The following is a 201,052-nucleotide window of genomic DNA, read 5'->3' as shown; positions in this document are numbered from 1 at the left end:
TGCGAAACGGCGCCTGATCGACGGGACGGGCCGCGACCGCCGACTTCGTCGGCGTGACCCTCCTCGGGGTCGGGTCGTGGGGGCTGGGTTGGGTGGTGAGGCTGCGGTGCCTATTGGAGTGCTGGCGCGCTCGTGTCGCCGCTGCGCGGTGGACCCTCCTCGGGTCGGGTCTCGTGTGGGGCTGGGTTGGGTGGTGAGCTGCGGTTTTCTCGTATGCCGGGCTCGGGGCTATTTTCTGTTGTTTCTTTTCGGCCAAATTGCTCGCGTTGATTTGGTGAATTGCGTTTGTGTGACAGATGATGCGTTGGCACCTCAAGGTGAAGTTCCTGGCTCGTGTTCGACATGTTTGTGTTCCATGAGACAGTCCCTCGTCCCGGTGGTTCCGTGGGGCGGCGGACAGGGAGGTAACTGACTCGATGAGCAAGCGCATTCTCGGTTGGGCCGCACGGGCGGCGGCGCTGGTCGCGGTGGCCGGATTCGGCACCATGGCACCGGCGGTGGCCGAACCTCTTTTCCCCGGTGGTCCCGATATTCCCGGTGTCAGCTCGATCATCGCGACACCGTCGCCGTGTCCGGTGGTCGAGGCGCGGGCTTGCATGCGGCTGTCGACGAACGAGGCGTGGCTGGTCGACAACGGCCGCGTCGTCTTCGGTCCGACGCCGATCTCGCACGGCATGCCGGGGTACGAAACCCCGCCCGCGGTCACCCGTATTTCCTTCAAGCGGGAATTCCACTGGAGCACGATGCACAACGCGCCGATGCGCTGGGCCACCTTCTTCAACGGCGACATGGCTTTCCACGTCGGCCCGGTGGATTCCAAGTCGCACGGCTGCGTCCGGATGACCGAGGACGGTGCGCACCGCTTCTTCGACTACCTCAACCCGGGCGACATCACCCAGGTGATCGTGTAGAACTCGGCGTGTGCGCAGGGTAGGTGGTTGATCGGCGGGGCCGTCGCCCTCACCCCGGACGGCGGTCCGTCGGCCACGTACCCACGGTGCTGCGAAAGCTATGGTCGGAGTGCTGGTCATAATTATGACCGAACGGTATCCTGGCTGCATGGAGATCATCCCCATCACCGAAGCCAAGACGCGCATCGCTGAACTCGCTGATCGGGTGGCTCGCGAGCACGATCACTTCACGATCACCCGCAACGGCCGTGCTGACGTGATGCTGATTTCTGTCGCCGAGTATGAGTCGATGCAAGAGACCTTGGAGGTCCTTAGCGACAAGGAAACGATGTCTGACCTGCGGAAATCTGCCGAGGACTTCGCTGCGGGCGAGACGTTCGATGCCGATGAGGTCCTCGCTGAGCTGGAGCGGCACCATCGCGGTGTCGCATGACCCGACCTGCCGAGCCCTACGCTGTGGTGCTGTCGGCCCAAGCGCGCCGTAACATCCGGGAACACCTGCCTTCGGATGTCGCGTTTGCCGCGCTGGAGACCATCAGGGGGCCGATCGCCGCGAATCCTCGTCGTGTGGGCAAGCCCCTGAACGAACCATTCGATGGATTCTATTCCGCGAGGCGGGGCACGTACCGGATCGTGTACCGCATCAACGAAGACAAGCACGCAGTCGAAATACACTCGGTCCGCCACCGGCGCGACGTCTATCGTTCCTGAACGGTGGCATGGCCTTCCGTGGCGACATCACCCAGGTGATCGTGTAGAACTCGGCGTGTGCGTAAGTGGTTGATCGGCGGGGCCGTCGCCCTCACGGTGGTCGTGGCGGTGGCGGCCGGGCTGTATGTCCTGATGAATTCGCGGACCTATCAGCTGGCGGGCCGATTGGTCGACCGGGTGGAGACGACCGAGAAGGTCGTCGCGCTCACCTTCGACGACGGCCCCACCGATCGCACTCCCGAGGTGTTGCGGACGCTCGCCGACCTGGAGGTCACCGCCACCTTCTATCTGATCGGTGACAATCTGGCCGCCAACCCCGAGTACGGTGCGGCCATCGCGGCCGCGGGGCACGAGATCGGCAACCACTCCTACCATCATCGGCGCATGGTGTTCATCTCCGGCGAGACCGCGCGCGACGAGGTGGAACCGACCGACGCGGAGATCCGCCGCACCGGCTACCGAGGTCCGATCACCTTCCGTCCCCCGTACGGCAAGAAGTTGTGGTCGTTGCCGCGCTACCTGTCCGAGCACGACCGCACCACGGTGACCTGGGACGTCGAGTCCGACTCCGCCGGTGGTGCCACCAGGGCTGCCATTGTCGCCGACACGATGGCGGGCACCCGCCCCGGCTCGATCGTGCTGCTACACGTCATGCACCGCGGTGAGTCTCTCGCGGCGCTTCCCGAGATCGTCGAGGGGCTACGTGCCGAGGGCTATCGCTTCACCACCGTCTCCGACCTGATGCGGCGGTAACTCGCCGGGCCGTGCGCGGGTCAGCCGCCGGGTGTGGTGGCACGGTGGTAGTTCGCCTGTGCCGCGCGGACGGTGTCGATATTGGTTTCCAGCACCTCGATCAGCGCTTCCAGCCGGTCGGCCACTTGCGCGCCCAGTTCGGTCAGGGTGTATTCCACGCGCGGTGGAATGGCCTCGAGGACCTCGCGATGAACCATGCCGTCGCGTTCGAGCGTCTGCAGGGTCTGCGACAGCATCCGTTCGCTGACGCCGTCGACGCGCCTGCGTAGCGCGCCGAACCGATACGGCCCCTCGCGCAGCGCGACCAGGGCGAGCACGCCCCAGCGGCTGGCGACATTCTGCAGCACGGGTCGTGAGCCACAGTTGCGCGCGAAGACGTCGGCTTCCAGCGTCGGGCCTCCCGCCGCCGAGGGTGGTCGCTGCGTGCTCATCGCCTGATCGTACCGCTCTTGACTAGAGTGCCTGCGGAATGAATAGTGCTAACTATTTGTTAGTGCATGGCGGATCGTACGTACTCTTGGAGGTAGAAGATGACTGTCGCGGTGACCGGAGCGAGTGGACAGCTGGGTAGGCTCGTTGTCGAGGCCCTGCTGACGGCGGGCGAGCGGCCCGTCGCGATCGTGCGTGACCCGGCCAAGGTCGCCGACCTCGCCGATCGTGGTGCGGTGGTCCGGCAGGCCTCCTACGACGACCCGGCCGCGCTCGACGCCGCGCTGACCGGCGTCGAGCGGCTCCTGCTGGTCTCGGGTAACGAGTTCGGCTCGCGGGTCGCCCAGCACACCAACGTCGTCCGGGCGGCCGAGCGCGCCGGCGTCGATCTGCTCGCGTACACCAGCATTCCGGCCGCGACCAGGAATCCGATGATCCTCGCGCGGGAACACCGCGGCACCGAAGAGGTGCTCGCCACCGCGGCCGTGCCCACCGTGCTACTGCGCAACAGCTGGTACTGGGAGAACTACGCGGCGGGTGCCGCGCACGCCGCGCGGACCGGCGTGCTCGCCGGCGCCTCGGGTGCGGGCCGGGTTTCCGGCGCGCCACGCGCCGACTATGCCGCCGCTGCCGCCGCGGTACTCACCACCGATGGTCATGCGGGCCGGACCTACGAGCTCGGTGGTGACGATGCCTTGACCGGTGCCGAGATCGCGGCCGTGATCGCCGAGGTCGCGGGCAGGCCGGTGCGCTACGAGAACCTGGCCGAGACCGACTACGCGGCGGTCCTCGGCGAGGCCGGGCTGCCGGAGTCGGTGGCCGCGGCCCTGGCCGATGCGGACACCGGGATCGGCGCCGGGCTGCTCGAAATCCGTACCGGCGAACTGGCCGCGCTCATCGGGCGTCCGGTCACCCCGCCGGTGGCGGCGTTCCGGGCGATGCTCGGCTGAAACGGGGGTGGGCCGATGGGGAGCTGGTGTGGCAGAGTTCGGGTGTGGCTTCCGATACTCCCCGCCGACCCGTGCACGTCTACCTGAGTGGGCTGCTGTTCGTGGTGGGCATTCTGCATTTCGTCGCGCCCAAGCTCTTCGACGGCATCGTGCCACCGAAGCTGCCCGGCAACCCGCGGACCTACACCTACGGGTCCGGGGTCGCCGAGCTCGGGGTGGCGACGGCCCTTGCGGTGCCGCGGACGCGCCGCCTCGGCGGGTGGCTGGCCGCCGGGCTGTTCGTCGGGGTGTTCCCGGCGAACGTCCAGATGGCCGTCGACGTGGTCGGCAATCCGAAGGCGTCCGGCCTGTTCAAGGCCGGGGTGCTGGCGCGCCTGCCGCTGCAGATCCCGCTGGTGCTCGGCGCACTGCGGGTCGCGCGCCGGTAGCTCACACCCACTGCACGAGCTGGATGACGATCCCGTTGGGGTCGGTCAGCTGGAAGTAGCGCTCGCCCCATTCCTCGGTCTCGATCGCGGTCTCGATCGGGACCCCTTCGCCGCGCAGGCGCTCGTACTCGGTGTCGATGTCGTCGACGGTGAACACCACCAGCGTGCCGTCTCCCGCGCTGCCCGCGATCCGGGTCGGCTTGAACGTGCCGAGCCCGGTACGCAGGTAGATGACATTCATCCCGGCATCCGGCCGGGCGAGTGAGACGAAACCGTCGGCGGCCATCTGCTCGGTGAATCCGAGATGGTCGATCAGGAACCGCGCCGACGCCTTCGGGTCGGCGACATTGAGCGAGATGGCGGAAGCGGTGATCTGCATGCGGACTCCTGGGTGCGGTTACTCCGTACTTTGTACGCTTGAAACGATGCCGAGAGACCGCCGGTTCCGCTCTATGACCTACGTCACTGCTCTTGGTCTGTCACTCGCTCCGCCAGATGGACGGTCACCGTGTCGCCCTCCTGCTTGCCGATGGCCGCGCGGATGTCGGCCTTCACCGGAAGTTTGTGGGTACCGTCGCCGAGCGCCATGAAGGAACTCCGGAACGGATAGCCATCGATCGTGCCCCGCACCTTGACCAGCCCGCGAGTACCGAAGAACTCCGCCGACTCCGGCCAGACGACATAGGTCCAGCCGCCTTTCTCCTGGCTCTTCTGCAAAGTCGCGGTGAACTGTTTGTCCAGCATGGTGTGCCACCTGTCTCGAGTTCTGGCTCTTACCAGGTAAGACGACAGCACCCGAGCGATCTCATCGGTGCTGTGCCTGATGGCGCCGCCCCGAGGCCCACCAGGATCGGCGCTAGAAAGTGTCGCGGTCGATGCGCAGAGTGGTGATGGTGGCGGCCAGGCCCTCGTACTGGTTGATCAGCAGCACGATCTCGATGAGGCGACGCTCGTCGTAGTGTGCGGCGAGTTCGGCCCAGGCGGCGTCGTCGACATCGCGGGTGCGCACCAGCTGGTCGGTGACGGTGAGCAGCGCGCGCTGCCGTGGCGTCCAGCCCTCGGCTTCGGGGCCTGCGCCGACCCGATCGATCTCCACCCCGGTGAGTCCAGCCTTGCGGCCCAGGCGGCGGTGGTGGTCGGTCTCGTAGGCGCAGTCGCGCAGGTGCGCGACGCGCAGGATCACCAGCTCGGCCTCGGCGCGCGGCAGCCGCCCGCCGGGCATGAGCTTGCCGGAGAAATGCAGCCAGCCCCGGAACAGCCCACCGGTGCGGCCGAGTGTGCTGAAAAGGTGCGCGTCGTCGGTGCCGGAGGCGCGGGAGAGCACCTGCCAGACGACCCAGTTGATCGGCCCGAGCTCCCCGAAGCGCCCTGGCGAAATGCGTGGTCGGACGGCGGACTCCATGCGTCGGAGCGTACTCGGCGGTATCGAATTTGGGAGCGGACTGCGGTAGTCGTGCCGGTTTTCTTGGTTTCCAGTGGTTTTCGCACCGCTCGCGCGTCATGATCGGGGGGCACCGCGGCGGCGGTGCGAGGACGCAGCACTGGTAGGGGAACACAAGCACATGCTGGTTCGGATCAGGCCGGGGCCGGAGCTCAGCGGCGCCGAGCGCGAGTTCGTCGAGTGCCTGCGCGCGTATCCGAGCACCGGGCTCGCGCTGGTGGATTGCCGGGTGGGCGATCGCAGGCTCGGCGCGGTGATCATGACGCCGCGCGGGATCACGGTCATCGAGGTGAAGGGGTTCCGGCGGCGGCAGAGCGGACTGCTCGCAGTGTCGGCCGGCGCGTGGACGATCAGCGACAACCCGCTGGAACTGGACACCGAGCAGTCCGCCGGGCTCACCGACCAGGTCGAGCACGGCGTGCACGCGGTGCGGGTGGCGCTGGAACAGGCGCTGCAGGACGGCGGGCACATCGCGGGCGCGGTGGTGCTCGTGCCGTATCGGGGGGTGGTGGTTCGCCCGGCGCGCACCGCGCTGCGCCCCGGTCTCGACGTGCTGATCGCCAACACCATCGACGCGCACGAGCTGCGGGTCTACCTGGAGGGTTTCGCCGCGGGCCGCCGCGAGTGGACCGTGGACCGGGTGCGCAACGCCTGCACCGCGCTCGGTGTCGCCCAGCTGACGCCGTCGAAGGCCGAACTGGCCGACGACGGGTTCGACACCAACCGCCCCGCGCAGGCCCCGATTCCGCCGCCGCCGCGCAAGTTCACCGCACCGGTCGCGGCGCCGCCGCCTGTCGCGCCGTCGCGCCGCGACAGGCTGGTCGGCCCGATCGTCTTCGCCGCCGCCCTGCTCGGTGTGTTCGTGGTGTTCCTCGTCGTCGGCCATGCCCTGCTCCAGGATTCGCCGGGCCAGCGGTCGACCACGACGACGACAACGACCACCACCTCGGTCGCCGTCCCCGGCACGCAGCCACGGCCCGAGTGCTTCCCGTTCGAGCCGACCTGCTGATCAATCCCGCACGGCGCGACCGAGTTTGGTGAACGCGATGGCCTGTTCCGCGCGCACCCGCACGTGCGCGCGCGAGGTCGCGATGTGGGCGGTGAGCGAGCGCAGTGCCAGCTCCGGCTCCCCGGCGAGTACCTGCTCGGCGATGGTGATGTGATCGGCGGTCATGGCGGCGATCCGGTCGGCGGTCGGCATGTCCATCGTGCGGACCGGGCGCACCCGCACATGCAACGCCGCCAGTGCCTCGGCCAGCGCCGAGTTTCCCGCGGAGCGGAGCAGTTCGATGTGGAACCGCTCATCGGCGGCGACCAGCGCGGTCCCCGGTTCCGGTGGAGTGTCGCGGTAGTCGAGCCAGTGCGCCAGCTCGGTGCCGACGGCATGCAGGTCGTGGCCGGCCGAACCGCCGCTCACCCGCTGGAACCCCCGCGCTTCCAGCACGATCCGCAATTCGAACAGCTCGTCGAGTTCGGCCAGCCGCGGCCGGTAGAGATAGAGCCCGTCGGCGTGCCGCTGAATCAGCCCGTCGGCCTGTAACCGGGCCAGCGCCTCGCGCACCGGAGTGCGCGAGACGCCGTAGCGCTTGGCCAGCCGTTCGGCGCGCAGCCGTTCGGCCGACGGCAGCGCGCCGGTGGCCAGGTCCTCACGGAGCGCCTCGTAGACGCGTTCGGCCAGCGACACCCGCCCCCTGCGTGGCATCCGCGTGCCTGCGTTCAGATCGCCATCGCGGCGCGGACCGCGGCCTCCGCGCCTGCCCCGCCGGCGCCGGTGGAGCCGAGATGCCCCGAATGCAGCACGTAGTAGTGGCCTGCCGCCTGCAGGGCGAAGCCGATGTGCTGCTCGACCAGCAGCACGCTGAGCCCACCGCGCTGGGTCAACTCGATGATGGTGCGCTCGATCTCGGCCACCACCGACGGCTGGATGCCCTCGGTCGGCTCGTCCAGGATCAGCAGCTTGGGCTCGGTGATCAGGGCGCGCGCGATGGCCAGCTGCTGACGCTGGCCGCCGGAGAGCAACCCGGCCTTGCGGGTGAGCAGTTCCCGCAGCGCGGGGAACAGCGTGAGCGATTCCTCGATCAGCGCCTTGCCGCGTTTACGCCCGTCGGCGACCACCTGTAGGTTCTCGGCGGTGGTGAGCTGTGGAAAGCTCTGCTGCCCCTGCGGAACATAGGCGATACCGCGCTTGACCCGCTGCGACGGCGACAGCTTGGTGATCTTCTCGCCGTCGAAGGTGATCGTGCCCGACTTGGTCGGCAGCAGACCGACCGCGGTGCGCAGCAGGGTGGTCTTGCCCGCGCCGTTGTGGCCCATGATGGCGACCACGCTGTCGTCGGGCACGGTGAGGCTGACCCCGTGGATCACCTCGGTGCGCCCGTAGCCGGAGTGGATGTCGTGTAGTTCAAGCATCGGCCGATTCCTTGTCCGTCGTGTCCTCGGCCAGTGCCGCGGTGCCGAGATAGACCTCCTGCACCTTCGGGTCGGCCTGGACCTGCTCGACACTGCCCTCGCTGAGCACCTTGCCGCCCGCGAGCACCGTCACCGAGGTGGCGAAGGAACGCATGAAGTCCATGTCGTGTTCCACCACCACGACGACGCGGTCACTACCGATGCGGCGCAACAGGTTTCCGGTCTCCTCGCGCTCCTCGGCGCTCATCCCGGCGACCGGCTCGTCGAGCAGCAGCACCGAGGCGTTCTGCACCAGCAGCATGCCGATCTCGAGCCACTGCTTCTGGCCGTGCGCGAGCACCCCGGCGGGCTGGTCCCGCAGCGCGGTGAGACCCGTTGTCTCCAACGCCTCTTCGATGGCGGGCAGTACCGACTTGCGCTTGCGCAGCAGTGTCAGCGCCGACCGGCCGGCGCCTGCCGCGATGTCGAGATTCTGCAGCACGCTCAGCTGCTCGAACACGCTCGCGGTCTGGAAGGTGCGGCCGACGCCGAGCCGGGCGATCTGGTGCACCTTCTTGCCGATCAGCTCGTTGCCGGTCTTCTGGGCCGAGCCGGTAGCAGGCACCAGACCGGTGATGGCGTCGATGAGGGTGGTCTTGCCTGCGCCGTTGGGGCCGATCAGGAACCGCAGGTCGCCTTGCAGCACCGTGAGGTCGACGTCGGTGACGGCCTTGAATCCGTCGAAACTGACCGAGAGACCACGGATTTCGAGGTACTCGCTGTCCATGCCGGCATTGCCGCCCGCTTTGGGTTCGTTGCTCATCGCGCTTCCACCTTCTCCTCGGTGCCGACGGCGGGTTCGGCCGGCGGCGGCGCCGGTTTCCGGCTGTCGAGCCAGCCCTTGAGCAGCGGCCACAGCCCGGCCAGGCCCGCGGGGATGAATCCGACGACGACGATGAACAGCACGCCCTGCAGATACGTCCAGCCCGAAGGGAACGATTCCGACAGTGAGGTCTGCGCCCACGCGACGCCGATCGCGCCCAGTACCGGGCCGAGCAGCGTGGTGCGGCCGCCGATGGCGACGCCGATCAGGAACGCGATGGACGGGACGATCCCGATGTCGGCCGGCGAGATGATCCCGACGATCGGAGTGAACAGCGCACCAGCGATGCCCGCCAGGAACGCCGCGACCACATACGCCACGATCTTGATGTTGGCCGGGTCGTAGCCGAGGAACCGCACGCGCTCCTCGGCGTCGCGCACCGCGACGAGCAGTTCGCCGTAGCGGCTGTTGTTGAGCTGACGGATCAGCGCCACCACCGCGAGCAGCGTGCCCGCCGCGATGAAGAACAGCATCTGCCGGTTGACCGGGTCCGACAGGGTGAACCCGAAGAAGGCGCGGAAGTCCGACAGGCCGGTGAAGCCGCCGATGGCCTGCTGGCCGGTGAGCAGGATCGCCAGCGCCGCGGCCAGTGCCTGACTGAGGATGGCGAAGTACGCGCCGCGCACCCGGCGCTTGAACACGCCGAAGCCGAGGATCGCGGCGATCAGGCCGGGCAGCACCAGGATGGCGATGATGGCTACCGGCGCCGAGCTGAACGGCTGCCAGAAGCCGGGCAGTTCGCGGATGCCCGCGATCTCCATGAACTCGGGGACGTCGTTGCCGAGGCGGGCCGCGTCGGCGAGCTGCATGTGCATGGCCATGATGTAGGCGCCGATGCCGAAGAACACGCCCTGGCCGAGGGTGAGCATGCCGCCACGGCCCCAGGCCAGCCCGATGCCCGCCGCGACGATGGCGAAGCACAGGAACTTGGCGAGCAGGTTCAGGCGGAAGTCGCTGAGCACCGCGGGGGCGACACCGAAGAGCAGGATCGCGGCGAGGCCGAATCCGAGCAGCGGCGTAGCCCGCGGGTAGTCCCGAAGACGTTCGGTCAGTGCGGTCGTCATGCCAAACTCCTTGTCCGCACGGTGAACAGGCCCTGGGGGCGGACCTGCAGGAAGATGACGATCAGCACGAACACGATCACCTTCGCGATGGAGGCGGTGGTCGAGTATTCGATGAACGAGTTCAGCAACCCGAGCGCGAACGCCGCGATCACCGTGCCCTTGATCTGACCGAGCCCGCCGATCACGACGACGAGGAACGCGTCGATCAGGTAGCTCTGGCCGATGGTGGGACTGGTCGAGCCGATCAGGGTGAGCGCCACACCGGCGACACCGGCCAGGCCGGACCCGATGAAGAAAGTGCTGATATCGGTGAAACGGGAAGAGATACCGGAGGTTTCGGCCAGTCCACGGTTCTGCACGACGGCCCGGATCCGCCTGCCCATCGGGGTGGTCTTGAGTACGGCGGCCAGCGCGGTCACCGCGACGATCGCCAGCACCAGGATGAAGATGCGGGTCTTGGGGACCACCGCGCCCGCGATGGTGATGCCGCCGCTGAGCCATTCGGGGACGAGCACGTTCTTGGCCGGCGCGCCGAAGATGTCGCGCGCGGCCTGCTGCAGCACCAAGCCGACACCGAAGGTGACCAGCAGCGTGTCCAGCGGCCGGTCGTACATGTACCGGATCAGGCCCATTTCCAGCGCGGCGCCGAGCAGGCCGCCGACCAGGAAGCCGAGCAGCAGTGAAACCAGCAGCGAGACACCCGCCGACGAGAACACCTGCTGCACAACGTAGGTGGTGTAGCAGCCGGCCATGATGAACTCACCGTGCGCCATATTGATGACGCCCATCTGACCGAAGGTCAGGGCGAGGCCGAGCGCGGCGAGCAGCAGAATCGATCCCAGGCTCAACCCGGTGAAGAGCTGGCCGATCAACACGTCCATTGCAGTGGACTCCTTGGAACTGGGGCGGTGTGGGACGCGCAGACAGCGCGTCCCACACCGGTCGGGCGGCTTACTTCAGGCCCTTGGCCCAGTCGTAGGACTCGAGGTACGGGTCGGGGGTGATGGCATCGCCGGAATCCCAGACGGTGTAGATCAGGCCGTCTTCGCGGATCTCACCGATGCGGGCGGTCTTGCTGATGTGGTGGTTGGAGCCGTCGATGGTGACGGTGCCCTCCGGCGCGTCGAAGCTCACGCCGTCGGCCGCGGCCTGGATGTCGGCCACCGCGAACGAGTCCGCCTTCTCCACGGTGTTCTTCCACAGGTAGACCGAGGCGTAGGCGGCCTCCATCGGGTCGGAGGTGGGCTTGTCGGCGCCGAACGCGGCCTTGTAGTCGGCGACGAACTTCTTGTTCGCCGGGCTGTCGACGGTCTGGTAGTAGTTCCAGGCGGTGACCTGGCCCGCGATGTTCTGCGCGCCGATGCCGGCGACCTCTTCCTCGGCGATCGACACCGAGACGACCGGCATGTCGGCGGCCTTCAGGCCCGCGTTGGTGTACTCGCGGAAGAAGGCGACGTTGGAGTCACCGTTGAGGGTGTTGAACACCGCGTCGGCGTCGGCGGAGCGCACCTTGTTGACGATGGTGGAGAAGTCGGTGGAGCCGAGCGGGGTGTAGTCCTCGCCCTTGATCTCGATGCCGTTGGCCTCGGCGTATGCCTTGATCACGCGGTTGGCGGTCTGCGGGAAGACATAGTCGGAGCCGACCAGGTACAGGGACTTGACGCCCTTTTCCTTGAGGTAGTCCAGCGCGGGCACGATCTGCTGGTTGGTGGTGGCGCCGGTGTAGAAGATGTTCTTGCTGTCTTCCAGGCCCTCGTACTGCACGGGGTAGTAGAGCAGCGAGTTCAGGCTCTCGAACTTGGGCTTCATGGCCTTACGGCTCGACGAGGTCCAGCCGCCGAAGACCGCGGCGACACAGTCGGAGCTGATCAGCTTCTCGGCCTTCTCGGCGAAGGTCTTCGGGTCGGACGCGCCGTCTTCGAGGACGATCTCGATCTGCTTGCCGAGCACACCGCCCGCGGCGTTGATCTGGTCGATCGCCAGCTTGGTCGAGTTGGCAACGGTGACTTCGGAAATCGCCATGGTGCCGGAGAGCGAGTGTAGCGAGCCGACCTTGATCGTGTCCGAGGTGGTGTCGACGCAGGACGCGGCGGTCGAACCGGACGACGCGTCGTCGCGGGCACCGCACGCGGTGAGCAACAGGCCTGCGACGGCCACCGCGGCAGGCACGGCGAGCGCCTTGACCAAACGGGAATCAGACATAGGGCGGTTCTCCTCATCAGGTGGTACGGCGGCGCCATACGCGCCACAACGAATACCGCCGCGTGTACACCGGGTTGTATACAGCGGCTGTATTCGTCAGGCGAACAGTAGGTGGCCGATGTTGCCCCGAAATATCTGTTGGTCACATGCCCGTTTCGGCTGTTTCATCCGTGTGAATTGTTCATCGCGAGACGGCTCCCGAGTTCGGCGTGGCTACGGTTGCGTAGGGGTGATCCGGTGCGGCACGCTTCGGTTTCGTACGACGTCGAACAGCCGGAATCGCGCGGCACTCGGGCCGCGCGGGGTCAGTCGAGGAGGAGCCCAGTGGGGCACTACAAGGCCAACGTGCGTGACATCGAATTCAATCTGTTCGAGGTGCTCGGGCTCGACAAGCTCCTCGACACCGGCGCCTACGGCGACCTGGACTCCGATACCGTGCGCCAGATCCTCGACGAGGTGAAGCGGCTGGCCGAGGGGCCGATCGCGGAATCGTTCGCCGCGGCCGACCGCGAGCCGGTGGTCTACCGGCCGGAGACCTTCGACATCACCGTGCCCGAACCGCTGCGCAAGACGGTGGCCGCGGTGCACGAGGCCGGCTGGTATCGGCTCGGCATGCCGGAGGGCATGGACGGCACCCCGGCGCCGAATGTTCTGATGTGGGCGCTCAACGAACTCGTCGTCTGCGCCAACCCCGCCGCCAGCTTCTTCAACATGGGCCCGGTCATGGGCTCGGTGCTCTACGAGGTGGGTACCGAGGAGCAGAAGCGGTGGGCGCGTGGCGGTTTCGAGCGCGGCTGGCAGGGCACCATGGTGCTCACCGAGCCCGACGCCGGGTCCGATGTGGGCGCGGGCCGCACCAAGGCGGTACCGCAACCGGACGGGTCGTGGCACATCGAGGGGGTGAAGCGGTTCATCTCCGGCGGTGACGTGGGCGAGGTCGCCGAGAACGTCTTCCACCTCGTGCTCGCGCGACCGGAAGGCGCGGGACCCGGCACCAAGGGCCTCTCGCTGTTCTACGTGCCCAAGTTCCTCTTCGACCCGCAGACCTTCGAGCTCGGCGACCGCAACGGTGTCTATGTCACCGGGGTCGAGCACAAGATGGGGATCAAGTCCTCGCCGACCTGCGAGCTGACTTTCGGCGGTACCTCGGTGCCCGCCAAGGGCTGGCTGGTCGGCGACGTGCACAACGGCATCGCGCAGATGTTCAAGGTGATCGAGAACGCGCGCATGACCGTCGGAGTGAAGTCCTCCGGCACGCTGTCCACCGGGTATCTGAACGCGCTCGAATACGCCAAGACCCGCGTCCAGGGCGCCGACCTGACCCAGATGGCCGACAAGGCCGCACCGCGGGTGACCATCACCCACCACCCCGACGTGCGCCGGTCGCTGGCCATGCAGAAGGCCTACGCCGAAGGGCTGCGGGCGGTGTATCTGTACACCGCCGCGCACCAGAACGACGATGTAGCCCAGCTGGTGTCGGGCGCCGACCCCGAGCTCGCGCACCGGGTGGACGATCTGCTGCTGCCGATCGTCAAGGGTGTCGGTTCCGAGCGCGCCTACCAGCTGCTCACCGAGTCGCTGCAAACCTTCGGCGGGTCCGGCTATCTGCAGGACTACCCGATCGAGCAGTACATCCGCGACGCCAAGATCGACTCCCTCTACGAGGGCACCACCGCCATCCAGGCCCAGGACTTCTTCTTCCGCAAGATCGTTCGCGATCGCGGCGCCGCGCTCGGTCATGTGAACGCCCAGATCAGCGCCTACCTGGACAACGACAGCGGCCGCTTCGCCACCGAACGCGCCCTGCTGCGCACCGCCCAGTCCGATATCCAGGCGATGGCGGCGACCCTCACCGGTTACGCCATGGCGGGCCAGACCGACGCGACCGAGCTGTACAAGGTGGGCCTCGGCTCGGTCCGCTTCCTGATGGCCGTCGGCGACCTGCTCATCGCCTGGCAGCTACTGATGCAGGCCGATATCGCCGCCGCCGCCCTCGCCGGCGACGCCTCGCCCAAGGACCGCCCGTTCTATCAGGGCAAGGTTGCAGTGGCCACCTTCTTCGCCAGGAACGTCCTGCCCGAACTCACCGCGACCAGGAACATCCTCGCCAACCTGGACAACGACATCATGTCCATCCCGGAAGAAGCCTTCTGAGTGCTGTCCAGTACCGCTGGCGACTACTCGTAGAGATCTTCACGCCGTGCCCTGGCTGCCGGCGGTGAGGATCTCATCCATCATCTGGCCGATGGTGAGATTAGCGGGTTCACCGCCTTCGGCAACGGCTTCATCGGCGATCCGGCCGAGTTGCTCGTCCTCCCACTCCTCGAGCTTGGCGAGCATGAACATCGGAATCAGCGCGGCGGCGGGTTCGCCCGCGCGCGTGATCACGGTGATGTGTCCGTCCCTCGCCGCGCTGGTGACGACGGCCGGAAGCTGAGCTCGGGCTTCACGAATGCTGAGCTGATCGTCCATTCATCATGTGTACACCCGAGGGCGTACACCCCGGGTGTAACCGACTACTTGATCAGGTAGGGGGAGACCGAGCTGCGGTGTTCGCTGATGTCGAGGGCCTTGCCGAGTGGGGGGAAGGCGCGCTGGGGGCAGTTGGAGCGGACGCAGACGCGGCAGCCCGCGCCGATCGGGGTGGCTGAGGCCTCGCCGAGGTCGATGCCGTCGGCGTAGACGACGCGGCCCGCGTGGCGCAGTTCGCAGCCGAGGCCGATGGCGAAGGTCTTGCTCGGCTGGCCGTAGCGGGTGGCGCGCCGTTCCACCGTGCGCGCCACCCACAGGTATTTGCGGCCGTCGGGCATCTGGGCGATCTGGGTCATGATCTTGCCCGGATAGGCGAAGGTCTCGTAGACGTTCCACAGCGGGCAGGTGCCGCCGCTGGCGGAGAAGTGGAACCCGGTGGCGGACTGGCGTTTCGACATATTGCCCGCGCGGTCCACGCGGACGAAGGAGAACGGCACCCCGCGCAGGCTCGGCCGCTGCAGCGTGGAGAGCCGGTGGCAGATGGTCTCGTAGCTCTGGGAGAAGAAGGCCGAGAGCCGCTCGATGTCGTAGCGGAAGTCCTCGGCCACCTCGTGGAAGTGGTTGTAGGGCAGCACCGTCGCGGCGGCGAAGTAGTTGGCCAGGCCGAGCATGGCCAGCTTGCGGGCCGCCTCGGAGGCGAAATTGCCCTCCTCGACCAGCTTCTCGAGCAGTGGCCCGCACTCCAGGTAGGCGAGCTCGGCGGCCAGTTTGAAGGTGCGCTGGCCGCCGGACAGGTGCGGGGAGATCTCGAGCTGGTTGGTCTCGGGGTCGAAGTGGTGCAGCACGCCCTCGCCGAGGTCGATCCGTTCGGCGATACGCACGCCGTGCGCGCGCAGCAAGCGGACGATCTCGGTGCTCACCTCGCCGCCGTGGAACCGGATGCGGGCGGTGAGGTCCTCGGCCGCGGTGTCGAGTTCGTGGATGTAGTTCTGCCGCTGATAGAAGTAGTCGCGCACTTCCTCGTGCGGTTTGGAGATGGCGGCGCTGCCGGAGCCGTCGGCGAACCGGTCCTCGGTGGCCGCGGCCAGCTGGGCGCTGGTGTTGCGGTACCGGTTGTGCATGGCCACCAGGGCGCGGGCCATGCTCGGATGCGCCGAGACCATGTCGGCGATCTCCTGGGTGTCGGCCTCGATGCCCAGCTCGGCGTCCATCACGACCTCCTGGAGCTCGGCGATGAGCCGGGTGTCGTCGTGGGCGGAGAAGAAGGCGGGGTCGACGCCGAAGACCTCGTTGATCCGCTTGAGCACCGGCACCGTGAGCGGGCGAACGTCGTGCTCGATCTGATTGAGATAGCTGGCCGAGATCTCCAGTTTCTGGGCCAAGGCGACCTGGCTCAGCCCGCGTTCGGTCCGCAGCTGGCGCAGCCGCGCACCGACAAAGGTCTTGGCCATGCGTCCAGCTTATGGCGGTTTTCGCAGCCTTGCCAACGGAACATTAACAGCGTGGGGTGAGCGATGTGTCACACCGTCGCGTTACCGTCATCGGGTGCTGTTCAGTGATGTCGTCGCGGCCTCGGCGGCCGTGCGGGCAACCAGGTCACGCAAGGCGAAGATCGCCGCGCTGGCCGAACTGCTCGCGGCCGCGGGCACTGGGGAGATCGGGACGGTGGTGGCGTGGCTCTCCGGCGAGCTCACCCAGGGCCGGATCGGGGCGGGCTGGCGCACCGTCACCGGCCTCGACACCCCACCGAGCCCGGCGCCCAGCCTCACCGTCACCGCGGTCGACGGCGTGTTCACCCAGCTCACCGGCCTCAGCGGCGCGGGATCGACGCTGCGCAGGCGGGAACTGCTCACCGAGCTGTTCACCGCGGCCACCGCCGACGAACAGTCCTTCCTGCTGCGGCTGCTCACCGGCGAACTCCGGCAGGGCGCGCTCACCGCGGTCGTGCTCGAGGCGCTGGCCACCGCCACCGGCATTCCGGTGGCCGTGGTGCGGCGCGCGCACATGCTGTCGGGGCGGCTGCCCGCGACCGCGATCGCCGCGGTCACCGGTGGCGAGGCGGCGCTGGCCGCGTTCCGGCTCGAGGTGGGCAGGCCGGTCGCGCCGATGCTCGCCGCGCCCGGCGGCTCGCTCGACGAGGCGCTGGCCGAACTCGGACCGCGGGTGAGCGTCGAACACAAGCTCGACGGCGCCCGCATCCAGGTGCATCGCGACGGCGACCAGGTGTGGGTGTTCACCAGGACCCTGCGCGACATCACCGCCGGTGTGCCCGAACTGGTGGGCCTGGTCGCCGGGCTCGACTGCACCAGCGTGGTCCTCGACGGCGAGACGCTCGCGCTCACCGATGCCGGTCGGCCCCGCCCGTTCCAGGAGACGATGAGTCGCTTCGCCACCGCCGCCGACACCGCCGACCTGCTGCTGCACCCGTACTTCTTCGACTGCCTGCACCTGGACGGCACGGATCTGCTCGACGAACCGCTGCACGTGCGCCGGTCCGCGCTCGAGCGGGTGGCGGGCGAGCACAGCATTCCCGCACGCATCGCCCCCGATGCCGAGGCAGCCGCCGAGTACTACGACGACGCGCTGGCCGTCGGTAACGAGGGCGTGATGGTCAAGTCGCTGGACGCGCCGTACGCCGCGGGGCGACGCGGCCGGGCCTGGCAGAAGATCAAACCGGCCCACACCCTGGACCTGCTGGTGATCGGTGCGGAATGGGGTTACGGCAGGCGCACCGGAAACCTGTCGAACCTGCACCTGGCCGCGCTCGACCCGGAGACCGGCGAGCCGGTGATGGTCGGCAAGACCTTCAAGGGGCTCACCGACGAGTTGCTGCGCTGGCAGACCGCGGAGTTCCCGCGCTACCAGACCGGCACCGACGGGCACGCGGTGTTCCTGCGCCCTGAGCTCGTCGTCGAGATCGCGCTCGACGGTGTGCAGGCCAGCACCCGCTATCCCGGCGGTGTCGCGCTGCGTTTCGCGCGGGTCGTCCGGTATCGGCCGGACAAAGAGCCCGCGCAGGCCGATACCATCGATGCCGTGCGCGCGCTCGGCGGATGGTGAGATACAACAGTTTTCGATTCCCCTGGCAGTGCGGCATCGGCGCGCTAGCATGCACGGGTGGTTCGGCGTGTGGAAAAAACCGATAGCGGTCGTAATTACGGCGGATTATCGCGTCAGCAGCGAGTGGCATTGCGGCGCAATCGGTTGACCGACGCCGCGCTCGAACTATTCGGTACCCAGGGTTATTCGGCGACGCCGATCGAGCGTCTGTGCGCGACGGCGAATGTGTCGACCCGCAGTTTCTACGAGGACATGGGCAGCCGCGAAGCCCTGCTGATCGCCCTGGTCGACCGGCTCAACTCGGCCGCGTTGCAGCAGGTGGACGCGGCCTTGGCGCGTAACCGCGAACAGCCGCTCGTGGTGCGGGTGGTCGAGAGTTTCCGCGCCTTTCTCGCGGTGACCTGCCGGGATCGGCGCGCGGCGCGGGTGTTCTATGTCGAGGTGGTCGGGGTGAGCCCGGCGGTGGAGGAATGGCGGCGCGCGCAGCGGCGTTCGGTGTCGGCACTGCTCACCAGGGAAGCCAAACGCGCCGCCGAGCGCGGTGAAGCGGAATCGCGCAGCGTGCACCTGTTCACCCTCGCGCTGATCGGCGCGGTGAATTCGCTGGCCCAGGAGATGGTGCACGCCACCGTGCCAGGTGACGCGATCTCGGTCGACGAGATCTGCGACGAGATCGCCTATTTCATCCGGTCGGGGCTTTCCATCCGCCCAGCCGCCCTGCCCGGCTGAGCCGACGAAAAAGGGAGGCGCCCCCGGTGTGGGTCGCCTCCCTCATTCGTCGTTCGGTGGGTCAGATACCCATGCCGGCGGCGAGCAGCGGCCACGAATCGTGCAGCGCCTGCTCCCAGTACGGCCAGTAGTGGGTGCCCATCGGGGTGAACTGGTAGGTCGCCGGGATGCCGAGCGAGTCCAGCTTGGCCTTCAGGTTCTGGCTGCAGGCGTTGGTCGCCGCCTCGATACCGATGCCGAGGCCGAGGTTGAGCACGCCGGTCGGGCCGGGCGCGCCCTCCAGGTAGTACTGCACATCGGCGTTGGACGGCATGCCGCTACCGCTGGAGATGTAGAGGTTGGTGCCGCGCAGCTTCTCGGCATTGATGACCGGGTCGTTCTCGACCCAGGCCGGATCGTTGTCGGCGCCGTACATGTTGTCGGTGTCGCCACCGGCCCAGGTCTCCACGGAGAACTTGACGGCCTGCTTGCCCATCGGGTCGGCGATCTGCGCGCAGCCACTGTAGGCGGCGACCGACTTGAACAGGCCGGGCTTGGCCTCGGCCAGCTGCAGCACCGAGGTGCCGGAGGTGGACAGGCCCGCCAGCGAGTTCAGCCCGGTGGAGTTCAGCGTCTCGTCCAGCAGCGGCGGCAGCTCTTCGGTGAAGAAGGTGGTCCACTTGTTGAGCCCGAGCTTGGGGTCTTCGCGCTTCCAGTCGGTGTAGTAGCTACCGCGACCACCGATCGGCTGGATGACGTTGACCTGCTTGTCGGCGAGGAAGCCGAGCGCGTCGGTCTGCGCGGCCCAGCTGGCGGTGCCCTCGCCCGCGTCCAGGCCGTTGAGCATCCACAGGTTGGGGGCGGGCTTGGACTCGTCGACCGGACGCTGCACGTCGATCGTGATGTCCTTCTTCATGGCCGCCGAATACACCTTCAGGTGCCAGGTGCGGCCGTCCTTGACGACCGACGTCACCGACGAGGGCTTCTCGGGTTCGGCGGAGGCGGCGCCGCCCGCGATCACGGCCACCGACAAAGCGGTGGTCAGGGCCACGGCGGTGGTCCGCATGGCGGCCACGGTACGTAGTGCAGAGAGCTTCATCGAACAGTCGGTTCCAGTCCACGGGCCCCGTCGGCCCCGTCATCGAGTTGTTTCCCCCCGCGGCGCGAGCGTGCTCGACGGCCGCGGAGCTGTCAGATCCTGTCGACACTCTATGTCCTCTCGCGTCCACGATTCGTTACCGGCTCGAAATTCGGCGTGACCTCGAGCACTTAACGGCCGCGCAATACAGCTCCCGATTTCGGAAATACCGCCGCAACCAGCCGCTCTTATGGTGACGACCATGGCTAAGGAAATCTCCGGCGGCGCGGTGGCCGGGATCGCGATCAGCGGGTTGAGCAAGACATTCCGGGTCGGCCGCACCACCGTCGAGGCGCTCGGCTCGGTCGACCTGCATACCGGCGCCGGGGCATTCCTGTCCCTGCTCGGTCCGTCGGGCTGCGGCAAATCGACGGTATTGCGGATTCTGGCCGGACTGGACACCCCGACCTCGGGGACCGCGACGATCAACGGGCAGACGCCGGAGCAAATGCGCAGCGGCCATCAGCTCGGCATCGCCTTCCAGGATTCGGCGCTGCTGCCGTGGCGCAGCGTCGAGTCGAATATCCGGCTGCCGCTGCAGGTGGCCGGGCTGCCCGCCGCGCCGGACCGGGTCGCCGAACTCATCGCGCTGGTCGGCCTCGATGGTTTCGAGAAGGCCAAACCCGCCCAGCTGTCCGGTGGCATGCGGCAGCGGGTGTCCATCGCGCGGGCGCTGGTGGTGCAACCGTCGGTGCTGCTGCTCGACGAACCGTTCGGCGCGCTCGACGACATGACCCGTCAGCGGCTCAACCTGGAGCTGCTGCGGATCTGGACCGAGAAGCCCGCCACCACGCTGATGGTGACCCACGGCATCAGCGAGGCGGTGTTCCTCTCCGATGTGGTCGCGGTGATGAGCCCGCGGCCGGGCCGGGTTCTCGAACTGGTGGAGATCGACCTGCCGCGCCCGCGCACGCCGGAGCTGATGCGGACCCCGGAATTCCACAAGTACTGCGACTACCTGTCCGAGCTGCTGTTCGGCCGGGGCGTGGCGGCATGAGCTGGCAGGTCATCGGTCTGCCCGGCGCGGCGGCCACGTGCCTGGTCACGGCCGCCGCGACGGAGCGATGTCGTGCACACGGCCGGATGGGGTCGAGCGCAGGCGGGGCGGGGCATGAGTAGTCAGCAGGTGGTCTCGCGCAGGCGGCGCCAGGTGGTCGCGGCGCCGCGCGGTGTCTTGCGGGCGCCGGGCGCGCGGATGTCGGGCGCGCTCGGAATCGTGGCGCTGGTGGCCCTGTGGTGGGCGCTGGCCGCGGCCGGGGTGGCCGGCGGCACGATCCCGTCGCCCTGGCTGGTGCTGTCGACCATGTGGTCCGACGGTTGGGCGCTCTACGGCCCGAACGTCCAGGTGACGGCGGTTGGCGCGTTGCAGGGGTTCCTGTGGGGTAACGGTGTCGCGCTCGCGATCGCGGCGCTGATCATGCTCGTCCCCCGGATCGAGCCGCTGGCGACCCAGCTGGCCATCCTCAGCTACTGCACACCGCTGGTGGCGCTCGGCCCGATCATCCTGGTGGTGTTCGGCGGCCGGACACCGACGGTGTTCCTCGCCGCCATGTATTGCTTCTTCACCACGATGGTCGGCGCGGTCGCCGGCCTGCGCTCGGCGGACCCGGCGAGCCTGGACCTCATCCGGGTCTACGGCGGCGGGCGCTGGCAGCAGTTGTACCGGGTGCAGGCCATCGCGGCACTGCCGAACACCTTCGCCGCCTTGAAGATCGCCGCGCCGTCGGCGGTGCTCGGCGCGATCATCGGCGAGTACCTCGGTGGGGTCGACAGCGGGATCGGCGTGGCGCTGACCGCCGCCCAGACCGCCTACAACGTGCCACGCACCTGGGGCATGGCGCTGGCCGCGGCCGGGCTGGCCGGGCTCGGCTATCTGCTGGTTGCCGTCGCCGCGCGGTTGCTGACCCCGTGGACCGCGAAGGAGACGCGATGACCGCGCTGCGCAGTATCGGCCGCTTCCTGCTGCCGCTCGCCATCTCACTTGCCCTGCTGATCGGCATCTGGGCGCTGTTCCTGCGCGCCTTCCCACAGATCGGGCCGCGGGTGGGCAAGACGCCGTCGGATATCTGGCGGTACCTGGTGACCGCGCCCGGCGCGCCCGCCGCGCGCCAGGAGATCCTCGACGATCTGGCGATCACCCTGCGCGACGCGACGACCGGCTTCACCGTCGGCATGCTCGGCGCGCTCGGGGTCGCCGTGGTCTTCGTGCTGTATTCGGCCGTGCGCCAGACCTTCATGCCGGTGGCCATGCTGCTGCGCTCGGTGCCGCTGGTGGCGCTGTGCCCGATCGTGGTGCTGGTGTTCGGTCGCGGCACGGCCGGGGTGACCGTGCTGACCGCGATCGTCGTGTTCTTTCCGGCGCTGGTGATCGTGATGACCGGCCTGCGCGAAGCGCCGAGTCAGGCGACGGAAGTGGTGACCGTCTACGGCGGCTCGCGCTGGACCGCGCTGCGGCTGGTCGCGATCCCGGCGGCGCTGCCCTCGGTGTTCACCGCGGCCCGTATCTCGGTGCCCGGCGCGCTCATCGGCGCGCTGCTCGGGGAATGGCTCGGCAGTGGAACCGGATTGGGCGCTAGCCTGGTGCGGGCGATCCCGCTGTTCCAGTACAACCGGCTGTGGGCCTCGATCGTGGTCGTGACCGTGGTGTCGGTGCTGCTCTACGCGATCGTCGGGGTGATCGAGAAGCTGGTGCTCACCGGATTCGCGGCAACTGAATAGTCGCGGAACGTCACGGCAAAGAGAACGAAACGCGGCGAATCTACCGTCAGCGCATGAACAGTATCGACCGCCGTTCCTTTCTCCGTTGTTCCGCGCTGACCGGCGCCGCGCTCGGCGGGGCCGGGCTGCTTGCCGCCTGCGGCAGCAGTTCGGGGAGTTCCGCGAACGGTTCCAGCGATGACGGCTCGAAATACGGGCGGGTCGCGGTGCAGTTGTCCTGGTTGAAGAACATCGAATTCGCGGGCGAGTATTTCGCGGATTCGCGCGGATATTTCCGGGACGCGGGATTCGGCTCCGTGGATCTCATCGCGGGTGGTGCGGCGAGTACCTCGGTGGAGGCCGGGCTCGATACCGGCAAGGTGTGGATCGGACTGTCGGCGCCGCAGACCACCGCGCCCGCGATCCTGGAGGGCCTGCCCGCCAAGATCGTCGGCGCCACCTTCCAGAAGAATCCGTTCGCGATCGTCTCCTCGGCAGGGAAGCCGATCACCTCACCGGCGGAGATGAAGGGCCGCAAGATCGGCGTGCAGGACACCAACCAGCTGATCTTCAACGCCCTGCTCACCGCCAACGGCATCGCTCCTGGTGAGGTGACCATCGTGCCGGCGCAGTACGATCCGACTCCGCTGGCCAACGGCGAGGTCGACGGCTGGGTCAGCTATGTGACCAACGAGCCGATCACGCTGGCCGCCAAGGGATTCGCCAACGAGCACTTCCTGTTCGCCGACTTCGGGTTGCCGCTGGTCGCCGAGACGCTGACGGTCACCCAGTCGACCATCGACAACGAGCGCGACAAGCTCAAGGCCTTCCTGATCGCCGAGATCAAGGGCTGGCGCGACGCCGTCGCCGATCCGGCCGAGTCGGCGCGGCTCGCCGTCGAGGTCTACGGCAAGGACCAGGGCCTGGAACTGGCCGAGCAGACCGAGGAGGCGATCGCGCAGAACGGCCTGGTGGTGTCGCCCGAGACCGAGGTCAACGGGCTGCTGTCGATGAGCGACGCGCTGATCGAGCAGAACATCGCCGCGCTGCGCACCGCGAAGATCGACATCACCGCCGAGCAGCTGTTCGACCTGTCGATCCTGCGTGAGGTCTACGCCGAGAACCCCGACCTGATCAGCGGTTAGATGGCCATGCCGACCGTCGCGGCGCCGTAGTCGCGGCGGGCGGCGAGGCGAAGGCCCGCACGCCAGGCCAGGAAGTCGGCGGTGATGAAGACCGCGGTCTCGGCGGGCGTGCGCGGGCCGGACTCGAGGCCCGCAGGCACGTGCAGCCGAGCCAGGGTCGGCTCGTCGAAGCCGCCCGCCCGCAGGTCCTCGAGGCGGCGGGCCTGGTCGGCGGGCGAGCCGAGCGCGGCGAGATAGCCCAGTTCGGGCAGCCGCAACGCGACGGTGAGCAGCGGGATCTCGAAGCGCGGCTCGTTGGCGAGCACCACGATGCCGGTGCTGCTGTCGATCTCGCCCGCGGCCGCGAGTGTGTTCAGGTAGCGGTGCGGCCAGTCGACGACCACCTCGGCGCCGGGGAACGAGGCGGGGTCGGCGAACTCGGGGCGCGAATCGCAGATGCTGACCCGGTAGCCGATCATCCGCGCCTGCGCGGCGAGGGTGGCGGCGTAGGCGTTGGCGCCGAAGATGATCAGGCGCGGCGGCGGGCAGAACGAGGAGACGAACAGGTCCGATTCGGGCAGCGCGACGAGCTCGGTGGCGTGTTTACGGTCGGTGACCAGATGCTGACCGATCACATCGGGATCCTGATTCCACACGACCGTGAACACGGTGACCCGGCGATGGGCCTGGATATCGGCGGCGATGGCGGGGAATTCCGGGAAATCGCGGCAGGAGAACGGTTCGACGAAGATATCGACGAGCTGGCCTTCGTCGGCAACCGATTCCATTCCGGTGATCAGGCTGTAGCGGCGTAGTTGCCGTACCCCGGTCTGCGCGGCCTCGAGAGCCGCGGCGTAGACGGTTTCCTCCAGTCGCCCCGACGCGATGGAGCCGAACACGCCGCCATTGGGAGTGACGAGCATGGCCGACCCGATCGGCAGCGCGTCCGTGCCGATGGTGCGGACTACGGTGGCGAGGCCGCCGGTACGGCCCGAATGCCACACTCGCAGTAGGTCATCGACGATATCGCGCATATCTCAAATCTCCGATCACCGTGCGGCGTCTTCCGGGAAATCGCGATCGGTCCCTGTCGCCAAGTCGTCGCACGTGACGCACACCATATCCTGTCTACCGCCCAAATAGGAACCGGCTCCGTAATCGCCTACGGCCATCGCTGAAATGGCGTCCCAGTGCTTGTTCTCTATCACAGCGGGATGGCCAGGTGTGTCGTGAAACACAGCGCGAGCGAGGCCGGTCTCGCTCGCCGCGGCGGCCGCGACGACCCTGGCGACCACGTCGCCGGTGATATCGGGAATGTCGACGGGCAGGAACGCCACATACCGCGTGTCCGCCTCGGTGGCCGCAACCAGTCCGGCGCGGACCGTGGCCGACAGGCCGGTCGCCCAGTCCGCCACCCAGCGCCAATCGACATCCGGCGGCAGTCCGAGCGGTGCCGGGTCCGGCCCGCTGGCGCCGAGCAGCACGATCACCGGATCGCAGCCACCCCGGCGCAGGGCGGTGACCGCGGTCCGCAGCCAGCCGCCGTCGGCGGCGAGTGCTTTGGGTTTGCCGTACCGGGTGCCTGCGCCCGCCGCGAGGACGATGCCAGTGCACGAGGGGTGCGCTGGTGGCGGGGTGCTCGGGGACATGTTCGCGAAGGTAATCACCCCATGTTGCCGGTCGATTACGGCAGGGGAGCGCACCGGCGACGACACGCCGACGTGACCGACCGCACAGCGCTGGCGGCGGCCCGGCGATGGGGTGATGCTGGATCGATGACAAGCGAAGGGGTAGGCCTCGCGGATTTCCACGAGCTCTCCGAATCGGATGCCGAAGCGGCATTGCTTACCTGTTGCTCGGCGCCGCGCTGGGCTCGTCAGGTCGCCGCGGGCAGGCCGTACCCGAGCGTGGACGCCCTGCTCGCCGCGGCCGACGCGGCGCTGACGGAGCTGACCGAGTCCGAGATCGACGAGGCGCTGGCCGGGCATCCCCGGATCGGGGACCGGCCGACCTCGGCGGCCTCGGCCCGCGAACAGTCCGGGGTGTCCGGCGACACCGTGCTCGCGGCCCTGGCCGAGGGCAACCGCGCCTACGAGGCGAAGTTCGGCCATCTGTACCTGGTGTGCGCGGCGGGCCGGAGCGGGGCGGAGCTGCTGGCCGTGCTGCGAGCCCGGCTCGACAACGATCCGACGACCGAAAGGCAGGTCATGCGAACCGAATTGGCGAAGATCAACCGCTTGCGTCTCACCCGGCTGGTGGCGTCGTGACCAGCCTCAGTACCCACGTGCTCGATGCCGTGCGGGGCGTACCCGCGGCGGCGGTCGCGGTCTGGCTCACGCACGGTGAGCGGCGGCTCACCGAGGCGCTCACCGATGCCGACGGCCGGGTGAAAGAACTTGCCGCCGGGCTCAATCCGGGTGACTACCGGCTGTACTTCGACACCGGCGGCTACTTCGCGGCACAGGGTGTCGAGACCTTCTACCCGGAGGTCTGTGTCGCGTTCACGGTGGGTGAGCAGCCGCATCTGCATGTGCCGCTGTTGTTGTCGCCGTTCGCCTATTCCACCTACCGAGGGAGCTGAGTACCCCGATGCCATTGACCGGCCAGATCGAGCTGACCGACCACCGCTACGGCAAAGCCGAGAACCGGGTGGTTCGCTTCACCAAGGAGAACGCGCGCCACGAGATCAGGGATGTGAACGTCTCCACCACCCTGCGCGGCGATTTCGCGGCGGCCTACACCGAGGGTGACCAGCGCCACGTCCTGCCGACCGACACCCAGAAGAACACCGCGTTCGCCTTCGCGAAGGATCCGGGTCTGGACACCGTGGAGGACTACGCGATCGCGCTGGCCACGCACTTCGTCGACACGGTCGAGCCGGTGTCGAGTGCCCGCATCGACGTGGAGTGCTTCGGCTGGCGGCGGGTATCCATCGACGGCGCCGAGCACGAGCACACCTGGGTGCGGCAGGGTCCGCAGGTGCGCACCGCCGCGGTGACCGTGGCAGGCGCGGGCGCGCAGCGGCGGACCTGGGTACTCGGCGGGATCAAGGACCTGGTGCTGCTCAAGTCCACCGGCTCGGAGTTCGCCGGCTTCCTCGTCGACGAGTACACGACATTGGCTCCCACCCACGATCGGGTGCTCGCCACCTCGCTGGACGTGCAGTGGCGATTCGCCGAGCACAGTGGATTCGACTGGGACGAGACCTACACCGGCATCGAGGCCACCCTGCTCGAATTGTTCGCCACCACCTACTCCAAGGCGCTGCAGCAGACCCTGTACGCGATGGGAACCGCTGCGCTGGAAAGGTTCCCGATGCTGGCCGAGATCCGGCTGACCGCGCCGAACAAGCACCATTTCGACTACGACCTGGCGCGGTTCGGGATCGAGAACGCCGGTGAGGTGTTCTGGGCCGCCGACCGCCCATACGGGTCGATCCACGCCACGCTCCAGCGCGCGGACGCGCCGGAGGCGGGGATCGCATGGCAGCCGTGAGCGCGCCCGACCTGCTGATCGACGGGTGCGCCGTGGTGACCGTCGACGGTGCGGGCACCGAGTACCGCACCGGCTGGGTGACGGTGCGCGGCAACCGGATCGACGCGCTCGGCGCGGGCAGGCCGCCCGCGTTCGGGCCGGAGGTGGCGCGGATCGATGGCCGCGGCTGCCTGCTCACGCCGGGGCTGGTGAATACCCACCACCACCTGTATCAGTGGGTCACCCGTGGGCTCGCCGCCGACAACACGCTGTTCGAATGGCTCACCACGCTGTATCCGGTCTGGGCGCGCATCGACGAGAAATCGGTGCGGGTGGCTGCGGCGGGTGCGCTGGTATCGCTGGCCCGCAGCGGGTGCACGACGTCCTCGGATCACCACTACGTGTTCCCGCGCGGCGGCGGCGACCTGCTCGCCGCGGAGATCGGCGCGGCGGAGGCGGTGGGGCTGCGGTTCCACCCGGCGCGCGGCTCGATGGATCTTGGCCGCAGCCAGGGCGGGCTGCCACCCGACGAGGTGGTCGAGTCGATCGACGACATCCTCGCCGCGAGCAGCGCGGCGATCGAGCAGTGGCACGATCCGTCCGCCGACGCGATGGTGCGGATCGCGCTGGCACCGTGCTCACCGTTCTCGGTGACCGCCGAGCTGATGCGCGAATCGGCGGCGCTGGCCAGGTCGGCAGGGGTACGCCTGCACACCCACCTGGCCGAGACCGTCGACGAGCAGGAATTCTGCCTGGCGAACTTCGGCTGCACCCCCGCCGAGTACATGGAGCGGTTGGGTTGGGTCGGGCCCGATGTCTGGTACGCCCATGCTGTCCACCTCGACGATCCGGCCATCGCGGGGATGGCACGCACGGGGACCGGGGTGGCGCACTGCCCGACCTCCAACGGCAGGCTCGGTGCCGGCATCGCCAGGACCGCCGACCTAGTCGCGGCCGGTGTGCCGGTGGGGCTCGGCGTCGACGGTGCGGCCAGCAACGAGTCGAGTTCCATGGTCGAGGAGCCACGCAACGCGCTGCTGTACGCGCGGGCCGCGGGCGGGCCGCGCGCGATGACGGTGCGGACGGCGCTCGAGCTGGCCACCATGGGCGGGGCCAGGGTGCTCGGCCGGGCGGCCGAGATCGGGTCCATCGAGCCGGGCAAGCTGGCCGACCTGGCGCTGTGGCGCCTGGATACTCCCGCACACGCAGGCATCGACGATCCGGTCGTCGCGCTGATTCTCGGCTCGCCGCCGCCGCTGGCCGCGCTGCTGGTGAACGGGCGGGAAGTGGTGCGCGACGGGGTGATGACGACCGTGGACGAGGAGGCGGTGGGTGCCGAGGTCGCCAAGGCGCAGGCCGTTCTGCTGGCGGGTGGATGAGTCCACCCACGTCGTCGGGGCGCGTGAACTGCGACGATGGCGGATTCGGCGCACACTGGATGGCATCCGCCGGGTTAACCGTCCCGCAATGCGGGCCGGGTATCGCGCAACATCGTGGCAACTCACGGCACCTACCGTGGCTGGTGAGGTTAGCGAGGTGAATGTGGATCTGGATACCGTTCGGGAGGTGGTTCTCGCCCGCGAACGCGCCGATCTGGCCCAGCTCGGCGCGGACACCGCGGTCCTGGCGGGCGGGACGTTCCTGTTCTCCGAACCGCACGATCACCTCGCGCGGCTCGTCGACATCACCGCCCTCGGCTGGGCTCCGCTGCTCGAGCGCGGTGACGGGCTCGAGATCGCCGCCACCTGCACCCTCGCTCAGCTGGCCGGGGCCGGTTCAGGCCGGGAGCTCGGTACCGCCGTTTTGCGGCCGGGGTGGCCTGGCACCGCGCTGTTCGCGCAGGGCTGCCGGGCGCTGCTGGCTTCGCACAAGATCTGGCGGACGGCGACCGTCGGCGGGAACGTGTGCCTGTCGCTGCCCGCCGGTGCCGTGCTCGGCGCGCTGGTAGCGTTGGACGCCGCCGTGGTGATCTGGCCGCGTGGCGGCGGCGAGCGGCGGATTCCCCTGCGCGAGTTCGTGACCGGACCTGGGGAGAACGTCCTGGCTGCGGGCGCGGTGGTGCGTTCCTTCCTCGTCCCGAGCTCGAGCTTGGTGGCGCGCACCGCTTTCCGCAGGATCGCGCTGGCTCCGGTGGGGCGTTCCGGTGCGGTCGTGATGGGTAGGCGAGATGCGGACGGCCAGTGCGCGATCACCGTCACCGCCGCGACGACGAGACCCGTTGTCCTCGACTTCGCGACCGTGCCGACTCCCGTCGAGCTGCGCGAGCAACTCGACGAGCTGGAGCAGGACCTGTGGTTCGACGATCCGCACGGCACCCCGGACTGGCGCCGTCACGTGACCGGACTGCTGGCGGCCGAGGTGGCCGCCGAACTGAGTGAGTCGCGGTGAGCGTGCGATGCCGACAACCGGTTCGCCATGAGCGCGGGAGGTGACGCCATGCGGATGGAAGTCGACGGCAAGTCGGTGGAGGCCACCGCGCGTCCCGGCCAGTGCCTGCGCACGCTGCTGCGGGAACAGGGCGAACTCGCCGTCAAGAAGGGCTGCGACTCCGGCGACTGCGGGGCGTGCTCGGTCCTGCTCGACGGCGACCCGGTCCACTCCTGCCTGATCCCCGCCTATCGCGCAGACGGCCGCACCGTCACCACCGCCGCCGGGCTCGCGGACGGGGAGGCCCCGAACCAGGTGCAGCGTGATTTCGTCGCGAACGCGGGGTTCCAATGCGGGTTCTGCACCGCCGGAATGGTGGTCACCGCAACGGGTCTGGCTGCAGCCCGGCCATCCTCCGACGCGGCGGCGAGCGATCGGATCCGCGGCTCCGCCGATCCTGCCGCCATCTCGGCAGCGGCAGGCGCCGGCTCGTCCTCGGTCGCCGAACCCGAACTGGCCGAGCTGATGAAGGGAAACCTGTGCCGCTGCACGGGCTACCGCGCCATCACCGATGCCCTCTCCTGTGCGCGCCTGTGCACAACCCGGACCTCGCCCGAATCCGAACCAGTGTGGCAGCGCGATGGCCGGCGTTTCGGGTCAGGTCGGGTCGGGGACGGTGTCGTGGCTCCGGCGGGGGAGCGGATCGTGCGGGGCGCCGAGGAGTTCACCTTCGACGTGGTGCCGGGCGCCGGCGAGCGGATGCCGCCGGTCGCGCCGTGGCATCTCGCGGTGCTGGCGAGTCCGCATCCACACGCGCGCGTGCTGTCCGTCGATACCGCTGCAGCCGAGGTGATTCCGGGCGTTCGGCGGGTGCTCACCGCCGCCGACGCGCCGGGGACGGCGTTCTCGACGGCGCGGCACGAACTGCGCGAGGACGATCCGGACGACACCTTCGTCCTCGACGCGACGGTGCGGTTCGCCGGTCAGCGGGTGGCCGCCGTTGTCGGCGAGACCCTGGACGCGGCGCGGGCGGGCGTGCGAGCACTGCGGGTCGAGTACGAGGTACTGCCCGCCGTCTTCGATCCCGAATTCGCCCTGCGCGCCGACGCGCCGAAACTGCACGCCGACAAGCCGGACACGGCTCGCATCGCCGACCCGGAGCACAATCTGGTCGCCGAGATCCACGGCGGGGTCGGCGAGGTCGACGACGGCGTGGCCGCGGCGGCGAAAGTGGTACGCGGCGTGTGGCATTCGCCGCGAGTCCAGCACGTCCACCTGGAAACACACGGCGGCATCGGCTGGCTCGACGACGCGGGCAGGCTGGTCGTGCGGTCGAGCACCCAGGTGCCGTTCCTGGTGCGCGACGAACTGTGCCATGTGTTCGGGCTCGACCGGGACCGGGTGCGGGTGTTCGCGGCCAGGGTCGGCGGCGGGTTCGGGGCGAAACAGGAGATGCTGGCCGAGGATCTGATCGCCCTCGCGGTCCTGCGCACCGGTCATCCGGTGCAGTACGAGTTCACCCGCACCGACGAGTTCACCGCGGCCACCTGCCGTCATCCGATGCGGGTAGCGGTGACCGCGGCCGCCGACGCGGACGGCATCCTCACCGCCCTCGCCGTCGACGTGCTCGCCGACGCGGGCGCCTACGGTAATCACAGCGCGGGCGTGCTGTTCCACTCGGTCGGCGAATCGGTGGCGGTGTACCGCTGCCCGAACAAGCGGGTCGACGCGCGAGCGGTGTACACCAACAACATTCCCTCCGGCGCGTTCCGTGGCTACGGCCTCGGCCAGGTGATCTTCGGCGTCGAATCCGCCATCGACGAACTCGCCCGCGAACTCGGCATCGACCCGTTCGAATTCCGCCGCCGCAATGTGGTGGTGCCCGGCGACCGGTTCACCGGCGCCGAAGTCGACGACGGCGATCTGACCTTCGGCAGCTACGGCCTCGACCAGTGCCTCGACACCGCCCAGCGGGCGCTGCGCAGGGGCAACGGCGCCACCGCGCCCGGCCAGGACTGGCTGGTCGGTGTGGGCATGGCGGTCGCCATGATCGCCACGATTCCGCCGCGCGGTCATTACGCCGACGCCACCGCGAGCCTGCGTGCCGACGGTTCATACGAGATCGGGGTCGGCACCGCCGAATTCGGCAACGGCACCACGACCGTGCACACCCAGCTCGCCGCGACCGCCCTCGACACCACAGCCGACCGGATCCGGGTCCGGCAGTCCGACACCGATGTCGTCGGCCACGACACCGGCGCCTTCGGCTCCACCGGAACCATGGTGGCGGGCAAGGCCGTCTACGCGGCGGCCCTCGAACTGCGCGCGATGCTGCTGGCCAGGGCCGCGAAGGTGAGCGGACACCCGGAACGCGACTGTGTACTCGAGGCGGGCGGGGTGCGCTGCGGTGCGCGGCTGCTCACCGCGGCGCAGTTGCTCGCCGACGGCGAACTGCTCGCCCATGGCACGCACGCCGGCACTCCGCGTTCGGTGAGTTTCAATGTGCACGCGTTCCGGGTCGCCGTGCGCGCGAGCACCGGGACGGTGCGCATCCTGCAGTCGATCCAGGTGGCCGACGCGGGCACCGTCGTCAACCCGGTGCAGCTGCGCGGACAGGTGGAGGGCGGGGTCGCCCAGGCCATCGGCACCGCGCTCTATGAGGACATGCGCACCGAAAGGGGGGTGGTGACAACCAGGACCCTGCGCCACTACCACGTCCCCCAGTTCGCCGATCTGCCACGCACCGAGGTGTATTTCGCCGAAACCTCCGACGAGTTGGGTCCGCTGGGTGCCAAATCTATGAGTGAGTCACCGTACAACCCGGTCGCACCGGCACTGGCGAACGCGATCCGCGATGCCGTCGGTGCCAGGCCGGACCGCTTGCCGATGACCGCCGACCGGGTGTGGCGGATCATCCAGAAAGGAGCCGCCGGGTGAACTCCCACCTGCCCGAGCACATCCACGCCAGGATCGACGCCGTCCTCGACGCGGTCGACGCCGAGCTGAAGGCCCGCTATCCAGGCGCGAGCGACCGGGTGCAGCCGGTGCACACCGCCTATGTCGGCGCCGACCGGGCCACCGCCACCACCCCCGCCGACTGGGGCGCCGCCGCCGTCGACCTGCTCGACCGGCACGCCGGCTTCCTCACCGGGCTCGACGCGACGGGCGCGCTGCCCGCCGTCCGCCGCAGACTCACCGAGCAACCGGTGCAGGACATGCGCATCGACTTCGAGGACGGTTACGGATTCCGCGCCGACGACGAGGAGGACGAGGCAGCCGTCGCTGCGGGTAAGACGCTCGCGAGCTGGGTGGGGCAATCCGGCGCGCCGTCCACGTTCGGGGTGCGGATCAAAGGGCTGGCCGCCAACGAGCGCAGGCGTGCCCTGCGCACCCTCGACCTGGTCCTCGACGTCGCGGGTGGGGTGCCGCCTGGCTTCGTCTTCACGGTGCCGAAGATTCGCGCGGCCCAGCAGGTAGCCGCCATCGCCGACCTGTGCACCGGGCTCGAGCGCGGGTACGGACTGCCCGACCACACCCTGCGCTTCGAACTCCAGATCGAGAGCCCACAGGCCATCATCGCCCCCGACGGCACCGCGCCGATCGCCAGGATGCTCCAGCTCGCCGACGGGCGTTGCAGCGCGCTGCATTTCGGCACCTACGACTACACCGCCGCCTGCGGCGTCGCCGCCACCGACCAGGCGCTCGACCACCCGGCGGCGGACTACGCCAAGGCCGTGATGCAGGTCGCCACCGCCCAGACCGGGGTGTGGATCTGCGACGGCTCCACCCAGATCGTGCCCGACGCCGACCCGGAGGCCGCCTTCGCCAACCATCACCGGCTGGTCGCGCGGGCGCTGCGGCGCGGCTACTACCAGGGCTGGGACATGCATCCCGGCCACCTGATCACCCGCTGGCTGGCCACCTACGACTTCTTCCGCGCCGCGGTCGATATCGCGGTGCCGCGGCTGCTCGCCTATCTGGACCGGCGCTGTGGCGGGGTGCTCGACGAACCGGCCACCGCGGAAGCGCTCGCCACCACCGTGCTGCGCGGGCTGCGCTGCGGCGCCGTCGCCGCCGACGAGCTCGGCGGCGAACTCACCGTGGGGGTACTGACGGCGCTGGTCGCCCGCGAGGACGCGCGATGACACACCGGGGAGTGCCAGGGCATCGGCAGGCCAACGCCATGCGGCTCGGGCGATGTCGTGCCAGGACGACCGCGGCGCGACGCTGATCCGAGTCGTCGCGCGGCGATACGCCCTTCGGCTGTACCCATCGCGGGCGCGAGCCCGCCGCACCCTTAGGAGGCAACGGTGTCGACACACCTGCGCGGCGACGATTTCACGCTGCTCCCCGACCTGGCGGTTCGATCCATCGGCGGCTCGGTGATCTGGGCGAACGACGAGTTCTTCGCCGAGAAGGAGAACCTGATCAACCCGGGACCCGCCGAGTACCGGCCCTCGACCTTCGGCCACAAGGGCCAGATCTACGACGGCTGGGAGACCCGCAGGCATCGGGGCAGGCCAGGCGACGACAGCGCGATCGTCCGGCTCGGCGTGGGGGGTGTCGTCCGTGGCATCGTCGTCGACACCGCCTGGTTCACGGGCAACTTCCCGCCCGAGGTCTCGGTGTCGGCGCTGGCGATCGACGGCTATCCGCCCGCCGCGGACATCGCCGCACGGACCGACTGGGTACCCCTGCTCGAACGGGTGAAGGTGGGCGGGGACAGCCGGAACCCGTTCGCGATCGACGACGAGAACCGCTGGACCCATCTGAAACTCACCATGCACCCCGACGGCGGCATCGCCCGGCTGCGCGTGCACGGCGAGGGCCGACCCGACCCCGCCCTGTTCGGCCTCGGCCCGCTCGACCTCGCCGCCCTGGAGAACGGCGCCCTGGTCCTCGACTGCTCCAACCGCTTCTACAGCTCGCCCAACCAGCTGCTCTATCCCGGCCTGGCCAGGGTGATGGGTGACGGCTGGGAGACCGCCCGCCGCCGCGACGACGGAAACGACTGGGTGCGAATCAGATTGGCGGGTCCCGGCGCGATCCGGCTCGCCGAGATCGACACCTCCTGCTTCCTCGGCAACAGCCCCGGCGCCGCCGCGCTCACCGGATTCACCAGCGACGGAACCGAAGTCGAATTGCTGCCGCGGACCGAGCTGCTGCCCGACACCAGGCACCGCTTCGCCCTGACGCCCGCGGCCGCCTCGGTCGAGGAGGTCCGGCTCGACATCTATCCCGACGGCGGGTTGGCCCGCCTGCGGCTGTACGGGGAGCTGGGCGCATGACCGGACCGCGTGATTTCGTCGGCTACGGGCCGACTCCGCCGGACCCGCGGTGGCCGGGCGACGCGCGCATCGCCGTGCAGTTCGTCCTGAATTACGAAGAGGGCGGGGAGAACAACGTCCTCGACGGATCGCCGCATTCGGAGACCTTCCTGTCCGAGATAACCCCCGCCGAAGCGTTCCCGAACCGGCACATGAGCATGGAATCGCTGTACGAGTACGGCTCGCGCGCCGGCCTGTGGCGGGTGCTGCGCGCGTTCGAACGTCGCGACCTGCCGCTCACCATCTTCGCGGTGGCCCGCGCCATGCAGCGCAATCCCGAAGCGGTGGCGGCCTTTTCCGAGCTCGGCCACGAAATCGCCAGCCATGGCCTGCGCTGGACGTCGTATCAGCTCACCGACCGCGAGACCGAACGCGCCGATCTGGCCGAGGCGGTGCGCATCCTCACCGAGCTGACCGGGGCGGCACCGCTTGGCTGGTACACCGGCCGCGACTCCCCGAACACCCGTGAATTGGTCGTCGAGCACGGCGGTTTCGTCTACGACTCCGATTCCTACGCCGACGACCTGCCGTACTGGACCGAGGTGAACGGCCATGACCACCTCGTTGTCCCGTACACCCTCGACACCAACGACATGCGCTTCGCCTCACCAGCGGGATTCCCCAGCGGCGAACAGTTCTTCGCCCACCTGCGCGACGCCTTCGACGTGCTGTATCGCGAAGGGGCCGAAGGCAGCCCGAAGATGCTCTCGGTCGGCCTGCACTGCCGCCTCGCGGGTCGCCCGGCCCGCACCGCGGCGCTGGAACGTTTCCTCGACCACGTCCAGACTCACGAGGGGGTCTGGATCACCCGCCGCATCGACATCGCCGAACACTGGCGCAGGGTGCATCCACCGAACGCCTGAGACGCCGATCGCCCCGCGTCGAGGCACGCGGGGCGATCTCGCTGCGAGGTCTTCCGTGCGTCAGCCGAACAGGGCACGGACGAACGGGATGGAGTCGGCGAGTGAGGCGTTGACCGCGCCGTCGTGGTCGGTGGGGTAGGTGCGGACGGTGACCGGTTCACCGGTGGCGGTGAGCAGGGCCGCGTAGCGCAGGGTTTCGGGGGTGATCACGTCGGTGTCGTAGAGCCCGTGTCCGAGGAACATGGGCCGGTCGTAGCCGGATTCGGGCAGGCCCATGTAGCGGGTGAGCAGGCCGTGCAGGTCGGGGACGGTCGACAGCGGGCGGCTGAAGAAGCCGCCGATCGACGGCTTCGCCGCGGCCAGTTCCTCGCTGAGGGGACCGATGCACAGAGTGGTCGCGCGGTCGAGCCAGGTGCGGCCGGAATCGGTGAGCAGGCCATCGATGTCCAGGTCGGGGAAGGTGGTGCGCAGGCCGTGCAGGATGTAGAGCACGTAGGCGGCCAGGTGTGAACTGATCGCGACGGGAGGCATGCCGGGGCCGACGAATTGGGCGACGTCCTCGATATAGGCGGGCACCCCGGTGCCGACCGCGCCGCGGTAGTCGAGTTCGGGGCCGAACTCGGTGGCGTAGCGGGCGGTGAACACCGCGGCGCCACCGCCCTGGGACTGGCCGACCACGACCCACTCGGTCGACAGCTCGTCGTAGCGGCTGGTGGCGGCGCGCACCGCGTCGACCACATTGTGTGCCTCGACGACGCCGTTCAGATACGGGTGCTCGCCCGGTCCGCCGAGGCCGGCGTAGTCGGCGGCGACCACGGCGTAGCCCTCGCGCAGCCAGGTGCCGAGGTAGGCCCAGTCGCGCTGGACGGCGGCCGGTCCGGCCACGCTGTAGGCGCAATCGTCGGCGAGGCCGACGGTGCCGTGCGCCCAGGCGATCACCGGCCACCCGCCCTCTGGCGCCTGGCCTGCCGGGAAGTACACGGCCGCGCTGGTCGTCGTCGGGGCGTCACCGACGGTGGTGGAGCGGTAGATCAGGCGCTCGGCCCACGCCGAACCGGGCAGGGTGGCCGCCGCCGACAGTGGCTCGGCGCCGAGCACGGTCCCTGGGCCGCCAGGCTGCGCGTTCGCTGTCACGGTCGGCGCCAGACCCATCGTCGCGGTCGCGGCGAGCAGCAGCGCGAGCTTCGAAATCCTCATGCGGATACCTTCGCGTCTATGCGGTCGCCTGTCCAGGACAGCGGACGATCAGGGCTGTCCGAACACTACTCGCCGAAATGGTCGCGATCGCGGCCGATCGGCGAATAAGTGTGCGCGCAGCCTGGTGTTCGCGTCCGCCGGGACAGGTGCGACGGGCGCGCAGGTCAGCGGCGCGCCCGTCACACACCCGACTACTCGGGAACGGCCAGCCGCAGCAGCACCGTCTCGCCGGTGTTGTCCTCGACCCCGTCGTTGTCGGTGACGACGTAGAGCTTGCCGCCCGCGATCGCCATGCCCTCGACCTTCTCCTGCACCCAGCCGTTGCCCGCGGCCAGCTCCGGGATCAGGTCGAGCGCGAGCTGCTTGTCGAGCACGGTCGGTGCGGCGGTGCCGCGCACGCCTGCCTCGCCGGGGATCCGGACGCGGTAGACGGCCTTCACCGTGGCGGCGGGACCGCTGAGCTTGTCGCGTTCGACGATCAGCAGCGAGTCACCGTCGACGACGATCTCGGACAGGCCGATCCAGTCGCCCTCGGTGGTGGTGCGCTCGAGCTGGTAGCCGTACCACTGCCATTCGCCGGACGCGGGCAGGTACTTGCCGATGCGGGCCACCCCGTCGGGATCGCCCTTCACCTCGCGTTGCAGCACCACCCACACCGCCTCGGAATCTCCCGAGCCCTGGACCGCGACACCCTCGAGCCCCTGCTTGCCGAGGCCGGCGGCGATCTCGGCGGGCAGGGCGACGCGCTTGTCGATCGCGCCGTCGGCCGAGACCTGGATCAGCTCGTTGCCCGGCCCCTCCTTGCCTTCCACCGCGAGGTAGAAGCCGCCGTCGGCGCGGGCGCTGAGACCTTCGATGTCGAGCTCGACCGGCTTGCCGTTCTCGGTGACCGGGATCTCGGTGTCGATCACCGCGGGGTGGGTCGAGGCGTCGACGCCGAGGATCCGCGCGGGGCCGAAGGCGATATCGGTGGCGGTGTAGAGCCGGTCCGCGGCCTTCGGGTCGGCGCTGAGCGCGCCGAGCGCACCCCAGCCGATCGGCGCGCCGTCGGCGTCGGCGGAGGCGATGGACGGGAAGCCGGGCTGCTCGGCATCGGCGAACTCGGTGCCGTAGCCGTAGAGCGTCACGGTGGCCCGCATCCCGATCTCGGCGTCGTCGGCCTCGGATGACACCGCGAGCAGGTTGCGGGACGGGATCGGGAGGATGCCCTCCGGGCCGATCGTGGTCGGCAGGATCTGCCGGAACTTCGGCGACTTCGGATCGGACACGTCGTACACGGCGACGAAATTGCTGCGCTCGGAGCCGACCAGGACCATCGGCTTGCCGTCGAGCTCGGTCACCGCCAGCCCCTCGGGCTCGGCGCCCTTCTTGCCTGCGCGGTCTTCGATGTGCAGGCCGGTGCGCACGGCCAGCTGCTCGAAGGTGTTGCCCGCGTCGAACACCACAGCGCCGGACTTCGCGTCGAAGATCGTCCAGCCGCGGCTGCCGCCCTTCCAGTCGCCCTCGTTGGCGGTCACGACGTGGTCGTCGCCGATCCAGCCGATCGAATCCGGCTCGCGGGGGACGTCGGTGATCTCGCCGGTCTGGTCGATGGTGCCGTCTTTGTCGGTGTCGATGCCGTCGACCGAGGCCGTGCCCGCGGTGAACAGCGAGCGCACCGTGGCCGAGGCGGCGTCGATGATCGCGATCCCGTTGTTCTCCTGCATGGTGACCGCGAGTTCGCCGCGGCCGTTGAAGCTCACGTACTCGGGCTCCAGGTCCTGCGGCGCGGCGATACCGGCGGCCGCGGCGGCGGCTTCGTCGATGCGCACCTGGCGGGCCGACCACTGTTGCGGGGCGTCGCCGATGGTCAGGATCTGCACGAACCCGGTGGGCGGCTGGGGCAGATCGCCTTCCTCGGCGCCTTCCGGGGTGAAGCTCTCGTCGCGCTGGTTCTCCATCGCGATAGCGGCGAACTTGCCGTCGGCGCTGATCGCGATCGAGTCCGGCTGGCCGCCGAGGTCGATGCTGTGCACCTTGCTGCGGTCGCTGATCTTGATCACGTCGACCCGGCCCGACGGCGCGTCGAACTTGCCGCCGCTGCTGTCGATCACGACGAGCACGTAGTCGCCGACGACGGCGACCGAGGTGGGCTGGTCGTCGGCGTTGCCGAGCTGTTCGAGCGAGACCGAGCCCGCGCCCTTCGGCGCGGCCGGGTCGGTGAGGTCGAGGAAGCCGATCCGCTTGCCCGCGGCGTCGGTGTAGATCAGCGTCTTGCCGTCCTCGGTGACCGCGGAGATCTCGGCGACGGTCTCGTCCTCGGCCGCGACGCCGCTCGGCACGTTCTGGAACACGGGGTAGGTGGCCAGTCGGTGGTAGCTGGTCGCCGCGTCCGATGCCCAGCCTTCGGCGGCGGGCAGTGCCGCGGTGTCGGTGTCATCGGAGCCGCAGGCGGCGACGGCGACGGTCAGGGTCGCGGCGACGGCGAGTAGCCGTGCCTTCCTCATCTTGTGCAACTGGTGTGCCTTCCTCGAACGCTGCTCTCACCGGGGCGAGAATCCCGGCGACAGTTGCGCACCCGCGTGAACCGGGAGTGGCGGCGGCGTGAATCGCGCGCGGCGAGCCGGTGCCGTGCGGGTCAGGGCGGTTGGTGATGACACGCACACCGACACGGCGCGGCGTGCGGTGTGAAACGACTCACAGGGTGCACGGTATGGGTGTGTCCGATGGGGGACCGCCGATGATCGCTAACAGTACGGGCGTTATGCTAAAACTCCTGGTCAGCGCTACCAGTCGGTACGGTCGATGCTTGCAATCAACCCGCAAATTTCGCAAAGTTAGCAATCGCGACGGCAAACCTAGCTGAGATTCACATAAGCAACAGGTAGACGGCTATTTCCTGGTGTGCCATCGTGTGGAAGTACACCCCTCAGGCATTGGCTAGTCCTAGCAAGCCTGCAAATCGCTCGAGCAGTACGAGTCGCGCAACCGAAGGCTCTCAGCCACCGGTTCATTCACGGCCCGGACCGCAGGGCACCGACCACACCGAGGAAGTGGAGTCAGAGATGTCGACTGTCGGCACCCCGAAGACCGCTGCGGAGATCCAGCAGGATTGGGACACCAACCCGCGCTGGAAGGGCATCACCCGCAACTACACCGCCGAGCAGGTCGTCGCCCTGCAGGGCAACGTTGTCGAGGAGCACACCCTCGCCCGCCGTGGCGCGGAGATCCTGTGGGACCTCGTGAACAACGAGGACTACATCAACTCCCTCGGCGCCCTCACCGGCAACCAGGCCGTGCAGCAGGTCCGCGCCGGCCTGAAGGCCATCTACCTGTCGGGTTGGCAGGTCGCCGGTGACGCGAACCTGTCCGGCCACACCTACCCCGACCAGTCGCTGTACCCGGCCAACTCGGTGCCGCAGGTCGTTCGCCGCATCAACAACGCGCTGCTGCGCGCCGACGAGATCTCCAAGGTCGAGGGCGACGAGTCCGTCAAGAACTGGCTGGCCCCGATCGTGGCCGACGCCGAGGCCGGCTTCGGTGGCGCGCTGAACGCCTACGAGCTGCAGAAGGCGATGATCGCCGCCGGTGCCGCCGGTGTCCACTGGGAGGACCAGCTGGCGTCGGAGAAGAAGTGCGGCCACCTCGGTGGCAAGGTGCTGATCCCCACCCAGCAGCACATCCGCACCCTGACCTCCGCGCGTCTGGCCGCCGACGTCGCCGACGTGCCTTCGGTGATCATCGCCCGCACCGACGCCGAGGCCGCCACCCTGCTCACCACCGACGTGGACGAGCGCGACCGTGAGTTCCTGGACGGCACCCGCACCGCCGAGGGCTTCTTCGGTGTGAAGAACGGCATCGAGCCCTGCATCGCGCGTGCCAAGGCCTACGCCCCCTACGCCGACCTCATCTGGATGGAGACCGGCGTGCCGGACCTCGAGGTCGCGCGCAAGTTCGCCGAGGCCGTCCGCAGCGAGTTCCCGGACCAGCTGCTGGCCTACAACTGCTCGCCGTCCTTCAACTGGAAGGCGCACCTGGACGACGCGACCATCGCGAAGTTCCAGCGTGAGCTCGGCGCGATGGGCTTCAAGTTCCAGTTCATCACCCTGGCCGGCTTCCACTCGCTCAACTACGGCATGTTCGACCTGGCGTACGGCTACGCCCGCGAGGGCATGACCTCGTTCGTCGACCTGCAGGAGCGCGAGTTCAAGGCCGCCGCCGAGCGTGGCTTCACCGCCATCAAGCACCAGCGTGAGGTCGGTGCCGGCTACTTCGACACCATCGCCACCACCGTGGACCCGAACACCTCGACGGCTGCCCTGAAGGGCTCCACCGAAGAGGGCCAGTTCCACTGAGTCATCGGCCGCGCGGGCGCGGCGTGTTCGCCGCCCCGAAGGGCCGCCGCCGAGCGCTCGGGACTCGTGCCTTCGGCACCTGCGCTTCGAGCGCTCGGCGGCGACCCGGCGGCGAACGGGGCTCCTCGAGGTCGCCCGCGCCGGGTCGTCTTGAGTAGCACCGCATTTCCTCTACTCCGGTAGGGGTGTACGCCCTCCCCTGTCGATCAGCCCCGACAGGGGAGGGCATCCCTATACTTTGGGTACTTCGGGTCGCAGACCCCCATGGTTTTCGGCCCGTCCCCGGCTCTGGACTGACCGGAGGGCGCGACGAAGGAGTGCCCGTAGGGAGGGAAGAGCCGGGGCTTAGGGCCGAAAACCCGCGGCGCCAGCCGCCAAAATTACAGGAGCGGGACGTGAGCAGCGAGAAGATTCAGCGCGTCGGCATCATCGGCGCCGGACAGATGGGCGCGGGCATCGCGGAAGTGTGCGCACGCGCGCACGTCGACGTCCTCGTCTACGAGACCACCCGTGAACTCGCCGCCGCCGGTCGTGCGCGGATCCTGCGCTCGCTGGATCGTGGCGTGAGCAGCGGCAAGATCACCGAGCGCGAGCGCGAGCAGGCGGCCTGGCGGCTGCGCTTCACCTCCGACCTCAGTGATTTCGCCGATCGTCAGCTGGTCGTCGAGGCCGTTGTCGAGAACGAAGAAGTCAAGACCGCCATTTTCAGCGAGCTGGACAAGGTCGTCACCGACCCCGACGCCGTGCTGGCCTCCAACACCTCCTCCATCCCGATCATGAAGATCGCGGTCGCCACCGCCAACCCCGAGCGCGTGGTCGGCCTGCACTTCTTCAACCCGGTTCCGGTGCTGCCGCTGGTGGAGCTGGTCACCACGCTCAAGACCAGCGAGGCCGTCGCCCAGCGCGCCGAGCTGTTCGCCGCCGACGTGCTCGGCAAGCAGGTCGTTCGCTCGGCCGACCGCTCCGGCTTCGTCGTCAACGCGCTGCTGGTGCCGTACCTGCTCTCGGCTATCAGGATGGTCGAGTCCGGCTTCGCCACCAAGGAAGACGTCGACAAGGCCATGGTGCTCGGCTGTGCCCACCCGATGGGCCCGCTGGCGCTGACCGACCTGGTCGGCCTCGACACCGTCAAGTCGATCGCGGATTCGATGTACGCGGAGTTCAAGGAACCGCTGTACTCGGCGCCGCCGCTGCTGATGCGCATGGTCGAGGCTGGTCTGCTCGGTAAGAAGACCGGCGCCGGTTTCTACCAGTACGGCAAATAGGTTTGCTACCAGGAGGCCACCGTCATCACCCAGCACGCGATGACGGTGGCCTTCGGGCTTTTCGGGGGTGTTTGCAGGGGGAACGGCGAAGGGCCGTGCTCGCGGCCTAAGCTGCTGTAAGCCGGGTGCGCTCGCGCGGCCCGGCGCTATGTCGAGCGCAGCAATGCGCGGTGAGCCGGTTCGCGCCGGGTGTCCGCGCAGGTGATCGAAAGGGAGTATCGGCGGTCATGGTCAACGTCACCGATGGATTCGGGTCGAGCGTTCTCGGATACCCGAGGATCGGTCCGCACCGCGAGCTCAAGCGCGCGCTCGAGGCTTACTGGCGCGGGTCGCTCGAACGCGAGGAACTGCTCGCGGTGGGTCGCGATATCCAGGAGCGCCAGTTCGGCGAGCTCGCAGCGACCGGTCTCACCCAGGTTCCCGGCAACACCTTCTCCTTCTACGACCACATTCTCGACAACGCCCTGCTGTTCGGTGCGGTCCCGTCCCGGTTCGAGAAGTACCGCGATGGCATGGACCCGCTCGACTTCTACTTCCTGATGGCCCGCGGCAACCCCGATGTGCCGCCGCTGGAACTGGTGCGGCTGTTCGGCACCAACTACCACTACCGCCAGCCCGAACTGGACACCGACACCACCTTCTCGCTACACCCCGAAGCCCTGCTCGACGAGTGGGACCGGGCGATCGCGCGCGGGATCGAACTGCGGCCCGTCGTGCTCGGCCCGGTGTCGCTGCTGCTGCTGTCCAAGGCCGGTCACGTCCCTGGCGAGGCCGAGTTCGACACGCTGAGCCTGCTCGACAAGCTGCTGCCGGTGTACGAGGAACTGTTCGAGATCCTCGCCAAGCGTGGCTCCACCTGCGTGCAGCTCGACGAGCCCTGCTTCACCGGTGAGCGTTCCGAGGCCGAGCTGGCCGCGTTCGAGAAGGCCTACCAGCGACTGTCGAAGGCGCCGCTGCGCCCGCGTATCCTGGTCACCGGCCAGTACGGCGATTTCGGTGAGGCGCTGCGCATCCTGGCCGCCAGCAATGTCGAGGCCATCGGGCTCGACCTGGCCTCCTACCGGATGGCGCCCGAGGAGCTGGCCGCGATCCCCGGCATCAAGCGCAAGCGGATCTACGCCGGTGTCATCAGCGGCACCAACGTGTGGCGGGCCGACCGCTACGTGACGCTGACCTACCTGCAGTCGATCGCGCAGGTGTGCCCCGACCTGGTGGTGTCCACCGGTACCACGCTGCTGCACGTGCCCTACGACGTGCTCGCCGAATACGACATCGACGGCAATGTCGCCGACCGGCTCGCCTTCGCCAAGCAGAAGGTGGGCGAGGTGGTCTCGCTGGCCAAGGCGCTCACCGAGGGCCCGTCGGAGAAGTGGCGCAAGCGGCCGACCGAGGTGCACTTCAAGCAGAAGCACGCGGTGCGCCAGCGGGTCTACGCCATCACCCCGGACATGCGGGAACGCGAACCCTACGTGGAGCGCAGGGCCGCCCAGCAGGAACGGCTCAACCTGCCGCCGGTGCCCGCCACCACCCTCGGTTCGTTCCCGCAGAGCGGTAAGCTGCGCCAGGCTCGCCACGAGGTGGACCAGGGCAGGCTGTCCGAGCAGGACTACCGCAAGCAGGTCGAGGCCGAGATCGAGGCGACGATCCGCCTGCAGGAGGACATCGGCCTCGATGTGTTCGTGCACGGCGAGCACGAGCGCAACGACATGATCCAGTTCTTCGCCGAGCAGCTCGACGGCTTCGCCACCACCCGCTTCGGCTGGGTGCAGGTGTACGGTTCGCGCTGCGTGCGGCCGCCGATCGTCTACGGCGATGTGGCCAGGCCCGCGCCGATGTCGGTGGACTGGACCAGCTACGCGCAGTCGCTCACCGACCGGCCGGTCAAGGGCATGGTGACCGGTCCGGTCACCATGTTGGCGCGGTCCTTCGTGCGCCAGGACCAGCCGCTCTACGAGACGGCCGATCAGGTGGCGTTGGCCATCCGCGACGAGGTGGTCGACCTGGAGAAGGCGGGCATCGCCATCATCCAGGTGGACGAGCCCGCCATCCGCGAGCTGCTGCCGCCGCGTCCGCAGGGGCGCGAGGAGTACCTGCGCTGGGCGGTCGGTGCCTTCAAACTGGCCACCTCCGGTGTGCGCGCCGACACCCAGATCCACACCCACATCGGCTATTCCGGCCGCACCGAGGTGGTCGACGCGATCGAACAGCTCGATGCCGACGTCACCGCGATCGTGGCCACCCGCTCGATCGAATGGGTCATGCAGGCGCTCACCGAGGACGCCGCCACCGGCCACGGCCTCAGTCACGGCGTCGGCCCCGGCGTCTACGAGAGCCGCTCCGCCCGCATCCCCGACATCGACGAACTCGACGAACTCCTCACCAGGGCCGCCGAAGCCGTGTCGCCCGAACGTCTCTGGGCCAACCCCGACGGTGGCCTGAAGACCCGCCACTACTGGCAGCTGGAGCCGTCGCTGCGCAATATGGTCGCCGCTGCCCGTCGCGTCCGGCGCAGGGCACTGGCCGCCGCGGCGGAATCGACCGCCGCGGAATAGTTCACCGGCGAAAGGGCGCATCGCATCGCGGTGCGCCCTTTCGCCGTTCTACGACGTCAAGATCCCTGAACCCCAGCGTTCTTCGGCTCGGCCGACGACAGTTCGCTGTCGGTGGCATCGACCACGGTGGTCAATAGTGGTAGCGCGCCCGGGCGATGAGGACGGTGTCACCGGATACGGCGGATACCGGTTTCGAGCTGTGCGATTCCCTGAGCGAGACGTGCGGCGTTGGCAGGGGAGCGCATCAAGTACAACGTTTCTCGCAGCGAGTTGTACTCGTCCTCCGAGATCAGGACGGCATTGCCTTTGCGGCTGGTGATATGGATGGCGACGGCATCGTCGTTGACCTGTTCGATCAGTGGGTACAGGCTCGCGCGTGCCTCGCTGGCGGAGATGCTGGTCATCGGCCACTCTTTCGATGCCCGATATGGTGCCGGGTTGTGGTTCGAGTTGCCTATTCGTTCGATTCGGAGGTGGGGCGTTTGTGGTCGCCGCGCTTCTTTTTCGGCGGCGTCTCGGTGTCCTCGGCGACCTCGTAGCGGCGGACGTAGGCGCCTGCGAAGCCCTGGATTGTCGCGGTGACCGGGATGGCGAGGAGCGCGCCGGTGGGGCCGAGTAGGGCGGCGCCTGCGATGACCGCGCCGAATGCGACCGCCGGGTGCATGTCGAGGGTGGTGGCGGTGATGCGTGGCTGTAGGACGTAGTTCTCGAATTGCTGGTAGCCGATGATGAACAGCAGGATCCACAGTGCGGTGATCGGGTCGTTCACCAGGGCGACCAGGACCGGGAGGGCGCCTGCCAGGTAGGTGCCGACGGTCGGGATGAACTGGGAGACCACGCCCACCCACAGGGCGAGGGCGAAGGCGGAGGGCACATCGAGCACTCGCAGCGCCACATAGTGGGCGATGGCCGAGCACAGGGCGAGCAGGGCGCGGGAGTAGATGTAGCCGCCGGTCTTCTCGACGGCGATGTCCCAGGCCCGCAGTACGTGCTTCTGCTGTCGTGGTGGCAGCAGCGAACACACCCAGGTGCGGAAGCGCGGCCCGTCGGCGGCGAAGTAGAAGGTGAACAGCAGAACGCCGAGCATCTGGAAGATCGCGCCGATCGCGACCGTGCCGATGCCCCAGACGTTTCCGGCGAGGCCGACCAGGTAGCCCTCGATCGTGGAGCTCCACTCCGAGGCGTACTTGGTGAGGTCGTTGCCGGACAGGTTCTGGTCGAACGTGGTGTTGATCCAGTCGACGAGCGACTGGACGTAGCCTGGCGCGTCCTGCACCAGCATGGTCACCTGGCTCACCAGCAGCGCGCCGAGCGTCCAGACGAACGCGATGATCACCACCAGCATCACGCTGAACACCAGCCCGGTGCCCGCGCCGCGCCGCACCCCGCGCGCGGCCAGCCAGTTCACCGCGGGCTCGATCGCGAAGGCGAGAAACAGCGACACCAGCAGAACGGTGAGCAGCCCCTGCATCTTGGCGAGAATCCAGAACGCCGCGATCAGGCCGGCGACGGCCAGCACGGCGTAGAGCAAGGCGCGCGGGAGCCAGCGCGGCGGGGTGCGCGTGGTCCACAGCGGCGGCAACGGATCCGCCGCGGCCGGAACCGGCTCGGCGGGACCCGATGTCGATGCGTCGTCGGCAGCCACGTCGTAACGGTACCGAGAACGACCGACAACCACCGCGCGGCGCGCGAACTTCAACCGCCCGCCCGCACCACACGGCCTCGGCCCCGGATCAGCGACTCGAGCGCGCCAGCGCTCCAATAAACACCGCAGCCCACCCACTCAACTCAGCCCCGCACGACCCGACCTCGAGGAGGGTCCGCCGACGAAGTCGACGGGACCCAAGGGGGCCGCGACTCGAGCGCGCCAGCGCTCAAATCGACGCAGCGTCGATCACGAAGCGGTATTGCACGTCGCTGGCGACGACCCGGTCGTAGGCGGAGTCGATTTCGTCGGCCGAGATCACCTCGATCTCGGCGCCGATGCCGTTGGCGGCGCAGAAGTTCAGCATCTCCTGGGTCTGGGCGATGCCGCCGATCGTGGATCCCGCCAGGGAGCGGCGGAGGGAGGTGAGGCGGTGGCCGGGGACGCTCATCGGCTGATCGGGCAGGCCGAGGATCACCAGGGTGCCGTCGAGGGCGAGCAGCCGCAGGTAGTCGTCGATCGGCAGGTTGGCCGAGACGGTGTTGATGATCAGGTCGAACGAGTTGCGCAGTTGCCGGAAGGTGTCTTTGTCGCTGGTGGCGTAGTAGTGGTGGGCGCCCATCCGCAGGCCGTCGTCGCGTTTGCGCAGCGACTGGCTCAGCACGGTCACCTCGGCGCCGAGCGCGGCGGCGATCTTCACCCCGACGTGCCCGAGCCCGCCCATGCCGATGATCGCGACCTTTTTGCCCGGCCCAGCGTTCCAGTGCCGCAGCGGCGAATACAGGGTGATGCCGGCGCACAGCAGTGGCGCGGCCACGTCGAGGCCGATCCCCTCGGGAATGGCGACGACGAAGCTCTCGGTCACCACGATCTGGGTGGCGTACCCGCCCATCGTGTATCCGCCGGGCTGCACCGATTCGGCGACAGGGGTGTTGTAGGTCCAGGTCGCGCCGTTCGCGCAGTATTGCTCGTCGCCGGCCAGACACGGCGCGCAGGTGCCGCAGGAATCGACGAGGCAGCCGACACCGACCCGGTCGCCCACCTGGTACTTGCGCACCGCCGAACCGACCGCGGCGACGATGCCGGCGATCTCGTGGCCGGGCACACAGGGATATTTCGCACCACCCCACTCGTCGCGGGCGGTGTGGATGTCGGAGTGGCAGATGCCCGCGTACTTGATGTCGATCAGGACATCGTCGGGGCCGAGTTCGCGGCGCTCGATGGTGACCTTCTCGAAGGACCCGTCGGCGGCGGGCATGGCGTAGGCGGCAGCGTTGCTCATGAGTCATGCCTACCCGCGCATGCGTCGTTTGCCAACCGGTGCGCCCCGATCCGAGCCGGTGCGCGCGCGTTCGGTTCACAATGGAAGTGTCGGCTCGCGAGGGAGGACACGCGCGTGCACGCGGTAGGTCGGGCGTTGGTGACACTGGTTGTCGCGGTGGTCGGCGTGTGCGCGTTCCTCGGGTATCGCGGCGAGCTCGGGTTGCCGTGGCGGCCGGGCGCGGCGGAGATCGCCACGGTGGTCGCGCCACCGCCGCCGGTGGCGCTGGATCCGGGGTGGGTGACGGCGCAGGTGCGGCCGTCGCTGGTGAACATCGCGGTCGACGCCGCCCGGTTCGGGGCGAACGCGGCCGGGTCGGGCATCGTGCTCACCGCGGACGGGCAGATCCTCACCAGCCACCATGTGATCAAGGGCGCCGAGGAGGTCTCGGTGACCGCCCTGGTGGACGGGCTGGTCTACGAGGCCACCGTGCTCGGCTACGACTCCACCGCCGATATCGCGCTGTTGTCGCTGGCCGGTGCGTCCGGGCTGCCCGCGGCGCGGCTCGGCGCGTCGTCGCAGCTGCGGATCCGGCAGGAGATGCTGGCCATCGGGGACGCGGGCGGTGACGGCGGCGAGCCGACGGCGGTCATCGGGCCGATCACCGATCTCGACGCGAGCATCGTGGCGATGAACTCGGCCGATATGTCGCGCAAGGCGCTGCGCGGGATGGTGCAGATCGCCGCGCCGGTGGTGGGCGGACAGTCCGGTGGCGCGCTGGTCGACAGCGGCGGCGCGGTGGTCGGGGTGATCACGGCGGCCTCGGCGCAACGGTCGACGGCCGAGACCGCGAACCGCCCGCCCACCGGGTACGCGGTGCCGATCGAGACCGCCATGCGGATCGTCACCCAGATCCGCTCCGGCGTGCCGACCGACACCGTGCACGTCGGTCCGACGGCCACGCTCGGTGTGCAGATCATCGACGCGAATCCGTCCGGCGCCCAGGTGAACTGGGCCTTCTACGGGCAGCCCGCTCGCGCGGCGGGCATCGCCGCGGGCGATATCGTCACCGCCGTCGACGGGACGCCGATCACCACCGCGAAGGCGTTGAGCGCCGCCATCAACATCCGCAGTCCCGGTGATCGGATCCGCCTCGACATCACCGCTCCCGACGGCAGCACCCGCGTCGTCGAGGTGGTGCTGGCCCGCGGCACACCGAACTAGACCAGGCTCAACCAGTAGTCCTGGAACTTCAGGAAGACCAGGAGCAGCACCACCGCGTAGAACACCACGACCAGCGTCCAGCGCCATTCGGCGAGAATGCCCATGACGCCGCGGGCGCGGCCCCACATCTCCTGCGTGGTCACCGCGAACAGCACCGGCACCGACACCCACACCACCATGCAGTACGGGCACAGGGCATTGATCCGGTACAGGCTCTGGAAGATCAGCCAGCAGATCGCGGCCATCCCGAGCACCGTGCCGAGCCACAGCCCGCCCCAGATCCAGCGCGGGAATCCGACGCCGACCACCGACAGCACGCCGAGGGTCACCGCCACCGAGAACCCGACGATGCCGAACAGCGGGTTCGGGAAGCCGAACACCGCCGCCTGCTCGGTCTGCATGATCGACCCGCACGACAGCACCGAGTTGATGCTGCACGAGGTGACGTAGTTCGGGTCGACGAAGAGCTTGAACCGCTCGACGGTGAGCGTGAACGAGGCCAGCCACCCGGCCAGCCCGGCGATCAGCAGCAGCCACGCCGAGCGGGCGGGGGCGGTGATCACTTGGCCGCGTCGGCGATCACGGACGCCAGGCCGTTCTTGGTGAAGACCGCGTCGGACTGGTTCAGCTCACCGTTGATGAACACCGCCGGGGTCGACTCGACGCCGCTGCTCAGCGTCTCCTGGGTGACCTGGGTGATGTAGTCGCCGTACGGTTTGTCGTTGATGCAGGTGGCTACGGCCGGATCGGTGTAGCCGACCTCGTTCGCGATCTGCACCAGCTGCTCGTTGGTCAGGCCGGCGCCGCCCTCGGCGGACTGCCTGGCGAACATGGTCTGCAACCAGGTCTGGTACTTGCCCGCGTCGGCGTCGGCGACGCAGAACGAGGCGTTGGCCGCGCGCGAGGAGTACTGATTGGTCGACGCGCGGTCGAGGAAGGAGATGATCTGGTAGTCGATCACCGCGGTGCCGTTGGCCGCGGCCTCGGCCAGTGCTTCACCGTTGGCGGCCTCGAACTGTTTGCAGCCTGGGCACTGTAGGTCGGCGACGACGCGCACCTTCACCGGGGCGTCCGGATCGCCGATGCGGACCGTGCCGCTCTCGGTGACCGCGCCGTCGGTGGCGGGAAGCTGCTGCACCGACGACGCGGTCGAGCTGTCGTCGTCGGAGCGGTTCACCGCGATACCGATGCCGATCGCGGCGACGAGCGCGACCAGCACACCGGCGACGCCGATCTGGATCGCGATCTTGCGCCGTTTGTCGGCCGCCTCGGCCGCCGCCAGTGGGTTCTGCTTCCCGGTGCTCACCGTCGTCACATGCCTTTCGTCGGTCGTCGTCCCACCCCGGACATCATGCGGGCCGAACCTGAGATTTTCTTCAACGCTCGCGGTCAGGACTCGTCGAGTCTGCGCAGCTGCTCGTCGACGTCGAAATCGGCGGTCGGCCAGTCCAGCTCGAGCCGGTTCAGCGCGTCGATGAGCAACTCGGTGACAGCGAGGCGCGCGTACCATTTGCTGTCGGCGGGAACCACGTACCAGGGCGCGTAGTCGGTGTTCGTGCGCTCGAGGATCGCCTGGTACGCCTTCTGGTACTCGGGCCAGTACCCGCGTTCGGTGATGTCGGACGGGTTGAACTTCCAGTGTTTGTCGGGCCGCTCCAGCCGCTCACGCAGCCTGCGCTTCTGTTCGTCGAGCGAGACGAACATGGCGACCTTCACGATAGTGGTTCCCGCGTCGGCCACCTCGCGTTCGAAGGTGTTGATCAGGTCGTAGCGCTGTTCCCATTCGGCCTGCGGCACGAGGTTGTGCACCCGCACCACCAGCACGTCCTCGTAGTGCGAGCGGTCGAAGACGCCGATCTGGCCGTGCGCAGGCAGCCGCTTGTGGATGCGCCAGAGGAAATCGTGCTGCTTCTCCTCTTCGGTCGGCACGCCGAAGGAGGCATGGTCGACCCCTTGCGGATCGACCGAACCGATGACGTGGCGCACGATGCCGCCCTTGCCCGCGGTGTCCATGCCCTGCAAGACCAGCAGCACACTGCGCTTACCGCCGGTGCGCCCGTCCGCGAACAGGCGTTCCTGCAGGTCGGAGAGCACGGCGCCGCGTTCGGACAGCAGCTGTTTGCCCAGCTGTTTGTCGCCGGTGAAGCCGGGGGTGGCGCTCGGATCGATCTCGGAGACGCGCAGCCCGTCGGCGCGCAACGCGGTGGTAACCGGTTCGGCCCAGTGTTTCGCCATTCCCCATGCCTACCACTAGCCGGAGCGCTCCACCGGCAAGCTCGTCGCGGTCGTTTCCCGCCAGCACGCGACACCGGCCGGGTCGGCGATCTCGGCCCGGTGCACATACACCGGGTCGGCGCCCGCCGCCCGCTGCGCGCGGAAGTCGGCGAGCAGCCGGAACGCGATCGCGCCGAGCGGGATGATCGCGGCCAGGTTGACCAGCGCCATCACGCCCATGAACACATCGGCGAGGTTCCAGATCAGCGCCACCGAACCGAGCGCGCCACCGAAGACCGCGACCAGCACCAGCACCCGGAACGCGGTGAGCACCTGCGGTTTGCCGGTGATGAACTCGATATTGGCGCGGCCGTAGTAGAAATTGCCGATCATCGAGCTGAACGCGAGCATGAACACCACCGCGGTGAGCAGATGACCGGCCCAGGTGCCGAGTTCGGCCTGCAACGCGCTCTGGGTGAGGTCGGCGCCGCGCCGCTGCGACAGGTCGGGGTCGCTGGTGAGGATGATGAACGCGGTGATCGAGCAGATGAGCAGGGTGTCGAAGTACACGCCGAGCGACTGCACCAGTCCCTGTTTCACCGGATGCGAGACATCGGCGGCCGCGGCCGCGTTCGGCGACGAACCGAGTCCGGCCTCGTTGGAGAACATGCCGCGCCGGATGCCCTGGGCGATGGCGGTGCCGATCCCGCCGCCGACCACCTCGCGTATCCCGAAGGCCCCGCCGACGATATCGGCGACCACCCGTGGCAGATCGCCGATGTTCAACGCGACCACCGCGATCCCGAGCACCAGGTACACCCCGGCCATCACCGGCACGAGCACCTCGGTGATGTGGCTGATCCGGCGCACCCCGCCGAAGATCACCAGGCCGAGCAGCGTCACCAGGCCGAGCCCGACGAGCGGGGCGAACCAGTCACCGTCGAGGCCGGACAGCGATGCCCTGCTGGTCGCCACGATGGTGTTGGACTGCACGGCATTGAAGACGAAACCGAAGGTCACGGTGATGATCACCGCGAAGGTCATGCCCTGCCAGCGCCGCCGCAAGCCGTGCTGCATGTAGTAGGCGGGCCCGCCGCGGAAGGTGCCGGGCTCGCGCTCGGGGCGCTTGTAGAGCTGGGCGAGGGTGGACTCGACGAAGGCCGAGGACGCGCCGAGGGTGGCCATCGCCCACATCCAGAACACCGCGCCCGGCCCACCGACGGTGATGGCGGTGGCCACACCAGCGATATTGCCGGTGCCGACCCGCGCCGCGGCCGAGATGCTGAACGCGCCGAACGCCGATACCGACCGCTTGCCATCCGCGGCGGGCTTGCCCTTCTCGGCGACCGCACGGAACATCTCCGGCAACATCCGTAACTGGACGACGCCGCTGCGCACGGTGAAGTACAGCCCGGTGAAGATCACCAGGGGGATCAGCACCCAGCTCCAGAACACGTCGTTGATGTCGACGACTACGGAATTCAGCGTGTCCATGCGGCGAAGGCTACCGCCGGGCTATCCCGGAATCGCTCAGGTGGGGCGGGTGGCGTCGACGTATTGCATGAAACGGTGTACGCGCTGGTCGATCTCGACCAGCCCGGCCTCAGCGAACAGGGTCGGGAAGGTGTCGCGATCGAACAGGCGCAGCCCGCTCAGCCCGGCGGCCGCGGTGCTCGCCTTTCCGAACAGATTGTCCTCGCGGTAGCTGGTGGTGATGGCGATCCGGCCGCCCGGCGCGAGCACCCGGATCATCTCGCGGGTGGCCGCGATCGGGTCGGGGATCAGGTACAGCGCGCCGAAACAGCAGACCGCGTCGAAGGTTCCGTCGGCGAACGGCAGCGTGCGCGCATCGCCACGGACATAGCCGACCCGTGGACCCGCGTTGTCGGCGACGGCCCTGGCCAGCATGGGTTCGGAGTAGTCGAGGCCGGTCACGAAGCCGTCGTCGCCGAGGAAACCGCTGAGGTATCTGGTGAAATTGCCTGGGCCGCAGGCCAGGTCGAGCACCTGCTGGCCGCCGTGCAGCCGCAGGGTTTCGACGGCGTCGCGGCGGTCGCTGCCCGTGGTGCGACCGCTCGCGAGATAGAACAGGGCGGGCCGCCACGCGTGCTCGTACACCGCGGCGACCGCGGGCACGTTCATCGCGAACCGTGCGAGATTCACTGCCGGGTGACCTCGATCGTCATGCCCGCCTCGCGCAGCCGCGCGGTGAGCGCCTCGCCCATGGCCGAGGCCGGAGTGAGCACGCCCGCCCGCTCCGGGAGCTCGTCGAAGGCCAGGCACAGCCCGCTCTGCCCGAGCAGCACGGCGGTGGCCTGGTAGCCGGGATCGCCGGTGCCGGCGAACGTGGCCTGGTACTTCGCGCCGGAACTGGTGCGCGCGAAGGTCTTCATGGTGAACCAGCCGCTGCGGCGGGACTGTTCGCTCGGCCCGGTACCCGGCTTCGGCAGTACCCGGTCGAGCAGCTTGCGGCCGAGCGCGACCCGCGACAGCACCGCGCCCGAGGCCATCCCGGCGACGATGCCGCCGGCGATCCCCGCCGCGACCAGCGGCGCCGCGGGCGAATTACCGGCGTTCATCACCTCGCGGTAGCGGAACTGCTTACCGTAGACCCAGCCGAGCAGACCGTTGGTGCGGCGCACGACCTTGGTGTTGTGCGAGGCCATGATGAAGGTGGTCACCCAGCCGTGCAGGCTGGGATCGATGCTGTCGGCGCGGGCGAGCGCCTGATCGGACTGGCGGCCGACATCGGGGTCCATGGAGCGGTCCGGGCTCAGCGAGTACGGGTGCGCCAGGATGCGGCCGCGCGAGGAGTCGGCGGCGACGTCTTCCATCATGGCGCGGCCGGAATCGATGGTGCCACCGCTCATTCCGCCCTTGAAGTAGGCCACCAGGGTGGTGTCCTCCAGCTCGCCGGTGTTGTCGGCGACGCTGGCCCGGTAGAGCTCGTAGACGCTCAGGTCCGACGGAATCGAGTCGTAGCCACAGGAATTCACGATCTTGGCACCGGAGTCGATGGCAGTCTGCTCGTGCCGCTCGATCGCGTCGTGGATGAACAGTGGTTCGCCGGTGAGGTCGGCGTAGTGGGTGCCCGCCGCGGCGCACGCGCCGACCAGCGGCAGGCCGTAGCGCAGGTACGGGCCGACCGTGGTGACCACCACGGTGGTGCGCTCGGCCATCGCGGCCAGCGACGCCGGATCCGACGAATCGGCCACAACCAGCCCCCAGTCCGCGGCCGCAGGCCCGAGCCCGGCGCGGACCGCGGCCAGTTTGTCGGCCGACCGCCCGGCCAGTGCGATCTTGGCCCCGGCGGGCGCGGCGGTGCACAGGTACTCGGCGGTGAGCTTGCCGACGAACCCGGTCGCGCCGAACAGGATCAGGTCGAATTCACGCTGCTGCGGCATTTTTCGAACGCCTTTCATCGAGTGCTCGCCTTGCGGGCACGCGTCTTCTTCGGTGGTTTCGGCGGGTGGGTGGACAGCCAATCACGGTGGGCCAGCCCGAGTTCGGTGACCGGGGGCTCGTCGTAGAGCCATTCCCTGGCGATCAGATGCCAGTTGGCGGTGCAGTCGAGCTGGCCGAGCATGCCGAAGGTGAGGAAATCGGCGCGGCGGGAGAACAGGTGTTCCGGCGGCAGATTCTGCTGCTTCATCCCGGTGAACTCGCTGGCCCTCGGGTCGACAGCGAGCAGGAATGCGCCGCTGGCCAGTTCCGGGGTGATGGTCAGTTCCTCGTCGACCAGACACCACTCCGAGGCCGAGAGCACGTATTCCAGACACTCCTCGGCGCCGATCTCCTCCGGCGAGTCGATCACGCCGCGCTCGATCATCAGCTGCCGCAGGTCCTCGGCCCGCTCCTCGGCGGCCGCGCGCAGGCACAGGATCTCGAAATGCACCAGCTTCGGGTCCATCCGGTTGAACAGCCCGAAGTCGAGGAAGGCCACCCGTCCGTCGCGGGCGAGCAGCACGTTGCCCGGATGCGGATCGCCGCAGAACTCGTTGAAGGTGAACAGTGATCCCACGTAGAACCGGTAGATGATCTCGCCCACCCGATCGCGCTCGGCGGCGGGCAGCCGCCGGATCTCCTCGAAGCCCATCCCGTCGACGAACTCGCTGACCAGCACCCTGGTGGTGGACAGCTCGGGCACCGAGTCGGGGACGACGACGAACGGGTGGTCCCGGTACAGCCGGGCGATCTCGGCCTGGGTCGCGGCCTCGGCCACGTAGTCGAGCTCGGCCTCCATGTTCAGCTTCAGCTCGTCGAGCACGGCGGGAGTGATCCACGGCATGGCCGAGGCGAGCACCCGGCGGAACATGGTGAGGTTCTTCAGATCAGCGCGCACCGCGGCGTCGACACCGGGGTACTGCACCTTCACCGCGACGGCGCGGCCGTCGGGCAGGGCGGCCCGATACACCTGGCCGATCGAGGCGGCGGCGATCGGTTCCGGATCGAACTCGGCGAACAACTCGGTGAGCGGGCGGCCGAAATCCTCCTCGATCACCCCGCGCATGGTCTCGAACGACACGGTCGGCGCGGCATTGCGCAAAACCGCGAGCCGCTGCTGGAAGCGTTCGCGGTGGTCCGGCGGCACCAGATCCAGGTCGAGCACCGACATCATCTGGCCCAGCTTCATGGCTACGCCCTTCATGGTGCCGAGCACCATGACCACCTGCTCGGTGGTGCGGATCATCGACTCCTCGGCCATCCGCGCGCGCACCGCCTCGGACCGCCCGCGCATGGACAGTCTGGTCCGTTTCGACCGGATGACCGAACTCGCCGCGACCGCCCCCAGTTTCGTCCCACGGGCAAGCCGGGAAGTCGGCACGTTCTTCGCCATCGAGGTACCTCCGTTGGTGCCGACGCGCGTGACGGCACACAGCCGTCCCCGGTGACGCGAGCCACAGCGCCACACTCGGTTCAGCGTAGCCAACCGGGCGGTAATGTCGAGATCGGCTCCACTCGTAGCGGCGAATTAGCAGGTCAGGAGGGGATGTCGGGGATCTCCGGCAGGGGATGCGGCTGCGCGCTGAAGTATTCGGGCGAGCCGCCTGCCTTGGCGACGCCCTCGATCGCCGACCAGGCCATCATCGTCAGGTAGTCGATCACGTCCTGACGTGGCATCGCCTTGTCGGTGTTGGTCCACCAGTGCGTGGCCAGCTGGATGCCGCCGACCAGCACGTACGACCAGAGCATCGCACCGTCGGTGCGCACCCCCTTCGACCCGGCGCGGTCGACCAGTACGGCCGCGACCACCTCGGCGAAGAGACGCTCGAACTCGGCGAGCGAGGACTTGTCGCCCGCGGCGTTGCTCATGATGAACCGGTAGACCTCGGGATCGTCGTCGACGGTCCCGACGTACTCGGTCATGGCGGCGCGCACCAGCTGGTATTCGTCGGCGTCGAGGTTGATCGCGCCGTACACGCGCGGCAGCAGCGTGGTCTCGATGAACCGCTGCATGGTGGCGTGCACCAGGTCGTTCTTGTCGGCGAAGTAGCGGTAGAGGACGGTCTTGGACACGCCGATCTCGGCGGCGATCTCGTCCATGCCCGCTTGGCTGCCGCGGCTGCGGATGGCATTGAGCGTGCCGTCGACCAGCTCTTCGCGCCGGTCGATCTTGTGCTGCCGCCACCGCCGCTTGCGGCCGTCGACAGGACCGCCGCCGCGCACGGTGGCGGCACGTCCGGTCTGCTCGCCGATCTCGACAAGGTCTTCGGTGGACAGGACAGCCCCCTTGGCATCGATGTGGCGTCTTCTTCGTACAGCTTAGGCGCGTGGATGTGGGGTGACGCTCGTTTGGCGCACGTTGCGGCATTTACCACACTCGCGGCGGCGCGGTCGTGGCTTGCACAGCAGAATGGGGGCTATGGAGAAATCTCCCGGCAACACGGCGGTTCTCACGCCGCGCACCGAGCCCGCTACTCAGCCGGCTGGCTTCGCGGTGCTGACCGACGAAGCGGGCAAAAGACGTGACCTCTTCAAGATGAAAGCGCTGGCCACCGGATTCCTGGTGGTGGCGAGCGTGGTGTACCTGCTGTGCCGCTGGCTGGAATCGCGCGGCGCTGGGGGCGAATGGGTCGGCTACGTGCGGGCCGCCTCCGAGGCAGGCATGGTCGGCGCGCTGGCCGACTGGTTCGCGGTCACCGCGCTGTTCAAGCATCCACTCGGCCTGCCCATCCCGCACACCGCGATCATCCGCAAGAAGAAGGATCAGCTCGGGTCGAGCCTCGGCGCCTTCGTCGGCACCAACTTCCTGGCGCCCGATGTGGTGTCGGCGCGGCTGGAGTCGGCGCAGATTTCGCTGCGGGTGGGCCGGTGGATGGCTGATCCCGGGCACGCGGCGCGGGTGGCGCAGGAGAGCTCGACCATCCTGACCGCGGTGGTCGGGGTGCTGCGCGACGAGGACGTCGAGCAGATCATCGACAACACCATCGTCAAGCGGATCGCCGAACCCCTGTGGGGTCCGCCGATCGGGCGGGTGCTCTCCGAGCTGATCGCCGACAACCGGCAGCTGCCGCTGATCGACCTGCTCGCCGAGCGCGCGCACCAGTGGGCGCTCGGTTCGCAGGAGACGATCGACCGCATCGTGTTGCGGGACGCACCGCAGTGGGCGCCGAAGTTCGTCAACACGCTGCTTTCGGAGCGGATCTACCGGGAACTGGTCGAGTTCACCTGGAAGGTGCGCTCGAATCCCGAGCACGAGCTGCGCCAGGCCGCCGACCGCTTCCTGCAGGACTTCGCCGACGATCTGCAGCACGACGACGCGATGATCGCCAAGGCCGAGAAGGTGAAGGCCGAGATCATGGGCCGCGAGCAGATCACGGGGATGGCCGAGGCCACCTGGCGCGCGGCCAAGCGGCTGATCCTGGAATCGGCGCAGGACCCCGATTCCACGTTGCGCCGCAAGGTGGCCGAGAATGTGCAGCAGCTCGGCGAGCGCTTGCGTGACGACCCGCAGATGCGGGGCAAGGTGGACGGCTGGATCGATCGCGGCGCCCGCTATCTGGTCGGTAACTACTCGGCGGAGATCACCACCCTGGTGACCGACACGGTCGCGCGGTGGGATGCCGACGAGGCGAGTAAGAAGATCGAACTGCAGGTCGGCCGGGATCTGCAGTTCATCAGGATCAACGGCACGGTCGTCGGCGCGCTGGCGGGACTTGCCATCTACACGATCTCGGAGTTGCTGTTCCACTGAGCCGCGACCGTTAGCCGGACCTGTGCTAACAGAAGTGCTTGCAATAGCTAGCACGTTGATTTAGAGTTGACCGTACAACCGCCAGAAGGTGAGTGATGGCAGACCAGCCCGAGGGACGTGTAGCGCATGCGGCACAAGACATCGGAGGGTTCATCAGGTCCCAGCGCGAGGCCGCGCAGGTGTCCTTACGTCAGCTCGCCGCGCTGGCGGGGGTGAGCAATCCGTACCTCAGCCAGATCGAACGCGGATTGCGCAACCCCTCCGCCGAAGTACTCGCGCAGATCGCCAAGGCACTGCGGGTGTCATCGGAGGTGTTGTATGTGCGGGCCGGATATCTCGAACAGCGTCCGCACAGCCCGGTCCGGGACGCCCTGCTCGCGGACACTTCGGTGACCGAGCGGCAGAAACAGGTGTTGCTGGAAATCTATGAGTCGTTTCGCCGGGAAAACGGGGAAGAAGCCGGCTCAGGGGGGATCGAACGGGACAGCGACGTTTCGTTCACGACAACTGACACTCCGCCACACCAGGAGAACGAAGACTGATGACCGAGAAGACCGCTACCGTGACCAAGCCGCTGTTCGCCACCGTCGGTGCCGGTGACGCGATCTACACCGCCGTGAACGAGGTCGTCGCCGACGTCCGCGAGCGCGTCGGTTCCGCCGACGCCAAGGCCCGCGTCGAAGAGGCCCGTGAGCGTTTCGCCACCGTGCCCGCCGACGTGCAGGCCCAGTTCGACACCCTGCGCGAGCGCATCGCCGGTCTGCCGTCCGAGCTGCCCGAGGACCTCGCCGAGCTGCGCGAGAAGTTCACCCCGGAGGAGCTGCGCAAGCTCGCCGAGCAGTACTACCGCCAGGCCCTCGACATCTACGCCGACCTCGCCGTCCGCGGTGAGGAGACCGTCGACCGGCTGCGTGCCAACCAGGCCGTCGACGAGCAGCTCGGTCGCGTCGAGAGCCTGTACAAGGACGCCTCCGCGCGTGCCGAGGAGGCCCTGACCAAGGTCAACGACCTGCTGGGCCGTGGCAAGGCCGAGGCCGAGGAGATCGCCGCCGAGGCCGCGGCCGTCGTCGACGCCGAGGTCGTCGCGGTGACCACCGAGGAGCCCGCCCCGGCCAAGGCGCCCGCCGCCAAGAAGGCCCCGGCCAAGAAGGCCCCCGCCAAGAAGGCTGCGCCGAAGAAGGCTTGACGAGTCCGCCGTTCGGGCCGGGGCGCGCGATCAGGCGCCACGAAGGTCCGACGGCGTAATAGGTTCCCCCTGCAGGCAGCGGCCCCGCACACTCCGATGTGCGGGGCCGCTGTTCGTATGATGGGTGTGTGAACCTGGTGTACGACCTGACGTCGCTGATCCTGCTCGTCCTCTGGTTGGCGGCACTCGGCGCGACGGTATTCGCGCTGATCCACGCCGTGCGTCAGCGCGCGGACGCCTTCACCGCCGTCGACAAGCTGACCAAGCCGATCTGGCTGGCGATCCTGGCGGGCGCGTTGGTCTTCCTGCTGCTCGGCATCGCCGGTTTCGGCATGTTGACCTCGTTCATCGCGATCATCGCGACCGGTGTCTACCTGGCCGACGTGCGCCCGAAGATCGACGAGGTACAGCGCGGCCCGCGCTGGTAGCCGCGCACCGGATCGCCCGCGCAGATCCCTCGCGTTCAGTGGTACACGGTGTTACTGTATCTAGCAGTAACACAAAGGAGTGTGCCGATGCGCGCAAAGTTGCCGACGGCTGTGGTCAACCTCGTTGACTCCGCGTCCACCACCGTCAAGACCGTCCTCGCGGCTCACCGGGCCGATCTGCGGACCCGCACCCACGGTGTCCCCGCGTTCGATCCGCCCGCCGTTGAACACGAGGTGATCCCGGTGGTCACCGCGGACGGTGCCCGGCTGCGAGTGCACGCCTACGGTCCCGTCGACGCTCCGGTCATCGTGTTCGCGCATGGCTGGACCTGCTCCATCGAATACTGGAACGCCCAGATCAACGCCTTCGCCGGCGAATACCGCGTGATCGCCTACGACCAGCGCGGCCACGGCGAGTCCACCAACGGCTACGCCGACCCGAGCACCGATCTGCTCGCCGACGACCTGTGCGACGTGCTCGACGCGGCGCTGCTGCCCGGACAGCGCGCGGTGCTCGTGGGCCACAGCATGGGCGGCATGACGCTCATCGCCTGGGCGGGCCGCTACCCGGAACGGGTCGCCGAACAGGCCGCCGCGGTCCTGCTCACCAACACCGGCGCGCACTCGCTGGTCGAGGTCTCGACCATGATCCCCGGCTTCAACAAGCCGCTACGGCTGCTCGGTGGCCGCCCGCTGCCCGCCCCGGACTGGCTGGGCAAGGCCATCCTCGGCACGCCGGTGGTGCTCCCGCCGCTCCCGCCGGTGCGCTGGATCTTCGCCCGTCAGGTGATGACGCTCGACACCACCCCGGAGAAACTGAGCTACGCGCTCTCGGTGGTTCGCGGCTGCCCGATGCTGACCAGGGCGCGCTACGGCAGGCTGCTCACCGACCTCGACCTCGGTGACGCCGCACGCAACTTCACCGTGCCGACCACCGTTCTGGCGGGCGACCGCGACGATATGACCCCGGTCCTGCACGCCGAGCGGCTCGCCGCGCTGCTGCGGGAAGCGGGCACGCTCGCCGGGTTCACGGTGCTGCCGACCGGTCATCTCGGCAATGTGGAGCGCTACGACCTGTTCAACGCCGAACTGCGCGCGGTGCTCGCCGCCGCGCGCGAGCCAGTGCGCGCGTTCGCCTGAGGGCCTGCGAGGATGGGTGGATGAGTTCCGCCCCTGTGACCTCGGATGACCGCCGGTACGTGCTGACCCTCGGCTGCCCGGATCGACCGGGCATCATCGCCGGGATCTCCTCGTTCATCGCCGGCTTCGGCGGCTCGATCTCCGAAGCCGGCTACCACTCCGACGGTGACACGGGCTGGTTCTTCACCAGGCAGGCCGTCAAGGCCGCGACCGTGCCGTTCGGCATCGACGAACTGCGCACCCGGTTCGCCGCGGTCGCCGCCGAGTTCGGTGCCGAGACCGACTGGCAGCTGCTCGACTCTGGCGCGCCGCGCCGGGTGGTGCTGCTGGTGAGCAAGGACGGGCACTGCCTGCACGATCTGCTCGGGCGCGCGGCCGCGGGCGAGCTGCCGGCCACCATCGAGGCCGTCATCGGCAACCACCCCGACCTGGCCGCGATCACCGAGGCGCACGGTGTGAAGTTCCACCACGTGCCCTTCCCGAAGGACCCGGCCGAACGTGGGCCCGCCTTCGCGCAGGTGCGCGAACTGGTGGACGCGCACGATCCGGACGCGGTGGTGCTCGCCCGGTTCATGCAGGTGCTGCCCGCCGAGCTGTGCGCGCACTGGGCGGGCCGGGCGATCAACATCCACCACAGCTTCCTGCCCTCCTTCGTCGGCGCCCGCCCCTACCACCAGGCCTACGTGCGCGGGGTGAAGCTGATCGGCGCGACCTGCCACTACGTCACCGCCGAACTGGACGCGGGCCCGATCATCGAGCAGGACGTGATCCGGGTCGACCACGCCGACGAGGTGCGCGACATGGTGCGCCAGGGTCGCGATATCGAACGGGTGGTGCTCGCCCGTGGACTGCGCTGGCACCTGGAGGGCCGGGTGCTCGTGCACGGCCGCCGCACGGTGGTGTTCGAGTAGGTCGGTCAGAGTGCGTAGAACGGCGCTGGGTAGCGGAACTCCCCGGTGACCGCTGGGTCGTAGGCGGTCAGCGCGCGCACCTGGAAGAACGCGGCCCAGTCGGCCTGATCGGGCACGATGCCGAGTCTGGCCCCTGGAACGAAGCCGAACCTGGCGTAGTACTCCGGGCTGCCGACCAGCCCGACCACCGACTCGTCCAGCGCGTCGGCGGCGCCGAGCGCGGCGTGCATCAGCGCCGAACCGACCCCGGTCTTCTGCTGCTCGGGATCGACACCGAGCGGGCCGAGCGCGAGTACCGGGAACGGGCCGATGCCTGCCCTGGTCAGACAGATATGCCCGACGACCGTGTCGTACTCGAGCGCGACGAGCGACAGCGTCGGCATCCACGACTCGTCCGCACGCAGCGCCTCGACCAGCGCCGCTTCCGGCGGCTCGGTGACCGAGGGGTCGTCGGCGTAGTGGGGGGCGAAGGCGGCTCGATGGATCGCGGCGATCGCCTCCGCGTCCGCTGGGGTCTCGCGACGGATCAGCACAATCGTCTCCGTGTCTGTGGGAGGGAAACCGCCAGGCATAAGTCTCGCGGATTCGGGTACACGCGCGCAACGCCGTTTCGTGGTCGGCGTGGGCGTCGGTGGGCGGGACGGGATGTGCCATGCTCGGACACATGACGCCGACCCGCGCCGATGTGGCCGCCATGATCGATCACACCCTGCTCGCCCCGGAGGCCACTCCCGCCGAGGTCGAGGCGCTGATCGCCGAGGCGCGCAGGCTCGGCGTGTACGCGATCTGCGTCTCGCCGTCGATGCTGCCGGTGCGGGCGCCGGGGCTGGTCGTGGCGACCGTGGCCGGATTCCCGTCGGGTAAACACCACTCGCTGGTCAAGGGGGCTGAGGCGCGCCTCGCGGTGGACCAGGGTGCCGCCGAGGTCGACATGGTGATCGATGTCGGCGCGGCACTGGCAGGGGATTTCAACGCCGTACTCACCGACGTGATCACCGTGCGCGAGGCCGTCGATGACCGCGCGGTGCTGAAGGTGATCATCGAATCGGCAGCGCTCACCGACGACGCGATCGTCGGCGCGTGCCGGGCCGCCGAGCAGGGCGGCGCCGATTTCGTGAAGACCTCCACCGGCTTCCACCCGGCGGGCGGGGCCAGCGCGCACGCGGTGCGGCTGATGGCCGAGACGGTCGGCGGGCGCCTCGGGGTCAAGGCCAGCGGTGGCATCCGCACCGCCGCCGACGCCGCGGCGATGATCGAGGCCGGGGCCACCCGCCTCGGGCTGTCGAAGTCGGCCGCCGTGCTCGACGGCTTCGCCGAGTAGCCGCATCAGCAGATGAGGTCGGTCCGGCGGTCGGCGTCGTCGACCGTCTCCAGTGGCGTCTTGCCGCCGGAGAGCTGCACGAGTACGCCGTCGTCGGTGACCCGCACCTCCTGCGCGCGCAGGCCGAGCGGGTAGCTCTGCAGACTCTGGGTGAAGGTCTCCACGATGCCCTGCACCAGGTCGGTGGGCAGGCCGATGCCGAGCAGCTGCGCCGACTTGGTCTCCACGGTCACATTGCCGTCGCGCACCATCGGCTGCACCTGCAGCTGGGCCAGCCCGCCGAGCACGTCGAGGGTGAGCACGCCGCTGCTCGCCGAGGACCGCACCCCGCTGACCATGCCGCCCAGCGTCTGCCCGATGCCGTCGTTGCTCCAGGTGACCTCGGCCTCGGAGCTACCGATGGTGCCGCCGCCGCGGCCGTGGTCGACCAGCTCGATATCGCTGAACTTCGCGTGCACGACCATGCCGATGGCAGGCCCGAACTTGTTGTCCTCGCTGTCGATGGTCACCGACCCGACCTTGCCGTCGAGATAGGTGAGCAGCATCGGCTTCGGGCCGAAGCTCACATCGATCCCGGAACCCATCTCCTGCTCGAACGAGGTGCTGATGCAGCGCGAGATCTGCTGTCTGGCATAGGCTTCGGTGCCGACGACGCCGGCTACGAGTAGCACGGCGACCACCGCGAGGGCGATCACCAGCGTGCGCCGGCCGACCTTCGGGCGTTGGGGCGTCTGCGTGCTCATGGCTGCGTCCTTTCCGGCGTGCTCGGGCGCCCTCCGTGGTTACGCGAGCTGCCGCCTCCGGGCGCTGACCGCTCACGCCCCCGGATTCTTCCCGAAGTTTCTGTGTTCGCTCTGAGGACGGTGTGAAAGCCTTCCCGGCGAAATGTGACCTGCCACACTTTCGGAGGCGTAGCCTGAACCCCATGGCTGGCGAGAGTTCGCGCCGGACGCAGGGGTCGGCGGATCATCGGTGGCGGGTGCTGCAACGGCTCGCCGGTCGGCACGCGGGCTTCTTCACCACCAGACAGGTGCTGCGGACCGGCTGTGAATCGCAGGTCAGGGCGGCGCTCGGGGACGGCTCGGTGACCAGGGCCGGGGTGGGGATGATGCGGCTGGCGCGGTGGCGGGCAGGCCCGCTCGACGAGTACGCGATGTGGGCGGCCTGGTTCGACGGCGCGGCGGCGGTGTCGTATCAGAGTGCCGCGGAGCTGCACGGGCTCGGCCGGTTGGCGCCCCGGTTCCTGCACCTGTCGGTGTCGACCGGGCGGCCGCCGGTGACCCCGCGGCTGGTACTGACTCGGCGCAAGCTGGACGATCCCGACGTGGAATCGGCGGGGCCGTTCCTGGTGACCACGCCGGTGCGGACCGTGCTCGACCTGGCCGAGACCGAGATCTCGCAGTCGGCGCTGAACGAGGTGGTCGCCGACGCGATCGCCATCCACCGGTGCGATACCGACGAGATCTGGTGGGCCGGTCAACCGCTGGCGCCGCGCGCCGCCGAGCGGCTGCGGCGCGCGCTATCCGCGGTCTGACCAGCCGTTCGGCGCGACCACCCGCCACGGCACCGACAGCACGCTGTCGCGCATCCGGCGCCGATAGACCCGCACCGGAAAGCCGTTGTCGCGCAACCTTTCCGCCGCGCCGCGCCACCGGATACGCGGGCCGTACGGCGCCAGCGCCGCCGCGCGATCCCAGGCCCGATCGGCCGCGGTGAGCAGCGCGTGCACCGGTTCGCCCGGCACATTGCGGTGGATCAGCACCTTCGGCAGTCGCTCGGCGATATCGGAGGGCCGGTCGACAGTGAACGGATCCCAGGCCAGGGTGAGCGAACGCGGGCCGTCCCGGTCGAGCAGCACCCAGGCGCAGCGGCGGCCGAGTTCGTCGCAGGTGCCGTCGACGAGCAGACCGCCCGGCGCCAGGTTGGCCCTGATCCTGGCCCAGGCGTCGGGCACCGCGTCCTCCGGGTACTGGCGCAGCACGTTGAACGCGCGGACGAGCACCGGACGCAGTCCGGCGAGTTCGAAACCGCCGCGGGCGAAGCGCACGCCGTCGCGGCCGTCGACCACCCGCGCCGGATCGATCTCGAGCCCGACCACCCGCAGGTCGGCGCGAACGGTGCGCAGCCGGGCGGCGAGTTCGAAGGTTGTCCACGGTGCGGCGCCGTAGCCGAGGTCGACCACCAGCGGGTCGGCGGCATCGCGCAGGCGGGAAGTCACCAGCTCGTCATGGCGTAGCCAGCGGTCGCTGCGGCGCAGCCGGTTGACCCCGGTCGTGCCGCGGGTGATCGTGCCGACCGGGGTGGTGCGGCCGGCGCGGGCGTCCACCGGGGCGGGTCAGACCGTCTTCCGCGCGGCGGCTTCCTCCAGCCAGCGCAGGGTTTCCTCCTGTTCGGCCCGGAACAGGTCGACCAGGTTCACCAGCATCAGCTGTTCGAGGCGCGGACCGACCATGGGGATGAACACCTTGGCGGTGGGGGAGAAGCGCATGGTGGCGCCGGTCTCGGTGGGGAAGAGCCGGATGGTGCCGTTGAGGCTGCCCGGCCCGGCCGGGATGGAGGCGGAGAACCGGCCCTCGGTCTCGTCGTTGGCGAACCGGCCCCAGCTCTCCTTGCGGGTGATCACCATGTCCTTGCGCATCACCGACTGCGCGATCTCGGGCAGCATTTCCCGTGGCAGCGTGTGCGCGAGCACGACGTCGATGCCGTCGTCGCTCACCTCGTGGCTGATCACCTCGTTGTGCGGCGAGTACTTGCGCATCTCGGCGACCCGCGCTTCCCAGTACTCCTTGGTCTGCAGCGCCGCGTACAGCTCATCGGTGGTGTGCAGCGGGTAGCGGGCGGAGTAGTCCAGTCGACGTGCCATGACGGAGCAGTGTAGTTGGCGCGCCGGAGCCGACGCGGCGCGCCGCCCCTGTCCGGACCGGCGGGGGCGGCGACGGGGATGCGGTCAGCGGCCCAGCCACTGCTCGGTGAAGCCCGCCTCGTTGTCGAGCAGCGCGAGCAGATGCTCGGAGATCGCGGCCTCGATCTTGCCGCCGAACAGCGGGATCTTCACCTCGATGGTGCCGTTCACCACGAAAACCGAGCCGGTAGCCTCGTCGGTCATCGTGACGGTGGCGCTGACCTTGGCCGGAGCGCCGTCCACGTGCGCCTCGACGGTGCCTGCGGAGCCGGTGTAGGTCTCGGTGCGGGGGATCATCAGGTCACCGGGGCGGACCGCGGTGATGGCGGGCGGCAGCTGATCGGCGGGGATGGACTGCGCCATCTGCACCCGTACCTGGTCGCCGTCGGCGGTGAACGCGTCGAGGCGGGCACCCGGCCCACCGACCTCGGCGATCCGGGCCTTCCAGTACTGCTCGTCGGCGAACGCCGCACGCACGGCCTCGACCGAGTGGGTGTAGCGCGCCGTGAACGCCAGAGGTGTAGCCATGCGCGACACGCTACCGTCTACCCCGTGCGAACAACACGGTTGGTGTCCCCCGATCAGGTGCGTGACCTCCTCGCCGGGACCGGCGCGACGGTCCGGGAATCGGTCCGTCTCGCCGACCTGACCACCCTGCGGGTCGGCGGTCCGGCGCTGGTGGTCGACTGCGCGACCACCGAGGCGCTGATCGCCACGGTGACGGCGCTCGACGCGGCCGAAATCCGGGTGCTGCTACTCGCGGGCGGGTCGAACCTGCTCATCGACGACGCCGGTTTCGACGGTGTCGTGGTGCGGGTCGCCACCACCGGGGTGCGGCTCGGCGCCGACCTGGTGCTGGCCGAGGCAGGCGCAGGCTGGGACGAGGTGGTGGCCGCGACCGTCGCCGCCGGACTCGGCGGGCTGGAGTGCCTGTCCGGCATCCCCGGCTCGGCGGGGGCGACGCCGGTGCAGAACGTCGGCGCGTACGGCGTCGAGGTGGCCACCCTGTTGCGCCGGGTGCGGCTGCTCGACCGTAAGACGGGATCGGTGCGCTGGGTGGAGCCTGCCGAGCTCGGGTTCGGCTACCGGACCAGCGTGCTCAAACACAGCGACGCCGCCGTGGTGCTCGCGGTGGAGTTCACGCTCGACCCGTCCGGGATGAGTGCGCCGCTGCGCTACGGCGAGCTGGCCAGGGCGCTCGACGCCGACGACGGACAGTGCCGTCCGGCCGCCGCGGTGCGCGAGCAGGTGCTGCGGCTGCGGGCAGGCAAGGGCATGGTGCTCGACCCGGCCGATCACGACACCTGGAGCGCGGGCTCGTTCTTCACCAACCCGGTGGTCGCCGCCGAGCGGTTGCCGCAGGTCATGGCGGCCATCACCGCGCAGGTGGGCGAGGTGTCGGTGCCGACCTACCCGGCGCCGGACGGCACCAAGCTGTCGGCGGGGTGGCTGATCGAGCGGGCCGGTTTCGCCAAGGGGTTCCCCGGCGAGCAGGCGGCCGCCCGGTTGTCGACCAAACACACTCTCGCGCTGACCAACCGGGGAGCGGCGACCGCGAACGACATCGTCGAGCTGGCTCGCACCGTGCGCGCGGGCGTGCTGGAGCGGTTCGGCGTCACCCTCGAGCCGGAACCGGTGACTGTCGGCCTCACGCTGTGAATCCGGCGCGGTCGACCGGCTCGTTGCCTGCGGCGGCATGCGAGCGGCAGGTGACGGGGGTCCACCGGCGTTGGGATATTCGTCGCGGTCGGCCCGCGGTCGTGGTGCTCGTGCTGGCGGTGCTCGTGGTGCTGACCGGGTGCGGGACCGCCCGCCCCGGTGGTGCGGCGGGTCCGGTCGCGCGGGTGGCCGTGACACCGGCGGCGGGTGCGTCCGGGGTCGACCCGGTGGCGCCCATCGGGGTCGAAGTCAGCGACGGCCATCTCGATCAGATCGCGCTCACCAATGCCAACGGCAAGCAGGTCGAGGGCAGGCTGACGCCCGATCGCACGACCTACGAGATCATCGAGCCGCTCGGCTACGACGCCACCTACACCTGGACCGGCACCGCGATCGGCACCGACGGTATCCCGGTGCCGATCGACCGCACCTTCACCACGCTCAGTCCCGAGTCCACCATCCCGGCCACGGTGAACATCGGTGACGGCCAGGAGGTCGGGATCGCGGCGCCGATCATCCTGAAGTTCACCGGGCCGGTACCGGACAAGGCGGCGGTGGAGCGGGCGCTCACCGTCACCACCGAGCCCGCGACCGAGGGGGCATGGGCCTGGCTGCCCGACGACGGCGGGTCACGGGTGCACTGGCGGCCGAGGAACTACTGGATCCCGGGCACGAAGGTGCACATGTCGGCGCGGCTCTACGGTCTCGACTTCGGTGGCGGCGCGTACGGCCACGCCGACCTGACCACCGATTTCACCATCGGCCGCAGCCAGATCGTGCTCGCCGACGCGCCGAGCCACCGCATGCGGGTGGTCCGCGACGGCACCACCGTCTTCGACTTCGCCGTCTTCTGTGGCGAGTGCGACGAACCGCGTGATGTCACCCGCTCGGGCATCCACGTGGTGACCGAGAAGTACGTCACCAACGGCTGCATCGACCTCTCCCCGGCCGACGCCGCGGCCTACTTCCCGACCGCCATGTACGGCGACCCCGTCGAGGTCACCGGCACCGCCATCCCGCTGTCCCGCGCCGACGGCGACATCTACGACTGGGCCGTCGACTGGTCCGCGTGGCGGTCTATGTCGGCCCTGGCAGGCGCGTCGAGTTCCGGGCCACGCTGAGCGCTCACAAACCTCGCGACGGCCGCTGTTTCCAACCGATCGGCGTGTTTGTGAGCGTGCAGCGTGGTGGTTGACCGGCTCAGGCCATCGCCGGCACCCCACTCGGCCAGCGAGGATGGTTGCGGTCGATGACGTAGGTGTGGGTGTGCTGGAAGCGGCCGGGAGCGATTTCGACGGCGTCGGAGAGGATCGCCGGGTCGGTCGTGCCGAGCTCGTGGACGTGGGTGATCTCGGCTGGGTCGTCGCTCGGCCACAGCCGCAGCGCGGCGGTGGTGCCGACGGCGGCGATCACGGCGAGGGTGACCCACGTGGTGGTGAACCCGGCCATGGTCGCCAGCCAGCCGGTGATCGGGTAGGTGACCAGCCAGGCCAGGTGCGACAGCGAGAACTGGGCGGCGAACAGCGCGGGCCGGTCCTCGGCACGGGCCGAGCGGCGCAGCACCCGCCCGGTGGGGGTGAGGACGAGGCCGGTGCCCGCACCGATCACGGCCCAGGTGGTGAGCGCGGCGGCCCAGCTCCACTGCCCGGTCGGCGCGGTCGACAGCGCGATCGCGGCGGCGAGGCCGGTGACGAGCACGGCCGCGCCGGTGAGCATCACCGGGCGTTCCCCGCGCCGGTCCAGGATCCGCGGCAGCGTGAGCGCGACCAGCATGGTGCCGAAGCCGTTGGCCGCGAGCAGCATCGCCACCCCGGACTGATCGCCGCCGAGTACGTCGCGGGCGTAGTTCACGGTGTTGACCATGACCACCGAGCCCGCGGCCGCGACCACGAGGTTCAGCCCGAGCAGTCCGCGCAGCCGCGGCGTCGCCGCGAACAGCCGCAGACCAGCGGCGAGGCGTTCGCCGATCTTGCCGTCCCCGACCACCGCGTCCGGCACGCGCGCGCCCATGACCAGCCCGATCGAGATGACGAAGCCGATACCGGTGCCGACGAACAGCCAGTGGAAGCTGATCACGCTCAGGGCCAGTGCCGCCAGCATCGGGCTGAGCAGCGTCTCCATGGTCGCGGCCAGCTGGGCGGCCGACAGCGCCTTGGTGTAGTCGCGTTCGTCGGGGAGGATGTCGGGTAGCACGGCCTGGTAGGTGGGGGTGTAGGCGGCCGAGGCGATCTGGAGCAGGGTGATCAGCACGTAGATCTGCCAGATCTGGTCGACGAACGGCAGGGCGAGCACGATCGCGCCGCGAATGCCGTTGAGCGCCATCAGGAATTGCCTGCGTGGAAGCAGCCCGGCGTAGGCGCCCGCGATCGGGGCGACGGTCACGTAGGCGACCATCTTCAGTGTCAGCGCGGTGCCGAGCACGATGGCCGCGTTCCCGCCCGCCAGTTCGTAGGCCAGCAGCCCGAGGGCGACGGTGGTGAGGCCGGTGCCGAACAGCGCGGCCACCTGCGCGGTGAACAGCAACCGGTAGTCCCGGTGGGCGAACAGTGAGGTGGACATGCGCTCGGCTCCCCTTGATAGATGCATTCTCTCTTATCTGCGTACTGATGCAACCATATACCCATAGGGGGTATTTCCGTCAAGGGTGCGCCGCGGTGGGGTTGACCTGAAGAAAGGTTGAGGTAGCACCGTAGTGCGCAGCGGCGGCCGAGGGCCGCCACCGACGCAAGGGGATCCGCATGACCGCCATCGCCACCCACCACAGCACCGAGATCCGGCCGCTGCGGCTCGCCGTCGTCATCGGCAGCACCAGGCGGGGCCGGTTCGGTCCGACCGTCGCAGACTGGTTCGTCGGGCAGGCGGCCCCGCGTGACGCGCTGACCGTCGACATCGTCGACGTCGGACAGCTCGAACTGCCGCACACCTTCGGCGCTCCCGCACCCGCCGCCGTCGCCGCGGCCACCGACACGCTCGCCACGGCCGACGCCTTCGTCATCGTGACACCCGAGTACAACCACAGCTACCCGGGTTCGCTGAAGAACCTGATCGACAGCCACCACGTCGAATGGCAGGCCAAGCCGGTCGGCTTCGTCTCCTACGGCGGCATCTCCGGCGGCCTGCGCGCGGTCGAACACCTGCGCCCCGTCTTCGCCGAGCTGCACGCGGTGACGGTCCGCGACTGCGTGGCCCTGCCCAATCCGTGGGGCAGGTTCGACGAGGCGGGCAGGCTCACCGACCCCGGCGACGCCGAGAACGCCGCCGCGCTGCTGCTCGACCAGCTGACCTGGTGGGGCGAGGCGCTGCGCACCGCACGCGCCGTCCACCCGTACGGAAAGTGACGGCCGTGCTCACCCGAACCCCCACCGTGCCGCGGCCGGTCCGCAATCCGGTGCGCGTCGCGCTGGTCCTGGTGATCGGCATGATCATGGCGACGCTCGACGGCACGATCGTCAACGTCGCCATCAACCGGCTCTCCGCCGAGTTCGGCGCGGGTCTCGGCACCATCCAGTGGGTCGCCACCGGCTACGCGCTCGCCCTCGGCGCCGTGGTGCCCGCCTCAGCCTGGCTGGTCGGGCGGGTCGGCGCGAAACGGCTCTACCTGATGGCGATCACGGCGTTCGCGCTCGGTTCGGTGCTGGCCGGGCTGGCCTGGAACGTCGAGTCGCTCATCGCTTTCCGTCTGCTCCAGGGCGCCAGTGGCGGACTCCTCATGCCGGTGGCGATGACCATTCTGTTGCGCGCGGCCGGGCCGGAGCGGCTCGGCCAGCTGATGAGCACCCTCGGCCTCGCCATTCTGGTCGGTCCGTTGCTCGGTCCGGTGATCGGCGGCTACCTCATCGACGAGGTGTCGTGGCGGTGGATGTTCCTGATCAACCTGCCGCTGGGCGCGCTGGTGCTGGTGCTGGCGTCACGGGTGGTTCCCGATGACGCCCCCGAGCCGCCGAAATCGCTGGATGTGGTGGGTCTGCTGCTCATGTCACCCGGCCTGGCCCTGGTGATCTACGGGGTGACGGCCGCGGGGGAGAGCGCCGGGTTCGGATCCCCCGCCGTGCTGGTGCCGCTGCTTGCGGGCGCCGGGCTGATCGCCGCCTTCGTGCTGCGCTCGCTGTCGACCCCGGTACCGCTGCTCGACCTGCGGGTACTCGGGAACCGCACCACCGGCATCTCGGCCACCCTGCTCGCCCTGTTCGCCACCGGCTACTTCGGTTCGATGCTGTTGCTGCCCCTGTACTTTCAGGTGGTTCGCGGCGAATCCGCGCTGCTGGCGGGGGCGCTCGCAATTCCGTTCGCGCTGGCGTCGGGCACGACCATGCAGGTGGCGGGCAGGCTGATCGACCGGATTCCGCCCGGCCGCTATCTGCCGGTCTCGATCGCGGTGGCGCTCACCGGGTTCGTGCTGTTCGTGGTCCAGCTCGACGCCGACGCGCCCTACTGGGCACTCGGCCTCACCATGCTGCTGATGGGCGCAGGTGGCGGCGGCACCATGATGCCGGTGATCACCACCGCGACCAGGCCGCTGAGCCGCGAGCAGCAGCCCGCCGGGTCGACGGTGCTCAACATGATCAGCACCACCGCCATGGCGATCGGCACCGCGGTGAGCTCGGTGACCCTCGGCGCACTGCTGCCGGTGACCGGCGGTCTGCAAGCGCTGCATGGCCTCGACCCGGCCCAGCGCGCCGAGTTCGCGCCCGCGCTGGCCGAGGCGTTCCAGCGCACGTACGTGATCGCGCCGGTCATGATCGCCCTCGCCCTGATTCCCGCGCTGCTGCTGCCCCGGCGTCTGGCCGACACCTGAAGCAAGCGATAGAGCGGGTCGTCGGCGCCAGGGCGCGGGCTAGGCCGATTCGGTGGCGCGTTCCTTACTGATGGCCTCGGCCTGCTCCGGGTCCAGGCCCTGCTGCTTGGCCAGCAGATCGCGGATCTCGATGAGCAGTTCGGTCTCCGTGGGCTCGGCGGCCTTGGTGGTGCCGAACCGGTTCTTCAGCGACTTCATCGGCAGCATCAGCACGAAGTACAGCACCGCGGCGACCACGAAGAAGTTGATGAACGCGGTGATGATCGGGCCGATCTGGATGAAGGTCGCCGGCTTGTCGGCGACCAGCTGCACACCGAGGCCCAGCTCGTTGGTCGAACCGAACATCGCGAGCAGCGGGTTGATGAGGCCCTTGGTGAACGCGGTGACCACGGCGGTGAAGGCGGTACCGATCACCACCGCGACCGCGAGGTCGACCACATTGCCCCGCATCAGGAAATCTTTGAACCCGGCGAGCACGGACTTGATACTGCGCATCGGTGAAACACTCCTAGAACTGGCTATCGGCAAACGCGGTGATGCTAGCGGTCGTTCCGGGTGGTAGCGAATTGACAGCTACCGCCGCAGTCCGCGGCGACGACCTTCCGCAGTATCGGTCCGGTGCCACGGTTGCGCCACCGTGGCGCCCGAACAGCGTGCCCGGCCGGGGAATTGATCGCCGGGGTCAGGATCGCCGGGCGAAACTGCCCGGCCCGGCCTGGTCCCGCGGCTTCACCACGATCGTGTCGAGGTTCACGTGCGACGGGCGGCTGGCGACGAAGCCGACGATCTCCGCGATGTCCTGGGCATAGAGCGGGTCGATGCCCTCGTAGACCTTGGCCGCGCGTTCGCTGTCACCGTTGAAGCGGACCAGCGAGAACTCGGTCTCCACCGCGCCTGGCGCGATCTCGGTGAGCCGCACCGGTTGCCCGAGCAGCTCGTCGCGCAGGGTGCGGTGCAGGACCGCCTGGGCATGCTTGGCCGAGGTGTAGCCCGAGCCGTTCGGGTAGGCGTGCATGGCCGCGATCGAGGTGACGGTGACGATCAGGCCGTCGCCCGAGGCGATGAGCTTGGGCAGCAGTGCCTTGGTCAGGCGCAGCGTGCCGAGCACATTGGTCTCCCACATCCAGCGCCAGTCGTCGAGATCGGCCTCGGCGACGGTGGCCAGGCCCTTGGCGCCGCCCGCGTTGTTGACCAGTACGTCGACCCGCTCCAGCGCGTCGGTGCAGGCGCGCACCGATTCCTCGTCGGTGACATCGAGTTGCACTGCGGTGCCACCGATCTCCGCGGCGAGGCGCTGTACCCGATCGAAGCGCCTGGCACCGACGACGACGTGGTATCCCTGCTTGGCGAGTTCCCGGGCGGTGGCCTCACCGATTCCCGAGCTGGCTCCGGTGACGAGGGCGGTGCGAGTGCTCATGGGCCCGATCCTATTCGCCGCCATGGCCGCGATCACCAGCGCGTTAGCCTGTCGCCATGGCTATTCGTGATGCTGTCAGTGCCGATGGAACCAGGATCGTCTACCGGGTGACCGGGCCGGAAGCGGGGCGGCCGCTGGTGCTGCTGCACGGCTGGGCGGGCAACCTGCGGTGCTGGGGTGCCGCCGAGGACGATCTGGCCCAGCGCTACCGGGTGATCGCGGTGGACCTGCGCGGGCACGGCTACTCCGATGATCCCGGCGCCGGCTACGACGATCCGAAGGCCTGGGCGGCCGATGTCGCGGCCGTGCTCGCCGCCGAGGGTGTCGAGTCCGGCGCGGTCCTGCTCGGCTGGTCCTATGGCGGCATCGTCGCTACCGACTATCTCGCCACCGAGGGCACCACCAGGATCGCCGGTGTCGTCTACTGCGGTGCGCCCGCGCACATCGGCAGGGACGTGCCGGGCGCCGCGCCCGGCCCGGCCATGGTCAAGGCCATCCCCGGGGTGTTCGACGAGTCCGCTGGTCGCGCGGTGCGCGCGTTCGCGGTATTCGGCAACGCCAATACCGGACCGGGCGAGGACAAGGGGCCCGACGCGCAGCGGCTGTTCGGCGGCAGCCTCGCCACCCCGCCCTCGGTCCGCAAAGCGCTGTTCTACCGCACCGTCGACAACACCGAAACCCTTCGTGCGCTGGATGTTCCGGTACTCGTTCTGCACGGCACCGCGGATCCGGTGGTCCCGCTGGAGAACGGCCGCTACATCGTGGACAACGCCCCCGACGCGCGCGCCTCGTATTGGGAGGGTGCCCAGCACGGCCTGTTCATCGAGGACAGCGCCCGCTTCGTCGCCGAGGTGAGCGGGTTCCTCGACACGCTGGACTGAGCTGGGAATTTCGGATATCAATAGGTCTCGACGCCGATGTGATACGACTGTGATTGTTCTCCAGATCCAATGACTTCGGTTCGCACAGTGCCGAGGAAAATATTCTGGCAATCGTCACAGTCTTTCTCCGAATGCGTGTGTAGCGTTCGGAAATGCCGTTTGATGCGAAAGGAGGAAGGTTCGGCGTCGGGAGTGGAGTTCGATGATGGTCTGTCGGGCGGGTGGCGTGCGGATCGCGATCATGGCGGTCGCGCTGCTGGTCGGAGCGGCATGGCCGGCGCCGGCCGCCGCGGGCGAGCAGGCCTTCATCACCGACCGGCGTATCGAGACCGATAAGACCATCGATATCGGTGTGTATTCCCCGGCGATGGATATCGTCAGCCGGGTTCGGGTGCTGCGGGCCGCTGATCCGGAAGCGCCGGCGCCGACGCTGTATCTGCTCAACGGTGTCGGCGGCGGTAGTGATGGAAATTGGCTCGATCGCACCGATGTGGTGGAATTCTTCGCCGGTAGGCAAGTCAATGTGGTGATTCCGTTCGGTGGCGCGGGCAGCTACTTCGCCGACTGGCGGGCCGTGGACCCGGTGCTCGGCAAGCAGCGCTGGACCACCTTCCTCACCAGGGAACTGCCGCCGGTGATCGACAGCGCGTTCGGCGGCAACGGCGCCAATGCCATTGCGGGACTGTCGATGGCGGGTACCTCGGTGTTCCAGCTGGCGCTCGCCGCGCCGGGAATGTACCGGGCCATCGGCTCCTACAGCGGGTGTGTGCGCACGAGTGACCCACGCGGACAAGCGATCGTGAGCGCGGTGGTGGGCAGCAGGCTCGGCAATGTCGCCAACATGTGGGGCCCGCCGACCGATCCGGCGTGGTCGGCGCACGACCCCTACCTGCACGCCGAGGCCTTCCGCGGCACCGAGGTGTACCTGTCCTCCGGCAATGGGCTGCCAGGGCCGTTCGACACCATCCACGCCGCCGACGGCGATCCGGTGCAGCTCACCACCCAGCTGCTCTTCGGCGCCACCCTCGAGGCCGTCACCAGCGTGTGTACCAGGCAGCTGAGTGACCGGCTGCAGGCGCTCGGCATTCCCGCCACGGTGGACCTGCGGCCCTACGGCACGCATTCGTGGGGCTACTGGGAAGACGATCTGCACAAGTCATGGCCGCTGTTCGAGGCCGCGCTCGCCCGCTGAACGCGGTGTCCGAAAATCGCTGGCACACACCGCCGCGATCCGGCAGGCTCGACGTGAACTCACTCACGAACATACTGTGACGACCGTCACCGATCCCGGTAGGGGCGTCGGCGGCGGCGTCGCGGCGTGCACACTGGAGGGTGTGAGTCAGCGTCGTCCGGAACTTTTACCCCACCGCATCGCGGTGCTGTCGGTGCACACCTCACCGCTGGCGCAGCCCGGCACCGGCGACGCGGGTGGCATGAACGTCTACGTGCTGCAGACCGCGCTCGAACTCGCCGAACGCGGCACCGAAGTGGAGATCTTCACCCGCGCGACCTCCTCGGATCTGCCGCCGGTCGCCGAGGCCGGACCGGGTGTCCTCGTGCGGCACGTGGTCGCCGGACCGTTCGAGGGGCTGGACAAGAACGATCTGCCCACCCAGCTGTGCCCGTTCACCGCCGAGGTGCTGCGGCAGGAGGCACGCCACCTGCCCGGCCACTACGACCTGGTGCATTCGCATTACTGGCTCTCCGGCCAAGTCGGCTGGCTGGCCCGCGACCGCTGGCGGGTGCCGCTGGTGCACACCGCGCACACCCTGGCCGCGGTGAAGAACGCCGCGCTCGCCGAGGGTGACGCCCCCGAACCCGAGACCAGGGTGATCGGCGAGAAGCAGGTGATCGCCGAGGCCGACCGGCTCGTCGCCAATACCGCCGACGAGGCGAGTCAGCTCGTCGACCTGTACGGCGCCGCCGCCGACCGCATCGATGTGGTGCCGCCCGGCGCGGATCTGAGCCGCTACCACCCCGGCGACAAACTCGCCGCCCGCGCGGCCCTCGGGCTACGCCCCGACGAGCAGGTGGTGGCGTTCGTCGGCCGGATCCAGCCGCTCAAGGCCCCCGATGTGCTGGTCCGCGCTGCCGCCGAACTGCTGCGCCGTGATCCGTCGCGCGCCCTGCGGGTGCTGATCGTCGGCGGCCCGTCGGGTACCGGCCTGGCCAGGCCGGACGCATTGATCGAGCTGGCCGCCGAACTCGGCATCACCGATCGGGTCACCTTCCTGCCGCCGCAGCCCGCCGACCGGCTCGTGCGGGTGTACCGCGCCGCCGACGTGGTCGCGGTGCCGAGCTACAACGAATCCTTCGGCCTGGTCGCCATCGAAGCGCAGGCCAGTGGCACCCCGGTGCTCGCCGCCGATGTCGGTGGACTCGGCACCGCGGTGCGGCACGGCGAATCCGGGCTGCTCGTCCCCGGCCACCGCACGCCCGACTGGGCCGACGCGCTGGCCGCCCTGCTCGACGACCGCGACCGGCTGGCGACGATGAGCACCACCGCCGTCGAGCACGCGAGCCGGTTCTCCTGGGCGCACACCGCCGAGGGCCTGCTCGACAGCTACGCTGCCGCGATGGCCGGGTTCCGTGCCGAACGCGGCCCGATCGCCCTGAACGCGGGCGAGACCGGTCAGGCCAGATCGCAGGCGCTGTGGCGGCGCCGGACGGGAGTACGCAGGTGAGCGCCGTATCGCAGGTGATCGACGAGACGCTGCGCGATCGCGAGATCGAATACACCCGCCACGGCGACGACACCTTCATCGTGGTGCTGCCAGGTGAGCGCAAGCTGAAGACCACGGTGATGCTCACCGTCGGCAAGCACGGTGTGCGCATCGAATCGTTCGTCTGCCGCAAGCCCGACGAGAACTTCGAGGGCGTCTACAAATACCTGCTGCGCCGCAACCGCCGCCTCTACGGGGTGGCCTACACCCTCGACAATGTCGGCGACATCTATCTCGTCGGCCGGATGTCGGCCGAGTCGGTCAGCCCCGACGAACTCGACCGCGTCTTCGGACAGATCCTCGAGGCCGTCGACACCGATTTCAACGTGCTGCTCGAACTCGGCTTCGCCGAATCCATCCGCAAGGAGTGGAAGTGGCGGGTGTCGCGCGGCGAATCACTGAAGAACCTGCGGGCCTTCGAGCACCTGATCGACACCGACGACACCCCCGCCGGCTGACCCCGGCGCCGCCATGGCAAGGCGGCGCCGGAAGCCGGATCAGCAGTTCGACGGAACCGGGTCACCCCGGAAGCGGGCCTCCACGTAGTTCCAGGCATCGACGAACCCGGCGACGGCCGCGGTCATGTGCTCGGAGATCTCGATCGTCGACAGCTGCACCGGCGAGCCCGCCGAGCACCAGTGCGCGATGGTCTCGGCGACCGGGCCGTACGGGGTGAGGGTGTCGTACTTGCCCTGCCAGATGTAGGTGGGCGCGGTGGGCGCACCGGCGAAGTGGACGATGCTGTTCTCCCGCAGCACGCCGCGGGCGACCTCGCTGCTCAGCAGCTCCTTCGACGCCGCCATCTGCTCGGCGTTGCGGAAGATGCCGTGGAAGAGCAGGAAGCGACGGCAGGCGTCCTTGGTGAACTCACGGAACCACAGGCCGTGCTCGTTCAGCGAGTCCGACACCGGCACCTTGTTCGGGTACTCCCGCTCGATGCCCATGGCGGCGGCGAAGGCAAGGCCGAAGCCGGGGTGCGGGGCGAAGCCGAGCGCGTCGGCCATCAGTTCGAGGTCGGCGGGGATGCCGCCGGAGACCACCGCGTCGAGCTTCAGTTCCGGGGCGTAGGTCGGCTGCAGCGCACCCGCCCACGCGGTGGCCATGCCGCCACCGGAGTAGCCGGCCAGCGCGACCGGCGAGTTGCCGACCCCGAGCTCGGCGACCTTGCGGACCGCGCGCACGCTGTCGAGGGTCACCATGCCGCTCATCTTCGCGGCACCGTAGGCGACGGTGGGGCCGAGGTAGTCGGGCACCGAGACCGCCCACCCGCGCCCGATCGGCAGCATCGCGCCCGGCGCGTCCTGTAGTTCGCCGTTGAACAGCGACTGCGAGGGATTGCACCTGGTGCCGATCGAGTTGATCAGCGCCTGGTACGACACCAGCGGCGGGTTCTGCACCCCGATCGGCATCAGCACGGTGGTGACGCCCATGATCGGGTTGCCCGCGGAGTTGGTGGAGCGGAAAGCGACCTGCCAGCCTTCGGTGCCGGGATAGAGGGTGGTGTCGATACGTCGGGTGCGTACCACGTCACCGGGGGCGAGGTCCCCGATATCGCTCGGCGCGGCGAAGAACGGGTCAGGGTCCGGGGTCGGATACAGCGGGTTCGCCCCCGCGGGCGCGGCGAGCAAGCCCACCGACACCAGGCTCAACACCAGTACAACGAATTTCGACACAGCTATCCTTCATCAGAGTTGTGCTGCCCAACTGACAAGACCCGACCCGGGTGAAGTATCCAACGAAAATGCGCGATGCGTACCGATCAGTAGTCAAAGTGTCGAGTACCACATTCTGTGAGGTCTCACAGCGGGCGTCCTTCACCTGGGCGTATGGAGGAAAGGGGCCGCCATGACGAGGCTCGCGCTCGACATCGGAGCAACGAAATTCGCTGCAGGACTGGTTGATTCGGACTACATGCTGCACGACGTGTGCCGGGTCGCCGCCACTGGAGCCGACCCGTGGACCGCGTGCAGGGAGCTGCTGCGCGCTGTAGCCGGTGACAGAACGGTGACCGCGGTCGGCATCGGCGCGGCCGGCCCGGTCGACGTTCCCGCCGGTGTGATCGCCCCACTGAACCTGCCGTCGTGGCGGGCCGGATTCGCCATCGTGGCGCACGTTCAGGCGCTGTTTCCCGAGGCCGGCGTCCGGCTGGCGATCGACGGCGCCTGTCTCGCGCTCGCCGAGCATCGGGTTGGCGGGCTGCGCGGGGTGGACAACGGACTCGCGCTCACCGTGTCCTCGGGGGTCGGTGGCGGCATCGTCGCCGACGGGCGGGTGGTGGCCGGCCGCACCGGCAACGGCGGCCATATCGGCCACCTCGTGGTAGCCGGTGATGAAACGCCGTGTAGCTGTGGCGGATTCGGCTGCGTCGAGGCTGTCGCCAGCGGGCTGTCGGCCGTGCGCTGGGCCCGCGAGCACGGCTGGACCGGCACCACCGGCGTGGAACTCGCCGAGGCCGCGCGCGGCGGCGACGAGGTGGCCGTCGCGGCGCTCGGCCGGGCAGGCACCGCGCTCGGGCAGGCCGTGGCCTCCGCCGCCGCGCTGCTCGACGTCGACAAGGTGGTGATCGGCGGCGGCTTCGCGCACTCCGGCGCACCGCTGTGGGATCCGCTGCGCGCCGCCGTCGCCGCCCACGCGCGGCTGGGCTTCCTCGACGGTCTCACGGTGGAGCTGTCGACCCTGACCGACGGGGCGACCCTCGTCGGCGCCGGGGTACTCGCCGCCGAGGCGGTGCTGTCACGGTGACGGCCGGGTTCGACGAGGTGGCGTGGTCACGGCAGGGCACCTGATGCCAGAATGACCCCATGACCTACACCCTCGTGCTGCTGCGCCACGGCGAGAGCGAATGGAATGCCCTCAACCTGTTCACCGGCTGGGTGGACGTCCATCTGACCGACAAGGGCATCGCCGAGGGCAAGCGGGCAGGCGAACTGCTCGCCGAGCACGACGTGCTGCCCGACATCGTCTACACCTCCCTGCTGCGCCGCGCGATCAGCACCGCCAACAACGCGCTCGACGCCGCCGACCGGCACTGGATCCCGGTCGTGCGCGACTGGCGCCTCAACGAGCGTCACTACGGCGACCTGCAGGGCAAGAACAAGGAGCAGGTCCGCGAACAGTACGGCCAGGACCAGTTCATGCTGTGGCGCCGCAGCTACGACACCCCGCCCCCGCCGATCGCCGACGACAACCCGTACAGCCAGGAAGGCGACCCGCGCTACGCCGGCATCGAGGTCCCCAAGACCGAATGCCTGAAGGACGTCGTCGCGCGCATGATCCCGTACTGGGAGAACACCATCGCCCCAGAGCTGAAGACCGGCAAGACCGTCTTGGTCGCCGCCCACGGCAACTCCCTGCGCGCCCTGGTGAAGCACCTCGACAACATCTCCGACGAGGAGATCTCCGGCCTCAACATCCCCACCGGCATCCCGCTGCGCTACGAACTCGACGAGAACCTGCGCCCGGTGAAGCCTGCCGAATACCTCGACCCCGAGGCCGCCGCCGCGGGTGCGGCCGCCGTGGCAAGCCAGGGCGGCAAGTAGTCCTTTCGCTCAGAGCCCGGCCCGCGCCACCGCTCGGTGCGGGCCGGGTCTGCATTCGGCAGCCAACCTGTCATCCGACCGGTTGCTCCGCACCACTACGGACGTTGGGAGAGGATGACGCTCACTCCCTCCATGGACCGAACCCACGCCGCAGTATCACTACATCGCAGCTCGACGAGGTCGAGGAGGCGAGTGAGGTCGTCGGGCAGGTTTCGAGTGAAGATCGGTTCGTGGTGAGCGATGCGATTACGCAATCTCCTGATCGCGTCGAGGTCGGCGTAGATCCGGCCACGGAGCTGGCGCGTTGTCCGCCGTGGCCCATGGGGGAACAGCGTGAGAATTTGTTGGTCCCAGATTCGACCGTCATGGCGCGCGGTGAACATGCTCTGCCAGAATGCGAACTTCAGCTCCGCGATCACCTTGCCCGGTGTGGTCTCCCGGCTCCGCGTCCGAATCAGGTCGTGTCGCGGGTTGTACGTGGGGCCACCTGGCGAGGGAAGGCTGCGCTCGAAGGTCCCGTCCCATGGCCACTTGGCGCCATAGAGCGCGGTGAGGGCATCTGACACCGCGTTCCTTGTAGCGACTTCGGCGAAGTGCGCCGGCAGCATCAGTGCAGCGGACACCCGGGCATTCCAGCCGTAGAGGGCAACAGCGCGCGCGATGTCACCGTTGGCTGCCGAAATATAGGTCTGAGCACGTGGAGCACTGAGTACTGCGCAAATCGCTGCTTCGTGGGCTGGCTTGGCAGTCGGCACGACGCGGAATGTACACTGACTACCATGCGTCGCGGGATTCGCGGGCTTTTGCCTCCCCCTGCGGACAAGGGAACATCTGAGCGGGACCTCGTAGCGGGGTCCCGCTCATTTTTTGTGGCGCACTTCGATTTCGGACTCGGTGATCGAGCATCTCGGTCCGCGTGCGAAGGAGGCGATCGTGACGACAGCTGAGCGGATCAGCGCCGAGGCCGAGGCCCGGGGCGAAGCCAGAGGGCGTGCTGAGCCCCTGATCGAGCAGTTGATCATGAAGTTCGGCGCGGTGCCCGCCGCAGTTGCTGCCAGAATCCGCGCTGGCAGTATGGATCAGCTTCGCGAGTGGATTCGTCGGGTGCTGACCGTCGACACCATCGACGAGGTCTTCGCCTGAGGCCGCCTCGCCCGGGAGCTGGTGACATTCGCAGTCAACTCCCGAACCGACCAGGTGCGCAGGATACGTGCGAAGCGTACGGCGATGGTGCTCGCAGGAGGCTGGTTGGCAGGGTTGTCTGTCCCTCGGTCGGGCTCTCCGATAACGACCGACAGGAGCGGCCGGGCCCAGGACACGACACAGGTAGCCCGTCGCGGGCAGAGACCTCGCCCCGAAATGACGAAGGCCCAGCGTCACACCGGTGCTCGTGTGAGCAACCAGGTGAAACCGGACAGCACGGGACAGGTCGGTACACGAAAAGCGTGCTGGATCAGCCTGAAGTCGCAGGATGGCGGCGACCGCTGGCCAGCCTCCAGATCACGCCGGTATGACCTCTAGTCTGCTTTGCGCTACTGGCCGTCGCCGATAGCTGACGGGTACCAGTATGTTGACGGCTCTGCGCGCTTGGCGCCCGACGTCTCACCCGTGTCCATCCAGTTTGCCTGGCTGTAGTACCGGTCCATCTCCTCCTCTTCCTCCGGAGTGGGCTGACGGCTCGAAGGTGGCGGCGGCGCAGTCGGGCTCGACGGTGCAGGTGGCACCGCAGGTTCAGCGCTCGAATTGCCTTCTTTGAGGAGCGCGAGATACTCGGGTGGCAGCCCCGCATACGGGTCACTCATCGGGTCGACTCCTTCGTCGATCGGGCGGAGTGGGACTCCATGCCGGATCGAGAGTAGCTTTCGTTCCTGGTGCGCAGCCTGGCCCATCCTGCCCTAGCCGGCATTCTCGCTTGCCAGTGACGGTAGCGCGGCGGCATTGGCAAGGTGATCGCTGCTTGCTATCGTAGCTGCGTTTCGAATCGAGGCCCCGCCGATCGGGGCGAGGGGGCGACATGCTGGTAGATCCGGCCATTCTGCGAACGTTCGCAACTTCGGTGGACGAGGCGTCGCGCACCGTCTCGGCGACCGATTTGGCGGGGAAGATCGCGGCGGTTTTCGACGGACTGCCTGGTTCGCAGGCTCAGTGGGCAGCGAAGCGTGCAGGTGCTGTGGTGCAGACGCCATTGAACGAGTTCGCTGGCGATATCGCGTCAATGGGGGAAGCCGTGCGGGGTGCGGCGGGTACGTACGAAGTGACCGATGAGGAGCTGGCAGGCGGCTTCAATGCCCTCCAGACCGAAGATCCCTGCGCCAAGGGTTGGGGGTTGGGAGGTTGAGTCTCGAATTCATCCCCACCCGCACGACTTTCGCGACGTGGGACATCAACGGCTTGCTCGACAAATCGAAGACGGTGCTGCAGGCCGGGCAAGACCTCGAGATGGCTGTGCACACTTTGCGGTACGAGTGCAGCAGTCTTCCTGAGATGCGCGGATGGGAAGGCGCAGCGCATACGGCGGCCGAGGACATGTTCGTCCGAACCGCAAAGCATGCCGGTGAGTTCGCCGAGATCGCCTACTCGGGTGGACGTTCGAGCTATCAGGGTGTCTCCAACATCGCTGACCGAGCCTATGATTCGCTGTCCTCGGTGAAGGGTCGTCTCGATACGTTGATCGAGACGATCGAGAACGGTCCGCTCGAGGTCAATGACCTGTGGGTGGTTGTGCTGAAACCCGAACCGATGGACGACGCGCGGTTCAAGGTATTGAAACAAGCGCAGGCAGGCTTTCAGGATCAGTTGAATCCCCTGGTCACCGAACTCGGGAAGGCTGACGATGAGGTGCGTAGCAAGTTGGCGTTTCTCGTGAGCCGGGTCAACAAGGACTATGAGATGGACCCTACGAGGGTGACCTACGGTCCTGAGTATCTCCCGCGGACTGGCGTTCCCGACCCGAGTACTGAACAGGGACGCACCGACCAGCAGCAGATACAGCAGATGGCGGCATCAACGACGGTTCGGCACACCGAAACCAGCGAGCCCGATATCAATGGTTCGACGACGACCACGATGACCATGCAAGACGGCAGCAAACAGACCGTGTTGACAAACAAGGACTGGGGAATCACTGTTGCCTCGTCGTACGATCCTTCTGGAGAGCTCAAATCCACGACAAGCACCACTGAAAGTCCCGTCACCGGCCGTACGACTACCACCACAGAAGTGCCTGGTCAGATGAAGGTTACAGTCTGGAAGGACAAGGACGGGAAGACGGGCGGGACTGTAACTGACCTTACGACCGGCAAGACCTATCCGATACCCGATGAGAGCGCATTGTTCAATTCGAAAGAGGAAGGGTCGGATTTCTTCACGCATCCATACTTGACAAGCGTTGGCGGAGGTCTGAGTGCCCTCGAAACGTATTCAGGAAACGCGCTGGACGGCGGTCGGGGAATTCCGATGCTGAGCGATTCGGCAACCCAGAAGGTTCATGTCGGGGCCAAGGTCTTGGGGCCAGGGCTCAGTCTGGCCGTGACAGGGTGGGATGTTATCCACGCCGAGACCATGCATGAAAAGTGCGTGGCAGGGACGTCGGGACTCGCCGGAACTGCTGGCGGTATGGTCGGCGGAACGCTGGGTGCAAGTGTCACCGGGGGTAGTCCGTGGGGTGCTTTTTTCGGAGGCGCGTTTGGAGCATGGACCTTCGGGGCGGCTGGAACAGCACTGGGCGAGGGGATTGTGTGCAGGTGAACTCCGATGCGGTTGCCGATTATCCCAAACCTGCTGAGTGGGACTTCAGTAGGTGGACAGATTGGCTGGCCACAGTGTTCTTTGGTGGAATGGGCATCTTCGTACTCTTGCAGGTTCCCGGTTCCATGTCGAGCCATCAGTGGATCAGAGTTGCCTTCTTCGTGTCGCTAGGATTGGGGACCCTGGCAATGGGTGTCCTACCGTGGGCCTATAGCAGAAAATCGTTGAGCGGTGCTCGACTATCTATCGATGGCCGTGGAGTTCTTATCGATGAGACCGCAATTCTCGGACGCTTGACCATGGTGTCCACGAGTTGCCTATCTTTCGGGGCGGTCGTATTCATTGTCTGGATGCCGTCTGGCTCGCTCGGATTGCCGCTGACTGGAGGTCAGCGGGTGTTTTTTCCAATCGTGGCAGGAGTGATAGCCGTATACGGGCTGATCGAATTGGCACGTGCAGTTGCGCAAGCGCCCATCGGACGATTGGTGATGACTCCGGAAGAGGTGTCATTCAAGCAGACATCCAAAGGTCGCATTACGCTCGCCTGGTCGGACATCAGTGAGATAGCGTTACCTACCGGGAAAGCGCTCAAATGGCACAGTGTTTCGGTGAAATGCGATCATGCCGGCCCCGGGCGCGGCGCAAGCCTCGATGCTCGATGGCCGTCCATTGGCTGCGCTGCGACCTACTGGCTTGTCAGGTTCTATCAGCGGCACCCTGAACTGCGTGAGGAACTTGCCGATCGTCGTGTCATCGACCGTATCGAATCGGGCGGTCTTCTCGATCCGGACGATCCGAAGGCACGCATGGCCCTGAGGTCCATGTGATTGCGGAATCGCTGTAGCCCTGGCCGGTCCCGTTGATGCTTGCTCACCAGTGCGTTTCGTGGCGCCCCCATCACGCTGGGTGCCTGGTCGTGGGGGTCGGTGCTATCGTCTGCGGCGTTGGGCTCTTTGGTGCCACGCGTTGGGAGGGGTCCTGTGGCGATCGGTGGGGATGCGGCGTCTTCAGGGAATCTGGATAGAACCGGGATCGTCGGCAAGTTGATGACCGAACTCGGCGATACGCAGACTCTCAGAAACGTCTACGGCGACGTCACCTGCACTGCTCCGAGGCCTCGATGACGAAATTTCAATCGAAGTGCGGAATCCGATCTGCGGCAGCCGCAGCTGTCATCTGTGTCATGACAGCTATTCTGGTCGCATGTGTTTCTGGTCCTGATTCGCTCGATCCGCCACCCGGATCCACGTCACTGAGCCCCGAATTTATCACCGATGTATTTACTCGCAACTGGGAAGACGACGGGAAAGCTGCATCTTCCGTATTTGCGTTCAACGACGGTGACACCGTTGCAGTCGATCCCAGTGTCCAGGTCGGTGAGACGGCGCAGCGCTCTGGAGATACCATGTGGTCGGTAGGCCAGTGGATTTCTACCGAGGGTCAGTGGCAGCGGTTCGTTGATGTTGGCGACAATCAAACGGCTGGGCAGCGGAATCCTGAGGCGGTGCGCACGCTCGGCGTTAGTATGGCACCCTACCTCGGTGCGCTGGTCGGTGACTTCAGTCCCGAGTCTTTGCCCGGGTTTGGTCCCAGCAATCCGCATGCCCCAACGTGGATCGATCCGAATCAGAATAAGTCGTTCGAAGGTTCCGCCCGGGTATTCGCTCTTATCAATACCGATGCTGAAGCGGGAACATATTTCACCCGTGCCGCGATGGATCGGATGCTCCGATACCAGGAAGAGTACGCTGCTGGTCCAAATGCACCTGACGCGGCAAAGAAGTTCGAGCGGGCGGGGGCGCTCGCGGGGTTGATAGACCACGGTCTCCGGCTGGGCTTGGGTGCATCGATTGCTGATCAGTCGGATGTCAGCAAGGCGGCTTGTCATCGGAAAGAAGCCGCGAACGCGCAGCTCAGCGATCGGGGTGCGGGAGGCATCCGGGACTCATCTAGTGACGCTTACGCTGACGGGGTGGCGTTGGGATGCTCTGGCTCTTCCGAGCTCCGGTTCCCCAATTTCGCCAAGGTCAACTACTATGTTCTTTCGCGTATGGATATCGCGCCGGAAAAGCGGGACAGATACACCGAAATTTTCCGCGGCGGCGGGCTGCGGACATGGGAGGATCTGCAGGGCTCTGGAGATTCGGAGCGTCCCGATCTGACAGGGCTGGTGAACAGCTTGATGGGGGAGGTGGGCGCAGGCATGGCATTCAGGGACGGATACGATGGCGTTACTCGAGAATAGATAGCCGAGATGCGAGTCGTAGGTGCTCGACATCACGGGCGCCTCGCTGATCGCGGTCGTGATAGCGTGTGCGGCAATGGCACCTGGGTGCTGCGTTCGGCGTTGGGAGGGGTCCTGTGGCGATCGGTGGGGATGCGGCGGCGCAGTTGTGGGGGGCGGCGTCTTCGGGGAAGTTGACGATGGAGCCGGATGCTGCTCGGGAAGTGGCGACTTCGTATCTGCGGTTTGCGGCGATGTGCGATGTGTGGCTCGATGACGCCAGGCATCTGATGACGATCAGTGGGTTCGGGGCCCTGGATTCCGCCCAGCAACTGCAGCGAGGCTTTTCGGGCAAGGCAGAATCCGCCGTGCAAGTCTTGACGCAGCTGGGGACGGCGGCACGAGCGATGGCGGACGGGTATCTCCAGGCTGCAAACATTCTCGGCGAGGCGGATCAGCTCAACGCTGATGCGATGAGCTCGATCGCGAGGTAGGAGCGAAATGAGATTGGGATGGATCGCCTCGGGAGTGTTGCTGACTGCGATGATTTCGGCGTGTGGGTCATCGACAGGTCCCAGCGATCCGACAGCCTCAGGAGTGGCCACGTCGGTGGAAGCGCCGACGCAGTCAGCTCGTCCTACGCTGACCGATGCAAAACTGCAACCACCGTCGCAGGACAACAGGTACACGCAGTCATCCAGACGTTCGAAGGTCGACTTCGATCCGTGCACTTGGATAGATGCCGCTGACATCGAGTCGGTGGGCTTCGTCTCCGGCTCGCGGAAGCGAGGGCCGGACCTCGTCGCGGAGTACACGTTCTTGACCTGCACGTTCCGCAACCCGGACAACACGATGTCGCTGGGTGTGGACTCAGGCAACATCAGCTGGGATGAGAACCTACAGAAGAACGGCAGCTGGCTGGAGCAAACGACAATCAACGGTCGTCGGGCCGGTTGGGGTGCCGGCGCACCTGGCACCACCGATGAATGCCACGTGCAGATGGAGACGAAGGCAGGCGTCGTACTGCTGTGGACAGGCATCCTGAGCAACGGGCAGGCCAAGAACCTCGACCCCTGCGCCAACATCATGGAAATAGCGTCGGTAGTAGAGAAATCCATCGGTGAGGAGAACTGACCATGGCGGATGGGGGAGGGTCCTCGCTGGTCGATGTTCTGTCGGCGACGCAGGGGATTCCGCTGGGCACGATGGTCAGCGGTCGCCAGCAGCAGTTGGGGGCGGAGCAGCAGCAGGAGTCGGTGAGCCATGGGGGTGTCGATCCGGCGTATATCAGCGACTTCGAGGCTTTCGAAGGGCTTTCGCACGAAGAGATCTACCACGCGGTGCAGCAGATGCAACCGGGGGTGATGCAGCAGTTCGGGGATCAGTGGGTGTCGATGTTCAACGAGATCTCCGGTGCGGTGACGGGGTTGATCATCCAGACATCAAGGGCTGCTGCGAGTTTGGAGGGGGAGTTCGCGGCGGCGGGGCAAGCGGCGGGGCAGCGGTTCATTACCGAGGCCAGTGATGTGTATACGGTGCTGTCGGTGGTGGGGCATCGGGTGAAGGCGGCGGCTTATGGGGCGGAAGCGGTGAAAATCGCTGTGCCCGCGCCGGTTTCGTCGGGCGAGGGGGCGGCTACCGGGAGTTCGGTGCCTGCGACCCTGGTGGAGCTCGCGGTTCCCGGGGAGGCGGCCACTGTCGAGCAGGAGAAAGAGGCCAAGCGGCTCGAGGCGATCGCCGCGATGAACGCCACCTACAAGCCGAGTTACGGGCCTGCGGGGGAGAGTGTGCCCGCCTTCGTCGCACCGACGCAGCCGGGCACGGTCGACACCACCGATCCGGGTAACGGTGGCGGCGGGTCGAATACCGGTGGCACTGGCGGTGGGAGCAGCACCGATACGTCGACCACCACGGAGGACCCCGGCACGACCGAGGACACCACCACCGGGGACGACACAACCGGGGACGACACAACCGGGGACGACACCACCACGGCCGGCGCGGACGACGACAACAGCGGTACCGACGACTCCCAGGACGACGACAGCACCAACGCCGCGAGCACCACACCGTCCACCACCACACCGGGCACGACCACACCAGGCGCCGGCACGCCGGGCACCGGTCCGGGCGGCGGATCCCCTGGTGCCGGATCGCCGGGATCGAGTCCGGGCGCCACGCTGGGACCAGGCGGTTCCATCGCTGGGCGCACGTCGACCATCGCCGGGCAGAACCTCACGGCCGCAGGCGGTTCCGGGACGAGTTCGGGAACGCGCGGCATGTCACCGGGCATGATGGGCGCGCCGGGTGCGCGCGGCGCCGGCAAGGACGACGAGGACGAACACCAGGCGCCGGACTACCTGCGTGGGGTGCAACCGGAGTTGTTCGGTGACGAGCAGCCCGCGGTGCCGCAAGCTATCGGCGCGGACGCGCCCTCGACCCGTCTCGCGGAGCAAACCGGCGATCCGGGCGCAACGTGAGCTGGGTGTTCACCGCCGACGAGTTCGCCTATGTATGGCAGGCGGAAACCAGTGCGGACCGGTACCCGTTCCCGCTCACGGTGCACTCGGCCGCGACCACCGAGAACCGGCACCGGGAGCTGGCCCTCGATGCGGCTCGGCGCTGGCCCACCGCCGCCGATCCCGACTTGACCGCGGTTCTGCGGCATGCGGCGCGACCTGAGACGGCACTGGCATTGTTCGGCACAACGGGGCCTGCGGTACGCGGGTACGGCGCGCGCTCCGGTGATCGTGGCGTGGTGATCCGTCAGTACGACGACCACAGCGTCGAAGTGTTCTCCGGGAGTGCCGCGATGGTGGCGCGCGCCTTCGCCGCTTTTCTCGGCGAGCGGCCCGCGGGCCAGGAAGCGCACCTTGTCGAGGACGTCGACCGGTTGACCACGCACTTCGAATCCTGGCAGCGCCCAGCCGATTCCGTCGCGGCCAGGATGCACCGGCTGAGCGCGGCCGCACGCGTGGCGGGCGGACGCATCGAGATCAAGGGCCGATCACACGCCGCAAGCGCGACGGCGGCACAGTATCTGAGCTGGCTCGATGTTGCCGACGACGGCCGATATCTGTCCTACCGGCGCTACCAGGATCTGCACATCGAACCGGCGGACAAGCAGCGAGTGATCGCGGCGATCGACGCCATCGCCGGCTCGGGTGGCAGCGAAGACTGACGGGCAGGTGTCACGAAGCCGACGCCGCCTATGTCTTCGTCACCGTCGCTGCCGCCGCACTGGGTCGGGTTCTTGGCCTTCTCGCTGTTGCGCCGAGCGCCGTTCGTGGGCGAACCGCTGGTGGAATACGGTGTGCCGCAAGACTGGTGGATGCCGCTCGGGCTGGCGAGAGCCGCGGGCGCGCTCGGGCGCGGTCTCGCCGCCTGAGCCCGCACACCGGGAACCCTGGCACCATGTCGCTCATGGGACGATTCGAGGAGTTGGTGCGGGAAGCGGCGGAGGTGCCGGTCGCGGGGTGGGACTTCGCCTGGCTCGATGGGCGTGCGACGGAGGCGCGGCCGTCGTGGGGATACCAGCGCCTACTGGGGGAACGGTTGCGTGGTGTGAACGCGGCCTTGGATATTCAGACCGGCGGCGGGGAGGTGCTGGCCGGTGTGCCGGGGTATCCGCGAACCATGGTCGCAACCGAATCATGGCCGCCTAACGTCGCCGACGCCACCGCGCGCCTGCATCCGCTCGGGGTGGTCGTCGTCGCGACATCCGACGAGCCGCCGTTGCCGTTCGGCGATGCCGCCTTCGACCTGGTCACGTGCAGGCATCCGGCCACCGTCTGGTGGTCCGAGATCGCGCGGGTACTGCGGCCCGGCGGCACGTACTTCGCCCAGCACGTGGGTCCGGCGAGTGTGTTCGAGCTGGTCGAATACTTCCTCGGTCCGCAACCGGAGGCCCGGCGGGCCAGGCACCCCGAGGACGAGGCCGCGGCCGCGCGGGCCGCGGGGCTGCGGATCGTGGAGTTGCGGACCGAGCGGCTGCGCATGGAATTCGGCGATATCGGTGCTGTCGTCTACTTCTTGCGCAAGGTGATCTGGATGGTGCCCGGCTTCACTGTCGACAGCGAGTTGGATCGACTGCGCGCACTCCATGAACGCATCGAATCGGAGGGCCCCTTCGTCGCGCATTCCACCCGGACGCTGATCGAAGCCGGCAAACCCGCCCGCTGAGCGCGGCGGCGCGATGGTCCGCCGTGTCACAGTGAGCGTCGCGGCGGCACCGTCGAGGATCGGCGGGGGCGGCGGATGACTTCGCCGCGCGGGCCATATCGGTGACGCTCGCACGCAGGGGCTGTCCCGCCGAATCGCCGCCGCTAACCGGCCGTGCGCTGGTCGCGCCGATTCATGTCCTTCGGGTATGAGTTGCTGGGAACGCGCCCGTGTCCGGCGCCGAGCCGTGCGGCGAATCGCCCGGCTGACACGCCCGGAACGTCCCAGGTGCCCACCGGGTGAACGGCGCGCGAACACCACGCCAAGTGCCTGTGACCTGCGCGAAACTTCGCCGACCCGGCCACGCCATGTCGTTGGGCACTCGTACGATCAATGGCGTGAGTGTTCCGCAGGCGGTGCTGTTGGCAGTCCTCGCGGCTGTCGTCGGGCTGGCAGTCGGCGGTTTGCTGATCCCGTATGTCAACGCTCGTCATGCCGCGCGGACCCAGGACGACAGCGGATTGACGATGTCGCAGGTGCTCGATCTGATCGTGCTCGCCTCGGAGAGCGGGATCGCCGTCGTCGACGAATACCGCGATGTGGTGCTGGTGAATCCGCGCGCCGAGGAACTCGGCCTCGTCCGCAACCGGCTGCTCGACGAGCGCGCCTGGGCCGCCGTCGAGAAGGTGCTCGCCACCGGCGAGTCCGCCGAATACGACCTCACCGCGAAGAACCCGCTACCGGGCCGCGGCCGGATCGCCGTGCGCGGCATCGCCCGCAAGCTCTCCCGCGAGGAGACCAGCTTCGTCGTGCTGTTCGCCGACGACGACTCCGAACAGGCGCGCATGGAGGCCACCCGCCGCGATTTCGTCGCCAATGTCAGCCATGAGCTCAAGACCCCGGTGGGCGCGATGAGCCTGCTGGCCGAGGCCATGCTGGAATCGGCCGACGACCCCGACGCGGTCCGGCACTTCGGTTCACGTGTGCTGGCCGAATCCCGGCGCCTCGGCAAGATGGTGACCGAGCTGATCGCGCTGTCCCGCCTGCAGGGCGCGGAGAAGCTGCCCGATCTGGCCGTCGTCGACGTCGATACCGTGGTGCAGCAGGCCGTCGAGCGCTCGCGCACCACCGCCGAGGCCGCGGGTATCACCGTCAGCACCGACCGGCCGAGCGGGCTGGAAGTGCTCGGCGACGAAACCCTGCTGGTCACCGCGATGTCGAACCTGGTCGAGAACGCCATCGCGTACTCGCCGCAGGGCTCGCACGTGTCGGTGAGCCGGTCGTTGCGCGGCGATCATGTCGCGATGGCCGTCACCGACCGCGGTATCGGTATCGCCAAGGAAGATCAGGAACGGGTCTTCGAGCGGTTCTTCCGCTCCGACAAGGCCCGCTCCCGTTCGACCGGCGGCACCGGGCTCGGCCTCGCCATCGTCAAACACGTGGCGGCCAACCACAACGGTGAGATCACCCTGTGGAGCAAACTGGGTACCGGTTCGACATTCACGCTGCGCATCCCCGCCCATCTGGAAGCCGATGGGGACGAGGACGCGGAGCCGTCGACGGAGCTCACGAGGGAAACCATCGTCCAGCGCACCCCCGCTGGACGAACGAACGGTGTGGAGGCACGCAGATGACGAGTGTGTTGATCGTCGAAGACGAGGAGTCGCTGGCCGATCCGCTGGCATTCCTGCTGCGCAAGGAGGGCTTCGACGTCACCGTCGTCGGCGACGGTCCGTCCGCGCTGGCCGAATTCGACCGCTCCGGCGCCGATATCGTGCTGCTCGACCTGATGCTGCCCGGCATGAGCGGAACCGACGTCTGCAAGCAGCTGCGCACCCGCAGCGGCGTTCCGGTGATCATGGTGACCGCGCGCGACAGCGAGATCGACAAGGTCGTCGGGCTGGAACTCGGCGCCGACGACTACGTCACCAAGCCGTACTCGGCGCGTGAGCTGATCGCCCGCATCCGCGCGGTGCTGCGGCGCGGCGCGGGCGACGAACTCGACTCCGGCAGCGAGAACGGCGTGCTGGAGGCCGGGCCGGTGCGGATGGATGTGGACCGGCACACGGTGCACGTCAACGGCGGGCAGGTCACCCTGCCGCTCAAGGAGTTCGACCTGCTCGAGTACCTGCTGCGCAATTCGGGCCGGGTGCTCACCCGTGGTCAGCTGATCGACCGCGTGTGGGGTGCCGACTACGTGGGCGACACCAAGACCCTCGACGTGCACGTCAAGCGGCTGCGGTCCAAGATCGAGGCCGATCCGGCCAAGCCGGAACATCTGGTCACCGTGCGCGGGCTCGGTTACAAGCTGGAGGCGTGAGCCACACGCCGGTCCCGGGGCAGGGACCGGCGCTGTCACCGGATCAGACCGTGCTCCAGGCGACCCCGAGCGGGGTGTCGACCTTGCGCAGCGGAACCCAGCCGTACGGGTCTTCCTGCATGCAGTCGTAGATCGGCACATCGGCGCCGTTGCCGCGGCAGGCGATGGTGGTCGAGGTGCCCTGCGGGCTGACGATGATGTACTTGCCGTCGGTGGCCGCGGTGAGCGCGGCCGGATCGGTGTAGTTCACGAACATGTCGGTGAAGTCGGCGTACTTCGCCGGGTCGCCGTCGGGTTCGGCGGTGGCGGGGCCTGCCAGGGACAGGGTGGCGCCGATCGCGAGCAGCGACAGGCAGAGCGCTTTCGTGGAGGACATGGTGAGCGATCCAACCCGACCTCGATGACGTGCCGATAGCGGTCAGGTGAACCGGACCGTTGCCATCAGCTCACGCCGGGCGCGCTGCCGCCGTGATCGGCTGCCGGTGCGGTCGAGCACCGGCTGACCGGGGACAGGCCGCTCACGCCGGGCGATCGGCGAGGTGCTCCGCGGGTATCCGCTCGGCCTCGACGGTCGCCGGGTGCACGGCGATCAAGCCGAGCCCCTCGCGCCTGCGGCACAGCTTGGCGAGCTCCTCGTAGGCGGGCGCGCCGAGCAGCTCACGCAACTCGGGCGCGTAGGACTGCCACACCGGCTTGGCGCCCACGTGCGCATCGGGGGAACCGGTGCAGTACCAGTCGAGATCCAGGCCGCCCGGACCCCAGCCGCGACGGTCGTACTCGGTGATCACCGTGCGCAGGATCTGTTCGCCGTCGGGACGCTCGACCCAGTCCTGGGTGCGGCGGATCGGCAGCTGCCAGCACACGTCCGGCTTCACTTCCAGCGGTTCGATGCCCTTGCGCATCGCCATGATGTGCAGCGCGCAGCCCGCGCCCGCGGCGAAACCGGGGCGATTGAGGAAAATGCAGGCGCCGTCGAAACGACGGGTGCGCAGGGCTGGTTCGTCCTCGAGTTCGTCGAGTTCGAGGTAACCCTTCTTGACTACCTTCCCTTTCTCGGTGGCCTCGCCCATCAGTTGCCAATCCTGCGGTGTGAGCATCTTCACAGCGGCGGCCAGCCGCTTGCGGTCGTCCTTGTCGGCGAGGAAGGCGCCGTGCGAACAGCAGCCGTCGTCGGGACGCTCGGCGATGATGCCCTGACAAGCGGGGGTACCGAACACACAGGACCAGCGCGACAGCAGCCAGGTCAGATCGGCGACGATCTGGTGCTCGTCGTTTGCTGGATCAGTGAACTCGATCCATTCGCGCGGGAAATCGAGCTCGACCTCGGGGCTCGGATTGATCTTTCGCCCAGGTCGGAGCGGGGTATCCGGTGCGCCTGCTGCGGCTTCGGTCACAGCTTATGACGCTAACAGTTCAGTCGCCTGGCCCCTAGTACGGGATCACCGAGTAACGTATTCGTGTGCGGCTTGGTGTTCTCGATGTCGGAAGCAATACCGTTCACCTGCTGGTGGTGGACGCGCATCGTGGTGGTCACCCGATGCCGATGAGCTCGACGAAGTCGGCCTTGCGGCTCTCGGAGAACATGGATGAGCAGGGGCGGATCACCGAGGCGGGCGAGGCGCGGCTGGTCGCGACCATCGCCGAATTCGCCGATCTGGCCCGCAATTCCAAATGTGTCGAGCTGATGCCGTTCGCCACCTCGGCGCTGCGCGAGGCCACCAACTCCGACGAGGTACTCGCCAGGGTGCGCGCCATGACCGGTGTCGACCTGCAGGTGCTCTCCGGTGACGACGAGGCGCGGCTGACGTTCCTCGCGGTGCGCCGCTGGTTCGGCTGGAGCGCGGGCCGCATCCTCAACCTCGATATCGGTGGCGGCTCGCTGGAGATGTCCAACGGCGGCGACGAGGAACCCGACGTCGCGCTCTCGCTGCAGCTCGGCGCCGGCAGGCTCACCAGAGAGTGGCTGCGCGACGATCCGCCGGGCAAGCGCAAGATCGGGGTCCTGCGCGACTGGCTCGACGCCGAACTCGTCGCGCCGAGCAAGACTCTCATCGAAGCGGGCAAGCCGGACCTGGCTGTCGGTACCTCGAAGACCTTCCGTTCGCTGGCCAGGCTCACCGGGGCCGCACCATCGGCCGCCGGCCTACGGGTGCGCCGTACACTGACCAGCTCCGGTCTGCGCCAGCTGATCGCGTTCATCTCCCGGATGACCGCGGCCGACCGCGCGGAACTGGAAGGCGTGAGTTCGGACCGGTCCCAACAGCTGGTGGCCGGCGCACTGGTCGCGGAGGCGAGTATGCGGGCGTTGTCGCTCGACAGCATCGAGATCTGCCCGTGGGCGCTGCGGGAGGGTCTGATCCTGCGGAAACTGGATACCGAGCCGAACGGCAGTCCGACGCCACCGGTGGAAGTGGTGGCGAGAGTGGAGTCGGTATGAGTGATGCCGAGGATTCCAAGCAGCTATCGGTCGCCGAACTGCTGGCGCGCAACGCCGCGCCGGGCGCGGCGCCGCCGAGCGGCGGTGGCGGCCGCCGTCGACGCAGCGGGCGTGGGCTCTCGGTCAACGATCTGACCGGGGAGAACGCGGCGGTCCGGCCCCCGAGTTCGCACGCGGCACCGGAGCCGTCGACCTCCAGCTATTCGCCGGAACCGGCAGGCTACGAACCACCGGCAGGCTACGAACCATCAGCCGGCTACGAGCAGGCGCCCTATCCGCCGCCCGGCCCCGCCGAGCCCGCGTACTCGCCGATGTCGGGGCCGATCACCCGTTTCGACCCGCACTCCGGGTTCTCCGCTCCCGACCCGGCAGACCCGCTCGGGGTGGCAGGCTCGCGGCCCGCCACCGATCCGTTCGGGCCGTTCCGCGCCGAGGCGCGCGAGACCCCTGCCCCCGCCGCCACGAATGGGCGCGGCCCCGGACGGCTCGGCGCGCCGGGGCCTGCCCAGCCGGTGGATCCCGGGATCGCGGAGCTGTTCGGTTCCGGTGCGCTGCCCGAAGTGCCCGGTGGTGGCGGTGGCCGTCGACGGAAGCCGGACGCGGAGGAGGCACCGGAGTCCCAGACGCCGCCGGTCGCCGGAGGCAGGGCCGCACGCAGGCGGGCGGCCGAGGCCGCCGAGGAAGCCGCGGCGCCCGCATGGTCGCCGGACGCGGCCGGATACACGTTCGATCCGGGAGCGCCGTACTCCGGCGGCAGCCCGCAGGTACCGACCGGCTACGACGGACGGCCCTCGCCTGGGTTCGGCGGATTCCCTGATGCCGAGTTCAACGCCTCCCCTTCGCACGTCGCCGATCCCGCGTTCGGCGCGAGCCAAGCCGAGGCGACTCAGGTCTTCGGCCCCGCCGCGGCCGAGGCCGCGGGAACCGGCTGGCCCGCCCCGGCGGCGGATCAGCGTCCGGGGCTGGAACGCCGCCGATCCGGCACGTCCGACGGGCTGCCGTCGTGGTCGGCGCGCAGGCACCGGCCCGACCCGGCGCCCGACAGCGGCGGCTTCGCGACGGCCGCCTGGTCGCCGGTGAGCGAGGAACAGCCGCTGCTCGCCGGTCAGTCGGTGGCCGGCGATCTGTTGCGGCAGCAGGCCGATGAGGCGGCCGACGCGCGTACCGAGGTGTATCGCGTCGACGGGACCGACCCCGACACCGACGATTACGCCGAGTCCGATTACGCCGACCGCGATTACGCCGACAACGACTACTCCGACGCGGACTATGACGACTACGACGACTACGAGGACGAGCCGGAGCCGTCGCGGGCCAACGGTGGCAGGCGGGCAAGGAGCGGCCGCGCCGCGACCGGCGGCAGGCGGGCCAAGGCCAAGGCGACCGCGGTCAAGGTCGCGAGCCGGGCCAAGTCGAAGGCCGCGAGCCGGATGGCGGGGACCGCGGCCGGGTCGCGGGCCGCGAGCCGGGTGGCGGGCGGCAGGGCGCGAGCCCGCGCGGCCCGCAGCGCGGAGGACGCCAATCGCCGTCAGTGGCTGATCCTGGCCGGGCAGAGCGTCGGCGCCGCGGTCGCCGGAATGTTGCTGTTCAAGGGTTTCGAGACCATGTGGGAGACGCTGCCGTGGGTGGCGCTCGCCCTGGCGATGGTCGTGATCCTCGGCCTCGTGGCACTGGTGCGGGTGCTGCGCCGCACCGACGACATCTTCAGCACTGTGATCGCCGTCGTCGTCGGCGTCTTCGTGACGCTCGGACCGCTAGCCTTTCTCCTCAGTACCAGCTGATCGCTAGGGAGTGGGCTGTGGGGAATGCGCGGGCGGATATCGGAATCGGGCTCTCGACGGCGTCGGTGTATCCGGAGAACACCCAGGCGGCGTTCCGCTACGCGGCCGAATTGGGTTACGACGGTGTGGAACTGATGGTGTGGGCCGAGCCGGCCAGTCAGGACATCGCGACCGTGCAGTCCTATGCCAAGCGCTATGGCGTCCCCGTGCTGGCCGTGCACGCACCGTGCCTGCTGATCTCGCAGCGGGTGTGGGGCGCCGATCCGATCGCCAAGCTGGAACGCAGCGTCCGCACCGCGCAGGCGCTCGATGCCGACACCGTGGTCGTGCATCCGCCGTTCCGCTGGCAGCGCCGCTACGCCAGGGGGTTCGCCGAGCAGGTGGGTGAGCTCGAGGCGAACCATCCGGTCAAGGTCGCGGTGGAGAACATGTTCCCGATGCGCGCCGACACCCTGTTCCGGGAGGGCGCGGTGCGCAGGCTGGAGCGCAGGTCGGGGCCGGGGCCCGCGGTGAGCGCGTTCAGCCCGTCCTTCGACCCGACCGACACCGGGTTCGGCCACTACACCCTCGACCTGTCGCACACCGCGACCGCGGGCGCCGACGCGATGGCGCTGGCCCGCCGGATGGGCGAGGGGCTGGTGCACCTGCACCTGGCCGACGGCCGCGGCGCCGCGCACGACGAGCACCTGGTCCCCGGCGACGGCACCCAGCCGTGCGCGCAGTTGTGCGAGTACCTGGTGGAGACCGGTTTCACCGGCCACGCGGTGGCCGAGATCAACACCCAGACCGCGCGCACCACCGCCGAGCGTTCGGCGCTGCTCGGCCGCACGCTCGATTTCGCGCGCAGGCACCTCACCGGCGCCACCCACGCCGACCTGTCCTGAGCCGTTCCCGGCGCGGAATAGTTCTCGCGCCGCGGTGCTTGTACGCTGTACGAATTGCCGGGACGATTTCGATCAGGAGTGACGATGACGCGGGAACTCGCGACCGACGCACCCTTCCGTCAGGTGTGTGACCTGACCGAGCTCACCACCACCGACGCCGAGACCGGCCACTACGCCGGGATCATCGCCCCCACCTGGACCATCGGTCCCAAAGTGCACGGCGGCACCATGGTCGCCGCCAGCGCCGCCGCGGCCACCCGCAGGCTCACCGAGGCCGATCCGGCCCTGGCCAGGATGGCCCCCATCGCCGCCAGCTCCGACTTCCTCGGCGCCCCCGAACCCGGTGAGGTCGAGTACGCGGTGCGCATCCGCAAGAAGGGCCGCCAGATCTGCCTGGCCGACGCCGACCTGATCCAGGACGGCCGCACCCTCGTCCGCACCGCGTTCACCTTCGGCCACCTCGACGTCGACGGCACCCGCTGGAGCGGACCCGACACCGACATGCCCGCCGAACCCACCCCCGACGCGCTCGAGTACACCCCGGATTCGCCGATGGGCCAGGTAGTGCACGTCGGTCAGGTGGCACGGGTGTTCCTCGACGCGAGCTGGGCCGACTTCCTGCAAGGACAGACCGGCCCGCCGCGGGCCCGGCTCTGGATCCGCCCGCTCGACGGCGACGAGGCCGATCCGCTGGTGCGCGCCGCCTTCGCCATGATGGCCGCCGACATGAGCCCGCCGGTGCCGATGAACCTCGGCCACTTCGGCTGGTCGCCGACCGTCCAGATGACCACCTACCTGCGTCGCATCCCGGCACCCGGCTGGCTGCGCGTGATCGCTACCGCCCGCGAAGTCGGCGAGCGGATGTTCGACGAGGACCAGCTGGTCCTCGACTCCACCGGTGCCGTTGTCGCGCAGAGCCGCCAGCTCGCGCTCATTCCGCAGCCGCGCTCCTAGCCGCCGCCCGCCCGCGATCGGTGGGCTGCGTTGGGTGGAACAGGCGGACGCGCCTAGCCTTGAACCATGACGAGAATTGCGGTGGTCGGTGGCGGTCGGATCGGTGAGGCGTTGGTGGCCGGATTGTTGGAATCCGGCCGGGCGACCAAGGATCTCGTTGTCGTCGAGCCGACCGCGGCGCGCGCGGCGACGCTGGCCGAGCGGTTCAAGATCCGGGTGACCGATTCGGTCGGCGACGCTGTCGTCGGCGCCGACATCGTGGTACTCGCGGTGAAGCCGAACGATGTCGACACGGTGCTCAACGACCTGTCCAAGTCCGAACTCGACACCGGGCGCGAGCAGATACTCGTCTCGCTGGCCGCCGGCGTCACGACCGCCAGGCTGGAGAACAGGCTGCCCGCCGGTTTCGCGGTGGTGCGGGTCATGCCGAACACCCCGATGCTGGTCGGGCAGGGCATGTGCGTGCTGACTCCGGGGCGCTACGCCGATCCCGAGCAGCTCGAGCTCGTCGGCGAGATGCTCGAAGCCGTGGGTAGGGTGGTGACGGTGACCGAATCTCAGATGGACGCGGTCACCGCGGTGTCGGGTTCGGGACCGGCGTACTTCTTCCTCGTCGTCGAGGCGATGGTGGATGCCGGCGTGAGCCTGGGGCTGACGCGCGATGTTGCCACCCAGCTGGTCAACCAGACAATGATCGGTTCGGCCGCGCTGCTGGAGGAGACTGGGCAGAGCGCGGTCGATCTGCGGGCCGCGGTCACCTCGCCCGGCGGGACGACGGCGGCGGCGCTGCGGGTGCTCGAGCGCGGCGCGCTGCGCTCGACCTTCATCGAGGCGCTGCACGCCTCGAAGCAACGCTCCGCGGAACAGGGCGCGTCGAACGAATGACAACCGGGTACCCGGGATGAAAACCGATTTCTCACACCCGTCGCAGTAATCCCACTGGTCCCGCTAAGCTCGTATAAGCACGTGCGTGTCTGTTCCGCCGGTGGGGAAGCCGGCGGCGCGGACGTGCCGGAGGTCGATGGTGCCATGATGGCTGCGAACAGAATGTCTGCAAGCAATTCACCGGCGTCGGGCGGCGGATCGGGTGCTTCCGGTCCGCGGGTCGGCTCCACCCAGGGACAACCGGTGATCGGCGGTGGCACACAATTTCTCACCGTCGCCGAAGTCGCCGATCTCATGCGGGTGTCGAAAATGACGGTGTACCGGCTCGTACACTCGGGCGAACTGCCCGCGGTGCGGGTCGGCCGATCGTTCCGGGTGCACGCCAAGGCGGTGCACGACTACCTGGAGACGTCGTACTTCGACGCGGGCTGAACTGGGCTGGTTCGCGTCGGACCCGCGGCGCCAGCCGCCAAAGATACTGCGGTTTCGTCGCCGGTGCGGTGTCCCGGTAGGATGAACCCTCGGTTCGTGTCCGCCTGCCGGTGGCACCGCTTCGTGGTGTCCGGTGCGCCCCGGCGGCGCGGACACCAGACGACGCACGCGACACCGCGTGTGCATGCCGAGTAGAGAAACGCGAGGAAACCCTATGGGTTCTGTGATCAAGAAGCGCCGCAAGCGCATGTCGAAGAAGAAGCACCGCAAGCTGCTTCGCCGCACGCGTGTCCAGCGGCGCAAACTCGGCAAGTAAGCCTGCGCGCGACCCGAGCCCGTCACCGTCGAGGTGGCGGGCTCGTGTTCTTACGCCGTCATCGTTAAAAGCTCGTAGATCGGCTCGGTGGGTGGCGCGAATGCGGCTACTCTGGTACGCGGAAACATGAGAAGCAGGGGGCTTTGAGTGGGGTCAGGTCCGGGTTCCGACACACGGGAACGACACGTACCGAAGGTAGTGCTGGTGACCGGCGCCAGCCGCTTCTTCGGTGGCAACGTCGCGTCCAGGCTCGCCGCCGAGCCGGGCGTCGAACGGGTGATCGCGGTCGACACCATGACCCCGAGCCGGGAGCTCCGCCGTCGGCTCGGCAGTGCCGAGTTCGTGCGCGCCGACATCAGGAATCCGCTGATCCGCAAGGTCGTCGAGGGCAACGACGTCGACACCGTCGTGCACGCGGCGGTGCTCACCCGCCCTCCCACCGGCGGCGGCCGCGCGGTGATGAAGGACCTCAACGTCCTCGGCACGATGCAACTGCTCGCGGTCTGCCAGAAGGCGCCGTCGGTGCGCCGCGTCGTCGTCCGGTCGTCCTCCGCGGTGTACGGCTGCAGCGCGAAGGATCCGGCGAAGTTCACCGAGGAGATGGACGCGCGCACGCCGCCGTCGGGCTGGTTCGCGCGCGACATGATCGATATCGAGGCCCTGGTGCGTGGCATGGCGCGCCGCAGGCCCGATATCTCGGCGTCCATTCTGCGTTTCGCGCCGATCGTCGGTCCACGGCTCGCCGATCGCGGCGTGCAGTATCTGCGTTCACCGATCACGCCGACCGTGCTCGGGCGCGAAGCCAGACTGCAATTGCTGCACGAGGAGGACGCGGTCGCCGTGCTCGTGCACGCGGCGTCCCGGCTGCACGGCGGCACCGTCAATGTCGCCGGTGACGGCGCGCTGGCCATGTCGCAGGCCATCCGGCGGGCCGGGCGATTCGCCACACCGGTGCCGCTGTTCGTCTTCCGTACCATCGGGCGCACGCTGATGGGCCCGGTGATGCGCGGATTCAGCAGCGAACAACCCGGATATTTCCATTTCGGTTGCGGGCTGGACACCACCCGCATGCGAACCGAACTAGGTTTCACCCCACGCTGGACCACGGTCCAGGCATTCGACGACTTCATCGCGGGCGCAGCGTTGCGGCCAGTCGTCGATCCGGCATGGATCGACGCCGCGGAAACCACACTTCTCGGCCTCGTCAAGGCCGGTTCGGGAGCGCACACATGAACGAGGGAGCGAAAGTCATTCGTCTCGACGTGAATGTCGAGACCCGACAACGACCATCAGCTCGACGCTGGCCGGAGCAACCGGCCCAGGCCACTCCGGTCACCTCGTTGAGCGATCACAGGCCGGGCATTCCGGCCATGCCGCCCAAGACCCTGTCCGATATCGTTCGCGACGCGGTCGCCGGGCAGATCGAGAACGCCGCGGAATTCGCGCGCCGCAGGCTCACCGGCGACTATCAGATCGACGAATTCGGCTACGACCAGCACCTGCTCGAATCGCTGATCCTGCCCGCGCTGCGCCCGCTGTCGGACTACTGGTTCCGGGTCGAGGCCGCGGGCATCGAGAACATCCCGACCAGCGGTGGTGCGCTGATCGTGGCCAATCACGCGGGCACGGTCCCGCTCGACGGCCTGATGCTGCAGCTGGCCATCCACGACAAGCACCCCGAGCACCGGCCGCTGCGCCTGCTCGCGGCCGACCTCATCTTCGAGCTGCCGATGCTCGGCGCGCTGGCCCGCAAGGCCGGGCACACCCTCGCCTGCCATCCCGATGCCGAACGGTTGCTGCGGTCCGGCCAGATCGCCGGGGTGTTCCCCGAGGGTTTCAAGGGCGTCGGCAAGAACTACGCCGATCGCTACAAGCTGCAGCGCTTCGGCAGGGGCGGCTTCGTGTCCGCGGCGGTGCGCGCCGGCGTGCCGATCATCCCCTGCTCGATCGTCGGTTCGGAGGAGATCTACCCCAAGCTGGCCGACATCAAGCCGCTGGCCCGCCTGCTCGGCCTGCCATACTTTCCGGTGACCCCGCTGTTCCCGCACCTCGGCCCGCTCGGCGCCATCCCATTGCCGTCCAAGTGGTACATCGAGTTCGGCGAACCGATACTCACCTCGGCATTCGACCCGGAAGACGCCGATGATCCGATGACCATGTTCGAGGTCACCGACCAGGTCCGCGAGACGATCCAGCAGACGCTCTACAAGCTGCTGGCCAAGCGCCGTAACACCGTCCTGGGCTAGCGCCGATCATCCCGGTTCGGTGAATTCGCCGAGACCGCGCAGGTCGAACGCGCTGATCACGCCATCGAGCAACCCGGCGGGCAACGCGCCTACCGGGTAGGTCAGATTCAGCCAGAGCAGCGGGAGCCCGCCCGCGGCGTCGATCAGCACCACCGGGTCGAGAAGTTCCCCGGCCAGCTCGTCCTCGGTACGGAACGCGGTGGCTCGCCAGGTGAGTCCTTCGATCGGCGCGACCAGCGGTCGCAACACCTGGGCGAGCTCACGCAGTCGCCGATGGTCCTCGGCGGTCCCGCCCGCCGGATACGTCGCGCTGACGTACTCGCGGCAGGTGCGCCGCTCAACCACGTTTGCGGGTGATGGCCGCGGCGACCGCGCCGCCCGCAGCGCCGAGCGCGAGGGCGGTGGGGACGCCGATCTTGGCCGCCTTGCGGCCGGTGCGGAAGTCACGGATCTCCCAGCCCCGGTTCTTGGCGACCTCGCGCAGGTCGGAATCGGGGTTGATGGCCACCGCGGTGCCGACCAGCGAGAGCATCGGCACGTCGTTGTGGCTGTCGGAATAGGCCGTGCAGCGCTTGAGGTTGAGGCCCTCGCGGATAGCGAGGGTGCGCACCGCGTGCGCCTTGCCGAGGCCGTGCAGGATATCGCCGACCAGCCTGCCGGTGAACGTGCCGTCGACGCTCTCGGCGACCGTGCCGAGCGCGCCGGTGAGCCCGAGCCGCTTGGCGATCACATTCGCCAGCTCCACCGGCGTCGCGGTGACCAGCCACACCTGCTGGCCCGCGTCCAGATGCATCTGCGCGAGCGCGCGGGTGCCGGGCCAGATCTTGTCGGCGATGATCTCGTCGTAGATCTCCTCACCGAGCGCGGCCAGTTCGGCGGTCGGGCGGCCCGCAATGAAGCTGAGCGCCTTCTCCCGCCCCGAGGCCATATCGGAGCTGTTCTCCTTGCCGGTGACCCGGAACTTCACCTGCTTCCAGGCGACATCGACCAGGTCGGAGGTCTTGAAGTACTTGCGCGCGGCGAGCCCACGGGCGAAGTGCACGATCGACGCGCCCTGCACCAGGGTGTTGTCGACGTCGAAGAACGCCGCCGCGGTGAGGTCGCGCGGGATCTCGGGGCCTTGGGTCTCGCCCTGCTCGGCGAGCTCGGCGTCGTGCAGGGTGAGCGCGGCGTCGGCGCTGGCCTCGCCCGCGAGGTTGGCGCGCAGCTCCTCCTCGCTCGGACCGAACGGGCTGCGCGGTAGCCGCGCGAACTGTTCCTGCAGTTCCTGGCCGAGGCGGCTGGGTTGCCACCGCGCGGGGAACTCCCCGAATCGCCCTGCGACGAATCCGGCCCTAGCCACCTTCGAACGTTCCGGCACCAGTACCCTCCGCTAGTCGCGCGAACCATGTCCACAGTAACCGGATTCACCGACAAGCCGCGGCGAGCCCGGAGGATTAAATAAGGGTCATGACGAATCCCACACCCACCGTGACCCTGCTGACCCGCGCCGGTTGCGGCCTGTGCACCGTGGCGCTCGGCCGGCTGGAGGCCATCTGCCGTGATTTCGGTCTCCCGGTGCACACCGTCGACGTCGACGACGCCGCCGCGACCGACCCGAGCCTGCGCGCCGAATACGGCGATCGGCTGCCCGTGGTCCTGTTGGACGGCCGTGAACACAGCTATTTCGACGTCGACGAGCCACGTTTGCGGGCCGACCTGAGCCGTTTCGCTGGTCGCGGCGGAAAATGAGGCCAATTTCACCGACTTTGTGAACGCCTGCACAAGCGGTTACGGTGGTGGCACGCAATCCGCACCGCCGTCCTCACGTAGCGGCGGCGAGCGGTTTTGTACCGCCCACATGGCACACCGGTCGCTCCTTCACAACACAGCGACCCACCGGTGAACGAACGACAGGAACCGGACCGGATCAGGTCCGGCACGAGGAGTCGACGACGTGACAGAGCAGCATGAGGCGCCAGGCGGCGTCTCCGGCAAGGCTCTTCAGCGGGACATTCCGCAAGCCACGGTGACTCGTCTCGCTACCTATCTCCGGGTTCTCGCCGGTTTGGCCGACGAGGGTGTTGCCATCGTATCGAGTGAGGAACTCGCTGTCGCGGCGGGTGTCAATTCGGCGAAGCTGCGCAAGGATCTTTCCTTCCTCGGACCCAACGGCGTGCGGGGTGTCGGCTATGACGTAGCCAAGTTGCGCACCAGGATCGAAGACGTGCTCGGTCTGTCGCAGGGACATCGGGTGGTACTGATCGGTGCGGGCAATCTGGGCCGCGCACTGGTCGGCTACGGCGGTTTCGGGGTACGCGGCTTCACCGTGGCCGGGATCTTCGACAACGATCCCGCGGTGATCGGCCAGTCGTACGCCGGTCTCGTCGTGCGCGATATCGAGCAGCTGTCCGCGCAGATTCCCGCGCTCGCACCGACCATCGCGGTGCTCGCCGTGCCCGACGAAGCCGCCCAGGACGTGTGCGACCGGCTCGTCGCGGCCGGTCTCCCGTCGATCCTGAGCTTCGCCCCGTGCGAACTGCGCGCGCCCGCTCATGTCGAGGTCCGCCGCGTCGACCTGGCGATGGAGCTGCAGATGCTCTCCTTCGACGCCGCCCGCAACGACGCGCCCGCGCTGCCCGAGGTCGCTCAGGCCGGTTCGGGCCGGATCGCGCGCCGGGTGCCACCGCAGAACCATCCCGCCCTCACGCACCCCGCGCCGGTCGAACCGGCGCGCGCAAGGCCGCAGCGTCGTACCGCGCCGCACACGGTCACCCCGCATACGGCAACGGAGCCAAGCACCAAGGGATCGGTGATCACACCATGAGTGTTCTTCTGGTCGGAATCTCGCACCGGAGTGCACCGGTCGCGGTGCTGGAGAAAGTCGCGATCAGCGATGCCGACCGGCCCAAGCTGGTCGATCGGCTGCTCGCCTCCAGTCACGTCTCGGAGGCGATGATCGTCTCCACCTGCAACCGCGTCGAGGTCTACGCCGTCGTCGACGCCTTCCACGGCGGGCTCGGTGAGGTCAGCGAGCTGCTCACCAAGCATTCCGGACTCCCGCTGGGCGAGCTCACCCGGCACGCCTACGTGCGCTACAGCGAGGCCGCGGCCGAGCACCTGTTCGCCGTCGCCAGCGGCCTGGACTCGATGGTCGTCGGCGAGCAGCAGGTGCTCAGCCAGATCCGCAGCGCCTATGCCAGCGCCGACGGGCAGCAGGCAGTCGGGCGAACCCTGCACGAGCTGGCCCAGCACAGCCTGCGGGTCGGCAAGCGGGTGCACTCCGAGACCGGCATCGACCGGGCCGGTGCCTCGGTGGTGTCGGTGGCGCTGGACCGGGCGCGCGGTGTGATCGGTGAACTCACCGGCCGCAGCGCGGTCGTGCTCGGCGCGGGTGCGATGGGCGGGCTCGCCGTCGCGCATCTGGCACGGGCCGGGATCGGCTCGATCACCGTCGTCAACCGCACCCTCGACCGGGCGCAGCGGCTCGCCGAGACCGGGCGCGCCATGCACGGTGTCGAGACCGCGGCCGTCGAGATGTCCGGCCTGACCGGTGCGATGGCGGGCGCGGACGTCGTCATCACCTGTACCGGCGCGGTCGGCGCGGTGGTGAACCTGGCCGACACTCACCGCGCGCTCGCCGATCGCGTCCGCACCGATGCCGCCGAACGGCCGCTGGTGTTCTGCGATCTCGGGCTGCCCCGCGATGTCGAGCACGCCGTGGCCGGGCTGCCCGGCGTCGCCGTCATCGACATCGAAACCCTGCAGCGCGATCCGGCCGCGGGCGCCGCGGCCGACGACACCGCCGCCGCCCGCCACATCGTCGCCGACGAACTGGCGAAATACCTTGCCGGGCAACGCATGGCCGAGGTCACCCCAACGGTGGCCGCCCTGCGTCAGCGCGCCGCCGACGTGGTGGAGGCCGAACTGCTCCGCCTGGATTCGCGGCTGCCCGACCTGGCCGACCCGGCCCGCGACGAGGTGGCGCGCACCGTGCGCCGCGTCGTCGACAAGCTGCTGCACGCGCCGACCGTGCGCGTCAAACAGCTGGCATCGACACCGGGTGGCGACAGCTACGCCGAGGCGCTGCGTGAGCTGTTCGAACTGAAACCCGGTGCGGTGCAAGCGGTTGCCGCTCCCATGGAGGTCGCCGCTGCCGAGGCCGCGCTGGCCGACGACTTCACCGCAGGACACCTCGGCGATGCGCAGCCCCGCATGACCGAGTCGAGGGCGCAGGAGGAATCCGCATGACCACGACAGTGCAGGAAGAGGACACCGTGACCACAGGCAGCATCCGTGCGCCGTGGCGGATCGGCACGCGCGGCAGCCTGCTCGCGCTGACGCAGGCGGGCACCATCCGGGATGCGCTGATCGCCGCGGGTCAGCCGGCCGAACTGGTCGTCGTCAAGACACCGGGCGACCTGTCCTCCGATCCGGTGCAGAAGATCGGTGTCGGCGTGTTCACCTCCGCGCTGCGCGATGAACTCGCCGTCGGCGGCATCGACATCGCGGTGCACTCCTATAAGGACCTCCCCACCGCGCAGGACCCGCGCTTCGTCATCCCCGCCATCCCGCCCCGCGAGGACCCGCGCGATGCGTTGGTCGCCCGCGACGGCCTCGTGCTCGGCGAACTGCCCGCAGGCGCCAAGGTCGGTACATCCGCGCCGCGGCGCGCCGCGCAGCTGCGCGCGCTCGGCCTCGGCCTCGACATCGTCCCGCTGCGCGGCAATATCGACTCGCGCCTGCGCAAGGTGAGCGAGGGCGAGCTCGACGCCATCGTCATCGCCAGGGCCGGGCTGTCCAGGATCGGGCGGACCGAGGCGATCACCGAATCGCTCGAGCCGGTGCAGATGCTGCCCGCCCCCTCACAGGGTGCTCTCGCGGTGGAATGTCGCGTCGAGGACGCCGACCTGATCGAGATCCTCGCCGGCCTCGACGACGCCGCGACCAGAGCGGCGGTGCTGGCCGAGCGTTCGCTGCTCGGCGAGCTCGAGGCGGGCTGTACCGCGCCGATCGGTGCCATCGCCGAGATCGTCGAGTCGATCGACGAGGACGGCCGCATCTTCGAGGAACTGTCGTTGCGGGCCTGCGCCGCCGCGATCGACGGTTCCGATGTGCTGCGCGCCTCGATCGTCGGCCCGCCACGCGATGCCGAGGAGCTCGGCCGCACGCTCGCGCGCGATCTGCTGGATCTGGGTGCTCGCGCGCTGCTGAGCACCGCGGACGAGCCGGAACCGGAGGTCGGTTCCCCCACCCAGGCGGTGAACACTCCCGCCCCAGACTTCACCAATTCCAGCCCGATGGAGAACAACCGATGAGCAGCCGAGCCACCAAGAAGCAACCAGGGCGGATCCTTTTCGTCGGATCCGGCCCCGGCGACCCGGCCCTGCTGACCGTGCGCGCACGTGAGGTGCTCGAGCGCGCGACGTTGGCGTTCACCGATCCCGATGTCGACAAGGGTGTGCTCGCCCTCATCGGCCTCGCCGTCGAGCCGGGCGCGGACGGCGAGCGTCTCGTCGACGTGCGGCCCGCCCTCGGCGAACCGGCCGAGGTGGCCAAGACGCTGATCGCCGAGGCCCGCGCGGGCCGCGACGTGGTGCGCGTCGTCGCCGGTGATCCGTTGACCACCGATTCGGTGATCAACGAGGTCAACTCCATCACCCGCTCGCACATGGTGTTCGAGGTGCTGCCCGGCCTGCCGAACGGCTCCGCCGTGCCGAGCTACGCGGGTATCGCGCTCGGTTCCGGGCACACCGAGGCCGATGTGCGAGGCGAAGTGGACTGGGCCGCCCTGGCGGCCGCCCCCGGCCCGCTGGTGCTCAGCGCAACCTCCGGGCATCTGGCCGAGACGGCGAGCGCCCTGGTGGAACATGGGCTGGCTCCGCAGACCCCGGTCGCGGTGACCGTGCGCGGCACCACCCGCCAGCAGCGCACCATCGAAGCCACCCTGGCCACCCTGAACAACGCGGCCTCCGAGCTGGTCGGCCCGCTGGTGGTGACGGTCGGCAAGGAGGTCGACAAGCGCGCGAAGATGTCGTGGTGGGAATCGCGTGCCCTCTACGGCTGGACCGTGCTGGTGCCGCGGACCAAGGATCAGGCGGGCGAGATGAGCGAGCGGCTGGTGACCCACGGCGCCATCCCGATGGAGGTGCCGACCATCGCGGTGGAGCCGCCGCGCAGCCCCGCGCAGATGGAACGCGCGGTGAAGGGGCTGGTGGACGGCCGCTATCAATGGGTGGTGTTCACCTCCACCAACGCGGTGCGCGCGGTGTGGGAGAAGTTCGCCGAGTTCGGCCTGGACGCCCGTGCGTTCTCCGGCGTGAAGATCGCCTGCGTCGGCGAGGCCACCGCGGAGAAGGTGCGCTCGTTCGGCATCAATCCTGAGCTGGTGCCGAGCGGGGAGCAGTCCTCGGAGGGCCTGCTCGCCGACTTCCCGCCCTACGACGACGTGTTCGACCCGGTGAACCGGGTGCTGCTGCCGCGCGCCGACATCGCCACCGAGACGCTGGCCGAGGGCCTGCGTGAACGCGGCTGGGAGATCGACGACGTCACCGCTTACCGGACCGTGCGCGCTTCGCCGCCGCCCGCGGAGACCCGCGAGATGATCAAGACCGGCGGGTTCGACGCGGTGCTGTTCACCTCGTCCTCCACGGTGCGCAATCTGGTCGGTATCGCGGGTAAGCCGCACGCGCGCACCATCGTCGCCTGCATCGGCCCGAAGACGGCCGAGACGGCGATCGAGTTCGGCCTGCGCGTGGACGTGCAGCCGGAGACCGCGCAGGTGGGGCCGCTGGTGGAGGCACTGGCCGAGCACGCGTCGCGCCTGCGCGCCGAGGGCCTGCTGCCGCCACCGCGGAAGAAGAGCCGCCGCAGCAGCAGCCGCTAGGCCCCACAGCCGACCCGAAGGCCCGCCCACCGTGGCGGGCCTTCGGCGTTCGGTACTCACCGGCTGTACCGCAGCAGGGTGCGGACCAGGCGGCAGGTCGCGTCGGACGGCGGGCGCAGGTCGATCTGTTCGGCGGTACGGCGGATGGTGTCGTTGGTTGCCTGGTTCGGCAGGTAGACCCCGGAATCGAGCAGCGCGATGGTCAACCGCATGGCCTTGAGTCTGCGGTTGTGCGCCACGTACCACCGGCGCGGCCGCCCGGCGGGCAACCGCTTCTTCTCCAGCGGAACATAGGCTTCGGTGATGAACCTCGACTTCGGCGATGCGGCAATGGCGTTCATGGCGTCCTCCCGTCGTGAAGGGGTCCCGCCCCCGGTTGTCGGGACCACTCGAACACGCTTTCGATTGTAGCGAGGGGTACCGACAGGTTTCGCCGTCCGCTTGCCGAAGTCGTTGAGCTCCAGAGGAATTCGATGTTATCCACGGGGTGCTCACTGCTCGCGGCCGGGTGGCTGTCGGTGGCTTGTGCGCGGCCTGGCCACTCCCGGTGTTTGCCGAATTCGAGTCGATCATCGGCGCGGTGGCCCGTGGTGCCGCCCCCGCGTAGGCGCCGCCGCGCAGGCCGATCGAGGGGCGTATCGTGCGGACTATGACCGCTTTCGACCGCCCACGGCGGTTGCGCAGGACGCCCGCATTGCGTCGGCTCGTCGCCGAGACCACGCTGGAGCCGCGGCAGCTGGTGCTGCCGATGTTCGTCGCCGACGGGATCGACGAACCGCGCGCGATCAGCTCGATGCCCGGCGTGCACCAGCATTCGCTCGATTCGCTGCGCAAGGCCGCCGTCGAGGCGGTCACCGCGGGTGTCGGGGGGCTGATGCTGTTCGGTGTGCCGCTGCCAGAGGACAAGGACGCCACCGGCAGCCAGGCAAGTGATCCGAACGGCATCCTCAATCGTGGCCTGCGCGCGCTCGCCGAGGAAGTCGGCGACGCGACCGTCGTGATGGCCGACACCTGCCTCGACGAATTCACCGATCACGGCCACTGCGGTGTGATCGGCGCCGAAGGCTCCGTCGACAACGACGCCACCCTGCATCGCTATGTCGAGATGGCACTCGCCCAGGCCGAAGCGGGCGCCGATCTGCTCGGCACCAGCGGCATGATGGACGGCCAGGTCGGTGCGATCCGGCGCGGGCTCGACGCGGTCGGCCGCACCGATACCGCCATCCTCGCCTATGCCGCGAAGTACGCCTCGGCTTTCTACGGGCCGTTCCGTGAGGCCGTCGGTTCGTCGCTGGAGGGTGATCGCCGCACCTATCAGCAGGACCCGGCCAACCGCCGCGAGTCGCTGCGCGAACTCGATCTGGATCTGGCCGAGGGCGCCGATATCGTGATGGTGAAGCCGGCGATGTCGTATCTCGACATCCTGCGCGATGTGGCCGATCGCGCCACGGTCCCGGTGGCCGCGTACCAGATCTCCGGTGAGTACGCGATGATCACCGCCGCCGCCGAGCGCGGCTGGATCGACCGCAGGGCCGCGGTCCTGGAGTCGCTGGTCGGTATCCGGCGGGCGGGCGCGGACATCGTGCTCACCTACTGGGCGACCGAGGCGGCACACTGGCTGTCGTGATCGTTCCTCCGCACAAGCCCGAAGCCCCGCCGATGCCGGAAGACATCGGCACCGCACGCCAGCTGTGGTGGGCGGTGTCCGGGCTCGGTGTCGTTTACACCTTCGCCGGTATCGCCACCATGACCGGTCAGCGCGACGAGCTGAGTAAGCAGTTCCTCGACGAGATGCACAAGACCGACCCGAGTTTTCCCGCCGCCACCGTCGATCTGATGGTGCTCGCCGCTTTCGGGCTCACCGCGGTCGTCGGGATCGCGCTGGCCGGGGTGACGCTGTTGATCGCGCGGCAACTCGGCCGCGGCAAGCCGTGGGCGCGCACGGTGCTCACCGTCGTCGCGGTCTGGTTGGGGATGGGCGCGGTGGCCACGATGTTCAGTTTCTCCGGTGACGCCGGGCTCGCCACGATGGTGGCGGGCGGCACCACGATCGTGCAGGGTGTGCTTGCGGTCGGTGCCGCGTATCTGAGTTACCGGCCGGAGTCGACCAAGTACTTTCAGCTGAACCGCAAGTGAACGCGAGGGTTGAACGCCGCCGTAAGGGGCCTCTACCGGCAGGAGTGTAAGGTGAGCATGGTCACAGCGATTTCGGGGTACTCGCTGTGGTGGAGCCGGTAGAGAACCGGTGGAGCGGAGGCAATGATGCGCGTGGTGATCGAGCAGCCACACAGCCTGCGACGCGATCTGCTGGTCATCGGTTTGGTGGTCCTGCTCGCGCTCGTCACCATCGCCCTCGTGCTGTTGCCGAGTCCGGTCGGCTGATCGCGGGCGCACCGGCGCCGCGATAACGCACATGGTGTTGTTCTCCGAGCCCGGCGCGCACTGGCGTGCCGTCGCGTACGGCCCGCTGCTCTGCGCGGGCATCCTCGCTGTCGAATGGCTCGCCAACAGCACCACGCACGCGTTCGCGCTCGGCTTCTGCGCCCTCGCTCTCGGGGGCTTCACGGTCCTGCAGGTGATCGCCGGACGCACCCACGCGCGGGTCGAACTCACCGCGTCGACGCTGCGCCAAGGTGTGGAAGTGCTCTCACTCGCCGAGATCGCGGCCGTCCTGCCACCGGAGGACGACGATGCCGCGCAGGCCAGGCCGCTCGGTGCGCTCACCGGCGTGCCACGGCGCCGCCGTGGGATCGGGCTGCGCCTGGTGGACGGCCGGATCGTGCAGGCGTGGGCGATCGACCACGCGGGCCTGCGCGCCGCGCTGACCGGTGCCCTGGCAGGATCGCAGCAATGAAACGCTGGATCATCGCGGTGCTGGTCGAACTCGGCCTCGCCGTGCTCTGCCTGGCCGGGGCGGTCTACAGCTGGACAAGAGCCCGGCGGTCCACGGAGTTCGCCACCGCCGAGGACCATCCCGCCTTCGAGGCCGTCCGGTACGTGCCGCCGCTGGTGGTGCTCGCCACGGCGCTGGTGATCCTGGCCGGGCTGCTGGTGATCGCCGCCGTCGCGCGGATCGTCGCCGGATCTGTAGCGCGCGGGCCCGCCGGGCCGATGCACTGAGGGAAGTCGAATCCCGATGTGTACGTGGGGATTCGGACCAGCTCGACCGGATCCCTGGAGGAACCCGATGACCAGAATCACCGCCGGATTTTTCACCGCCTTCGCCGCGATCGCCCTGGCTGCCGCGCCCGCCCAGGCCGCGGGTCTGCCGCTGACCCCGATGGCGGGGCCGACCGCCGACGGCTTCGCGCCGGAGACCGGCTCCAGCGGCGTCTACAACGGCATCATGTGCCAGCTGCACACCATCTCGGCCGAATTCCCCTGCATGTACACCTAACCGGCCCACTGCTGGTAGATGTCGAAGACGCGGCCGCCGCGCGTGCCCGGCGCGTTCAGGTACACGGTGACGGTGCCGTCGGGATGACTCGCCGCCTCCGTCACCACCTGGCGCAGGGTGGCGCGGACGCCGCCGTCGGCATCCCGGTACAGGTTCGTGTCGCGGTGCAGACCGGCACCGATCCGGTGCGCGGGAACGAACATCGCGGTGATCGCCGGGATCGGGCCCGCGCCGAGCGCCACCGTCTCCTCATGGCTGAGCTGGGCGCCGATCCGGTCCGGCTGCGTCTGTGGAACGAGGGCGGTGGCCTGGCCCGCCCCCAGTACCATTCCGGCCGCGACGAACCCCGTACCGAGGGCAGTGCTGGTGACGCCGAAACGCATGAAATACCCTTCCGCTGGTAGCTGATGTGGTGCCGCCCAGTGCCTGAGCAGCCCGCAGCGTAGCCGCAGGCCGGCGCACCGCGATCGAAATCGGTAGCGCGGATGGGCGGCGTGTCGGGCGTGTCGCCGGTGGGTCGCTGCGGTCTGGGTCACTGTGCTCGACCCTGTCGTCCGGCGCGCCGAGGCGAGCTGAGAGACTGGAATCCGTGAGTTCTTCCGCGCGCGCGACCAGGTCATCGGTGCCGGTTTCCGCCCAGCTCTTCGAGCGGGCCGCTTCGGTGATCCCAGGTGGTGTCAATTCCCCGGTCCGCGCGTTCAACTCGGTCGGCGGGACCCCGCGGTTCATGGCCTCCGCCACTGGCTGCACCCTCGTCGATGCCGACGGCAACGAGTACGTGGACCTGGTGTGCTCGTGGGGTCCGATGATCCTCGGGCACGCGCATCCGGCCGTCGTCGACGCGGTGCAGCGGGCCGCCACCGGTGGGCTGTCCTTCGGCGCGCCGACCGAGGCCGAGATCGAGCTCGCCGAGGCCATCGCGGCCAGGGTTGATCCGATCGAGCGGGTACGGCTGGTCAACTCCGGTACCGAGGCCACGATGAGCGCGGTCCGGCTGGCGCGCGGGTTCACCGGCCGATCCAAGATCATCAAGTTCTCCGGTTGCTACCACGGCCACGTCGACGCCCTGCTCGCCGACGCCGGCTCCGGTGTCGCCACGCTCGGTCTGCCCACTTCGCCCGGTGTCACCGGCGCGCAGGCCGCCGACACCATCGTGCTGCCCTACAACGACCTGGCCGCCGTCGCCGCCGCCTTCGAGGCGCACCAGGGCCGGATCGCCTGCGTGATCACCGAGGCGGCCGCGGGCAATATGGGCGCCGTCGCCCCGCTGCCCGGTTTCAACGAGGGCCTGCGCACGCTCGCGCACGACAACGGCGCGCTGCTGATCATGGACGAGGTGATGACCGGATTCCGGGTCAGCCCGTCCGGGTGGTACGGCCGCGACGGCGTCGCCGGTGACCTCTACACCTTCGGCAAGGTGATGAGCGGTGGCCTGCCTGCCGCCGCGTTCGGCGGTCGCGCCGAGATCATGAACAACCTCGCCCCGCTCGGCCCGGTCTACCAGGCGGGCACTCTCTCCGGTAACCCCGTCGCCGTCGCGGCCGGGCTGGCCACGCTGCGCGCCGCCGACGCCGAGGTGTACGCGGCACTCGACCGCAATGCCGACCGGCTCGGCGCGTTGCTGGCGAAAGCCCTGACCGAAGCGGGTGTCGAGCACCAGGTTCAGTTCGCAGGCAATATGGTGAGCGTGTTCTTCGCCGACCGCCCGGTGACCGACTACGCCGCCGCCAAGGCGAGTCAGACCTGGCGTTACCCCGCCTTCTTCCACGCCATGCTCGACGCGGGCGTGTACGCGCCGCCGAGCGCGTTCGAGGCCTGGTTCGTCTCCGCGGCGCTCGACGAGGACGCGTTCGACCGTATCGCCGCCGCTCTGCCCGCCGCCGCCCTAGCGGCCGCGGCCGCAACCCCCGAAGGATCGAAAGCGTGAGCTCCGACCAGCCCGACGCAGAACTCGCCGTCGACGACGCGCCGCATCCGGCGCCCGCCGCCGCACCCCCCGCTCTCGACACCGACCCGGCAGGCGTGGAAACCATCGTCCACGTGCTGCGCCACGGTGAAGTACACAACCCCAACGGCATCCTCTACGGCCGCCTGCCGGGCTTCAGCCTGTCGGTGACCGGCCGCTCGCAGGCCGCGGCGGTGGCCAGGTCGCTGGCCGACCACGACGTGTCCCTGGTGATCGCCTCCCCGCTGCAGCGCGCCCAGGAGACCGCGGCCCCGATCGCGGCCGCGCACGACGTGTTCGTGCGCACCGACGAGAACCTGATCGAAGCGGGCAACACCTTCGAGGGCCTGCGGGTATCCGTCGGCGACGGCGCACTGCGCAAGCCGCGGCACTGGTGGAAGCTGCGCGACCCGTTCACCCCGTCGTGGGGTGAGCCGTACCTGCAGATCGCGCACCGGATGCTGGCCGCGGTCAACAAGGCCCGTGTCGAGGGCGCGGGGCACGAGGTGGTGCTGGTGTCGCATCAGCTGCCCGTGTGGACGCTGCGCCGGTTCCTGCAGGGACAGCGGCTCTGGCACGACCCGCGTAACCGGCAGTGCTCGCTGGCGTCGCTGACCTCGCTGGTCTATCACGGCGATACGCTGGTCGACATCGTGTACTCCGAGCCAGCGGGCGCCTCCGACCCCTCGGTTCACGGCGCATGAGACGCTCCACCGCAACGGGAACCGCCCGTAGCCATCGGCTGCGGGCGCTGATCGCGGCCGCCTCCGCCCTGTTCGTCGTCATCGCGGCGGCGGGGTGCGCGGCAGGCACCGACGCGGTGGCCACCGGCGGCGGGACCTTCGAGTTCGTCTCGCCCGGTGGCAAAACCGACATCTTCTACGATCCGCCCGCTGAGCGCGGCACCATCGGGAAGCTGTCGGGACCCGATCTGATGAACGAGGGAAAGACCATCTCGGTCGAGGATTTCCCGGACCAGATCGTGGTCGTCAATCTGTGGGGGCAGTGGTGCGGCCCGTGTCGCGCCGAAGCGCCCGCGCTCGAAGAGGTCTACGCGGCGACGAAAGACAACGGCGTCGCGTTCCTGGGGATCAACGTCCGCGACCACCAGCGTGACAAGGCCCAGGATTTCGTGGTGGACAACAAGGTCCAGTACCCGTCCATCTACGACCCGTCGATGCGAACTCTGCTCGCCCTCGGCGGGAACTTTCCCACCAGTGTCATTCCGACCACGTTGATCCTGGATCGTCAGCACCGGGTCGCCGCGGTCTTCCTTCGCTCGCTACTGGCCGAGGATCTGCAGCCCGTGGTCGAGCGCATCGCCGCCGAGGAGAAGCAGTGAGCCGTCGTCGTCCCGGAAATCTGACCGCGTGTCGCCCCCGCCAGGGTGCCCGCCGCATGGGAGCGGGGTGGACCGTCGACGATCGCTGGGCGGGCATCGCCACCGTCCCGCGCAGCGTCGCCGGTGCGGGCCTGTTCGATTTCGGTCCGGCCGAGCCCGCCGAGACCGAGCGCACCCTGGCGTTGCCCCGCGACGAGCAGCGTGACGAGGACACGGGCGCCACCGAGTGAACACGCTCGCCGCAGTCGGGGATTCCTTCCAGCAGACCGCGGCATCGGGTCCGTTGCTGCTGGCGCTGGGAGCCTGCCTGCTCGCGGGCCTGGTGTCGTTCGCTTCGCCGTGTGTCGTGCCGTTGGTGCCGGGGTACCTGTCGTATCTGGCCGGGCTGGTCGGTGCCGAGGCACCGCCTGCCACGGCCACGCAGGCGACCACGCTCACCGCGACCCGTCGGAGCGCGAAGCTGCGGGTGGCCGGTGCCGCAGGCCTGTTCGTCGCCGGATTCACGGTGGTGTTCGTGCTGGCAACCGCCACCGTGTTCGGTCTGATCCAGACACTCAACGTGAATCGGGAAGTGCTGCAGCGCGTCGGCGGTGTGGTGACCATCCTGATGGGCCTGGTGTTCATCGGTCTCGTGCCCGCGTTGCAGCGCGACACCAGGATGGAACCGCGCCGCTTCACCAGCATCGTCGGTGCGCCGTTGCTCGGTGGGGTCTTCGCGCTCGGCTGGACGCCGTGCCTCGGCCCGACGCTGTCCGGGGTGATGGCGGTGTCGGCCGGGACCGAGGGCACCACCGCGGCGCGCGGTGTGGTGCTGATCGTGGCGTACTGCCTCGGGCTCGGCCTGCCGTTCGTCGTGCTGGCGTTCGGGTCGGCCAATGCGCTGCGCGGGGTCGGCTGGTTGCGGCGCAATTCGCGCACCATTCAGGTAATCGGGGGTGTTCTGCTCGTCGCCGTCGGCGTCGCGCTGGTCACGGGGGCGTGGGACCAGTTCGTCAGCTGGGTGCGTGACGCGTTCGTCTCCGAGGTGACTCTCCCGATCTGATGACCGACACACTGACCACTCCCACCACCCCGACCCCGCCCGTCCGGCAGTCGCTGCCGGGCCGGGTCCTCGCCTTCCTGCGCAACACCTGGCGCGGCCTGACCAGCATGCGCACCGCCCTGGTGCTGCTGTTCCTGCTGGCACTGGCCGCGATCCCGGGCGCGCTGCTGCCACAGCGCAGCCTGAACACGCAGAAGGTCGAGCAGTACATCGCCGACCGGCCGACGCTCGGTCCGTGGATGGACCGGTTCGAACTGTTCGACGTGTTCGGCAGCTTCTGGTTCACCGCCATCTACGTGCTGCTGTTCATCTCCCTGGTCGGTTGCATCCTGCCGCGCTGCTTGGACCACTATCGTGCGCTGCGCACCCCACCGGTGGCCGCGCCGCGCAACCTCGGCCGGTTGCCGCACCACGCGCGCGACACCGCCGACGGTGCCGCCGCCGACGTCGTCGAGCGGGCCCGCGGGCAGCTGCGCGGCTGGCGCACCGAGGTTCGGCCTGGCACCCGCGAGGGCGAGGTGACCCTCTCGGCGGAGAAGGGCTACCTGCGCGAGTTCGGCAACCTGATATTCCACCTGTCGCTGGTGGGGCTGCTGGCCTCGATCGCGCTGGGCAAGCTGTTCGGCTACGAGGGCAATGTCATCGTGATCGCCGACAACGGGCCGGGGTTCTGCACCACTTCGCCCGCGGTGTACGACTCGTTCCGCGCGGGCAATGTCAACGACGGCACCGGGATGACGCCGCTGTGTGTGCGGGTCAAGGACTTCAAGGCCGACTACCTGCCCACCGGCCAGGCCGAGATGTTCACCTCGAACATCGACTACCAGGCAGGCGACGACCTCACCACCGACACCTGGCGCAGCACCGAACTGCGGGTCAATCACCCGCTCCGGGTCGCCGGTGACCGGGTCTACCTGCAGGGTCACGGTTTCGCGCCGACGTTCACCGTCACCTTCCCGAACGGCGAGACCCGTACCGAGACCATCCAGTGGCGGCCCGACGACGCCAGGACCTTCCTGTCCAGCGGGGTGTTGCGCATCGATCCGCCTGGCGGCATGTACGCCACCGAGGAGGAACGCACGAAGAACCAGATCGCCATCGAGGGACTGTTCGCGCCGACCGCGCTGTTCCACGGCAGCCTGCTCACCTCGTCGTTCCCGCGGATGGACGATCCGGCCGTCGCCGTCGACATCTACCGCGGCAACACCGGTCTCGACACCGGCCGCTCGCAGTCGCTGTTCGCGCTCGACCCGGAGATGATCAAGCAAGGCAGGCTCACCAAGGAGGCGCGGGTCAACCTGCGTCCGGGTGAGTCGACCACCCTGCCCGGCGGCGTGCAGGTGCGCTTCGACGGCGCGAAGGAGTTCGTGAATCTGCAGGTCTCGCACGACCCGGCGCAGCAGTGGGTGCTGGTGAGCGCGCTCACGATGATGGCGGGGCTGCTGGTGTCGCTGCTGGTGAAACGCCGCCGGATCTGGATCCGGGCGTACCCGGCCGGGACGACGCCGGGTACCGTGGATCAACGACCGACCGTAGTAGAGATGGGCGGTCTGGCCAGAAGCGATCAGGCGGGCTGGGGCGGCGAATTCGACCGGCTGCGGGCACGCCTGCTGGGAACGGAGAACTGATGCCGATCGACGAAACGGTGGCGCGCTACAGCGACTTCGCCTTCATGTCGTCCATGGCGATCTACGCGCTGGCGCTGGTGCTGTTGCTGGTGCAGTACGCCTCGGCGCGGGCCAAGCAGGTCGCGGCGCGTGAGCTGGTGACCGCGGGCGCGCCCGCCGATCCGGCGGTTCCAGGTCGCATCGAGACGCCGGACCGTTCCACCGCGGAACGGCTCGGCAACATGGCCTTCGCGGTGCTCGTGCTCGGAGCCGCGCTGCACGTGCTCTCCATCGTGCTGCGCGGTTTCGCGACACACCGTTTCCCGCTGGGCAACATGTACGAGTTCACCACCATGGCCACCGCGGCCGCCGTGGTGATCGGTCTGTACTTCCTGCGCGACCAGCGTTACCGGTCGATGTGGGTGTTCCTGCTGGTACCGGTGCTGATCCTGATGTTCCTGTCCGGCACGGTCCTCTACGCCGACGCCGCGCCGGTGGTGCCCGCGCTGCGCTCGTTCTGGCTGCCCATCCACGTGACCATCGTCAGTGTCGGCAGCGGTGTATTCCTGGTCTCCGGCGTCGCCAGCCTGCTCTACCTGTTCCGCATGCGCCAGCCCGCAGGCGAGGAATCGTCGAGCATCTTCGGCACCATCGCCCGCCGCCTCCCCGACGCCCGTACCCTCGATCAGCTCGCCTACAAAACCACCATCATCGGCTTCCCTCTCTTCGGCGCGGGCGTCATCCTCGGCGCCATCTGGGCCGAAGCCGCCTGGGGCCGCTTCTGGGGCTGGGACCCCAAGGAAACCTGCTCCTTCATCGCCTGGGTCCTCTACGCCGCCTACCTCCACGCCCGCGCCACCTCCGGCTGGCGCGACACCAAGGCCGCCTGGATCAACGTCGCCGGCTTCGTGGCGATGCTGTTCAACCTGTTCATCATCAACATGGTGATCAGCGGTTTGCACAGCTATGCCGGGTTGAGCTGACGGGAGGACGGACGAAGGCTCGGATGCTCTTGGAGCGTCCGAGCCTTCGTGCTGTGCGTGACCGATCAGCAGTAGTAGCAGATTTTGTTGGCCGGGAGTTCGACGTGGCAGGTGAGGCAGACCGGCTTGCGGACCGGTTCCGGCTTGGGGGCCGCGGTGGGCTGGCGGGTGGTGGTGCGCTTGGGCTTGGTGGCTTCCGCAGCTTCCGCGGCGGCCAGGGTCTGAGTGGTCTGGTGGCGCACGGCCGCGACCTTGGGGGTGAGGGTTGGCAGGCCGCCGTCGGCGGGGAGATCGGTGGCGTAGTGCTGGTAGCACTGCCAGCGGGCGGCGGCGGCGTGCATCTCCAGGTCGTCAGGGATCGGCAGGCCGGCCAGCTCGAGGATGTAACGGTAGCCGGTGCTCACCGTCTGGTTCCTGCGCACGCACAGCGCGCTCAGCGGTGGTTCGTTGTTCTTGTGACAGTGCTCGGTGACCCGATCGAGCACCACCGGCAGCCAATGCTGCCATTTCACCTGCGTGCGGATCCCGGATTCCTCCTGGACCAGCTCGGCCAGCTCGGTGTTGACGATGAAGTTGTTGAACCGGGTGGCGGTCTCGGCCAGCACGTCGTGCGCCGCGCGAGTCCACGCCGACCTGGCCTCGGTGAACGTCACGGCGCTGCCGTCGGCCGCGCGCCAAGTGGTCGGAATGGAACTCTGCTGCACATCGATCACCGGAATACGTTATCTATCCACGTTTTTCACGGTGCATCGGGGGTGTGTGCGAGGGCTCACGCCTCAGTGGTCGGTACCGGAGTCGTCCCGGTGCTGCTTGCCGAGGCGCCAGAGGAATTCCGGGTCGTCGTCGGGGCCGAGAATCGGCCTGCGACCGCCGGGGCCCGAAGGCCTGCGTGGCATCTCGGGGCCGAAGGCCTTCCAGCACAGCACCGCCACGGCCACGATCGCGATGAGTGCCAACAGGTACGTCACGTCGCTCACCTCCTGCTATCGAGGGTAGCCGTGTCCGCGCTGTGTGCACATGTGCAACGGAAGGGAAATTTCCGGCGAACGCGAGCCCACGTTTCCGGGCTCGCGTCCGGCCGGGTGAAGTCAGCGGGGCGCTGCCTCGGTGGTGAGCGATTTGAGCAACTGCAGGACCTCGGACTCGCGGAATCGGCGATGTCCGCCCGGCGTGCGCAGCGAACCGAGCCTGCCCGCATGGGCCCACCGAGTGACGGTCTTCGGGTCTACGTGGAACATTGCAGCCACTTGGCCTGGTGTCAGCAGAGTGTCCTGGCCGCCGACGGTGATCGCAGTCATAGCTAACCTCTCCGTTCTCGACAGTTCCCTCATCAGATGGCGCCATCGTCGCACTGCGACCCCCACGTAGTCGAACCACCTACTGTTGGTAAAGAGGAAGTAATAGACAAAAGGCGCGAACAGGGCCGCGTCGGCCTGTTCGCCGGGGGTTAGGCTGTGGTGGTGACTGAAGCAACTGGTCAGCAAGGTTCTGGCGCGGGGAAGCGGCTCTTCCGCAATCTGGCCCTCTACACGCTGGCCCGGCTCGGGCTGGTGGTGCTGATCGCCGCGGCGATCATGGGCGTGGCCTATCTCATCGGAGTCGAGATCCCGATCGTCGTGGCGGCCCTGTTCGCCTTGATCGTCGCGATGCCGCTGTCGCTGACCCTGTTCAAGAAGTTGCGGACCAGGGTCAACGAGGACATCGCCGTGGTCGACGCGCGCCGCCGCCAGGACAAGGCCCAGCTGCGGGCCCGCCTGCGGGGTGACGACGAGGCGTGAAGTACCTCGACCGCAGCGCCCCGCGGGACTGGGTCGACAACGCGGTGCGGTTGATCGACGCCGACTCCCAGCGTTCCGCCGACACCCACCTACTGCGCTACCCCCTGCCCGCCGACTGGCCGGTGCAGCTGTACCTCAAGGACGAGTCCACCCACATCACCGGCAGTCTCAAGCACCGGCTGGCGCGTTCGCTGTTCCTCTACGCGATCTGCAACGGCTGGGTGACGGAGGGGACGACCGTGGTGGAGGCGTCGTCGGGTTCGACGGCGGTGAGTGAGGCCTACTTCGCCAACCTGCTCGGTCTCGACTTCGTCGCGGTGATGCCGGCGAGCACGTCGCCGCAGAAGGTCGCGCTGATCGAGGCACAGGGCGGGCGCTGCCATTTCGTCGACCGGCCGCCGGAGATGTATACCGAGGCCAAGCGGCTCGCCGCCGAGTCCGGCGGGCATTTCATGGACCAGTTCACCCATGCCGAGCGGGCCACCGACTGGCGTGGCAACAACAACATCGCCGAGTCGATCTTCCAGCAGCTGTCGCTGGAGACCCATCCGGTGCCCGAGTGGATCGTGGTCGGCGCGGGAACCGGCGGCACCAGCGCCACCATCGGCCGCTACATCCGCTACCGCAGGCACGCGACCAGACTCGCCGTCGTCGATCCCGAGCATTCGGCGTTCTTCGGCGGCTACGAGACCGGTGACGCGGGCTACGAGACCGGGATGCCGTCGCGGATCGAGGGCATCGGCAGGCCGCGGGTCGAGCCTTCGTTCGTCGGTCAGGTGGTGGACCGGATGATCGTCGTCCCGGACGCGGCCTCGGTCGCCACCGCGCGGCATGCCGGCGTGGCGCTCGGCCGTCGCGTCGGCGGGTCGACGGGGACGAACCTGTGGGGTGCCTTCCATCTGGTCTCCGAGCTGCTGCGCGCTGGGCGCAGCGGCAGCATCGTCACCCTGCTGTGCGACGGCGGCGATCGCTACGCGGGCACCTACTTCGACGATGCCTGGGTCGAGAGCCAGCAGCTCGATCTCACCGGACCCACTGCCGTCCTCGCAGAATTCGCGGCGACGGGTCGCTGGAACGGCTGATCCACTCGGCGAAGTCCTGACCGGCGGTGTCGCCTGCGCCGCCATGACCGATGCTCCAACGCTCGCCTCGGCGGCGGGAAGTCCCGATCCGGCGGTCGGCCTGCGGGCCGTACTCGCGCTGCGCAGGCTGGCCGACCGCCTCGAGACCATTCAGGTCGCCAACGCCAGGGCCAACGGCTGGTCCTGGCAGGCGATCGCCGAGGCGCTCGAGGTGAGCAAGCAGGCGGTGCATCAGAAGCACAACCGGAAGGGCGGTACCCGCTGATGTTCGAGAGATTCGGGCAGGATGCCCGCGCGGCCGTGGTGGCGGCGCAGCAGGAGGCACGCGACCTCGGCGCGAGCCGGATCGAACCGGAGCACCTGCTGCTCGGCGTCGTCGAGCACGCCGACCCGGCGCTGGCGGCAGTATTGACCGCGCGCGGAATCACCGGCGACGAGCTGCGCGCCGCGATGGCCGAACGGGCGAACGCGGGTCCGCTCGGTGCCGACGACGCCGAGGCGCTGCGCTCGATCGGTGTGGACCTCGACGCGGTACAGGCCAGCGTCGTCGAGAATTTCGGCCCGGATGCCTGGGCGGCCGCCGAACCGGAAGCACGGCGCGGGATGCTCGCCCGGCTGCTCGGCGACAACTGGGGACATATCCCGTTCACCGCCGCCGCGAAGAAGTCGCTCGAGCTGGCACTGCGCGAGGCCGTACATCGGAAGGACCGCGGGATCACCTCGGCCCACCTGCTGCTCGGTGTGCTGCGCGACGCCGAACCGTCGGCCGCCGAGCTGCTCGGCGGTGAGGACACGGTGTCGGCATTGCGTGCCGACGTCTACGGACTGCTCGACCGCGCGGCGTGAATTCTTGGCACCGGTGTGTGTCAGTCCCGGCGCGATGTCCGAATTCCGGCCTAGCATGACGGTATGCAGCTAGCCATTCGATTGGTCATCAACGCCATTGCCATCTGGGCAGCGGTCGCGTGGATCGACAAGATCGACATCCTGACCCCGGCCGATTCGGGGAACTGGGGCAAAGCCCTGGTGATCCTGCTTGTCGCAGCGGTGTTCACGCTGGTGAACGCCGTTATCAAGCCGATCGTGAAGCTCCTGTCCCTGCCGTTCGTGATCCTGACCCTCGGGCTGTTCCTGCTGGTCGTGAACGCGGGCATGCTGTGGCTGACCGCGAAGATCACCGAGCTGTCCGACTACGGTCTCCGGGTCGACGGCTTCTGGGCGGCGTTCTGGGGTGGCGTGATCATCTCGCTGGTCAACTGGGTGCTCGGCATCCTTGTCCCGGACAACGACTGAGTCCAGGACAACGTCTAACCGAGGCCGACGGCGAGCGCGCTGAGGATCGACCAGGCCAGCAGCGCCAGCCCGGAATCACGCAGGGCCGGAATCAGTTCCAGCCCACCCTTGCCGGTGCGCACCGGGGCGTTGGCCCGGATCGCCAGCGGAATCGCGAGCAGTCCGGCCAGCGCCAACGGTGTGCGGGCAACCAGCCCGAGGCTGATCACGAAGGGCACCGCGAGCAGCACCAGATGCAGGGTTCGGGTGCGCGCGTCGCCGAGTTTCACCGCGAGCGTGACCTTCCCCGACTCGGTGTCGGTGGGGATGTCGCGCAGATTGTTGGCCACCAGCACCGCGCTGGAGAACGCGCCGACGCCGACCGCGAGCAGCAGGCCCACCCAGTCGACCCGCAGCGCCTGCACGTACTGGGTGCCGAGCACCGCGATCAGGCCGAAGAACACGAAGACCGCGATCTCGCCGAAACCGCTGTAGCCGTACGGTTTGCTGCCGCCGGTATAGAACCAGGCCCCCGCCAGGCACAGCGCGCCGATCAGCACCAGCCACCAGGCCGTGGTCACGGCGAGGACCAGGCCGGCGACCGCGCCGACCCCCAGGCTGAGCACCGCCGCGGTACGAACAGCTGTGGGGGAGGCCAGCTTCGAACCGACCAGCCGCAGGGGGCCGACGCGCTCGTCGTCGGTGCCGCGGATGCCGTCGGAGTAGTCGTTGGCGTAGTTGACCCCGACGATCAGGGCCAGCGAGACCAGCAGCGCCAGTGCCGCTTTCCACCAGACGGCACCATCGATCGACGCGGCCGCCCCGGTGCCGGCGATTACCGGTGCGATCGCGTTGGGCAGCGTCCGCGGCCGGGCGCCCTCGATCCATTCCGCTGCTGTAGCCATGGATCGAAGCCTAGCCCCGCCGCTACGAACCGGCCGCCTCGGCGATCGTCTTCAGCCGCGCCAGACCCTTGTCGAAATCCTTGCCGATGAGGTTGTCGATGGGGAACACCTTGCCGACCATGCCCATCAGCCCGGATCTGGTCCCGGTCATCTTCCAAGTGACCTCGGTGCCGCCCTGGACCGGCTCCAGCGTGAAGACCACGAAGTTGGTGGCTTTGAACGGCTTCTCGAAGGCCAGCTCGATCCCGATCTCGCGCTCGGCGTCGGCCTTGATCTCCATCGTGCCTGCGCCCGCCTTGCGGTTGCCGCGCCAGGCGTAGTGCGCGCCGACCCCGGACTCCGGGCCGGTATAGGTGCGGCCGAGCTGTGGGTCGGCGTCCTCCCATGGCGACCACAGCCGCCACTTCTTGAAGTTGTTGACGAAACCGTGGATGCGTGCGGGTTCGGCGGCAATGGTCGTGCGCCGGACCACCTCGAAGTCGCCCATGTGGCACAGCATAGGGCGCGGTGGTGACAGGTTCGCGGCACCGGGCCGGTGTCTTCTCGGTCGGCATCGGCGCGGTTTCCTGTGCCGCACGGTCGCTGCGGTGGGCTCGCAGTCCGCATGGCCCCGCCGGTGCTCGGGTGGTCGCGCCATCCGGGTGGCCGGCGGTGCCATCGCCCGGCTCCGCCGCGCCGAGGGGGCCGGGCATCGCCGGTGTGCTGCGATGTCAGCCGGAGGCCCTTCTCGCCTACGATTGATCCCGGCATGTCTGCACAGCATCTCGGCTCCGGAGCGCCGCCGTCCGACGCTCGGGCGGCCTGCTCCCGCGTGCTCGTCGGGGTGCTCGGCGCGATCGCGATCCGCCGCGACGGGGTCTTGCGCCCGCTTCCCGGAGCGAAGGCACGGCTGCTGCTCACCGCCCTCACCGTGCGACAGGGACGCGCACGCGGCGCGCAGGCCCTGATCGACGAGGTGTGGGGTGACCAGCCTCCGCGGGCGCCCATGAACGCGCTGCACACCCAGGTCTCCCGGCTGCGGGCGGCGCTGCCCGACGGGGCCCTGGAAATCGGTCCGGCCGGATACCGGCTGAGCCTGCCCGCCGACAGCGTCGACCTGTCGGCGGCCACCGCGCTCGCCGCCGCTGCCGCCACCCGGCTCGCCGCGCACGACCCGTCCGCGAGCCTGACCGCGGTCGCCGCCGCCCGCGCCATGTGGCGCGGCGAGCCCGCCGCCGACCTCCCCGATTCGGTCCCCGCCGACGACCTGCGATCCGCCGCCGATCAGCTCCGCCGCGACCTGGATCACGTCGAATTGGCGGCCCACCTCGCCATGGGGGAGCTCACCGCGGCCCTCCCGCTCGCCCGCACCACGGCCACCGCCCAGCCTTTCGACGAGCCAGCCCACACCACCCTCATCCGCCTGCTCGCCCGCAGTGGGCGCACCAACGAGGCGCTCGAGGTCTTCGCCACGTACCGCCTCCGCCTGATCGCCGAGTTCGGCGCCGACCCAGGCCCGGCGCTGCTCGCCCTGAACGCAGCCATCCTGCGCGGCGAGCCGGTCGACCTGCCCGGGTTCGGCGGCGCCGTGGCCGCGAACGGCGAACCGGCCCAGGCGCCACCGCACACCGGGTCGACATTCCGCGGCGAACGGCTTCGGGACACCGCACCGCGCACCCGACCTCATCCGGCCGGGGGAGACCCTTCCCCGCATCCGACCGCTCCTGCGCTCGGCGTGGCTCCTCCGCCCGCCGACGGCGATCGTCTGCCCCGCTCCTCGGAGGTACCGGGCGTCGACGGGTCCCCACGTGCTGCGCCTCGGCCCGAGGCCGCCGCCGCAGACGGTTCACGCGGTCGTGCGGCCGACGCACCACTGCCAGACCCTGCCGGTGACAGTCCGTCGCCGGGTTCGGTCGTGCCCGGCGCCGAGACCCCGGATAGCGCCGGTGCAGGTGCCCAGCAGGGCAGGTCAGGCCCACAGTCCGCGACCACGGATCACCGGCCACCGACGGACGACTCGGGGAGGGCCGTATCGCCCGGCACCGCGCCGCTGCCCGGTCGGGAGGGTGACCGCCCGTGGCCGGATCCACCTGGCGGCGAGCTGCCGAGCCAGGCCGCCGGTGCCGGAACGCAGGCACGTGTGGGAGGCCCGCGGGAACCGGCTGGGACGGCGGATCACCGGTCACCGCGAGACGGTTCGGCCTGGCCGGGTCGCGGTGGAGCGGTGGCGCCCGGCCCGGCATGGATCGGGACCACGAACTCACCGCTGGACGATTCGCGCCGGGTCGGCGCCTCGGGCTCGGCGTCGCCCGGTGACGATCACGCCTCGGACCGGCCCCAAGTACCGACCGCCCTCGGTCTGCGGGCCGCGCCGAACGAATTGCTCGGCCGGGCCGACGATCTGTCCGCCATCGCCGAGCTGATCGGCCGGTCGCGGGTGACCACCGTGCTCGGTCCCGGCGGGACCGGGAAGACCAGGGTCGCCCATGCGATCGGGGCCGAGTTCGCCGGATCGGTGCCGGTGGTGCTGGTCGAATTGGCGTCGGTGCGGCCCGCGACCGGGAGCGCGGCGGTCGATCTAGCGGCGGCGATCGCGCAGGTACTCGGGGTGGGTGAGGTGATCCGCGACCCCGCTTCACTGCGCCCTGGCAGGTCGCTCGACGCCGGCAGGCGGCTGCGGGAGACGCTGTCCGCTCGGCCGACCCTGCTGATCCTGGACAACTGCGAGCACGTGATCGACGCGGCCGCCGAACTCGTCGCCGAACTGATCGGCAGCTGCCCCCAGCTCACCGTCCTCACCACCAGCCGCTCGCCGCTGACGATCACCGCGGAATCGGTGTATCCGCTGCCTCCGTTGCCGGTCGACGCGGCGGGTTCGCCCGCCACCGAGCTGTTCTCGGCGCGCGCCCGCGCCGTCCGTCCCGACGTCCACCTCGACCCCGAGAGCGTGGCCCGCCTGTGCCGGGCCATCGACGGCCTGCCGTTGGCGATCGAGCTCGCGGCGGCGCGCGTGCGCACGATGAGTGTCGCCGAGATCGAGACCAGACTCGTGCGCCGATTCGCCCTCCTGCGCAGTGGCGATCGCGCCGCGCCGCAGCGGCATCGCACCCTGCACGCGGTGATCGCGTGGAGCTGGAACCTGCTCGAACCCGACCAGCAGGTCGCGCTGCGCCGGTTGAGCCGGTTCCCCGCCGGGTTCACGCTGCGGGCGGCCGAGGTCGTCGCGGCCGGGCCGGAGGTGGTCGAGGTGGCGGGCGCGGTGGACGGTCTGGTGGCGCAGTCGCTGCTCGGCGTGCTCGACGACCCGGACAGCGGTGGCATCCGCTACCGCATGCTGGAGACGGTGCGCGAGTTCGGTGCCGAACAGCTCGCGGTGGCCGACGCCGGGAGCGATGGCGGCGAATCCGCGCTGATCGAGGACCGGATGGCCTGCTGGGCCAGGGAATTCGCGCTCAGCGCCACCCGCACCTATCGCGCAGGTGATCAGGTACCAGCGGTACACGCGGTATCGGTGGAACTGGACAACCTGGTCGCGATCCTGCGCGACACCGCCGATCGGGGCGACGCGGCCACCGCGTACACGGTCTTCCCCGCGGTCGCGATGGTGTGGATGATGCGCGGCGCGCACCTCGAATTCACCGGGTGGGCACCGCGATTGGTCGCGCTACTGCCGCCGGAGCCGCGCACCGGCGACGAAGCCGACCTCCAGCTGATCGCCTACGCTCTCACCTGCCTGAACATGATGTTCGCCGGCACCGACGACGCGGACCCGCGGCTGATCGGCCGGGTGCGGACCAGAGTGCGTCGGCTGTGCGCGCATCCCGGCCTCGATCCGGGACTGCGCTTGCTCGGCCTGCTGATCACGGTGCGGCCCACCGGGTTCCGCATCGGCCGTTTGCTGGCCGTCGGTGCGCATTCACCGGATTCCCGAGTCCGGGTGGCGGCGACCGCGGCGCGCGCCAATATCTGGGAGAACGCGGGCAATGTCCACGGCTCGACCAGGGATGCCATGCGCTGCCTCGCCGATCTCGACCCGGTGGAAGTCTGGGGCACCGCGCTGGTGTGCCAGCACCTCGGCCAGCTGTGCAGCCAGTCCGCGCGCTACGCCGACGCGGTCGGGCATTTCCGGCGGGCGCTGGAACCGATGGTCCGGCTGCGGATGCACGACGAGATCATGGAGAGCCGCTGCTATCTGGCGTCGGCGCTGATCGGCAGCGGACACCGCGAACAGGCTCGCGCCGAGCTCGCCTTCGCGTTGCGCCGTGACGACGCGGGCATCGCCCTTGTCGACGATCCGGCGATCCGGCGCAACCACCGGATCGCCACCGTCGCCAACGCGGTCGCCGAACTCGAACTGGCCGACGGTGACATCGATGCGGGCCTGCGGCACTACCGCCGCGCGCTCGACCTGCTCGGCTGGCCCGATTTCGACCCGGCCCCCGGCCCCGGCGGCCTGATGCTGACCGCCGCGGCGGCCAGCGCGCACGTCCTGCACGGCCGGGCGGTCGCGGCCACCGATCTGATCGCCCACCTGGTCGGGCGGGCCGAAGCGCAGCTTGCGCAGTTCTACGACCTGCCGCAGATCGGCGCGGTCGGCTGCGCGGTCGGTTCCTACCTGCTGGCCACCGGTTTTCGCGACCGTGACGGCCTGGAACTGCTGCTGCTGGCCGGGATCACCGAAGCCAGGCAGGACGGGCCGTCGATGGCACTGGCCCGCCACCTCGCGCTGCACCGCGACGCGGTGGGCGCGGACACCGTCACCGCGGTGACCAGCGCGGTGACGGGCACCCGCAGGCTGGCCGCGGCCCGGCGCATCATCGATCTCGTCGCCGACCTCGACGACAACGGCATCCGCCCCTGACCGGATCGGACGCCGTGCGCCGGTGCGGCGGCTTCAGGCCCTGCGCATGTACGCACGGACGGTGAGCGGCGCGAAGATCGCGATCACCGCCAGCGAACCGACCAGCGACCACGCCAGCGCACTGCCGTACACGTTGGCGTTCATCAGGTCCCGGCACGCGTTGACCAAGTAGTACACCGGGTTGGCGTGATTGATCGCCTGCATCCAGCCCGGCATCGTGCTCACTGGTGCGAAGGCGCCGGACATGAAGGTGAGCGGGAACATCACCATCATCGAGATCCCTTGCACCGACCCTGCGCTCTTGCCGGTGACCCCGACCAGCGCCCACAACCAGCTGATCGCGAACGAGCAGGCCACCACCACCAGACAGGCGGCGACCACCCCCGCCACGCCGCCGCCGGGGCGATAGCCGAGGCACAGGCCGACGATCACGGTGAGCGTGGCGGCGATGCCGTAGCGCACCATGTCCGCGAGCAGCGCGCCCGCCAGTGCCGAAACCCGCGCGATGGGCAGGGATTTGAAGCGGTCGAAGACGCCCTTGTCCATGTCCTCGCGCAGCTGGGTGCCGGTGACCACCGAGGTGAGGATCACCGTCTGCACGAGGATGCCCGGAATCAGCACCGGCAGGTAGTCGCCGACGCTGCCGGAGATCGCGCCACCGAAGATGTAGGTGAACATCGCGGTGAACAGGATCGGCTGAATCGTCACGTCGAACAGCTGGATCGGATCGTGCTTGATCTTGAGCAGGCCGCGATAGGCCATGGTGAACGAGGTGGAAACCGTCTCGCGTAGCCCGATCCGAGCGCCGGTCCCGGCGAGGTCGGCGGTGTGGACTTGCGCGGTGAGGACTGCGGTCATGCCGCGCTCCGTTCGGTGTCGTCGGATTCGGCCGGATGGCCGGTGATGGTGAGGAAGACCTCGTCGAGAGTCGGTTTTGTGACGGTGATCTCCTCGACGCCGACCTCCCAGTCGCGCAACCTGATCAGCAGTTCCGCGGTCAGGTTCGCGTCGGGCAGCGGCGCGGTGAGCCGGCCTGCCTCCGGGCTGATCTGCGCGGCCACGCCGAGGAAGTCGCCGACGATGCGGCGGGCCTCGTCGAGCTGGTCGCGGTCGAGCAGCGTCAGGTGCACCGAGGAGCCGCCGACGGACGCCTTCAGTTCGTCGGCCGTGCCGTCGGCGATCACCCGGCCGTGGTCGATCACCGCGATGCGGTCGGCCAGTTGGTCGGCCTCGTCGAGATACTGGGTGGTGAGCAGCACCGTCGCGCCCGCGTCGACCAGGCGGCGGATGGTGTCCCACATCTGGGCGCGGGTGCGTGGATCGAGTCCGGTGGTCGGTTCGTCCAGGAACAGCAGCGGTGGGGTGGCAATGAGACTGGCGGCGAGGTCGAGGCGTCTGCGCATACCGCCGGAGAAGTTCTTCAGCGGCTTGTTCGCGGCCTCGGCGAGGTCGAACTCGGCCAGCAGTTCGGCGGCTTTGCGCCGGGCCTCCGGTCTGCGCAAGCCGAGCAGCCTGCCGAAGATGACCAGATTCTCGGTGGCCGTGAGCGCTTCGTCGACCGAGGCGTACTGGCCGGTGACGCCGATCAGCGAGCGCACCGCGGTCGGCCGTTCGACGACATCGTGCCCGAAGATCCTGGCGCTACCGGCATCGGGACGCAGCAGCGTCGCGAGCATCTTGATGGTCGTCGTCTTGCCTGCGCCGTTCGGACCGAGCACGCCGTAGACGGAGCCGCGCGGCACCGCCAGGCTCACCCCGTCCACCGCACGCTGCTTGCCGAACACCTTGACCAGACCGTCCGCCTCGACGGCGAGGGCCGCACTTGGTGTGTATGTCATGCGGCCAACGGTGCCCCCGTCCGCTTGCACGGCCCTTGCGTGGCGATGTCGTCCGCCGCGCAAGCGCGCTCGAGGTCAGTGGCGCGAGTTGGCGAGCAGGTGGTCGCGCAGGGCGTTGCGGTCGGGTTTGCCGGGTCCGCGCAGCGGGATCTCGCTCAGCACCGCGAGCTCGCGTGGCGCGGCGATCGAATCGAGCTCGGCGACCACATGGGCGCGGATCTCCTCCAGCGTCGGCTCGGCACCGGGCACCGGCACGATCGCCACCGCGACCCGCTGACCGAGCCGCTCGTCGGGCAGCCCGAGTACCACGCACTCGCTGATCCCGGCGTGATTGGCCAGCACGGCCTCCACCACCTGCGGAAGCACCAGCAGGCCGCCGGTCATGATCGCCTCGTCGAGGCGGCCGGTGATCGACAGCACGCCGTCCTCGTAGACCCCCGCGTCCTCGGTGCGGAACCAGCCGGGCTCGGCGAAGGCCGGATGGTCGGGCAGGTTGCGGTAGCCGCGCGCGATCATCGCGCCGCCGAGCAGCACCCGGCCGTCCTCGATCCGCACCTCGGTGCCGTCGAGCGGGATGCCCTCGTAGACGCAGCCACCGCAGGTCTCGCTCATGCCATACGTGCGCACCACGGTGATGCCGGCGTCGCGGGCGCGTTCGTAGATCGGCAGCGGGGTCGCCGCGCCGCCGACGAGCACGCCGTCGAGTTCGGCCAGCGCCTTCGCCGCCACCGGCGAATCCAGCGACTTGATCAGCTGCGTCGGCACCAGCGCGGTGTAGCGGCGCGGCCCACGCATCGCCGCGACGGCACCGGCGAGCGCTTCAGGCAGGAAGCCGCCGGACACGTCGAGCACGGTCGGCTCGGTGCCGGCCAGAATGCTGCGCAGCATCACCTGGATGCCCGCGATGTGGTGGGTCGGCAGGGCGAGCAGCCAGGCGCCGGGTCCGCCGAGCCTGGCGTGGGTGGCGTTGCCGCTGGCCCGCAGGGCCGCCGCGCCGAGCAGCGCGCCCTTGGGGATGCCGGTGGTGCCGGAGGTGGTCACCACGAGGGCCACGTCGTCATCGATCGGATCGCCCGGCTTGAGCGCGTCGGAGAGCCTGCGCGCCTCGCGGCGGTCGGTGGTCGGGATCGGCAGCCAGGCCGGGCCGCTGCCGTCGAGCGCCTGCCGCAGATGAGGAAGCACCTCGCCGACGCCGGAACCGGTCGGCATCTGCAGTGTGCGAAGGGTCTTGCTCACGCCGACGCCTCGCCCGTGCCCGGCTGCGGCGTACGCACGGCGGGCAGGAAAATGGCTCGCTCGCTGCGCTCCCTCATGCCCACCACCTCCGGATACAGCCCAATGCGCGCCCTCACGGGTTCGATCGTGTCATGCGACCGCGCGGACCCGGCCAACGGGTCGGTTTGCCGGAAAGTGGTTCGAAAATGCCAGGCATAGCGACTGCGATTCAGTAGACGGACAGTTCTCGCACGGCGATCCGGACGACAGCGGTCGGGCGCTTGCTCGCAGCTAATCGTGCGCGGCCGGACCGGGATCGGCAAGTCGGTTGTCCGGTCCGGCGCCACGTTCACTCCGGTGACCAGCGTTGATCGCGCCGCAGCGGGTGCTCGTCGGGAACCTGGACCAGCACGATCGCCACGCCGTCGGGGTCGCGCACCCACATCTCCCACAGCCCCCACGGCTCGAGCACCGGAGCCCGCTCGATCGCGATGCCCTTGACGGCCAACTCCGCGGCAGCGTCGGAGATCTCACGCACCTGCAACCAGATCGCGCCGTCGAAGGTGCCGGGATCGCCACTGCCGCCGTGCGCGGCGACCTCGATCAGCGACTGCCCGGCGTGGAACACCGTGCCACCCGGGTACTCCCTGGCGATGGCGAGGCCGAGCCCGTCCCGGTAGAACTCCAGCGTGCGCGCGTAATCGCTGGGCCGCACGATGATCCGGCTGGTGAGAATCTCCATGACGTGTCCTCAGAAGTACCAGGGGTAGGGGGTCCAGTCGGGCTCGCGCTTCTCCAGGAACGAGTCGCGGCCCTCGACCGCCTCATCGGTCATGTACGCCATCCTGGTCGCCTCGCCGGCGAACAGCTGCTGGCCGACCAGGCCGTCGTCGAGCAGGTTGAACGCGTACTTGAGCATCCGCTGGGCCTGCGGTGATTTGCCGTTGATATCGGCGGTCCACTCCAACGCCACGTTCTCCAGCTCGTCGTGGTCGACGACCTTGTTCACCGCCCCCATCCGATGCATCTCCTCGGCGGTGTACGGCCTGCCGAGGAAGAAGATCTCGCGGGCGAACTTCTGCCCGACCATCTTCGCCAGATACGCGCTGCCGTAACCACCGTCGAACGAGCCGACGTCGGCGTCGGTCTGCTTGAACCGCGCGTGCTCGCGCGAGGCCAGCGTCAGATCACAGACGACGTGCAGGCTGTGCCCTCCGCCCGCCGCCCAGCCGTTGACCAGCGCGATCACGACCTTCGGCATGAACCGGATCAGTCGCTGCACCTCGAGAATGTGCAGTCTGCCCGCGCGGGCGGCGTCGACGGTGTCGGCCGTCTCGCCGCTGGCGTACTGGTAGCCGTTGCGGCCGCGGATGCGTTGATCGCCGCCGGAGCAGAACGCCCAGCCGCCGTCCTTGGGACTCGGCCCGTTGCCGGTGAGCAACACCGCGCCGACATCCGACGACATCCGGGCGTGGTCGAGCGCGCGATAGAGCTCGTCGACGGTGTGCGGGCGGAACGCGTTGCGCACCTCGGGCCGGTCGAAGGCCACCCGCACCGTGCCCTGCTCGAGATGCCGGTGGTAGGTGATATCGGTCAGGTCCTCGAACCCGGGAACGGGCCGCCACAGCTTCGCATCGAAAGTCACGACCACGATATTGCCCTATGGCGAATGCGTCCGGTACGAGGTCGTGACGGCGCAGGTGGAGCGGTCGCCGCGTATTTGCAAGACCCGATGCGTATAGTTGCGCGTGCTCGTTCAACGAACCGATCCGGAGGAACCTGAAAGTGGTTGCAGCACTGTCTGAATCCCTGCTCGACGACACCAAGCGTCCGGCTTTCCTTGCTGACGCCGTCGAGGTTCTCGACGCCGAGGTCTCGGACAAAGGTGGTGCGTCCGGCCTGGCAGTGAAGGGTGGCTACGCGGCGGTCAAGAAGATCAGCCCGTCCATCGTCCCCGACGCTCTCGCCTCGCTGGCGCCGAAGCTGCTCGACCAGCTCCAGCCGTACTGGGCCGAATTCACCACCGCAGGCACCGGCACCTTCGCCGACCTGCTCTCGGCGAAGTCCGACGAGGTCGCCGAGGCGCTGCTGTCGGTCACCGACGCCCGCGCCGAGGCCTCGACCCGCCCCGCCCTGCAGAAGGTGTACTCCTCCATGCGCGGCTCGGCCAAGAAGCACGTCGTCGAGGCCCTGCCGCGGGTGGCCGACCTGGTGCAGAAGCACGCGGGCTGAGCCAACGGCGGGTACGCCCGCCGCGATCGACCTCGACAGGCCGGTGCGAGTTCTCGCACCGGCCTGTCGCATCCCGGAAAGTGACCACACTCACACTTCGGCCGGATGAGGTGACGGAGACAACCAGGACCTGGGGCAGACGGGGGTTCCCTGGTCTGACAGTCTGGGGTGGTGAATCCGTCAACTGCGCAGGCACGAGTGGTCGTCGACGAGCTCGTGCGTGGCGGGGTCAGCGAGGTGGTGCTGTGCCCCGGTTCGCGCAACGCCCCACTGGCCTTCGCACTGCAGGCGGCGGACGCGGCGGGACGGCTGCGGCTGCACATGCGCATCGACGAGCGCACCGCGGGCTTCCTCGCGGTCGGTCTCGCGGTGTCGTCCGGGCGGCCGGTGCCGGTGGTGATGACCTCGGGGACTGCGGTGGCCAACCTCGGCCCCGCGGTGCTCGAAGCGAACTACGCGCGGGTGCCGCTGATCGTGATCAGCGCCAATCGCCCCTACGAGATGCTCGGTACCGGCGCCAATCAGACGGTGGAACAGCTCGGGCTGTTCGGTAGCCAGGTGCGTGCCACCATCAGCCTCGGGCTGGCCGAAGCCGAGGCGGGGGAGTCGTCGTATCCGCGGCAGAACAGTGTCTGGCGCTCGGCGGTGTGCCGGGTGCTCGCCGCGGCCCGCGGTACCCGCTCCGGCAACGCGGGTCCGGTGCAGTTCGACATCCCGCTGCGTGAGCCCCTCGTCCCGGAGCACAGCGACGATCCGCTGCCTCCCGGCCGCGACGGTGACCGGCCGTGGACGGCCACCCAGTACGCCACCCTCGACGTCCCGCTCGACATCGACCTCACTCCGGACACGGTGGTCATCTCCGGCCACGGCGCGCGATTGCTACCCGAACTGGCCGCCCTGCCGACGGTCGCCGAGCCGACCGCCCCGATGCACGGGCCCGCCCTGCATCCGCTGGCGCTCCCGCTGTTGAAACCGGCGCAGGCGATCATCACCGGCCGCCCCACCTTGCACCGGCAGGTCTCGCGGGTGCTCGCCGATCCCGAGGTCACCGTATTCGCGCTCACCACCGGCCCGCGCTGGCCCGATGTCTCCGGCAATGTCGTCGGCACCGGAACGAGGGCGGTGACCAGCGGTGCGCCGCGACGGGAATGGCTTGCGCGATGCGCCGACCTGAACCGGCAGGCGAGCTCGGTGGTACGCGCCGAACTCGCCGCGCATCCGAAGGCGACCGGTCTGCATGTGGCCGCGGTGGTCATGGACGCCCTGCGCGACGGTGACCAGCTGCTGCTCGGCGCCTCGAATCCGGTGCGCGACGCCGCGCTGGTCTCGCACCAACGGCCGGGCGTGCGGGTGCTGTCCAATCGGGGCGTCGCCGGGATCGACGGCACCGTCTCCGGCGCGGTCGGCGCCGCGCTGGCCCACCCCGGCCGCACCATCGCGCTGATGGGCGACCTGACCTTCCTGCACGACGCGTCCGGCCTGCTCATCGGGCGTGGCGAACCGCGCCCGGACAACCTCACCATCATCGTCGCCAACGACGACGGCGGCGGCATCTTCGAACTGCTCGAACAGGGCGATCCGCAATACGCGGGCGTGTTCGAGCGGGTCTTCGGCACGCCGCACGGCATGGACCTGGCTGCGTTGTGTGCCGCCTACCGAATTCCGCACCAGCAGGTCGATCCCGGCGAGCTGGCCATCGAGCTGGCCGGTCAGGCGCACGGTCTGCGGGTGATCGAAGTGGCGACCGAACGTTCGAGTCTGCGGGAACTGCACGCCGCCGTGCGGTCGAAGATCGCTGGCTAGCTGATCCGCTACTCCTCGGCGTCGGCGAACCCGTCGCTGTCGTCGTAGGGCACCGCGATGGCCTGCTCGATGACGTCGGCGGGATCGGCGTCCCGATCGAGGGTGGAGGCGAGTTCGCCGCGGTAGTCGGCGGCATCGGAGAAGGCCGGGTCGTCCGGGTCGTCGGCGAGGTAGGCCGACTGTTCCTGTTCGATCCGATCGGCCTCGGGGACCTCGTCCAGCGGTCGGGCGGTGTCGTAGTCGATCATCTGTGCTCCTGAGGTCGTCGCCGCGTGGTGTCACTGATCGGTACGCCTACCAGCGTGCGCCGATCACGCCGACTCGGCAAGCGATGATTTCCGGGAGCCCGGGTCGTCTGTACGGATACGGCTGTCCGAACTTCCCAGGAGCATCCATGGATCCGCATTTCGACTTCGCCTCCGCCGCTCACGCCCTCGCGACCGTTGTCGCGGGTATCGCCGATGATCAGCTCGACGCGCCGACGCCATGTGCCGACACGACGGTCGGTGCCGTGCTCGCCCACGTGGTCGGCCTGACCGAGGCGTTCCGCCAGGCGGCGACCAAGGAGGCGGTCGGCCGGTCGGTACCGCCGAGTCTGGATGACGCGCTCGCCGCCGACTGGCGCACGCTCATCCCGGCTCGGCTCGACGCGCTCACCACGGCGTGGCGCAACCCGGCGGCCTGGGACGGCGACACCGAGGCGGGCGGCGTCATCATGCCGGCGGCGGTGATGGCGATCGTCGCCCTCGACGAGGTGACCATCCATGCCTGGGACCTGGCCGCCGCCACCGGCCAGACATTGCGCGTCGACCCCGGCTACCTGCCGATTCTGCTCGAATTCCTGAGCGAGACCGACCCGTCGGGCACACCTGGGCTCTTCGGTCCGGTGGTCGAGGTGGCCGCGGACGCGCCTGATCTCGATCGGCTGCTCGGCCTGACCGGACGTGATCCGGGCTGGCAGCCTGCGCAGGCCGGCGTGCGTGAAGTGTCGAGCCGCTGAGCGTTCCGTAGCGATCCGCAACGGGCCGGTCGCCTGCCGTGGCACCGGCGTCATCGCCTCCGCCGGGGACCGATCGGCCCCGGCTGCCTGCGGCCACCGCACCGAAGGCCTGGCCGGTTCGCTCGTCGCAGGCGAGGTTCGGCCGCGATCGCGCCCGGCGTTCAGCGAACGAAGGTGCCGCCGATGGTGGCCAGGGTGGCGGCCGCGGCCGACTCGTCCGCGGCGGCCTGGTCGATGGGGTCGCCGCTGGCGAGCAGGCGGTAGTACAGCGGTGCCGAGACCGCAGACAGCACCGCACGCGCATCGGTGCCTGCGGGGGCTTCGCCGCGAGCAACGGCGTCGTCGACGCAGGGTGCCCATTCGGTGAGCCGGACGTCGTAGAAGGTGTGCAGCGCCGTCGCGGTGACCTCGTCGAGGGTCGCCGCGGCGATGACGGCGCGGAACAGATTGCCCTGCCGTGGGTCGGCGAGAGTCCTGGCGACCAGGCGGGCGTTGGCGGTCAGATCGTCGAGCAGGGTGCCGGTGTCGACGCGGGGCAGCGACTGCTCGGCCATGTCGACCAGCAGGTCGGCGACCAAGCCCGCTGGGGTGCGCCAGCGCCGGTAGACGGTGGTCTTGCCGACGCCGGCGGTGGCGGCCACCGCTGCCAGGTCCAGCTGGGCGAAGCCGTGCTCGGCGAGCAGATCACCCGCGACGTGCAGCACCGATTCCCGGACGCGGGCGGTGCGCCCACCTGGGCGAACGGATCCGGGCCACGCGATATCGTGATCCATAACGGAACTCCTGTTTCATTTGTGCCGAATCGGGTGTACTGTCGAAGGCGTTAACGACACTATAGACCCCTTAGGAGTTCTCTTGGAGTACCGTCGGCTCGGCGCATCGGGTCTGCTCGTTCCCGCGCTCGGTTTCGGTGCGGGTACCTTCGGCGGACGGGGCGCGCTGTTCAGCGCCTGGGGCGATACCGATGCCGCCCAGGCACGGCGCCTGGTGGATATCAGCCTGGAGGCGGGCGTCGCCCTCTTCGACACGGCCGATGTCTACTCCGACGGCGCCTCGGAAGAGGTGCTCGGCGCCGCCATCAAGGGCCGCCGTGAACAGGTACTGCTGTCCACCAAATCGGCGTTGCCGACCGGTCCCGGCGCGCACGAGGCCGGATCGGGACGCGCCAGGCTGATCCGCGCGGTGGAGGCCTCCCTGCGGCGGCTCGGTACCGACTACCTCGACCTGTTCCAGCTCCACGCCTTCGACGCGGGCACCCCGCTGGCCGAAACGCTCACCGCCCTGGACGATCTGGTGCGCGCGGGCAAGATCCGTTACCTCGGCGTCTCCAACTTCGCGGGGTGGGAGCTGATGAAAGCCCTGGCCACCGCGGAAGAACTCGGCGTGGAACGGCCGGTCGCCCACCAGGTCTACTACTCACTCGCCGGGCGCGACTACGAGTGGGAGCTGATGCCGCTCGGCGCCGACCAGGGCGTCGGCGCCGTGGTGTGGAGTCCGCTCGGCTGGGGCAGGCTCACCGGCAAAGTCCGGCGCGGGCAACCACTCCCGTCCGGCAGTCGCCTGCACGAAACCGCGCAGGCGGGTCCGCCGGTCGACGACGAGCGCCTCTACGACATCGTCGACGTCCTGGACCGGATCGCCGCCGATACCGGGCGCAGCGTGCCGCAGATCGCCCTCAACTGGCTACTCACCCGGCCCACCGTCGCCAGTGTCCTGATCGGTGCCCGCAACGAGGAACAGCTGCGCCAGAACCTGGGCGCCGTCGGCTGGCAGCTCGACCCGGAGCACCGGGCCGCCCTTGACGCGGCCAGCGCGACCACGCCCCCGTACCCGTACTACCCGTATCACCGGCTGCCGGACTTCGCCCGGCTGAACCCGCCTGCCGTCCCGGCGGCGTAGCTCAGTACACGTCGCGCACGTAACGCTTCTCGGCCACCAGCTGCTTCTTGAAGGCCAGGGCACCTGCCTCGTCCAGCTTGCCGTGGATCTGGGCGATCCGCAGCAGGGTGTCGTCGACGTCCTTGGCCATCCGGGCGGCGTCACCGCACACGTAGAAGTGGGCGCCGTCGCGCAGCCACGCCCACAGCTCGGCGCCGTGTTCGATCATCCGGTGCTGCACATAGATCCGCTCGCGCTGGTCGCGGGAGAAAGCGAGGTCGAGGCGGGTGAGGAAGCCGGAGCGGAACATGTCCTCCAGCTCGCTCCGGTAGTAGAAGTTCTGGGCGGCGTGCTGGTCGCCGAAGAACAGCCAGTTGCGCCCGGTCGCGCCTACGGCCCGGCGTTCGTGCAGGAAACCACGGAAGGGGGCGATGCCGGTGCCGGGACCGACCATGATCATCGGCACGGTCGGGTCGAGCGGCGGCCGGAAGTGCGGAGCGCGCTGCAAGAAGATCGGCACCTCGGTGCGTGCCCGATCGGCGAGGAAGGTGGAGCACACCCCGCCGCGGCGGGCGGTGTCACCGGTCGGCTCGCCGTAGCGGACGACGCCGATGGTCAGCTCGACTTCGTCCGGGGTGGTGAGCGGGCTCGACGAGATCGAGTACTGGCGTGGCTGAAGCTTTTTCAACGTCCCCAGCCAGTCGACCAGGTCGGCGCGCACCGGGAAGTCGCGTAGCACGTCGACGGCCTGGCGGTCCCACAGGTAGCCGGCGAGCTCGTTGCGGTTGTCGCGCCGCAGCAGCTTGGCCAGCTGCGGGTGCGGGTTGCGTTCGGCGATGAAGGCGAGCAGATCGTGACCCACCTTGGTGATGTCGTATCGCGTGCGCAGCGCCTCGGCGAGGGCGAATTCGCTGTCGTCGACCTCGATCACCCGATTGCCGTCGAGCCCGGTGGCGGTCAGCCATTCCGCGACCAGTTCGGGGCAGTTCTCCGGCAGAATGCCCAGCGAATCCCCGACCTCGTAGCCTGCTTCGAGGCCACGCAGATCGAACCCGAAGCGGCGCACCTCTTTCGGCGAACCAGGCGCGCTGAGCACGTCGTTGCGGACGAGTGTGGCCCGCACCGGCGACTGGCGGGTGAAGGGCGCGGGTGGGGTGCGCTGCGCGCGGCCGGGCGCGCGGTCGAGCACGGTGGTTCCGCCTCGTCCAGCCGGTCCGCTGGTGAGCCGCGATGCCGGTCCACCAGTTGTCGGCGAGTACGGCGAACGAGATGGACCACCGTGTCGGACAGTGTGATTCGCGTCCGTGCCGGGGGTGCCGACGGCGTTGGGTCCGAACGCGCCGCCCGCATGCGTGTCGGACAGTGCCGAGCGGTGCTGAGACGACGGCCGCGCGGTCGCGGAAGGGGTGGTCGACAGACTCTGCGGTGGTGTCGCGCCGTTCGCGACCGACGGTGCGGTGCCCGACGGTGACACCGACTGCGGGGGCGTCCAGCCGTTCGGGGGTGTGCCCCCGGCCTGCCCCGCGTGGTCCACCGGTACGTCCAGCGCAGACACCGAAGCGGTCGCCGCCGACAGCGAACCGTGCTGTGGCTCGGTGCCGGTCGAGTCGTCGTCGGTGGCCGCGGCGGCGGCGCTCGACTCGCCGAACACGGCGAGGAGATCATCGATCCACTGGTCGGCGGCATCGGCGAAATCGGGCTCGCTGTCGACGCGGGGGAGCAGCGGTGTGGCCCCGCGCTCGGCGAACAGGCGGTCGAGCTTGCGGCCGTGACCGCAGAAGTCGTCGTAGGAGGAGTCGCCGAGGGCGAAGACCGCGTAGCGGACCTGGTGCAGGCGGGCCGTGCTGTCCTCGAGTCGAGTCAGGAAGTCGGCGCCGTTGTCGGGTGGGCCGCCGTCGCCGAAAGTGCTGGTGACGAGCAGGACATCGCCGGTGAGGGTGGACAGTTCGCAAGAGTCCATCTCCAGCAGTGCCGGCAGCAAGCCCTCGGCGGTGAGCTGGTCGGCGACGGTGGCGGCGAGCTCTTCGGCATTGCCGGTCTGCGACGCCCACAGCACGGTCACCGGGGTCGGCGCCGTGGCGTCGACATCGAGCTCGGTGAGAACGGCGGTGCGTGAGTACATCCCGGCGAGCAGGCCGTCGATCCAGAGCCGGGACCTGGCCGACAGCGGCGCGGTCTCGGGCAGCACCGGCTGACCGGTCACCGGCAGCGACTGCAGCGCCGCCAGGTAGCCGCCGAGGTAGACGCGTTCGGTCTCGCTGAGCGTCGGCGACGCGCCCGCGTCGAGACCGAGGATCGCGGCCAGCGGATGCGCGACCGGTGCCGCGAGCGGCTGGGCGGGCGCGGACTCGGGTGTTGCGGCGGGGCCGACCCGGCGCAGCGCTACCGCGCATGCCTTGAATTCGGGCTGCAGGGAGGCGGGGTCGACCGCGTCGTTGGTCACCGCGTTGATCGTCAGATATTCACCCTGTTCGTCATTCCAGTGGAAAGGAGCGAAGCAATCACCGGGGCGCACCCGATCGCTGATCCGCACCGGCAGCACCGCGCGGCCGCGCCGCGAGGCGATCTCGAGCTGATCGCCCTGGCGTAACGCGAGGCGTGCGGCGTCGTCGGGATGGACCTCGACGAACGGCGCGCCGTTGAGCTTGGTCAGCTTGGCGATCTTGCCGGTCTTGGTCATGGTGTGCCACTGATGTTGCAGCCGACCGGTGTTCAGCAGGAACGGGTAGTCGTCGTCGGGGAGTTCGGCGGCGGGCAGGTGCGGACGGGCGAAGAACACCGCGCGCCTGCTCGGGGTGGCGAAGGCCAGGCGTGGGGTGTTGCCGTCGGCATCGACGTGCAGCGGCTGGTGCACGCCGTCGTTGCGGTAGCGGATCGGGTTACGCGGCGTGGCACCGTCGCGGCACGGCCACTGCATCGGGCCTTCACGCAACCGGTCGTAGCTCATGCCGCTCAGGTCGTATCCGGTCGCCGGGTTGGTGAACCGCTGCAGTTCGGCGAAGACCTCGGCGCTGGAGGCGAAGTCGAAGCCGGGGAACCCCATTGCCGTGGCGACCTGCGCGATCAGCAGCCAGTCGGGGCGGGCGTCGCCGACCGGATCCACCGACTGCTGCAGCAGGGTGACATTGCGCTCCGAGTTCACCATCACCGCATCGGTTTCGGCCCACAGCGCGGCGGGCAGCAGCAGGTCGGCGTAGGTGTTGGTGGCGGTCTCGGTGTAGGCGTCCTGCACCACCACCAGCTCGGCCGCCTCCAGCCCCGCGATCACGGTCTTCCGGTTGGCCACCGTGGCGACGGGATTGGTGCAGATGATCCAGGCGGCCTTGATCTCGCCGTCGGCGAGGCCACGGAACATGTCGATTGTGCCGGGGCCCGCCTCGGTGCGCAGGGTGCCCGCTGGCAGGTCCCATGCGGTTTCCACGAAGGCGCGGTCGGCGTCGGCGAGCAGGCTGCGCTGCCCGGGGAGGCCGGGGCCCATGTAGCCCATCTCGCGCCCACCCATGGCGTTGGGCTGGCCGGTGAGCGAGAACGGACCGCTGCCGGGGCGGCAGATCGCGCCGGTGGCCAGGTGGAGGTTGATCAGCGCGTTGGTGTTCCAGGTGCCGTGCGTGGATTGGTTGAGCCCCATCGTCCACAGCGACATCCACTCACCCGCCTCGGCGATCATCGATGCCGCGGTGCGGATATCGGCCTCGGCCAGTCCGGTGAGCTCGGCGACCCGGTGCGGCGGATAGTCGGCGAGGAACTCGGGCATCGCCGCCCAGCCCTCGGTGTGCTCGGCGATGAAGCCGGTGTCGATGGCCTCGTCGGCGACGAGCAGGTGCAGCAGGCCGTTGAGCAGCGCCAGGTCGGTACCGGGGGCGAGCTGCAGGAACAGGTCGGCGCGGTCGGCGAGATCGGTGCGCCGTGGATCGACCACGATCAGCTTGGCGCCCGCCTTGAGCCGGTCGGCCATCCGCAGCGCCAGGATCGGATGGCAGTCGGCCATGTTCGCGCCGGTGACGAAGAACAGGTCGGCGTGCTCGAAGTCGTCGTAGGAGCCGGGCGGGCCGTCGGCGCCGAGCGACTGCTTGTAGCCGGTGCCCGCGCTGGCCATGCACAGCCGTGAGTTCGCCTCGATGTGCTTGGTCCGCAGGTAGCCCTTGGCCAGCTTGGTGGCCAGATACTGGGCTTCCAGCGACATCTGCCCGGAGACGTAGAGCGCGATCGCGTCGGGCCCGTGCTCGTCGAGGATCGCGCGCAGCCGGGTCGCGGTTTCGTGCACCGCCTCGTCGACCGGCAGCGGTACCGGGACCTGCCCGCGTTCGGGCCGGTGGTAGCCGGTATGCATCCGGCCGGGGGCGGTCATCATCTCCGCGTGGGTGGCACCCTTGGTGCACAACCTGCCCGCGTTCGCCGGATGCAGCTTGTCCCCGCTGACCTTCGCGATCACCCGAGCGCCGGACTGATCAGTCTTGGTGTGGACGTTAATGCCGCAGCCGACGCCACAGTACGAACACTGCGTCCGCACCATGCCCGTCTCCAGGGAGTCACCTTCGGCTGTCATGCGCTGCCCATTCGGCATGCTCGGGCGTCCTGCGTGGTGACGCAGGCTGCCGCCTCCGGAAGCTGACCTCTCATGCCATCGATCATCCGCACCTGTCGTTGCGCTCGATTTACCGAACGTTATGTCCAGGTGACAATCGACCTCACACACCGAAAATCCGGCGGTGAGGTCGATGCCGGAATATCGGCCCTGATCAGGGCGCATTCCGCGGGACGGCACCCGCGCGCGCCAGCACCCGCGGTGACCGGTTTCACGTCGGCGGACGCTGCGATTCAGCCCAGTTTGTAGCCGCGATGCAGCGCGACCACACCGCCGGTGAGGTTGCGCCACTGCACCGAGTCCCAGCCCGCGGCGGTGATCCGCCGGGCCAGCCTGCGCTGGTTCGGCCAGGCGCGGATGGACTCGGCCAGATACACGTACGCGTCGGGATTGGAGCTGACCGCCCGCGCCACCTTGGGCAGCGTTTTCATCAGGTACTCCATGTAGACGGTGCGGAACGGCCCGAACACCGGCGTGGAGAACTCGCAGACCACTACCCGCCCGCCCGGCTTGGTGACCCGCAGCATCTCCCGCAGTGCCAGATCGATATCGGCCACGTTCCGCAGCCCGAAGGAAATGGTCACCGCGTCGAAGGAATCGTCGGCGAACGGCAGTGCCATCGCGTCACCGGCGACCATCGGCACCTGCCGGAACCGGCCCGCGGCGAGCATGCCCTGGGAGAAGTCGGTGGCCACACACCATGCACCCGATTTGCCGAGCTCAACGGTCGAGACGCCGGTGCCTGCCGCCAGATCGAGAACCCGCTCGCCCGGCCGCAGCCCGAGCGCTCGCCGGGTGGCCCAACGCCAGTACCGATCCTGGCCACCGGAGATGACCGTGTTGGTGAGGTCGTAGCGCTTAGCCACACCGTCGAACATCGACGCGACCTCGTTGGGTTGCTTGTCCAGCGAAGCCCGAACCGGTTCCCGCTGCTCTGTTGTCGCCACGAATCGAGCTTATCCGGCCGTGGCCGCAGCGCTCTAGGCTGAGCGGGGCAAGCGGTCGCGCATCCCGGTGACGTCGGCGTAGTGCGTCATCAGTTCGGTGCAGATGGCAGGCCAGGTCCGGTGCAGTACCGACTTGCGGGCCGCCGCCGAGAACAGCGCGCGCTGACCCGGATCGCGCAGCGCCGAGACGGCGCTCGGCAACAGCTCGGCGAACCGGTCGACCGGCAACAGGTAGCCGTTGCGGCAGTGCGCGATCAGATCGCGTGGTCCGCCCGCGTCGGGGCCGATCACCGGCACTCCCGATGACAGCGCCTCCTGTACGCCCTGGCAGAACGTCTCGTGTTCGCCCGGGTGCACCATCACATCCAGGCTGGCGTAGTGCGTGGCCAGTTCGCCGCCGCCGAGTTCACCGGTGAAAACTGCGTCCGGCATCAGTCCGGCCAGGCGGGCGCGCTCCGGCCCGTCACCGACCACGACCAGCTGGATCGACGGGTCGCCCGCCAGCGCGGCGAGGCGCTCGACGTGCTTCTCCGGTGCCAGCCTGCCGACGAAGCCCACCACCAGCTTGTCGTCGGCACCGAGCCAGCTCGCCCGCAGTTCGGTGCTGCGGGTGGCCGGGTTGAACCGGTCGATGTCGACGCCGCGTCCCCAGCGGTGTACCCGGGGAATCCCGTGGCCGGCGAGGTCGGCGGCGGCCGCCGAGGACGGCGCGAGTGTGCGGGTGGCGCCCTCGTGGATCCGGCGGGTCCAGGCCCAGGCCGCCCTGGCCGCCAGCCCGAGACCGTAGCTCTTGGCGAAACCGGCCACATCGGTCTGATACACCGCGATCGAGGGCAGATCGAGCCGGGTCGCCGCGGCAAGCCCGCCCGCACCGAGCAGGAACGGCGAGGCCAGATGCACCACATCGGGGTCGAAGGCGGCGATCGCGGCGGTGATCCCTGGCTGCGGCAGGCCCACCGGCAGCGAGCTGACCTTCGGCACCATCATGGCGGGCACCCGGTGTACCGGGAAGCGGCCGTGGAAGCGCGGGGCCGGTGGGGCGCCGCGCAGGGTGTCGGGCGCCACGATCATCGCGTCGTGTCCGTGCTGGTCCAGGTGGTCCAACACCCGCAGTACGGAGTTGACGACGCCGTTCATGTTCGGCAGGAATGACTCCGAGACGATGGCTACGCGCACACTGTCAGAGTGACCGGTACATGGCGCATCACACCCACACCGACGTGAAGCCGGGACGAACAGCCGGAGAAGTTACGCCGCGTGTTGTCTGCGCCGCAGCAGCCACCACACCGGCAGTGCCAGCGCCCAGGTCACCACGATCACCGAGGTCGCGGGGATGATCGCAACCCGCGCGTCCCGCCCCGCGACCCGGACCAGATCGGGGTCGCGGGTGCTGTATTCGACATTGATCCGCTGACCGGCGGTCAGATTGGTCGGATAGAGGATGCCGACCTTCGGGTTGTGGGTCACCCCGTCGGGCGTGACGTACATGACCGCCGAACGCAACCGTCCCGCCGACAGCACCTCGCCGGAGGTCTGCCCCTGGTGCTGCTCGATCTCGTAGTCGTTGCGCCAGGCCGCGAGCACGAGCAGAACCATGAGCACACTGATCACGGTGGCCAGCCCGAGTACCGACCGACACGCCCGGCGCAGGCGCGTGGACCGTCGCTGCGACAGGCTCACTTCCGACACCCGGCACACAGTACCGTTGCGCGCATGTCCCGAAAATTCAGCTTCACCGTGCCCTACACCGTCCCGGTCGAAGATCTTCACCGGGCACTCGTCGACGACGCGGTCTGGCGCGAACGCTTCGCAGGCGCCCAGACCGCGACCCTCGAACTCTCCCACCCCGACGGGCCGGGTTCGATCCGCCTCCAGATGACCGAGACGCCAGGCCAGGACAAGGTTCCCGGCTTGGTGCGCAAGGTACTCAAGAGCGATCTGGTGCTCTCGCGCACCGACAACTGGCAGCCGCTGGACGGTGAGGTGGCCAAGGGCACCTTCTCCGGTCAGACCGGCGGCATCAAGACCGAGATGTCGGGCACCTATGAACTGCGTCCGACGGCCGAGGGCAGCGAGATCGAGGTCGTCGGCACCGTGACCGTGCAGGTGCCGCTGGTCGGCGGCGCGATCGAGCCGCTCGCCGAGCAGTTGCACCAGCGGGTCCTCAACAGCGAGCGCAAGTTCATCGAGGGTTGGTTCGCCAAGGCGTAGCGATCGCGACCGGTGCCGCCACCCGGCGGCACCGCGTCACTCGCGCGGCTCGACCAGCACCAGCCAGTTGCCCGAGTTGTCCCGGATGACCGCCTCGATGCCGTACGGGCGCTCGGACGGCGGCTGCACGAACTCCACCCCTTTCGCGGTGAGCTCCTCGAACGACTTGTGGCAATCGGAGGTCCGCAAGCCGAGCGCGCCATGGGTGCCGTCGGCGAGCGCGCGCCGCACCGCGTCGGCCATGTCGTCGGTCAGCGGCGGGCCGGGCACCATCAGCGTCACCTCCAGTTCGCGCTGATCCGGGTGCGCGACGGTGACCCAGCGGAAGCCGTTGTCGCCCATGCTCACATCGGCGGTCTCCACGAACCCGAGCTTGTCGATGTACCACTGCTTGGCGGCATCCTGATCGGTGACATACACGGTGACCAGGGAAACATTCGTAATCGTCGTCATGGTTCGAGGCTATGATCCGGGTGCCTCGCCGGGCTTCTCCGAAATTGCGGTGTCGGGCCGGACCCGGTCCGAGAGCCCGTGCATGAAGACGTAACAGCCGGGAATGTGTGGCGCGCCGTCGGCGAACTTCGCCTGATACTCGGTCGGCGTCACGCCGACGAGCTGGCGGAACTTGCTGCTGAACGAGCCGAGACTCGAGTACCCGACCAGCATGCACACCTCGGTGACGGTGAGATTGGTAGCCCGCAGCAGGTCCTGAGCTCGCTCGATCCGGCGCTCGGCCAGGTATACCGCCGGGGTTCGCCCGTAGACGGCGGTGAAGGCCCGCAGGAAGTGGTACTTGGAGACGCCGGCCGCCCTGGCGAGGTCGTCGAGATCGAGCGGATCGGCGTACTGCCGGTCGATCAGATCGCGGGCGGTCCGCAGATGCGGCAGTAGTGCCGGCACCGGTCGACGGGCCGTCCTGCTCATGAGGGTGTCCGCTCCGGCCTATGCGCGCCCCGCTCGGCGGTACGGTCCCGGTGCTCGTGCCGCCCGCTCATCGGCGCCCGGCATCGTCGCGAGCCGGTGCCCGGTCCGCCCGTGTCGCCGCCGTGCTCGCTCGCATGGGTTTCAGCTGAACGGCGCGAGATCGTCGGCGCGCAGCGACGCACGCCCGGCCAGCCGCCAGGCCCGCGCGGTGAGGTCGAGGTCCTCGTCGGTGACCAGGTTGCCCATCACCCGGACCGCCGTGCGCTGCAGGAATCTCGACCGCATCACCGGCGGGCCGCCGAGCGGCACCATCCTCGGGTGGGTGGCCAGCCCCGCGATCCGCCGTGCCACCGAGAAGGTGCGGCCGTACCGCGCGCGCAACAGCCTCGGCCACACCTGACTCAGGTCGGGCTCGTCCAGCAGCCCGGCCAGCATGTGCCCGCCCTCTAGTCCGTAATCGATGCCCTCACCGTTGAGCGGGTTCACACAGCCGGCGGCGTCACCGACCAGAACCCAGTTCGGCCCGGCGACGCCGGAGACCGCGCCGCCCATCGGCAACAGCGCCGAGGCCACCGCGCGCAGCTCGCCCTCGAGCTGCCACTCCTCCCGCCGCAGGGCGGTGTAGTGCTCGAGCAACGGCTTGAGCGCGATATGGGAGGGCCGTGCCTCGGTGGCCAGCGAGCCGACACCGATGTTCACCTCGCCGTTGCCGAGCGGGAAGATCCAGCCGTAGCCGGGCACCAGCTCGTCGGCGGCATTGCGCAGCTCCAGATGTGAGGAGATCCACTGGTCGTCGCTGCGGGCAGACCGGATATAGGCGCGCGCGGCGGTGCCGTAGGCGTAGCGGCGATGCCAGGTGCGGCCGAGCTGCTTGCCGATGGGGGAGCGCACCCCGTCGGCCACCACCAGTGTCCGGCAGCGCACGGTGTGGGTGTCCGCGCCGATCCGCACCGTCACCCCGGTGACCCGTGCGCCGTCGCGCACCACCTCGGTGACCTTCGCGCCGTCGACCATCCGCGCACCGGACTTGATCGCGGTCTCGCGCAGCTTGTCGTCGAGTTCGGTTCGGGGAACCGCGCTTCCGTAGGTCGGGAACGACCCGGCGGGCCACGGCAGCAAGGCTTCCCTGCCGAAACCGGCCATGCGCAGGCCGTGGTTCACCGTGTGGGCCCGCAGCCACTCGCCGAGGCCGAGGTGTTCCAGTTCGGCGGTGGCCCGCGGGGTGAGTCCGTCGCCACAGGTCTTGTCCCGCGGGAAGACGGCGGAATCGAGCAGCAGCACATCACGTCCGGCGCGCGCGGCCCAGGCCGCCGACGCCGAACCGGCCGGCCCTGCCCCCACCACCAGCACCTCGACGGCGGCTGGCAGGACGGCACGTTCTGCGGAGGCGGAATCCGGTGAACCCATGGCTCAATACTGGCACCCGCGGCCGCTGTGCGAGAGTGTCGGGTACACCGGGAACAGTGACTGTGTGACCGTGTTCATCGGCCCTGGCGCCGGGACACGCTAGGTTGCTACCCGTCGGGGTCGGACGCATCGCTGGGAGAAGATAATGAGCACATCGGCTGTGAGCGACGAGAGCACCGTGGTCGCCGGGGTTGACCTCGTCGATCCCGCACTCGCCGCCACCGTGCGCGACGGCCTCGCCGCCGTCGAGCAGCTGCTCGTCGACGAGCTCTCCGACGGTGCGGAGTTCCTGCAGGAAGCGGCGCTACATCTGGCCAGGGCGGGCGGCAAGCGGTTCCGGCCGCTGTTCACCGTGCTCACCGGCCAGCTCGGGCCGAACCCCACCGATCCCGCGCTGGTCACCGCGGGCACCGTGGTGGAACTGGTGCACCTGGCCACGCTCTACCACGACGACGTGATGGACGAGGCCACCCAGCGGCGCGGTGCGGAGAGCGTCAACTCGCGCTGGGGCAACAACATCGCGATCCTGGCGGGCGACTACCTGTTCGCGCACGCTTCCCGGCTCACCTCCACTCTCGGCCCCGACGCGGTGCGCATCATCGCCGAGACCTTCGCCGAGCTGGTCACCGGCCAGATGCGGGAAACCATGGGCGCCAAGCAGTCTCAGGACCCGGTGGAGCACTATCTGCGCGTGGTGTGGGAGAAGACCGGTTCGCTCATCGCCGCGTCGGGCCGCTTCGGCGGCACCTTCTCCGGCGGCGACCCCGAGCACGTCGAACGGCTTGCCCGGCTCGGCGATGCGGTCGGCACCGCCTTCCAGATCTCCGACGACATCATCGACATCTCGTCTTCGGCCGAGCAGTCCGGCAAGACGCCTGGCACCGATCTGCGCGAGGGCGTGCACACCCTGCCGGTCCTCTACGCCCTGCGCGAGCCGGGACCCGACGGCGACCGGCTGCGCACCCTGCTGGCCCGGCCGCTGGCCGCCGATGCCGAGGTCGAGGAGGCCCTGGAGCTGTTGCGCCGTTCGCCCGGCATGACCAAGGCCAAGACCAAGCTGGCCGAATACGCCGACCTCGCCGACACCGAACTGGCCGCCCTGCCCGCGGGACCGGCCAACGACGCGCTCACCAGGCTGGTCCGCTACACCATCGAACGCGTGGGCTGACCAGGAACTATCCGGCCCTCTCGGACGTTCTCCACGCATGCCCAATGGAGTCAAGACTTTCGGATTGATGGTCGGGCTTTCGGCGCTGATCGTCGCGATCGGGGCGATGTTCCGCAGTCCGACGATCCTGATCATCTCGATCGTGCTGGCCGTCGGCATGAACGCCTACGCCTACTTCAACAGCGACAAACTGGCGTTGAAGGCGATGCACGCCCAGCCGGTCAGCGAACTGGAAGCGCCGGTCATGTACCGGATCGTGCGGGAGCTGGCGACCACGGCGCGCCAGCCGATGCCGCGGCTCTACATCAGCCCGACCAACGCGCCCAACGCGTTCGCGACCGGCCGCAATCCCCGGCATGCCGCGGTGTGCTGTACCAGCGGCATCCTGCAACTGCTCGACCAGCGTGAGCTGCGCGCGGTGCTCGGGCACGAACTGTCGCACGTCTACAACCGCGACATCCTGATCTCGTCGGTGGCGGGCGCGATGGCCTCGATCATCACCGGCCTGGCCAATATGGCCTTCTTCGCCAGTTCCTTCGGCAGCAGGGACGGCAACGGCCCGAACATCATCGGGGTGCTGCTCGTCTCGCTGCTCGGTCCGATCGCGGCAGGTCTGATCAAGATGGCGGTGTCCCGGTCGCGGGAGTATCAGGCCGACCAGTCCGGCGCCGAACTCACCGGCGACCCGCTGGCGCTGGCCTCGGCGCTGCGCAAGATCGAACGCGGCGTCCAGGTAGCCCCGCTGCCACCGGACCCCGAGCTCACCAGCGAATCGCACCTGATGATCGCCAACCCGTTCCGCGCGGGCGACCGCATCGCCCGCTGGTACAGCACCCACCCGCCGATGGAAGAACGCATCCGGCGGCTGGAGGCGATGGCAGGCGGCACCCACTGGCACTGACGGCACCACCACGTTCTCGGCCGCCTCGCCGCCGAGCAGCGAGACGTAACGCCGCAGGCGCAGTATCGCTGCTCGGCGGCGAGGTTACGAGGCCGAGAACCCGCGGCGCCAGCCGCCTAGCTATCTGTAGTTGACGAACTGCAGGGCGATGCCGAAGTCCTCGCCCTTGAGCAGCGAGATCACCGCCTGCAGGTCGTCGCGCTTCTTGCTGCTCACGCGCAGCTCGTCGCCCTGGATCTGCGCCTTCACGCCCTTGGGGCCCTCGTCGCGGATCTTCTTGGAGATCTTCTTGGCCTTCTCGGTATCGATGCCCTGGACCAGCGAGCCGGTGATCTTGAACACCTTGCCGGAGGCCTGCGGTTCGCCTGCGTCGAACGCCTTGAGCGAGATATCGCGGCGGATCAGCTTCTCCTTGAACACCTCGAGCGCGGCCTTCACTCGTTCCTCGGCGTTCGCGGTGAGCACGATGGCCTCCTCGCCGGACCAGGCGATCGTGGCGTCGGTGCCCTTGAAGTCGTAGCGGGAGTTCAGTTCCTTCTCCGCCTGGTGCAGCGCGTTGTCGACCTCCTGTCGATCGACCTTGCTCACCACGTCGAATGACGAATCAGCCACACTGCGCTCCTGTCCATGAAGGTCCACCCGAACTCCGGCCGGAGGTCTACCGGCCACCGAGACAGTTGTACCCGCACAGGTGACCCGGCACTGCTCGCAGGGGGGGGCTGTGCAGGCGGTTTGCATTGCCGGGGTGGGTTCGTTGTAAGCTTCTTCAGCGCACCGCGAGGCGGCGCACAAGGCAGATTGCCCGAGCGGCCAATGGGAGCAGACTGTAAATCTGTCGGCGAGAGCCTACGTAGGTTCGAATCCTACATCTGCCACATCGAACCCCGTCGATCATCACGATCGGCGGGGTTCTTTGGTATCGCGGAGGCGGTCTCGGCATGCGTGCGTGGTGGCATGGCTGGGAGGTGGCCGGGGAGTCACCCGTGTGCTCGCGTGATCGGTGGGCTGTGTGCCGAAAAAGTGGCCGTGATCAGGCGATTTGGTGGTGCTGGCTGGTAGTGTGTAATCTCGTTCAGGACGCCGGAGCACGGGGTCGCGCTGATCGGCCCGCCGATACAGACTCTGTGCCACGTTGTCATGCCCCCTTAGCTCAGTCGGCAGAGCGTTTCCATGGTAAGGAAAAGGTCAACGGTTCGATTCCGTTAGGGGGCTCGCCGGATTGCCGGTGTGGTGACCGACTTTCCCGCCGGCATCCACCGTAATAGGTCCGCCGTGGCGGTGTAGCTCAGTCGGTAGAGCAAACGACTCATAATCGTTGTGTCGCCGGTTCAAGTCCGGCCATCGCTACCAATAACGACTCAGCCCAGACCGGAAAGAAGGCATATCGTGGCCGCGAAGTCCACCGATGTCCGGCCAAAGATCACCTTGGCCTGCGAAGAGTGCAAGCATCGCAACTACATCACCAAGAAGAACCGGCGCAACGACCCGGACCGCCTCGAGCTGAAGAAGTTCTGCCCGAACTGCGGAACCCACCGGGCGCACCGCGAGTCGCGCTGATTCTCCAGAACATTTGCCGAAGGCCGGACGAAAGTCCGGCCTTTCTGCGTTTCGCCGAAGGTCGGGGCGGCCGCTAGGGGGGCGAATTCACACCCCCCGGTGGGCATCGGGATCGGCTACGTGTGAGTAAGGTCCAGAGTTGTGACAGTGAACACCGGAACCGACGAAGCGGTCACCGCCGCAGCCGCCGAACCGTTCGATCCCGCCGCGCACGCGGCCGCGATGGTCGGCCACCACTACCGTGTCGACGACTACTACGAGGTCGGCCGCGAGAAGGTGCGCGAGTATGCCCGTGCCGTGCAGGACTACCACCCGGTGCACTGGGAGGAGGACGCCGCGCGGGAGTACGGCCACGACGGCCTGCTCGCCCCGCTGACCTTCATCTCCCTGGTCGGCATTCTCGCCCAGCGCAAGCTCTTCGAGCAGATCGTCACCGGCTACGACCTGAGTCAGATCATGCAGACCGACCAGATCCTGGAATTCCACCGCCCGATCCGGGTGGGCGACCAGCTGACCTGTGATGTGTACCTGCATTCGTTCCGGCAGGCCTTCGGCGGCGACATCATCGTGACGAAGAACATCGTCACCGCGCAGGACGACGAGCTCGTCCTCACCACCTACACCACCCTCATCGGTCGCAGCGGCGGTGACATCGATCCCGCCATGTCCGACGCGGTGCGCAATATCCTGATGCACGGCCTCGGCGACGAGGAGCCCGCCCACCACGCGCCGCTCGACGCGCACACCGAGATCACCCCGGATCCGGTCACCAAGCAGCCCGAATCCTACGTCAGCGCACACGCGCCTGCCTTCGACAGCGTGTCGGCGGGCGACGAACTGCCACCGCGTACCGTCCGGCTCACTCGCGGCGATCTGGTGAACTACGCGGGTGTATCCGGCGACGCCAACCCGATCCACTGGAGCGACGAGATCACCAAGCTGGTCGGCCTGGACGACGTGGTCGCGCACGGGATGCTCACGATGGGTCTCGGCGGTGGGTTCGTCACGTCCTGGCTCGGTGATCCCGGCGCGGTGAAGGAGTACAACGTCCGGTTCACCAGTCCGGTTTACGTGAGCGCCGACGCGCCCGCCGAGGTGGAGTTCACCGGTAAGGTGAAATCGGTCGATCCGGAGACCAGGACCGCGGTCGTCGCCATCACGGCGAAGTCGGCGGGCAAGAAGATCTTCGGGCGCGCCACGGCAACTGTTCAGCTGTCCTGACCTGCTCGCCTGTGCCGGATTGGCACATTCGGCACGGGGTAACGTACACTCGGGACTCTGGGGTAACCGGCTGCTGCGCGCCGACCTTCCTGGGGAGTAACTCCCCTTGGAAGCGGCGCGCCTGTTGTGTCACACCAGAGCTCGATAATCGAATATCGACACTGTGGTTGGGCGTCACAGCTCAGGCTGGTCCAACCGAAGGGGCGTAGCTCAATTGGCAGAGCAGCGGTCTCCAAAACCGCAGGTTGCAGGTTCAAGTCCTGTCGCCCCTGCCCTGAATGCCAGCGACGAGAGAGGATCGACGTGACGGACGAGCGGGATACTCGCGCCGAAGACGGCGACGACACCGCCGCTGCCACTCGGCCGAGCGGCAAGCGGTCTGCTCGTCGTGCGCGTCCGTCGGATACTCCGGCGGACAACGGCTCGGTCGCCACGATCGATCGGCCCACGTCGCTGCGCAAGGCGGACAAGACTGCCGGGCAGGCCAAGACGGGCAACCCGTTCAAGCGGCTGATCAAGTTCCTGCGAGAGGTCATCGCGGAACTGCGTAAGGTGATCTGGCCGAACCGGAAGCAGATGGTCACCTACACGGCCGTCGTTCTGGTGTTCGTGGTCTTCATGGTCGCGTTCATCGCCGGGATCGACGTGGCGTTCGTCAAGGGTGTCGACTGGCTGTTCGGCTGACCGCCGACACCCACGCCGGTAGCCGTTCGCGGGCCGGAACGGCGGAGTGTGCCTCCGCGCACCCGACCCGGCCCAGAGGATGTACGTGACGACACAGGAAGCGAGTGCCGAAGTGAGCACCCCGGAGAACGAAACCAACGACGAGTTCCCGGTTGACGACACGGTCGTGGCGGAGACCGCCACCGACGACGTCGAGGCCACCACCGAGCTCGCTGACGCCGATGTGGCCGACGAGGCCGCCGCCCCGGCCGTCGCCACCGAAGAAGACCCCGAGGCCGACCCGGTCGAGTCGATGAAGGCCAAGCTGCGCCGCGTCCCCGGCGACTGGTACGTCGTGCACTCTTACGCCGGCTACGAGAACAAGGTCAAGACCAACCTCGAGACCCGCGTGCAGAACCTCGGCCTCGAGGACTACATCTTCCAGGTCGAGGTGCCCACCGAAGAGGTCACCGAGATCAAGAACGGGCAGAAGAAGAACGTCAACCGCAAGGTGCTGCCCGGCTACATCCTGGTCAGGATGGAACTGAACAACGAGTCGTGGGGCGCGGTGCGCAACACCCCCGGCGTCACCGGCTTCGTCGGCATGACCGGCGGCGGCCCCGGCGCCAAGCCCACCCCGCTCACCATCAACGAGGTCGTGAAGTTCCTGGTCCCGGCCGGCGCGCAGGCGCAGAAGAAGGCCGCCGCAGCGGCCGCGTCGACCACCGCCGACACCGCCGCCGCGGCCACGGGCAAACCGGTCATCGAGGTCGACTTCGAGGTCGGCGAGTCGGTCACCGTGATGGACGGCCCGTTCGCGACGCTGCCCGCCAGCATCAGCGAGGTCAACGCCGAGCAGCAGAAGCTCAAGGTGCTCGTCTCGATCTTCGGTCGCGAGACCCCGGTGGAGCTGAACTTCACCCAGGTCTCCAAGATCTGATCCGATCCAGCTTTTCGGCCAACGGCATCGCTTCGGCGGTGCCGTTGGCGTTACCGCACCCGCCCGCGATCGCCACGATGCGGTTCGGTAGAGTGTGACAGTTCGTGTGTTCACCCGCGCCGTCGTCTTTCCGGCGGCGCGACGGTCGTGCGCGAATGCCGGGCTTGGACCCGGCGCGGGAGCGATCCCGCAACAGGCTTACGGCAACCGTAAGGAACCGAAACCCAAGGAAGAAAGATGCCCCCCAAGAAGAAGAAGCTCGCCGGGATCATCAAGCTGCAGATCCAGGCCGGCGCCGCGAACCCGGCCCCTCCGGTCGGCCCCGCGCTCGGTCAGCACGGCGTCAACATCATGGAGTTCTGCAAGGCGTACAACGCCGCGACCGAGTCGCAGCGTGGCAACGTCATCCCGGTCGAGATCTCGGTGTACGAGGACCGGTCGTTCGACTTCAAGCTGAAGACCCCGCCCGCCGCCAAGCTGCTGCTCAAGGCCGCCGGTGTGCAGAAGGGCTCGGCCGAGCCGCACAAGACCAAGGTCGCGAAGGTCACCATGGACCAGGTCCGCGAGATCGCCAAGACCAAGGCCGAGGATCTCAACGCCAACGATCTCGATCAGGCCGCCAAGATCATCGCCGGTACCGCGCGTTCGATGGGTATCACCGTCGAGGGCTGAGTCGAACGACTCCACGGTGGGAGGGCCGGCCAGGCCCGACAACCACAGCTGAATCCCGAACTGTAAGGACAGAGAAACATGGCAAAGCGAAGCAAGGCGTATCTCGCCGCTGCTGAGAAGGTCGATCGCGACAAGCTGTACTCCCCGCTGGCCGCCGCGCGGCTGGCCAAGGAGACCTCGACCACCAAGACCGATGCGACCGTCGAGGTCGCCGTTCGTCTCGGTGTCGATCCCCGTAAGGCCGACCAGATGGTCCGCGGCACCGTCAACCTGCCGCACGGCACCGGTAAGACCGCCCGCGTCATCGTGTTCGCCGCCGGTGAGAAGGCCGCCGAGGCCGAGGCCGCCGGTGCCGACGCCGTTGGCGCCGAGGACCTGATCGAGCGGATCCAGGGCGGCTGGCTCGACTTCGACGCCGCGATCGCCACCCCGGACCAGATGGCCAAGGTCGGCCGCATCGCGCGTGTCCTCGGCCCGCGTGGTCTGATGCCGAACCCGAAGACGGGCACCGTCACCAACGATGTGACCAAGGCCGTCGCCGACATCAAGGGCGGCAAGATCAACTTCCGCGTCGACAAGCAGGCCAACCTGCACTTCGTCATCGGCAAGGCCTCGTTCGACGACGCCAAGCTGGTGGAGAACTACGGCGCCGCGCTGGACGAGATCCTGCGTGTGAAGCCGTCGACCGCCAAGGGTCGCTACGTCAAGAAGATCACGGTTTCGACCAACACCGGCCCGGGCATCCCGGTGGATCCGAACCGCACCCGCAACCTCCTCGACGAGGATGCGTGAACTTCTGACAGGTAGCCCCTGATCGACCGCGAGGGTGGGAACGCACTGCGTTCCCACCCTCGCGGTTTTCCGGGGTCAGTCGTTCTTGCGCCAGCCGAGCAGGACCGATTCGCCACGCTGCGGTTTCCACGGCAGGAAGATCGCCACGATCAGCGCGCAGACCAGCACCGCGCCGGTCGCCACGAGCGAGGCGGCGTGCGCGCCCTGCAGCGTGGCCGTCTTCATGGCGACGATGAGGTTCTCGCGCTGGGTTTCGAAGAACGGCGCCAGTTCGCGTTTGCGCAGCTCGAGCACGCTGAGCGGGCTGGCTTTCACCAGGCTCTTCTCGTTGTCGTTCATGATCCCGGCGGGGATGGCGTCGATCCGGTCGGCGATCCGGCTGGTGTAGTACGAGGCGACGATCGAGCCGAGTACCGCGACGCCGAGGGTGCCGCCGACCTCGCGGGTGGTGTCGTTGACGGCCGAACCCGCGCCTGCCTCGTCGAGCGGGAGCGAGGACATGATCGACTCCGTCGCCGGGCCCTGCACGATGCCGAGGCCGAGTGCCATGAACACCATCGCGGGCAGCACGCCGAGCACATACGTGCTGTCGACGGTCACCTGACCACCGAGGTAGAGCCCGAGGCCGATGAGCAGCAGGCCGGTCACGATCACCGCGGTGGCGCCGATCCGCTGGGCGAGCAGGGTGGCCACCGGTGCGCCGACGGCCACCGAGAAGGCGAAAGGCAAAGAGGCGATACCGAATTCGAGGGGTGTGTATTCGCGGACGCCCTGGAAGTACTGGGTGATCAGGAAGAGGAAGCCGAACATCGAGAAGTAGCCGCTGGCGATGGCGAGCGCGGGCAGCGAGAATCGGCGATTGCGGAACAGCCGCATGTCGAGAATCGGTGCGGCCGAACGCAGTTCCCAAGTGACGAAGGCGGCGAGCAGCGTGATGCCGAGGGCGAGCGTACACAGCGTGGTGAGCGAGAGCCAGCCGTTGTGCGGTGCCTCGATGATCGCCCATACCACCAGCGTGATGCCCGCGATGGACAGCCCGATTCCGGGTAGATCGAGCCTGCCCACCTGCTCGGCCCGCGATTCCGGCACCCACAGCAGGGTGGCGACCAACGCGATCAGCGCCACCGGCACATTGATCCAGAACACCGAGTGCCAGCTGAAGTGTTCGAGCAGCCAGCCGCCCGAGATCGGGCCGATGGCGATGGCGAAACCGGCCATCGCGGTCCAGGCTGCGATGGCGAGCGCGCGTTCGCGCCGGTCGGTGAAGATATTGATGATCAGGGCGAGGGTGGCGGGGAAGACGGCGGCGGCGAACACGCCCATCGCCGCGCGGGCCGCGATGACCTGCGTCATCGAGTCGGCGAGCGCGCCGCCGACCGACATCACGCCGATGCCGATCAGACCGATGAGCATGACCCGTCTGCGGCCGTAGCGGTCGCCGAGATTGCCCGCGGCGAGCAGGAGTCCGGCGAAGGTGAGGGTGTAGGCGTCGACGACCCACTGCAGCCCGGAGACTCCGGTCTGCAGCTGGACCCCGATGGACGGGAGCGCGACATTGACGATGGTGTTGTCGAGAACGACCAGCAGTTCGGCCAGACAGATCACGGCGAGGGCGAGGAAGCGCCGGGAACGCCGGTCCAGCAGCATCGGTGGAGCGACTATGGAGGTTGCCATAGTTCTGGAGTGAACCAGATTGATGTCACCTCGCGTAACACCTTTTTCCTGCGATTGCGGCCACAATGCCGAGGTGGAGTGATGTGGGCCACAGTCGAATCCGGCAAATCGACTGAGAGTGGCCCGTTTTGGCAGATAGGGGTGGGTGCAGGTACAGTGAACTCCGGTCATCGACTGGTTCGGTGACTACCCATTCGTTCTACCGAAGACCGTTGGTCGTCGATGCCGCTCGCGCGGGGTCGATCGAAGGTCCGGCGACATTGCCGGCGGCCCACGCAGGGAGAGCTGAGGCAGAAGAAGACTATTCTTTCGCGCCCCGGTACGCCTTGCGTCCGGGGCGTTAGTTTTGTCGCCGGCCCCTGAATTCGGTAGTGCGCGTACATCACCGACATCAGAGAGGAGGCGAAGTATGGCGAAGCCTGAAAAGGTCACCGCTGTCGCGGAGATCGTGGAGCAGTTCAAGAACTCGACGGCCACCGTGGTCACGGAATACCGTGGCCTGTCGGTCGGCAAGATCACCGAGCTGCGTCGCGCGCTCGGCGCCGAGGCCACGTACTCCGTCGCCAAGAACACCCTGGTCAAGCGCGCGGCCGCGGAAGCGGGCGTCGAGGGTCTTGACGACTTGTTCGTCGGACCGACCGCGATCACCTTCATCCAGGGCGAGCCGGTCAACGCCGCGAAGGCGCTCAAGACCTTCGCCAAGGACAACAAGGCGCTCATCATCAAGGGCGGCTACATGGACGGCGCCGCGCTGTCCGTGTCCGAGGTCGAGAAGATCGCCGATCTCGAGACCCGTGAGGTCCTGCTGGCCAAGCTGGCCGGTGCGATGAAGGGCAACATGTCCAAGGCTGCCGGGCTGTTCTCGGCTCCTGCCGGTCAGGTGGCCCGTCTGGCCGCCGCGCTGCAGGAGAAGAAGCAGGCCGAAGGCGCTGCCGAGTAATACCCGCTCGGGTGTCACTCGCCCGCGCACACAAGACATTCACTACCGAAAGGAACCACCATGGCCAAGCTGTCCACCGAAGAGCTGCTCGACGTTTTCTCGGAGATGACCCTCCTGGAGCTGTCCTCCTTCGTGAAGGCGTTCGAGGAGAAGTTCGAGGTCACCGCGGCTGCTCCGGTCGCCGTCGCCGCTGTCGGCGGTGCCGCCGCTCCGGCCGAGGCCGAGTCCGAGCAGGACGAGTTCGACGTCATCCTCGAGGGTGCGGGCGACAAGAAGATCCAGGTCATCAAGGTCGTGCGTGAGATCGTCTCCGGCCTGGGCCTGAAGGAAGCCAAGGACCTGGTCGAGGGTGCCCCGAAGCCGATCCTGGAGAAGGTCGCCAAGGACGCCGCCGACGCCGCCAAGGCCAAGCTGGAAGAGGCCGGCGCCAAGGTCACCGTCAAGTAATTCGGTGCTTCGCCTGCGAACGGGCGGTCCCTTTACGGGGCCGCCCGTTTGTTATTTCTCCCGACATGAGAAAGTGATACGCGCTGTACCAACCGGTTGGGGTTACTCTTCAGTCAGTAAGGGGTGTGCCCCGTCTCACTGATGGGTTACAGTGACCGGACCCACACAACAGCCGTGGTGCGCCGCCGTGATGTGCGCGTGCGGGCGCGGGGTGGGGTGCTCGCAGGGAACAATGGAGGTAGGCGTGGGCGTCGAGGTCAGGACCGAGGGTGTTACGAAGTCCTTCGGTTCTCAGCGAATTTGGCAGGACGTGTCGATCACGCTTCCCTCGGGCGAGGTGAGCGCGCTACTCGGGCCTTCCGGCACGGGCAAGTCGGTGTTCCTGAAGTCGCTCATCGGCCTGCTGCGGCCCGAGCGCGGTTCCATCTTCATCGATGGCACCGACATCACCACCTGCTCCAACAAGGAGCTCTACGAGATCCGCAAGCTGTTCGGCGTCCTTTTCCAGGACGGCGCGCTGTTCGGGTCGATGAACCTGTTCGACAACATCGCGTTCCCGCTTCGTGAGCACACCAAGAAGTCGGAGACCGAGATCAAGCGCATCGTCATGGAGAAGCTCGAGCTGACGGGTCTGCTCGGCGCCGAGAACAAGCTCCCCGGCGAGATCTCCGGCGGTATGCGCAAGCGTGCCGGGCTGGCACGTGCCCTGGTGCTCGACCCGCAGATCATCCTCGTCGACGAGCCCGACTCGGGTCTGGACCCGGTGCGTACCTCGTACCTGGCGCAGCTGCTGCTCAACATCAACGCCCAGATCGACGCCACGATCCTCATCGTGACGCACAACATCAACCTGGCCCGTACCGTGCCCGACAACATCGGCATGCTCTTCCGCCGCCAGCTGGTCATGTTCGGCCCCCGCGAGGTGCTGCTCACCAGTGACGAGCCGGTGGTCAAGCAGTTCCTCAACGGCCGCATGATCGGCCCGATCGGTATGTCGGAGGAGAAGGACGAGGCGCAGATGGCGCGCGAGCAGGCGCTCGTCGACGCCGGCCACCACCACGGTGGCGCCGAGGAGATCGAGGGCATCATCCCGCAGATGAAGGCCGAGCCGGGCATGCCGGTCCGCCAGGCGGTCTTCCGTCGCCAGGCGCGAGTGCGTGAGATCATGCACACTCTGCCGCACGCGGCCCAGGTGGCGATCCGCGAGTCGCTCGACCAGTCCGACGACACTCAGGTGATGGCCGCCTATGGCAGCGATCACCCCACCGAGGTGTTCGACACCAAGACGGTTCCGCACGGCCAGATCAACGGCTGAGCGTCCACCCGAACTCCACAGAACCCCGGTCCGCAAGGCCGGGGTTCTGTCGTGTTCACGCCGGGAAACAGGTGCTGAACGGCTGATTCCCGGATTGGCCCGCGCGGCGTGTCACGGGTAAAATGACCGCCGCCACCGGCGGTGATGCCCAGCGCGCCAGGCGATCTCACTTGTCGGACGGTCCGCGCCGCGCCACTTGACGAGCCGGGCGTGAACCGTCACCCTATTCACAGCAGCGTCAGCTGTTACAGGGGCTCCAGCGCCAAGAGCACCCGACGCGGCCAGCGTCCACGGGAGTTCGGCGCGTTTGCCGTGTGCGCCGTCGCACGGATGGTATGTTGACACCCCCCTATATATGGGTGTAAGTTTGGACGTTGCGCTGGCTGCCTCCTGTCCACACCTTGATTCGCACACGAAAGTTCCACCTTCCGGTGTTACTTCCGCTGCTGCCTGTTCGGGTTTCGTTCGGGTTGTAACCAGCGGAATTCGTAGCAGACAAGCGACGGTCGCGGACCACCACGCGACGCGCGTGAGGTGCTGGAAGGACGCATCTTGGCAGTCTCCACCCAGACCAAGGCTGGAATCCCCGGAGCCCCGTTGAGGGTTTCGTTCGCGAAGATCCGAGAGCCCTTGGAGGTGCCCGGACTTCTCGACCTACAAACGGACTCGTTCGCCTGGTTGGTCGGTACCCCCGACTGGCGTGAGAAGGCGGCCGCACGCGGCGACGTCGGTCTCGCAGGCGGCCTGGAGGAGGTGCTCGAGGAGCTCTCGCCGATCGAGGACTTCTCCGGCTCGATGTCCCTGTCGTTCTCCGATCCACGCTTCGAAGAGGTCAAGGCCTCGATCGAGGAGTGCAAAGAGAAGGACATGACCTACGCGGCGCCGCTGTTCGTCACCGCGGAGTTCATCAACAACAACACCGGCGAGATCAAGAGCCAGACGGTGTTCATGGGCGACTTCCCCATGATGACCGACAAGGGCACCTTCATCATCAACGGCACCGAGCGTGTCGTCGTCTCGCAGCTGGTGCGTTCCCCCGGTGTCTACTTCGATCACAGCATCGACAAGGGCACCGAGAAGGACCTGCACAGCGTGCGCGTGATCCCCTCGCGTGGCGCCTGGCTGGAGTTCGACGTCGACAAGCGCGACACCGTCGGTGTTCGCATCGACCGCAAGCGCCGTCAGCCGGTCACCGTGCTGCTCAAGGCGCTTGGCTGGACCACCGAGGAGATCGTCGAGCGTTTCGGCTTCTCCGAGATCATGATGTCCACCCTGGAGAAGGACAGCACGCCCGGCCAGGACGAGGCGCTGCTCGACATCTACCGCAAGCTGCGTCCGGGCGAGCCGCCGACCAAGGAGTCCGCGCAGACCCTGCTGGAGAACCTGTTCTTCAAGGAGAAGCGCTACGACCTGGCGCGCGTCGGTCGCTACAAGATCAACAAGAAGCTCGGCATCCACGTGCACGAGCCGGTCACCAGCTCGGTGCTGACGAAGGAAGACATCGTCACCACCATCGAGTACCTGGTGCGGCTGCACGCCGGCGACAAGATGATGACCGCCCCCGGCGGCGAGGAAGTGCCCGTCGAGGTCGACGACATCGACCACTTCGGCAACCGTCGCCTGCGCACCGTCGGCGAGCTGATCCAGAACCAGATCCGGGTCGGCCTTTCCCGCATGGAGCGTGTGGTCCGCGAGCGGATGACCACCCAGGACGTCGAGGCGATCACGCCGCAGACCCTGATCAACATCCGCCCGGTCGTCGCCGCGATCAAGGAGTTCTTCGGAACCTCCCAGCTGTCGCAGTTCATGGACCAGAACAACCCGCTGTCGGGTCTGACCCACAAGCGCCGCCTGTCGGCGCTGGGCCCCGGCGGTCTGTCCCGTGAGCGCGCCGGCCTGGAAGTCCGTGACGTCCACCCGTCGCACTACGGCCGCATGTGCCCGATCGAGACCCCGGAAGGCCCGAACATCGGCCTGATCGGCTCGCTGTCGGTGTACGCGCGGGTCAACCCGTTCGGCTTCATCGAGACCCCGTACCGCCGGGTCATCGACGGCAAGGTCACCGACGAGGTCAAGTACCTCACTGCCGACGAGGAAGACCGCTACGTCCGCGCCCAGGCGAACTCGCCGGTCGACGCGGAAGGCCGCTTCGTCGAGGATCGCGTCCTCGTGCGCCGCGCCGGTGAAGAGGTCGAGTTCGTCAACCCGTCGCAGGTCGACTTCATGGACATCTCGCCACGCCAGATGGTGTCGGTCGCGACGGCCATGATCCCGTTCCTCGAGCACGACGACGCCAACCGTGCCCTCATGGGCGCGAACATGCAGCGTCAGGCCGTGCCGCTGATCCGTTCCGAGTCCCCGATCGTGGGCACCGGTATGGAGCTGCGCGCCGCGGTCGACGCGGGCGATGTCGTGGTGAACGAGAAGGCGGGTGTGGTCGAGGAGGTCTCCGCCGACTACGTCACCGTCATGGCCGACGACGGCAGCCGCAAGTCCTACCGGATGCGCAAGTTCAACCGCTCCAACCAGGGCACCTGCTCCAACCAGCGGCCGATCGTGGACGAGGGTCAGCGGGTGGAGACCGGCCAGGTCCTGGCCGACGGTCCCTGCACCGAGAACGGTGAGATGGCGCTGGGCAAGAACCTGCTCGTGGCCGTCATGCCGTGGGAAGGCCACAACTACGAGGACGCGATCATCCTGTCGCAGCGCCTCGTGGAAGAGGACGTTCTCACCTCGATCCACATCGAAGAGCACGAGATCGACGCCCGCGACACCAAGCTGGGCGCCGAGGAGATCACCCGCGACATCCCGAACGTCTCCGACGAGGTGCTTGCCGACCTGGACGAGCGCGGCATCATCCGCATCGGTGCCGAGGTCCGTGACGGCGACATCCTGGTCGGCAAGGTCACCCCGAAGGGTGAGACCGAGCTGACCCCCGAGGAGCGCCTGCTGCGCGCGATCTTCGGTGAGAAGGCGCGCGAGGTGCGCGACACCTCGCTGAAGGTGCCCCACGGTGAGTCCGGCAAGGTCATCGGCATCCGCGTGTTCTCGCGCGAGGACGACGACGATCTGCCCCCCGGTGTCAACGAGCTGGTCCGCGTCTACGTGGCCCAGAAGCGCAAGATCCAGGACGGCGACAAGCTCGCCGGTCGCCACGGCAACAAGGGCGTCATCGGCAAGATCCTCCCCACCGAGGACATGCCGTTCATGCCCGACGGCACCCCGGTCGACATCATCCTGAACACCCATGGTGTGCCGCGTCGTATGAACATCGGCCAGATCCTGGAGACCCATCTGGGCTGGATCGGCAAGGCGGGCTGGAATGTCGACGTCGCCGTCGACGGCACCCGCCCGGACTGGGCGGCCAACCTGCCCGAGGAGATGCTGGGCGCCCCGGCCGACTCCAACATCGCGACCCCGGTCTTCGACGGTGCCCGCGACGAGGAGCTCACCGGTCTGCTCGGCTCGACCCTGCCCAACCGTGACGGTGAGCGCATGGTCGACGAGAACGGCAAGGCCACGCTGTTCGACGGTCGTTCCGGCGAGCCGTTCCCGTACCCGGTCGCGGTCGGTTACATGTACATCCTGAAGCTGCACCACCTGGTCGACGACAAGATCCACGCCCGTTCGACCGGCCCGTACTCGATGATCACCCAGCAGCCGCTCGGTGGTAAGGCGCAGTTCGGTGGTCAGCGTTTCGGTGAGATGGAGTGCTGGGCCATGCAGGCCTACGGCGCGGCGTACACGCTGCAGGAACTCCTGACCATCAAGTCCGACGACGTGGTGGGCCGCGTGAAGGTCTACGAGGCGATCGTCAAGGGCGAGAACATTCCGGAGCCGGGCATTCCGGAGTCGTTCAAGGTGCTCCTCAAGGAACTCCAGTCGCTGTGCCTCAACGTGGAGGTGCTGTCTTCGGACGGTGCCGCGATCGAGATGCGTGACGGTGACGACGAGGATCTGGAGCGCGCCGCGGCGAACCTGGGCATCAACCTGTCCAGGAACGAAGCGGCCACCGTCGACGATTTGGCGAACTAGGTGGTGACGCGGGTGGCTGCTTCGGTAGCCGCCCGCGGACCCGCGATAGACAACTAGTGAACTTTTTGCTCGAATTCGACCCGAACAGGGGAAAGGAAGTTACGTGCTAGACGTCAACTTCTTCGATGAACTCCGGATCGGCCTGGCCACCGCTGAAGACATCCGAAACTGGTCTTTCGGAGAGGTCAAGAAGCCGGAGACCATCAACTACCGCACGCTCAAGCCGGAGAAGGACGGGCTCTTCTGCGAGAAGATCTTCGGCCCCACCCGGGACTGGGAGTGCTACTGCGGCAAGTACAAGCGTGTCCGCTTCAAGGGCATCATCTGTGAGCGCTGTGGCGTCGAGGTGACGCGCGCCAAGGTGCGTCGTGAGCGGATGGGCCACATCGAGCTGGCCGCCCCGGTCACCCACATCTGGTACTTCAAGGGTGTCCCGTCGCGCTTGGGCTACCTGCTGGATCTGGCGCCGAAGGATCTCGAGAAGATCATCTACTTCGCCGCCTACGTCATCGTCGGTGTCGACGAGGAGCTGCGCCACAACGAGCTCAGCACCCTCGAGGCCGAGATGGAGGTCGAGAAGAAGGCCGTCGCCGATCAGCGCGACGCCGATCTCGAGGCCCGCGCGCAGAAGCTCGAGGCCGACCTGGCCGAGCTGGAGGCCGAGGGCGCCAAGTCCGATGTGCGTCGCAAGGTCAAGGACGGCGGCGAGCGCGAGATGCGTCAGCTGCGCGACCGCGCCCAGCGTGAGCTGGACCGCCTCGACGAGATCTGGACCACCTTCACCAAGCTGGCCGTCAAGCAGCTCATCGTCGACGAGGTGCTCTACCGCGAGCTCGTCGACCGCTACGGCGAGTACTTCACCGGTGCCATGGGTGCGGAGTCCATCCAGAAGCTGATGGAGAACTTCGACATCGAGGCCGAGGCCGAGTCGCTGCGCGAGACCATCCGCAGCGGTAAGGGCCAGAAGAAGCTGCGCGCGCTCAAGCGGCTCAAGGTCGTCGCGGCTTTCCAGACCAACGGCAACTCGCCCATGGGCATGGTGCTCGACGCGGTTCCGGTGATCCCGCCGGAGCTGCGCCCGATGGTTCAGCTCGACGGTGGCCGCTTCGCCACCTCCGACCTGAACGACCTGTACCGCCGCGTGATCAACCGCAACAACCGCCTCAAGCGACTGATCGACCTCGGCGCGCCCGAGATCATCGTCAACAACGAGAAGCGGATGCTGCAGGAGTCCGTCGACGCGCTGTTCGACAACGGCCGTCGTGGTCGCCCGGTCACCGGTCCGGGCAACCGCCCGCTGAAGTCCCTGAGCGATCTGCTCAAGGGCAAGCAGGGTCGGTTCCGTCAGAACCTGCTCGGCAAGCGTGTCGACTACTCGGGCCGTTCGGTCATCGTCGTCGGCCCGCAGCTCAAGCTGCACCAGTGCGGTCTGCCGAAGCTGATGGCGCTCGAGCTGTTCAAGCCGTTCGTCATGAAGCGGCTGGTGGATCTCAACCACGCGCAGAACATCAAGTCCGCCAAGCGGATGGTCGAGCGTCAGCGTCCCCAGGTGTGGGATGTCCTCGAAGAGGTCATCGCCGAGCACCCGGTGCTGCTGAACCGTGCGCCCACCCTGCACCGCCTGGGTATCCAGGCCTTCGAGCCGCAGCTGGTGGAAGGCAAGGCCATCCAGCTGCACCCGCTGGTGTGTGAGGCGTTCAACGCCGACTTCGACGGTGACCAGATGGCCGTGCACCTGCCGCTGTCGGCGGAGGCGCAGGCCGAGGCGCGCATCCTGATGCTGTCGTCGAACAACATCCTGTCCCCGGCGTCGGGTCGCCCGCTGGCGATGCCGCGTCTGGATATGGTGACCGGCCTGTTCTACCTGACCCGTCTCGACGAGAAGGGTGTCGGCACCTACCGTGCCGCCGGCAAGGACTCCCCGGAGGAGGGCGTGTACTCCTCGCCCGCCGAGGCGCAGATGGCCGTCGACCGCGGTGAGCTCACCGTGCGTTCGATGATCAAGGTCCGGCTCACCGAGCAGCGCCCGCCGAAGGACATCGAGGCGGAGCTGTTCCCCGAGGGCTGGCAGCGCGGCGACGCGTGGCTGGCCGAGACCACCCTGGGTCGCGTGCTGTTCAACGATCTGCTCCCGGCGGACTACGCGTTCATCAACGAGCCGATGCCGAAGAAGCGGCAGGCCACGATCATCAACGATCTGGCCGAGCGGTACCCGATGATCGTCGTCGCGCAGACCGTCGACAAGCTCAAGGACGCCGGCTTCTACTGGGCCACGCGTTCGGGTGTCACCGTCTCCATGTCGGACGTGCTCGTTCCGCCGGAGAAGGCCGACATCATGGAGCGGTACGAGGGCATGGCCGATCAGATCGAGAAGAAGTACCAGCGTGGTGCGCTCGATCACCAGGAGCGCAACAACGCCCTGGTCAAGATCTGGCAGGAAGCGACCGAAGAGGTCGGTACGGCGCTGCGTTCGCACTACCCGGCCGACAACCCGATCATCACGATCGTCGACTCGGGCGCGACCGGTAACTTCACCCAGACCCGTACCCTCGCCGGTATGAAGGGTCTGGTGACGAACCCCAAGGGTGAGTTCATCCCGCGCCCGATCAAGTCCTCGTTCCGTGAGGGCCTGACCGTGCTCGAGTACTTCATCAACACCCACGGTGCTCGTAAGGGTCTGGCCGATACCGCGCTGCGTACCGCCGACTCGGGTTACCTGACCCGTCGTCTGGTGGACGTCTCGCAGGATGTCATCGTGCGCGAGCACGACTGTGGCACCGAGCGCGGCATCGTCGTGCCGATCGCGGAGAAGCAGGCCGACGGCTCGCTCATCCGGGACGCGCACGTCGAGACCTCGACCTACGCTCGCACCCTGGCGACCGACGCGGTCGACGCCGGCGGCAACGTGGTTGTGGCCAAGGGCGCCGATCTCGGCGACCCGGCCCTGGAGGCGCTGCTCGAGGCCGGTATCACCGAGGTGAAGGTCCGCTCCGTGCTGACCTGCACCACCGGCACCGGCGTCTGCGCCACCTGCTACGGCCGCTCGATGGCCACCGGCAAGCTGGTCGACATCGGCGAGGCCGTCGGCATCGTCGCCGCCCAGTCCATCGGTGAGCCGGGTACCCAGCTGACCATGCGTACCTTCCACCAGGGTGGTGTCGCCGGCGACGACATCACCGGTGGTCTGCCGCGTGTCCAGGAGCTCTTCGAGGCCCGTGTCCCCAAGGGCAAGGCGCCGATCGCGGAGGTCTCGGGCCGGGTGCGCCTCGAGGACGACGACCGCTTCTACAAGATCACCATCATCCCGGACGACGGTTCCGACGATGTGGTCTACGACAAGCTGTCGAAGCGTCAGCGTCTGCGCGTGTTCAAGCACGACGACGGCACCGAGCGCCTGCTGGCCGACGGTGACCACGTGGAGGTGGGTCAGCAGCTGCTCGAGGGCGCTGCCGATCCGCACGAGGTGCTGCGCGTGATGGGTCCGCGTCAGGTGCAGGTGCACCTGGTCCACGAGGTCCAGGAGGTCTACCGCTCGCAGGGTGTGTCGATCCACGACAAGCACATCGAGGTCATCGTGCGCCAGATGCTGCGTCGCGTGACGATCATCGATTCGGGTGCGACCGAGTTCCTGCCCGGTTCGCTCACCGAGCGCGCCGAGTTCGAGGCCTCGAACCGTCGCGTGGTCGCCGAGGGCGGCGAGCCCGCCTCCGGCCGTCCGGTGCTGATGGGTATCACCAAGGCGTCGCTGGCCACCGATTCGTGGCTGTCGGCGGCCTCCTTCCAGGAGACCACCCGAGTGCTGACGGACGCGGCGATCAACTGCCGCTCCGACAAGCTGATCGGCCTGAAGGAGAACGTGATCATCGGTAAGCTCATCCCGGCCGGTACCGGTATCAACCGTTACCGCAACATCCAGGTGCAGCCGACCGAGGAGGCCCGTGCCGCCGCGTACGCGGTGCCGTCCTACGACGACACCTACTACTCGCCGGACAGCTTCGGCTCCTCCACCGGTGCCGCGGTGCCGCTGGACGACTACGGTTTCAGCGACTACCGCTAGGCAGTAGCCGGAACGCCCCGCTCCTTCCGAGGAGCGGGGCGTTCGTCGTCAGTGGGCCGCCGTGGTTCGGTATCGTGGACTCATGACCGCGGCCTATGACCACTACCCCGAGCTACACCGGTTGGTCGAGCAGCTACGACCCGAGACCGCGCCGGCGGCTCGCGAGGCATTGCTGCGTCTGGTCAAGTCCAGCACCCCTGACCGGCTTGCGGCGCTGCCGACCTTCGACGGACCGGAAGACCTCAGCGAGCGTATGGACGACGAATTGTTCGATGCGCAGTGACCCTGGTAGTCGACGCGAATGTGCTTGTCGCGGTGATGAATCGCAAGGACAAGCGTCACGCCGAAATGAAGGATTACCTGTCCTCGCGGACCGACTCCTTCATTGTGACGCCCTACATCGTTGCTGAGGTGACCTACCTGCTGCAGAAATACGCTGGTGCGCATGCCGAGATACAGTTCATGGAGACGGTGCGTGATGGTGTGTTCTGTGAGGAGTTCGAGCCCGGCGACGCTAGCCGCATCGTCGAGCTGATGAAACAGTTCGACAGCTTCCCGCTCGGTGCGGCCGATGCCTCATTGATCGCCGTCGCCGAGCGCCTGCAAGTCCGTGACATAGCCTCGGCTGACCACCACTTTCGTGCGGTCCGCACCGCGGGCCTCGACTACATCAACGTCGTCCCTTAGCCCGCGTGGCGGTGTGTCCGCGTCAGGTGCACTTGGTCCACGAGGTCTACCGCTCGCAGGGTGTGTCGATCCGTCATTGCGGGCCGGTACCGGTATCAACCGTTACCGCAACATCCAGGTGCAGCCGACCGAGGAGGCCCGTGCCGCCGCGTACGCGGTGCCGTCCTACGACGACACCTACTACTCGCCGGACAGCTTCGGCTCGTCGACGGGTGCCGCGGTGCCGCTGGACGACTACGGTTTCAGCGACTACCGCTAGTCGGGCTACCGCTGGTCGATAGCGCGAACGCCCCGCTTCTTCTCGAAGCGGGGCGTTCGTCGTTGGGGAGAACGGCTGGTTCGGTAGGACCAGGGCCGTCTGGTGTCACCGCTCACCGAGTGCCTGGTGGCGGTGGACGGTCAGCCCGCCGAGCCGGTGAGGAGGCCGCCGAGACCTGCCGAGCCGCTGTCGCCGGGGCCCGGGTTGGTCGGCTTGGGGAGCACGTTCACCGTGATGGTCTTCGAGCTCACCAGTTCCTGGACGGCTTTGATCTCGTGGGTGCCGGTGGTGGTCGGCGTCCAGGTGATCGTCGCCTTGCCGCCGGAGACCGATACCGGGTCGCCGATCGGGGTGCCGTTGTCGGTGAAGGTCACCTTGAACAGGAACGAGGTGACGGTGACGTCGGCGGTCACGGTGTACGAGGTGTCGACGTAGTGGGTGGTTCCGCTGACCGAAACGGACTGGACGAGTGCCGATGCCTGCGGTGCGACGAGCACGGCGGCCGCCGCGATCGCGCCGAAGGCGGTGAGGCCGGCACCGGCCCGTCGGGTGCTGGTGAAGCTCATGGGTACTCCTGATTCGCGCTGGCCCACTGATGTGGGTGAGCCAGACAGTAGCGAGCGAAGTGCCGACCTGTTCGGGAAACTGAAATAACAGTGCTTCAATCTGGGGTGGTCAGTCGGTGGCGGACTCGACAAGCTCGGGCCGTCGCGAGGGTGCGGTGCGGGCGTGGGTGGTGTACAGGGTCAGGCCGACGAAGGTGAGGCCACCGACGAGGTTGCCGACCACCGTGGGGATCTCGTTCCAGATCAGGTAGTCGCCGAGGGAGAAGTCGCCGCCGAGCAGCAGTCCGGAGGGGAACAGGAACATGTTGACGATGGAGTGCTCGAAGCCCATGTAGAAGAAGAGCATGATCGGCATCCACATCGCGATCACCTTGCCTGACACCGAGGTCGACATCATCGCGGCGACGACGCCGGTGGAGACCATCCAGTTGCACAGCACCGCCCGGATGAACAGGGTGAGCATGCCTGCCGCACCGTGATCGGCGTAGCCGACGGTGCGGGATTCGCCGATCTCGCCGAGCTTTTCGCCGACGGCGCTCGGGTCGACGGAGAAGCCCATGGTGAGGATGATCGCCATCATCACGGCGACGGTGAACGCGCCCGCGAAGTTGCCGACGAACACCAGCCCCCAGTTGCGCAGCATCGAACGCATGGTGACGCCGCGTCGCTTGTCCAGCAGGGCGAGCGGAACGAGGGTGAAAACGCCGGTGAGCAAGTCGAATCCGAGCAGATACAGCATGCAGAAGCCGACGGGGAACAGCACGGCGCCGAGTAGTGGCTCGCCCGTGTTCACCGTGATGGTGACCGCGAACGCCGCGGCGAGGGCGAGGATCGCCCCGGCCATGTAGGCGCGGATCACGGTGTCGCGGGTGGACATGAACGCTTTGGCCTCGCCCGCATCGATCATCTTCTCGACGAAGTCGGCCGGTTTGAGATAGGACATGCAACCCCGATTCGTAGTGCTTGGCAGCACTGTAGTTTTCGCCGCCGAGATTGCCTGCCGATCACCGGAGGTTGCACCTGCGTAAATAGTGGTATTCCACTATGGCGATTGAGTGACGGTGAATGTCAGGCTGGCTGGGTCACCCACCGAGGAGTTACGTATGCAACCGATCATGAGCAAGTCCGACGCCGCCGACCTTGTCGTAGCCGCCCGCATCCGCAAGGACCTGACCTGGGCTGATATCGCGGAGAAGCTGGGCAGCCCGCTGGTCTGGACGACGGCGGCCCTGCTCGGCCAGCACCCGATGACCGCGGAGCAGGCCGCGACCGTCTGCGCCCTGCTCGACCTCGACGACGCCGTCGCCGAGAGTCTGCGGCTGCAGCCCTCCCGCGGCGCCGATCCGGCCCAGCTCGCCGATCCCACTATCTACCGGCTGGTCGAAGCGGTGTCGGTGTACGGCCCCGCGCTCAAGGCGTTGATCCACGAGGAGTTCGGTGACGGCATCATGAGCGCGATCAACTTCAACATCGATATCGCGCGCCGCCCGCACCCCGACGGCGATCGCGTGGTGATCACCCTCGACGGGAAGTTCCTCGACTACCGCTGGTAGTCGGGTTCCGGCTGGTCGGCGACGGTCTGCGACTCGGGATCGCCGAGCGGGACCGAAGCCGGTTCGCCGAGCCGGACCCCGATCACGCCGATGAGAATCAAAGCGCCGCCGAGCAATTGGATCGGGCGCGGTGCCTCGTCGAGTAGCGCCCAGGCGAACAGCAGCGCGGCGAGCACTTCGGTCAGCGCGACGAACGAGGCGAGGCGGGAACCGAGCCTGCGGGTGGCGGCGATGCCGGTGACGTAGGCGATCGCCGCGGTGACGATGCCGATGAGCAGGACCGGAACCCACCACGGAGTCCGGAAATCGGCGAAGGCGACAGTGTTGGTGGTGGCGCGCAGTGGCACGATGCCGACCGCGCCTGCCAGCAGGAGTATCGCACCGCCGATGAGCAGGCCGCCCGCGGCGAGCACGGTGCCCGGCAGGTCGCCACCCTGGGCGGAGAGCACGAAATACGCCGCGGCGCCGAACATTGCGCCGAAGGCCCAGACGATGCCGACGGGATCGACTGTCAGCCCGGAGGCCACGTCGAGCACCAGGAGCAGGCCGGTGATTCCGAGGACGCCGCCCGCCACCGTCGCGGCGCCGGGACGCTGTCGATGCCGCGCCCACAGCCAGCCGACGACGGCGATCGGTGCGGTGTACTCGATGAGCAGCGCGGCCCCGACCGTCATGTGCGCGACGGCGTTGAAGTACGCGAGCTGGGTTCCCGCGACCGCGATCAGCCCATACGCGACGATGAGTTTCCGGTTGTCGCGCAGTAGATTCCACTGACCACGCAGCTGCGGCAGGGCCAGCGGAAGCAGGACGATACCGGCGAGCAGGACCCGGACCGCGACCACGGCCGCGGCGCTCCAGCCCGCGTTCATCAGCCCGCGGGCCAGCGGCCCCGACAGTCCGAACGAGGCGGCCGAAGCCAGCGCGAACAGCAGGCCCGTCCGCATCCGCGTCGCGCTGTCATGAGTCAAGGTCGCCATGACTGATGACGGTAAGGAGCCTGCGGTAATATGTCAACGTGGTTTTTGCTCATGACACCGAGGCGGCGTTGCTGGCGGCGGTCGAACTGGTCAACTCCGCGGAGTATCCCGACACCCTGACCGAGCCCGCGCAGCTCGCCGAGTTCTTCCACCGGCATGTCTACACCGGCGCGCACACCGGCGACGCCGCCGAGCTGGCCGCCGTGCGGGCCTTGCGCGCCCCGCTCCGGCGCCTGCTGACCAGCGACCGCGACACCGCGGTCACCTCGGTGAACCAGATTCTCGCCGAGCATCGCGCGGTGCCGCAGCTGGTCCGGCACGGCAATGTCGACTACCACGTGCACGCGGTACCCGCGGCGGCCCCGCTGCCGGTACGGATCGCCGTCGAAACGGCCATGGCGATGATCGACCTGATTCGCGCCGACGAACTGAGCCGCCTTTCGGTCTGCGCCGACGAGACCTGCGACGGCCTGGTGCTCGACCTGTCGCGCAACCGGTCGCGGCGCTACTGCAGCACCGCCTGCGGCAATCGCAACGCGGTCGCCGCGTATCGCGCCAGGCAGCGCTGATCAGCCCCGCTACGGCAAGGCGCGTCAGCGCGGGTGGCGCACCGGCGGGCACTTCTTGCCTGCCAGATGGCATTTCTCCTCGAAGCCGGCGGGCAGCCAGGTGCCATTGCGTAACACCGGATGATTCGGGAAGTACTGCAGCGTGGCCGTGACGAACATCAGTGGCGCCCAAGCGGTTCGGATTTGCAGCTGCTGGAGCACGCCGGTGCTGTCCGGGAAGCGGCAGCCGACCAGATCGGGTCGGGTGAGGTCGATGCTCTCCAGCGCCGACCAGTGCAGTGAGAACGCTCGGTCGGGGTTGGCCAGGTGCACCCGGTGATTCGAGATCATCGCCGACCCGGGCCGTTCGGCCACCCAGCGGGGTTGCGCCGCGGACGCGGCCCGCGAGCGCCGCGACTCATTGCGCACCGCGTTGCCGAAGTGCTGCACGGCGCCGAGCGCGGTGTGGCCGTCGGCCTGGGTTCTGCTCGGCACCCAGCGGCCGTCGCCGAGCCCACGCCAGGTGAACCAGTGCACCCCGCCGTCGGCCAGACAGACTTCCCCCGCCTCGATCCGCACCCGCGTCGCGGTCGACGGGATCTGCGCGACCCGCCCGGCCGCGATCTGCTCGGCCACCCCGCAGGTGTAGAGCAGATAGTCGTCGAACCACGTCCATCCGGCCTGTTCGGCCAGCGCTCGTTCGATATCGGCCAGCGGGTCGAACACGTCTCTCACCACCCACTCCTGCGTGCGCTCACGGTCAGCGCGCGATTCCTGCCTCAACGGTAGCGGAGGGTGGTGACCAGGCTCGGCGCTCGCGGTCGGGTGCGCGAACCGTGTTCGCCGGAGTGGCTCGGCCACGGTCAGCCGTCTATGCGCCACCGCGGCCCGCCGGGCCGGCGCCGCCGGGGAGCGGGCACCGTCGCGGGTCGGTGTCGGGCGTGCGGCTCAGGGCGCGCCGGTGACGTAGGCGATCGCGGTGTCGATCGCGGGCTGGCCACCCGCCATCGCGTAACCGGCCAGCGCGCCGATCGCGGCACCGGCGACGGTCGCCACCGGCACGGTGATGAAGTCGAGAACGAACAGCCCGAGCGGGAAGCCGAGCACGAAACCGATGGCCGCGCCGATGGCGGCACCCTGGATGATCTCCGGCTGCAGCCGCTGTGCTTCGGCGAAGAAGCGTTCCTGGGCGCTGATGTCGCGGAGCGGGGCGTCGGCCGCGGCGTCCGGGGCGAGCGTGAGGCGGGCGCCCTCGGCATCGATGACCGGGGTCAGCGGCACGGTGTGCTCACCGACGCGCACCAGCATCGGCAGCGCGGCGATCACCGCGCCGGATGCGTCGGTGATCGCGACGACCTGCTCGTCGTTGGTCAGCTGGAACCGGCCCGCGTCGAGCGTGGTCACCACCGAGTGCCGGTCCTCGGTCAGCGCGATCTGGTAGCCGATCTCCTCGTCGACCCCGCGCAGCTGGATTTCCGGCCTGCTGTCCGCGGACTCGGCGGACAGCGGCGTGCTCTCCGGCCTGCCGTCCGCCGCGCCGGGCTCGGCGGCCCCGATCCCGGTCGCTGACAGGGTGAGCCCCGCCGCCAGCAGCGCCGCACCGATTACCGTGCCGATCCTCATCCCGCAAGCCTCCCGCTGCCTCATCCGGGACCGAATCGTCCCGTTCATCGCGGCAAACCTAACCGTTGCCCGGCGATTCGGAAAGTCCTCGGGCGCACGGGGTCAGCGGGCAGCCCCCGCGAGTGGGCGACGGGCGAAGTCGGGAGCGCGTTCGGGTCGCAGGCCGATGCCGCCGAGGTAGCCGGTGAGTCCGGCGAGCACCGGCACGGCGTCGACCATCCGCAAGGGGAGCGGCGCGGTGTGCAGGGCGCCGCGCAGCGCCGGCTCGATGAGCAATTCGTGTTCGCCACGCTGGGAGCGCTGGGTGAACCGGGCGGGGAGCATCCGCCTACGCTGCACCCGCTCGAGATCGGCGTCGGTGAGGGTACCGTCCAGCAGCGGTCGGGCGAGCGAGCGTGCCGTGGCGACGGCATCCTGTACCGCGAGGTTCACTCCGACACCCCCCACCGGCGACATGGTGTGCGCGGCATCGCCGATGCACAGCAGCCCCGGCACATGCCATCGTTCGAGCATGCCGACGGTGACCTCGAGCAGCTTGACGTCGTCCCAGCTACGGATGGCCGCGAGCGCGGTCGCAGGCCAGGCGAACAGTTCGGCGAGCCGATCGCGCAGCCACTGGACATCGTGGATGGCCCGCAGGGTCGCGTCGCGGCCCTTCTCGATGATGTAGCCGGTCTGGTAGTAGTCACCGCGGTCGATCGCGACCGCGGAGTTGCCTGCGGTGAATCGGGCCTGCACGGCGCCACTCGCGGTGTCGTGCACCGATTTCGGGATGCGGAAGAACCACATGTCCATCGGCACGTTCTCCGGCTTCTGCCGCAGGCCCGCCGCCGCGCGGGTGACGGAATCCCTTCCATCGCAGGCGATCACGAGGCCGGCGCGCAGGGTGTGGACGGTGCCGTCGGCGTCCAGGTAGCGCACCCCGGTGACGGTGCCCGACCCGTGGAGCAGTCCGGTGACGGTGGAGCGCATCCGCAGCGTGCAGGTGGGTTCGGCGGTGGCGGCGCGCGCGAGCAGGTCGAGGAAGTCCCACTGCGGGACCATCGCGATGTGGCGGTAACGGCCCGGGATCCGGGTCAGGTCGGCGGCGACGATCTCGCGGTCGCCTGCGTACATGGACAGCGTGGTCAGCCTCGATTGCGGCAGCCGGGCGAATTCGGTGCCGAGCCCGAGCTCGTCCAGCAGGCGCACGGTCGACGGGTGGACGGTGTCTCCGCGGAAGTCGCGCAGGAAGTCGGGGTGCTTCTCCAGCACGGTCACCTCGACGCCCGCCCTCGCCAGCAGGAGGCCGGTCATCATCCCGGCAGGGCCGCCGCCGACGACGACGCAGGTGGTGGTGTCCATTGTCTCCCCCTTGAAAGTCTGTGCCTACGACGCAGCGTAGTAGTCGAATCTCGGCGGCGTCCCGGATTTCGCTGATTCGGCGCGCTCGCGGACCCCACCAGGCGGGGAATCCTCGAGCGGCTCGGTCGTGGCCCCGCCAGTGTCAGCGAATTGGCCGAACACTTCGAGATGACCCTCACCGGCATCAAGAAGCACATCGGGCTACTCGAACGGGCGGGCATGGTGGTCACCGAGAAGCATGGCCGGGTCCGGTACTGCCGGATCGGCGACCACGTCTTCGACCGGGAGGTGGCATGGATGCAGGGAAACCGGCAGATGCTCGAAGCCCGGATGGACCGTCTCGGCTCCGGCATGGAGGTCGGTCTCAACGACAGCTACCGAGCCCTCGACGCGCTGCTCGCCGCGGGCAACTGAGGCCGGGGCGTCCGGCTCCGTGGGGATACCCTGCCGGACGTCAGCGGTGATCGCAGCCGGTAGCCCGCTTGCGCGGCTTCAGCCGCAGGGGCGGCAGCGGCGGCGCGGGAATCCGCTCGTCGGGTCCGTGCCCGGCGATGTCGGCGAAACGCGCCGTATCCCTGGCCTCCCAGGCCGCGCGGGCCGCCACGATCTCGTCGTGACTGCGGCCGACGAAGTTCCACCACATCACCAGTTCCTCGGCGAAGGGCTCGCCGCCGAGCAGCGCGAGGTGGGCGCCGCCGGCACTGGTCAGCGACAGCTCGGCGCGGTCGGTGCCCAGATACAGCAGCGGGCCCGCGGCGAGGTCGGTGCCGTCGACCACCACCGTCCCGTCGATCACCAGGACCGCGTGTTCGAAAGCGCGTTCCACCGGCAGCCCCACCTCGGCACCCGGATCGAGCACGATATCGGCGCCGACGATCGGGGTGTAGGCCCGCGCCGGTGAGGTGACCCCACCGAGCGAACCGATCAGCACCGTCGCCCGCAGCCCCGGCTCCTCGTGGACCGGCAGTTCGCGATGCTGTTCGAAATGCGGGTCGACCCCGGTCGCGGTGCCGGGCAGGGCGATCCACAGTTGCAGGCCGTTGCCCGCCTGCGCACCCGGCACCCCGAACTCCGAATGCGCGATGCCGCGGCCGGAGGTCATCAGGTTCAGCTGGCCCGGTTCGATCTCCACATCCGAGCCGACGGAATCACGGTGCCGGATCCGTCCGTCGAACGGCCAGGTCACCGTCTGCAAGCCGATGTGCGGATGCGGGAGGATATCGGGGGAGGCGCCGGTCGTGGTGACGGTCGGCGAGCCGAACCGGTCAAGGAAGCACCACGCGCCGACGGTCGGCAGATCACGTTGCGGCAGTGTGCGTTCCACATACACGCCGCGGACCCCGCCCAAAGGCACCTCCCTGGCCGGGAACAGCTCGGCGATCGGGCCTGGACCGGGCGACGGCTCGCACACCGCCTCGGTGGGATCGGCCTCCAGATCGCTCATCGAGCGATGCCCTTGCCCACCACATGCGCGTCGTACTCGGGATGCTTGTCCAGCCAGCCACGGATGAACGGGCAGTGCGCGGTGATGGTGCGCCCGCGCGCGATCACGTCCTCGACGGCGAGGCGCGCCAGCGTGCTGCCGATGCCCTTGCCCGCGAACCCGCCGTCGATCTCGGTGTGGATGAAGTCGGTGTCGTTACCGCGCTCGATGTACTCGGCGAAGCCGGCCGGCTCACCGTCGTAGAACACGTCGTAGCGGCTCCGCTCCGGGTTGTTCACGACGCGCCGCTCCGGCTCGGCGACCGGCTCGGCGGCGGGGGTTGCCTCGGACATCTTGCGCTCCTTCCGCACCCGAACGGGGTGCGCGCTCAGGATCGATACGCGGTTGAACGCGCCGATCGTGATGGCGATCCAGATGATCACCGAGATCTGCTCCTGCGACCAATGCTCGCGCGCCACCGCGTATTCCCGGTCGGTCGGCTCCTCGTCGGGCAGCGTGGTGACCGCCTCGGCCAGGCCGAGCGCCGCCCGCTCGGCGGGTGAGTAGGTACCGCCGCGTCGCCACGCGGGCAGGACCGCCACCTCCTGCGCGGTCAATCCGGCGCCGGTGCCCGCGCGTTCGTGCACATCGAGGCAGTAGGGGCAGCCGTTCATCTGCGACACCCGCAGATTGATCAGCTCGATCAGCCTCCGGTCGATGCCAGCGGCCGCGGCGGCGGCGCGGACTTCGGCCGCCGTCGCGCTCATCGCCTTGAAAATCGCCGGGTGCTGCTTGTCGATCCATACGCGTTCGCGCTGTTCGCTCACCCCTGCGATGCTAGCGCCGGATGCGGGCCACGCGCCGCGAGCCGCTATTCGCGCCCGACGGAGGTGAACGACATGTCCGGGTACCTGGTGCCCGCTACCTGCGCGGCGATCGGCTCCAGCGTCGCGAGCTCGTCCTGGCTCAGCCGCAGCGTCGCCGCCGCGACGTTCTCGGCCAGCCGGGTCCGCTTGCGGGTACCCGGGATCGGCACCACCGCCAGCTCGTGCACGGTGGCCCGCGCGTGCACCCAGGCCAGCGCCACCTGTGCCCGGCTCGCCCCGTGCGCCTCGGCGATCGCGGCGAGCGGCGCGAGCAGTTCGGCGTTGTGGTCGGCGTTGGCGCCGGTGAACCGCGGCTGCCGCCTGCGGAAGTCCTCGTCGCCCAGCTCGTTCGCGGTGCGGAAGGCGCCGGTGAGGAATCCGCGCCCGAGCGGCGAATAGGGCACGAACGTCACCCCGAGTTCGGCGGCGGCCGGTACCGCGGTGCGCTCCACGTCACGGGAGAACAGCGACCACTCCGATTGCAGGGCCGCGATCGGATGCACCGCGTGCGCGGCGCGCAGTTCGTCGCCGGTCACCTCGGACAGGCCGAGCGCGCGCACCTTGCCCGCCGCGACGAGTTCGGCCATCGCGCCGACGGTGTCCTCGATCGGCACGGCCGGATCGCGCCGGTGCAGGTAGTACAGGTCGATCACCTCTACGTCGAGCCTGCGCAGGCTGGCCTCGACGGCGGCGCGGAGATAACCGGGGGAGTTGTCGATGCCGCGGTACACCGGGTCGTCGGCCTTGCGGACCAGGCCGAACTTGGTGGCGATCACCAGCTCGTCGCGGTGGGCGCCGACGAACCCGGACAGGAACTCCTCGTTGTGGCCGCAGCCGTAGGCGTCGGCGGTGTCGAACAGGGTGACGCCGAGTTCGAGCGCGTGCTCGAGGGTGGCGCGCGCTTCGGCCGGATCGCTGCGGCCGTAGAACTCGCTGATGCCCATGCACCCGAGGCCCTGCCCGCCGATCGATGGGCCGTCGGAGCCTCCGGTGGTGGTCGGCAGTGTCGAGGTGGTGCTCATGTGTCGGATCCTTCGCACGTCGGCACGGTGAGCGCGGCCGGGCGCTCGATATCGGATCTGCCCTCGTAGAGGGCGATCTTGTAGTCGAGCACGGCCACGGTCTGCTGAAGTTCCGCGATCTTGTCGAGCACGTCGGATCTGGTCTGCCGGAACATCTCCAGCCGGGCCGGGTAGGTGTGCTCCCCGGCCCTGACCAGTTCGGCGTAGCGGATCATGTCGGCCACCGGCATGCCGGTGAGCCGCAGCCGGGTGATCAGCGCCAGCCACTCCAGATCCCGATCGGTGAAGCGCCGGTTGCCGGTGTGGTCGCGGCCGATGTAGCCCATCAGCCCGATCCGCTCGTACCAGCGCAGCGTGTCGCGGCTGAGCCCGGACAGTTCGGCGACCTCGCCGATCGAGTAGCGCGGGCGCGTTCGTTGGTCGTCCCCGCTCGCGGTGAGCAGAGCCGTGTCCTGATCCATCGTGCTCGTCCCTTCTCGTGGAACCCCGCCGACGCTAGCCAGCTGGAGTGCGCTCCAAGCAAGACCCATTGTCGCGGGACGAGCGGGATTCAGCTGTAGTCCGGCAGCTCCTGGACGGCCCACCGATTGCCGTCGGGATCCTTGAAGAAGGTGAACAGGCCCCAGCCCATGTCCTGCACCGGCGTCGCCGCCACGCCTGCGGCCACCAGCTGCTCGTAGGCCTGCTGCGCGCTCGGGACCACCATCTGCATGCCCTCGACACTGCCCGGCGCCGCGCCGGTGATCCCGCGGCCGATGCAGATCGAGCAGCCCGAGCCCGGCGGGGTGAGCTGGACGAAACGGATGTCCGGGCTCGGCGAGTGGTCGTGATCGGCGTTGAAACCGATGCTCGTGTAGAAATCCTTGGCTCGATCGACATCGGTGACCGGGATGGCGACGAGTTCGATTTTCCAGTCCATACCGCCAAGCATGGCACCGGACACCGACACGAACGTAGTGTGGATCACATGGCTGGTAAGGACATCGACCGGATCAGGGCCCGCTCGGCCTGGGAGACGGTCAAGGAGAGCCCGGTGATCACCGCCATCGCGGTGGCGCCGGTGGTACTCGTACTCGGCGTGGTCTGGTGGCTGACGAACGGATTCGTCGCCTTCCTGCTGCTGGTGCTGCTCGGGGTCGGCATCGTCATCGGCGGCAAACTGCTGAAGTAGGCCGCGATGCGCTCACCGGGGGACGTGGAAGTACGTCAGCTCGCCCGAACCTGGGTCGACCTGTGCCCACGACCGGTCGAACTCGATGACGGCCAATGCCGAGGTGGGGAACTTGCGGCTGAGCTCGGTGGCCTGATCGGAATCGCGGTTGGCCGCCAGTTCCCAAGCGGTCCACGGGATTCCGGGCACGTGGCCGATCACGAGCAGGGTGCCGATCGTGGCATCGGTGAGCTGGATCAGCTCGATCAGGGTGTGCGGGTCGGCCTCGTAGATCTCGTCGGTGTATTCCACCGGCGCGGCGATGCCGGTCACGGCCAGGGTCTGCCTGGTGCGGGTGGCGGTCGAGCAGCGAACCGCGTCGATCGGCGGCTGGGTGGCGCGCAGCCAGTCGCCGGCCAGCCCGGCCTCCCGTTGGCCCCGCGGCGCCAGCGGGCGCGCGTGATCCGCGACGCCGTCGGGGTACGCCGATTTTCCGTGCCGCATCAAGATGAGAGTCACCGCCATGGCCACCACCGTAATAGCGACCGCCGGTGAGGTAGCGGTCACACTCGAGGCACACTGAAAGCCACGTCACCGTAGACGGGTTCGTGGCCCACCCGCCACGGGCCCGCCGCGGACGGCGTCTCGAGCCACCGACCACACATTTCGAGGATCTGCACACTATGGCCTACGTCATCACGCAGCGTTGTTGCAACGACGCCAGCTGCGTCACCGAGTGCCCGGTCGACTGCATTCGCCCGACTCCCGACCAGCCGGAGTTCGCCACGGCGGAGATGCTCTACATCGACCCCGACACCTGCATCGACTGCGGCGCCTGTGTCGATGCCTGCCCGGTGGACGCCATCTTCTCCGAGGACGATCTGCCCGCCTCGCTGGCCAGGTACCGCGAGATCAACGCCGCCTACTTCCAGCGCCACCCGCTGGAGTCGAACTTCGATCCGCTGGTCACCCCGGCCAGGCCACCCAAGGATCTCGGCACTCTGCGCGTGGCCATCGTCGGGGCGGGGCCCGCCGCCTGCTACGCCGCCGACGAACTGCTGCGGCGCAGTGATGTGGAGGTGGAGATGTTCGACCGGCTGCCGACCCCGTGGGGTCTGGTCAGGGCCGGTGTCGCCCCGGACCACGCGGGCACCAAGAACGTGGCGAACATGTTCGACTCGGCCTTCCGCCGCGACACCCTGCAGTACTACCTCAATGTCGAGGTCGGCGAGCACATCGACCATCGGGAACTGCTCGACCACCACCACGCGGTGATCTACGCCGTCGGCGCGTCGAGCGACCGCAAGCTCGGGGTGCCCGGCGAGGATCTGCCAGGCAGTCATTCGGCCACCGAGTTCGTGGCCTGGTACAACGGCCATCCCGATTTCGCCGACCGCGAGTTCGACCTGTCCGGTGAGCGCGCGGTGATCGTCGGCAACGGCAATGTCGCCCTCGACGTGGCCCGCGTGCTCACCGTCGACCCGGACGAGCTGGCCAAGACCGATATCGCCGACCACGCGCTGGACGCCCTGCGGCGCAGCAATATCCGCGAGGTGGTGATCCTCGGCAGGCGCGGTCCGCTGCAGGCGGCCTACAGCACGCCGGAGTTCCTGGCGCTGACCCACCTCAAGGGTGTCGACGTGGTCGTCGACCCGGCCGAACTCGAGCTCGACCCGCACAGCCGGGCCCTGCTCGACGATCCGAACATCGAGCCGTCGCTGCGCCTGAAATACACCCTCGCCGAGGAATACTCGACCGCGAGCCACGACCCGTCGCACAAGCGGATCGTCTTCCGCTACCTGGCGACGCCGACCGCGGTGCACGGCACCGACAAGGCCACCGGGATCGAGTTCGCGCACAACGAGCTCACCCAGGAGAACGGGCAGCTGGTGGCCACCGCCACCGGCCGCACCGAGACCATGGAGACCGGACTTGTGCTGCGCTCGATCGGCTACCGCGGCGTGCCGGTTCCCGGCCTGCCCTTCGACGACCGGCGCGGCACTGTGCCCAGCGAGCACGGCCGGGTCATCGATGGCGCCGAGCCGTTGGCGGGGGTGTATGTCTCCGGCTGGATCAAGCGTGGTCCGCGCGGCGTGATCGGCTCCAACCGGGTCGACGCCGAGGAGACGGTGGAGGCGCTGATCGCCGACTTCGTCGCGGGCAAGCTCACCGCGCCGATCGGTGACCGCGCCGCCCTGCAGGCGTTGCTGGCCCAGCGTCAGCCCGAGCTCGTCGACCGCAAGGGCTGGAAGACCATCGACCAGGCCGAGAAGTCCGCGGGCAAGGCAGCGGGGAGGCCGCGGGTCAAGTTCACCACCCGCGCCGATCTGCTCAAAGCGGCCAAGGGCTAGCCGAGCCGGCCCCGGTCCGGTGACGGGCCGGGGCTACTCCGGCAGGGGCATGATCCGTACGACCGTGGTGGTGATCCCACCGACCACGAACCACAGCCGTAGCACCGGCCGTCCGGTCGGGTCACCCGGCTCGTAGCGCGCGCGCACCGTGATGTGTTCCCGCGCCAGCACCGGTGCCACGTACTCGATCACCGCGCGATGCGGGCCTGCGACCAGCTTCGGGTAGTCGACCAGGAACTGTTCGACGGCCTGCCAGTAGCAGGTGTGGTTGACGTGGTTGAACTGGTCGATATCGGTGGCGCGCACCGGGAACGGCAGATCGGTATCGGACTCGCGCGGTGCCGGATCGGTGAGATACGGGCGCCAGCGCAGCCGGTGTTCGTCGGTGGATCGGGCCAGGTAGGCAAGGCCGTCGTCGCTGATCCTGGCGGGCAGATTGCTCGACTCGCTGAGGTTGATCCAGAACCCCTCGGTCTCGATCAGGCCGCCGTCGTCGCTGGTGATCCTGGTGCGCATGTTGGTCCAGCGGGTCGACATGCTCGCGCACCAGCGCCGCAGCTGTACCTGATCCGGCCAGGTGATCGGCCGGATGACGTCGATGACGGTGCGGCGCACGATCCAGGTGGGATCGGTGCGGTGCAGCTGGGTCTGGTGCAGCTCGTCCCAGGAGATGTCCTGCAGATAGCGCGCCACGGCATCGAAGCGCAGCCGCTGATAGGGATCCACGTCGCCAGCCCGGACGGGCCACGCCGCGGCGAAGCCCATGCCCTCCTGGGGAAGCGGGGCCAGTGGCTGATCGAGTGACACTTGTGCTCCTTGCACGGCACACCGGGGCGCGCCGCGACTTCTTGCGTAGTTCCGCATACGACTTTACGGGTCGTGGATCACACCATGACAGACCTACCCGCTCCCCGGTAGCCTGCAGGAATGGTCGCCGGGGCGATGGCAGGCGCGATGTTCGGCCGCTATGAGATGCGCAGACTGCTCGGAGTCGGCGGTATGGGGGAGGTCTACGAGGCCTTCGACACCTCGAAGAACCGCACCGTCGCCGTCAAGGTGCTCAACCGCGAGCTGGCCGCCGACCCGGTGTTCGTGCAGCGTTTCCGCCGCGAATCACACGCGATGGCGAGTGTTCAGGAGCCGCACGTCATCCCCGTGCACGACTGGGGCGAGGTCGACGGTGTCCTCTATATCGATATGCGGCTGGTCAAGGGCACCGATCTGAAGGAGCGCCTGCAACGGCACGGCAGCCTCACCCCCGGCGAATCGGTGCAGGTGGTCGAGCAGATCGCGGCCGCGCTCGACGCCGCCCACGAGACCGGGCTCGTCCATCGCGATGTGAAGCCGGCCAATATCCTGCTCACCAGCAATCTGTTCGCCTATCTCGTGGATTTCGGGATCGCGCACACCGCCACGGATCCGCAGCTCACCAGCACCGGCAGCGCTGTCGGCTCGATGGCGTACATGGCACCGGAGCGGTTCGCCGAAGCCCCGTTGACCGGCGCCGTCGACACCTACGCCCTCAGCTGCGTGCTGTACGAATGCCTGGTCGGGCGGGTGCCGTACCCGGTGAACAGCCTCGCGGGCGCGATCGGCTCGCACCAGATGGCGCCGCCGCCACGACCGAGCGCCGCCGATCCCGCACTCGCTGCCTTCGACCCGGTGATCGACCGCGGCATGGCCAAGCGACCGGAGGACCGCTACGCCACCCCTGGTGACTTCGGCAGGGCCGCGCGGGCCGCGCTCATCCATGCGGAACGGTCGGCGCCGTCGACCGTTCCTGGTCCGCAGGTGTCCGGGCCGGTGACGCCGTCGACCGCGCGGCCGCACTGGTCCGAGCAGCCACCGCCGCCGACGGTATCGGGCCCACAGGTGGCGGTCGAACCTGGACCGTTCACGCCGGTGCGGCGACCGGCGCCGCACGCGGGCACCGGCGCCCCGATGGCGCGGCCGCCGGCCCAGCGGTCCGGCACGGGTCCTGAGCTGCCCGCTGCCGCGTCGGCCGGCCCGCTGACCCGTGGACCCGAGCAGCCGCCCGCGGTATCGGGATTCCACGCGGTGAGCCACCCCGGTGCGGGCGCTCCACCGGCGCAGCCACGCCTGCCCTCGGGTGCCGACTCCGTCGAGTCGCGACAGCGCCCGACCGCGCGGATGACCCAACCGGCGGCGAGCGAATCGACTCACCCCTCGGCACCACTGCCGCTACCGCCGCGGCGCGGTTCGTCGACGCCGATTCTGGCGGGCGCGCTCGGTGCGCTGATCGTGGTCGCGGCGGTCGGCGTCGCGGTCTGGGTGTTGCTGAGCGTCACCGACGACAAGCAGACCGTCGCCGACCCGCCGTCGACGACCGGCGCCCAGGTTCCGCCGCCACCGGTGATCGTCACCGTCAGCCAGCAGGTGCCGCCCACCCAGGCTGGGACCAGCGCACCGCCGTCCCCGCCGTCGACGACCCTGCCCCCGCTCCAATCCGCCGTCGCCGGCGCCGACGGGCAGGGCTTCTACTCCGGCCCGCGGTGCAACGACAACGACGCCGCCATGTCGATCGCGCGCACCACGAAGTCGCGGGTCGTCATCTGCCACACCGGTGTCGGCCGCTACTACTACAAGGGAGAGCGGGTCAGCGACGGGCTCGGCCTCGAACTCGACGATCCGGTGCCGACCGGTGGTGGCGGTTTCACCGCGACCAATCCCACCGACGGCACCCGCTACGCGCTCACCGCCGCTGGGCTGGTGATCACCAGGGACGGTTCGGTGCTAGGCAGCGAGCCGGTGACCGAATTCGCCTACCGCTGACCGCGCCACCGGGATATGTTCGCCGGAGTAGGTGCCACGAAGAAGAGGACTTGAACCCATGCGCGCAGCCCAGGTCGCCCAGCTGGACGGACCGTCCGCGATCGAGATCGTCGACCTGCCCGAACCGGCGGCCTATCCCGGTGGGGTGGTCATCGACGTGCACGCCGCGGGCATCGCCTTCCCCGATGTCCTGATGACGCGGGGCCTCTACCAGATGAAGCCGGCGCTGCCGTTCGTGGTCGGCGGCGAGGTGGCGGGTGTGGTGCGGGTGGCGCCGGAGGGCTCGGCACTGCGGCCGGGTGACCGGGTCGCCGCGCTCACCATGCTCGGCAATGCCGTCGCCGAGGTGGCCGTCTCGCCCGAGCACGCCGTCTTCCGGCTGCCCGACACCGTATCGCTGGAGGCGGGCGCTGGGATCCTGTTCAACGACCTCACCGTCCATTTCTGCCTGACCAAGCGGGGCAGGCTGGCGGCGGGGGAGACCGTGCTCGTGCACGGCGCCGCCGGTGGCATCGGCACCTCCACGTTGCGCATGGCGCAGGCGCTCGGCGCGGGACGGGTGATCGCGGTGGTCAGCACCGAGGAGAAGGCCAAGGTGGCACGCGCCAACGGTGCCACCGACGTGGTGCTCACCGAGGGCTGGGCGGCCGCGGTCAAGGAGCTCACCGCGGGCCACGGGGTGGATATCGTGCTCGACCCGGTCGGCGGCGACCGCTTCACCGACAGCATTCGCTCGCTGGCGCCGGGCGGCAGGCTGCTCGTGGTCGGCTTCACCGCCGGTGAGATCCCGACCGTGAAGGTGAACCGGCTGCTGCTCAAGAACGTCGAGGTGGTCGGCGCCGCCTGGGGTGAGTGGATCATGCGCAACCCGGCCTATCTGGCCGAACAGTGGGCCGAGGTGGAACCGCTGCTGGCCTCGGGTGCGATCACCGCCCCGGTCCCGGTGCTGTACCCGCTCGAGCGCACCGCCGAAGCGGTTGCCGCGCTGGACAACCGGACCGCGACGGGCAAGGTCGTCGTCCAGGTGCGGTGATTCGCCCGCGGGTATCGTCCGCGCGGACGGAAGGAATCGCATGCTGCTGTCGAATCGGGTATTGAACCGGACGCTGCTCGCGCGCCAGCACTTGCTCGAGCGTGCCACGCTCACCGTGCCGCAGCTGTGTGAGCACCTGATCGGTCTACAGGCCCAGGATGTCCCGCCGCCGTTCGTCGGATTGTGGAGCCGGATGGCGGATTTCGATCCGGCGACGGTGTCGGCGGGGCTGGCGGACCGCTCGCTGGTGCGGATCACCCTGATGCGCGGCACCATCCACCTGGTCACCCCGCCCGACGCCCTCCGTATCGCACCCCATATCCAGCCGGAACTGGAGAAGGCCCCGTTCCGCAAGGGTTTCAACTACGGCGCGATGGTCGGTCTCGATCCCGACGAGGTCCGCGCGCACGGCGAGGCGGTGCTCGGTGACGAGCCCATGTCGGCCACCGCCCTGCGCGCCGAGGCCGCCCGGATCTACCCCGATCGCGACGCGGGCGCGGTCGTCCAGACCTGGCTGTATCAGCTCCCGGTGCTGCAGACCCCACCGCGCGGCCGATGGCGCGACAACAGCAGGCCGGTGTGGTCGCGGGTGCAGTCCTGGCTCGGCGCGCCGCTCGACCCGGACTACCCGGTGTCCGAGCTCATCCTGCGCTACCTGCGCGCGTTCGGTCCGGCCACCACCATGGACATGCAGACCTGGTCCCGGCTGCCTGCGATGAAGCGGGCAGTCGCCGAGCTGGGCGATCGCGTGCGCACCTACACCGACGAGCGCGGCCGCACCCTCTACGACGCCGCCGATCTCGAGCCGGCCGACCCCGACTTGCCCGCCCCCGTCCGGCTGCTCGGCTGGTACGACAACGCGCTGCTCTCCCATCAGGACCGTGCGCGGATCGTCGGCGAACCGGTCACGCCGTCGCGTACCTTCGGCGCCGCGGTCTCGCCGGTGCTCGTCGACGGTTTCCTGGCCGGGATGTACAAGATCTTCGTGCGGTCGGGCACCGCCCGCCTGCGCATCAGCCCGACCAGGCCGTGGACGAAAGCCGAAGCCGCGCAGGTGGAACCGGAGGCCGCCGCGTTGCTCGGCTTCCTCGAACCGGAGTCGGCGCCGAGCGTGGAGATTCTGGAGCCTGGCGCGGACGTCCGGCCGTGACACGTCTTTAACCTCGGGGCAACACAGCCTTCCTAGGGTCGTCGGCACGACGTTCATGGCTGCAACGGACGACGGGCACCGCTGAACCAGGCGGGCGAACCAGCCGCATCCCGAAAGAGGTGCGCGCATGGGTTCTCCCGCGTCCGTGGTGATCACCGATGTCACCGTCTACACCGAGCAGGGCTGGGCCGCAGGCGAGGTCGTGGTTCGCGACGGTATCGTCGTCGCCCTCGCGGCCGGGCCCGAGCATGCCGGGCTGCCCCGGTTCGACGGCGGCTCCGGCTACCTGCTTCCCGGCTTCGTCAACACCCACACCCACCTGCAACAGGCCGCGCTGCGCGGGGTCGGCGAGGGCCTGCCGCTGCTGGAGTGGCTGCGCTGCGTGGGGGAGTACACCGTCGCGGCCACCCCGGAGCAGACCTATCTGTCGGCGCTGGCAGGTGGGCTCGAGCTGCTGCGCAGCGGTGTCACCACGGTGGTCGAACACCTGTGGCCCAATCCGTCCGACGCGATCCACCAGGCCATGATCCGGGCGCTGGACGAGCTCGGCATCCGGGTGGTGCTCGGTCGTGGCATCGCCGATCGCGCCGACCGCACCCGCAAGTGGGGCCTCGACCCGCGCCTCATGCAGCCGCTCGACGATGCCATCGCCCATGTCGACGCACTCGACAAGCAGCTGCTCGGTACCCGCATCACCACCGCGCTCGCGGTGCCCAATCCGCGCTGTCTCACCCCGGAGGGTATGGCGACGGTCGGCGAGTACGCCAGGGCCACCGGGAAAATGGTGTCGATACATGTGCTGGAGACCAGCACCGACGAGGACATGTGCCGATTGCATGCGGGTGTCGGCGCGGTCGACTACCTCGACGCGAGCGGCTTCCTCACCGACCGCACCCTGGCGGTGCACTGTGTGCACCTCGACGCGCACGGCCGCGCGGTGTTCGCCGATCGCGGGGTGACGGTCTCCTACAACCCGGTGTCGAACATGCGCCTCGGCAGCGGAATCGCTCCGGTACCGGCGATGCTCGCCGCGGGCATCGACGTGACGCTCGGCGTCGACGGTGCCGCGAGCAATGACACCCAGGACCTGCTGCTCGCCCTGCGCATGGGCGCCTTCCTGCAGCGTGCGGCCAACGCGCAGGCCGATCTGCTCGGTATCGATGAGATGTTGCACATGGCCACCGGTGCGGCGGGCCGGGTGCTCGGTCGGCCTGGCCGGACCGGCATCGCGATCGGGGATCGGGCCGATCTCACCCTGGTCCGCTTCGACCGCGATTTCGCCTGCCTGCCCGTCCTCGATCCCGGCGCGACCCTGCTCACCGCCGCTTCACCGCGGGTGATCGACACCGTCTGGGTCGACGGTGAGGCCGTTCTCCGCGACGGCCGCAGTACCAGGGTCGACGCCGAGGACCTGGCGAGTCGCCTGATCCGCATGCGCTGATTGTTAATACGCCGGAAACGAATCATGCATTGCATGTAATTCAGTCAGTTCAAACTGATGAAGACCAGAAGTTGCACGCAGTATTGCAGAGAAGGTGAGCACGTGACGCTCTACGACACGGTGAACGACGCCGACGCGAGGACGCTGCTCTCCGGCCTGGCGGTCTCCTTCGCCGGGGTGAGCAAGCGCTTCGGTGGCACCGGCAGCGAGCCGGGCACCCTCGCCCTGACCGAGATCGATCTCGACCTGCGCGAAGGGGAATTCGTCGCGGTGGTCGGCCCGTCCGGCTGCGGCAAGTCGACCCTGCTTCGCCTGGCCGCCGGGCTGGAGCGGGTGAGCGAGGGCGCCGTCGCGGTGAAGACCGACTCGATCGGCTTCATCTTCCAGGAGGCGACCCTGCTGCCATGGCGCAAAGTCCGCCGCAATATCGAACTCTCGGCCGAACTGGCCGGCATCGACCGGTCGGTGCGGCGCGAGCGCGTCGCACGGGCGATCGACGCGGTCGGCCTCGCCGATTTCGCGAACAAGCTGCCGCATCAGCTCTCCGGTGGCATGCGCATGCGGGTGTCGCTGGCCAGGGCGCTCACGCTGGAACCGCGGCTGATGCTGCTCGACGAGCCGTTCGGCGCGCTCGACGAGATGACCAGGCTGAACATGCAGGAGGAGCTGCTCCGCCTGTACCGCGACAACGCCTTCACCGCCCTGTTCATCACCCATTCGGTCTCCGAGGCGGTCTTCCTCGCTTCGCGGGTGGTGGTGATGTCGGCGCGGCCTGGCCGTGTCCACGAGGTGATCGACGTCGACCTGCCTTATCCGCGGGACCGGGAGCTGCGCTTCGACCCCGCCTTCACCGAACTCGTCTCGCGCGTCTCGCGCTCGCTGAAAGAGGCTGCCTGATGGTCAGTATCGCGGCCGGAACCGCCACCCCCACCGCATCGTCGCGGCCGAAGCTGCCGCTCGCTCCGCTTCGCGGCATCGGGAAATCGCTTGTCGCCCCCGCAGTCTCGATCACCCTGGCGCTCGGCGCGTGGTACGCGGTCTCGATGCTGCTGCTCAGCGAGAGCCGTCGGTTCCTGCTGCCACCGCCGCATGCCGTGTTCGCCGAATCGCTGGCCGACCCGGCCACCTTGGCGGTGATGGGCGAGGCGCTCGGTGTCACCGCCAGGGTCGCGCTGACCGGGCTGCTCCTCTCGGCGGTGCTCGGCATCGCCATCGCGGTCCTGATGAGCCAGGCCAAGCCGATCGAGAACGTGGTCTACCCCTACGCCGTGGTCCTGCAGGCGATTCCGGTGCTGGCTGTCGTGCCGCTGATCGGGCTGTGGCTCGGCTACGGCTTCGCCGCGCGCACCACCGTGTGCGTGCTCATCGCCATCCACCCGATCATCGCTATGACACTGTTCGGCATCAAATCGGTCGACGCAAACCTCCAGGAACTGTTCACCCTCGGCCGCGCGGGCAGGCTGCGCAGGCTCTGGTCGTTGCAGATGCCCGCCGCGCTGCCGTCGACCCTGACCGGATTGCGCACCGCCGCCGGACTCTCGGTCACCGGCGCGATCATCGGCGACATGTTCTTCGCGCAGGGCAAACCCGGCATCGGCACCCTGCTCGACACCTATCGCGCCCGCCTGCAATCGGAGGACCTGATCGGCGCGCTGGTGCTGGCTGCTCTGTTCGGCGTGCTCGTGTTCACCGCGTTCACCGTCCTGCAGAAGGTCAGTGTCGGCCGCTGGCACAACTCCGCGCACTAGCTGTTCCCCCTGCACAGAGGATCATCAATGAAGTCATTTCCGTCGCGCGGCATCGGCATCGCCGCGCTCGCCATCGCCATGGCCGCCTGTTCGGCCGACCCCGCCGACACACCGGCCGTCGCGCTGGAACCCGCCCCCGCCGAGCAACAGCTCGCCGATGTCTGCCCGGCCACCGTCGTCGTCCAGTTGCAGTGGGCGCCGGAAACCGATTCCGGGCCGATCTTCGGGCTGCTCGGACCCGGCTACCAGGTCGACGCCGACAACAACAAGATCACCGGCCCGCTCGTCACGGGCGGCAAGGACACCGGCGTCGACCTCGAGATCAGGGCGGGCGGTCCGGCCATCGGCTTCCAGACGGTGCCGTCGCAGATGTATGTCGACTCCGATATCACCCTCGGCCTCGCGCATTCCGAACAGGCGATCGCCGCCGCCGGGCAGCAGCCGATCGTCGCCGTCACCACCTTGCTGCGCAACAGCCCGCAGATGCTGATGTGGGACCCACAGACCAACCCCGACTGGCAGGGCATCGCCGATATCGGCAAGTCCGGTAAGCCGATCGTGGTGTCCAAGGGCCAGCTGTACCCGAACTGGCTGGTGGCCCGCGGTCTGGTGGGGCAGGAACAGATCGACGCCTCCTACGACAATTCGCCCTCGCGTTTCGTCAGCGATCCGTCCTTCGCTCAGCAGGGTTTCGCCAACGCCGAGCCCTTCACCTACGAGCACGAGGTGCGCGCCTGGAACAAACCGGTCGCCTACCAGCTGCTCAAGGATGTCGGCTACGAGGGCTACGCCCGCACGGTGAACGTGCGCGCCGACAAGCTGACCGAACTGCGGCCGTGCCTGAGCAAGCTGGTGCCGATGATCCAGCAGGCCACCGCCGAGTTCATGGCCGACCCCGCACCCGTCGACGCGATCGTCGTCGACGTGGTCGAACGCAACCCCAAGCTCAACCCCTACAGCGCCGAACTCGCCACCTACGGCTCGCGGGCCCTGATCGACGGCGGCCTGATCGGCAACGACACCGACGGCGTCCTCGGCAGTTTCGACGAGGCCCGCGTGCAGCGCATCATCGACGAATTCGGTCCCATCCTGCGCGAAGGCGGTGCCGACGTGCCCGCGGGCCTCACCGCGAAGGACCTGGTCACCAAGGAATTCCTCGACACCGACATCTCCGTCACCGGATAAGGAGTCACCACAATGACCGCCAGTTACGACCTGTCCGAGGTCTCGCGCGAGAAGCAGATGGGTGGGCTCGGCAAGGAAACCGATACCCGCGAGATCCGCATCGTCGACCTCACCGATTTCGACGACCGCCGCGCCGAGATCACCGAGCAGCTCTGGGACGCCGCCACCGAGATCGGCTTCTTCCAGCTCTCCGGCCACGGCATCCCGCAGCATCTGATCGACGAGATGTTCGGCGCCACCGCCGATTTCTTCGCCCTGCCGGAATCGGTGAAGGGTCGGTACCCGCTGGTCAAGCAGCACAACGCCGGCTGGGAGAGCATGAGCCAGGTGCGGCCGTCGATCGGCGTGCCCGACCAGAAGGAGTCCTATCAGGTCACCCGGCCGCATATGGATCAGCTCTGGCCGAGCGAGGCCGAACTCGCCGGATTCCGGTCCCGTGTACTCGATTTCGAGGCACGCGCCTGGTCGGTGGCGATGCGGGTGCTTTCCTGTTTCGCCGACCGGCTCGGCCTGCCGCGCGAACACTTCACCGCCGCTCACGATCCCGGTTCCCCGGACTACCAGAGCACGCTGCGGCTGCTGCACTACTTCGCGGTGCCCGCGGAGCTGCGCGGGGTGCCGGGGCGCTGGCGGGCGGGCGCGCACACCGACTTCGACTGCCTGACCCTGCTGTTCCAGCGCGACGGCCAGGGCGGCCTGCAGGTCTGTCCCGGCAAGGAGATGGCGGACCAGGAGTGGACCTCGATCACGCCGTCGTCGAGCCTGATCACCTGCAATATCGGCGATATGCTCACCCGCTGGAGCGATGACCTGCTGCCGTCGAACTTCCACCGGGTGCGCAGCCCAGGGGAGGGCGAATACCAGGGCGATCGCTACAGCATCGCCTACTTCGCCCAGGCCGACCGGGACGCGATCATCCAGGGGCCCGCGGGCAAGTATCCGCCCGTCACCGCCGCCGATTTCCTGACCCAGCGCGTGCAGGCCAACTACCAGCCCAAGGGATAATCGAGTCCCCACCGGAAAGGACCATCGCGATGACCGACGAGAGCTCCGCGCTGCTCGGGCAATCCGTCCATCGGCAGCTTCGGCAGCTGGTCCTTTCCGGCGAGCTGGCGCCGGGCAGGCCGCTGAGCGTGCCTGCGCTGGCGACCCAGCTCGGCGTCAGCCGCAGTCCCGTCCGCGAGGCGGTACAGCAGCTCATCTACGAGGGTCTCGCCGTCAGCGCGCCGCACGCGGGCGCCAAGGTGGCCGCCGTCGACGCGGACCAGATCCGCGATGTCCTCGCGGTCAGGGCCGCGCTCGACGGGCTCGCCGCCGCGGCCGCGGCCACCCGGCTCACCGAGTCCGAGCTCGACAAGCTCGCGAGCATCATCGCCGCCCAGGAAGCCAATCTCGACGACACCACCGACGCCGCCCGCGACGCCCAGCTCGACCTGGAATTCCACACCTTCATCCGGGACGCCGCAGGCAACGACTGCCTGGCCGACGAGCTGGCCAGGCTGGAGGCCAAGGCCCACCTCTACCGCGGTGACCTGTGGTGTTCGGCGCGCAACCGCCGCGTGGCGTTGCGCGAGCACCGCCGGATCGTCGAGGCGCTCGAATCCGGTCACCCCGAATCGGCGCGCGCCGCCGCCGAAGCGCATGTGCACGGGCTGCTGACCAGGCTCGGCAGAGCGTGATCCGGCGCTAGCGCTGGTCCCGGTAGGCGGGTGCCTTGGCGGTGCCGGTCGGGGTGAGGGTGTGCAGCAGCGGCATGGTGCGGCGCGCGACCACCGTCGACAGCACGATCACGCTGTGTGAGCGCACCACCGCGCTGGTCTGATCGATGCTGAGCAGCACCGCTTGCAGACCCGCGTGCGAATCGGCGCCGATCCGGCACAGCACGTCACCGGACCCGGTGGTCGCATAGGCCTCCAGCACGCCGGGGATGGCGGTGAGTTCGGCGCTGACCGTGTCCAGCGCGCCCTGCGCGATCTCCAGGGTGACGAACGCCTGCACGTCGAAACCGGCCGCGGTGACATCGATCTGCGGATCGTAGGAGGCGATCACCCCGGATTCCTCCATCCGGTTGATCCTGGCCTGCACCGTCGCCCGCGCCACCTTGGTGCGGCGGGACAGCTCGAGGATGCCCGCCTTCTGGTACTCGTGCATCGCGGCCAGGATCGCCAGGTCGAGTTCGTCCAGTTTCGCGGGCGTGCGCATGGCGGGACCTCCTGCTCGGGTGCTATTCAAATTGTCCACCATCAGGCCCGCTCCGGTGACAACTCGAGGCAGCCTGTTCAGGCTCGGATGGTGAAGTTGCCCAGCTGGGCGGCAGCGAGATTTCCTAGGTCATGACCATTGAGCAGCAGCTCGTCGGGCTCATCGAGCACGACGACAGCGTCGATCCGTTTCCGGTGATCGGGTGGGACGCGCTGGTGTGGGTCGTCGGCAACGCGACCCAGTGCGCGCACTACCTGCAGTCGGCGTTCGGAATGCGGTTGGAGGCCTACTCGGGCCCCGAGACCGGCAATCGCGACCACAAGGCCTTCGTACTGCGCAGCGGCTCGGCGCGGTTCGTCGTACAGGGTGCGGTCGATCCGGACAGCCCACTGGTCGCCCATCACGACCGGCACGGCGACGGCATCGTCGACATCGCGCTCGAGGTCCCCGATGTGGACCGCTGCATCGGCTGGGCACGCGAGCACGGCGCCCGCATCGTGGTCGAACCACACGACGAGACCGACGAATTCGGTACCGTCCGCACCGCGGCGCTCGCCACCTACGGCGAGACCAGGCACACCCTGGTCGACCGGTCCGGGTACTACGGGCCGTACCGGCCCGGCTACGTCGCTCGCACGTCCACCCACCGGCACCGCGGCGCCCGACTGTTCCAGGCGATCGATCACGTGGTCGGCAATGTGGAACTCGGGATGATGGACCGCTGGGTCGAGTTCTACCGCGCCGTCATGGGATTCACGAACATGGCCGAGTTCGTCGGCGACGACATCGCCACCGAGTACTCCGCCCTGATGAGCAAGGTCGTCGCCAACGGCAACCACCGGGTGAAGTTCCCGCTCAACGAACCGGCGGTGGGCCGCAAGCGTTCTCAGATCGACGAGTACCTCGAGTTCTATCGCGGCCCCGGCGTCCAGCACATCGCGCTGGCCACCGGCGACATCATCGCCACCGTCGACGCCATGCGCGCGGAAGGCGTGGAATTCCTGCCGACCCCCGACACCTACTACGAGGACCCGGAACTGCGCGCACGGATCGGCCGCGTGCGGGTCCCGGTGGGCGAGTTGCAGCGCCGCGGGATCCTGGTCGACCGCGACGAGGACGGCTACCTGCTGCAGATCTTCACCCGCCCGATCGCCGACCGGCCGACGGTCTTCTTCGAAATCATCGAGCGACACGGGTCACTCGGCTTCGGAAAAGGCAATTTCAAGGCCCTCTTCCAGGCCATCGAACGCGAGCAGGCGGCCCGCGGAAACCTGTGAGTAGTACGGCGCACCGCCTCTGGATGGCAGTATTCGCACGTAGCGCCACGGGCGTTGAATGGCAACGTAGATGCACGATGGTCTGGCGATTTCCTCGCCAGACCATCGTGCGTTCAGCGTCCAGTCTAGCCCTGCGGTTTTGATTTTTCCCTAAGTATCTGCTGGGCGACATAGAGGCCCAGCGCAACAGCCGCGCCGAAGGTGAGAACTAGAACCACAGAAGACTTTGTACTGCGCAGAACCTCAATTCCTGCGACAATAAGTGCAACTAGCGTGACTATATTAAGCCAGAAAGCTAATCGCTTAACCAAAGTCATTGAGCTCCGCTCACTCTCTACTGTAGTTCCTGTTCTGGCATTGTATACCTCAGACCATCCCTATGCTCGGGTGGACGCTGGCTTTCGGCTGTGGGCATGGAACCACTCTGTCCAGGTCCGAGATGTCGTAGCAGGTAGACCCGGCCGGGATGTCGATAATCTCGCCTTCCTTGAACATCTCGCACTGATCGAAAATCACGGCCGTAGCGGAACTTGCCCCTAAGGGATGTCCCGTAAGTCTGACTCGGTGACAGTGCCAGTCCACCGGCCAGGAATCAGCAGGCGTGGGCAAGGTTGGCCAGCCTCGCCACCCCGGACATCGCGACACTCACCCCATCACCGCGCAACCGGCAGTCGCGCAATATCTTCCAGGTCTTCATCCGGGCGAAGGCATGCTCGACACGGGCGCGGACCTTGCGGTGGGACTTGTTGTGTGCCTGTTTCCATTCCGGCAGCTCGACACCAGGTGAGCGGCGGTGCGGGATGATCAAGCCGGTGCCCTGGTAGCCGCCATCAGCGATCACCACCGCGTTGCGGCAAGCCTCGGCCGCACCGGACTCGGTCCAGGCCCGGCAGTCGTTGCGGTTGCCCGGCAACGGCCGCCCGAGCGCGACGACGAGCTCGGTGTCGGCATCGATCACGACCTGATGATTGGTCGAGTACCGGTAGTTCTTACTCTGGGCGGCGACCTTGTGATCACGGGTCGGGACCAGGGTCCCGTCCACGATCAACACCGCACCACGGCCGAACCGGGCCCGGGGCCGTAGCGCCAACGCCGGCCCCAGGTCATCGATCACCCGGGCCGCAGCCGATTTCGAGACCCCGAACACCGCCGCGAGCTGACGCATCGTGAGGTTGGTCCGCCAGTAGGAGGCCACCAGCAACACCCGGTCTTCGAAACACAACCCCCAAGGCCGGCCCCGCAACGGCCGATCGGGACTGCTGCAGGGATAGGTGACAACTGATTTGGCTTGCCTTCGGGTGGGCTGGAAGGATGTCGCTGTGCCCAAGCCCTACCCTCGTGAGTTCCGCGACGATGTCGTGCGCGTGGCTCGCAACCGCGACGACGGCGTGACCCTGGAGCAGGTCGCCGCCGATTTCGGGGTGCATCCGATGACGCTGTCGAAATGGATGCGCCAAGCCGATGTCGACGAGGGCACCAAACCAGGCACCAGCACCAGCGAGTCGGCCGAGCTGCGGGCGGCGAAACGGCGAATCCGGTTGCTGGAGCAGGAAAACGAGGTCCTCAAGAGAGCCGCCGCCTATTTCGCGCAAGCGAACCTGCCGGGAAAATGACCTACCCGCTCGTCCGCGAGCTGGCCGAAGACGGGATCCCCGTCGCGGTGACGTGCCGGGTGCTGGATCTGGCCCGCCAGCCCTATTACCGGTGGCTCGACGAACCGGTCACAGACGCCGACCTCGAGGCGGCCTATCGGGCCAACGCCCTGTTCGACGCCCACCGCGACGATCCCGAATTCGGATATCGATTCCTGGCCGACGAGGCCCGCGCCGCGGGCGAACCGATGGCCGACCGCACCGCCTGGCGGATCTGCTCGGACCACGGCTGGTGGAGTGTGTTCGGCAAGAAGCGCACCGGCAAGGGCAGACCCGGTCCGCCGGTCCACGACGATCTGGTGCAACGCAACTTCACCGCCGACGCCCCGAATCGCGTGTGGCTGGCCGATATTTCCGAACATCGGACCGGTGAGGGCAAGCTCTATATTTGCGCGGTCAAGGACGTGTACTCCAACCGGATCGTCGGCTATTCCATCGACTCTCGGATGAGATCGAGCCTCGCAGTCCGCGCCCTCAATAACGCGGTGGGCCGCCGCGGTGAGGTGGCCGGCTGCATCCTGCACACCGACCGCGGCTCGCAAGGCGGATTCAACTGGTCGTCGCAACACCTTGACCGTGGAGGTGTTGCGCAGTGGCGACGAAGGACTGGGTCGCGAAGACGAGCGAGGTTCCCGAAGGGGCTCGACGGCAGTGGCGCGCGGATCGGGCGTTGCGGCCCCCGATGCGCTCGCCTGGTCGGCCTGAGCCCTCGCGGGCGGTGCAGCGGCAGTTCTGGCGTCTGATCGCGACGGGCATCACCTCGGCCGAAGCAGCGTTGAAGGTGGGCGTATCCGTGCCGGTTGGGACCCGCTGGTTCCGCCACGCTGGCGGCATGCCGCCGATCTCTCTGGCCGAGCCCACCGGGCGTTACCTGTCCTTCGAGGAGCGTGAGGAAATCGCGCTGCTGCGCGCCAAGCAGGTCGGCGTGCGTGAGATCGCGCGCAGGATCGGCCGCGACCCGGGGACGATTTCCCGCGAACTGCGGCGCAACGCGGCCACGCGCAGCGGGAAGCAGGAATACCGGGCGTTGGTGGCGCAGTGGAAGGCTCAGCAGGCGGCGAAGCGTCCGAAGACAGCGAGGCTCGCGACGAATGACAGGCTGCGTGAGTACGTCCAGGAGCGCCTCGCCGGGAATATCCGCCGGCCCGACGGCAGC

At 68.6% G+C, this 201,052-nt stretch carries 209 protein-coding genes, 4 tRNA genes and 3 pseudogenes; 134 read left to right on the top strand and 82 right to left on the bottom strand.

Features of this window, described 5'->3' with window-relative positions:
* Window positions 1-416: 416 nt before the first annotated feature.
* The 4 genes from ACFOW8_RS14385 (at window position 417) to ACFOW8_RS14370 (ending at window position 2,375) form a co-directional block, all read left to right on the top strand.
* Window positions 417-911 (top strand): L,D-transpeptidase, encoded by a 495-nt coding sequence (locus tag ACFOW8_RS14385; protein ID WP_378551095.1) that lies wholly within the window; start codon window positions 417-419, stop codon window positions 909-911.
* Window positions 912-1,059: 148 nt separating this feature from the next.
* Complete coding sequence (locus ACFOW8_RS14380; protein ID WP_378551094.1) at window positions 1,060-1,344, top strand: type II toxin-antitoxin system Phd/YefM family antitoxin; 285 nt, start codon at window positions 1,060-1,062, stop codon at window positions 1,342-1,344.
* Window positions 1,341-1,622 carry a type II toxin-antitoxin system RelE family toxin gene (locus ACFOW8_RS14375; protein WP_378551093.1) on the top strand — a complete coding sequence of 94 codons (282 nt, stop codon included), beginning with the start codon at window positions 1,341-1,343 and terminating at the stop codon, window positions 1,620-1,622. Before ACFOW8_RS14380 ends, ACFOW8_RS14375 begins: the two co-directional genes overlap by 4 nt.
* A 57-nt stretch (window positions 1,623-1,679) precedes the next feature.
* Complete coding sequence (locus tag ACFOW8_RS14370; protein WP_378551092.1) at window positions 1,680-2,375, top strand: polysaccharide deacetylase family protein; 696 nt, start codon at window positions 1,680-1,682, stop codon at window positions 2,373-2,375.
* A gap of 20 nt (window positions 2,376-2,395) precedes the next feature.
* Here the strand turns inward: ACFOW8_RS14370 and ACFOW8_RS14365 are convergent, their stop codons facing one another.
* Complete coding sequence (locus tag ACFOW8_RS14365) at window positions 2,396-2,806, bottom strand: winged helix-turn-helix transcriptional regulator (protein WP_378551091.1); 411 nt, start codon at window positions 2,804-2,806, stop codon at window positions 2,396-2,398.
* Between the two features lie 99 nt (window positions 2,807-2,905).
* Here ACFOW8_RS14365 and ACFOW8_RS14360 point away from each other — a divergent pair, with 99 nt between their 5' ends.
* The gene (locus ACFOW8_RS14360) at window positions 2,906-3,754 is read left to right on the top strand and encodes an SDR family oxidoreductase (RefSeq protein WP_378551090.1); all 849 of its coding nucleotides are present in this window, start codon (window positions 2,906-2,908) and stop codon (window positions 3,752-3,754) included.
* Between the two features lie 44 nt (window positions 3,755-3,798).
* Entirely contained in the window at window positions 3,799-4,182 is a 384-nt protein-coding gene (locus ACFOW8_RS14355) for a DoxX family protein (RefSeq protein WP_378551089.1), read from the top strand.
* Between the two features lies 1 nt (window position 4,183).
* On the opposite strand, the gene ACFOW8_RS14350 is transcribed toward ACFOW8_RS14355, so the two are convergent.
* The 3 genes from ACFOW8_RS14350 to ACFOW8_RS14340 all read right to left on the bottom strand — a co-directional run bounded on the left by ACFOW8_RS14350 (window position 4,184) and on the right by ACFOW8_RS14340 (window position 5,584).
* The gene (locus tag ACFOW8_RS14350; RefSeq protein ID WP_378551088.1) at window positions 4,184-4,561 is read right to left on the bottom strand and encodes a VOC family protein; all 378 of its coding nucleotides are present in this window, start codon (window positions 4,559-4,561) and stop codon (window positions 4,184-4,186) included.
* Between the two features lie 83 nt (window positions 4,562-4,644).
* Window positions 4,645-4,926 carry a DUF1905 domain-containing protein gene (locus ACFOW8_RS14345; protein ID WP_378551087.1) on the bottom strand — a complete coding sequence of 94 codons (282 nt, stop codon included), beginning with the start codon at window positions 4,924-4,926 and terminating at the stop codon, window positions 4,645-4,647.
* Between the two features lie 112 nt (window positions 4,927-5,038).
* Complete coding sequence (locus tag ACFOW8_RS14340) at window positions 5,039-5,584, bottom strand: carboxymuconolactone decarboxylase family protein (RefSeq protein ID WP_378551086.1); 546 nt, start codon at window positions 5,582-5,584, stop codon at window positions 5,039-5,041.
* A 160-nt stretch (window positions 5,585-5,744) separates the two neighbouring features.
* Between ACFOW8_RS14340 and ACFOW8_RS14335 the strand changes: the two genes are divergently transcribed.
* Window positions 5,745-6,632 carry an NERD domain-containing protein gene (locus ACFOW8_RS14335; RefSeq protein ID WP_378551085.1) on the top strand — a complete coding sequence of 296 codons (888 nt, stop codon included), beginning with the start codon at window positions 5,745-5,747 and terminating at the stop codon, window positions 6,630-6,632.
* Here ACFOW8_RS14335 and ACFOW8_RS14330 read toward each other — a convergent pair whose 3' ends face one another.
* The 6 genes from ACFOW8_RS14330 to urtA form a co-directional block, all read right to left on the bottom strand.
* Window positions 6,633-7,325 carry a GntR family transcriptional regulator gene (locus tag ACFOW8_RS14330; protein ID WP_378551084.1) on the bottom strand — a complete coding sequence of 231 codons (693 nt, stop codon included), beginning with the start codon at window positions 7,323-7,325 and terminating at the stop codon, window positions 6,633-6,635.
* Window positions 7,326-7,339: 14 nt separating this feature from the next.
* The gene (urtE, locus tag ACFOW8_RS14325; protein WP_378551083.1) at window positions 7,340-8,032 is read right to left on the bottom strand and encodes an urea ABC transporter ATP-binding subunit UrtE; all 693 of its coding nucleotides are present in this window, start codon (window positions 8,030-8,032) and stop codon (window positions 7,340-7,342) included.
* Complete coding sequence (urtD, locus tag ACFOW8_RS14320; protein ID WP_378551082.1) at window positions 8,025-8,834, bottom strand: urea ABC transporter ATP-binding protein UrtD; 810 nt, start codon at window positions 8,832-8,834, stop codon at window positions 8,025-8,027. The genes urtE and urtD overlap by 8 nt, the downstream gene beginning before the upstream one ends.
* Window positions 8,831-9,958, bottom strand: coding sequence for an urea ABC transporter permease subunit UrtC (gene urtC / locus ACFOW8_RS14315; RefSeq protein ID WP_378551081.1), 1,128 nt, complete (start codon window positions 9,956-9,958; stop codon window positions 8,831-8,833). The genes urtD and urtC overlap by 4 nt, the downstream gene beginning before the upstream one ends.
* Window positions 9,955-10,839 (bottom strand): urea ABC transporter permease subunit UrtB, encoded by an 885-nt coding sequence (urtB, locus tag ACFOW8_RS14310; RefSeq protein WP_378551080.1) that lies wholly within the window; start codon window positions 10,837-10,839, stop codon window positions 9,955-9,957. Before urtB ends, urtC begins: the two co-directional genes overlap by 4 nt.
* A gap of 70 nt (window positions 10,840-10,909) precedes the next feature.
* Window positions 10,910-12,160: an urea ABC transporter substrate-binding protein gene (gene urtA, locus ACFOW8_RS14305; RefSeq protein WP_378551079.1), complete on the bottom strand. Its 1,251-nt coding sequence runs from the start codon at window positions 12,158-12,160 to the stop codon at window positions 10,910-10,912.
* A 324-nt stretch (window positions 12,161-12,484) separates the two neighbouring features.
* Here urtA and ACFOW8_RS14300 point away from each other — a divergent pair, with 324 nt between their 5' ends.
* Complete coding sequence (locus tag ACFOW8_RS14300) at window positions 12,485-14,314, top strand: acyl-CoA dehydrogenase (RefSeq protein ID WP_378551078.1); 1,830 nt, start codon at window positions 12,485-12,487, stop codon at window positions 14,312-14,314.
* Window positions 14,315-14,353: 39 nt separating this feature from the next.
* On the opposite strand, the gene ACFOW8_RS14295 is transcribed toward ACFOW8_RS14300, so the two are convergent.
* Both ACFOW8_RS14295 and ramB read right to left on the bottom strand, forming a co-directional pair.
* Complete coding sequence (locus tag ACFOW8_RS14295) at window positions 14,354-14,632, bottom strand: type II toxin-antitoxin system prevent-host-death family antitoxin (protein WP_378551077.1); 279 nt, start codon at window positions 14,630-14,632, stop codon at window positions 14,354-14,356.
* Window positions 14,633-14,676: 44 nt separating this feature from the next.
* Window positions 14,677-16,083 carry an acetate metabolism transcriptional regulator RamB gene (gene ramB / locus ACFOW8_RS14290; protein ID WP_378551076.1) on the bottom strand — a complete coding sequence of 469 codons (1,407 nt, stop codon included), beginning with the start codon at window positions 16,081-16,083 and terminating at the stop codon, window positions 14,677-14,679.
* Between the two features lie 94 nt (window positions 16,084-16,177).
* Between ramB and ACFOW8_RS14285 the strand changes: the two genes are divergently transcribed.
* The gene (locus ACFOW8_RS14285) at window positions 16,178-17,692 is read left to right on the top strand and encodes an ATP-dependent DNA ligase (RefSeq protein WP_378551075.1); all 1,515 of its coding nucleotides are present in this window, start codon (window positions 16,178-16,180) and stop codon (window positions 17,690-17,692) included.
* A gap of 144 nt (window positions 17,693-17,836) precedes the next feature.
* Window positions 17,837-18,421, top strand: coding sequence for a TetR/AcrR family transcriptional regulator (locus tag ACFOW8_RS14280; RefSeq protein WP_378551074.1), 585 nt, complete (start codon window positions 17,837-17,839; stop codon window positions 18,419-18,421).
* Window positions 18,422-18,482: 61 nt separating this feature from the next.
* Here the strand turns inward: ACFOW8_RS14280 and ACFOW8_RS14275 are convergent, their stop codons facing one another.
* Window positions 18,483-19,466, bottom strand: a complete 984-nt coding sequence (locus tag ACFOW8_RS14275) for an alpha/beta hydrolase (RefSeq protein ID WP_378551073.1) — start codon at window positions 19,464-19,466, stop codon at window positions 18,483-18,485.
* Between the two features lie 274 nt (window positions 19,467-19,740).
* On the opposite strand from ACFOW8_RS14275, the gene ACFOW8_RS14270 reads away from it, so the two are divergent.
* The 4 genes from ACFOW8_RS14270 to ACFOW8_RS14255 all read left to right on the top strand — a co-directional run bounded on the left by ACFOW8_RS14270 (window position 19,741) and on the right by ACFOW8_RS14255 (window position 23,380).
* Window positions 19,741-20,535 (top strand): ABC transporter ATP-binding protein, encoded by a 795-nt coding sequence (locus ACFOW8_RS14270; protein WP_378551072.1) that lies wholly within the window; start codon window positions 19,741-19,743, stop codon window positions 20,533-20,535.
* 198 nt (window positions 20,536-20,733) lie between these two features.
* The gene (locus ACFOW8_RS14265) at window positions 20,734-21,471 is read left to right on the top strand and encodes an ABC transporter permease (protein WP_378551201.1); all 738 of its coding nucleotides are present in this window, start codon (window positions 20,734-20,736) and stop codon (window positions 21,469-21,471) included.
* Window positions 21,468-22,256 (top strand): ABC transporter permease, encoded by a 789-nt coding sequence (locus tag ACFOW8_RS14260; RefSeq protein ID WP_378551071.1) that lies wholly within the window; start codon window positions 21,468-21,470, stop codon window positions 22,254-22,256. Before ACFOW8_RS14265 ends, ACFOW8_RS14260 begins: the two co-directional genes overlap by 4 nt.
* Window positions 22,257-22,309: 53 nt before the next feature.
* Complete coding sequence (locus ACFOW8_RS14255) at window positions 22,310-23,380, top strand: ABC transporter substrate-binding protein (RefSeq protein ID WP_378551070.1); 1,071 nt, start codon at window positions 22,310-22,312, stop codon at window positions 23,378-23,380.
* Here the strand turns inward: ACFOW8_RS14255 and ACFOW8_RS14250 are convergent.
* Entirely contained in the window at window positions 23,377-24,393 is a 1,017-nt protein-coding gene (locus tag ACFOW8_RS14250) for an XdhC family protein (protein WP_378551069.1), read from the bottom strand. The two genes, ACFOW8_RS14255 and ACFOW8_RS14250, sit on opposite strands and share 4 nt — an antisense overlap.
* Window positions 24,394-24,408: 15 nt before the next feature.
* Complete coding sequence (locus tag ACFOW8_RS14245; protein ID WP_378551068.1) at window positions 24,409-25,008, bottom strand: nucleotidyltransferase family protein; 600 nt, start codon at window positions 25,006-25,008, stop codon at window positions 24,409-24,411.
* 126 nt (window positions 25,009-25,134) lie between these two features.
* Between ACFOW8_RS14245 and uraD the strand changes: the two genes are divergently transcribed.
* The 9 genes from uraD to puuE all read left to right on the top strand — a co-directional run bounded on the left by uraD (window position 25,135) and on the right by puuE (window position 35,390).
* On the top strand, window positions 25,135-25,626 hold the full coding sequence (gene uraD, locus ACFOW8_RS14240) for a 2-oxo-4-hydroxy-4-carboxy-5-ureidoimidazoline decarboxylase (RefSeq protein ID WP_378551067.1): 492 nt from the start codon (window positions 25,135-25,137) through the stop codon (window positions 25,624-25,626).
* Window positions 25,623-25,940, top strand: a complete 318-nt coding sequence (gene uraH / locus ACFOW8_RS14235; RefSeq protein ID WP_378551066.1) for a hydroxyisourate hydrolase — start codon at window positions 25,623-25,625, stop codon at window positions 25,938-25,940. The genes uraD and uraH overlap by 4 nt, the downstream gene beginning before the upstream one ends.
* A gap of 8 nt (window positions 25,941-25,948) precedes the next feature.
* Complete coding sequence (pucL, locus tag ACFOW8_RS14230) at window positions 25,949-26,854, top strand: factor-independent urate hydroxylase (RefSeq protein ID WP_378551065.1); 906 nt, start codon at window positions 25,949-25,951, stop codon at window positions 26,852-26,854.
* The gene (locus tag ACFOW8_RS14225; RefSeq protein ID WP_378551064.1) at window positions 26,842-28,212 is read left to right on the top strand and encodes an 8-oxoguanine deaminase; all 1,371 of its coding nucleotides are present in this window, start codon (window positions 26,842-26,844) and stop codon (window positions 28,210-28,212) included. The genes pucL and ACFOW8_RS14225 overlap by 13 nt, the downstream gene beginning before the upstream one ends.
* A 157-nt stretch (window positions 28,213-28,369) precedes the next feature.
* On the top strand, window positions 28,370-29,221 hold the full coding sequence (locus tag ACFOW8_RS14220) for an FAD binding domain-containing protein (RefSeq protein ID WP_449289771.1): 852 nt from the start codon (window positions 28,370-28,372) through the stop codon (window positions 29,219-29,221).
* 48 nt (window positions 29,222-29,269) lie between these two features.
* Complete coding sequence (locus ACFOW8_RS14215; protein ID WP_378551063.1) at window positions 29,270-32,137, top strand: molybdopterin-dependent oxidoreductase; 2,868 nt, start codon at window positions 29,270-29,272, stop codon at window positions 32,135-32,137.
* On the top strand, window positions 32,134-33,345 hold the full coding sequence (locus ACFOW8_RS14210) for a DUF6986 family protein (RefSeq protein ID WP_378551062.1): 1,212 nt from the start codon (window positions 32,134-32,136) through the stop codon (window positions 33,343-33,345). The genes ACFOW8_RS14215 and ACFOW8_RS14210 overlap by 4 nt, the downstream gene beginning before the upstream one ends.
* Before the next feature lie 165 nt (window positions 33,346-33,510).
* Window positions 33,511-34,488 (top strand): allantoicase, encoded by a 978-nt coding sequence (gene alc, locus ACFOW8_RS14205; RefSeq protein ID WP_378551061.1) that lies wholly within the window; start codon window positions 33,511-33,513, stop codon window positions 34,486-34,488.
* On the top strand, window positions 34,485-35,390 hold the full coding sequence (puuE, locus tag ACFOW8_RS14200; protein ID WP_378551060.1) for an allantoinase PuuE: 906 nt from the start codon (window positions 34,485-34,487) through the stop codon (window positions 35,388-35,390). Before alc ends, puuE begins: the two co-directional genes overlap by 4 nt.
* A gap of 60 nt (window positions 35,391-35,450) precedes the next feature.
* On the opposite strand, the gene ACFOW8_RS14195 is transcribed toward puuE, so the two are convergent.
* Both ACFOW8_RS14195 and ACFOW8_RS14190 read right to left on the bottom strand, forming a co-directional pair.
* On the bottom strand, window positions 35,451-36,587 hold the full coding sequence (locus ACFOW8_RS14195) for a lipase family protein (RefSeq protein ID WP_378551059.1): 1,137 nt from the start codon (window positions 36,585-36,587) through the stop codon (window positions 35,451-35,453).
* Window positions 36,588-36,778: 191 nt separating this feature from the next.
* On the bottom strand, window positions 36,779-39,073 hold the full coding sequence (locus ACFOW8_RS14190; RefSeq protein ID WP_378551058.1) for an esterase-like activity of phytase family protein: 2,295 nt from the start codon (window positions 39,071-39,073) through the stop codon (window positions 36,779-36,781).
* 558 nt (window positions 39,074-39,631) lie between these two features.
* Here ACFOW8_RS14190 and aceA point away from each other — a divergent pair.
* The 3 genes from aceA (at window position 39,632) to metE (ending at window position 44,738) form a co-directional block, all read left to right on the top strand.
* Window positions 39,632-40,921, top strand: a complete 1,290-nt coding sequence (aceA, locus tag ACFOW8_RS14185; protein ID WP_378551057.1) for an isocitrate lyase — start codon at window positions 39,632-39,634, stop codon at window positions 40,919-40,921.
* 395 nt (window positions 40,922-41,316) lie between these two features.
* Window positions 41,317-42,186: a 3-hydroxybutyryl-CoA dehydrogenase gene (locus ACFOW8_RS14180; protein ID WP_378551056.1), complete on the top strand. Its 870-nt coding sequence runs from the start codon at window positions 41,317-41,319 to the stop codon at window positions 42,184-42,186.
* A 227-nt stretch (window positions 42,187-42,413) separates the two neighbouring features.
* Window positions 42,414-44,738: a 5-methyltetrahydropteroyltriglutamate--homocysteine S-methyltransferase gene (gene metE / locus ACFOW8_RS14175; protein ID WP_378551055.1), complete on the top strand. Its 2,325-nt coding sequence runs from the start codon at window positions 42,414-42,416 to the stop codon at window positions 44,736-44,738.
* Window positions 44,739-44,905: 167 nt separating this feature from the next.
* On the opposite strand, the gene ACFOW8_RS14170 is transcribed toward metE, so the two are convergent.
* From ACFOW8_RS14170 to ACFOW8_RS14160, 3 genes are all read right to left on the bottom strand, one after another.
* Window positions 44,906-45,142, bottom strand: coding sequence for a type II toxin-antitoxin system Phd/YefM family antitoxin (locus ACFOW8_RS14170; protein WP_378551054.1), 237 nt, complete (start codon window positions 45,140-45,142; stop codon window positions 44,906-44,908).
* 50 nt (window positions 45,143-45,192) lie between these two features.
* Window positions 45,193-46,383, bottom strand: coding sequence for an AI-2E family transporter (locus ACFOW8_RS14165; protein WP_378551053.1), 1,191 nt, complete (start codon window positions 46,381-46,383; stop codon window positions 45,193-45,195).
* Between the two features lie 229 nt (window positions 46,384-46,612).
* Entirely contained in the window at window positions 46,613-47,665 is a 1,053-nt protein-coding gene (locus tag ACFOW8_RS14160) for an NAD(P)-dependent alcohol dehydrogenase (protein WP_378551052.1), read from the bottom strand.
* 114 nt (window positions 47,666-47,779) lie between these two features.
* Here ACFOW8_RS14160 and ACFOW8_RS14155 point away from each other — a divergent pair, with 114 nt between their 5' ends.
* The gene (locus ACFOW8_RS14155) at window positions 47,780-48,868 is read left to right on the top strand and encodes a S1C family serine protease (RefSeq protein WP_378551051.1); all 1,089 of its coding nucleotides are present in this window, start codon (window positions 47,780-47,782) and stop codon (window positions 48,866-48,868) included.
* Here ACFOW8_RS14155 and ACFOW8_RS14150 read toward each other — a convergent pair.
* The 7 genes from ACFOW8_RS14150 to ACFOW8_RS14120 form a co-directional block, all read right to left on the bottom strand.
* A complete protein-coding gene (locus ACFOW8_RS14150; protein ID WP_378551050.1) occupies window positions 48,865-49,431 on the bottom strand; it encodes a vitamin K epoxide reductase family protein in 567 nt (188 codons plus the stop codon). The two genes, ACFOW8_RS14155 and ACFOW8_RS14150, sit on opposite strands and share 4 nt — an antisense overlap.
* The gene (locus ACFOW8_RS14145; RefSeq protein ID WP_378551049.1) at window positions 49,428-50,174 is read right to left on the bottom strand and encodes a DsbA family protein; all 747 of its coding nucleotides are present in this window, start codon (window positions 50,172-50,174) and stop codon (window positions 49,428-49,430) included. Before ACFOW8_RS14145 ends, ACFOW8_RS14150 begins: the two co-directional genes overlap by 4 nt.
* Before the next feature lie 83 nt (window positions 50,175-50,257).
* A complete protein-coding gene (locus tag ACFOW8_RS14140; RefSeq protein ID WP_378551048.1) occupies window positions 50,258-51,103 on the bottom strand; it encodes a polyphosphate kinase 2 family protein in 846 nt (281 codons plus the stop codon).
* Between the two features lie 15 nt (window positions 51,104-51,118).
* The gene (locus tag ACFOW8_RS14135; protein ID WP_378551047.1) at window positions 51,119-52,576 is read right to left on the bottom strand and encodes an alanine/glycine:cation symporter family protein; all 1,458 of its coding nucleotides are present in this window, start codon (window positions 52,574-52,576) and stop codon (window positions 51,119-51,121) included.
* Between the two features lie 36 nt (window positions 52,577-52,612).
* Window positions 52,613-53,245 (bottom strand): class I SAM-dependent methyltransferase, encoded by a 633-nt coding sequence (locus tag ACFOW8_RS14130; RefSeq protein WP_378551046.1) that lies wholly within the window; start codon window positions 53,243-53,245, stop codon window positions 52,613-52,615.
* Complete coding sequence (locus tag ACFOW8_RS14125) at window positions 53,242-54,486, bottom strand: saccharopine dehydrogenase family protein (protein WP_378551045.1); 1,245 nt, start codon at window positions 54,484-54,486, stop codon at window positions 53,242-53,244. The genes ACFOW8_RS14130 and ACFOW8_RS14125 overlap by 4 nt, the downstream gene beginning before the upstream one ends.
* Before the next feature lie 14 nt (window positions 54,487-54,500).
* Window positions 54,501-55,772 carry an ABC1 kinase family protein gene (locus ACFOW8_RS14120; RefSeq protein WP_378551044.1) on the bottom strand — a complete coding sequence of 424 codons (1,272 nt, stop codon included), beginning with the start codon at window positions 55,770-55,772 and terminating at the stop codon, window positions 54,501-54,503.
* Between ACFOW8_RS14120 and ACFOW8_RS14115 the strand changes: the two genes are divergently transcribed.
* A complete protein-coding gene (locus ACFOW8_RS14115; RefSeq protein WP_378551043.1) occupies window positions 55,744-55,974 on the top strand; it encodes a hypothetical protein in 231 nt (76 codons plus the stop codon). The genes ACFOW8_RS14120 and ACFOW8_RS14115 overlap by 29 nt on opposite strands.
* 88 nt (window positions 55,975-56,062) lie before the next feature.
* On the opposite strand, the gene ACFOW8_RS14110 is transcribed toward ACFOW8_RS14115, so the two are convergent.
* Window positions 56,063-56,749 carry a TetR/AcrR family transcriptional regulator gene (locus ACFOW8_RS14110; protein WP_378551042.1) on the bottom strand — a complete coding sequence of 229 codons (687 nt, stop codon included), beginning with the start codon at window positions 56,747-56,749 and terminating at the stop codon, window positions 56,063-56,065.
* Between the two features lie 196 nt (window positions 56,750-56,945).
* Between ACFOW8_RS14110 and ACFOW8_RS14105 the strand changes: the two genes are divergently transcribed.
* The 6 genes from ACFOW8_RS14105 (at window position 56,946) to purU (ending at window position 61,942) form a co-directional block, all read left to right on the top strand.
* Entirely contained in the window at window positions 56,946-58,277 is a 1,332-nt protein-coding gene (locus ACFOW8_RS14105) for a DUF445 domain-containing protein (RefSeq protein WP_378551041.1), read from the top strand.
* A 95-nt stretch (window positions 58,278-58,372) separates the two neighbouring features.
* Window positions 58,373-58,819, top strand: a complete 447-nt coding sequence (locus ACFOW8_RS14100; protein WP_110039146.1) for a helix-turn-helix domain-containing protein — start codon at window positions 58,373-58,375, stop codon at window positions 58,817-58,819.
* Window positions 58,819-59,463, top strand: a complete 645-nt coding sequence (locus tag ACFOW8_RS14095; RefSeq protein WP_378551040.1) for a heparin-binding hemagglutinin — start codon at window positions 58,819-58,821, stop codon at window positions 59,461-59,463. Before ACFOW8_RS14100 ends, ACFOW8_RS14095 begins: the two co-directional genes overlap by 1 nt.
* A 134-nt stretch (window positions 59,464-59,597) precedes the next feature.
* Window positions 59,598-59,891 (top strand): DUF2516 family protein, encoded by a 294-nt coding sequence (locus tag ACFOW8_RS14090; RefSeq protein WP_378551199.1) that lies wholly within the window; start codon window positions 59,598-59,600, stop codon window positions 59,889-59,891.
* A gap of 87 nt (window positions 59,892-59,978) precedes the next feature.
* Entirely contained in the window at window positions 59,979-61,031 is a 1,053-nt protein-coding gene (locus ACFOW8_RS14085) for an alpha/beta fold hydrolase (protein ID WP_378551039.1), read from the top strand.
* Window positions 61,032-61,051: 20 nt separating this feature from the next.
* Window positions 61,052-61,942, top strand: coding sequence for a formyltetrahydrofolate deformylase (gene purU / locus ACFOW8_RS14080; RefSeq protein WP_378551038.1), 891 nt, complete (start codon window positions 61,052-61,054; stop codon window positions 61,940-61,942).
* Between the two features lie 5 nt (window positions 61,943-61,947).
* Here the strand turns inward: purU and ACFOW8_RS14075 are convergent, their stop codons facing one another.
* Complete coding sequence (locus tag ACFOW8_RS14075; protein WP_378551037.1) at window positions 61,948-62,475, bottom strand: GNAT family N-acetyltransferase; 528 nt, start codon at window positions 62,473-62,475, stop codon at window positions 61,948-61,950.
* Window positions 62,476-62,594: 119 nt separating this feature from the next.
* Between ACFOW8_RS14075 and deoC the strand changes: the two genes are divergently transcribed.
* Window positions 62,595-63,263, top strand: coding sequence for a deoxyribose-phosphate aldolase (gene deoC, locus ACFOW8_RS14070; RefSeq protein ID WP_378551036.1), 669 nt, complete (start codon window positions 62,595-62,597; stop codon window positions 63,261-63,263).
* 5 nt (window positions 63,264-63,268) lie between these two features.
* On the opposite strand, the gene ACFOW8_RS14065 is transcribed toward deoC, so the two are convergent.
* Window positions 63,269-64,006, bottom strand: coding sequence for an LmeA family phospholipid-binding protein (locus ACFOW8_RS14065; protein WP_378551035.1), 738 nt, complete (start codon window positions 64,004-64,006; stop codon window positions 63,269-63,271).
* 182 nt (window positions 64,007-64,188) lie between these two features.
* Here ACFOW8_RS14065 and ACFOW8_RS14060 point away from each other — a divergent pair, with 182 nt between their 5' ends.
* Window positions 64,189-64,797 carry a hypothetical protein gene (locus tag ACFOW8_RS14060; protein ID WP_378551034.1) on the top strand — a complete coding sequence of 203 codons (609 nt, stop codon included), beginning with the start codon at window positions 64,189-64,191 and terminating at the stop codon, window positions 64,795-64,797.
* Here the strand turns inward: ACFOW8_RS14060 and ACFOW8_RS14055 are convergent.
* The 3 genes from ACFOW8_RS14055 to ACFOW8_RS14045 form a co-directional block, all read right to left on the bottom strand.
* Window positions 64,783-65,589: a class I SAM-dependent methyltransferase gene (locus ACFOW8_RS14055; protein WP_378551033.1), complete on the bottom strand. Its 807-nt coding sequence runs from the start codon at window positions 65,587-65,589 to the stop codon at window positions 64,783-64,785. The genes ACFOW8_RS14060 and ACFOW8_RS14055 overlap by 15 nt on opposite strands.
* Window positions 65,590-65,598: 9 nt before the next feature.
* A complete protein-coding gene (locus ACFOW8_RS14050; RefSeq protein ID WP_378551032.1) occupies window positions 65,599-66,126 on the bottom strand; it encodes a DUF2505 domain-containing protein in 528 nt (175 codons plus the stop codon).
* A gap of 84 nt (window positions 66,127-66,210) precedes the next feature.
* The gene (locus tag ACFOW8_RS14045) at window positions 66,211-66,693 is read right to left on the bottom strand and encodes a DUF2505 domain-containing protein (RefSeq protein ID WP_378551030.1); all 483 of its coding nucleotides are present in this window, start codon (window positions 66,691-66,693) and stop codon (window positions 66,211-66,213) included.
* Between the two features lie 39 nt (window positions 66,694-66,732).
* Here ACFOW8_RS14045 and ACFOW8_RS14040 point away from each other — a divergent pair, with 39 nt between their 5' ends.
* On the top strand, window positions 66,733-67,824 hold the full coding sequence (locus ACFOW8_RS14040; RefSeq protein ID WP_378551198.1) for a UDP-N-acetylmuramate dehydrogenase: 1,092 nt from the start codon (window positions 66,733-66,735) through the stop codon (window positions 67,822-67,824).
* A gap of 101 nt (window positions 67,825-67,925) precedes the next feature.
* On the top strand, window positions 67,926-68,945 hold the full coding sequence (locus ACFOW8_RS14035; RefSeq protein ID WP_449289770.1) for an Ig-like domain-containing protein: 1,020 nt from the start codon (window positions 67,926-67,928) through the stop codon (window positions 68,943-68,945).
* Between the two features lie 79 nt (window positions 68,946-69,024).
* On the opposite strand, the gene ACFOW8_RS14030 is transcribed toward ACFOW8_RS14035, so the two are convergent.
* Window positions 69,025-70,383 carry an MFS transporter gene (locus tag ACFOW8_RS14030; RefSeq protein ID WP_378551028.1) on the bottom strand — a complete coding sequence of 453 codons (1,359 nt, stop codon included), beginning with the start codon at window positions 70,381-70,383 and terminating at the stop codon, window positions 69,025-69,027.
* Window positions 70,384-70,562: 179 nt separating this feature from the next.
* On the opposite strand from ACFOW8_RS14030, the gene ACFOW8_RS14025 reads away from it, so the two are divergent.
* Entirely contained in the window at window positions 70,563-71,162 is a 600-nt protein-coding gene (locus tag ACFOW8_RS14025; RefSeq protein ID WP_378551026.1) for an NADPH-dependent FMN reductase, read from the top strand.
* A gap of 5 nt (window positions 71,163-71,167) precedes the next feature.
* On the top strand, window positions 71,168-72,619 hold the full coding sequence (locus tag ACFOW8_RS14020; protein WP_378551024.1) for a DHA2 family efflux MFS transporter permease subunit: 1,452 nt from the start codon (window positions 71,168-71,170) through the stop codon (window positions 72,617-72,619).
* A gap of 39 nt (window positions 72,620-72,658) precedes the next feature.
* On the opposite strand, the gene mscL is transcribed toward ACFOW8_RS14020, so the two are convergent.
* Both mscL and ACFOW8_RS14010 read right to left on the bottom strand, forming a co-directional pair.
* Window positions 72,659-73,096: a large conductance mechanosensitive channel protein MscL gene (gene mscL / locus ACFOW8_RS14015; protein WP_378551196.1), complete on the bottom strand. Its 438-nt coding sequence runs from the start codon at window positions 73,094-73,096 to the stop codon at window positions 72,659-72,661.
* A 205-nt stretch (window positions 73,097-73,301) separates the two neighbouring features.
* The gene (locus ACFOW8_RS14010; protein ID WP_378551022.1) at window positions 73,302-74,036 is read right to left on the bottom strand and encodes an SDR family NAD(P)-dependent oxidoreductase; all 735 of its coding nucleotides are present in this window, start codon (window positions 74,034-74,036) and stop codon (window positions 73,302-73,304) included.
* Between the two features lie 56 nt (window positions 74,037-74,092).
* Between ACFOW8_RS14010 and ACFOW8_RS14005 the strand changes: the two genes are divergently transcribed.
* From ACFOW8_RS14005 to ACFOW8_RS13990, 4 genes are all read left to right on the top strand, one after another.
* Complete coding sequence (locus ACFOW8_RS14005) at window positions 74,093-74,917, top strand: alpha/beta fold hydrolase (RefSeq protein ID WP_378551020.1); 825 nt, start codon at window positions 74,093-74,095, stop codon at window positions 74,915-74,917.
* Window positions 74,918-75,119: 202 nt separating this feature from the next.
* The gene (locus ACFOW8_RS14000; RefSeq protein ID WP_378551018.1) at window positions 75,120-76,109 is read left to right on the top strand and encodes an alpha/beta hydrolase; all 990 of its coding nucleotides are present in this window, start codon (window positions 75,120-75,122) and stop codon (window positions 76,107-76,109) included.
* A 133-nt stretch (window positions 76,110-76,242) separates the two neighbouring features.
* On the top strand, window positions 76,243-77,601 hold the full coding sequence (gene mshA / locus ACFOW8_RS13995) for a D-inositol-3-phosphate glycosyltransferase (protein ID WP_378551195.1): 1,359 nt from the start codon (window positions 76,243-76,245) through the stop codon (window positions 77,599-77,601).
* On the top strand, window positions 77,598-78,098 hold the full coding sequence (locus ACFOW8_RS13990) for a type III secretion system chaperone family protein (protein WP_378551016.1): 501 nt from the start codon (window positions 77,598-77,600) through the stop codon (window positions 78,096-78,098). Before mshA ends, ACFOW8_RS13990 begins: the two co-directional genes overlap by 4 nt.
* Before the next feature lie 39 nt (window positions 78,099-78,137).
* Here ACFOW8_RS13990 and ACFOW8_RS13985 read toward each other — a convergent pair whose 3' ends face one another.
* Window positions 78,138-79,313 (bottom strand): lipase family protein, encoded by a 1,176-nt coding sequence (locus ACFOW8_RS13985; protein ID WP_378551014.1) that lies wholly within the window; start codon window positions 79,311-79,313, stop codon window positions 78,138-78,140.
* A gap of 172 nt (window positions 79,314-79,485) precedes the next feature.
* Here ACFOW8_RS13985 and ACFOW8_RS13980 point away from each other — a divergent pair, with 172 nt between their 5' ends.
* Window positions 79,486-80,382 (top strand): ROK family protein, encoded by an 897-nt coding sequence (locus ACFOW8_RS13980; RefSeq protein WP_378551012.1) that lies wholly within the window; start codon window positions 79,486-79,488, stop codon window positions 80,380-80,382.
* 59 nt (window positions 80,383-80,441) lie between these two features.
* Window positions 80,442-81,179 carry a phosphoglyceromutase gene (locus tag ACFOW8_RS13975; protein ID WP_378551010.1) on the top strand — a complete coding sequence of 246 codons (738 nt, stop codon included), beginning with the start codon at window positions 80,442-80,444 and terminating at the stop codon, window positions 81,177-81,179.
* A 95-nt stretch (window positions 81,180-81,274) separates the two neighbouring features.
* Here the strand turns inward: ACFOW8_RS13975 and ACFOW8_RS13970 are convergent, their stop codons facing one another.
* Window positions 81,275-81,934: a hypothetical protein gene (locus ACFOW8_RS13970; RefSeq protein WP_378551008.1), complete on the bottom strand. Its 660-nt coding sequence runs from the start codon at window positions 81,932-81,934 to the stop codon at window positions 81,275-81,277.
* A gap of 178 nt (window positions 81,935-82,112) precedes the next feature.
* Here ACFOW8_RS13970 and ACFOW8_RS13965 point away from each other — a divergent pair, with 178 nt between their 5' ends.
* A complete protein-coding gene (locus ACFOW8_RS13965; RefSeq protein WP_378551006.1) occupies window positions 82,113-82,322 on the top strand; it encodes a hypothetical protein in 210 nt (69 codons plus the stop codon).
* 389 nt (window positions 82,323-82,711) lie between these two features.
* Here ACFOW8_RS13965 and ACFOW8_RS13960 read toward each other — a convergent pair whose 3' ends face one another.
* On the bottom strand, window positions 82,712-82,981 hold the full coding sequence (locus tag ACFOW8_RS13960; RefSeq protein WP_378551004.1) for a hypothetical protein: 270 nt from the start codon (window positions 82,979-82,981) through the stop codon (window positions 82,712-82,714).
* A 212-nt stretch (window positions 82,982-83,193) separates the two neighbouring features.
* Here ACFOW8_RS13960 and ACFOW8_RS13955 point away from each other — a divergent pair, with 212 nt between their 5' ends.
* From ACFOW8_RS13955 to ACFOW8_RS13900, 12 genes are all read left to right on the top strand, one after another.
* A complete protein-coding gene (locus ACFOW8_RS13955; protein ID WP_378551002.1) occupies window positions 83,194-83,517 on the top strand; it encodes a type VII secretion target in 324 nt (107 codons plus the stop codon).
* On the top strand, window positions 83,514-84,926 hold the full coding sequence (locus ACFOW8_RS13950) for a hypothetical protein (RefSeq protein WP_378551000.1): 1,413 nt from the start codon (window positions 83,514-83,516) through the stop codon (window positions 84,924-84,926). Before ACFOW8_RS13955 ends, ACFOW8_RS13950 begins: the two co-directional genes overlap by 4 nt.
* A complete protein-coding gene (locus tag ACFOW8_RS13945; RefSeq protein ID WP_378550998.1) occupies window positions 84,923-85,753 on the top strand; it encodes a hypothetical protein in 831 nt (276 codons plus the stop codon). Before ACFOW8_RS13950 ends, ACFOW8_RS13945 begins: the two co-directional genes overlap by 4 nt.
* A gap of 356 nt (window positions 85,754-86,109) precedes the next feature.
* Complete coding sequence (locus ACFOW8_RS13940) at window positions 86,110-87,171, top strand: hypothetical protein (protein ID WP_378550996.1); 1,062 nt, start codon at window positions 86,110-86,112, stop codon at window positions 87,169-87,171.
* A gap of 116 nt (window positions 87,172-87,287) precedes the next feature.
* The gene (locus tag ACFOW8_RS13935) at window positions 87,288-87,644 is read left to right on the top strand and encodes a hypothetical protein (protein WP_378550994.1); all 357 of its coding nucleotides are present in this window, start codon (window positions 87,288-87,290) and stop codon (window positions 87,642-87,644) included.
* 7 nt (window positions 87,645-87,651) lie between these two features.
* On the top strand, window positions 87,652-88,284 hold the full coding sequence (locus ACFOW8_RS13930) for a DUF3558 domain-containing protein (RefSeq protein WP_378550992.1): 633 nt from the start codon (window positions 87,652-87,654) through the stop codon (window positions 88,282-88,284).
* Between the two features lie 2 nt (window positions 88,285-88,286).
* Window positions 88,287-89,630 (top strand): hypothetical protein, encoded by a 1,344-nt coding sequence (locus tag ACFOW8_RS13925; protein WP_378550990.1) that lies wholly within the window; start codon window positions 88,287-88,289, stop codon window positions 89,628-89,630.
* Window positions 89,627-90,331 (top strand): hypothetical protein, encoded by a 705-nt coding sequence (locus ACFOW8_RS13920; RefSeq protein ID WP_378550988.1) that lies wholly within the window; start codon window positions 89,627-89,629, stop codon window positions 90,329-90,331. The genes ACFOW8_RS13925 and ACFOW8_RS13920 overlap by 4 nt, the downstream gene beginning before the upstream one ends.
* A gap of 30 nt (window positions 90,332-90,361) precedes the next feature.
* On the top strand, window positions 90,362-90,538 hold the full coding sequence (locus ACFOW8_RS13915; protein WP_378550986.1) for a hypothetical protein: 177 nt from the start codon (window positions 90,362-90,364) through the stop codon (window positions 90,536-90,538).
* Between the two features lie 35 nt (window positions 90,539-90,573).
* Window positions 90,574-91,332 carry a class I SAM-dependent methyltransferase gene (locus tag ACFOW8_RS13910; protein WP_378550984.1) on the top strand — a complete coding sequence of 253 codons (759 nt, stop codon included), beginning with the start codon at window positions 90,574-90,576 and terminating at the stop codon, window positions 91,330-91,332.
* A gap of 377 nt (window positions 91,333-91,709) precedes the next feature.
* The gene (locus tag ACFOW8_RS13905) at window positions 91,710-92,945 is read left to right on the top strand and encodes a sensor histidine kinase (RefSeq protein ID WP_378550982.1); all 1,236 of its coding nucleotides are present in this window, start codon (window positions 91,710-91,712) and stop codon (window positions 92,943-92,945) included.
* A complete protein-coding gene (locus tag ACFOW8_RS13900) occupies window positions 92,942-93,631 on the top strand; it encodes a response regulator transcription factor (protein ID WP_019049472.1) in 690 nt (229 codons plus the stop codon). Before ACFOW8_RS13905 ends, ACFOW8_RS13900 begins: the two co-directional genes overlap by 4 nt.
* 43 nt (window positions 93,632-93,674) lie before the next feature.
* Here the strand turns inward: ACFOW8_RS13900 and ACFOW8_RS13895 are convergent, their stop codons facing one another.
* Both ACFOW8_RS13895 and ACFOW8_RS13890 read right to left on the bottom strand, forming a co-directional pair.
* Window positions 93,675-94,007 carry a hypothetical protein gene (locus ACFOW8_RS13895; protein WP_378550981.1) on the bottom strand — a complete coding sequence of 111 codons (333 nt, stop codon included), beginning with the start codon at window positions 94,005-94,007 and terminating at the stop codon, window positions 93,675-93,677.
* Window positions 94,008-94,149: 142 nt separating this feature from the next.
* Window positions 94,150-94,971, bottom strand: a complete 822-nt coding sequence (locus ACFOW8_RS13890; protein WP_378551194.1) for a hypothetical protein — start codon at window positions 94,969-94,971, stop codon at window positions 94,150-94,152.
* A gap of 119 nt (window positions 94,972-95,090) precedes the next feature.
* On the opposite strand from ACFOW8_RS13890, the gene ACFOW8_RS13885 reads away from it, so the two are divergent.
* From ACFOW8_RS13885 to ACFOW8_RS13845, 9 genes are all read left to right on the top strand, one after another.
* Window positions 95,091-96,068, top strand: coding sequence for a Ppx/GppA phosphatase family protein (locus tag ACFOW8_RS13885; RefSeq protein WP_378550979.1), 978 nt, complete (start codon window positions 95,091-95,093; stop codon window positions 96,066-96,068).
* Window positions 96,065-97,849, top strand: coding sequence for a hypothetical protein (locus ACFOW8_RS13880; protein ID WP_378550977.1), 1,785 nt, complete (start codon window positions 96,065-96,067; stop codon window positions 97,847-97,849). Before ACFOW8_RS13885 ends, ACFOW8_RS13880 begins: the two co-directional genes overlap by 4 nt.
* 17 nt (window positions 97,850-97,866) lie before the next feature.
* On the top strand, window positions 97,867-98,733 hold the full coding sequence (locus ACFOW8_RS13875; RefSeq protein ID WP_378550975.1) for a sugar phosphate isomerase/epimerase family protein: 867 nt from the start codon (window positions 97,867-97,869) through the stop codon (window positions 98,731-98,733).
* A gap of 84 nt (window positions 98,734-98,817) precedes the next feature.
* Window positions 98,818-99,687, top strand: a complete 870-nt coding sequence (locus ACFOW8_RS13870) for a thioesterase family protein (protein WP_378550973.1) — start codon at window positions 98,818-98,820, stop codon at window positions 99,685-99,687.
* Window positions 99,688-99,753: 66 nt separating this feature from the next.
* A complete protein-coding gene (proC, locus tag ACFOW8_RS13865) occupies window positions 99,754-100,572 on the top strand; it encodes a pyrroline-5-carboxylate reductase (RefSeq protein ID WP_378550971.1) in 819 nt (272 codons plus the stop codon).
* 162 nt (window positions 100,573-100,734) lie between these two features.
* On the top strand, window positions 100,735-101,004 hold the full coding sequence (locus ACFOW8_RS13860; protein ID WP_378551193.1) for a helix-turn-helix domain-containing protein: 270 nt from the start codon (window positions 100,735-100,737) through the stop codon (window positions 101,002-101,004).
* A 214-nt stretch (window positions 101,005-101,218) separates the two neighbouring features.
* Entirely contained in the window at window positions 101,219-101,320 is a 102-nt protein-coding gene (locus tag ACFOW8_RS13855; RefSeq protein ID WP_003402602.1) for a 30S ribosomal protein bS22, read from the top strand.
* 198 nt (window positions 101,321-101,518) lie between these two features.
* Window positions 101,519-102,553 (top strand): NAD-dependent epimerase/dehydratase family protein, encoded by a 1,035-nt coding sequence (locus ACFOW8_RS13850; protein ID WP_378550964.1) that lies wholly within the window; start codon window positions 101,519-101,521, stop codon window positions 102,551-102,553.
* Window positions 102,550-103,566, top strand: a complete 1,017-nt coding sequence (locus ACFOW8_RS13845) for a lysophospholipid acyltransferase family protein (RefSeq protein ID WP_378550962.1) — start codon at window positions 102,550-102,552, stop codon at window positions 103,564-103,566. The genes ACFOW8_RS13850 and ACFOW8_RS13845 overlap by 4 nt, the downstream gene beginning before the upstream one ends.
* A gap of 6 nt (window positions 103,567-103,572) precedes the next feature.
* Here ACFOW8_RS13845 and ACFOW8_RS13840 read toward each other — a convergent pair whose 3' ends face one another.
* Together ACFOW8_RS13840 and ACFOW8_RS13835 are read right to left on the bottom strand one after the other, a co-directional pair.
* On the bottom strand, window positions 103,573-103,911 hold the full coding sequence (locus tag ACFOW8_RS13840) for a hypothetical protein (RefSeq protein WP_378550960.1): 339 nt from the start codon (window positions 103,909-103,911) through the stop codon (window positions 103,573-103,575).
* A complete protein-coding gene (locus ACFOW8_RS13835; RefSeq protein ID WP_378551192.1) occupies window positions 103,904-104,830 on the bottom strand; it encodes an HAD family hydrolase in 927 nt (308 codons plus the stop codon). Before ACFOW8_RS13835 ends, ACFOW8_RS13840 begins: the two co-directional genes overlap by 8 nt.
* A 185-nt stretch (window positions 104,831-105,015) precedes the next feature.
* Between ACFOW8_RS13835 and ACFOW8_RS13830 the strand changes: the two genes are divergently transcribed.
* From ACFOW8_RS13830 to ACFOW8_RS13810, 5 genes are all read left to right on the top strand, one after another.
* Window positions 105,016-105,297, top strand: a complete 282-nt coding sequence (locus ACFOW8_RS13830; RefSeq protein ID WP_378550958.1) for a glutaredoxin family protein — start codon at window positions 105,016-105,018, stop codon at window positions 105,295-105,297.
* A gap of 205 nt (window positions 105,298-105,502) precedes the next feature.
* On the top strand, window positions 105,503-106,372 hold the full coding sequence (locus tag ACFOW8_RS13825; protein WP_378550956.1) for a redox-sensing transcriptional repressor Rex: 870 nt from the start codon (window positions 105,503-105,505) through the stop codon (window positions 106,370-106,372).
* Window positions 106,369-107,796 (top strand): glutamyl-tRNA reductase, encoded by a 1,428-nt coding sequence (locus ACFOW8_RS13820; protein WP_378550954.1) that lies wholly within the window; start codon window positions 106,369-106,371, stop codon window positions 107,794-107,796. Before ACFOW8_RS13825 ends, ACFOW8_RS13820 begins: the two co-directional genes overlap by 4 nt.
* On the top strand, window positions 107,793-108,863 hold the full coding sequence (gene hemC / locus ACFOW8_RS13815) for a hydroxymethylbilane synthase (protein ID WP_378550952.1): 1,071 nt from the start codon (window positions 107,793-107,795) through the stop codon (window positions 108,861-108,863). The genes ACFOW8_RS13820 and hemC overlap by 4 nt, the downstream gene beginning before the upstream one ends.
* Window positions 108,860-110,431 (top strand): bifunctional uroporphyrinogen-III C-methyltransferase/uroporphyrinogen-III synthase, encoded by a 1,572-nt coding sequence (locus tag ACFOW8_RS13810; RefSeq protein WP_378550950.1) that lies wholly within the window; start codon window positions 108,860-108,862, stop codon window positions 110,429-110,431. Before hemC ends, ACFOW8_RS13810 begins: the two co-directional genes overlap by 4 nt.
* Before the next feature lie 56 nt (window positions 110,432-110,487).
* Here ACFOW8_RS13810 and ACFOW8_RS13805 read toward each other — a convergent pair whose 3' ends face one another.
* Entirely contained in the window at window positions 110,488-110,772 is a 285-nt protein-coding gene (locus ACFOW8_RS13805; RefSeq protein WP_378550948.1) for a hypothetical protein, read from the bottom strand.
* A 308-nt stretch (window positions 110,773-111,080) separates the two neighbouring features.
* On the opposite strand from ACFOW8_RS13805, the gene hemB reads away from it, so the two are divergent.
* The 5 genes from hemB (at window position 111,081) to ACFOW8_RS13780 (ending at window position 113,828) form a co-directional block, all read left to right on the top strand.
* Window positions 111,081-112,058, top strand: a complete 978-nt coding sequence (hemB, locus tag ACFOW8_RS13800) for a porphobilinogen synthase (protein WP_378550946.1) — start codon at window positions 111,081-111,083, stop codon at window positions 112,056-112,058.
* On the top strand, window positions 112,055-112,567 hold the full coding sequence (locus tag ACFOW8_RS13795; RefSeq protein ID WP_378550944.1) for a hypothetical protein: 513 nt from the start codon (window positions 112,055-112,057) through the stop codon (window positions 112,565-112,567). Before hemB ends, ACFOW8_RS13795 begins: the two co-directional genes overlap by 4 nt.
* A gap of 277 nt (window positions 112,568-112,844) precedes the next feature.
* A complete protein-coding gene (locus ACFOW8_RS13790; RefSeq protein ID WP_378550942.1) occupies window positions 112,845-113,285 on the top strand; it encodes a hypothetical protein in 441 nt (146 codons plus the stop codon).
* Window positions 113,282-113,551 carry a hypothetical protein gene (locus tag ACFOW8_RS13785; RefSeq protein ID WP_378550940.1) on the top strand — a complete coding sequence of 90 codons (270 nt, stop codon included), beginning with the start codon at window positions 113,282-113,284 and terminating at the stop codon, window positions 113,549-113,551. The genes ACFOW8_RS13790 and ACFOW8_RS13785 overlap by 4 nt, the downstream gene beginning before the upstream one ends.
* A gap of 67 nt (window positions 113,552-113,618) precedes the next feature.
* Complete coding sequence (locus ACFOW8_RS13780; RefSeq protein WP_378550938.1) at window positions 113,619-113,828, top strand: hypothetical protein; 210 nt, start codon at window positions 113,619-113,621, stop codon at window positions 113,826-113,828.
* Here ACFOW8_RS13780 and ACFOW8_RS13775 read toward each other — a convergent pair.
* The gene (locus tag ACFOW8_RS13775; protein WP_378550936.1) at window positions 113,825-114,211 is read right to left on the bottom strand and encodes a hypothetical protein; all 387 of its coding nucleotides are present in this window, start codon (window positions 114,209-114,211) and stop codon (window positions 113,825-113,827) included. The genes ACFOW8_RS13780 and ACFOW8_RS13775 overlap by 4 nt on opposite strands.
* 206 nt (window positions 114,212-114,417) lie before the next feature.
* On the opposite strand from ACFOW8_RS13775, the gene hemL reads away from it, so the two are divergent.
* From hemL to ccsB, 7 genes are all read left to right on the top strand, one after another.
* Window positions 114,418-115,755, top strand: a complete 1,338-nt coding sequence (gene hemL / locus ACFOW8_RS13770) for a glutamate-1-semialdehyde 2,1-aminomutase (RefSeq protein WP_378550934.1) — start codon at window positions 114,418-114,420, stop codon at window positions 115,753-115,755.
* Window positions 115,756-115,850: 95 nt separating this feature from the next.
* The gene (locus ACFOW8_RS13765) at window positions 115,851-116,477 is read left to right on the top strand and encodes a histidine phosphatase family protein (RefSeq protein ID WP_378551191.1); all 627 of its coding nucleotides are present in this window, start codon (window positions 115,851-115,853) and stop codon (window positions 116,475-116,477) included.
* A complete protein-coding gene (locus ACFOW8_RS13760) occupies window positions 116,474-117,115 on the top strand; it encodes a TlpA disulfide reductase family protein (RefSeq protein WP_378550932.1) in 642 nt (213 codons plus the stop codon). Before ACFOW8_RS13765 ends, ACFOW8_RS13760 begins: the two co-directional genes overlap by 4 nt.
* Complete coding sequence (locus tag ACFOW8_RS13755) at window positions 117,112-117,345, top strand: hypothetical protein (RefSeq protein ID WP_378550930.1); 234 nt, start codon at window positions 117,112-117,114, stop codon at window positions 117,343-117,345. Before ACFOW8_RS13760 ends, ACFOW8_RS13755 begins: the two co-directional genes overlap by 4 nt.
* The gene (locus ACFOW8_RS13750; RefSeq protein ID WP_378550928.1) at window positions 117,342-118,157 is read left to right on the top strand and encodes a cytochrome c biogenesis CcdA family protein; all 816 of its coding nucleotides are present in this window, start codon (window positions 117,342-117,344) and stop codon (window positions 118,155-118,157) included. The genes ACFOW8_RS13755 and ACFOW8_RS13750 overlap by 4 nt, the downstream gene beginning before the upstream one ends.
* Window positions 118,157-119,785 (top strand): cytochrome c biogenesis protein ResB, encoded by a 1,629-nt coding sequence (gene resB, locus ACFOW8_RS13745; RefSeq protein ID WP_378550926.1) that lies wholly within the window; start codon window positions 118,157-118,159, stop codon window positions 119,783-119,785. Before ACFOW8_RS13750 ends, resB begins: the two co-directional genes overlap by 1 nt.
* Window positions 119,785-120,747 (top strand): c-type cytochrome biogenesis protein CcsB, encoded by a 963-nt coding sequence (gene ccsB / locus ACFOW8_RS13740; protein WP_378550924.1) that lies wholly within the window; start codon window positions 119,785-119,787, stop codon window positions 120,745-120,747. Before resB ends, ccsB begins: the two co-directional genes overlap by 1 nt.
* 65 nt (window positions 120,748-120,812) lie before the next feature.
* Here ccsB and ACFOW8_RS13735 read toward each other — a convergent pair whose 3' ends face one another.
* The 3 genes from ACFOW8_RS13735 to ACFOW8_RS13725 all read right to left on the bottom strand — a co-directional run bounded on the left by ACFOW8_RS13735 (window position 120,813) and on the right by ACFOW8_RS13725 (window position 122,045).
* Window positions 120,813-121,460: a hypothetical protein gene (locus ACFOW8_RS13735; RefSeq protein ID WP_378550922.1), complete on the bottom strand. Its 648-nt coding sequence runs from the start codon at window positions 121,458-121,460 to the stop codon at window positions 120,813-120,815.
* A gap of 63 nt (window positions 121,461-121,523) precedes the next feature.
* Window positions 121,524-121,715 carry a hypothetical protein gene (locus ACFOW8_RS13730; RefSeq protein ID WP_378550920.1) on the bottom strand — a complete coding sequence of 64 codons (192 nt, stop codon included), beginning with the start codon at window positions 121,713-121,715 and terminating at the stop codon, window positions 121,524-121,526.
* A 120-nt stretch (window positions 121,716-121,835) separates the two neighbouring features.
* Window positions 121,836-122,045 (bottom strand): BldC family transcriptional regulator, encoded by a 210-nt coding sequence (locus ACFOW8_RS13725; RefSeq protein WP_019049435.1) that lies wholly within the window; start codon window positions 122,043-122,045, stop codon window positions 121,836-121,838.
* A gap of 162 nt (window positions 122,046-122,207) precedes the next feature.
* On the opposite strand from ACFOW8_RS13725, the gene ACFOW8_RS13720 reads away from it, so the two are divergent.
* The 5 genes from ACFOW8_RS13720 to ACFOW8_RS13700 all read left to right on the top strand — a co-directional run bounded on the left by ACFOW8_RS13720 (window position 122,208) and on the right by ACFOW8_RS13700 (window position 124,900).
* Window positions 122,208-122,525 carry a DUF4229 domain-containing protein gene (locus ACFOW8_RS13720; RefSeq protein WP_378550917.1) on the top strand — a complete coding sequence of 106 codons (318 nt, stop codon included), beginning with the start codon at window positions 122,208-122,210 and terminating at the stop codon, window positions 122,523-122,525.
* Window positions 122,522-123,607, top strand: coding sequence for a PLP-dependent cysteine synthase family protein (locus tag ACFOW8_RS13715; RefSeq protein ID WP_378550915.1), 1,086 nt, complete (start codon window positions 122,522-122,524; stop codon window positions 123,605-123,607). Before ACFOW8_RS13720 ends, ACFOW8_RS13715 begins: the two co-directional genes overlap by 4 nt.
* 43 nt (window positions 123,608-123,650) lie before the next feature.
* Complete coding sequence (locus ACFOW8_RS13710; RefSeq protein WP_378550913.1) at window positions 123,651-123,872, top strand: helix-turn-helix domain-containing protein; 222 nt, start codon at window positions 123,651-123,653, stop codon at window positions 123,870-123,872.
* On the top strand, window positions 123,872-124,453 hold the full coding sequence (locus ACFOW8_RS13705; RefSeq protein ID WP_378550911.1) for a Clp protease N-terminal domain-containing protein: 582 nt from the start codon (window positions 123,872-123,874) through the stop codon (window positions 124,451-124,453). Before ACFOW8_RS13710 ends, ACFOW8_RS13705 begins: the two co-directional genes overlap by 1 nt.
* Window positions 124,454-124,516: 63 nt before the next feature.
* Window positions 124,517-124,900 (top strand): phage holin family protein, encoded by a 384-nt coding sequence (locus tag ACFOW8_RS13700; RefSeq protein ID WP_378550909.1) that lies wholly within the window; start codon window positions 124,517-124,519, stop codon window positions 124,898-124,900.
* Between the two features lie 14 nt (window positions 124,901-124,914).
* Here the strand turns inward: ACFOW8_RS13700 and ACFOW8_RS13695 are convergent, their stop codons facing one another.
* Window positions 124,915-125,784 carry a 1,4-dihydroxy-2-naphthoate polyprenyltransferase gene (locus tag ACFOW8_RS13695; protein WP_378550907.1) on the bottom strand — a complete coding sequence of 290 codons (870 nt, stop codon included), beginning with the start codon at window positions 125,782-125,784 and terminating at the stop codon, window positions 124,915-124,917.
* Between the two features lie 22 nt (window positions 125,785-125,806).
* Window positions 125,807-126,271 (bottom strand): SRPBCC family protein, encoded by a 465-nt coding sequence (locus ACFOW8_RS13690; RefSeq protein ID WP_378550905.1) that lies wholly within the window; start codon window positions 126,269-126,271, stop codon window positions 125,807-125,809.
* 261 nt (window positions 126,272-126,532) lie between these two features.
* Here ACFOW8_RS13690 and ACFOW8_RS13685 point away from each other — a divergent pair, with 261 nt between their 5' ends.
* The gene (locus ACFOW8_RS13685; RefSeq protein WP_378550903.1) at window positions 126,533-130,624 is read left to right on the top strand and encodes a BTAD domain-containing putative transcriptional regulator; all 4,092 of its coding nucleotides are present in this window, start codon (window positions 126,533-126,535) and stop codon (window positions 130,622-130,624) included.
* 33 nt (window positions 130,625-130,657) lie between these two features.
* On the opposite strand, the gene ACFOW8_RS13680 is transcribed toward ACFOW8_RS13685, so the two are convergent.
* The 5 genes from ACFOW8_RS13680 to ACFOW8_RS13660 form a co-directional block, all read right to left on the bottom strand.
* Window positions 130,658-131,482: an ABC transporter permease gene (locus tag ACFOW8_RS13680; protein WP_378550901.1), complete on the bottom strand. Its 825-nt coding sequence runs from the start codon at window positions 131,480-131,482 to the stop codon at window positions 130,658-130,660.
* A complete protein-coding gene (locus tag ACFOW8_RS13675) occupies window positions 131,479-132,462 on the bottom strand; it encodes an ATP-binding cassette domain-containing protein (RefSeq protein ID WP_378550899.1) in 984 nt (327 codons plus the stop codon). Before ACFOW8_RS13675 ends, ACFOW8_RS13680 begins: the two co-directional genes overlap by 4 nt.
* Before the next feature lie 75 nt (window positions 132,463-132,537).
* Entirely contained in the window at window positions 132,538-133,671 is a 1,134-nt protein-coding gene (gene menE / locus ACFOW8_RS13670) for an o-succinylbenzoate--CoA ligase (protein ID WP_378551190.1), read from the bottom strand.
* A 355-nt stretch (window positions 133,672-134,026) separates the two neighbouring features.
* Complete coding sequence (locus ACFOW8_RS13665) at window positions 134,027-134,419, bottom strand: VOC family protein (protein WP_378550897.1); 393 nt, start codon at window positions 134,417-134,419, stop codon at window positions 134,027-134,029.
* 9 nt (window positions 134,420-134,428) lie between these two features.
* Window positions 134,429-135,322, bottom strand: a complete 894-nt coding sequence (locus ACFOW8_RS13660) for a 1,4-dihydroxy-2-naphthoyl-CoA synthase (RefSeq protein WP_378550895.1) — start codon at window positions 135,320-135,322, stop codon at window positions 134,429-134,431.
* 140 nt (window positions 135,323-135,462) lie between these two features.
* On the opposite strand from ACFOW8_RS13660, the gene ACFOW8_RS13655 reads away from it, so the two are divergent.
* Together ACFOW8_RS13655 and menD are read left to right on the top strand one after the other, a co-directional pair.
* A complete protein-coding gene (locus ACFOW8_RS13655) occupies window positions 135,463-135,909 on the top strand; it encodes a DUF6918 family protein (RefSeq protein WP_378550893.1) in 447 nt (148 codons plus the stop codon).
* Window positions 135,910-136,080: 171 nt separating this feature from the next.
* Window positions 136,081-137,712: a 2-succinyl-5-enolpyruvyl-6-hydroxy-3-cyclohexene-1-carboxylic-acid synthase gene (gene menD, locus ACFOW8_RS13650; RefSeq protein WP_378550891.1), complete on the top strand. Its 1,632-nt coding sequence runs from the start codon at window positions 136,081-136,083 to the stop codon at window positions 137,710-137,712.
* 8 nt (window positions 137,713-137,720) lie between these two features.
* On the opposite strand, the gene ACFOW8_RS13645 is transcribed toward menD, so the two are convergent.
* Entirely contained in the window at window positions 137,721-137,960 is a 240-nt protein-coding gene (locus ACFOW8_RS13645) for a hypothetical protein (protein WP_378550889.1), read from the bottom strand.
* Between the two features lie 146 nt (window positions 137,961-138,106).
* Between ACFOW8_RS13645 and ACFOW8_RS13640 the strand changes: the two genes are divergently transcribed.
* Window positions 138,107-138,712 carry a TIGR03086 family metal-binding protein gene (locus ACFOW8_RS13640; protein WP_378550887.1) on the top strand — a complete coding sequence of 202 codons (606 nt, stop codon included), beginning with the start codon at window positions 138,107-138,109 and terminating at the stop codon, window positions 138,710-138,712.
* Between the two features lie 161 nt (window positions 138,713-138,873).
* Here ACFOW8_RS13640 and ACFOW8_RS13635 read toward each other — a convergent pair whose 3' ends face one another.
* Window positions 138,874-139,485: a TetR-like C-terminal domain-containing protein gene (locus ACFOW8_RS13635; protein ID WP_378550885.1), complete on the bottom strand. Its 612-nt coding sequence runs from the start codon at window positions 139,483-139,485 to the stop codon at window positions 138,874-138,876.
* Between the two features lie 82 nt (window positions 139,486-139,567).
* On the opposite strand from ACFOW8_RS13635, the gene ACFOW8_RS13630 reads away from it, so the two are divergent.
* Window positions 139,568-140,611, top strand: a complete 1,044-nt coding sequence (locus ACFOW8_RS13630) for an aldo/keto reductase (RefSeq protein WP_378550883.1) — start codon at window positions 139,568-139,570, stop codon at window positions 140,609-140,611.
* 1 nt (window position 140,612) lies between these two features.
* Here the strand turns inward: ACFOW8_RS13630 and ACFOW8_RS13625 are convergent, their stop codons facing one another.
* The 4 genes from ACFOW8_RS13625 to ACFOW8_RS13610 form a co-directional block, all read right to left on the bottom strand.
* Window positions 140,613-145,136, bottom strand: coding sequence for a molybdopterin-dependent oxidoreductase (locus tag ACFOW8_RS13625; RefSeq protein WP_378550881.1), 4,524 nt, complete (start codon window positions 145,134-145,136; stop codon window positions 140,613-140,615).
* Window positions 145,137-145,408: 272 nt separating this feature from the next.
* Window positions 145,409-146,122: a demethylmenaquinone methyltransferase gene (locus ACFOW8_RS13620; RefSeq protein WP_378550879.1), complete on the bottom strand. Its 714-nt coding sequence runs from the start codon at window positions 146,120-146,122 to the stop codon at window positions 145,409-145,411.
* A gap of 33 nt (window positions 146,123-146,155) precedes the next feature.
* Window positions 146,156-147,298 (bottom strand): glycosyltransferase family 4 protein, encoded by a 1,143-nt coding sequence (locus ACFOW8_RS13615; RefSeq protein ID WP_378550877.1) that lies wholly within the window; start codon window positions 147,296-147,298, stop codon window positions 146,156-146,158.
* Window positions 147,299-147,370: 72 nt separating this feature from the next.
* Window positions 147,371-147,811 (bottom strand): DUF3592 domain-containing protein, encoded by a 441-nt coding sequence (locus tag ACFOW8_RS13610; protein ID WP_378550875.1) that lies wholly within the window; start codon window positions 147,809-147,811, stop codon window positions 147,371-147,373.
* A gap of 24 nt (window positions 147,812-147,835) precedes the next feature.
* Between ACFOW8_RS13610 and ACFOW8_RS13605 the strand changes: the two genes are divergently transcribed.
* Entirely contained in the window at window positions 147,836-148,333 is a 498-nt protein-coding gene (locus ACFOW8_RS13605; RefSeq protein WP_378550873.1) for a DUF2505 domain-containing protein, read from the top strand.
* A gap of 36 nt (window positions 148,334-148,369) precedes the next feature.
* Here the strand turns inward: ACFOW8_RS13605 and ACFOW8_RS13600 are convergent, their stop codons facing one another.
* The 3 genes from ACFOW8_RS13600 to ACFOW8_RS13590 form a co-directional block, all read right to left on the bottom strand.
* Window positions 148,370-148,786 (bottom strand): VOC family protein, encoded by a 417-nt coding sequence (locus ACFOW8_RS13600; protein WP_378550871.1) that lies wholly within the window; start codon window positions 148,784-148,786, stop codon window positions 148,370-148,372.
* A gap of 9 nt (window positions 148,787-148,795) precedes the next feature.
* Window positions 148,796-149,257, bottom strand: coding sequence for a helix-turn-helix transcriptional regulator (locus ACFOW8_RS13595; protein ID WP_378550869.1), 462 nt, complete (start codon window positions 149,255-149,257; stop codon window positions 148,796-148,798).
* 141 nt (window positions 149,258-149,398) lie between these two features.
* Window positions 149,399-150,664 (bottom strand): geranylgeranyl reductase family protein, encoded by a 1,266-nt coding sequence (locus tag ACFOW8_RS13590; protein WP_378550867.1) that lies wholly within the window; start codon window positions 150,662-150,664, stop codon window positions 149,399-149,401.
* Window positions 150,665-150,809: 145 nt separating this feature from the next.
* Between ACFOW8_RS13590 and ACFOW8_RS13585 the strand changes: the two genes are divergently transcribed.
* Entirely contained in the window at window positions 150,810-151,832 is a 1,023-nt protein-coding gene (locus ACFOW8_RS13585; RefSeq protein ID WP_378550865.1) for a polyprenyl synthetase family protein, read from the top strand.
* A 37-nt stretch (window positions 151,833-151,869) separates the two neighbouring features.
* Window positions 151,870-152,733, top strand: a complete 864-nt coding sequence (htpX, locus tag ACFOW8_RS13580) for a zinc metalloprotease HtpX (protein ID WP_378550863.1) — start codon at window positions 151,870-151,872, stop codon at window positions 152,731-152,733.
* A gap of 120 nt (window positions 152,734-152,853) precedes the next feature.
* Here the strand turns inward: htpX and ACFOW8_RS13575 are convergent, their stop codons facing one another.
* Window positions 152,854-153,345, bottom strand: a complete 492-nt coding sequence (locus ACFOW8_RS13575) for a YajQ family cyclic di-GMP-binding protein (protein WP_378550861.1) — start codon at window positions 153,343-153,345, stop codon at window positions 152,854-152,856.
* A gap of 180 nt (window positions 153,346-153,525) precedes the next feature.
* On the opposite strand from ACFOW8_RS13575, the gene ACFOW8_RS13570 reads away from it, so the two are divergent.
* From ACFOW8_RS13570 to rplA, 10 genes are all read left to right on the top strand, one after another.
* Window positions 153,526-153,608, top strand: a tRNA-Tyr gene (locus tag ACFOW8_RS13570).
* 264 nt (window positions 153,609-153,872) lie between these two features.
* A tRNA-Thr gene (locus ACFOW8_RS13565) sits at window positions 153,873-153,945 on the top strand.
* A gap of 62 nt (window positions 153,946-154,007) precedes the next feature.
* A tRNA-Met gene (locus tag ACFOW8_RS13560) sits at window positions 154,008-154,083 on the top strand.
* A gap of 36 nt (window positions 154,084-154,119) precedes the next feature.
* Window positions 154,120-154,290, top strand: a complete 171-nt coding sequence (gene rpmG / locus ACFOW8_RS13555) for a 50S ribosomal protein L33 (RefSeq protein WP_019049401.1) — start codon at window positions 154,120-154,122, stop codon at window positions 154,288-154,290.
* A gap of 147 nt (window positions 154,291-154,437) precedes the next feature.
* Window positions 154,438-155,511: a fused (3R)-hydroxyacyl-ACP dehydratase subunits HadA/HadB gene (locus tag ACFOW8_RS13550; RefSeq protein WP_378550859.1), complete on the top strand. Its 1,074-nt coding sequence runs from the start codon at window positions 154,438-154,440 to the stop codon at window positions 155,509-155,511.
* Window positions 155,512-155,710: 199 nt separating this feature from the next.
* Window positions 155,711-155,783 (top strand) — tRNA-Trp (locus tag ACFOW8_RS13545).
* A 31-nt stretch (window positions 155,784-155,814) separates the two neighbouring features.
* Complete coding sequence (gene secE, locus ACFOW8_RS13540) at window positions 155,815-156,195, top strand: preprotein translocase subunit SecE (RefSeq protein ID WP_378550857.1); 381 nt, start codon at window positions 155,815-155,817, stop codon at window positions 156,193-156,195.
* Window positions 156,196-156,307: 112 nt separating this feature from the next.
* Entirely contained in the window at window positions 156,308-157,114 is an 807-nt protein-coding gene (nusG, locus tag ACFOW8_RS13535) for a transcription termination/antitermination protein NusG (RefSeq protein ID WP_378551189.1), read from the top strand.
* A gap of 237 nt (window positions 157,115-157,351) precedes the next feature.
* Entirely contained in the window at window positions 157,352-157,786 is a 435-nt protein-coding gene (gene rplK / locus ACFOW8_RS13530; RefSeq protein WP_378550855.1) for a 50S ribosomal protein L11, read from the top strand.
* Window positions 157,787-157,864: 78 nt separating this feature from the next.
* On the top strand, window positions 157,865-158,578 hold the full coding sequence (gene rplA, locus ACFOW8_RS13525; RefSeq protein ID WP_378550853.1) for a 50S ribosomal protein L1: 714 nt from the start codon (window positions 157,865-157,867) through the stop codon (window positions 158,576-158,578).
* A gap of 75 nt (window positions 158,579-158,653) precedes the next feature.
* Here rplA and ACFOW8_RS13520 read toward each other — a convergent pair whose 3' ends face one another.
* Window positions 158,654-160,252, bottom strand: a complete 1,599-nt coding sequence (locus tag ACFOW8_RS13520) for an MFS transporter (RefSeq protein ID WP_378550851.1) — start codon at window positions 160,250-160,252, stop codon at window positions 158,654-158,656.
* A gap of 409 nt (window positions 160,253-160,661) precedes the next feature.
* Between ACFOW8_RS13520 and rplJ the strand changes: the two genes are divergently transcribed.
* From rplJ to ACFOW8_RS13480, 8 genes are all read left to right on the top strand, one after another.
* Entirely contained in the window at window positions 160,662-161,192 is a 531-nt protein-coding gene (gene rplJ, locus ACFOW8_RS13515) for a 50S ribosomal protein L10 (RefSeq protein WP_378550849.1), read from the top strand.
* 60 nt (window positions 161,193-161,252) lie between these two features.
* A complete protein-coding gene (gene rplL, locus ACFOW8_RS13510) occupies window positions 161,253-161,639 on the top strand; it encodes a 50S ribosomal protein L7/L12 (protein ID WP_378550847.1) in 387 nt (128 codons plus the stop codon).
* A 244-nt stretch (window positions 161,640-161,883) separates the two neighbouring features.
* On the top strand, window positions 161,884-162,954 hold the full coding sequence (locus tag ACFOW8_RS13505; protein WP_378550845.1) for an ABC transporter ATP-binding protein: 1,071 nt from the start codon (window positions 161,884-161,886) through the stop codon (window positions 162,952-162,954).
* A 534-nt stretch (window positions 162,955-163,488) separates the two neighbouring features.
* A complete protein-coding gene (gene rpoB / locus ACFOW8_RS13500; RefSeq protein ID WP_378550843.1) occupies window positions 163,489-166,989 on the top strand; it encodes a DNA-directed RNA polymerase subunit beta in 3,501 nt (1,166 codons plus the stop codon).
* 103 nt (window positions 166,990-167,092) lie between these two features.
* The gene (locus ACFOW8_RS13495; RefSeq protein WP_378550841.1) at window positions 167,093-171,046 is read left to right on the top strand and encodes a DNA-directed RNA polymerase subunit beta'; all 3,954 of its coding nucleotides are present in this window, start codon (window positions 167,093-167,095) and stop codon (window positions 171,044-171,046) included.
* Window positions 171,047-171,128: 82 nt separating this feature from the next.
* Window positions 171,129-171,329, top strand: coding sequence for a hypothetical protein (locus tag ACFOW8_RS13490; RefSeq protein WP_378550839.1), 201 nt, complete (start codon window positions 171,129-171,131; stop codon window positions 171,327-171,329).
* On the top strand, window positions 171,326-171,733 hold the full coding sequence (locus tag ACFOW8_RS13485; protein WP_378550837.1) for a type II toxin-antitoxin system VapC family toxin: 408 nt from the start codon (window positions 171,326-171,328) through the stop codon (window positions 171,731-171,733). The genes ACFOW8_RS13490 and ACFOW8_RS13485 overlap by 4 nt, the downstream gene beginning before the upstream one ends.
* A gap of 76 nt (window positions 171,734-171,809) precedes the next feature.
* Window positions 171,810-171,992: a hypothetical protein gene (locus ACFOW8_RS13480; protein WP_378551208.1), complete on the top strand. Its 183-nt coding sequence runs from the start codon at window positions 171,810-171,812 to the stop codon at window positions 171,990-171,992.
* Window positions 171,993-172,132: 140 nt separating this feature from the next.
* Here the strand turns inward: ACFOW8_RS13480 and ACFOW8_RS13475 are convergent, their stop codons facing one another.
* Both ACFOW8_RS13475 and ACFOW8_RS13470 read right to left on the bottom strand, forming a co-directional pair.
* Window positions 172,133-172,558 (bottom strand): hypothetical protein, encoded by a 426-nt coding sequence (locus tag ACFOW8_RS13475; RefSeq protein WP_378550835.1) that lies wholly within the window; start codon window positions 172,556-172,558, stop codon window positions 172,133-172,135.
* Window positions 172,559-172,667: 109 nt separating this feature from the next.
* Window positions 172,668-173,501 carry a formate/nitrite transporter family protein gene (locus tag ACFOW8_RS13470; protein WP_378550833.1) on the bottom strand — a complete coding sequence of 278 codons (834 nt, stop codon included), beginning with the start codon at window positions 173,499-173,501 and terminating at the stop codon, window positions 172,668-172,670.
* A gap of 160 nt (window positions 173,502-173,661) precedes the next feature.
* Between ACFOW8_RS13470 and cynS the strand changes: the two genes are divergently transcribed.
* A complete protein-coding gene (gene cynS, locus ACFOW8_RS13465; protein ID WP_378550831.1) occupies window positions 173,662-174,111 on the top strand; it encodes a cyanase in 450 nt (149 codons plus the stop codon).
* On the opposite strand, the gene ACFOW8_RS13460 is transcribed toward cynS, so the two are convergent.
* On the bottom strand, window positions 174,099-175,088 hold the full coding sequence (locus ACFOW8_RS13460; protein ID WP_378550829.1) for an EamA family transporter: 990 nt from the start codon (window positions 175,086-175,088) through the stop codon (window positions 174,099-174,101). The genes cynS and ACFOW8_RS13460 overlap by 13 nt on opposite strands.
* A gap of 38 nt (window positions 175,089-175,126) precedes the next feature.
* On the opposite strand from ACFOW8_RS13460, the gene ACFOW8_RS13455 reads away from it, so the two are divergent.
* On the top strand, window positions 175,127-175,657 hold the full coding sequence (locus ACFOW8_RS13455) for a CGNR zinc finger domain-containing protein (protein WP_378550827.1): 531 nt from the start codon (window positions 175,127-175,129) through the stop codon (window positions 175,655-175,657).
* A 24-nt stretch (window positions 175,658-175,681) separates the two neighbouring features.
* Here the strand turns inward: ACFOW8_RS13455 and ACFOW8_RS13450 are convergent, their stop codons facing one another.
* From ACFOW8_RS13450 to ACFOW8_RS13440, 3 genes are all read right to left on the bottom strand, one after another.
* Window positions 175,682-176,371: a hypothetical protein gene (locus ACFOW8_RS13450; RefSeq protein WP_378550825.1), complete on the bottom strand. Its 690-nt coding sequence runs from the start codon at window positions 176,369-176,371 to the stop codon at window positions 175,682-175,684.
* A gap of 213 nt (window positions 176,372-176,584) precedes the next feature.
* Window positions 176,585-177,259, bottom strand: coding sequence for a hypothetical protein (locus ACFOW8_RS13445; protein WP_378550823.1), 675 nt, complete (start codon window positions 177,257-177,259; stop codon window positions 176,585-176,587).
* Between the two features lie 102 nt (window positions 177,260-177,361).
* Window positions 177,362-178,603, bottom strand: a complete 1,242-nt coding sequence (locus tag ACFOW8_RS13440) for an FAD-dependent oxidoreductase (protein WP_378550821.1) — start codon at window positions 178,601-178,603, stop codon at window positions 177,362-177,364.
* Between the two features lie 75 nt (window positions 178,604-178,678).
* Between ACFOW8_RS13440 and ACFOW8_RS13435 the strand changes: the two are divergent.
* Window positions 178,679-179,017 (top strand): annotated as a pseudogene (locus ACFOW8_RS13435) (metalloregulator ArsR/SmtB family transcription factor); the annotation flags it as partial.
* A 40-nt stretch (window positions 179,018-179,057) separates the two neighbouring features.
* Here the strand turns inward: ACFOW8_RS13435 and ACFOW8_RS13430 are convergent.
* The 6 genes and pseudogenes from ACFOW8_RS13430 to ACFOW8_RS13405 form a co-directional block, all read right to left on the bottom strand.
* Window positions 179,058-180,047 (bottom strand): pirin family protein, encoded by a 990-nt coding sequence (locus ACFOW8_RS13430; RefSeq protein WP_378550819.1) that lies wholly within the window; start codon window positions 180,045-180,047, stop codon window positions 179,058-179,060.
* Window positions 180,044-180,379, bottom strand: a complete 336-nt coding sequence (locus ACFOW8_RS13425; protein ID WP_378551188.1) for a GNAT family N-acetyltransferase — start codon at window positions 180,377-180,379, stop codon at window positions 180,044-180,046. Before ACFOW8_RS13425 ends, ACFOW8_RS13430 begins: the two co-directional genes overlap by 4 nt.
* 12 nt (window positions 180,380-180,391) lie before the next feature.
* Window positions 180,392-180,862 (bottom strand): annotated as a pseudogene (locus ACFOW8_RS13420) (carboxymuconolactone decarboxylase family protein); the annotation flags it as partial.
* Window positions 180,863-180,897: 35 nt separating this feature from the next.
* Window positions 180,898-181,914 (bottom strand): aldo/keto reductase, encoded by a 1,017-nt coding sequence (locus ACFOW8_RS13415; protein ID WP_378550817.1) that lies wholly within the window; start codon window positions 181,912-181,914, stop codon window positions 180,898-180,900.
* Complete coding sequence (locus tag ACFOW8_RS13410; RefSeq protein WP_378550815.1) at window positions 181,911-182,375, bottom strand: MerR family transcriptional regulator; 465 nt, start codon at window positions 182,373-182,375, stop codon at window positions 181,911-181,913. The genes ACFOW8_RS13415 and ACFOW8_RS13410 overlap by 4 nt, the downstream gene beginning before the upstream one ends.
* Window positions 182,376-182,464: 89 nt before the next feature.
* A complete protein-coding gene (locus ACFOW8_RS13405; protein ID WP_378550813.1) occupies window positions 182,465-182,833 on the bottom strand; it encodes a VOC family protein in 369 nt (122 codons plus the stop codon).
* 48 nt (window positions 182,834-182,881) lie between these two features.
* On the opposite strand from ACFOW8_RS13405, the gene ACFOW8_RS13400 reads away from it, so the two are divergent.
* Complete coding sequence (locus ACFOW8_RS13400) at window positions 182,882-183,085, top strand: hypothetical protein (RefSeq protein ID WP_378550811.1); 204 nt, start codon at window positions 182,882-182,884, stop codon at window positions 183,083-183,085.
* A 12-nt stretch (window positions 183,086-183,097) separates the two neighbouring features.
* On the opposite strand, the gene ACFOW8_RS13395 is transcribed toward ACFOW8_RS13400, so the two are convergent.
* Window positions 183,098-183,589 carry a SixA phosphatase family protein gene (locus ACFOW8_RS13395; protein ID WP_378550809.1) on the bottom strand — a complete coding sequence of 164 codons (492 nt, stop codon included), beginning with the start codon at window positions 183,587-183,589 and terminating at the stop codon, window positions 183,098-183,100.
* Between the two features lie 158 nt (window positions 183,590-183,747).
* Here ACFOW8_RS13395 and ACFOW8_RS13390 point away from each other — a divergent pair, with 158 nt between their 5' ends.
* Entirely contained in the window at window positions 183,748-185,415 is a 1,668-nt protein-coding gene (locus ACFOW8_RS13390; protein ID WP_378550807.1) for an FAD-dependent oxidoreductase, read from the top strand.
* Between the two features lie 33 nt (window positions 185,416-185,448).
* On the opposite strand, the gene ACFOW8_RS13385 is transcribed toward ACFOW8_RS13390, so the two are convergent.
* Window positions 185,449-186,222 (bottom strand): acyl-[acyl-carrier-protein] thioesterase, encoded by a 774-nt coding sequence (locus ACFOW8_RS13385; protein ID WP_378550804.1) that lies wholly within the window; start codon window positions 186,220-186,222, stop codon window positions 185,449-185,451.
* A gap of 120 nt (window positions 186,223-186,342) precedes the next feature.
* On the opposite strand from ACFOW8_RS13385, the gene ACFOW8_RS13380 reads away from it, so the two are divergent.
* The 9 genes from ACFOW8_RS13380 (at window position 186,343) to ACFOW8_RS13340 (ending at window position 196,444) form a co-directional block, all read left to right on the top strand.
* A complete protein-coding gene (locus ACFOW8_RS13380; RefSeq protein WP_378550802.1) occupies window positions 186,343-188,208 on the top strand; it encodes a serine/threonine-protein kinase in 1,866 nt (621 codons plus the stop codon).
* 58 nt (window positions 188,209-188,266) lie between these two features.
* Window positions 188,267-189,241, top strand: coding sequence for an NADPH:quinone oxidoreductase family protein (locus ACFOW8_RS13375; protein ID WP_378550800.1), 975 nt, complete (start codon window positions 188,267-188,269; stop codon window positions 189,239-189,241).
* A 40-nt stretch (window positions 189,242-189,281) separates the two neighbouring features.
* Window positions 189,282-190,391, top strand: coding sequence for a winged helix DNA-binding domain-containing protein (locus tag ACFOW8_RS13370; protein WP_378550798.1), 1,110 nt, complete (start codon window positions 189,282-189,284; stop codon window positions 190,389-190,391).
* A 127-nt stretch (window positions 190,392-190,518) separates the two neighbouring features.
* A complete protein-coding gene (locus ACFOW8_RS13365; protein WP_378550796.1) occupies window positions 190,519-191,832 on the top strand; it encodes an amidohydrolase family protein in 1,314 nt (437 codons plus the stop codon).
* 102 nt (window positions 191,833-191,934) lie between these two features.
* Window positions 191,935-192,729, top strand: a complete 795-nt coding sequence (locus ACFOW8_RS13360; RefSeq protein WP_378550794.1) for an ABC transporter ATP-binding protein — start codon at window positions 191,935-191,937, stop codon at window positions 192,727-192,729.
* Complete coding sequence (locus tag ACFOW8_RS13355) at window positions 192,729-193,580, top strand: ABC transporter permease (protein ID WP_378550792.1); 852 nt, start codon at window positions 192,729-192,731, stop codon at window positions 193,578-193,580. Before ACFOW8_RS13360 ends, ACFOW8_RS13355 begins: the two co-directional genes overlap by 1 nt.
* A 27-nt stretch (window positions 193,581-193,607) precedes the next feature.
* Window positions 193,608-194,765, top strand: coding sequence for a nitrate ABC transporter substrate-binding protein (locus ACFOW8_RS13350; RefSeq protein ID WP_378550790.1), 1,158 nt, complete (start codon window positions 193,608-193,610; stop codon window positions 194,763-194,765).
* Between the two features lie 12 nt (window positions 194,766-194,777).
* Window positions 194,778-195,770, top strand: coding sequence for an isopenicillin N synthase family dioxygenase (locus ACFOW8_RS13345; RefSeq protein WP_378550788.1), 993 nt, complete (start codon window positions 194,778-194,780; stop codon window positions 195,768-195,770).
* Window positions 195,771-195,799: 29 nt separating this feature from the next.
* Window positions 195,800-196,444 carry a GntR family transcriptional regulator gene (locus tag ACFOW8_RS13340; RefSeq protein WP_378550786.1) on the top strand — a complete coding sequence of 215 codons (645 nt, stop codon included), beginning with the start codon at window positions 195,800-195,802 and terminating at the stop codon, window positions 196,442-196,444.
* Window positions 196,445-196,451: 7 nt separating this feature from the next.
* Here the strand turns inward: ACFOW8_RS13340 and ACFOW8_RS13335 are convergent, their stop codons facing one another.
* Window positions 196,452-196,967: an Lrp/AsnC family transcriptional regulator gene (locus ACFOW8_RS13335; protein ID WP_378550784.1), complete on the bottom strand. Its 516-nt coding sequence runs from the start codon at window positions 196,965-196,967 to the stop codon at window positions 196,452-196,454.
* Between the two features lie 131 nt (window positions 196,968-197,098).
* Here ACFOW8_RS13335 and hppD point away from each other — a divergent pair, with 131 nt between their 5' ends.
* Window positions 197,099-198,244: a 4-hydroxyphenylpyruvate dioxygenase gene (hppD, locus tag ACFOW8_RS13330; RefSeq protein ID WP_378550782.1), complete on the top strand. Its 1,146-nt coding sequence runs from the start codon at window positions 197,099-197,101 to the stop codon at window positions 198,242-198,244.
* Window positions 198,245-198,836: 592 nt separating this feature from the next.
* Here hppD and ACFOW8_RS13325 read toward each other — a convergent pair.
* A pseudogene (locus ACFOW8_RS13325) lies at window positions 198,837-199,487 on the bottom strand (transposase); the annotation flags it as partial.
* Between the two features lie 28 nt (window positions 199,488-199,515).
* Between ACFOW8_RS13325 and ACFOW8_RS13320 the strand changes: the two are divergent.
* From ACFOW8_RS13320 to ACFOW8_RS13310, 3 genes are all read left to right on the top strand, one after another.
* Complete coding sequence (locus ACFOW8_RS13320) at window positions 199,516-199,857, top strand: transposase (RefSeq protein WP_378550780.1); 342 nt, start codon at window positions 199,516-199,518, stop codon at window positions 199,855-199,857.
* Window positions 199,854-200,639 carry a DDE-type integrase/transposase/recombinase gene (locus ACFOW8_RS13315; RefSeq protein ID WP_378550779.1) on the top strand — a complete coding sequence of 262 codons (786 nt, stop codon included), beginning with the start codon at window positions 199,854-199,856 and terminating at the stop codon, window positions 200,637-200,639. Before ACFOW8_RS13320 ends, ACFOW8_RS13315 begins: the two co-directional genes overlap by 4 nt.
* A partial coding sequence (locus tag ACFOW8_RS13310) for a transposase (RefSeq protein ID WP_378550778.1) occupies window positions 200,579-201,052 on the top strand: 474 nt, incomplete at its 3' end. The genes ACFOW8_RS13315 and ACFOW8_RS13310, both read left to right, overlap by 61 nt.

The organism is Nocardia rhizosphaerae, from assembly GCF_042650365.1.
Lineage (GTDB): Bacteria > Actinomycetota > Actinomycetes > Mycobacteriales > Mycobacteriaceae > Nocardia > Nocardia rhizosphaerae.
Note: the sequence above shows the minus strand (reverse complement) of the source record. Positions and strands in the feature narration are given on the sequence as shown.

What these genes read in the sequence shown, in the direction of transcription:
- ACFOW8_RS14385 (WP_378551095.1), top strand. Translation starts at nt 417, where the DNA reads ATGAGCAAGCGCATTCTCGGTTGGGCCGCACGGGCGGCGGCGCTGGTC.
- ACFOW8_RS14380 (WP_378551094.1), top strand. Translation starts at nt 1,060, where the DNA reads ATGGAGATCATCCCCATCACCGAAGCCAAGACGCGCATCGCTGAACTC.
- ACFOW8_RS14375 (WP_378551093.1), top strand. Translation starts at nt 1,341, where the DNA reads ATGACCCGACCTGCCGAGCCCTACGCTGTGGTGCTGTCGGCCCAAGCG.
- ACFOW8_RS14365 (WP_378551091.1), bottom strand. Translation starts at nt 2,806, where the DNA reads ATGAGCACGCAGCGACCACCCTCGGCGGCGGGAGGCCCGACGCTGGAA.
- ACFOW8_RS14360 (WP_378551090.1), top strand. Translation starts at nt 2,906, where the DNA reads ATGACTGTCGCGGTGACCGGAGCGAGTGGACAGCTGGGTAGGCTCGTT.
- ACFOW8_RS14350 (WP_378551088.1), bottom strand. Translation starts at nt 4,561, where the DNA reads ATGCAGATCACCGCTTCCGCCATCTCGCTCAATGTCGCCGACCCGAAG.
- ACFOW8_RS14345 (WP_378551087.1), bottom strand. Translation starts at nt 4,926, where the DNA reads ATGCTGGACAAACAGTTCACCGCGACTTTGCAGAAGAGCCAGGAGAAA.
- ACFOW8_RS14340 (WP_378551086.1), bottom strand. Translation starts at nt 5,584, where the DNA reads ATGGAGTCCGCCGTCCGACCACGCATTTCGCCAGGGCGCTTCGGGGAG.
- ACFOW8_RS14335 (WP_378551085.1), top strand. Translation starts at nt 5,745, where the DNA reads ATGCTGGTTCGGATCAGGCCGGGGCCGGAGCTCAGCGGCGCCGAGCGC.
- ACFOW8_RS14330 (WP_378551084.1), bottom strand. Translation starts at nt 7,325, where the DNA reads ATGCCACGCAGGGGGCGGGTGTCGCTGGCCGAACGCGTCTACGAGGCG.
- urtE (WP_378551083.1), bottom strand. Translation starts at nt 8,032, where the DNA reads ATGCTTGAACTACACGACATCCACTCCGGCTACGGGCGCACCGAGGTG.
- urtD (WP_378551082.1), bottom strand. Translation starts at nt 8,834, where the DNA reads ATGAGCAACGAACCCAAAGCGGGCGGCAATGCCGGCATGGACAGCGAG.
- urtC (WP_378551081.1), bottom strand. Translation starts at nt 9,958, where the DNA reads ATGACGACCGCACTGACCGAACGTCTTCGGGACTACCCGCGGGCTACG.
- urtB (WP_378551080.1), bottom strand. Translation starts at nt 10,839, where the DNA reads ATGGACGTGTTGATCGGCCAGCTCTTCACCGGGTTGAGCCTGGGATCG.
- urtA (WP_378551079.1), bottom strand. Translation starts at nt 12,160, where the DNA reads ATGTCTGATTCCCGTTTGGTCAAGGCGCTCGCCGTGCCTGCCGCGGTG.
- ACFOW8_RS14295 (WP_378551077.1), bottom strand. Translation starts at nt 14,632, where the DNA reads ATGGACGATCAGCTCAGCATTCGTGAAGCCCGAGCTCAGCTTCCGGCC.
- ramB (WP_378551076.1), bottom strand. Translation starts at nt 16,083, where the DNA reads ATGGCCAAGACCTTTGTCGGTGCGCGGCTGCGCCAGCTGCGGACCGAA.
- ACFOW8_RS14275 (WP_378551073.1), bottom strand. Translation starts at nt 19,466, where the DNA reads ATGCGGACCACCGCCGTGGCCCTGACCACCGCTTTGTCGGTGGCCGTG.
- ACFOW8_RS14270 (WP_378551072.1), top strand. Translation starts at nt 19,741, where the DNA reads ATGGCTAAGGAAATCTCCGGCGGCGCGGTGGCCGGGATCGCGATCAGC.
- ACFOW8_RS14265 (WP_378551201.1), top strand. Translation starts at nt 20,734, where the DNA reads ATGTCGGGCGCGCTCGGAATCGTGGCGCTGGTGGCCCTGTGGTGGGCG.
- ACFOW8_RS14260 (WP_378551071.1), top strand. Translation starts at nt 21,468, where the DNA reads ATGACCGCGCTGCGCAGTATCGGCCGCTTCCTGCTGCCGCTCGCCATC.
- ACFOW8_RS14255 (WP_378551070.1), top strand. Translation starts at nt 22,310, where the DNA reads ATGAACAGTATCGACCGCCGTTCCTTTCTCCGTTGTTCCGCGCTGACC.
- ACFOW8_RS14250 (WP_378551069.1), bottom strand. Translation starts at nt 24,393, where the DNA reads ATGCGCGATATCGTCGATGACCTACTGCGAGTGTGGCATTCGGGCCGT.
- ACFOW8_RS14245 (WP_378551068.1), bottom strand. Translation starts at nt 25,008, where the DNA reads ATGTCCCCGAGCACCCCGCCACCAGCGCACCCCTCGTGCACTGGCATC.
- uraD (WP_378551067.1), top strand. Translation starts at nt 25,135, where the DNA reads ATGACAAGCGAAGGGGTAGGCCTCGCGGATTTCCACGAGCTCTCCGAA.
- pucL (WP_378551065.1), top strand. Translation starts at nt 25,949, where the DNA reads ATGCCATTGACCGGCCAGATCGAGCTGACCGACCACCGCTACGGCAAA.
- ACFOW8_RS14225 (WP_378551064.1), top strand. Translation starts at nt 26,842, where the DNA reads ATGGCAGCCGTGAGCGCGCCCGACCTGCTGATCGACGGGTGCGCCGTG.
- ACFOW8_RS14215 (WP_378551063.1), top strand. Translation starts at nt 29,270, where the DNA reads ATGCGGATGGAAGTCGACGGCAAGTCGGTGGAGGCCACCGCGCGTCCC.
- puuE (WP_378551060.1), top strand. Translation starts at nt 34,485, where the DNA reads ATGACCGGACCGCGTGATTTCGTCGGCTACGGGCCGACTCCGCCGGAC.
- ACFOW8_RS14195 (WP_378551059.1), bottom strand. Translation starts at nt 36,587, where the DNA reads ATGAGGATTTCGAAGCTCGCGCTGCTGCTCGCCGCGACCGCGACGATG.
- ACFOW8_RS14190 (WP_378551058.1), bottom strand. Translation starts at nt 39,073, where the DNA reads ATGAGGAAGGCACGGCTACTCGCCGTCGCCGCGACCCTGACCGTCGCC.
- aceA (WP_378551057.1), top strand. Translation starts at nt 39,632, where the DNA reads ATGTCGACTGTCGGCACCCCGAAGACCGCTGCGGAGATCCAGCAGGAT.
- metE (WP_378551055.1), top strand. Translation starts at nt 42,414, where the DNA reads ATGGTCAACGTCACCGATGGATTCGGGTCGAGCGTTCTCGGATACCCG.
- ACFOW8_RS14170 (WP_378551054.1), bottom strand. Translation starts at nt 45,142, where the DNA reads ATGACCAGCATCTCCGCCAGCGAGGCACGCGCGAGCCTGTACCCACTG.
- ACFOW8_RS14160 (WP_378551052.1), bottom strand. Translation starts at nt 47,665, where the DNA reads ATGAGCAACGCTGCCGCCTACGCCATGCCCGCCGCCGACGGGTCCTTC.
- ACFOW8_RS14140 (WP_378551048.1), bottom strand. Translation starts at nt 51,103, where the DNA reads ATGGCGAAACACTGGGCCGAACCGGTTACCACCGCGTTGCGCGCCGAC.
- ACFOW8_RS14135 (WP_378551047.1), bottom strand. Translation starts at nt 52,576, where the DNA reads ATGGACACGCTGAATTCCGTAGTCGTCGACATCAACGACGTGTTCTGG.
- ACFOW8_RS14125 (WP_378551045.1), bottom strand. Translation starts at nt 54,486, where the DNA reads ATGCCGCAGCAGCGTGAATTCGACCTGATCCTGTTCGGCGCGACCGGG.
- ACFOW8_RS14115 (WP_378551043.1), top strand. Translation starts at nt 55,744, where the DNA reads ATGACCACCTGCTCGGTGGTGCGGATCATCGACTCCTCGGCCATCCGC.
- ACFOW8_RS14120 (WP_378551044.1), bottom strand. Translation starts at nt 55,772, where the DNA reads ATGATCCGCACCACCGAGCAGGTGGTCATGGTGCTCGGCACCATGAAG.
- ACFOW8_RS14105 (WP_378551041.1), top strand. Translation starts at nt 56,946, where the DNA reads ATGGAGAAATCTCCCGGCAACACGGCGGTTCTCACGCCGCGCACCGAG.
- ACFOW8_RS14100 (WP_110039146.1), top strand. Translation starts at nt 58,373, where the DNA reads ATGGCAGACCAGCCCGAGGGACGTGTAGCGCATGCGGCACAAGACATC.
- ACFOW8_RS14095 (WP_378551040.1), top strand. Translation starts at nt 58,819, where the DNA reads ATGACCGAGAAGACCGCTACCGTGACCAAGCCGCTGTTCGCCACCGTC.
- ACFOW8_RS14085 (WP_378551039.1), top strand. Translation starts at nt 59,979, where the DNA reads ATGCGCGCAAAGTTGCCGACGGCTGTGGTCAACCTCGTTGACTCCGCG.
- purU (WP_378551038.1), top strand. Translation starts at nt 61,052, where the DNA reads ATGAGTTCCGCCCCTGTGACCTCGGATGACCGCCGGTACGTGCTGACC.
- deoC (WP_378551036.1), top strand. Translation starts at nt 62,595, where the DNA reads ATGCTCGGACACATGACGCCGACCCGCGCCGATGTGGCCGCCATGATC.
- ACFOW8_RS14065 (WP_378551035.1), bottom strand. Translation starts at nt 64,006, where the DNA reads ATGAGCACGCAGACGCCCCAACGCCCGAAGGTCGGCCGGCGCACGCTG.
- ACFOW8_RS14060 (WP_378551034.1), top strand. Translation starts at nt 64,189, where the DNA reads ATGGCTGGCGAGAGTTCGCGCCGGACGCAGGGGTCGGCGGATCATCGG.
- ACFOW8_RS14050 (WP_378551032.1), bottom strand. Translation starts at nt 66,126, where the DNA reads ATGGCACGTCGACTGGACTACTCCGCCCGCTACCCGCTGCACACCACC.
- ACFOW8_RS14045 (WP_378551030.1), bottom strand. Translation starts at nt 66,693, where the DNA reads ATGGCTACACCTCTGGCGTTCACGGCGCGCTACACCCACTCGGTCGAG.
- ACFOW8_RS14030 (WP_378551028.1), bottom strand. Translation starts at nt 70,383, where the DNA reads ATGTCCACCTCACTGTTCGCCCACCGGGACTACCGGTTGCTGTTCACC.
- ACFOW8_RS14025 (WP_378551026.1), top strand. Translation starts at nt 70,563, where the DNA reads ATGACCGCCATCGCCACCCACCACAGCACCGAGATCCGGCCGCTGCGG.
- ACFOW8_RS14010 (WP_378551022.1), bottom strand. Translation starts at nt 74,036, where the DNA reads ATGAGCACTCGCACCGCCCTCGTCACCGGAGCCAGCTCGGGAATCGGT.
- ACFOW8_RS14005 (WP_378551020.1), top strand. Translation starts at nt 74,093, where the DNA reads ATGGCTATTCGTGATGCTGTCAGTGCCGATGGAACCAGGATCGTCTAC.
- ACFOW8_RS14000 (WP_378551018.1), top strand. Translation starts at nt 75,120, where the DNA reads ATGATGGTCTGTCGGGCGGGTGGCGTGCGGATCGCGATCATGGCGGTC.
- ACFOW8_RS13980 (WP_378551012.1), top strand. Translation starts at nt 79,486, where the DNA reads ATGACGAGGCTCGCGCTCGACATCGGAGCAACGAAATTCGCTGCAGGA.
- ACFOW8_RS13975 (WP_378551010.1), top strand. Translation starts at nt 80,442, where the DNA reads ATGACCTACACCCTCGTGCTGCTGCGCCACGGCGAGAGCGAATGGAAT.
- ACFOW8_RS13960 (WP_378551004.1), bottom strand. Translation starts at nt 82,981, where the DNA reads ATGAGTGACCCGTATGCGGGGCTGCCACCCGAGTATCTCGCGCTCCTC.
- ACFOW8_RS13955 (WP_378551002.1), top strand. Translation starts at nt 83,194, where the DNA reads ATGCTGGTAGATCCGGCCATTCTGCGAACGTTCGCAACTTCGGTGGAC.
- ACFOW8_RS13940 (WP_378550996.1), top strand. Translation starts at nt 86,110, where the DNA reads ATGACAGCTATTCTGGTCGCATGTGTTTCTGGTCCTGATTCGCTCGAT.
- ACFOW8_RS13930 (WP_378550992.1), top strand. Translation starts at nt 87,652, where the DNA reads ATGAGATTGGGATGGATCGCCTCGGGAGTGTTGCTGACTGCGATGATT.
- ACFOW8_RS13925 (WP_378550990.1), top strand. Translation starts at nt 88,287, where the DNA reads ATGGCGGATGGGGGAGGGTCCTCGCTGGTCGATGTTCTGTCGGCGACG.
- ACFOW8_RS13915 (WP_378550986.1), top strand. Translation starts at nt 90,362, where the DNA reads ATGTCTTCGTCACCGTCGCTGCCGCCGCACTGGGTCGGGTTCTTGGCC.
- ACFOW8_RS13910 (WP_378550984.1), top strand. Translation starts at nt 90,574, where the DNA reads ATGGGACGATTCGAGGAGTTGGTGCGGGAAGCGGCGGAGGTGCCGGTC.
- ACFOW8_RS13900 (WP_019049472.1), top strand. Translation starts at nt 92,942, where the DNA reads ATGACGAGTGTGTTGATCGTCGAAGACGAGGAGTCGCTGGCCGATCCG.
- ACFOW8_RS13895 (WP_378550981.1), bottom strand. Translation starts at nt 94,007, where the DNA reads ATGTCCTCCACGAAAGCGCTCTGCCTGTCGCTGCTCGCGATCGGCGCC.
- ACFOW8_RS13880 (WP_378550977.1), top strand. Translation starts at nt 96,065, where the DNA reads ATGAGTGATGCCGAGGATTCCAAGCAGCTATCGGTCGCCGAACTGCTG.
- ACFOW8_RS13870 (WP_378550973.1), top strand. Translation starts at nt 98,818, where the DNA reads ATGACGCGGGAACTCGCGACCGACGCACCCTTCCGTCAGGTGTGTGAC.
- proC (WP_378550971.1), top strand. Translation starts at nt 99,754, where the DNA reads ATGACGAGAATTGCGGTGGTCGGTGGCGGTCGGATCGGTGAGGCGTTG.
- ACFOW8_RS13860 (WP_378551193.1), top strand. Translation starts at nt 100,735, where the DNA reads ATGTCTGCAAGCAATTCACCGGCGTCGGGCGGCGGATCGGGTGCTTCC.
- ACFOW8_RS13855 (WP_003402602.1), top strand. Translation starts at nt 101,219, where the DNA reads ATGGGTTCTGTGATCAAGAAGCGCCGCAAGCGCATGTCGAAGAAGAAG.
- ACFOW8_RS13845 (WP_378550962.1), top strand. Translation starts at nt 102,550, where the DNA reads ATGAACGAGGGAGCGAAAGTCATTCGTCTCGACGTGAATGTCGAGACC.
- ACFOW8_RS13830 (WP_378550958.1), top strand. Translation starts at nt 105,016, where the DNA reads ATGACGAATCCCACACCCACCGTGACCCTGCTGACCCGCGCCGGTTGC.
- ACFOW8_RS13820 (WP_378550954.1), top strand. Translation starts at nt 106,369, where the DNA reads ATGAGTGTTCTTCTGGTCGGAATCTCGCACCGGAGTGCACCGGTCGCG.
- hemC (WP_378550952.1), top strand. Translation starts at nt 107,793, where the DNA reads ATGACCACGACAGTGCAGGAAGAGGACACCGTGACCACAGGCAGCATC.
- ACFOW8_RS13810 (WP_378550950.1), top strand. Translation starts at nt 108,860, where the DNA reads ATGAGCAGCCGAGCCACCAAGAAGCAACCAGGGCGGATCCTTTTCGTC.
- ACFOW8_RS13805 (WP_378550948.1), bottom strand. Translation starts at nt 110,772, where the DNA reads ATGAACGCCATTGCCGCATCGCCGAAGTCGAGGTTCATCACCGAAGCC.
- hemB (WP_378550946.1), top strand. Translation starts at nt 111,081, where the DNA reads ATGACCGCTTTCGACCGCCCACGGCGGTTGCGCAGGACGCCCGCATTG.
- ACFOW8_RS13790 (WP_378550942.1), top strand. Translation starts at nt 112,845, where the DNA reads ATGGTGTTGTTCTCCGAGCCCGGCGCGCACTGGCGTGCCGTCGCGTAC.
- ACFOW8_RS13785 (WP_378550940.1), top strand. Translation starts at nt 113,282, where the DNA reads ATGAAACGCTGGATCATCGCGGTGCTGGTCGAACTCGGCCTCGCCGTG.
- ACFOW8_RS13780 (WP_378550938.1), top strand. Translation starts at nt 113,619, where the DNA reads ATGACCAGAATCACCGCCGGATTTTTCACCGCCTTCGCCGCGATCGCC.
- ACFOW8_RS13775 (WP_378550936.1), bottom strand. Translation starts at nt 114,211, where the DNA reads ATGCGTTTCGGCGTCACCAGCACTGCCCTCGGTACGGGGTTCGTCGCG.
- ACFOW8_RS13760 (WP_378550932.1), top strand. Translation starts at nt 116,474, where the DNA reads ATGAGACGCTCCACCGCAACGGGAACCGCCCGTAGCCATCGGCTGCGG.
- resB (WP_378550926.1), top strand. Translation starts at nt 118,157, where the DNA reads ATGACCGACACACTGACCACTCCCACCACCCCGACCCCGCCCGTCCGG.
- ccsB (WP_378550924.1), top strand. Translation starts at nt 119,785, where the DNA reads ATGCCGATCGACGAAACGGTGGCGCGCTACAGCGACTTCGCCTTCATG.
- ACFOW8_RS13725 (WP_019049435.1), bottom strand. Translation starts at nt 122,045, where the DNA reads ATGACTGCGATCACCGTCGGCGGCCAGGACACTCTGCTGACACCAGGC.
- ACFOW8_RS13710 (WP_378550913.1), top strand. Translation starts at nt 123,651, where the DNA reads ATGACCGATGCTCCAACGCTCGCCTCGGCGGCGGGAAGTCCCGATCCG.
- ACFOW8_RS13705 (WP_378550911.1), top strand. Translation starts at nt 123,872, where the DNA reads ATGTTCGAGAGATTCGGGCAGGATGCCCGCGCGGCCGTGGTGGCGGCG.
- ACFOW8_RS13700 (WP_378550909.1), top strand. Translation starts at nt 124,517, where the DNA reads ATGCAGCTAGCCATTCGATTGGTCATCAACGCCATTGCCATCTGGGCA.
- ACFOW8_RS13695 (WP_378550907.1), bottom strand. Translation starts at nt 125,784, where the DNA reads ATGGCTACAGCAGCGGAATGGATCGAGGGCGCCCGGCCGCGGACGCTG.
- ACFOW8_RS13690 (WP_378550905.1), bottom strand. Translation starts at nt 126,271, where the DNA reads ATGGGCGACTTCGAGGTGGTCCGGCGCACGACCATTGCCGCCGAACCC.
- ACFOW8_RS13685 (WP_378550903.1), top strand. Translation starts at nt 126,533, where the DNA reads ATGTCTGCACAGCATCTCGGCTCCGGAGCGCCGCCGTCCGACGCTCGG.
- ACFOW8_RS13680 (WP_378550901.1), bottom strand. Translation starts at nt 131,482, where the DNA reads ATGACCGCAGTCCTCACCGCGCAAGTCCACACCGCCGACCTCGCCGGG.
- ACFOW8_RS13675 (WP_378550899.1), bottom strand. Translation starts at nt 132,462, where the DNA reads ATGACATACACACCAAGTGCGGCCCTCGCCGTCGAGGCGGACGGTCTG.
- menE (WP_378551190.1), bottom strand. Translation starts at nt 133,671, where the DNA reads ATGCCGACCGGTTCCGGCGTCGGCGAGGTGCTTCCTCATCTGCGGCAG.
- ACFOW8_RS13665 (WP_378550897.1), bottom strand. Translation starts at nt 134,419, where the DNA reads ATGGAGATTCTCACCAGCCGGATCATCGTGCGGCCCAGCGATTACGCG.
- ACFOW8_RS13645 (WP_378550889.1), bottom strand. Translation starts at nt 137,960, where the DNA reads ATGATCGACTACGACACCGCCCGACCGCTGGACGAGGTCCCCGAGGCC.
- ACFOW8_RS13640 (WP_378550887.1), top strand. Translation starts at nt 138,107, where the DNA reads ATGGATCCGCATTTCGACTTCGCCTCCGCCGCTCACGCCCTCGCGACC.
- ACFOW8_RS13635 (WP_378550885.1), bottom strand. Translation starts at nt 139,485, where the DNA reads ATGGATCACGATATCGCGTGGCCCGGATCCGTTCGCCCAGGTGGGCGC.
- ACFOW8_RS13625 (WP_378550881.1), bottom strand. Translation starts at nt 145,136, where the DNA reads ATGACAGCCGAAGGTGACTCCCTGGAGACGGGCATGGTGCGGACGCAG.
- ACFOW8_RS13605 (WP_378550873.1), top strand. Translation starts at nt 147,836, where the DNA reads ATGTCCCGAAAATTCAGCTTCACCGTGCCCTACACCGTCCCGGTCGAA.
- ACFOW8_RS13600 (WP_378550871.1), bottom strand. Translation starts at nt 148,786, where the DNA reads ATGACGACGATTACGAATGTTTCCCTGGTCACCGTGTATGTCACCGAT.
- ACFOW8_RS13595 (WP_378550869.1), bottom strand. Translation starts at nt 149,257, where the DNA reads ATGAGCAGGACGGCCCGTCGACCGGTGCCGGCACTACTGCCGCATCTG.
- ACFOW8_RS13590 (WP_378550867.1), bottom strand. Translation starts at nt 150,664, where the DNA reads ATGGGTTCACCGGATTCCGCCTCCGCAGAACGTGCCGTCCTGCCAGCC.
- ACFOW8_RS13585 (WP_378550865.1), top strand. Translation starts at nt 150,810, where the DNA reads ATGAGCACATCGGCTGTGAGCGACGAGAGCACCGTGGTCGCCGGGGTT.
- htpX (WP_378550863.1), top strand. Translation starts at nt 151,870, where the DNA reads ATGCCCAATGGAGTCAAGACTTTCGGATTGATGGTCGGGCTTTCGGCG.
- rplK (WP_378550855.1), top strand. Translation starts at nt 157,352, where the DNA reads ATGCCCCCCAAGAAGAAGAAGCTCGCCGGGATCATCAAGCTGCAGATC.
- rplA (WP_378550853.1), top strand. Translation starts at nt 157,865, where the DNA reads ATGGCAAAGCGAAGCAAGGCGTATCTCGCCGCTGCTGAGAAGGTCGAT.
- ACFOW8_RS13520 (WP_378550851.1), bottom strand. Translation starts at nt 160,252, where the DNA reads ATGGCAACCTCCATAGTCGCTCCACCGATGCTGCTGGACCGGCGTTCC.
- rplJ (WP_378550849.1), top strand. Translation starts at nt 160,662, where the DNA reads ATGGCGAAGCCTGAAAAGGTCACCGCTGTCGCGGAGATCGTGGAGCAG.
- rplL (WP_378550847.1), top strand. Translation starts at nt 161,253, where the DNA reads ATGGCCAAGCTGTCCACCGAAGAGCTGCTCGACGTTTTCTCGGAGATG.
- ACFOW8_RS13490 (WP_378550839.1), top strand. Translation starts at nt 171,129, where the DNA reads ATGACCGCGGCCTATGACCACTACCCCGAGCTACACCGGTTGGTCGAG.
- ACFOW8_RS13475 (WP_378550835.1), bottom strand. Translation starts at nt 172,558, where the DNA reads ATGAGCTTCACCAGCACCCGACGGGCCGGTGCCGGCCTCACCGCCTTC.
- ACFOW8_RS13470 (WP_378550833.1), bottom strand. Translation starts at nt 173,501, where the DNA reads ATGTCCTATCTCAAACCGGCCGACTTCGTCGAGAAGATGATCGATGCG.
- cynS (WP_378550831.1), top strand. Translation starts at nt 173,662, where the DNA reads ATGCAACCGATCATGAGCAAGTCCGACGCCGCCGACCTTGTCGTAGCC.
- ACFOW8_RS13460 (WP_378550829.1), bottom strand. Translation starts at nt 175,088, where the DNA reads ATGGCGACCTTGACTCATGACAGCGCGACGCGGATGCGGACGGGCCTG.
- ACFOW8_RS13445 (WP_378550823.1), bottom strand. Translation starts at nt 177,259, where the DNA reads ATGAGGATCGGCACGGTAATCGGTGCGGCGCTGCTGGCGGCGGGGCTC.
- ACFOW8_RS13440 (WP_378550821.1), bottom strand. Translation starts at nt 178,603, where the DNA reads ATGGACACCACCACCTGCGTCGTCGTCGGCGGCGGCCCTGCCGGGATG.
- ACFOW8_RS13430 (WP_378550819.1), bottom strand. Translation starts at nt 180,047, where the DNA reads ATGAGCGATCTGGAGGCCGATCCCACCGAGGCGGTGTGCGAGCCGTCG.
- ACFOW8_RS13425 (WP_378551188.1), bottom strand. Translation starts at nt 180,379, where the DNA reads ATGTCCGAGGCAACCCCCGCCGCCGAGCCGGTCGCCGAGCCGGAGCGG.
- ACFOW8_RS13415 (WP_378550817.1), bottom strand. Translation starts at nt 181,914, where the DNA reads ATGAGCACCACCTCGACACTGCCGACCACCACCGGAGGCTCCGACGGC.
- ACFOW8_RS13410 (WP_378550815.1), bottom strand. Translation starts at nt 182,375, where the DNA reads ATGGATCAGGACACGGCTCTGCTCACCGCGAGCGGGGACGACCAACGA.
- ACFOW8_RS13405 (WP_378550813.1), bottom strand. Translation starts at nt 182,833, where the DNA reads ATGGACTGGAAAATCGAACTCGTCGCCATCCCGGTCACCGATGTCGAT.
- ACFOW8_RS13400 (WP_378550811.1), top strand. Translation starts at nt 182,882, where the DNA reads ATGGCTGGTAAGGACATCGACCGGATCAGGGCCCGCTCGGCCTGGGAG.
- ACFOW8_RS13395 (WP_378550809.1), bottom strand. Translation starts at nt 183,589, where the DNA reads ATGGCGGTGACTCTCATCTTGATGCGGCACGGAAAATCGGCGTACCCC.
- ACFOW8_RS13390 (WP_378550807.1), top strand. Translation starts at nt 183,748, where the DNA reads ATGGCCTACGTCATCACGCAGCGTTGTTGCAACGACGCCAGCTGCGTC.
- ACFOW8_RS13380 (WP_378550802.1), top strand. Translation starts at nt 186,343, where the DNA reads ATGGTCGCCGGGGCGATGGCAGGCGCGATGTTCGGCCGCTATGAGATG.
- ACFOW8_RS13375 (WP_378550800.1), top strand. Translation starts at nt 188,267, where the DNA reads ATGCGCGCAGCCCAGGTCGCCCAGCTGGACGGACCGTCCGCGATCGAG.
- ACFOW8_RS13370 (WP_378550798.1), top strand. Translation starts at nt 189,282, where the DNA reads ATGCTGCTGTCGAATCGGGTATTGAACCGGACGCTGCTCGCGCGCCAG.
- ACFOW8_RS13365 (WP_378550796.1), top strand. Translation starts at nt 190,519, where the DNA reads ATGGGTTCTCCCGCGTCCGTGGTGATCACCGATGTCACCGTCTACACC.
- ACFOW8_RS13355 (WP_378550792.1), top strand. Translation starts at nt 192,729, where the DNA reads ATGGTCAGTATCGCGGCCGGAACCGCCACCCCCACCGCATCGTCGCGG.
- ACFOW8_RS13350 (WP_378550790.1), top strand. Translation starts at nt 193,608, where the DNA reads ATGAAGTCATTTCCGTCGCGCGGCATCGGCATCGCCGCGCTCGCCATC.
- ACFOW8_RS13345 (WP_378550788.1), top strand. Translation starts at nt 194,778, where the DNA reads ATGACCGCCAGTTACGACCTGTCCGAGGTCTCGCGCGAGAAGCAGATG.
- ACFOW8_RS13340 (WP_378550786.1), top strand. Translation starts at nt 195,800, where the DNA reads ATGACCGACGAGAGCTCCGCGCTGCTCGGGCAATCCGTCCATCGGCAG.
- ACFOW8_RS13335 (WP_378550784.1), bottom strand. Translation starts at nt 196,967, where the DNA reads ATGCGCACGCCCGCGAAACTGGACGAACTCGACCTGGCGATCCTGGCC.
- hppD (WP_378550782.1), top strand. Translation starts at nt 197,099, where the DNA reads ATGACCATTGAGCAGCAGCTCGTCGGGCTCATCGAGCACGACGACAGC.
- ACFOW8_RS13315 (WP_378550779.1), top strand. Translation starts at nt 199,854, where the DNA reads ATGACCTACCCGCTCGTCCGCGAGCTGGCCGAAGACGGGATCCCCGTC.